At 62.7% G+C, this 225,825-nt stretch carries 201 protein-coding genes, 15 tRNA genes, 3 pseudogenes and 1 riboswitch (2 of these 220 running past the window's edge); of the genes and pseudogenes, 132 read left to right on the top strand and 87 right to left on the bottom strand.

Annotated elements, in window-relative coordinates; translation table 11 throughout:
- The 6 genes in view from agaF to kbaZ are tightly spaced (at most 46 nt apart) and all read right to left on the bottom strand, a layout consistent with a single transcriptional unit that may run on beyond the window.
- Positions 1–307: the 5' portion of a PTS galactosamine/N-acetylgalactosamine transporter subunit IIA gene (gene agaF / locus I6L38_RS15180; RefSeq protein WP_043170428.1), read on the bottom strand. It extends 128 nt beyond the left edge of the window; only the first 307 of its 435 coding nucleotides appear in the window; it begins with the start codon at positions 305–307; its stop codon lies off the left edge, out of view.
- Between the two features lie 46 nt (positions 308–353).
- Entirely contained in the window at positions 354–1,232 is an 879-nt protein-coding gene (gene agaE / locus I6L38_RS15175) for a PTS N-acetylgalactosamine transporter subunit IID (protein WP_025202194.1), read from the bottom strand.
- Positions 1,222–1,998 carry a PTS N-acetylgalactosamine transporter subunit IIC gene (gene agaW / locus I6L38_RS15170; RefSeq protein WP_011704758.1) on the bottom strand — a complete coding sequence of 259 codons (777 nt, stop codon included), beginning with the start codon at positions 1,996–1,998 and terminating at the stop codon, positions 1,222–1,224. Before agaW ends, agaE begins: the two co-directional genes overlap by 11 nt.
- A gap of 15 nt (positions 1,999–2,013) precedes the next feature.
- On the bottom strand, positions 2,014–2,487 hold the full coding sequence (gene agaV / locus I6L38_RS15165) for a PTS N-acetylgalactosamine transporter subunit IIB (RefSeq protein ID WP_005309404.1): 474 nt from the start codon (positions 2,485–2,487) through the stop codon (positions 2,014–2,016).
- The gene (locus tag I6L38_RS15160) at positions 2,487–3,656 is read right to left on the bottom strand and encodes an SIS domain-containing protein (RefSeq protein WP_017780936.1); all 1,170 of its coding nucleotides are present in this window, start codon (positions 3,654–3,656) and stop codon (positions 2,487–2,489) included. The genes agaV and I6L38_RS15160 overlap by 1 nt, the downstream gene beginning before the upstream one ends.
- A 12-nt stretch (positions 3,657–3,668) precedes the next feature.
- Positions 3,669–4,982: a tagatose-bisphosphate aldolase subunit KbaZ gene (gene kbaZ / locus I6L38_RS15155; protein WP_043170426.1), complete on the bottom strand. Its 1,314-nt coding sequence runs from the start codon at positions 4,980–4,982 to the stop codon at positions 3,669–3,671.
- A gap of 272 nt (positions 4,983–5,254) precedes the next feature.
- Here kbaZ and I6L38_RS15150 point away from each other — a divergent pair, with 272 nt between their 5' ends.
- The gene (locus tag I6L38_RS15150) at positions 5,255–6,052 is read left to right on the top strand and encodes a DeoR family transcriptional regulator (RefSeq protein WP_005309410.1); all 798 of its coding nucleotides are present in this window, start codon (positions 5,255–5,257) and stop codon (positions 6,050–6,052) included.
- A 68-nt stretch (positions 6,053–6,120) separates the two neighbouring features.
- On the opposite strand, the gene I6L38_RS15145 is transcribed toward I6L38_RS15150, so the two are convergent.
- The 3 genes from I6L38_RS15145 to barA form a co-directional block, all read right to left on the bottom strand.
- The gene (locus I6L38_RS15145) at positions 6,121–7,020 is read right to left on the bottom strand and encodes an N-acetylmuramoyl-L-alanine amidase (protein WP_043170424.1); all 900 of its coding nucleotides are present in this window, start codon (positions 7,018–7,020) and stop codon (positions 6,121–6,123) included.
- A 3-nt stretch (positions 7,021–7,023) separates the two neighbouring features.
- Positions 7,024–7,503: a DUF1456 family protein gene (locus I6L38_RS15140; RefSeq protein ID WP_005309414.1), complete on the bottom strand. Its 480-nt coding sequence runs from the start codon at positions 7,501–7,503 to the stop codon at positions 7,024–7,026.
- Positions 7,504–7,574: 71 nt separating this feature from the next.
- The gene (gene barA, locus I6L38_RS15135) at positions 7,575–10,286 is read right to left on the bottom strand and encodes a two-component sensor histidine kinase BarA (protein ID WP_024941396.1); all 2,712 of its coding nucleotides are present in this window, start codon (positions 10,284–10,286) and stop codon (positions 7,575–7,577) included.
- Between the two features lie 153 nt (positions 10,287–10,439).
- Here barA and rlmD point away from each other — a divergent pair, with 153 nt between their 5' ends.
- The 14 genes from rlmD (at position 10,440) to rpoS (ending at position 25,064) form a co-directional block, all read left to right on the top strand.
- Positions 10,440–11,762, top strand: a complete 1,323-nt coding sequence (gene rlmD, locus I6L38_RS15130; protein ID WP_216988682.1) for a 23S rRNA (uracil(1939)-C(5))-methyltransferase RlmD — start codon at positions 10,440–10,442, stop codon at positions 11,760–11,762.
- 264 nt (positions 11,763–12,026) lie between these two features.
- Positions 12,027–14,240, top strand: a complete 2,214-nt coding sequence (gene relA, locus I6L38_RS15125; protein WP_043170422.1) for a GTP diphosphokinase — start codon at positions 12,027–12,029, stop codon at positions 14,238–14,240.
- 82 nt (positions 14,241–14,322) lie between these two features.
- Positions 14,323–15,120, top strand: a complete 798-nt coding sequence (gene mazG, locus I6L38_RS15120; protein ID WP_043170420.1) for a nucleoside triphosphate pyrophosphohydrolase — start codon at positions 14,323–14,325, stop codon at positions 15,118–15,120.
- Positions 15,121–15,261: 141 nt separating this feature from the next.
- Positions 15,262–16,899 (top strand): glutamine hydrolyzing CTP synthase, encoded by a 1,638-nt coding sequence (gene pyrG / locus I6L38_RS15115; protein ID WP_005309423.1) that lies wholly within the window; start codon positions 15,262–15,264, stop codon positions 16,897–16,899.
- Positions 16,900–16,988: 89 nt separating this feature from the next.
- Complete coding sequence (eno, locus tag I6L38_RS15110) at positions 16,989–18,290, top strand: phosphopyruvate hydratase (protein ID WP_043170418.1); 1,302 nt, start codon at positions 16,989–16,991, stop codon at positions 18,288–18,290.
- Positions 18,291–18,468: 178 nt separating this feature from the next.
- On the top strand, positions 18,469–18,786 hold the full coding sequence (gene ftsB / locus I6L38_RS15105) for a cell division protein FtsB (protein ID WP_005309428.1): 318 nt from the start codon (positions 18,469–18,471) through the stop codon (positions 18,784–18,786).
- Entirely contained in the window at positions 18,779–19,510 is a 732-nt protein-coding gene (ispD, locus tag I6L38_RS15100) for a 2-C-methyl-D-erythritol 4-phosphate cytidylyltransferase (RefSeq protein WP_043170416.1), read from the top strand. Before ftsB ends, ispD begins: the two co-directional genes overlap by 8 nt.
- On the top strand, positions 19,507–19,983 hold the full coding sequence (ispF, locus tag I6L38_RS15095) for a 2-C-methyl-D-erythritol 2,4-cyclodiphosphate synthase (protein WP_017764741.1): 477 nt from the start codon (positions 19,507–19,509) through the stop codon (positions 19,981–19,983). Before ispD ends, ispF begins: the two co-directional genes overlap by 4 nt.
- Entirely contained in the window at positions 19,983–21,041 is a 1,059-nt protein-coding gene (gene truD / locus I6L38_RS15090) for a tRNA pseudouridine(13) synthase TruD (protein WP_201881385.1), read from the top strand. The genes ispF and truD overlap by 1 nt, the downstream gene beginning before the upstream one ends.
- On the top strand, positions 21,022–21,768 hold the full coding sequence (gene surE / locus I6L38_RS15085; protein ID WP_043170413.1) for a 5'/3'-nucleotidase SurE: 747 nt from the start codon (positions 21,022–21,024) through the stop codon (positions 21,766–21,768). Before truD ends, surE begins: the two co-directional genes overlap by 20 nt.
- 4 nt (positions 21,769–21,772) lie before the next feature.
- Positions 21,773–22,390: a protein-L-isoaspartate(D-aspartate) O-methyltransferase gene (locus I6L38_RS15080; RefSeq protein ID WP_005309437.1), complete on the top strand. Its 618-nt coding sequence runs from the start codon at positions 21,773–21,775 to the stop codon at positions 22,388–22,390.
- On the top strand, positions 22,387–22,968 hold the full coding sequence (locus I6L38_RS15075; RefSeq protein WP_043170411.1) for a YqaA family protein: 582 nt from the start codon (positions 22,387–22,389) through the stop codon (positions 22,966–22,968). The genes I6L38_RS15080 and I6L38_RS15075 overlap by 4 nt, the downstream gene beginning before the upstream one ends.
- 9 nt (positions 22,969–22,977) lie before the next feature.
- Entirely contained in the window at positions 22,978–24,033 is a 1,056-nt protein-coding gene (locus tag I6L38_RS15070; protein WP_043170409.1) for a peptidoglycan DD-metalloendopeptidase family protein, read from the top strand.
- Between the two features lie 47 nt (positions 24,034–24,080).
- Positions 24,081–25,064 carry an RNA polymerase sigma factor RpoS gene (rpoS, locus tag I6L38_RS15065; protein ID WP_005309444.1) on the top strand — a complete coding sequence of 328 codons (984 nt, stop codon included), beginning with the start codon at positions 24,081–24,083 and terminating at the stop codon, positions 25,062–25,064.
- Positions 25,065–25,148: 84 nt separating this feature from the next.
- On the opposite strand, the gene tsaD is transcribed toward rpoS, so the two are convergent.
- The gene (gene tsaD / locus I6L38_RS15060; RefSeq protein ID WP_043170407.1) at positions 25,149–26,162 is read right to left on the bottom strand and encodes a tRNA (adenosine(37)-N6)-threonylcarbamoyltransferase complex transferase subunit TsaD; all 1,014 of its coding nucleotides are present in this window, start codon (positions 26,160–26,162) and stop codon (positions 25,149–25,151) included.
- Positions 26,163–26,341: 179 nt separating this feature from the next.
- On the opposite strand from tsaD, the gene rpsU reads away from it, so the two are divergent.
- The 5 genes from rpsU to I6L38_RS15035 all read left to right on the top strand — a co-directional run bounded on the left by rpsU (position 26,342) and on the right by I6L38_RS15035 (position 31,241).
- Positions 26,342–26,557, top strand: a complete 216-nt coding sequence (gene rpsU / locus I6L38_RS15055; RefSeq protein WP_005309452.1) for a 30S ribosomal protein S21 — start codon at positions 26,342–26,344, stop codon at positions 26,555–26,557.
- 15 nt (positions 26,558–26,572) lie between these two features.
- Entirely contained in the window at positions 26,573–27,016 is a 444-nt protein-coding gene (locus tag I6L38_RS15050; protein WP_017764737.1) for a GatB/YqeY domain-containing protein, read from the top strand.
- A gap of 88 nt (positions 27,017–27,104) precedes the next feature.
- Entirely contained in the window at positions 27,105–28,892 is a 1,788-nt protein-coding gene (dnaG, locus tag I6L38_RS15045) for a DNA primase (protein WP_017764736.1), read from the top strand.
- A 183-nt stretch (positions 28,893–29,075) separates the two neighbouring features.
- Positions 29,076–30,971 (top strand): RNA polymerase sigma factor RpoD, encoded by a 1,896-nt coding sequence (gene rpoD, locus I6L38_RS15040; protein ID WP_264082799.1) that lies wholly within the window; start codon positions 29,076–29,078, stop codon positions 30,969–30,971.
- 193 nt (positions 30,972–31,164) lie between these two features.
- Positions 31,165–31,241: transfer RNA gene (locus tag I6L38_RS15035), tRNA-Ile, on the top strand.
- A 67-nt stretch (positions 31,242–31,308) separates the two neighbouring features.
- Here the strand turns inward: I6L38_RS15035 and I6L38_RS15030 are convergent.
- The 4 genes from I6L38_RS15030 to purH all read right to left on the bottom strand — a co-directional run bounded on the left by I6L38_RS15030 (position 31,309) and on the right by purH (position 35,478).
- Positions 31,309–31,875: a cytochrome b/b6 domain-containing protein gene (locus I6L38_RS15030; protein WP_201885134.1), complete on the bottom strand. Its 567-nt coding sequence runs from the start codon at positions 31,873–31,875 to the stop codon at positions 31,309–31,311.
- The gene (locus tag I6L38_RS15025) at positions 31,856–32,230 is read right to left on the bottom strand and encodes a cytochrome b562 (RefSeq protein WP_005309462.1); all 375 of its coding nucleotides are present in this window, start codon (positions 32,228–32,230) and stop codon (positions 31,856–31,858) included. Before I6L38_RS15025 ends, I6L38_RS15030 begins: the two co-directional genes overlap by 20 nt.
- A gap of 255 nt (positions 32,231–32,485) precedes the next feature.
- Positions 32,486–33,775: a phosphoribosylamine--glycine ligase gene (gene purD / locus I6L38_RS15020; protein WP_024941404.1), complete on the bottom strand. Its 1,290-nt coding sequence runs from the start codon at positions 33,773–33,775 to the stop codon at positions 32,486–32,488.
- 110 nt (positions 33,776–33,885) lie between these two features.
- Positions 33,886–35,478: a bifunctional phosphoribosylaminoimidazolecarboxamide formyltransferase/IMP cyclohydrolase gene (purH, locus tag I6L38_RS15015; RefSeq protein WP_201885135.1), complete on the bottom strand. Its 1,593-nt coding sequence runs from the start codon at positions 35,476–35,478 to the stop codon at positions 33,886–33,888.
- A gap of 409 nt (positions 35,479–35,887) precedes the next feature.
- Here purH and zntR point away from each other — a divergent pair, with 409 nt between their 5' ends.
- The 3 genes from zntR (at position 35,888) to I6L38_RS15000 (ending at position 37,197) form a co-directional block, all read left to right on the top strand.
- Positions 35,888–36,325: a Zn(2+)-responsive transcriptional regulator gene (gene zntR, locus I6L38_RS15010; protein WP_005309469.1), complete on the top strand. Its 438-nt coding sequence runs from the start codon at positions 35,888–35,890 to the stop codon at positions 36,323–36,325.
- Positions 36,315–36,851 carry a dihydrofolate reductase family protein gene (locus I6L38_RS15005; RefSeq protein WP_201881448.1) on the top strand — a complete coding sequence of 179 codons (537 nt, stop codon included), beginning with the start codon at positions 36,315–36,317 and terminating at the stop codon, positions 36,849–36,851. Before zntR ends, I6L38_RS15005 begins: the two co-directional genes overlap by 11 nt.
- Before the next feature lie 127 nt (positions 36,852–36,978).
- Positions 36,979–37,197 (top strand): alternative ribosome-rescue factor A, encoded by a 219-nt coding sequence (locus I6L38_RS15000; protein ID WP_043125097.1) that lies wholly within the window; start codon positions 36,979–36,981, stop codon positions 37,195–37,197.
- A 253-nt stretch (positions 37,198–37,450) separates the two neighbouring features.
- Here the strand turns inward: I6L38_RS15000 and hemW are convergent, their stop codons facing one another.
- Both hemW and rdgB read right to left on the bottom strand, forming a co-directional pair.
- Entirely contained in the window at positions 37,451–38,596 is a 1,146-nt protein-coding gene (hemW, locus tag I6L38_RS14995) for a radical SAM family heme chaperone HemW (protein ID WP_201885136.1), read from the bottom strand.
- Between the two features lie 133 nt (positions 38,597–38,729).
- Positions 38,730–39,326 carry an RdgB/HAM1 family non-canonical purine NTP pyrophosphatase gene (gene rdgB / locus I6L38_RS14990; RefSeq protein ID WP_201885137.1) on the bottom strand — a complete coding sequence of 199 codons (597 nt, stop codon included), beginning with the start codon at positions 39,324–39,326 and terminating at the stop codon, positions 38,730–38,732.
- Between the two features lie 221 nt (positions 39,327–39,547).
- On the opposite strand from rdgB, the gene I6L38_RS14985 reads away from it, so the two are divergent.
- The 3 genes from I6L38_RS14985 to I6L38_RS14975 all read left to right on the top strand — a co-directional run bounded on the left by I6L38_RS14985 (position 39,548) and on the right by I6L38_RS14975 (position 42,424).
- Positions 39,548–40,711: a multidrug effflux MFS transporter gene (locus I6L38_RS14985; RefSeq protein ID WP_195879583.1), complete on the top strand. Its 1,164-nt coding sequence runs from the start codon at positions 39,548–39,550 to the stop codon at positions 40,709–40,711.
- Between the two features lie 108 nt (positions 40,712–40,819).
- Positions 40,820–41,869: an oxidoreductase gene (locus I6L38_RS14980; RefSeq protein WP_201885138.1), complete on the top strand. Its 1,050-nt coding sequence runs from the start codon at positions 40,820–40,822 to the stop codon at positions 41,867–41,869.
- Positions 41,870–42,178: 309 nt separating this feature from the next.
- On the top strand, positions 42,179–42,424 hold the full coding sequence (locus tag I6L38_RS14975; protein ID WP_005309486.1) for a hypothetical protein: 246 nt from the start codon (positions 42,179–42,181) through the stop codon (positions 42,422–42,424).
- A gap of 99 nt (positions 42,425–42,523) precedes the next feature.
- Here the strand turns inward: I6L38_RS14975 and rimJ are convergent, their stop codons facing one another.
- On the bottom strand, positions 42,524–43,075 hold the full coding sequence (rimJ, locus tag I6L38_RS14970) for a ribosomal protein S5-alanine N-acetyltransferase (protein WP_017764726.1): 552 nt from the start codon (positions 43,073–43,075) through the stop codon (positions 42,524–42,526).
- Positions 43,075–43,629: a GNAT family N-acetyltransferase gene (locus I6L38_RS14965; protein ID WP_201885140.1), complete on the bottom strand. Its 555-nt coding sequence runs from the start codon at positions 43,627–43,629 to the stop codon at positions 43,075–43,077. The genes rimJ and I6L38_RS14965 overlap by 1 nt, the downstream gene beginning before the upstream one ends.
- A 352-nt stretch (positions 43,630–43,981) precedes the next feature.
- Between I6L38_RS14965 and I6L38_RS14960 the strand changes: the two genes are divergently transcribed.
- The gene (locus I6L38_RS14960; protein ID WP_010634996.1) at positions 43,982–45,751 is read left to right on the top strand and encodes a M4 family metallopeptidase; all 1,770 of its coding nucleotides are present in this window, start codon (positions 43,982–43,984) and stop codon (positions 45,749–45,751) included.
- A 52-nt stretch (positions 45,752–45,803) separates the two neighbouring features.
- On the opposite strand, the gene I6L38_RS14955 is transcribed toward I6L38_RS14960, so the two are convergent.
- Positions 45,804–46,703 carry a LysR family transcriptional regulator gene (locus I6L38_RS14955; RefSeq protein WP_201885141.1) on the bottom strand — a complete coding sequence of 300 codons (900 nt, stop codon included), beginning with the start codon at positions 46,701–46,703 and terminating at the stop codon, positions 45,804–45,806.
- A gap of 209 nt (positions 46,704–46,912) precedes the next feature.
- Between I6L38_RS14955 and mdtH the strand changes: the two genes are divergently transcribed.
- Complete coding sequence (gene mdtH, locus I6L38_RS14950) at positions 46,913–48,106, top strand: multidrug efflux MFS transporter MdtH (protein ID WP_005309498.1); 1,194 nt, start codon at positions 46,913–46,915, stop codon at positions 48,104–48,106.
- A gap of 61 nt (positions 48,107–48,167) precedes the next feature.
- Here mdtH and I6L38_RS14945 read toward each other — a convergent pair whose 3' ends face one another.
- The 3 genes from I6L38_RS14945 to aspA form a co-directional block, all read right to left on the bottom strand.
- Complete coding sequence (locus I6L38_RS14945) at positions 48,168–49,262, bottom strand: porin (RefSeq protein WP_095592096.1); 1,095 nt, start codon at positions 49,260–49,262, stop codon at positions 48,168–48,170.
- A 200-nt stretch (positions 49,263–49,462) separates the two neighbouring features.
- Positions 49,463–50,782, bottom strand: a complete 1,320-nt coding sequence (locus tag I6L38_RS14940) for an anaerobic C4-dicarboxylate transporter (protein ID WP_005309503.1) — start codon at positions 50,780–50,782, stop codon at positions 49,463–49,465.
- A gap of 127 nt (positions 50,783–50,909) precedes the next feature.
- Positions 50,910–52,352 carry an aspartate ammonia-lyase gene (gene aspA, locus I6L38_RS14935; RefSeq protein ID WP_005309505.1) on the bottom strand — a complete coding sequence of 481 codons (1,443 nt, stop codon included), beginning with the start codon at positions 52,350–52,352 and terminating at the stop codon, positions 50,910–50,912.
- Between the two features lie 450 nt (positions 52,353–52,802).
- Between aspA and I6L38_RS14930 the strand changes: the two genes are divergently transcribed.
- A complete protein-coding gene (locus I6L38_RS14930; protein WP_019839814.1) occupies positions 52,803–53,279 on the top strand; it encodes an FxsA family protein in 477 nt (158 codons plus the stop codon).
- Between the two features lie 23 nt (positions 53,280–53,302).
- Here the strand turns inward: I6L38_RS14930 and I6L38_RS14925 are convergent, their stop codons facing one another.
- Complete coding sequence (locus I6L38_RS14925; RefSeq protein WP_019839813.1) at positions 53,303–54,703, bottom strand: MATE family efflux transporter; 1,401 nt, start codon at positions 54,701–54,703, stop codon at positions 53,303–53,305.
- A 181-nt stretch (positions 54,704–54,884) separates the two neighbouring features.
- Here I6L38_RS14925 and I6L38_RS14920 point away from each other — a divergent pair, with 181 nt between their 5' ends.
- The 7 genes and pseudogenes from I6L38_RS14920 to I6L38_RS14890 all read left to right on the top strand — a co-directional run bounded on the left by I6L38_RS14920 (position 54,885) and on the right by I6L38_RS14890 (position 61,438).
- Positions 54,885–55,178, top strand: a complete 294-nt coding sequence (locus I6L38_RS14920) for a co-chaperone GroES (protein WP_005309514.1) — start codon at positions 54,885–54,887, stop codon at positions 55,176–55,178.
- Positions 55,179–55,220: 42 nt separating this feature from the next.
- Positions 55,221–56,855, top strand: coding sequence for a chaperonin GroEL (groL, locus tag I6L38_RS14915; RefSeq protein ID WP_043170383.1), 1,635 nt, complete (start codon positions 55,221–55,223; stop codon positions 56,853–56,855).
- 95 nt (positions 56,856–56,950) lie between these two features.
- Positions 56,951–57,448 (top strand): molybdopterin-binding oxidoreductase, encoded by a 498-nt coding sequence (locus tag I6L38_RS14910; RefSeq protein WP_021464683.1) that lies wholly within the window; start codon positions 56,951–56,953, stop codon positions 57,446–57,448.
- Between the two features lie 23 nt (positions 57,449–57,471).
- Positions 57,472–59,403 (top strand): bifunctional diguanylate cyclase/phosphodiesterase, encoded by a 1,932-nt coding sequence (locus I6L38_RS14905; protein WP_017785684.1) that lies wholly within the window; start codon positions 57,472–57,474, stop codon positions 59,401–59,403.
- Between the two features lie 57 nt (positions 59,404–59,460).
- Complete coding sequence (locus tag I6L38_RS14900) at positions 59,461–59,649, top strand: hypothetical protein (RefSeq protein ID WP_080628999.1); 189 nt, start codon at positions 59,461–59,463, stop codon at positions 59,647–59,649.
- 116 nt (positions 59,650–59,765) lie between these two features.
- Positions 59,766–60,162: pseudogene (locus tag I6L38_RS14895) on the top strand (IS3 family transposase); the annotation flags it as partial.
- 331 nt (positions 60,163–60,493) lie between these two features.
- On the top strand, positions 60,494–61,438 hold the full coding sequence (locus I6L38_RS14890) for a chemotaxis protein CheV (protein WP_005297781.1): 945 nt from the start codon (positions 60,494–60,496) through the stop codon (positions 61,436–61,438).
- Positions 61,439–61,523: 85 nt separating this feature from the next.
- Here I6L38_RS14890 and I6L38_RS14885 read toward each other — a convergent pair whose 3' ends face one another.
- Positions 61,524–62,123: an arylesterase gene (locus I6L38_RS14885; RefSeq protein WP_126881207.1), complete on the bottom strand. Its 600-nt coding sequence runs from the start codon at positions 62,121–62,123 to the stop codon at positions 61,524–61,526.
- On the opposite strand from I6L38_RS14885, the gene I6L38_RS14880 reads away from it, so the two are divergent.
- Entirely contained in the window at positions 62,122–62,844 is a 723-nt protein-coding gene (locus I6L38_RS14880) for an ABC transporter ATP-binding protein (protein ID WP_201881359.1), read from the top strand. The two genes, I6L38_RS14885 and I6L38_RS14880, sit on opposite strands and share 2 nt — an antisense overlap.
- Positions 62,844–65,291 (top strand): ABC transporter permease, encoded by a 2,448-nt coding sequence (locus I6L38_RS14875; RefSeq protein ID WP_054545482.1) that lies wholly within the window; start codon positions 62,844–62,846, stop codon positions 65,289–65,291. Before I6L38_RS14880 ends, I6L38_RS14875 begins: the two co-directional genes overlap by 1 nt.
- 93 nt (positions 65,292–65,384) lie before the next feature.
- Here I6L38_RS14875 and I6L38_RS14870 read toward each other — a convergent pair whose 3' ends face one another.
- Positions 65,385–66,290, bottom strand: a complete 906-nt coding sequence (locus tag I6L38_RS14870) for a TIGR01777 family oxidoreductase (protein WP_216988681.1) — start codon at positions 66,288–66,290, stop codon at positions 65,385–65,387.
- Positions 66,291–66,536: 246 nt separating this feature from the next.
- Between I6L38_RS14870 and I6L38_RS14865 the strand changes: the two genes are divergently transcribed.
- Positions 66,537–68,069, top strand: coding sequence for a cyclic diguanylate phosphodiesterase (locus tag I6L38_RS14865; protein ID WP_216988680.1), 1,533 nt, complete (start codon positions 66,537–66,539; stop codon positions 68,067–68,069).
- A 64-nt stretch (positions 68,070–68,133) separates the two neighbouring features.
- Here the strand turns inward: I6L38_RS14865 and I6L38_RS14860 are convergent, their stop codons facing one another.
- Together I6L38_RS14860 and I6L38_RS14855 are read right to left on the bottom strand one after the other, a co-directional pair.
- Complete coding sequence (locus tag I6L38_RS14860; RefSeq protein WP_017788332.1) at positions 68,134–69,315, bottom strand: PLP-dependent aminotransferase family protein; 1,182 nt, start codon at positions 69,313–69,315, stop codon at positions 68,134–68,136.
- A 194-nt stretch (positions 69,316–69,509) separates the two neighbouring features.
- Positions 69,510–70,577: a M28 family metallopeptidase gene (locus I6L38_RS14855; RefSeq protein WP_017763961.1), complete on the bottom strand. Its 1,068-nt coding sequence runs from the start codon at positions 70,575–70,577 to the stop codon at positions 69,510–69,512.
- Between the two features lie 348 nt (positions 70,578–70,925).
- On the opposite strand from I6L38_RS14855, the gene trmB reads away from it, so the two are divergent.
- The 6 genes from trmB (at position 70,926) to I6L38_RS14825 (ending at position 75,976) form a co-directional block, all read left to right on the top strand.
- A complete protein-coding gene (gene trmB / locus I6L38_RS14850) occupies positions 70,926–71,639 on the top strand; it encodes a tRNA (guanosine(46)-N7)-methyltransferase TrmB (RefSeq protein WP_017410916.1) in 714 nt (237 codons plus the stop codon).
- 14 nt (positions 71,640–71,653) lie between these two features.
- On the top strand, positions 71,654–71,986 hold the full coding sequence (locus I6L38_RS14845; protein WP_005297793.1) for a YggL family protein: 333 nt from the start codon (positions 71,654–71,656) through the stop codon (positions 71,984–71,986).
- Positions 71,987–72,109: 123 nt separating this feature from the next.
- Positions 72,110–73,030, top strand: a complete 921-nt coding sequence (glsB, locus tag I6L38_RS14840) for a glutaminase B (RefSeq protein WP_026142053.1) — start codon at positions 72,110–72,112, stop codon at positions 73,028–73,030.
- A 28-nt stretch (positions 73,031–73,058) separates the two neighbouring features.
- On the top strand, positions 73,059–74,351 hold the full coding sequence (locus I6L38_RS14835; protein ID WP_216988679.1) for a sulfurtransferase: 1,293 nt from the start codon (positions 73,059–73,061) through the stop codon (positions 74,349–74,351).
- Between the two features lie 119 nt (positions 74,352–74,470).
- Positions 74,471–75,652, top strand: a complete 1,182-nt coding sequence (locus I6L38_RS14830; protein WP_017788335.1) for a S8 family peptidase — start codon at positions 74,471–74,473, stop codon at positions 75,650–75,652.
- 114 nt (positions 75,653–75,766) lie between these two features.
- Entirely contained in the window at positions 75,767–75,976 is a 210-nt protein-coding gene (locus I6L38_RS14825; protein WP_010632998.1) for a YgdI/YgdR family lipoprotein, read from the top strand.
- Positions 75,977–76,031: 55 nt separating this feature from the next.
- Here I6L38_RS14825 and I6L38_RS14820 read toward each other — a convergent pair whose 3' ends face one another.
- Positions 76,032–79,592 (bottom strand): ATP-binding cassette domain-containing protein, encoded by a 3,561-nt coding sequence (locus tag I6L38_RS14820; RefSeq protein ID WP_216988678.1) that lies wholly within the window; start codon positions 79,590–79,592, stop codon positions 76,032–76,034.
- Positions 79,593–79,690: 98 nt separating this feature from the next.
- Entirely contained in the window at positions 79,691–80,968 is a 1,278-nt protein-coding gene (locus I6L38_RS14815) for an alpha/beta hydrolase (RefSeq protein WP_043170363.1), read from the bottom strand.
- A gap of 226 nt (positions 80,969–81,194) precedes the next feature.
- Between I6L38_RS14815 and I6L38_RS22740 the strand changes: the two genes are divergently transcribed.
- Entirely contained in the window at positions 81,195–81,329 is a 135-nt protein-coding gene (locus I6L38_RS22740) for a hypothetical protein (protein WP_080631843.1), read from the top strand.
- 43 nt (positions 81,330–81,372) lie between these two features.
- Here the strand turns inward: I6L38_RS22740 and I6L38_RS14810 are convergent.
- The 3 genes from I6L38_RS14810 to I6L38_RS14800 all read right to left on the bottom strand — a co-directional run bounded on the left by I6L38_RS14810 (position 81,373) and on the right by I6L38_RS14800 (position 83,988).
- Positions 81,373–81,448 (bottom strand) — tRNA-Asn (locus I6L38_RS14810).
- Positions 81,449–81,452: 4 nt separating this feature from the next.
- A tRNA-Phe gene (locus I6L38_RS14805) sits at positions 81,453–81,528 on the bottom strand.
- A 183-nt stretch (positions 81,529–81,711) separates the two neighbouring features.
- Positions 81,712–83,988 carry an immune inhibitor A domain-containing protein gene (locus I6L38_RS14800; protein WP_201881352.1) on the bottom strand — a complete coding sequence of 759 codons (2,277 nt, stop codon included), beginning with the start codon at positions 83,986–83,988 and terminating at the stop codon, positions 81,712–81,714.
- A gap of 419 nt (positions 83,989–84,407) precedes the next feature.
- Here I6L38_RS14800 and rraB point away from each other — a divergent pair, with 419 nt between their 5' ends.
- Entirely contained in the window at positions 84,408–84,755 is a 348-nt protein-coding gene (gene rraB / locus I6L38_RS14795; RefSeq protein ID WP_080628938.1) for a ribonuclease E inhibitor RraB, read from the top strand.
- Between the two features lie 78 nt (positions 84,756–84,833).
- Here rraB and I6L38_RS14790 read toward each other — a convergent pair whose 3' ends face one another.
- Positions 84,834–86,807, bottom strand: a complete 1,974-nt coding sequence (locus I6L38_RS14790; protein WP_042007430.1) for a bifunctional diguanylate cyclase/phosphodiesterase — start codon at positions 86,805–86,807, stop codon at positions 84,834–84,836.
- 171 nt (positions 86,808–86,978) lie between these two features.
- On the opposite strand from I6L38_RS14790, the gene I6L38_RS14785 reads away from it, so the two are divergent.
- Positions 86,979–87,473 (top strand): hypothetical protein, encoded by a 495-nt coding sequence (locus I6L38_RS14785; RefSeq protein WP_010633004.1) that lies wholly within the window; start codon positions 86,979–86,981, stop codon positions 87,471–87,473.
- A 145-nt stretch (positions 87,474–87,618) separates the two neighbouring features.
- On the opposite strand, the gene I6L38_RS14780 is transcribed toward I6L38_RS14785, so the two are convergent.
- Genes I6L38_RS14780 through rsgA form a run of 5 tightly spaced genes read right to left on the bottom strand, consistent with a single transcriptional unit; the run spans position 87,619 to position 90,456 of the window.
- Positions 87,619–88,017 carry a hypothetical protein gene (locus I6L38_RS14780; protein ID WP_216988677.1) on the bottom strand — a complete coding sequence of 133 codons (399 nt, stop codon included), beginning with the start codon at positions 88,015–88,017 and terminating at the stop codon, positions 87,619–87,621.
- 2 nt (positions 88,018–88,019) lie between these two features.
- Positions 88,020–88,271, bottom strand: coding sequence for a DUF2960 domain-containing protein (locus tag I6L38_RS14775; protein ID WP_043170355.1), 252 nt, complete (start codon positions 88,269–88,271; stop codon positions 88,020–88,022).
- Positions 88,272–88,275: 4 nt separating this feature from the next.
- Positions 88,276–88,524 (bottom strand): VF530 family DNA-binding protein, encoded by a 249-nt coding sequence (locus I6L38_RS14770; protein ID WP_019839449.1) that lies wholly within the window; start codon positions 88,522–88,524, stop codon positions 88,276–88,278.
- Positions 88,521–89,393 (bottom strand): archaetidylserine decarboxylase, encoded by an 873-nt coding sequence (gene asd / locus I6L38_RS14765; RefSeq protein WP_043170490.1) that lies wholly within the window; start codon positions 89,391–89,393, stop codon positions 88,521–88,523. Before asd ends, I6L38_RS14770 begins: the two co-directional genes overlap by 4 nt.
- Positions 89,394–89,421: 28 nt before the next feature.
- Positions 89,422–90,456: a small ribosomal subunit biogenesis GTPase RsgA gene (gene rsgA / locus I6L38_RS14760; protein WP_043170352.1), complete on the bottom strand. Its 1,035-nt coding sequence runs from the start codon at positions 90,454–90,456 to the stop codon at positions 89,422–89,424.
- Between the two features lie 91 nt (positions 90,457–90,547).
- On the opposite strand from rsgA, the gene orn reads away from it, so the two are divergent.
- The 8 genes from orn to I6L38_RS14720 all read left to right on the top strand — a co-directional run bounded on the left by orn (position 90,548) and on the right by I6L38_RS14720 (position 91,981).
- Positions 90,548–91,093, top strand: a complete 546-nt coding sequence (gene orn / locus I6L38_RS14755) for an oligoribonuclease (protein ID WP_017779425.1) — start codon at positions 90,548–90,550, stop codon at positions 91,091–91,093.
- Between the two features lie 178 nt (positions 91,094–91,271).
- Positions 91,272–91,347, top strand: a tRNA-Gly gene (locus tag I6L38_RS14750).
- A gap of 36 nt (positions 91,348–91,383) precedes the next feature.
- Positions 91,384–91,459, top strand: a tRNA-Gly gene (locus I6L38_RS14745).
- 32 nt (positions 91,460–91,491) lie between these two features.
- A tRNA-Gly gene (locus I6L38_RS14740) sits at positions 91,492–91,567 on the top strand.
- Between the two features lie 24 nt (positions 91,568–91,591).
- Positions 91,592–91,667, top strand: a tRNA-Gly gene (locus I6L38_RS14735).
- Positions 91,668–91,691: 24 nt separating this feature from the next.
- Positions 91,692–91,767: transfer RNA gene (locus I6L38_RS14730), tRNA-Gly, on the top strand.
- 38 nt (positions 91,768–91,805) lie between these two features.
- Positions 91,806–91,881: transfer RNA gene (locus tag I6L38_RS14725), tRNA-Gly, on the top strand.
- Between the two features lie 24 nt (positions 91,882–91,905).
- Positions 91,906–91,981: transfer RNA gene (locus I6L38_RS14720), tRNA-Gly, on the top strand.
- Positions 91,982–92,360: 379 nt separating this feature from the next.
- Here I6L38_RS14720 and I6L38_RS14715 read toward each other — a convergent pair.
- The 3 genes from I6L38_RS14715 to I6L38_RS14705 form a co-directional block, all read right to left on the bottom strand.
- Positions 92,361–92,570 carry a cold-shock protein gene (locus I6L38_RS14715; RefSeq protein ID WP_005297820.1) on the bottom strand — a complete coding sequence of 70 codons (210 nt, stop codon included), beginning with the start codon at positions 92,568–92,570 and terminating at the stop codon, positions 92,361–92,363.
- 272 nt (positions 92,571–92,842) lie between these two features.
- A complete protein-coding gene (locus I6L38_RS14710; protein ID WP_043170351.1) occupies positions 92,843–93,511 on the bottom strand; it encodes a LysM-like peptidoglycan-binding domain-containing protein in 669 nt (222 codons plus the stop codon).
- Positions 93,512–93,609: 98 nt separating this feature from the next.
- The gene (locus I6L38_RS14705; RefSeq protein WP_026141314.1) at positions 93,610–95,712 is read right to left on the bottom strand and encodes a methyl-accepting chemotaxis protein; all 2,103 of its coding nucleotides are present in this window, start codon (positions 95,710–95,712) and stop codon (positions 93,610–93,612) included.
- Positions 95,713–95,973: 261 nt separating this feature from the next.
- Between I6L38_RS14705 and gltX the strand changes: the two genes are divergently transcribed.
- The 7 genes from gltX to I6L38_RS14670 all read left to right on the top strand — a co-directional run bounded on the left by gltX (position 95,974) and on the right by I6L38_RS14670 (position 98,326).
- Positions 95,974–97,389, top strand: a complete 1,416-nt coding sequence (gene gltX, locus I6L38_RS14700; RefSeq protein ID WP_216988676.1) for a glutamate--tRNA ligase — start codon at positions 95,974–95,976, stop codon at positions 97,387–97,389.
- Between the two features lie 15 nt (positions 97,390–97,404).
- Positions 97,405–97,536: a glutamyl-tRNA synthetase gene (locus tag I6L38_RS22680; protein ID WP_223302521.1), complete on the top strand. Its 132-nt coding sequence runs from the start codon at positions 97,405–97,407 to the stop codon at positions 97,534–97,536.
- Positions 97,537–97,773: 237 nt separating this feature from the next.
- Positions 97,774–97,849: transfer RNA gene (locus tag I6L38_RS14690), tRNA-Ala, on the top strand.
- A 28-nt stretch (positions 97,850–97,877) separates the two neighbouring features.
- Positions 97,878–97,953, top strand: a tRNA-Ala gene (locus I6L38_RS14685).
- A gap of 63 nt (positions 97,954–98,016) precedes the next feature.
- Positions 98,017–98,092, top strand: a tRNA-Ala gene (locus I6L38_RS14680).
- Positions 98,093–98,140: 48 nt separating this feature from the next.
- Positions 98,141–98,216, top strand: a tRNA-Ala gene (locus I6L38_RS14675).
- 34 nt (positions 98,217–98,250) lie between these two features.
- Positions 98,251–98,326, top strand: a tRNA-Ala gene (locus I6L38_RS14670).
- A 136-nt stretch (positions 98,327–98,462) separates the two neighbouring features.
- Here the strand turns inward: I6L38_RS14670 and I6L38_RS14665 are convergent.
- A complete protein-coding gene (locus I6L38_RS14665) occupies positions 98,463–100,607 on the bottom strand; it encodes an ExeM/NucH family extracellular endonuclease (RefSeq protein ID WP_216988675.1) in 2,145 nt (714 codons plus the stop codon).
- A gap of 296 nt (positions 100,608–100,903) precedes the next feature.
- A riboswitch (cyclic di-GMP riboswitch) is annotated at positions 100,904–100,989 on the top strand.
- A 148-nt stretch (positions 100,990–101,137) separates the two neighbouring features.
- Here I6L38_RS14665 and I6L38_RS14660 point away from each other — a divergent pair.
- Positions 101,138–104,140: a glycosyl hydrolase family 18 protein gene (locus I6L38_RS14660; protein ID WP_216989595.1), complete on the top strand. Its 3,003-nt coding sequence runs from the start codon at positions 101,138–101,140 to the stop codon at positions 104,138–104,140.
- A 402-nt stretch (positions 104,141–104,542) separates the two neighbouring features.
- On the opposite strand, the gene I6L38_RS14655 is transcribed toward I6L38_RS14660, so the two are convergent.
- From I6L38_RS14655 to I6L38_RS14625, 7 genes are all read right to left on the bottom strand, one after another.
- Positions 104,543–105,778 carry a lipopolysaccharide assembly protein LapB gene (locus I6L38_RS14655; protein WP_010633016.1) on the bottom strand — a complete coding sequence of 412 codons (1,236 nt, stop codon included), beginning with the start codon at positions 105,776–105,778 and terminating at the stop codon, positions 104,543–104,545.
- Positions 105,779–105,789: 11 nt separating this feature from the next.
- On the bottom strand, positions 105,790–106,425 hold the full coding sequence (locus tag I6L38_RS14650; RefSeq protein ID WP_005297832.1) for an energy transducer TonB: 636 nt from the start codon (positions 106,423–106,425) through the stop codon (positions 105,790–105,792).
- Positions 106,426–106,441: 16 nt separating this feature from the next.
- A complete protein-coding gene (locus tag I6L38_RS14645) occupies positions 106,442–106,849 on the bottom strand; it encodes a biopolymer transporter ExbD (RefSeq protein WP_005297833.1) in 408 nt (135 codons plus the stop codon).
- A 67-nt stretch (positions 106,850–106,916) separates the two neighbouring features.
- Entirely contained in the window at positions 106,917–107,444 is a 528-nt protein-coding gene (locus I6L38_RS14640; protein ID WP_005297834.1) for a MotA/TolQ/ExbB proton channel family protein, read from the bottom strand.
- Positions 107,445–107,454: 10 nt separating this feature from the next.
- On the bottom strand, positions 107,455–108,828 hold the full coding sequence (locus tag I6L38_RS14635) for a MotA/TolQ/ExbB proton channel family protein (protein WP_005297840.1): 1,374 nt from the start codon (positions 108,826–108,828) through the stop codon (positions 107,455–107,457).
- The gene (locus I6L38_RS14630) at positions 108,825–109,589 is read right to left on the bottom strand and encodes a DUF3450 domain-containing protein (protein ID WP_005297842.1); all 765 of its coding nucleotides are present in this window, start codon (positions 109,587–109,589) and stop codon (positions 108,825–108,827) included. Before I6L38_RS14630 ends, I6L38_RS14635 begins: the two co-directional genes overlap by 4 nt.
- Before the next feature lie 110 nt (positions 109,590–109,699).
- Positions 109,700–112,255, bottom strand: a complete 2,556-nt coding sequence (locus I6L38_RS14625; RefSeq protein ID WP_216988674.1) for a TonB-dependent receptor — start codon at positions 112,253–112,255, stop codon at positions 109,700–109,702.
- Positions 112,256–112,992: 737 nt separating this feature from the next.
- On the opposite strand from I6L38_RS14625, the gene I6L38_RS14620 reads away from it, so the two are divergent.
- The 5 genes from I6L38_RS14620 (at position 112,993) to I6L38_RS14600 (ending at position 119,046) form a co-directional block, all read left to right on the top strand.
- A complete protein-coding gene (locus I6L38_RS14620) occupies positions 112,993–114,018 on the top strand; it encodes an ABC transporter permease subunit (protein WP_010633023.1) in 1,026 nt (341 codons plus the stop codon).
- 2 nt (positions 114,019–114,020) lie between these two features.
- A complete protein-coding gene (locus tag I6L38_RS14615) occupies positions 114,021–115,064 on the top strand; it encodes an ABC transporter permease (RefSeq protein ID WP_019839457.1) in 1,044 nt (347 codons plus the stop codon).
- 82 nt (positions 115,065–115,146) lie between these two features.
- Complete coding sequence (locus I6L38_RS14610; protein WP_026458979.1) at positions 115,147–116,964, top strand: extracellular solute-binding protein; 1,818 nt, start codon at positions 115,147–115,149, stop codon at positions 116,962–116,964.
- A 25-nt stretch (positions 116,965–116,989) separates the two neighbouring features.
- Entirely contained in the window at positions 116,990–118,048 is a 1,059-nt protein-coding gene (locus tag I6L38_RS14605; RefSeq protein WP_124249674.1) for an ABC transporter ATP-binding protein, read from the top strand.
- Entirely contained in the window at positions 118,045–119,046 is a 1,002-nt protein-coding gene (locus I6L38_RS14600) for an ABC transporter ATP-binding protein (protein ID WP_017781039.1), read from the top strand. Before I6L38_RS14605 ends, I6L38_RS14600 begins: the two co-directional genes overlap by 4 nt.
- Positions 119,047–119,745: 699 nt before the next feature.
- Here I6L38_RS14600 and I6L38_RS14595 read toward each other — a convergent pair.
- Positions 119,746–121,197, bottom strand: a complete 1,452-nt coding sequence (locus I6L38_RS14595) for an aminoacyl-histidine dipeptidase (RefSeq protein WP_208201348.1) — start codon at positions 121,195–121,197, stop codon at positions 119,746–119,748.
- Between the two features lie 921 nt (positions 121,198–122,118).
- Between I6L38_RS14595 and gpt the strand changes: the two genes are divergently transcribed.
- The 6 genes and pseudogenes from gpt (at position 122,119) to I6L38_RS14565 (ending at position 127,819) form a co-directional block, all read left to right on the top strand.
- The gene (gene gpt / locus I6L38_RS14590) at positions 122,119–122,586 is read left to right on the top strand and encodes a xanthine phosphoribosyltransferase (RefSeq protein ID WP_005297888.1); all 468 of its coding nucleotides are present in this window, start codon (positions 122,119–122,121) and stop codon (positions 122,584–122,586) included.
- A 120-nt stretch (positions 122,587–122,706) separates the two neighbouring features.
- Entirely contained in the window at positions 122,707–123,975 is a 1,269-nt protein-coding gene (gene frsA, locus I6L38_RS14585) for an esterase FrsA (RefSeq protein WP_017781463.1), read from the top strand.
- 61 nt (positions 123,976–124,036) lie between these two features.
- On the top strand, positions 124,037–124,429 hold the full coding sequence (gene crl / locus I6L38_RS14580) for a sigma factor-binding protein Crl (protein WP_005297893.1): 393 nt from the start codon (positions 124,037–124,039) through the stop codon (positions 124,427–124,429).
- Positions 124,430–124,579: 150 nt separating this feature from the next.
- A complete protein-coding gene (gene proB, locus I6L38_RS14575; protein WP_005297894.1) occupies positions 124,580–125,683 on the top strand; it encodes a glutamate 5-kinase in 1,104 nt (367 codons plus the stop codon).
- Between the two features lie 89 nt (positions 125,684–125,772).
- Positions 125,773–127,029, top strand: a pseudogene (locus I6L38_RS14570) (glutamate-5-semialdehyde dehydrogenase); the annotation flags it as partial.
- A 154-nt stretch (positions 127,030–127,183) separates the two neighbouring features.
- Positions 127,184–127,819 carry a murein L,D-transpeptidase catalytic domain family protein gene (locus tag I6L38_RS14565; RefSeq protein WP_216988673.1) on the top strand — a complete coding sequence of 212 codons (636 nt, stop codon included), beginning with the start codon at positions 127,184–127,186 and terminating at the stop codon, positions 127,817–127,819.
- Between the two features lie 63 nt (positions 127,820–127,882).
- Here I6L38_RS14565 and I6L38_RS14560 read toward each other — a convergent pair whose 3' ends face one another.
- On the bottom strand, positions 127,883–128,314 hold the full coding sequence (locus I6L38_RS14560; protein ID WP_005297901.1) for a universal stress protein: 432 nt from the start codon (positions 128,312–128,314) through the stop codon (positions 127,883–127,885).
- A gap of 210 nt (positions 128,315–128,524) precedes the next feature.
- Here I6L38_RS14560 and I6L38_RS14555 point away from each other — a divergent pair, with 210 nt between their 5' ends.
- Complete coding sequence (locus I6L38_RS14555; RefSeq protein ID WP_029306202.1) at positions 128,525–129,268, top strand: hypothetical protein; 744 nt, start codon at positions 128,525–128,527, stop codon at positions 129,266–129,268.
- Between the two features lie 48 nt (positions 129,269–129,316).
- On the opposite strand, the gene I6L38_RS14550 is transcribed toward I6L38_RS14555, so the two are convergent.
- Positions 129,317–129,832: an RNA methyltransferase gene (locus I6L38_RS14550; RefSeq protein ID WP_043170328.1), complete on the bottom strand. Its 516-nt coding sequence runs from the start codon at positions 129,830–129,832 to the stop codon at positions 129,317–129,319.
- Positions 129,833–130,029: 197 nt separating this feature from the next.
- Between I6L38_RS14550 and I6L38_RS14545 the strand changes: the two genes are divergently transcribed.
- Positions 130,030–131,121 carry a PfkB family carbohydrate kinase gene (locus I6L38_RS14545; RefSeq protein WP_024941444.1) on the top strand — a complete coding sequence of 364 codons (1,092 nt, stop codon included), beginning with the start codon at positions 130,030–130,032 and terminating at the stop codon, positions 131,119–131,121.
- The gene (locus tag I6L38_RS14540) at positions 131,115–132,023 is read left to right on the top strand and encodes a pseudouridine-5'-phosphate glycosidase (protein WP_005297912.1); all 909 of its coding nucleotides are present in this window, start codon (positions 131,115–131,117) and stop codon (positions 132,021–132,023) included. Before I6L38_RS14545 ends, I6L38_RS14540 begins: the two co-directional genes overlap by 7 nt.
- A gap of 65 nt (positions 132,024–132,088) precedes the next feature.
- Here I6L38_RS14540 and I6L38_RS14535 read toward each other — a convergent pair whose 3' ends face one another.
- On the bottom strand, positions 132,089–132,814 hold the full coding sequence (locus tag I6L38_RS14535; RefSeq protein ID WP_042007450.1) for a carbonic anhydrase: 726 nt from the start codon (positions 132,812–132,814) through the stop codon (positions 132,089–132,091).
- A 449-nt stretch (positions 132,815–133,263) separates the two neighbouring features.
- Here I6L38_RS14535 and I6L38_RS14530 point away from each other — a divergent pair, with 449 nt between their 5' ends.
- Entirely contained in the window at positions 133,264–134,241 is a 978-nt protein-coding gene (locus I6L38_RS14530; protein WP_042007452.1) for a cytochrome-c peroxidase, read from the top strand.
- A 242-nt stretch (positions 134,242–134,483) separates the two neighbouring features.
- Positions 134,484–135,239, top strand: a complete 756-nt coding sequence (locus I6L38_RS14525; protein ID WP_005297919.1) for a DNA/RNA non-specific endonuclease — start codon at positions 134,484–134,486, stop codon at positions 135,237–135,239.
- Positions 135,240–135,286: 47 nt separating this feature from the next.
- Here the strand turns inward: I6L38_RS14525 and I6L38_RS14520 are convergent, their stop codons facing one another.
- Genes I6L38_RS14520 through I6L38_RS14510 form a run of 3 tightly spaced genes read right to left on the bottom strand, consistent with a single transcriptional unit; the run spans position 135,287 to position 137,033 of the window.
- Positions 135,287–135,502, bottom strand: coding sequence for a hypothetical protein (locus I6L38_RS14520; protein ID WP_005297921.1), 216 nt, complete (start codon positions 135,500–135,502; stop codon positions 135,287–135,289).
- Positions 135,503–135,546: 44 nt separating this feature from the next.
- A complete protein-coding gene (locus tag I6L38_RS14515; RefSeq protein ID WP_216988672.1) occupies positions 135,547–136,623 on the bottom strand; it encodes a methyltransferase in 1,077 nt (358 codons plus the stop codon).
- A gap of 17 nt (positions 136,624–136,640) precedes the next feature.
- Positions 136,641–137,033 (bottom strand): hypothetical protein, encoded by a 393-nt coding sequence (locus I6L38_RS14510; RefSeq protein WP_005297924.1) that lies wholly within the window; start codon positions 137,031–137,033, stop codon positions 136,641–136,643.
- Between the two features lie 247 nt (positions 137,034–137,280).
- On the opposite strand from I6L38_RS14510, the gene I6L38_RS14505 reads away from it, so the two are divergent.
- The 19 genes and pseudogenes from I6L38_RS14505 to I6L38_RS14415 all read left to right on the top strand — a co-directional run bounded on the left by I6L38_RS14505 (position 137,281) and on the right by I6L38_RS14415 (position 153,070).
- Positions 137,281–137,991, top strand: coding sequence for a beta-ketoacyl synthase chain length factor (locus tag I6L38_RS14505; RefSeq protein ID WP_042051044.1), 711 nt, complete (start codon positions 137,281–137,283; stop codon positions 137,989–137,991).
- Entirely contained in the window at positions 137,976–138,734 is a 759-nt protein-coding gene (locus I6L38_RS14500; RefSeq protein ID WP_042051046.1) for a lysophospholipid acyltransferase family protein, read from the top strand. Before I6L38_RS14505 ends, I6L38_RS14500 begins: the two co-directional genes overlap by 16 nt.
- A gap of 17 nt (positions 138,735–138,751) precedes the next feature.
- Positions 138,752–139,018 (top strand): phosphopantetheine-binding protein, encoded by a 267-nt coding sequence (locus I6L38_RS14495; protein WP_005297932.1) that lies wholly within the window; start codon positions 138,752–138,754, stop codon positions 139,016–139,018.
- Between the two features lie 3 nt (positions 139,019–139,021).
- Complete coding sequence (locus I6L38_RS14490; RefSeq protein ID WP_005297934.1) at positions 139,022–139,270, top strand: acyl carrier protein; 249 nt, start codon at positions 139,022–139,024, stop codon at positions 139,268–139,270.
- The gene (locus I6L38_RS14485; protein WP_254204164.1) at positions 139,239–139,877 is read left to right on the top strand and encodes a hypothetical protein; all 639 of its coding nucleotides are present in this window, start codon (positions 139,239–139,241) and stop codon (positions 139,875–139,877) included. The genes I6L38_RS14490 and I6L38_RS14485 overlap by 32 nt, the downstream gene beginning before the upstream one ends.
- Positions 139,874–141,253, top strand: coding sequence for an AMP-binding protein (locus tag I6L38_RS14480; RefSeq protein WP_216988671.1), 1,380 nt, complete (start codon positions 139,874–139,876; stop codon positions 141,251–141,253). The genes I6L38_RS14485 and I6L38_RS14480 overlap by 4 nt, the downstream gene beginning before the upstream one ends.
- Positions 141,237–141,593, top strand: coding sequence for a hydroxymyristoyl-ACP dehydratase (locus tag I6L38_RS14475; protein WP_216988670.1), 357 nt, complete (start codon positions 141,237–141,239; stop codon positions 141,591–141,593). The genes I6L38_RS14480 and I6L38_RS14475 overlap by 17 nt, the downstream gene beginning before the upstream one ends.
- On the top strand, positions 141,590–143,293 hold the full coding sequence (locus I6L38_RS14470) for a glycosyltransferase (protein WP_216988669.1): 1,704 nt from the start codon (positions 141,590–141,592) through the stop codon (positions 143,291–143,293). Before I6L38_RS14475 ends, I6L38_RS14470 begins: the two co-directional genes overlap by 4 nt.
- Positions 143,280–144,842 (top strand): histidine ammonia-lyase, encoded by a 1,563-nt coding sequence (gene hutH, locus I6L38_RS14465; protein WP_216988668.1) that lies wholly within the window; start codon positions 143,280–143,282, stop codon positions 144,840–144,842. The genes I6L38_RS14470 and hutH overlap by 14 nt, the downstream gene beginning before the upstream one ends.
- 28 nt (positions 144,843–144,870) lie before the next feature.
- Positions 144,871–144,969 (top strand): annotated as a pseudogene (locus tag I6L38_RS22785) (acyl-CoA thioesterase); the annotation flags it as partial.
- 14 nt (positions 144,970–144,983) lie between these two features.
- Positions 144,984–145,409, top strand: a complete 426-nt coding sequence (locus tag I6L38_RS14455; RefSeq protein ID WP_216988667.1) for a thioesterase family protein — start codon at positions 144,984–144,986, stop codon at positions 145,407–145,409.
- A complete protein-coding gene (locus tag I6L38_RS14450) occupies positions 145,406–146,020 on the top strand; it encodes an outer membrane lipoprotein carrier protein LolA (RefSeq protein WP_214454798.1) in 615 nt (204 codons plus the stop codon). The genes I6L38_RS14455 and I6L38_RS14450 overlap by 4 nt, the downstream gene beginning before the upstream one ends.
- Positions 146,021–146,070: 50 nt before the next feature.
- The gene (locus I6L38_RS14445) at positions 146,071–148,419 is read left to right on the top strand and encodes an MMPL family transporter (protein ID WP_216988666.1); all 2,349 of its coding nucleotides are present in this window, start codon (positions 146,071–146,073) and stop codon (positions 148,417–148,419) included.
- The gene (locus I6L38_RS14440) at positions 148,416–148,973 is read left to right on the top strand and encodes a DUF3261 domain-containing protein (RefSeq protein WP_139752231.1); all 558 of its coding nucleotides are present in this window, start codon (positions 148,416–148,418) and stop codon (positions 148,971–148,973) included. Before I6L38_RS14445 ends, I6L38_RS14440 begins: the two co-directional genes overlap by 4 nt.
- Entirely contained in the window at positions 148,970–150,154 is a 1,185-nt protein-coding gene (locus I6L38_RS14435; RefSeq protein WP_216988665.1) for a beta-ketoacyl-[acyl-carrier-protein] synthase family protein, read from the top strand. Before I6L38_RS14440 ends, I6L38_RS14435 begins: the two co-directional genes overlap by 4 nt.
- Entirely contained in the window at positions 150,147–150,608 is a 462-nt protein-coding gene (locus I6L38_RS14430) for a hotdog family protein (protein WP_216988664.1), read from the top strand. Before I6L38_RS14435 ends, I6L38_RS14430 begins: the two co-directional genes overlap by 8 nt.
- Before the next feature lie 9 nt (positions 150,609–150,617).
- Entirely contained in the window at positions 150,618–151,343 is a 726-nt protein-coding gene (locus tag I6L38_RS14425) for a 3-ketoacyl-ACP reductase FabG2 (RefSeq protein ID WP_010633053.1), read from the top strand.
- Positions 151,340–152,566 carry a beta-ketoacyl-ACP synthase gene (locus I6L38_RS14420; RefSeq protein ID WP_005297952.1) on the top strand — a complete coding sequence of 409 codons (1,227 nt, stop codon included), beginning with the start codon at positions 151,340–151,342 and terminating at the stop codon, positions 152,564–152,566. The genes I6L38_RS14425 and I6L38_RS14420 overlap by 4 nt, the downstream gene beginning before the upstream one ends.
- 165 nt (positions 152,567–152,731) lie before the next feature.
- A complete protein-coding gene (locus I6L38_RS14415) occupies positions 152,732–153,070 on the top strand; it encodes a DUF2541 family protein (RefSeq protein ID WP_017781065.1) in 339 nt (112 codons plus the stop codon).
- A 31-nt stretch (positions 153,071–153,101) separates the two neighbouring features.
- Here I6L38_RS14415 and mog read toward each other — a convergent pair whose 3' ends face one another.
- A complete protein-coding gene (gene mog, locus I6L38_RS14410; RefSeq protein WP_010633055.1) occupies positions 153,102–153,632 on the bottom strand; it encodes a molybdopterin adenylyltransferase in 531 nt (176 codons plus the stop codon).
- 399 nt (positions 153,633–154,031) lie between these two features.
- On the opposite strand from mog, the gene I6L38_RS14405 reads away from it, so the two are divergent.
- From I6L38_RS14405 to proX, 7 genes are all read left to right on the top strand, one after another.
- Positions 154,032–154,373, top strand: a complete 342-nt coding sequence (locus I6L38_RS14405) for a DUF3135 domain-containing protein (RefSeq protein WP_005297955.1) — start codon at positions 154,032–154,034, stop codon at positions 154,371–154,373.
- Positions 154,374–154,607: 234 nt separating this feature from the next.
- Complete coding sequence (locus tag I6L38_RS14400) at positions 154,608–155,405, top strand: threonine/serine exporter family protein (RefSeq protein ID WP_005297956.1); 798 nt, start codon at positions 154,608–154,610, stop codon at positions 155,403–155,405.
- 118 nt (positions 155,406–155,523) lie between these two features.
- The gene (locus I6L38_RS14395; RefSeq protein ID WP_005297957.1) at positions 155,524–155,991 is read left to right on the top strand and encodes a threonine/serine exporter family protein; all 468 of its coding nucleotides are present in this window, start codon (positions 155,524–155,526) and stop codon (positions 155,989–155,991) included.
- Positions 155,992–156,015: 24 nt separating this feature from the next.
- The gene (gene folA / locus I6L38_RS14390) at positions 156,016–156,507 is read left to right on the top strand and encodes a type 3 dihydrofolate reductase (protein ID WP_042007482.1); all 492 of its coding nucleotides are present in this window, start codon (positions 156,016–156,018) and stop codon (positions 156,505–156,507) included.
- A 514-nt stretch (positions 156,508–157,021) separates the two neighbouring features.
- Positions 157,022–158,218 (top strand): glycine betaine/L-proline ABC transporter ATP-binding protein ProV, encoded by a 1,197-nt coding sequence (proV, locus tag I6L38_RS14385; protein WP_216988662.1) that lies wholly within the window; start codon positions 157,022–157,024, stop codon positions 158,216–158,218.
- Positions 158,215–159,369 (top strand): glycine betaine/L-proline ABC transporter permease ProW, encoded by a 1,155-nt coding sequence (proW, locus tag I6L38_RS14380; RefSeq protein ID WP_216988661.1) that lies wholly within the window; start codon positions 158,215–158,217, stop codon positions 159,367–159,369. The genes proV and proW overlap by 4 nt, the downstream gene beginning before the upstream one ends.
- A complete protein-coding gene (proX, locus tag I6L38_RS14375; RefSeq protein ID WP_216988660.1) occupies positions 159,366–160,367 on the top strand; it encodes a glycine betaine/L-proline ABC transporter substrate-binding protein ProX in 1,002 nt (333 codons plus the stop codon). The genes proW and proX overlap by 4 nt, the downstream gene beginning before the upstream one ends.
- A gap of 91 nt (positions 160,368–160,458) precedes the next feature.
- On the opposite strand, the gene I6L38_RS14370 is transcribed toward proX, so the two are convergent.
- From I6L38_RS14370 to I6L38_RS14360, 3 genes are read right to left on the bottom strand one after another with little or no spacing between them, the layout of a single operon-like run.
- Positions 160,459–161,265: a phosphoadenylyl-sulfate reductase gene (locus I6L38_RS14370; RefSeq protein WP_216988659.1), complete on the bottom strand. Its 807-nt coding sequence runs from the start codon at positions 161,263–161,265 to the stop codon at positions 160,459–160,461.
- On the bottom strand, positions 161,255–162,967 hold the full coding sequence (gene cysI / locus I6L38_RS14365) for an assimilatory sulfite reductase (NADPH) hemoprotein subunit (protein WP_005297969.1): 1,713 nt from the start codon (positions 162,965–162,967) through the stop codon (positions 161,255–161,257). The genes I6L38_RS14370 and cysI overlap by 11 nt, the downstream gene beginning before the upstream one ends.
- On the bottom strand, positions 162,967–164,757 hold the full coding sequence (locus I6L38_RS14360; RefSeq protein ID WP_216989593.1) for an assimilatory sulfite reductase (NADPH) flavoprotein subunit: 1,791 nt from the start codon (positions 164,755–164,757) through the stop codon (positions 162,967–162,969). Before I6L38_RS14360 ends, cysI begins: the two co-directional genes overlap by 1 nt.
- Before the next feature lie 198 nt (positions 164,758–164,955).
- Between I6L38_RS14360 and I6L38_RS14355 the strand changes: the two genes are divergently transcribed.
- The gene (locus I6L38_RS14355) at positions 164,956–165,762 is read left to right on the top strand and encodes a PhzF family phenazine biosynthesis protein (protein WP_216988658.1); all 807 of its coding nucleotides are present in this window, start codon (positions 164,956–164,958) and stop codon (positions 165,760–165,762) included.
- Between the two features lie 132 nt (positions 165,763–165,894).
- On the opposite strand, the gene lysS is transcribed toward I6L38_RS14355, so the two are convergent.
- Together lysS and prfB are read right to left on the bottom strand one after the other, a co-directional pair.
- Complete coding sequence (gene lysS, locus I6L38_RS14350; RefSeq protein ID WP_005297982.1) at positions 165,895–167,430, bottom strand: lysine--tRNA ligase; 1,536 nt, start codon at positions 167,428–167,430, stop codon at positions 165,895–165,897.
- A gap of 24 nt (positions 167,431–167,454) precedes the next feature.
- Positions 167,455–168,553, bottom strand: a protein-coding gene (gene prfB / locus I6L38_RS14345; protein WP_099358782.1) for a peptide chain release factor 2 whose coding sequence is annotated in 2 segments (ribosomal slippage) — positions 167,455–168,477 and positions 168,479–168,553 — 1,098 coding nt in all. Because the reading frame shifts where the segments join, the coding sequence is not laid out codon by codon here.
- 254 nt (positions 168,554–168,807) lie between these two features.
- On the opposite strand from prfB, the gene I6L38_RS14340 reads away from it, so the two are divergent.
- A complete protein-coding gene (locus tag I6L38_RS14340) occupies positions 168,808–170,679 on the top strand; it encodes a methyl-accepting chemotaxis protein (protein ID WP_017780299.1) in 1,872 nt (623 codons plus the stop codon).
- Between the two features lie 185 nt (positions 170,680–170,864).
- Here the strand turns inward: I6L38_RS14340 and gltS are convergent, their stop codons facing one another.
- Complete coding sequence (gene gltS, locus I6L38_RS14335; RefSeq protein ID WP_005297985.1) at positions 170,865–172,064, bottom strand: sodium/glutamate symporter; 1,200 nt, start codon at positions 172,062–172,064, stop codon at positions 170,865–170,867.
- Between the two features lie 513 nt (positions 172,065–172,577).
- Here gltS and ansA point away from each other — a divergent pair.
- Positions 172,578–173,585: an asparaginase gene (gene ansA, locus I6L38_RS14330; protein ID WP_043170309.1), complete on the top strand. Its 1,008-nt coding sequence runs from the start codon at positions 172,578–172,580 to the stop codon at positions 173,583–173,585.
- Between the two features lie 248 nt (positions 173,586–173,833).
- Here the strand turns inward: ansA and I6L38_RS14325 are convergent, their stop codons facing one another.
- Both I6L38_RS14325 and I6L38_RS14320 read right to left on the bottom strand, forming a co-directional pair.
- Entirely contained in the window at positions 173,834–174,127 is a 294-nt protein-coding gene (locus I6L38_RS14325) for a YeaC family protein (RefSeq protein ID WP_017766723.1), read from the bottom strand.
- 40 nt (positions 174,128–174,167) lie between these two features.
- Positions 174,168–175,598, bottom strand: coding sequence for a glyceraldehyde-3-phosphate dehydrogenase (locus I6L38_RS14320; protein ID WP_102988105.1), 1,431 nt, complete (start codon positions 175,596–175,598; stop codon positions 174,168–174,170).
- 197 nt (positions 175,599–175,795) lie between these two features.
- Here I6L38_RS14320 and I6L38_RS14315 point away from each other — a divergent pair, with 197 nt between their 5' ends.
- Together I6L38_RS14315 and I6L38_RS14310 are read left to right on the top strand one after the other, a co-directional pair.
- The gene (locus I6L38_RS14315; protein WP_005297998.1) at positions 175,796–176,596 is read left to right on the top strand and encodes a DUF2989 domain-containing protein; all 801 of its coding nucleotides are present in this window, start codon (positions 175,796–175,798) and stop codon (positions 176,594–176,596) included.
- Between the two features lie 6 nt (positions 176,597–176,602).
- Positions 176,603–177,160 (top strand): NUDIX domain-containing protein, encoded by a 558-nt coding sequence (locus tag I6L38_RS14310; protein ID WP_201882013.1) that lies wholly within the window; start codon positions 176,603–176,605, stop codon positions 177,158–177,160.
- 60 nt (positions 177,161–177,220) lie between these two features.
- Here the strand turns inward: I6L38_RS14310 and sppA are convergent, their stop codons facing one another.
- Complete coding sequence (gene sppA / locus I6L38_RS14305; protein ID WP_201882011.1) at positions 177,221–179,065, bottom strand: signal peptide peptidase SppA; 1,845 nt, start codon at positions 179,063–179,065, stop codon at positions 177,221–177,223.
- Between the two features lie 310 nt (positions 179,066–179,375).
- Here sppA and I6L38_RS14300 point away from each other — a divergent pair, with 310 nt between their 5' ends.
- The gene (locus tag I6L38_RS14300) at positions 179,376–181,397 is read left to right on the top strand and encodes an NADPH-dependent 2,4-dienoyl-CoA reductase (RefSeq protein WP_043170299.1); all 2,022 of its coding nucleotides are present in this window, start codon (positions 179,376–179,378) and stop codon (positions 181,395–181,397) included.
- A gap of 106 nt (positions 181,398–181,503) precedes the next feature.
- The gene (locus I6L38_RS14295) at positions 181,504–182,052 is read left to right on the top strand and encodes an NAD(P)H nitroreductase (RefSeq protein WP_024941480.1); all 549 of its coding nucleotides are present in this window, start codon (positions 181,504–181,506) and stop codon (positions 182,050–182,052) included.
- Between the two features lie 549 nt (positions 182,053–182,601).
- Here I6L38_RS14295 and I6L38_RS14290 read toward each other — a convergent pair.
- From I6L38_RS14290 to I6L38_RS14275, 4 genes are all read right to left on the bottom strand, one after another.
- Positions 182,602–183,165: a sugar O-acetyltransferase gene (locus I6L38_RS14290; RefSeq protein WP_043170297.1), complete on the bottom strand. Its 564-nt coding sequence runs from the start codon at positions 183,163–183,165 to the stop codon at positions 182,602–182,604.
- Positions 183,166–183,238: 73 nt separating this feature from the next.
- A complete protein-coding gene (locus tag I6L38_RS14285) occupies positions 183,239–184,216 on the bottom strand; it encodes a D-2-hydroxyacid dehydrogenase family protein (RefSeq protein ID WP_216988657.1) in 978 nt (325 codons plus the stop codon).
- A 387-nt stretch (positions 184,217–184,603) separates the two neighbouring features.
- A complete protein-coding gene (prmA, locus tag I6L38_RS14280; RefSeq protein ID WP_005298012.1) occupies positions 184,604–185,482 on the bottom strand; it encodes a 50S ribosomal protein L11 methyltransferase in 879 nt (292 codons plus the stop codon).
- 526 nt (positions 185,483–186,008) lie between these two features.
- Positions 186,009–187,025, bottom strand: a complete 1,017-nt coding sequence (locus tag I6L38_RS14275; RefSeq protein WP_216988656.1) for a zinc-binding alcohol dehydrogenase family protein — start codon at positions 187,023–187,025, stop codon at positions 186,009–186,011.
- 100 nt (positions 187,026–187,125) lie between these two features.
- Here I6L38_RS14275 and I6L38_RS14270 point away from each other — a divergent pair, with 100 nt between their 5' ends.
- Positions 187,126–187,998: a LysR family transcriptional regulator gene (locus I6L38_RS14270; RefSeq protein ID WP_017779917.1), complete on the top strand. Its 873-nt coding sequence runs from the start codon at positions 187,126–187,128 to the stop codon at positions 187,996–187,998.
- A 2-nt stretch (positions 187,999–188,000) separates the two neighbouring features.
- Here the strand turns inward: I6L38_RS14270 and I6L38_RS14265 are convergent, their stop codons facing one another.
- The 7 genes from I6L38_RS14265 to acs form a co-directional block, all read right to left on the bottom strand.
- The gene (locus tag I6L38_RS14265; RefSeq protein ID WP_005298024.1) at positions 188,001–189,428 is read right to left on the bottom strand and encodes a PTS transporter subunit EIIC; all 1,428 of its coding nucleotides are present in this window, start codon (positions 189,426–189,428) and stop codon (positions 188,001–188,003) included.
- Positions 189,429–189,505: 77 nt separating this feature from the next.
- On the bottom strand, positions 189,506–190,984 hold the full coding sequence (panF, locus tag I6L38_RS14260; RefSeq protein WP_043170293.1) for a sodium/pantothenate symporter: 1,479 nt from the start codon (positions 190,982–190,984) through the stop codon (positions 189,506–189,508).
- Positions 190,974–191,252: a YhdT family protein gene (locus tag I6L38_RS14255; RefSeq protein WP_010633080.1), complete on the bottom strand. Its 279-nt coding sequence runs from the start codon at positions 191,250–191,252 to the stop codon at positions 190,974–190,976. The genes panF and I6L38_RS14255 overlap by 11 nt, the downstream gene beginning before the upstream one ends.
- A gap of 79 nt (positions 191,253–191,331) precedes the next feature.
- Positions 191,332–192,672 carry an acetyl-CoA carboxylase biotin carboxylase subunit gene (accC, locus tag I6L38_RS14250; protein ID WP_005298029.1) on the bottom strand — a complete coding sequence of 447 codons (1,341 nt, stop codon included), beginning with the start codon at positions 192,670–192,672 and terminating at the stop codon, positions 191,332–191,334.
- Positions 192,673–192,687: 15 nt separating this feature from the next.
- On the bottom strand, positions 192,688–193,146 hold the full coding sequence (gene accB / locus I6L38_RS14245) for an acetyl-CoA carboxylase biotin carboxyl carrier protein (protein ID WP_005298038.1): 459 nt from the start codon (positions 193,144–193,146) through the stop codon (positions 192,688–192,690).
- 36 nt (positions 193,147–193,182) lie between these two features.
- The gene (gene aroQ / locus I6L38_RS14240) at positions 193,183–193,632 is read right to left on the bottom strand and encodes a type II 3-dehydroquinate dehydratase (protein ID WP_005298040.1); all 450 of its coding nucleotides are present in this window, start codon (positions 193,630–193,632) and stop codon (positions 193,183–193,185) included.
- A gap of 265 nt (positions 193,633–193,897) precedes the next feature.
- The gene (gene acs / locus I6L38_RS14235) at positions 193,898–195,844 is read right to left on the bottom strand and encodes an acetate--CoA ligase (RefSeq protein ID WP_005298042.1); all 1,947 of its coding nucleotides are present in this window, start codon (positions 195,842–195,844) and stop codon (positions 193,898–193,900) included.
- Between the two features lie 170 nt (positions 195,845–196,014).
- Here acs and I6L38_RS14230 point away from each other — a divergent pair, with 170 nt between their 5' ends.
- The gene (locus tag I6L38_RS14230; RefSeq protein WP_043170291.1) at positions 196,015–196,314 is read left to right on the top strand and encodes a hypothetical protein; all 300 of its coding nucleotides are present in this window, start codon (positions 196,015–196,017) and stop codon (positions 196,312–196,314) included.
- A 33-nt stretch (positions 196,315–196,347) separates the two neighbouring features.
- On the opposite strand, the gene I6L38_RS14225 is transcribed toward I6L38_RS14230, so the two are convergent.
- From I6L38_RS14225 to torC, 7 genes are all read right to left on the bottom strand, one after another.
- Positions 196,348–198,798, bottom strand: coding sequence for an EAL domain-containing protein (locus I6L38_RS14225; protein WP_043170289.1), 2,451 nt, complete (start codon positions 198,796–198,798; stop codon positions 196,348–196,350).
- A 102-nt stretch (positions 198,799–198,900) separates the two neighbouring features.
- The gene (locus I6L38_RS14220; RefSeq protein ID WP_043170288.1) at positions 198,901–199,524 is read right to left on the bottom strand and encodes a hypothetical protein; all 624 of its coding nucleotides are present in this window, start codon (positions 199,522–199,524) and stop codon (positions 198,901–198,903) included.
- Positions 199,511–200,653, bottom strand: coding sequence for a hypothetical protein (locus tag I6L38_RS14215; RefSeq protein ID WP_216988655.1), 1,143 nt, complete (start codon positions 200,651–200,653; stop codon positions 199,511–199,513). The genes I6L38_RS14220 and I6L38_RS14215 overlap by 14 nt, the downstream gene beginning before the upstream one ends.
- A 169-nt stretch (positions 200,654–200,822) precedes the next feature.
- Complete coding sequence (locus tag I6L38_RS14210; RefSeq protein WP_005298051.1) at positions 200,823–201,191, bottom strand: hypothetical protein; 369 nt, start codon at positions 201,189–201,191, stop codon at positions 200,823–200,825.
- A 4-nt stretch (positions 201,192–201,195) separates the two neighbouring features.
- On the bottom strand, positions 201,196–201,864 hold the full coding sequence (gene torD / locus I6L38_RS14205; RefSeq protein WP_005298053.1) for a molecular chaperone TorD: 669 nt from the start codon (positions 201,862–201,864) through the stop codon (positions 201,196–201,198).
- Between the two features lie 98 nt (positions 201,865–201,962).
- The gene (gene torA / locus I6L38_RS14200) at positions 201,963–204,455 is read right to left on the bottom strand and encodes a trimethylamine-N-oxide reductase TorA (RefSeq protein ID WP_216988654.1); all 2,493 of its coding nucleotides are present in this window, start codon (positions 204,453–204,455) and stop codon (positions 201,963–201,965) included.
- A gap of 27 nt (positions 204,456–204,482) precedes the next feature.
- Positions 204,483–205,649, bottom strand: a complete 1,167-nt coding sequence (gene torC, locus I6L38_RS14195; protein WP_216988653.1) for a pentaheme c-type cytochrome TorC — start codon at positions 205,647–205,649, stop codon at positions 204,483–204,485.
- 155 nt (positions 205,650–205,804) lie between these two features.
- Here torC and torR point away from each other — a divergent pair, with 155 nt between their 5' ends.
- A complete protein-coding gene (gene torR / locus I6L38_RS14190) occupies positions 205,805–206,518 on the top strand; it encodes a two-component system response regulator TorR (protein ID WP_095592158.1) in 714 nt (237 codons plus the stop codon).
- 20 nt (positions 206,519–206,538) lie between these two features.
- Here torR and I6L38_RS14185 read toward each other — a convergent pair whose 3' ends face one another.
- Positions 206,539–206,943 (bottom strand): GFA family protein, encoded by a 405-nt coding sequence (locus I6L38_RS14185; protein WP_017765169.1) that lies wholly within the window; start codon positions 206,941–206,943, stop codon positions 206,539–206,541.
- A 22-nt stretch (positions 206,944–206,965) separates the two neighbouring features.
- Positions 206,966–208,018, bottom strand: coding sequence for a TMAO reductase system periplasmic protein TorT (gene torT, locus I6L38_RS14180; protein WP_216988652.1), 1,053 nt, complete (start codon positions 208,016–208,018; stop codon positions 206,966–206,968).
- A gap of 70 nt (positions 208,019–208,088) precedes the next feature.
- Between torT and torS the strand changes: the two genes are divergently transcribed.
- Positions 208,089–210,899 carry a TMAO reductase system sensor histidine kinase/response regulator TorS gene (torS, locus tag I6L38_RS14175; protein WP_201881999.1) on the top strand — a complete coding sequence of 937 codons (2,811 nt, stop codon included), beginning with the start codon at positions 208,089–208,091 and terminating at the stop codon, positions 210,897–210,899.
- Positions 210,900–210,935: 36 nt separating this feature from the next.
- On the opposite strand, the gene I6L38_RS14170 is transcribed toward torS, so the two are convergent.
- On the bottom strand, positions 210,936–211,223 hold the full coding sequence (locus tag I6L38_RS14170) for a hypothetical protein (protein WP_017765166.1): 288 nt from the start codon (positions 211,221–211,223) through the stop codon (positions 210,936–210,938).
- 420 nt (positions 211,224–211,643) lie between these two features.
- On the opposite strand from I6L38_RS14170, the gene glyA reads away from it, so the two are divergent.
- From glyA to I6L38_RS14095, 15 genes are all read left to right on the top strand, one after another.
- Positions 211,644–212,897: a serine hydroxymethyltransferase gene (gene glyA / locus I6L38_RS14165; protein ID WP_042049650.1), complete on the top strand. Its 1,254-nt coding sequence runs from the start codon at positions 211,644–211,646 to the stop codon at positions 212,895–212,897.
- An 81-nt stretch (positions 212,898–212,978) separates the two neighbouring features.
- Positions 212,979–213,452 (top strand): hypothetical protein, encoded by a 474-nt coding sequence (locus tag I6L38_RS14160; protein WP_042049652.1) that lies wholly within the window; start codon positions 212,979–212,981, stop codon positions 213,450–213,452.
- Positions 213,453–213,530: 78 nt separating this feature from the next.
- Positions 213,531–213,863 carry an NIPSNAP family protein gene (locus I6L38_RS14155; protein ID WP_042049653.1) on the top strand — a complete coding sequence of 111 codons (333 nt, stop codon included), beginning with the start codon at positions 213,531–213,533 and terminating at the stop codon, positions 213,861–213,863.
- 122 nt (positions 213,864–213,985) lie between these two features.
- A complete protein-coding gene (nrdR, locus tag I6L38_RS14150) occupies positions 213,986–214,435 on the top strand; it encodes a transcriptional regulator NrdR (protein ID WP_005298086.1) in 450 nt (149 codons plus the stop codon).
- 96 nt (positions 214,436–214,531) lie between these two features.
- Entirely contained in the window at positions 214,532–215,641 is a 1,110-nt protein-coding gene (gene ribD, locus I6L38_RS14145; protein WP_201885151.1) for a bifunctional diaminohydroxyphosphoribosylaminopyrimidine deaminase/5-amino-6-(5-phosphoribosylamino)uracil reductase RibD, read from the top strand.
- A 54-nt stretch (positions 215,642–215,695) separates the two neighbouring features.
- A complete protein-coding gene (locus I6L38_RS14140; protein ID WP_017783741.1) occupies positions 215,696–216,349 on the top strand; it encodes a riboflavin synthase in 654 nt (217 codons plus the stop codon).
- A gap of 141 nt (positions 216,350–216,490) precedes the next feature.
- On the top strand, positions 216,491–217,600 hold the full coding sequence (ribBA, locus tag I6L38_RS14135) for a bifunctional 3,4-dihydroxy-2-butanone-4-phosphate synthase/GTP cyclohydrolase II (protein ID WP_010633099.1): 1,110 nt from the start codon (positions 216,491–216,493) through the stop codon (positions 217,598–217,600).
- Positions 217,601–217,731: 131 nt separating this feature from the next.
- Positions 217,732–218,202 carry a 6,7-dimethyl-8-ribityllumazine synthase gene (gene ribE, locus I6L38_RS14130; protein ID WP_005298094.1) on the top strand — a complete coding sequence of 157 codons (471 nt, stop codon included), beginning with the start codon at positions 217,732–217,734 and terminating at the stop codon, positions 218,200–218,202.
- Positions 218,203–218,216: 14 nt separating this feature from the next.
- The gene (gene nusB, locus I6L38_RS14125; protein ID WP_005298096.1) at positions 218,217–218,630 is read left to right on the top strand and encodes a transcription antitermination factor NusB; all 414 of its coding nucleotides are present in this window, start codon (positions 218,217–218,219) and stop codon (positions 218,628–218,630) included.
- A gap of 196 nt (positions 218,631–218,826) precedes the next feature.
- Positions 218,827–219,786, top strand: coding sequence for a thiamine-phosphate kinase (thiL, locus tag I6L38_RS14120; RefSeq protein WP_010633101.1), 960 nt, complete (start codon positions 218,827–218,829; stop codon positions 219,784–219,786).
- A complete protein-coding gene (locus tag I6L38_RS14115; protein ID WP_201881997.1) occupies positions 219,783–220,277 on the top strand; it encodes a phosphatidylglycerophosphatase A in 495 nt (164 codons plus the stop codon). Before thiL ends, I6L38_RS14115 begins: the two co-directional genes overlap by 4 nt.
- Before the next feature lie 510 nt (positions 220,278–220,787).
- Positions 220,788–222,512 (top strand): ABC transporter ATP-binding protein, encoded by a 1,725-nt coding sequence (locus I6L38_RS14110; protein ID WP_005298102.1) that lies wholly within the window; start codon positions 220,788–220,790, stop codon positions 222,510–222,512.
- A 59-nt stretch (positions 222,513–222,571) separates the two neighbouring features.
- The gene (locus I6L38_RS14105; protein ID WP_043170263.1) at positions 222,572–224,128 is read left to right on the top strand and encodes an ABC transporter substrate-binding protein; all 1,557 of its coding nucleotides are present in this window, start codon (positions 222,572–222,574) and stop codon (positions 224,126–224,128) included.
- A 99-nt stretch (positions 224,129–224,227) separates the two neighbouring features.
- Positions 224,228–225,202 carry an ABC transporter permease gene (locus tag I6L38_RS14100; RefSeq protein WP_010633104.1) on the top strand — a complete coding sequence of 325 codons (975 nt, stop codon included), beginning with the start codon at positions 224,228–224,230 and terminating at the stop codon, positions 225,200–225,202.
- A gap of 4 nt (positions 225,203–225,206) precedes the next feature.
- On the top strand, positions 225,207–225,825 hold the 5' portion of the coding sequence (locus tag I6L38_RS14095) for an ABC transporter permease (protein ID WP_010633105.1). It continues 323 nt past the right edge of the window; the window shows 619 of its 942 coding nt (coding positions 1–619); the start codon lies at positions 225,207–225,209; its stop codon lies off the right edge, out of view.

The raw sequence follows: 225,825 nt of genomic DNA, 5'->3' as shown, positions 1-225,825 counted from the left end.
CCATCACCATCTCCAGCAGCAGCTGCAGATTGGTGCCGGTGACCACCTCCCGCCCGGGTTGGTGCAGAGCCAGGGTGGAGGCGACCCGAAACGGGGTTCCCCCCAGCAGGTCGGTCAGAAAGACCACCCCATCCCCTCGTTCCACCTGAGTCAGGGCGGTTTCGCACTGATCCTGCAGCAGGGCCGTGGTGGAAGACTCGGGAAAGTCGATGGCGACCACCGCCTCCTGCTCGCCGAGGATCTGCAACATGGCCTGTTCCATGCCGCTGGCGAAGCCGCCGTGTCCGCAAATGATGATGCCCAACATAACCTGTTCCTTTACAGCAAAGGGCCGGCCTGGTGCCGGCACCGGATTAGAGGAAGCCTGCAAACTTGCCGACGATGCCGAGTACGACCGTGATGACGATGAGGCGCAGCGGGCTCCAGCCGCGGCGGATCAGCCCATACATGGCCAAGGTGTAGAGCAGCGGCAGGAAGGCGGGCATCAGCTTGTCAAGCACGTCCGCCTGCAGCTTTACCACCGCATCGCCGGCGGTGATCTCCAGGGTTGTGCCGAGCCGCACATAGGTGGCGACCAGGGCGCCGATCACCGTCATGCCGACGATGGAGGCGGCATGGCCCACCTTGCGGGTGTTGGCCTTGATGAGCGGAATGGCGGCCACCCCCATGCGGTAGGCGTAGTGCGCCAGCCCGAAGCGCAGGCCGAAGTGCACCAGGTTGAACAGCAGGAAGAAGACCACAGCCCCCATGATGGAACCCTGCAGGGCCAGGTCGGCGCCGATGCCGCCGCAGATGGGCAGCAGGGTGAGCCAGAACATGGCATCACCGATCCCGCCGAGCGGTGCGCCAACCGCGATCTTGGTGCTCTGGATGCTGTTGACGTTCTGCTTGGAGCGCTCCATCGCCAGCACTATCCCCATCACGAAGGTGACCAGGAAGGGGTGGGTGTTGAAAAAGCCCATATGCCCCTTCATCGCCCGGGAGAGATCCCGCGGGTTGGTGTGGATCTTCTGCAGCGCCGGCAGCAGGCCGTAGAGCCAGCCGGAGGCCTGCATCCGCTCGTAGTTGAAGGAGGCCTGCAGCAGCAGGGATCTCCAGGCGAAGCGGTTGATGTCCTGGCGGGTCAGCTCGGCCCCCAGTTGCTGATCTTCGTAGACGTCGTCGGAGACGGTGCGGGTCGGTTGCGGCTCGGCCGCCTGGGCCAGCCGGGTGGCGGTGTTGTTAGATGCCATCTTCAGTTTCCTCCTGGATGGGGCGGGCTTGTGGCGCCGGGTCCTTGCGCATGAAATCGATCAGAGCCATGGCCAGGGCGGCCGCGGCGATGGCCAGCACCGGCAGCTTGAGCCAGGCGGCGGCGACGAAACCGAGGATGAAGTAGGGGATGTAGACGTTCTTCATCATGATCTTGAGCAGCACGGCGAAGCCGATGGCGGGCATGATGCCGCCGGCGACGCCGAGGCCGTCGATGAGACGGGCGGGCAGCACGTCGATGGCGGTCTTGGCGTGTTCGGCCCCGAAGTAGGTGGGCAGGAAGGCGCACAGGAAGTAGAAGGAGCCCAGCGCCAGCAGCGCCAGGTAGTTGACCCGCTCGATGCCGCGCACATCCCCCTGTTCCGCCATCCGGTCACAGCGGGACATGACCCCCGACATCACCGAGAAGAGGAAGGTGATCCCCATCTGGACCGCCACCGCGAACGGTACCGCGACCCCGACCGCCACATCCGGCTTGACCCCGGTGGTGATGGCGAAGGTGGCGCCGACTATGGTGCCGATGATGACGTTGGGCGGTTGCGCTCCCGCTAGCGGGGCCAGCCCCATCCAGACCAGCTCCAGGGTGCCGCCCACCAGAATGCCGGTGGGAAGGTCGCCGAGGATCAGGCCCACCAGCGGGCCCAGTACCACGGGCCGGTGGAAGTGGGTCAGGCCGTTGAACAGGTCAAGCCCGGCGAAGAACGCCAGCATGCCCAGCAAGAGCCCTTGCAACAAACTGATTTCCATCACAATTGTCCTTAATCAGATGAGGTTGAAAATGTCCTGTGCCGGTTCGGTCGGCACCCCCTGGACAAAGCAGGCGACGTGGGCGTCCTGCAGGGCGCGAAACGCCGCTATGTCCGACTCGTCCACCGATACCGTCTTGTGGATCTGACGCTTGCCGTCGGCGTAGTGCATGTTGCCGACGTTGATGCGGGGGATGGGCACCCCGCCCTCCACCAGGGTGCGAAAGTCCGCCGGACTCTTGCACACCAGCAGGATCTTCTGGCGATCGGCGGCCTTGCCGATGTTGTCGATCACCTTCTGCAGTGGCCAGAAGCGCACTGCGATGCCCTCCGCCAGCACCATCTCCATCAGGTTCTGCTGGATGGGGTCCTCTGCGACTTCGTCGTTGGCTACCAGCACCAGATTGGCGCCGGCGAAGCCGACCCATTGCACGCCGACCTGACCGTGGATCAGGCGCTCGTCGATACGGCTCAGCACTATGTTCGGCATCAGACGCCTCCTTGCTGGTTGAACGGATAGATATTGACCCCCTGCACGACCCGGTTGACCCGCCCGCTCGGGCAGGGATTGTCCGGGGTGATGCCCAGCACCAGCGCGGTGTGGAAGGCGTAGTACTGGGCGTAGAGCAGGTAGCAGAGCGCCAGCTCGGCGTCGTCACCGTTGAGGGGGGTGGGCAGATAGATGTGTTCGCCGGCGCTGATGAGCGGATCCGGCCGGTCGGCCAGGGCGACCACCCGGGCGGCATGGCCGTCCTGGCGCAACTCGCCGAGCAGGTCCAGGTCGTACTGGCGGGTATAGGGATCGTTGGACACCATCAGCACGATCAGGGTCTGCCGATTGATGGCCGACTTGGGCCCGTGGCGAAAGCCGGTAGGGGAGTCGTGCATGGCCATCACCTGGCCGGCGGTGAGCTCCAGCAGCTTGAGAGCCGCCTCCTGGGCTACCCCCTGCAGACTGCCGCTGCCAAGGTAGATGACCCGCTCCGGCAACGGTCGATCCCACTCGGGCACCTTCAGCTCGGCCTGGGGCAGGATGGCGTCCCCCAGCGCGATGAGCGGCTGGCTGGCGATCGGGTTGAATTGGCGCGGCAGGAACACCGCCAGACAGCTCAGCATCATGCTGGTCAGGCTGCTGGTCATGGCAAAACTGCGGTCGTGGGTCTGGGGCGGCATCAGCAGCGCCAGGGAGCGGGCATCCTTCTGACAGCGGCGATAGAGCTCCCCCTCGCCGTTGCAGGTCAGCACCAGGTGGTGGCACTCGCTCAGCAGCTGGCTGGCCAGCTCCACCGCCGCCACGCTCTCCGGGCTGTTGCCGGAGCGGGCGAAGGAGATGAGCAGGGTCGGGCAGTCCTGTGCCAGGTATTCGCCCGGATCGGTGACGATGTCGGTGGTGGCGATCGCCTCGAAGCGGCCGTTGAGGCGGGCACTGAGATAGGGGGCGAGGGCGCGGCCGGCAAAGGCGGAGGTGCCGGCTCCGGTCAGGATCACCCGCAGGTTGCCCCGTGACAGCAGGGGCAGCAGGAAGCGTTCAATGGTGGCGCGGCACTCCTCCACCATGGTGAGGGTCTCCCGCCAGGTGGCGGGTTGCTGGCGAATTTCACGGGCGGTGGCCAGGCCGTTGGCCGACCGCAGCGTCTCTTCTGGATAACCAAGGATCATCTCTACAACTCCTTATACAACCGGGGTCAGCCGGGAGTGGCTGGCGGGGACGGCGCTGCAGGCCGCCGCGTATTGGCGCAGCACCTCCTGCACCTGATCGAGAATGAGGTCGTGCACCCGGGGCGACAGCGTGCCCTGGCGCACCTTGCGGTATTGCAGCGGCAGGTGCTGGCTGAGCAGCGGCAGGGGAATGGGTTCGGCGGCCAGGTTGGCCAGCAACCGGGCGTAGCACTCATCGACCCGGCTGTCGGGCCAGTAGTAGCGAATGCGATCGGAGTAGCTGTAGCCGCGGGCCAGCCGGCACTCGTTGGGGCTGCCCTGATAGTGGCTGCGCCAGAAGTCGGGGCGATCCAGCATGGTCTCTTCCAGCACCTGGCGCAGGCCCGAGCAGGCCTTGGCCACCACCAGCTCCTCCTCGATGGCGGCGAGGGCAAACAGTGCCTCGCGCAGGGCGAAGGTGAGGGCGGGGCCGACCTTGAGGATGGCGAAGTGATCGCGCACCAGCTGGTGGTAGGCATCCGGGGTCTGGTAATCGGTGGAGTGGGCCTCGAACACCAGATGGGGATAGGCCTCGATCATCCGGCTCAAGGGGGCGGCCCGCTCGGGGCGGTAGTCGATGACGTGGGTGTGGTCGAACTCCACGCCGGGCTGCACCACTAGACCGATCACCCGCGGCCAGAGCTGGGCCAGTCCGGCCTGCTCGAAGGCCTGCTGGTGGGCGGCCAGGGTGTGGTGCGCCGCCTCCGGCGTGGTGACCGCCAGCTCGGCCAGCTCTTCGTGGGCACCGCCCGGTACCGGCACTTCGGTGCCAATCACATAGACCAGGTCGCTGTGGCCAAACTGCTCTGTGGCGGTCTGCTCGGCCACGCTTGCCAGCCGGGCGGCGCGCACCGCCACCAGTTCGTCGGTCAGCGGCACCGGATCCCCCTGGCAGGACATGCTGCAGTCGAGGTGGATCTTCTTGAAGCCGGCCGCGACATAGCTGGCGACGAGATCCTCGGCGTGGGCCATGGCCTGTTCGGCGGGCTCGCTCTGCCAGCGGTTGGGGCCGAGGTGATCCCCACCCAGTACCAGCCGCTGCACGGGAAAGCGGCACTCGGCGGCGAGCCGGTGCAGCAGGTCGCGAAAATCGGCCGGTGTCATGCCGGTGTAGCCGCCAAATTGATCCACCTGATTGGAAGTGGCCTCGACCAGCAGCAGCTGGTCTCCTTGCGCCGCCAGTCGCAGGGCCGCCTCCAGTACCAGCGGATGGGCGGAGCAGACGGCGTAGATCCCGACCTGTTCCCCCTGCTTGTGTTGTGCGACCAGATCCAGCATTGATTTCATTTCCCTCTTCCTCTTGGCCTGAACAGGATGCGTTGCTTTCGATTTCTTTCTTTACCCTAGGCGTACGGCGTTCGAAACGAAATAAAAGCGTGTTCACATCTTGAGCAAGATCACAAAAAGAAATGAATCGAAAGTGTTTTCGCTGCTTCAGGGAGTCTGATGGCACTTTTCAATTCAATGAAAGCTTGATTTGCCATCGAGGCTGAGTGTTAATAGGGAAACGTAACGAAGTGAAAGCTCTACTTTCACCACAGGACTCCGGCAGAGAGACTATGCAAATCACCGAAAAGAGCGTGCTCGGCACCAGCGAGCGACGGGAGCGCATCATTCAGCAGCTGCGCAGCAATGGCAGCGTTCAGGTCAACGAGCTGGCCGGCCACTATCAGGTCTCCACCGTCACCATCCGCAACGATCTGGCATTTCTGGAGAAACAGGGGGTGGCGGTGCGCGCCTACGGCGGCGCCCTGCTGTGCGAATCCGGTCAGCCGGTGGCCGAGCGCACCATCGCCGACAAGAGCGTGCTCAACACCCCGGTCAAACAGCGCATCGGCGCCATGGCGGCGAGCCTGGTGCAGCCGGGTTGTCGCCTCATTCTCGACTCGGGCACCACCACCCTGGAGGTGGCACGCCACCTGCGCGATCACCAGGAGATAGTGGTGATGACCAACGGCATGAACGTGGCGAATGCCCTGCTGGAGGCGGAAGGGGTGGAGCTGCTGATGACGGGGGGCCACCTGCGCCGCAAGTCGCTCTCCTTCTACGGCGCCCAGGCGGATCTCTCCTTGCAGAACTATCACTTCGATCTGCTGTTTCTCGGGGTGGATGGCATCGATCTGGAGCGCGGCGTCAGCACCCATCACGAAGACGAGGCCAGGCTCAACCGCTGCATGTGCCACGTGGCCGAGCGGATCATCGTCGTGACCGACTCCAGCAAGTTTGGCCGGCTGAGCCTGCACAAGATCATCGATACCCGGCGCATCCACACCCTGATCACCGACGACGCCATTGCGGCGGAGACCTTGGCCGGTCTGCGTCAGGCCGGGATAGAGGTGCTGCTGGTGGAGGCCTGAGCCGGCAATCGACTGAGAATGCGAAAGAGGGACGCCGTGGCGTCCCTCTTTCGTGGTCGGGGCGAAGCTCAGCGTTGCGCGGGAAAGTAACGCTCGAGCAGGGCTGTCAGGATGGCCTGGCTCTCGGCATCCGGTTCACCGCTGACCAGGGCGGGCCGAAAGTGGAGCTGAAAGGCGCGCAGGGCGGCGCGGCTCTGCTCGTCCCAGTTGCCGCTCGGGGTTACGCCATAGCCGTAGCTGGCCAGCCGTTGCTGCCAGCCGAGGGCATCCCAGGCCGGCGCCGGCTGCTGGCGCAGCTCGGCCAGCCGGGTCTCATCGGGCCAGGCGCCCACCCCGTAGTGCAGGGCCAGCTCGCGCCAGGGGAAGTGGGGACCGGGATCCTGCTTGCGCTCGGGGGCGACGTCGCTGTGGGCCAGCACCTGGGTGGGGGGGATCTGGTAGCGCTCGACCAGCTCGCGGGTGAGGGCGCCGAGGGCGGCTATCTGTGCCCGGGTGTAGGGTTGCCAGCGCCGCTGGTGGGCGGGCAGCAGCTCATCTTGTGGCGGGTAGCCGAGGTTGACGATCTCGATACCAAGAGAGCTGGCATTGAGCCCCGTATACTGGTGCCAGCGGCTGCGGCCGGCATGCCAGGCGCGCCGGTTGTCGGGCACCAGCTGGTAGACCGGCAGTGGCCGCTCATGGGTATCGCGCGGGATCAGGTAGTGGGCGCTCACCTGATGGGCCGGCTCTGTCAGCAGGCGCAGGGAACGCTCATCGTCTTCATCCGTGTAGTGCAGGATCAGAAAGGCGATGCGCTCGTTCTGGCTGGCGCTCTGATGGTCGTTGTTGAGCCGATAGGGGGCGGGCTGACAGGCGCTCAGCAGCAGGGTGAGGCAGAGGGCATACCAGTGCCGACAGGTGCCCCATGGCCGACGGCACCCACCCACCGCCAGCAGGCGGGATGATGGTGAGCGCAGACGCCGGCCCATGGTTCAGCCGCGATACTTGGCGGTGAGGCCGATGAGGAAGTTGCGCAGGATCTGATCCCCGCAATCCTGGTAGTGCTTGTGGTCCCGTGAGCGGAACAGGGCGCTCAGCTCGGACTTGGAGAGGTTGAAGTTCGCCAGCTTGAGGGTGGCGAGCATCTCCTCTTCCTTGAAGTTGAGGCCGATGCGCAGCTTGCGCAGGATCATGTTGTTGTTGATCCGGTTCGGGATCACCTGGGGCGGTGCATCTTCCCGCGCGCCACGGCGCACCAGGATCAGGCCGTCGAGGAACTGGCTCAGGGCCGAATCCGGGCAGGCGGCAAAGCCAGCCTCCTGCACTTCACCCTCTTCTGCCTCTTTCATCAGCCAGCCGTGCAGCTGGGCGTGGGTGACGGTCAGGTTGCCCTTGGCGAACATGTCGACCATCTGGTCGTTGCTGATGCTGAGGGCGTAGCGCAGGCGGCGCAAAATATCGTTGTTGGTCATGTCGACTCCTGTGGAAACGGCGCAACTTTACCATCTGACGGGGCCCGCGTCAGAAAAAGCGGGCCACCGGGTCAGGCGAGGTAGCGGGGGGCCTCCTGGCGCACCTGCTCCATCGCATCCTGCAGCTCCAGCAACTCGGGCTCGAGTTCGGCCACCGCCACCCCGTCGCGCAACTGCTGCTCCAGCTGGGAGAGCAGCCGCTGCAGGCGAGGCACCCCCGAGTAGGCGCAGCCGCCGTTGAGGCGGTGGAGCTGGGCCAGCACCTCGCTGTCCTCCACCTGGCCGGCGAGCGCCGCCTCCAGCACCGGATCCACCTCGTCGAAACTGGTCATCAGCATGGTCAGCATCTCCTTGGCGAGATCCAGCTTGCCCGCCGCCTGGCGCACCGCCAGCGACCAGTCGATCTGCTGGCTGGCGTGATTCTGGTGGCGACGATGGGCGAAGTCGGTGATGAGCTTGGCCAGCATGGCCTCGTCGATGGGCTTGGCCAGATAGTCGTCCATGCCCTGGCGGATCAGCCGCTCCCGCTCGCCGGGAATGGCGTGGGCGGTGACCGCGACTATGGGCGTCTCGGTGTTGAGGGACTGGCTGCGAATAGCCTGGGTGGCGCTGATGCCGTCCATGATCGGCATCTGGATATCCATGAAGATGATGTCGAACGGCTGGCTCTGGGCCAGTCTGACCGCCTCCTTGCCGTTCTTGCACACCACCACCTGGCTCACCATCTCCTTGAGCATGGCGGCGATGAGCTTGAGGTTGGCGGCGTTGTCGTCCACCGCCAGCACCTTGATCTCCTGCACGCTGCGCGGGGAGGGCTCTGGCAGCGGGGCGCTGCGCGCCGCCTCGGGGGAGAGCAGGGCGTGCAGCAGCTTGCGATGGTTGATGGGTTTGGAGAGGCAGTGCTGGGCACCGTGGGCCAGCATGGCCTCGTAGAGCGAAGGCTCGTGGCTGCTGAGCAGCACTATGGTGTTCTGCTGGCCATCCAGCCCGTCGAGGCGCGCTACCACCTGCTGCGGGCTGTGCTGGGTACCGCTGCCGATGATCACCATGTCCTGGCTGCTCATCTCGGGCCAGGGGTCGTCGCCGGTCAGGGAGTGCACCTGCAACTGCCACTCCGCCAGCAGGGCGCAGATGGCGGAGTGGCTGAAGGGATCCGGCTCCAGCAGCCAGACCCGCTTGCCCTGGATGCGATCCAGCGGCAACCGGTCGGTCTGGGGCAGGGGGGAGACCTCCAGATCCAGGCTGAAGGAGAAGACTGATCCCTTGCCAAGTTCCGATTCGAAGCGGATCTGCCCCCCCATCTGCTGCACCAGCTTCTGGGTGATGACGAGGCCCAGGCCGGTGCCGCCATAGCGGCGGGAGATGGAGGAGTCGGCCTGGTTGAAGGCCTGGAACAGCTGGCGCTGCTGCTCTTCCGAGATGCCGATGCCGGTGTCGCGGATCAGCACATTGAGCCGCACCTTGTTGCCGCTGAGGCTGCCGGTCTGCTCGATGCGCACATCCACGTTGCCGCGCTCGGTGAACTTGATGGCGTTGCCGGTGAGGTTGGTCAGCACCTGCTGCAGGCGCATGGGGTCGCCGGTGAGGTAGTCCGGCACCTCGGCATCCACCTGCAGGGAGAGCTCCAGCTGCTTGTCGTGGGCGCTGGGGCCGAGCAGGTGCATGGTCTCGTTGAGGGTGTCGCGCAGGCTGAAGGGGATGTGCTCCAGCTGTAGCTTGCCGGCCTCCAGCTTGGAGAAGTCGAGGATGTCGTTGATGATGCCGAGCAGGTTGCGGGCCGACTTCTCGATGGTCTGCATGTAGTCGGTCTGGCTCGGGGTCAGGCTGGTCTTGAGCAGCTGGCGGGTAAAGCCGATGACCCCGTTGAGCGGGGTGCGCAGCTCGTGGGACATGTTGGCGAGGAACTCCGACTTGACCCGCGCCGCCTCCTGCGCCCGCTTCTTGGCCATGTCGAGCTCGACGTTCTGGATCTCGATCTGCTCCAGCGTCTCGCGCAAGTCGGAGGTGGCCTGATCGATGTTCTGCTGCATCTCCTCGTGGTATTCCGAGAGCGCCTTGGCCATGGCGTTGATGCCGTTTTTCAGCATGTCCAGCTCGCCGGTGAGCTGACCGCTGACCCGGGTGTCGAGCCGCCCCTCCCTGATCTTGTGCACCGCCTGCACCATGTCGGTGATGGGCTGGGTCACGCTCTTGACCAGCCGAAAGCCGAACAGGGTGCTGAAGGCGATGCCGATGAGCACCATGATTACCGCGAAGAAGGTGTCGCGGTATTGCAGGATCATGGCCCGGTCTGTGGTCATCTGCATGGAGATGTAGCCGATCATCGGCGGCTCCACGTCGCTTGGCAGCGGGAAGCCGTCCATGCTGGTCTCGGCCTGGATCGGGGTGCGCAAGATGATGTCGTCGCCATAGAGGGTGACGCTGGTGAGCTCGGGGATCTGGCTGCCGTCCGGCAGCCGCAGCCGGGTGAAGTCCCTGTGGTAGTTGGACGTCACGAACAGCTGGTTGTCCTGGGTGAAGACGGCGATGGACTTGATGAGCGGCGAGTTCTTGCGGTGGGTGAGGCCGATCAGCCGCTTGAGTGATTCGCGGCTGTGCTGGGTCATGCCGTATTCGCTGGCGATGGCCAGCGGCTCTATGATGTTGATGCCCTGATCGATCAGGTTGTTTTCCAGCTGCTGATAGCGGTGGAAGGTGAAATAGCCGGCCATCAGGCCGCCGATGATCAGGGTCGGCAAGATGGTAAAGGCCAGCACACGCGCCCGAAGGCCGTATTTGGTCATGCGGATGATCCCCCGAAGAGCAGGGTTGGCAATGGCGTAAACGAGCGGGTGCGGGCCCACAGGCCGTATTTGGTCATACTATTATTCTTGTGGGACAATAGCCTGCTGCAGATTCCACAATCATGACATAGCCACCTATAGGCACCAAGTTTTATGGCCCAGTTTTTCAAGCCCCAAAAGAAATCCACCCAGCCCCAACGTATTGAATTTACGGTAGACAGCCTGGATCACCACTGCGTCGGTATCGGCCGCCATCAGGGCAAAGCGATCTTCATCGAAGGGGCGCTGCCCGGTGAGCAGGTCAAGGCCCGCATCCTCGAAGACAAGAAGCAGTATGCCCACGCAGCCCTGCAACAGGTGGTGACCCCGGCGGCCAATCGCATCGCCCCCTTCTGCAGCCACTACCGCGAGTGTGGCGGCTGCAGCGCCCAGCACCTGGCCGAAGGGGATCAGCGCGCCACCAAGGAGGCCGGCCTGGTCAGCCTGTTCGAGCGGCTCGGCAACATCCAGCCCCCGGCGCTCGAGCCCGTGCTGGGCGGGGAGTCCCACGCCTATCGCCGGGTCTGCCGGTTGGCCATCAAGTTCGACAAGAACGGCCGCTGCACCCGGGTGGGCTTTCGTCGTCGCCAGTCGAACGATCTGGTGGAGATCAGTGGCTGCCCCGTGCTGGCTGAACCGCTCTCCGCACTGATCAGTCCGCTGCGCGAATGCCTCAACCGCCTCAAGAGCCAGCGCGAGCTGGGCCATGCGGAGCTTATCCAGGCCGAGCAGGGGATCCTGATGCTGCTGCGCCATACCGGCCGGCCGACCGAGGCGGATCGGGCGCAGCTGATCGAATTTGCCAAGACGCAGGGGATCGATCTCTATCTACAGGCGGCCGACGAGCAGATTGAGCCGCTGCACCAGCAGTTTGCCCCCTCCTACTCGCTGGATGGCCTGTCTCTTGCATTCGCTCCCGGTGACTTCATTCAGGTCAACGCGCCGGTCAACCAGCGCATGGTGGAGCAGGCACTGAACTGGCTCGAGGCGGGCAAGGATGACAAGGTGCTCGATCTGTTCTGCGGCATCGGCAACTTCACCCTGCCGCTGGCCCGTCAGGCCCGCGAAGTGGTGGGGGTGGAAGGGGAGCTGGCCATGGTGGCCCGTGCCGAAGAGAACGCCCGCCGCAACGGCATCGAGAACGCACGTTTCTACAAGGCGGACCTGAGCGGCGACATCGCCGGCATGTCCTGGGCGCGGGAAGGGTTCGATCTGGTGCTGCTGGATCCGGCCCGTCCCGGAGCGTTCGAGGTGATGGAGCACGTCGTGAAACTTTCACCCAGACGGGTGGTCTACGTTTCCTGTAATCCGGTCACCCTGGCGCGCGACAGCCAGGTGCTGGTGAAAGGGGGCTATCGGCTGGTGCGCCTCGGCATGCTCGACATGTTCCCGCACACCGGCCACCTGGAGTCCATGGCGCTGTTCGAGCGCAAATAGACGGACGGTGATGGGCAAAACGGACGTGGTGGCGGTGCCATGAAAGGGCCGCCGTCAGCTGACGATGGTGGCGTCCATAACGCTGTCTGGGCAGGCATGATTGGGGTAATCTAGACCCTTGTAAATCGGCAGGGCCTGACGGAGAACTCTATTGTTTTTCTTGACAATATGCCTTGAAAAATTCTCCGCAGATCCCCATTTGAGGCAATCTCATGAGGGGAGAGGGCGACAGCCTTCAGCCCAATAATTTAAAGGATTGATACCATGGTTGCGGTTCGCGATATTCATTTGAAAGACAACTTCACCCTGGAGGAGTGGGTCAGCTCGCTCACCCTGAGTGACAGTGACAAGGATCAGCTGCGAACCGTCTACCAGTACTGTCTGACGCTCGGTGACGAAGCGCTCACCAACCGGCTGCTGGTGCGCGGGGTCGAGATGGTGGGCATCCTGCTGATGCTCAGCATGGATCTCGGCACCCTCAAGGCCGCCATCATCTACCCCTTCGTCGAAGCCGGTCTCATCAGCCAGGAGCGGATGGACGAGGACTTCGGTTCCAAGATCGCCAAGCTGGTGGAAGGGGTGCTGGAGATGGAGGCCATCCGCTCCCTGCAGACCCTGCACCGCAGCGAAACCTCGCCGGAGCAGGTCGACAACGTGCGGCGCATGCTGCTCGCCATGGTCGAGGATGTGCGCGCCGTGGTGATCAAGCTGGCGGAGCGGATCGCCTGCCTGCGGGAGGCTAAAAAGGCGGATGAAGAGACCCGGGTGCTGATGGCCCAGGAGATCACCAACATCTATGCCCCGCTGGCCAACCGGCTCGGCATCGGTCAGCTCAAGTGGGAGCTCGAGGATCTCGCCTTCCGCTATCTGCACCCGGATACCTACAAGCAGATCGCCAAACAGCTCGACGAGAAGCGCCTCGATCGGGAGCTCTACATTCGCGAGTTCGTGCAGTCCCTGCGTGATGCCCTTAAAGAGGCGGGAGTCGAGGCCGAAGTCTACGGCCGGCCGAAACACATCTACAGCATTTGGCGCAAGATGCAGAAGAAGCACCTCGAATTCAACGAGCTGTTCGACGTGCGTGCGGTGCGGGTGGTGACCAAGCGGCTGCAGGATTGCTATGCGGCGCTCGGCATCGTTCACACCCACTTCCACCACATTCCCCGCGAGTTTGACGACTATGTCGCCAACCCCAAACCCAACGGCTACCAGTCCATCCATACCGTGGTGGTGGGGCCCGAGGGCAAGACGGTGGAGATCCAGATCCGTACCGACCAGATGCACCAGGATGCCGAGCTCGGTGTGGCGGCCCACTGGCGCTACAAAGAAGGGGCTCAGGCCGGCGGCAAGGCCAACAACTTCGAAGACAAGATCGAGTGGCTGCGCAAGCTGCTCGCCTGGCAGGAGGATCTCTCCGAGAGCGGCTCCCTGCTCGAGGATCTGCGCAGTCAGGTGTTCGAGGACAGGGTCTATGTGTTCACTCCGAAAGGGGATGTCATCGACCTGCCGGCGGGGGCTACGCCCCTCGACTTTGCCTATCACGTCCACAGCATGATCGGCCACCGCTGCATCGGCGCCAAGATCGACGGCCGCATCGTGCCGTTCACCTATGCGCTGCAGACCGGTGATCAGGTCGAGGTGATCACCCAGAAAGAGCCGAACCCGAGTCGCGACTGGATGAACCCCAACTCAGGCTTCCTGCGCTCCAGCCGGGCGCGGGCCAAGGTGGCCACCTGGTTCAGAAAGCTGGATCGGGACAAGAACATCGTCGCCGGGCGCGAGCTGTTCGACAAGGAGCTGGATCGCCACAACCTCAGCATGGCCAAGATCGACAAGGGCAACATGCTGCGCCGCTTCAATCTGGAGAGTACCGACGATCTGCTGGCCGGCATCGGCAGCGGCGACATCCGCATCAACCAGGTGATCAACTACCTGGACACCTGCTACAACAAGCCGACGGCGGAGGAGGAAGATCGCCGCCTGCTGGAGAAACTGGAGCAGAAGGCCAACGCGCCGTTCCGCCACAAGCCCAAGGATCACATAGTCGTGGAAGGGGTCGGCAACCTGATGACCCACATCGCCCGCTGTTGCCAGCCGATCCCCGGGGATGCCATCCAGGGCTTCATCACCATGGGCCGCGGCGTATCCATCCACCGGGAGGATTGCGAGCAACTCAAAGAGCTGTCGCGCCGCAACCCGGAGCGGTTGATCGACGCGGTATGGGGGGAGAACTACTCCGGCGGTTACGGTCTCACCATCCGCATCCTCTCCAACGACAGATCCGGCCTGCTGCGCGACATCACGACCGTACTCGCCAACGAGAAGATCAACGTGATGGGGGTGCGCTCACGCTCCAACGTGCGCGAGCAGACCGCCGAGATCGACATGGAGCTGGAGATTTACAACATCAACGCCTTCAACCGGGCGTTGGCCAAGCTCAGCCAGCTCAACGACGTGATCAGCGCCAAGCGCCTCTGATCGTACGCAACACTGCACTCGTGACCGACCGCCAGGTCGGTCACTGTTTTCTCCCGGTAGCATCAAGAAAAGCGAACATCCCATGTCCCAACGTTACGACCTGCCCCAACTGCTCGCCATCATGGCCAAACTGCGCGACCCGAACGGGGGCTGCCCCTGGGATCTCAAGCAGAGCTTCCAGACCATAGTGCCGCACACCCTGGAGGAGGCCTATGAGGTAGCCGACGCCATCGAGACCGAAGATTGGCAGGGGCTGAAAGGGGAGCTGGGGGATCTGCTGTTCCAGGTGGTGTTCTATGCCCAGCTTGGCAAGGAGCAGGGGCTGTTCGACTTTGCCGACATCGTCGACACGGTGAGCGAGAAGCTCATTCGTCGCCACCCCCATGTCTTCTCCGATGCCGACCTCGGTGACGAGCAGGCGGTGAAGGTGAACTGGGAGGCGGAAAAGGCCAGGGAGCGGGCGGCACTCGACAAAGAGAGCGTGCTTGACGACATCCCCCTCTCGCTGCCGGCCCTGACCCGCGCCGCTAAGATCCAGAAGCGCTGCGCCACCGTCGGTTTTGACTGGAAGACGCTTGGCCCTGTGGTAGACAAGATCCACGAGGAGATCGACGAGGTGATGGAAGAGGCGCTGATGGCCGACGTGGATGAAGAACGGGTGAGCGACGAACTCGGCGATCTGCTGTTTGCCACCGTCAATCTGGTGCGTCATCTCGGCAAGGATCCGGAGCAGGTGCTGCGGGGCGCCAACGCCAAGTTCGAACGCCGCTTTCGTCAGGTTGAACAGTTTATCGCCGCGGAAGGGCTGAAAATGACCGACTGCAGCCTCGAGAAGCTGGATGCCGCCTGGGTCAAGGCCAAGGAAACCGAACAAAGTTGATTTGGCGCAAGATGGGGGCGCCGGGAGCCTGATAGATTTTTGTTCATTGTTTGGGAGAGGGGGTTTTGGTATACTGTTTCCCCGTCCTGCTTCATCCCCGAAGCACCCCTTAAAATTCCCTAAACTTCTTTCAGGTTCAGCATGACGACAAAATATATTTTTGTAACTGGTGGCGTTGTTTCATCCCTCGGCAAAGGCATTGCCGCAGCTTCTCTGGCAGCCATTCTGGAAGCCCGTGGTCTGGATGTGACCATCATGAAACTGGACCCCTATATCAACGTGGATCCGGGCACCATGAGCCCGACCCAGCACGGTGAAGTGTTCGTAACCGAGGACGGGGCCGAGACCGATCTGGACTTGGGCCACTACGAGCGTTTCATCCGCACCAAGATGACCCGCCGCAACAACTTCACCACCGGTCGCATCTATGCCGACGTGCTGCGCAAAGAGCGCCGCGGCGACTATCTGGGCGCCACCATTCAGGTGATCCCGCACATCACCAACGCCATTAAAGAGCGGGTGATTGCCGGTGCCGAAGGCCATCAGGTTGCCATCGTCGAAGTGGGCGGTACCGTGGGCGACATCGAGTCCCTGCCGTTCCTCGAAGCCATTCGTCAGCTGGCTGCCGAAGTGGGTCGCAACAACGCCATGTTCATGCACCTGACCCTGGTACCTTATCTGGCCGCCGCCGGCGAAGTGAAGACCAAGCCGACCCAGCACTCCGTGAAGGAGCTGCTCTCCATCGGTATCCAGCCGGATGTGCTGATCTGCCGTTCCGACCGCGCCATTCCGGCCAACGAACGTGCCAAGATCGCCCTGTTCTGCAACGTGCCGGAGCGTGCCGTCATCTCCATGAAGGACGTCGACTCCATCTACAAGATCCCGGCGCTGCTGAAATCCCAGAACCTGGACTCCTACATCACCGAGCGCTTCGGCATCGAGTGCAAGGAGGCCGATCTGGCCGAGTGGGAACAGGTCATCTATGAAGAGGCCAACCCGACTGCAGAAGTGACCATCGGCATGGTAGGCAAGTACGTCTCCCTGCCGGATGCCTACAAGTCCGTCAACGAGGCGCTCAAGCACGGCGGTCTGAAGACCCGTCTCTCCGTCAACATCAAGTACATCGATTCCCAGGACATCGAGACCCGTGGCGCCGAGCTGCTGGAAGGTCTGGACGCAATCCTGGTGCCGGGTGGCTTCGGTGAGCGCGGCGTGGAAGGCAAGATCCTGGCGGCCCAGTATGCCCGCGAGAACAAGATCCCGTATCTCGGCATCTGTCTCGGTATGCAGGTTGCGATGATCGAATTCGCCCGCAACGTGGCCGGCATGGCCGGGGCTCACTCCTCCGAATTCAAGAAAGATTGCGCCTACCCGGTAGTGGGTCTCATCACCGAGTGGGTGGATGACGAAGGCAACGTCGAGACCCGGACCGAGAAGTCCGATCTGGGCGGCACCATGCGTCTGGGTTCCCAGCTCTGCCACCTGGTGGAAGATTCCAAGGTGCGTCAGATGTACGGCAGCCCGACCATTTACGAGCGCCACCGTCACCGTTATGAAGTGAACAACAAGCTGCTGCCGCAGATCGAAGCAGCGGGCCTGAAAGTGACCGGTCTCTCCGCCGACAAGAAGTTGGTGGAAATCATCGAGATCCCGGATCACCCCTGGTTCGTGGCCGCGCAGTTCCACCCGGAGTTCACCTCGACTCCTCGTGATGGCCACGCCCTGTTCGCCGGTTTTGTGAAGGCGGCGGGCGAGTATCAGAAGCGTAATCTGAAGTAATTGAAAATAAATGCGGTTGGGGCCCTGTGCCACAGCCGCTTTTTTTGGCATATTTTTGTTGTTTTTTTACGAAACCTGAGGAAATACACATGTCCAAGATCGTTAAAGTGATCGGTCGTGAAATCATCGACTCCCGTGGTAACCCGACCGTTGAGGCCGAAGTTCACCTGGAAGGTGGTTTTGTTGGTATGGCAGCCGCTCCGTCTGGCGCGTCCACCGGTTCCCGCGAAGCGCTGGAACTGCGTGACGGCGATAAGAGCCGTTTCCTGGGTAAAGGCGTGCTGAAAGCTCTCGAAGCCGTCAACGGCCCGATCGCTCAAGCGCTGCTGGGTAAAGATGCCAAGGACCAGGCCACTGTCGACCAGATCATGATCGACCTCGACGGTACCGAGAACAAATCCAAGTTCGGCGCCAACGCCATCCTGGCTGTTTCCCTGGCCAACGCCAAAGCTGCCGCTGCTGCCAAAGGCATGCCGCTGTACGCCCACATCGCCGAGCTGAACGGCACCCCGGGTATCTACTCCATGCCGCTGCCCATGATGAACATCATCAACGGTGGTGAGCACGCCGACAACAACGTCGACATCCAGGAGTTCATGATCCAGCCGGTTGGCGCCAAGACCCTGAAAGAAGCCGTTCGCATGGGCGCCGAAGTGTTCCACAACCTGGCCAAAGTGCTGAAGTCCAAGGGCTACAACACTGCAGTTGGTGACGAAGGTGGTTTCGCTCCGAACCTGAAATCCAACGCCGAAGCGCTGGAAGTGATCGCCGAAGCCGTTGCTGCTGCCGGTTACAAGCTGGGCACCGACGTGACCCTGGCCATGGACTGCGCTGCTTCCGAGTTCTACGACGCAGAGAAGAAAGAGTACAACCTGAAAGGCGAAGGCCGTGTCTTCACCTCCAACGGTTTCTCCGACTTCCTGGAAGAGCTGACTGCCAAGTTCCCGATCGTCTCCATCGAAGACGGCCTGGACGAATCTGACTGGGAAGGCTTCGCCTACCAGACCCAGAAACTGGGCAAGAAAATCCAGATCGTGGGTGACGACCTGTTCGTAACCAACACCAAGATCCTGAAGCGCGGTATCGACAACGGCATCGCCAACTCCATCCTGATCAAGTTCAACCAGATCGGTTCCCTGACCGAAACTCTGGCTGCCATCAAGATGGCCAAAGACGCTGGCTACACTGCCGTCATCTCCCACCGCTCCGGTGAGACCGAAGACGCGACCATCGCCGATCTGGCCGTTGGTACCGCTGCTGGCCAGATCAAGACCGGTTCCATGAGCCGTTCTGACCGTGTTGCCAAGTACAACCAGCTGATCCGCATCGAAGAAGCCCTGGGTGCCAAGGCTCCGTTCCGCGGTCTGAAAGAAGTGAAGAACCAGGCTTAATCGTCGCCTGTTCTCCGGCTTCACAAAGCCCCGCCATCCGGCGGGGCTTTTTCGTCTGTGTCACCCCCATCCCCGAATTCTGCATTTTTTGTTCCGACCGAACCCATCCGGGACACAGGCTTTCTTTTGTCTTGCCTGCGAATATGGGAAACTAGGCCGCTTGAAGGAGACTCAGTGCATGCGGCTACTCACTCTTATCCTGCTCTTCCTGTTGGGAGGGCTTCAATACGACCTCTGGCTGGGGAAGAATGGCCTGTCTGACTATCGTGAGCTGTCCGATGCCATCACCCGGCAGCAGCAGGACAATCTGGTACTCAAGGATCGCAACAACCTGATTTATCGTGAGATTGATGACCTGACCTCGGGCCTGGAGGCTATCGAGGAGCTGTCGCGCAACGATCTTGGCTACATCAAGCAGGGCGAGACCTTCTACCGCATCATTCCCAAGGACAAAGACAAGGGCTCCAGTTCCGGAGACGCAGCCTACGATGACTGATCATCACAGCGGATTGACCGCCATCGTGCCGGCCGCCGGCATCGGCAGCCGGATGGGGGCAGAGCGCCCGAAACAGTATCTGCAGCTGGCGGGCATGGCCATTCTGGAGCACACCCTGATCCGGCTGCTCTCCCACCCGGCCATCGGTCAGGTCATAGTGGCGCTGGCTCCCCATGATCGCTGGTTTGACACCCTCCCGGTGGCGCAGGATGAGCGGATCCTGCGGGTCGAGGGGGGCGCCGAGCGCGCCTTCTCCGTGCTCAATGCGCTGCACGTGACGCAAGGGGAGTGGGTGCTGGTGCATGACGCCGCCCGCCCCTGCCTGACCCACGGCGATCTCGATCGACTCATCGCCACCGCCATGGCCTGTGGCGGAGCCATCCTCGGCAGCCGGGTGCGCGACACCATGAAGCGTTCCGACGCTGCCGGCAACATCCTCGCCACCGTCGAGCGCGAGGAGCTCTGGCATGCCCTGACTCCGCAGATGTTCCCCACCGGCCCCCTCAAGCGGGCGCTGGAGGAGGGGCTGGCACTGGGCGCCACCATCACGGATGAGGCCTCCGCCATGGAGCGGGCCGGCTTCCCGGTGCGAATGGTGGAAGGGCGGGCCGACAACATCAAGGTGACCCGGCCGGAGGATCTCTCCCTGGCGGGGCTCTATTTGCAGCAACAGGACGCGCGCCGGCCGGCGCGACCCGATTCACCCACAGAGGAGCTGGCATGATCCGGATTGGACATGGTTTTGATGTACACAAGTTTGGCGGGGTTGGCCCCTGCATGCTGGGCGGGGTGGCGGTGCCGTATGAACAGGGTCTGCTGGCTCACTCCGATGGTGACGTGGTGCTGCATGCGGTGAGCGATGCCCTGCTGGGGGCCATCGGCGCCGGCGACATCGGCCGCCATTTCCCCGATACCGCGGCCGAATTCAAGGGCATCGACAGCCGCATCCTGCTGCGGGACGTGTTTGCCCGGGTGCTGAAGGCGGGTTATGCCATCGGCAATCTGGATGTGACCATCATCGCCCAGGCGCCCAAGATGGCGCCCCACATCGACGCCATGTGCGCCGTGCTGGCCGCCGATCTGCAATGTGATTTGAACCGGGTGAACGTCAAGGCGACGACCACCGAACAGCTTGGATTCACGGGGCGCAAGGAAGGGATCGCCACCGAAGCCGTCGTCTTACTGGTGAAACAATAATGCTCGAACAACTGGCCTACCTGCACGGGGCGCCCACTGCCCGCGGCATCCTCAAGGCGCAAGCCGCCGACTTCGTGGTCAATGAAGATCTCGGGTTTGAACCCTGCGGCGAGGGTGAGCACATCTTCGTCCAGGTGCGCAAAACCGGCGAGAACACCGCTTGGGTGGCGGGCCTGCTGGCCGATGCGGCCGGGGTTGCCCGCAATGCGGTGACCTGGGCCGGGCTGAAAGATCGCCACGCGGTGACCGAACAGTGGTTCGGTATTCACCTGCCGGGCAAGGCAGAGCCTGATCTCTCCGTCATCGAGAGCGACAGCATCCAGATCCTGCAGGTGAAGCGCCACAACAAGAAGCTGCGAGTCGGCTATCTCAAGGGCAACCACTTCACCCTGCGCCTCACCGCGCTGGAGCAGGCCGACGGGCTGGAGTCCCGCCTGCAGGCCATCGCCGATCAGGGCGTGCCCAACTACTACGGCGAGCAGCGTTTCGGCCGCGGTGGCAACAATCTGGAGGCCGCCAAGGCGATGTTCGCCGGCAAGCGGATCAAGGATCGCAACAAGCGCTCCCTCTACCTCTCCGCCGCCCGCAGCATGCTGTTCAACGCCATCGTCAGCGCCCGCATCGAGCAGGGGCTGGCCCATCAGCTGCTGGCTGGCGACTGCGTGATGCTCAAAGGCAGCCACTCCATCTTCAGCGAAGAGAGCGTGACGCCCGAGCTGGAGGCGCGTCTCGCCTCTGGCGACGTGCAGCTCACCGCGCCCCAGTGGGGGCGTGGTCGCTCTGCCAGCCAGGGCGCCGCCGCCGAGTTCGAGCAGGCAGTGCTGGCGCCTTATCACGATTGGTGCGAGGGGCTGGAGAAGGCGGGGCTGGATCAGGATCGCCGTCCCTTACTGCTCAAGCCGCAGGCCATGAGCTGGCAGCTGGAGGGGGCCGTGTTGACCCTGTCGTTCTTCCTGCCGGCCGGGGCGTTTGCCACCAGCGTGGTGCGCGAGTTAATGCAGGCCGAAGAGGCCGATCATGGTTTCAGGAATCAGTCCGATGAGAATTCTGGTCAGTAATGACGACGGTGTGCATGCCGAGGGCATCCGTGCCCTCAGCGAGGCGCTGGCCGCCTGTGGCGAGGTCATCGTGGTGGCGCCGGATCGCAATCGCAGCGGGGCGAGTCACTCCCTGACGCTGGAAGTACCGCTGCGGGTCACCCGCATCGCCGAAACCGGATATCATGCGGTGAAGGGAACGCCGACCGATTGCGTGCACCTGGCCGTCAACGAGCTGGTGCGTCCGGAACCCGACATGGTGGTGGCCGGCATCAACCACGGTGCCAACCTGGGGGATGACGTCATCTACTCGGGCACGGTGGCGGCTGCGACCGAGGGGCGCCACCTTGGATTCCCCTCGCTGGCCATCTCGCTGGTAGGCAAGACCCATTTCTCCACGGCGGCCCACTACGCGGCCCTGCTGGTGAAAGGCATGATGGTGCACCCGTTGCCTGCCGATCAGATCCTCAACGTCAATGTGCCTGACCTGCCCCTCGATCAGATCAAGGGGATCAGGGTGACGCGCCTTGGCAACCGCCACCGGGCGGAGTCGGTGATCTGCACCGAGGATCCCCGCGGCCAGCCCATCTACTGGATCGGCCCCCCCGGCAGCCAGCAAGATGCGGGAGAAGGCACGGATTTCGCCGCCATCGAGCAGGGCTACGTCTCGATCACCCCCCTGACCATCGATATGACTGCCTACAGCAGTCTGGCAGGGCTGGGGGCTTGGTTGGACCTGCAGGGATGAAGGTGTGATAGTACAGCGCCTGTTAAACCAGCTGATCGCGCAGGACATTCGCGATTTCCGTGTACTCGCGGCGATTGCCAAGGTGCCGCGCCAGCTGTTCGTGGATGAAGCCATGGCCCACAAGGCCTGGGACAATACGGCCCTGCCCATCGGTCACGGCCAGACCATCTCGCAGCCCTACATGGTGGCGCGCATGACCGAGCTGCTGATCCAGAACAATCCGGCCCATGTGCTGGAGATTGGTACAGGATCGGGTTATCAGACGGCGGTGCTGGCTCATCTGGTGGAGCACGTCTACACGGTGGAGCGGATCAAGTCGCTGCAGTTTCAGGCCCGGCGCCGGCTGCGCCAGCTCGATCTGCACAATGTCTCCGCCAAGCACGGCAATGGCTGGCTGGGTTGGCCCAATAAAGGACCGTTTGACGCCATTCTGGTCACGGCGGCCGCCAGCGAGGTGCCGACGGCCCTCACCGACCAGCTGGCCGACGGTGGCAGGCTGGTGTTGCCGGTGGGGGATAGCCAGCAGACCCTGCAGCTGATCGAGCGGTCGGGCTCCCAGCTCACCAGCCGGATCCTGGAGCCGGTCCGTTTTGTTCCCCTGATTGACGGAGATGTCGAGTGAAGTTGTTTTCCCGCCTCTATGTGCTGGTGATGCAGTGGGCGCGCCACAAGTATGCCCCCTGGTATCTGGCGATCACCGCCTTCATCGAGTCGGTGTTCTGGCCCATCCCGGTGGATGTGATGCTGGCCCCCATGGCGCTCGGCAAACCCCGGCGGGCCTGGCACTATGCCGCGCTCGCCACCCTGTTTTCGGTACTGGGCGCCCTGGTGGGTTACCTGCTCGGCTATGCCCTGTGGGAGCCTGTCGTCCAGCCGCTGGTTGTGTCGGTCGGCTATGAGGAGAAGATTGCTGTGGCCGAACAGTGGTTTCAGCAGTGGGGTATCTGGGTGATTTTTATTGCCAGCTTCACGCCGATCCCCTACAAGGTGTTTACCGTCACGGCCGGTCTGCTGCAAATGGCACTGCTGCCCTTCATCGTGACCTCGCTGATCGGGCGTGGCATGCGCTTTTTCCTGGTGGCGGGTCTGATGCGCTGGGGTGGCGAAAAGATGGAGCGCAAGCTGATGCACTATGTGGATGTGCTGGGTTGGCTCTGTATTGGTTTGGCCGTCGTGGCCTATTTCTGGTTTAGTCGTTGAGGATCCACTATGCGTTCGCGTATTTGGCAAGGAAGCAGTGTCGTCGTGTTGTCATGGCTGTTGCTTGCTTGCGCTTCCAGCAAGACCGCCGCCCCCGTCCAGGGACTGGGCAATGACGGTCTTGTTTCCACCATTCCGGCGCGCCAGATGGCAGCCCAGCCCACCATTCAGGGCAACAGCTACACGGTGAAGAAAGGGGATACGCTCTACTCCATCGCCTTCAACTCGGGCAATGACGTGCCCTCGCTGGCCAGCCTCAATGGCATCAGTCCCCCCTACAACATCTATCCGGGTCAGCAGATCCGGCTCGACGCCTCCGGCAGCACCATGGCGGTGGCACGCAGCGCGGGCACCTATCAGGTTCGACCCGGTGATACCCTGAGCAGCATTGGTCGCCAGTTCGGCATGTCGAATCAGACCCTGGCCCAGAACAACAATCTGAGAGCCCCCTTTGCCCTTCAGGTGGGACAGGTGCTGAACGTGCAGTCCTCCGGGGCGAGCAGTGGTCAGATGGTGGCGGCGACTTCGCCGGTGACCGCTCCGGTGATCAGCCAGAGCAGTGGTCCCAAACCCCTGGCGCCGGCGACGTCAGGTACGACCACTCCGTTCATCAAACAAAAAACCGTTGCTCAGCCATCTTCAAAAGAATACGCTCAGGCAAAAGAACAAAAAAACGACAACAAGCCTCAGTCGAGACTTTCTTGGCACTGGCCGACCAAAGGCCGGATCGTCGAGGGTTTCTCTGTTGCAGAACAGGGGAACAAGGGCATAGATATCGCCGGCCAGAAGGGGCAACCCATCTACGCGGCGAGCGGCGGCAAGGTCGTCTATGCGGGTAGCGCACTAAGGGGTTATGGCAAGCTGATCATCCTCAAGCACGATGATGACTACCTTTCAGCCTACGCTCACAACGATGAGCTGCGGGTCAAGGAAGGGGATTCTGTGCAGGGCGGATCTGTCATTGCCAACATGGGTAGCACGGACGCGCCGGATGTGCGATTGCACTTTGAAATCCGGTACAGAGGCAAGTCGATCAACCCGATGAGCCATTTGCCAAAGCGTTAGACCCAGAGAGTTAAGTCTTACTCTGGTGCAGGTCAGGGAGACACGCCATGAGCCAAGAACAACTGGTAATGCAGGATGCAGAGTTAGAGTTCGACGAAGAGCTGGAGAGTCAGGAAGAAGAAGAGATACAGGAAGTTGCGGCCGAGGCCGAAGAGACGATTTCCGATGAGCTGATGGCACCTGAACTGAACAAGGTGATGGATGCCACCCAGCTCTATCTCGGGGAGATTGGCTTCTCCCCCTTGCTCACGGCTGAAGAGGAAGTCTATTATGCTCGCCGTGCCTTGCGGGGTGACAAAGCCGCCCGCAAGCGCATGATCGAGTCCAACCTGCGGCTGGTGGTCAAGATCGCCCGTCGTTACAACAACCGCGGCCTGGTGCTGCTGGATCTCATCGAAGAGGGCAACCTCGGTCTCATCCGCGCGGTCGAAAAATTCGATCCGGAGCGCGGCTTCCGCTTCTCCACCTATGCCACCTGGTGGATCCGCCAGACCATAGAGCGGGCCATCATGAACCAGACCCGTACCATTCGTCTGCCCATTCATGTGGTCAAGGAGTTAAACGTTTACCTGCGCACCGCGCGCGAACTCTCTCATCGCCTCGATCATGAACCGACCGCCGAGGACATTGCCCAGGCGCTCGATCGCTCGGTGGATGATGTGAACCGCATGCTCAAGCTCAACGAGAAGATCACCTCGGTCGATACCCCGATTGGTGGCGATCGCGACAAGGCGCTGCTGGATGTGCTCTCTGACGAGCGCGGCATGGGCCCGGAGCTGGAGTCCCAGGATGACGACATGCGCGCCAGCATAGTGCACTGGCTGGAAGAACTGAATCCCAAGCAGCGTGAGGTGCTGGCCCGTCGCTTCGGTCTGCTCGGCTATGAGCCGGCGACCCTGGAGGACGTGGGGGCCGAGATTGGCCTGACCCGGGAGCGGGTGCGCCAGATCCAGGTGGAGGGGCTGCGCCGTCTGCGGGAGATCCTGCTGGGGCAGGGGCTCTCCATCGAGGCGCTGTTTCGTACCAACTAGTGGTTGCAAAGAGTCTTGGCTGGTTGCCAGGCAAAACAAAAAGGGGCCCATGGCCCCTTTTTCATGTCGACTGGATCCACAGGATCAAACCGGATCCAGCGTATCCAGCGGCCAGCGCGGCACGGCCTTCACGGCCAGCGGCTCGAACACGCCCGCTTTCAGGCGCTGCATGCCGGCATAGGCGATCATGGCGCCGTTGTCGGTGCAATATTCGGTGCGTGGGTAGAAGACTTCCCCCTTGAGGCTCTCCATCAGCTCGGCCAGCTGGGCGCGCAGGTGACGGTTGGCGCTGACGCCGCCGGCGACCACCAGGCGATTGAGACCGGTCTCCTTCAGGGCGCGGCGACACTTGATGGCCAGCGTATCGACCACCGCATCCTCAAACGCCCGGGCGATGTCGGCACGGGTCTGCTCGTCGTCGCCATTGGCGGCGATGGTGTTGGCGGCAAAGGTCTTGAGGCCGGAGAAGCTCATGTCGAGCCCGGGGCGGTCGGTCATGGGACGTGGGAAGGTGAAGCGGTCCTTGAGGCCTTTCTCAGCCAAGCGGGAGAGCAGAGGACCACCAGGATAGTCCAGACCCATCAGCTTGGCGGTCTTGTCAAACGCCTCGCCTGCCGCATCGTCTATGGATTCCCCGAGCAGCTGGTAGCTGCCGATGCCATCGACCCGCACCAGCATGGAGTGGCCGCCAGAGACCAAGAGCGCCACAAAGGGGAACTCGGGGGCCTTCTCTTCCAGCATGGGCGCCAGCAGGTGGCCTTCCATGTGGTGCACGGCGATGGCCGGCTTGTTCCATGCCATGGCCAGTGAGCGGCCAATGGTGGCCCCCACCAGAATGGCGCCAACCAGACCCGGGCCCGCGGTATAGGCGATGCCGTCGATGTCATCCTTGCCCAGTCCGGCCTCTTGCAACGCCGCCTGGATCAAGGGGATCGTCTTGCGCACATGGTCCCGGCTGGCCAGCTCGGGAACGACGCCGCCGTAGTCCGCATGCAGCTTGACCTGGCTGTATAACTGGTGGGAAAGGATCCCTTTTTGATCGTCGAAGATCGCGATCCCGGTTTCGTCACAGGATGTCTCTATGCCCAATACACGCATTGCTAAAAAATTTCACTGCTAAAATGAGACGGCTATGGTAACCTTCGCGGGTTTTTTAAACCAGAGCGATCTCTGCGGGTTTACTTTCATTCCCTGTCCAGAGTATAATTTCGCACCATTTTAAGACATGCTGATCGATTGAAGGTCAGCTAACAATTTATCACTGAGGTGAAAGGCACATGCCAGTAATCAAAGTCCGTGAAAATGAGCCGTTTGACGTTGCTCTGCGTCGCTTCAAGCGTTCTTGCGAAAAAGCCGGTATCCTGTCCGAAGTTCGTAGCCGTGAGTTCTACGAGAAGCCGACTACCATTCGCAAGCGTGCCAAAGCGTCCGCCGTTAAGCGTCACGCCAAGAAGCTGTCCCGCGAAAACGCACGTCGTATCCGCCTGTACTAATCAAGGGATCATGCCGTGTCTCTGAAGGATCAACTCAAGGATCAGCAAAAGCTCGCCATGCTTGCCAAAGACAAGCAGCGGTTGGGCGCGATCCGTCTGTTGATGGCTGAAATCAAGCAGCGTGAAGTTGACACCCGTGTCGAGCTCGATGATCAGGATATCCTCGCTGTGGTGACCAAGATGGTCAAACAGCGCCGTGATTCCATCAGTCAATTCGAGGCTGCCGGTCGCCAGGATCTCGCCGACAAAGAGTCCGCCGAGATCGTTGTGTTGCAGGAATTCCTGCCGCAACAGCTGACCGCAGCCGAGATTGCCGCACTGATTGAGCAAGCCATCGCTGAAAGTGGTGCTGCCGTCATGGCTGACATGGGCAAAGTCATGGCTGTCTTGAAGCCGAAAATTCAGGGGCGTGCCGATGTCGGCGCCGTCAGTGCGCAGGTGAAAACTCGCTTGGCGTAACAGGCAACTCTCTTGTTTGGTCAAAGAAGCCGTGCTTCCCTGGGAATGCGCGGCTTTTTTATTTTCTACGCAATGAAACAGGACGGTTATGGCAGGCAGGATCCCACAATCCTTTATCGATGATCTGCTGGTACGCACAGACATTGTCGAGTTGATCGACTCCCGTGTGCGACTGAAGAAAGCCGGTAAGAACTACCAGGCTTGCTGCCCTTTTCATAACGAAAAAAGCCCCTCGTTTACCGTCAGTCAGGAGAAGCAGTTCTATCACTGTTTCGGCTGCGGTGCCCACGGCAATGCCATCGGCTTTGTGATGGAGTACGACGGGCTCGAGTTTCCCGATGCCATCGAAGAGCTGGCCAGCCTGCATGGCATGCAGGTCCCCCGTGAGCAAACGGCGGGGGGAGCCAGCAATAGCCAACCGGCCGTCAGCAAGGATCTGTTCGAGCTGATGAACCAGATTGCGCGCTTCTACGAGAGCAATCTCAAGAACGCGCCGCAGGCGGTGGAGTATCTGAAAGGCAGAGGCCTGACTGGCGAGGTGGTCAAGCGCTTCAACATCGGGTATGCCCCCGGAGACTGGGATCAGGTGCGTCGCCGCTTTGGATCCAGCCGGGAACACGAGCAGTTGCTCATCTCGGGCGGCATGCTGATCCCGCGTGACAGCGGCCCGGGCAGCTATGACCGCTTCCGCGATCGCATCATGTTCCCTATCCGCGACAAGCGCGGCCGGGTCATCGGCTTCGGTGGCCGGGTGTTGGGGGATGGCACGCCCAAGTATCTTAACTCTCCCGAAACGCCCATCTTCCACAAGGGACGGGAGCTGTTCGGTCTCTACGAAGTCAAGCAGGCGCACAAGGATCCGCGTCGGATCCTGGTGGTGGAGGGCTATATGGATGTGGTGGCGCTCGGCCAGTACGACATCGATTATGCGGTGGCGGCGCTGGGAACCGCGACCACCAGCGACCATATCCATACCCTGTTTCGCACCACGGCCGAGGTGGTCTGCTGTTACGACGGCGACAATGCCGGCCGTGAGGCGGCCTGGCGGGCATTGGATAACGCGCTGTCCCATCTGCAGGATGGCCGTGAGCTCAAGTTCGTCTTTCTGCCGGACGGCGAGGATCCCGATTCCCTGGTGCGCCAGATCGGCAAGGAGGGGTTCGAAGCGCTGCTCGACCAGGCTCAGCCGTTTGCCGACTTCATGTTCGAACGTCTCGGGCGCGATGCGGCCCTCTCGGGTGAGGCGGGCAAGTTCGAAGTGGCCAACAAGGCCGCCGAGCTGATCCGCCGGGTGCCGGAAGGCTTTACCCGCGAGGGGTTGATTACCCGCCTCTCCAGCATGATGCGCTGGGGCGAAAACAAGCAGCGGATCGCCGAACTGTTTGCCCGCAACAGCCAGCCGAAGGCTGAGGTGAGCAAGCCCAAGGCGGCCAAGTTGACACCACTGCGCCGGGCGTTGGCCCTGATGGTGCAATATCCGGCGATCACCGCCGAACTGCCGGCCATGCCTGAGCTGGCTGGGCTTCGTCTGCAGGGGATCCAGTTTCTGCTGCAACTGCATCAGCAGATCCTGACTCAACCTGGGGTGACAACGGGTATCCTGCTGGAACACTGGCGCGGTACCAAAGAGGGAGAGATCCTGGCCCAGCTGGCGATGCACGATCTGTTTGAAGAGGTAAAGCTCGACCAGGAGCCCGATATTCTGGGAGAATTGCAGGATACTTTCGTCGGTTTCATCAACCTGTTCCTGAAGCAGCGCATCGAGGAATTGCAGGCCAAGGTGGCGCAGGAAGGGCTAAGCTCTGAGGAAACTCAGGAGCTGATGATGCTGATCAGAGAGGTGCAGATTGAGAAAAGAAATGAGAGTGGGGCTTGATATTTGAGTGATTAACCCCAATATGAATACCGTTGCCCGAATGGACGGGATTAAAAGCAAACATTTTATAACCGCCTGGCCCCGACAATACTGCGGGCAGGGGTTTCTCATGACCGACGCCGCAACCAGACATAGCATGTCTGGCGGTTTTCTATTAGAATTGGCTATTTGCGCAGCAGCGCACTGTACGCGCAACCTAGCAACACCAACCGGATGAGTTCTATGGAGCAAACCCCGCAGTCTCAGCTTAAACTCCTCGTTGCCAAAGGTAAAGAACAGGGCTACCTGACCTATGCCGAGGTGAACGATCACCTCCCGCAAGACATTGTCGACTCTGACCAGATCGAAGACATCATCCAGATGATCAACGACATGGGTATCCAGGTGGTGGAAAACGCCCCGGATGCCGATGATCTTATCATGGCTGAAGGTGGTACCGCCGATGAGGACGCTGCCGAAGCAGCGGCCCAGGCTCTGGCATCTGTTGAATCCGAGATTGGTCGCACGACCGATCCCGTCCGCATGTACATGCGGGAAATGGGTACCGTCGAACTGCTGACCCGCGAAGGCGAAATCGATATCGCCAAGCGGATCGAAGACGGTATCAACCAGGTACAAAGCTCCGTCGCCGAGTACCCGGAAGCGATTACCTATCTGCTTGAACAATATGACAAGTATGAAGCCGAACAGCTGCGCCTGTCCGACATCATCTCCGGCTTCATCGATCCCAACGAGACCGACGACGTCGCACCGACCGCCACTCACATCGGCTCCGAGCTCAGCGAGGAAGATCTGGCTGACGAGGATGAAGATGAAGACGAAGACGAAGATGGTGATGGTGATGACTCCGACGATGATGGCGACGGTGGTCCGGATCCGGAAGTTGCTCGCGAGAAGTTCGGTGAGCTGCGCGCCCAGTACGAGGTAACCCGCCTCTCCATTCAGCAGAATGGCCGCGCGCACGAAGATACCCAGAATGCCATCGCCCAGCTGGCCGACGTGTTCCGTCAATTCCGCCTGATGCCCAAGCAGTTCGATCGCCTGGTCAACAACATGCGCGAGATGATGGAGCGGGTTCGCGTGCAGGAGCGCATCATCATGAAACTCTGCGTTGAGCAGGCCAAGATGCCGAAGAAGACCTTCGTCGCGGCCTTCACCAACAACGAGTGCGAAACTGCCTGGTTCGAATACCAGAAGCAGGCTGGCAAGGCATGGTCTCCCCGTCTGGTGGAGATGGACGAAGACGTGCTGCGCGCCATCGGCAAGCTGCAGCAGATCGAGGAAGAGACCGGTCTGTCCATCGCCCAGATCAAGGACATCAACCGTCGCATGAGCATCGGTGAGGCCAAGGCCCGCCGCGCCAAGAAAGAGATGGTTGAGGCCAACCTGCGTCTGGTTATCTCCATTGCCAAGAAGTACACCAACCGTGGTCTGCAGTTCCTGGATCTGATCCAGGAAGGCAACATCGGTCTGATGAAGGCGGTCGACAAGTTCGAATACCGTCGTGGCTACAAGTTCTCGACCTACGCCACCTGGTGGATCCGTCAGGCCATTACCCGCTCCATCGCGGATCAGGCCCGTACCATCCGTATCCCGGTGCACATGATCGAGACCATCAACAAGCTCAACCGTATCTCCCGTCAGATGCTGCAGGAGATGGGGCGCGAACCGAACCCGGAAGAGCTGGCCATGCGCATGGGCATGCCGGAAGACAAGATCCGCAAGGTATTGAAAATCGCCAAAGAGCCCATCTCCATGGAGACGCCTATCGGTGATGATGAAGACTCCCACTTGGGCGACTTCATCGAAGATACCACCCTGGCCCTGCCAGCCGATGCGGCCACCAGCGAGAGCCTGCGCAACGCGACCCGCGAAGTGCTGGCCGGTCTGACCGCTCGTGAGGCCAAGGTACTGCGCATGCGTTTCGGTATCGACATGAACACTGACCACACCCTCGAGGAAGTGGGCAAGCAGTTCGACGTGACCCGTGAGCGTATCCGTCAGATCGAAGCCAAGGCACTGCGCAAGCTGCGCCATCCGAGCCGCTCCGAAGTGCTGCGCAGCTTCCTGGACGAATAATCCCGGACGTTCCAACCCGGAACAGCAGCCCAAAAGCCCCGCCATGCGGGGCTTTGTTTTATCCGTGGCGATGGGGCGCTGACGATGAACCACGGAACCGCTTGAATATGGATGAAATCTCGCCAAGTGGTTGATATGCCTATGGACTGGCTAACGGACATCCCCTATAATCCACGCCGCAAAAGCACATTTCGGCCCCTTAGCTCAGTTGGTTAGAGCAGTCGACTCATAATCGATTGGTCGCCCGTTCAAGTCGGGCAGGGGCCACCAAATTTCCTAAAAAGGCAGCTCATCATGAGTGGCCTTTTTGCTTGCTGGCGTTTCGCCTCAAACTGGGTCAGGAGCCCTGATCCTGCTGGATGGGGGCCTGCTCGGGGGCGCTTGGGCGTCGCCGAGCGGGCAACATGCGCCTTACCAGATTGCTGCGCTGGCGCCAGGAGGTGAGCAGGATGGCCAGCAGGTGCAGCGCTATCATCCCCTGCAGGGCCCAGGTGCACCAGACGTGCCAGTCGTCAGCCCCCAGTTCGAACCCCATCTCGGTATTCTGGAACCAGCCGGTGCCGGCGGTGGCCAGGATCAGCAGCCAGAGCGTCCATACCGCCAGCTTGCCGCTGCCGTGGTGGCCGGGAGCCGGTGGCGTGCGCTCGCGCAGCTCCACCGCTTGCTGGCGAAAATCTTCCCGGCTTGGGATGAGGGCTCGCAACCGGGCATGACCCCTGGCAAACGAGAGCCCCCACGCCAGGCGCAGGCTGATCAGGGCGATGGCCAGGTAACCCAGCCGCTCGTGCCACTCCTCGCCCGCCTCGTTGAGCCAGAGGTTGCCGATACAGATGGCCGCCACACCCCAGTGGGTGAGGCGGACCAGACTATCCCAGTGGAAGGGATCAGCCTTTTTGCTTGGCATATTTGTGGTACTCCTTCTTCAGGTCGTTGACCTTGGCCAGGTGCTCGCGCGCCTTGGCTTCGTCACCCGCCTTGAGGGCTGCCAGGCTGGCATCCAGTTCGGTCTGCACTTCGTTCATGCCTTCCAGGAACTTCTCTTTCTTGGCGGCCGGCATGTTCTTCTGCTTGGCGATGTCGAACTGTGCCTTCATTTCGTTGATGTACTTCTCCATGGTGGCAGCATCCTCGGCCTTGACCGCCTGCTTGTAGTTGAAGCCGATCTTCTTCATCGGCTGCTCCAGCTCACCGGCCATGGCGGGCAGGGTCATCAGGCCAAACATCAGGGGCAGCAACAGGGGGCGAACAGTTTTCAACATGGGATTTCCTTATTTAGACGACATGCTTATCGATTCTATGTGGCTTCTTATGAACCCTTATCTGGATTCATCACAGGCATGATGCCATGACAGTACGTGAACTGTTTGTGAATATTGCTGTTTTTTGTCACAAAGGGTAACAGGGAGAGGGGAGATGCAAGGAGGATGTTGAGTCGATCGAACCATGCCATATGATCCATGCTGCCAGGCTGGCCGAGGGCAAGCTAAAGAGAGGGCCCTTGCGGGCCCTGTTCATTACTGCTGCTGTTCACGCTCGATGGCGCGCCAGCCGATGTCGTTGCGGTAGAAGACGCCGTCCCATTTGATGCGCCCGGCCAGCTGATAGGCCCGCTGCTGCGCCTCGGCGACCGTGTGGCCGAGGGCCGTGGCGCACAGTACGCGCCCCCCGGCGGTGACCACGGTGTCGCCTTCCATGCGGGAGCCGGCGTGGAATACCTTCTCGCCGCTCGCCTCTTCCACCGGTAGGCCGCTGATGGGCTTGCCCTGCTGGTAGTCGCCGGGATAACCGCCGGCGGCCAGCACCACGCCGATGGCGACGCGGGTGTCATAGATGGCCTCGACCTGATCCAGCTTGCCGGCACAGGCCGCCAGGCAGAGCTCCACCAGATCGGAGCGCATGCGCAGCATGATGGGCTGGGTCTCGGGATCGCCGAAGCGGCAGTTGAACTCGATCACCTTGGGATTGCCCTGGCCATCGATCATCAGACCGGCGTAGAGGAAGCCGGTGTAGACGTTGCCTTCGGCCGCCATGCCGCGCACCGTCGGCATGATCACCCGCTCCATCACCTTGCGATGCACCTCGTCGGTGACCACGGGGGCCGGGGAGTAAGCCCCCATGCCGCCGGTGTTGAGGCCGGTATCGCCATCGCCCACCCGCTTGTGATCCTGACTGGTGGCCATCGGCAGCACGTGCTCGCCGTCCACCATGACGATGAAGCTCGCCTCTTCCCCCTCGAGGAACTCCTCGATCACCACCCGGGCCCCGGCGTCACCAAAGGCGTTGCCGGAGAGCATGTCGCGTACCGCCTCTTCCGCCTCGCTCAGGGTCATGGCAACGATGACCCCCTTGCCGGCGGCCAGGCCGTCAGCCTTGATGACGATGGGCGCGCCCTTCTCGCGCAGGTAGGCCAGTGCCGGCTCCACCTCGGTGAAGTTCTGGTACTCGGCGGTCGGGATGGCGTGACGGGCCAGAAAGTCCTTGGCAAAGGCCTTGGAGCCTTCCAGCTGGGCGGCGGCGGCGGTCGGGCCGAAGATGGCCAGCCCCTCGGCGCGGAACGCATCGACCACCCCTTTCACCAGTGGTGCTTCCGGTCCGACGATGGTCAGACCGATGCGCTGCTCCTTGGCAAACGCCAGCAGGGCCGGGATGTCGGTCGCCGAGATGGCCACGTTCTCGATGCTTCCTTCGTGGGCGGTGCCGGCATTGCCGGGGGCGACGAAGACCCGGGTCACCAGAGGGGATTGCTTGGCCTTCCAGGCCAGGGCGTGTTCACGGCCGCCGTTGCCAATGATCAGTACTTTCATCGTATCGCTCGCTTCTATTCGTGGTCACGGGCGGGCCAGGGGCCTTCGCCGGTGAAAATAGCCAGGTGAAAAGAGACAACAAAAGGGCCGCCGCCAGCGGCCCTGATCCATCAGTGACGGAAGTGGCGCATGTTGGTGAACAGCATGCACATGCCGTGTTCGTCGGCGGCGTCGATCACCTCCTGATCGCGCATCGAGCCACCGGGCTGGATGACGCAGGAGATGCCGGCGGCGGCTGCGGCGTCGATGCCATCGCGGAACGGGAAGAAGGCGTCGGAGGCCATGACGGAGCCCGCCACGGTCAGCCCTTCATCCTCGGCCTTGATGCCGGCAATCTTGGCCGAGTAGACGCGGCTCATCTGGCCGGCGCCCACACCGATGGTCTGGCCGTCTTTGGCGTAGACGATGGCGTTGGATTTGACGAACTTGGCCACTTTCCAGCAGAACAGCAGGTCGTTCAGTTCGGCCTCGGTGGGCTGACGCTTGCTGACCACCTTCAAATCCCCGAGCGTCACCATGCCAAGGTCGCGCTCCTGCACCAGCAGGCCGCCGTTGACGCGCTTGAAGTCAAAGCCTTGTGCCGGCGCGGTCCATTGGCCACACTCGAGCAGCCGCACGTTCTGCTTGGCGGCGACCACGTCGCGGGCAGCCTGGCTGACGGTGGGGGCGATGATCACCTCGACGAACTGACGCTCGACGATGGCCTTGGCGGTGGCGCCATCCAGTTCACGGTTGAAGGCGATGATGCCACCAAAGGCGGAGGTGGGGTCGGTCTGCCAGGCACGCTCGTAGGCCGCCAGCAGGTCGCTGCCGATGGCGACGCCGCACGGGTTGGCGTGCTTGACGATGACGCAGGCCGGCTGGTCGAACTCTTTGACGCACTCCAGCGCCGCGTCGGTGTCGGCGATGTTGTTGTAGGAGAGGGCCTTGCCCTGCAGCTGGATGGCGCTTGCCACCGAGCCCGGTGCGGCCTGCTCCTCGGCATAGAAGGCGGCGGCCTGGTGGCTGTTCTCGCCGTAGCGCATGTCCTGCTTCTTGATGAACTGGCTGTTGAAGGTGCGCGGGAAGCGGGACTCCTCGTCACTTTCCTTGTTGTCACCGTAAGAGGGAACCAGGGTGCCGAAGTAGTTGGCGATCATGCCGTCGTAGGCGGCGGTGTGTTCGAAGGCGGCAATGGCCAGATCGAAGCGGGTGGCCAGTTTCAGGCTGTTGCCGTTGCCATCCATCTCGCGGATGACGCGGTCATAGTCGGCAGCCTTGACCACGATGGCCACATCTTTGTGGTTCTTGGCAGCGGAGCGAACCATGGTCGGCCCGCCGATGTCGATGTTCTCGACCGCATCGGCCAGGGTGCAATCGGGCTTGGCGACGGTGGCGGCGAAGGGATAGAGGTTGACCACGACCATGTCGATGGGGGAGATGTGGTGCTGAGCCATGATGGCGTCGTCTTGCTCGCGACGGCCGAGAATGCCGCCGTGGACCTTGGGATGCAGGGTCTTGACCCGGCCATCCATCATCTCGGGGAATCCGGTGTAGTCGGAGACCTCGGTCACCGGCAGACCCGCCTCGGCCAGCAGCTTGGCGGTACCACCGGTGGAGAGCAGGGCCACGCCGCGCTCGTTGAGTGCCTTGGCAAATTCCACGATGCCAGTCTTGTCAGACACACTCAGCAGTGCACGGCGAATGGGTCGAGCTTGTTCCATCACACTATCGTCCTCAGCATAACGGGGACCGTTCCATGGGAGGCGAGGCTCAACACAGAGAGTCCCCAAATAAATGGAAGTGGGGGATTTCGCAAACCGCTCTCGCCTGAAACCTGCCGCCAGGCAAAAGCGTTTTAGGAAATACCCGCTTGACGCGTCGCTCTCTTGTGGGCGCGTATTCTACACAAAAAATGTGACCCGTGGTGGATTTTTTAAAGTGACAAAGCCTTGTCTGGTGCGGTGTTAAACGTTTTCTGGTGGTTTTTTGTGAAACGTTTGTCTTTTCAGTGTTTTGATGGCAAAAGGGTGGCCGCCTCCTCTTTCCCGCTGCCGACTGGCAATCGCCGGGTAAAGGGGCGATAGTGGGGGCCGGTTGTAGCTGTGTGGCAAATTCAACGGGAGAAAAGGCATGTATCGGATCGGGGAGCTGGCCAAGGCGTGCGGGGTGAAGGCGGATACCCTGCGTTTTTACGAGAAGAATGGTCTCATCTCGCCAGGCATTCGCAACGAGTCCGGCTATCGCCTCTATGGCGAGCAGGACAAGCGGCGGCTGGAGTTCATCATCCGCGCCAAGTCGGTGGGGTTCTCGCTGGCCGACATCGGCGAACTGCTGGATCTCGATACCAACAAGGCCAAGGTCACCTGCCAGGAGGTGAAGGCGGTGGCCGACACCAAGCTCGAACAGGTGGAGCAGAAGATCGTCGAGCTGACCCGTTTTCGCGACAACCTGCGGGAGCTCTCCAACATCTGCTGCGGCGGCCCGCGCTCGGCGGAGCACTGCGCCATCCTCGAGACCCTGGAATCCGGCGCTCCCTCCCGCCACGAGCACCATGACCATGAGCACTGAGCTGCGCCGGCCCCGGGTATCCGCCTTTCTCGCCCTCTCCCTCGACGGCTTCATTGCCGGGGAGGGGGGCGATCTGGCCTGGCTTGAACCCTACAACGGCGACTCCCAGGAAGAGACCGGCTACGGCGCGCTGATGGCGAGTACTGATACCCTGCTGATGGGGCGCAACACCTATGACATTGTGAGCGCCTTTCCCGAATGGTTCTATGGTGACAAGCCGGTGGTGGTATTGACCCACAGACCCGCCGCTCTCCGTGAGCATGTCTCCTTTCGGCAGGGGGCGCTGGCGCAGGTGCTGGACGAGCTGTGGCAGGTGGGCAGCCGCCACCTCTATCTGGATGGCGGTGAGGTGGTTAGGCAGGGGCTGCAGGCCGCGCTGGTGGACGAGCTGATCCTGTTCTGGGTGCCGGTCACCCTGGGGCGTGGGGTGCCGCTCTTTGCAGGATCGCTGCCCGGCGCGCTGGTACCGGTGTCGAGCACCGTGCTGCCGAGCGGGCTGGTGCGGGTCGTTTATCAACCGGCCTGAGGATCCCGCCAGCACTCTTGCAGGCGGGCCGAGAGAGGCGCACAATCGGCGCGTTTTTCGCCGCCTGCCCCGATTCTGTGGGGGCAGGGGCGCTGGGCAAACACGACAATCCCATCAAGGAGCCGATATGGCTAAGAAGAAGGTGACCCGGGTCACCACCGAGCCCGCCTGCGAACATCTGCGCGGCATCATTCAGGACAACCACCTCAAGGCACTGGTGACCTCCCCCCTGTTCCAGGCCCGGGTCGAACCGAGCAAGAAGGGCAAGGGCAGTTATCAGCGCAAGGCCAAGCACGGCAAGCGGTGGGAGCCCGGCCAACAGCAGATGGTAAGCGTCTGCTGCTGAGCGGGTTCCTGCTTTGGCACCTGTCCACGATCTTGCTGCGAGGCCGTGATCAAGGCTCATGTGCTGCTCGCAATCCTCATGTGTACTTACACACTCCGGTTCCTGCGCTGCTCTTCACCTTGCTGACAGCCTCTCGCGACAGACCGTGAACAGTTCTTGGAACCAAAACAATCAGGGCGCCAATGGCGCCCTGATTGTTTTTCTATTCGCTGGTGCTGATTCACTCTCTTGCCGCAAGAGAGTGAACCCGTATTCACTCGTCCATAAAGAGTTCGAGCAGCACGTTGAGATAGCGATGGCCGAGGGGGGTGAGCTGCCAGCTGTCGCCGAGATCTTCGATCAACTCCTTGCTCTGGGCGATGGTCAGCATGGTTTCTACCCGCTCCAATTCAAGGCCGGTGTAGGCCTCGAACTCCGCCTTGGGGGCCGGTTCAAACAATCTGAACCGGTTCATGAAGTACTCGAGCGGCAGATCGTCCGCACTCACTTGCCACTGCTCGTCCAGATAGGGACGGCTCGGATCCAGATAGCCTTTCGGGTGCTTCACCTTGGCGGTGCGCAGGATCTGCTGGTTGGCGAGATCCGTCACCTTGCCGTGGGCGCCGCAGCCGATCCCCAGATAGTCGCCGAAGCGCCAGTAGTTGAGGTTGTGGCGGCACTGGTAGCCCGCCTTGGCATAGGCCGAGATCTCGTACTGCTGATAGCCCTTGGCGGTCAGCATGGCGTGGCCCTGCTCGTAGATCTCCCACAGGGTGTCATCTTCCGGCAGTTTGGGCGGCTTGGAGGCAAACGCCGTGTTCGGCTCTATGGTGAGCTGATACCAGGAGAGATGCGGCGGCGCACAGTCGATAGCCTGCTGCAGGTCGTAGAGTGCATCGTCCAGGCTCTGATCCGGCAGGCCGTGCATCAGATCCAGGTTGAAAGTAGGAAGCTTGATGGCGTGGGCCAGTTCGGCGGCCTTGCGCGCCTCCTCGGGGCCGTGGATGCGGCCGAGGCGGGTCAGCTTCTCCTGCTGGAAGCTCTGCACCCCGATGGAGATGCGGTTGATGCCTGCCCGCTGGAAGCCGGCGAACTTGTCCGCCTCCACCGTGCCCGGGTTGGCCTCCATGGTGATCTCGCAGTCCGCAGTGAGTTCGATGCGTGCGCGCACCCCGTCCAGCAGCACCTGCATGGCCTCCACGGAGAGCAGGCTCGGCGTGCCGCCACCGATGAAGATGGAGGAGAGGGGGCGCCCCTGGGCCCAGTGCAGGTCTTGCTCCAGATCCTCCAGCAGGGCGGCCACATACTCGAGGTGGGGCAGCTCCCCCTTCTGGGCGTGGGAGTTGAAGTCGCAGTAGGGGCACTTCTGGACACACCAGGGCACGTGGATATAGAGGGAGAGGGGCGGCAGTTGCAGCATGGGGTTTCCAGTATTCAACAATCAAAAGGGGTCGGGTTGCACTTGTCGTCGATGACAACGGGCCGGGGCGCCGCGAACGAAACGGGGGCCGACGGCCCCCATTGTAGATGACAACGCGGCGGGAGACAGTGCTTTAGTTGACCGCCGCCAGGGCCGCTTTGAGCTTGGCCAGGGCCTGGCCACGGTGGCTGAGCTGGTTCTTGAGCTCGGCCGGCATCTGGGCCGAGGTGCAGTCGTGATCGGGGACGAAGAACACGGGGTCGTAGCCGAAGCCGTGCTGACCGCGCGGCTCGTCGATGATCATCCCTTCCCAGCTCGCCTGGCAGATGACGGGGGTGGGATCGTCGGCGTGGCGCATGTAGACCAGCACGCACCAGAAGCGGGCGCTCTTGAGGTACTCGGGGGCCCCTTTCAGCTCGCCCAGCAGCTTGTCGATGTTCTCCTTGTCGCTGGCACCGGCGCCGGCAAAACGGGCGGAGTAGACGCCGGGGCGGCCGTGCAGCAGATCCACTTCCAGGCCGGAGTCGTCGGCAACCGCCGGCAGGCCGGTGACGCGGGCGGCGTGGCGGGCCTTGATGATGGCATTCTCGACGAAGGTGGTGCCGGTCTCGTCGGCATCGGAGACCGCAAACTCGCTCTGTGGGATCACCTGGATCTTCATATCGGCCAGCATGGCGGCCAATTCCTTCACCTTTTTCTGGTTCCCTGTTGCCAGGACAAGCTTGTTCATCGAGCACCTCCGCAAAAATAATCTGCGCATTCTATGCGGGGCTGGCGTCCAGGAAAAGCGCCAATTGCCTTGGATCACCCTCACCGGGGTCATGGCAAGATGTGAATAAAATGAATGTTTCCTGAATGGAATAACAGAAGTGATTAAATACCATTTCAATTCATTACTGTGAGTCAGTAGACTCGCGCCCCAATCCATTTCCCCATGCCACGAGGTGACTGATGCCATTGATTCTTCTGCTTGTACTCCTAGTGCTGTTCAGTCCGCTGGCCATCGACATCTACCTGCCCGCCATTCCGCAGATGGCCGAGCAGCTGGGCGCCGAGGTGACCCTGATGCAGGGCACCATTACCTGGTTCCTGTTCAGCATGGGACTGGGGCAACTGTTGGTGGGGCCGCTGGCCGACCGCTACGGGCGCAAGCCCATCGCCCTCGGCGGTGTGCTGCTCTACGGTCTGAGCGCCCTGGGTGCCGGCTTTGCCGCGAGCCTCGGCGAGCTGATGCTGGCGCGGGTGCTGCAGGGCCTCGGCGCCTGTGCCACCTCGGTGGCCGCCTTCTCGGTGGTACGTGACAGCTACGGCCCCAAGAAGAGCGGTCAGATGATCTCCTACCTGAACGGTGCCATCTGTTTCATTCCGGCGTTGGCCCCCTTGCTCGGTGGCTGGCTCACCGCCAAGGCGGGCTGGTCGGCCAACTTCTGGTTTATGGCCGGTTATGCGGCCATCGTCGGCAGCTGGCTGCTGTGGCGGATGCCGGAGACCCGACCGGAAGAGACCCGCAGCGGCGGCCCGCTCATCAGCTGGTCGCGCTACAGCCCGGTGCTGCGCTCCCCGAGCTTCCTGTTCAACGCGACGCTGTGCATGCTGGCGATGGCGGTGATCCTGGCTTATGTCACCGCGGCGCCGGTGCAACTGATGGTGCGGCTGGGGCTGGACATGAGCGGCTTCAGCTACTGGTTTGCGGCCAACGCAGCGCTCAACATCCTGGCCTGCTTCCTGGCGCCCCGTTTCATCGCCAGAGTGGGGCCAAGACGCACCCTGCGCATCGGTCTGCTGGTGCTGCTGCTCTCCGCCATCTCCCTGAGCCTGTCGATGCACATCGATCATCCGCTGGCCATGATGGGCCCGGTGTTCCTCTCCAGCATCGGCTTTGCCATGATCCTGGGTTCTGCCGCCGGCATGGCGCTGGCACCATTCGGTCACTGCGCCGGTACCGCCGCCGCCCTGCTCGGCCTGTTCCAGATGAGCGGCTCCGGTGCGCTGGTGGGCTTCATCGGCGCGCTGATGCACGACCCGCTGAACCAGCTGGCACTGCACATGTGGCTGTTGCTGCCCCCGCTGCTGGTGCTGATGACCCGCCAGGGCCGGCGCTTGTGTTTGCAATAAATCCTGTGCTCTGATGGGCACACTCAGGGGGCCTTGGGCCCCCTTCTCTTTTGGCAGGCCAAAGGTTTGCCTGCATCTCATGACACAGCTACCCGTGGAGAAAACCGGATGAGCCACACAATCAATGCCGCCCTGGTGGGTTACGGCTTTGCAGGCCAAACCTTTCACGCCCCGTTTCTGACCAGCACGCCCGGGCTCTCCCTCGGCTGGGTGGTGAGCCGCGATGCCGCCAAGGTGCAGAGCGATCTGCCCGACTGCCGGGTCGGTTCGCTGGCCGAGGTGCTGACGGACCCCTCGGTCGACCTGGTGGTGATCGCCACTCCCAACGACACCCATGCCCCCATCGCCCGCGAGGCGCTGCTGGCCGGCAAGCACGTAGTGATCGACAAGCCGTTCGCCCTGGATCTGGTCGAGGCGAAGGCGCTGGTCGAGCTGGCGGAGAAGCAGCAGCGACTGCTCAGCATCTTCCACAACCGGCGCTGGGACGGGGACTTTCTCACCGTACGCCGCCTGCTGGCTGAGGGGGCGCTCGGCCAGGTTGCCCAGTTCGAATCCCACTTTGATCGCTATCGTCCCGAGGTGCGTCAGCGCTGGCGCGAGGCGGGTGGCCCGGGCTCCGGCCTCTGGTTTGATCTCGGCCCCCATATCCTCGATCAGTCGCTGCAGCTGTTCGGTCAGCCGGACTGGCTGCAGGCGGATCTGGCCCAGCAGCGCCCCGGCGCCCTGGCGGATGACTACTTCCATGTGGTGCTGGGCTATGGCGAGATGCGGGTCGTGCTGCACGGCAGCTGCCTGGTGTCGGCCACCATGCCGCGTTTCGTCATCCACGGCAGCGAGGGGTCCTTCATCAAGTTCGGCATGGATGTGCAGGAGGAGCAGCTCAAGCTCGGCATGCGGCCGCCGGCGGCAGACTGGGGCGTGGACAACGAACCCGGCCAGCTCAGCCGGATCCGCGATGGTCAGCTGCAGCAGCAGAGCGTGGCCGGCGAGGCGGGGGATTACGGCGCCTACTATCGCGGCGTCTGCGCCGCCATCCGTGGGGAAGGCGACAACCCGGTGCCGGCCGGCGAGGCGCTGGCGGTGATGGCGCTGCTGGACCTGGCCCGCGACAGCGCCCGCGAGGGTAAGCGGCTGGCTTGTCAGATCCTGTCTGACTGAGGCGGGGTCCGCGCGTGATGGCCGGCACCATGCAATAGCCGTTTATTGCCAGCCATCACGGGGCCTGTGGCGTTCTATTGTACAAAACTGCGCCATTTACAGTGTTTTGTATTAATGTTTGTCGTTGTAGTAGTTCTTTTCATCCAGCCAACGAGAAAATATCATTGTGATACTCGTTTTCATTGGGCGCGTATGGGGATATATTTCGCGCGCCTCTTGGCTCCCGGCATATGGGTTTTTCACCGGGTGAAAGGACGCACTGTGATGGTTGTACCAACCATCTCTCCATATTTTTCTGAGGGTATGCACATGAACAAAGTACTGGTAGCCGGTATCCTGGGTCTGATGTTGACCGCTTGTGGTCAGAAAGAAGAAGCCGCCGCTCCGGCCGCTACTCCGGCCGCCGACGTTGCTGCAACTGTTGAGAAAGCTGCTAGCGAAGCCACCTCTACCGTAGAGAAGGCTGCTTCCGAAGCGACTGCAACCGTTGAGAAGGCTGCCGCTGACGTAGCCACCAAGGCAGAAGCCGCAGTGAGCGATGCCAAGGCCAACTAAGCCTGCACCTCATCTGAAGAACGGGCCCGAAGGTAACTTCGGGCCCGTTTTTTATGTCCGCTCGGGCCAGCTCCCCGCCTTGTGCTGGACACTCGCCGGCTAGCACGCCGGATTGAGGCGGGAGGTGAGGATGTGATCCTCCCAGCGGCCGTTGATCATCAGGTACTCTTTGGCGTACCCCTCCCGCTCGAAGCCGAGCCGCTCGAGCAGGGCGCCGCTGCGCTGATTGGCCGGCATGTAGCTGGCCATGATGCGGTGCAGGCCGTGCTCCCGGAACAGATAGTCGATGCCGGCCCCGACGATTTCCTGCATCAGCCCCTGTCCCTGGTGGGCCTGATCGATGGCGTAGCCCAGGTGGCAGGCCTTGAAGGCACCCATCAGGATATTGGTGAAGTTGCAGGTGGCGATCACCTGCTCGCCGTCCGGCTCGAGCGCCACCAGGTGCACCCCGCTGCCGTTGAAGAACTGGCCGTAGCTGTCGCGCAGCCGGCCGTGCCAGTGGCTCAGGGTATAGAAGCTCTCGTCCCGGCTGGGCTCCCAGGGGGTGAGGTGAGCGCGGTTGCGCAGATAGAAATCCAGCATCAGATCGGCCCGTTCGGGGGGCAGTACGGTGAGCCGGCTGCGGGCCGTGCACAGGTGTGGCAGTGCCATCAGTGATCCCTCTGTCCAAGCCACTCGTCGCGCAGCAGGCTGTAGTGAACGTGATCCACGATGCGGTCGGCCAGCCGCTCGGCACGGCGGGTGATCCCCTCCTGCTGCATGCCGAGGCGCTCGCAGACGGCCCGGCTGGGCTCGTTGTCGGTGGCGGCGCTGATCTCCACCTTCTCCATCCCCATCTCCTCGAAGGCGTGATGGATCAGGGCCTGGCAGGCGCGGGTGATGATGCCGTTGCCCTGCCAGCGTTCGGCCAGCCAGTAGCCGATGCTGACCTTGGCCAGCGCCTTGTCGATCTGGTTGTAACCGATGACGCCGACCACCTCCCCCTGATACTCGATGGCGGTGGTCAGCCCCTCGCCGCGGGCAAACTTCTCGATGGCGTGGCGGATGAAGGTGGCGCTGTCGGCGGGTTGCTGAATGTAGGGGGGCCAGGGCAGCCACTGGGTCAGGTAGTCGCGATTCTCCCGACAGAGGGCAAAGAGTTCGCTGGCCATGTCGGGCTGCAGGAACAGCAGCGCCAGCTCGTCATCCAGTTGCCATGAAAACATCCGCACCTCCCGTTGCAGCAGGGGCCCGCAATGGGCCGTAGAACCGCCAATGTAGCCAATCAACCCATTGTTAGCCAAGGACTTTCAGCCGTTATCAAGGCTGCGCTATCCCCATATGGAGGGGCGGCTCCGACCGTCATTGGGGCGCCTTGTCATTGTTCGGCCTTTCCTGGTGTTATTCGCCATTTTTTCGGCTCTTTACGCTACCAAAAACAGGCAACAGCAGATTCTGCTATGGATTCATGCTGGGCTGTCACATATGACAGGCAGCAATTCCGATCGCGCCAACTAGTGTAGGAGCGCTGGGCAACGGACCCGGCGTGTAATCTTCATCGACTTAAGGAAAAGACGGATGAACAAAGTCTATTTGGCCGTTGTATTGGCCTGCTGGGGAAGCGCAGCCTTGGCTGCAGAACAGGTTGACGTACATCAGGTTGCCGGCATTCAGGGAGCACCGAGCGGTGCCGCCGGCGTCAGCGCGCTGGCCGGGGATGGCGAGTTCCGCCAGGTGCGGGCAGTCAAGCTGCCAAACGGCCAGCAGCGGGTGCGCTATGAGCAGACCTGGCACGGTATCCCGGTCTGGGGTCAGGTGCTGGTGGCCGAGCAGTCCCTCGGTGGCCAGATCAGCCAGGTCTCCGGCCAGATCCTGCGCCAGATCGATGCCGATCTGGCCAGCCCGACCGCGGCCCTGTCGCCGGCCGATGCCGCCAGCAAGGCGCGGGCCGGGGCCAAGGGCAGCAACGAGCGGGTCAAGCTGTTCGTGATGCAGGATGACGCGGGTCAGGCCAAGCTGGTCTATCTGGTCTCCTGGCTGGCGGCGAGCGAAGAGCCGAGCCGTCCCTTCGTGATGATCGATGCCCAGACCGGTAACGAGCTCAAGCGCTGGGAGGGGATCAACCACAAGGATGCCACCGGCCCGGGCGGCAACATCAAGACCGGCAAATATTTCTACGGCTCCGATTTCGGCCCGCTGCAGGTGGATGACAACTGCCGCATGACCAGTGCCAACGTTGACACCCTCAACATGAATCACGCCACCACGGGCGGCACCATCCACCAGTTCACCTGCCCGGAGAACACGGTCAAGGAGATCAACGGTGCCTACTCGCCGCTCAACGATGCCCACTACTTCGGCAACGTGGTGTTCGACATGTACCGCAACTGGTACAACACGGCGCCGCTGACCTTCAAGCTGAAGATGCGGGTGCACTACAGCCGCAACTACGAGAACGCCTTCTGGGACGGCAGCCAGATGACCTTCGGTGATGGCGCCACCACCTTCTATCCGCTGGTGAGCCTGGACGTGGCAGCCCACGAGGTGAGCCATGGCTTTACCGAGCAGAACTCCGGGCTGGTCTACTCCGGTCAGTCGGGCGGCATCAACGAGGCCTTCTCCGACATGGCGGGGGAAGCGGCCGAGAACTACATGAAGGGCAGCAACGACTGGCTGGTGGGTGCCCAGATCTTCAAGGGCAACGGCTCCCTGCGCTACTTCGAGGATCCGACCCGGGACGGCAGCTCCATCGGCCATGCCAGCGACTACTATGACGGCATCGACGTGCACCACAGCTCGGGTGTCTACAACCGCGCCTTCTACCTGCTGGCCAATACCAGCGGCTGGAATACCCGCAAGGCCTTCGAAGTGTTCGTGCTGGCCAACCGTCTCTACTGGGGCGCCAACACCACCTTCGATCAGGGCGCTTGTGGCGTGACCAAGGCGGCGACCGATCTCGGTTACAGCGTGACTGACGTGGCGGCCGCCTTTACCACGGTCGGGGTCAATGCCACCTGTGGCGGTACCACTCCACCCACTGGCAGCGTGCTGCAAAACGGGGTACCGGTGACCGGTCTCTCCGCTGCCAAGGGTGGCAAGCTGAACTTCACCATCGACGTGCCGGCCGGCAAGAGCCAACTGGTGATCGCCAGCAGCGGCGGTACCGGCGATGCGGACCTCTATGTGAAGTTCGGCAGCGTGCCGACCAGCAGCAGCTATGACTGCCGTCCGTACAAGAGCGGCAACGCCGAGACCTGCACCCTGAACTCGCCCAAGGCGGGGACCTGGAACGTGCAGCTGAGCGCCTTCAGCGCCTTCTCCGGGGTGACCCTCAAGGCCAGCTACTGATCACCAGTGGCCGTTGACAACAGTGAAGCGCCGGACTTGTCCGGCGCTTTTTTTATGCGGGTTTGCCCGCCCAGCGGGCGGCCAGGGTACGGGCTGCCTCCAGCACCCGCTCCTTGGCGGGGTTGGGGCGCTTGCCGCTGCGCCAGGCCATCATCACGTCCCAGTGATCCGGTGGCAGATCCACCACGTCCAGCTGCACCAGTCGGCCAAATTCCAGATCCCGGGCGATGGCGAGGGCCGGCATCAGGGTGATGAAGCCGTGTTCCAGCGCCAGCTCCCGCGCCGCGCTGGCGGGCTGGATGGCGTGCAGCGGGCTCGCCACCTGGCGCAGCAGACGCAACTGCAGGATCAGCTCGTCGCAGCCAGTGCCCCACTGCTGGGGCGCCAGCCGCTCGTTGGCGATGTCCTGCAGGGTCAACCCCTGTCGCCCGGCCAGCGGATGGGTGGCGCAGGCCACCGCTATGATGGGGGAGCGATAGAGCAGCTCGAGCTGGATGCCGGCGATGGCGGGGCACTTTAGGATGAAGCCGACGTCGGTCTCGCCGGTCAACAGCTCCTGCATGATGATGCCGGAGTGATCCGTGTTGCAGCGGATCTCGAAGGTCTCGTCGACCAGTGCCAGCAACAGGGGGCCGAACACCACTGTCGTCAGGGAGGGCAGGCAGGCGAGCCGGATGCGCGGCAGGGCCGGTGCCCCCTGCATGGCCAGCCGGCCCCCTTCCAGCGCGCTGAGGGCCGCGCTCGCCGAGGGCAGAAACTGCTCGCAGGCAGGGGTGGGGGTGGCGCCGCGCCGGTGGCGGCGAAACAGGGGCTGGCCCAGATCCTGCTCCAGCACGGCGATCCGCTGGCTCACCATGGGTTGCGACCAGCCGCGCACGGCCGCCGCCTTGCTGAAGCTGCCGCGATTGACCACATCCAGCAGCAACTGCAGATCGTCGAGGGTCATAGCCATAAGATAATCCAATATGAAATATAGCCAGTTGTCGGCTACCACTATATCTGGCGTCCTTCCAGAATAGCAGTATCAATCGTTGTGCTTTGGCATATTGCCACACCGGCTCAGGGGCTTGCAGCACCTTGAGTCCGTTTGGTGACGGCGTCATTCGGGCGACGAGCAGTAATCGATATGAATGTCATCAGAGCAGCAGGGGACGGGTAGTCATGGTGGATCGGGCGAGGCGGTTGGGGCGGTGGTTTTTGGCGTTGGATTCCCTCTTGGTGATCCTGGGGTTCTTCGTGGTGATGCCCATGATCAGCCTGCGCTTCGTGGATCAGCTCGGCTGGGCGGCCGGGGTGGTCGGCCTGGCGCTGGGGTTGCGCCAGCTGACCCAGCAGGGGTTGGGCATTCTGGGGGGCTCGCTGGCGGACAAGTTCGGGGCGCGCCCGCTCATCGTGGGCGGCATGCTGCTGCGGGCGGCGGGTTTTGCCAGCCTGGCCTATGCCCAGAGCGGGCTGGAGCTGATCCTCTCCTGCATTATCTCGGGGCTCGGCGGCTGCCTGTTCGACCCGCCCCGGGCGGCGCTGGTGATCAAGTTCACCCGGCCGCGGGAGCGGGGTCGCTACATCTCCTTGTTGATGATGCTGGAAAGCGCCGGCGCCGTGGTGGGGGCCTTGCTAGGCAGCTGGCTGCTCAACTTCGATTTCGAATACGTCTGTCTGCTGGGGGCCGGCCTGTTTGTCTGCGCCGCCCTGTGCAACCTGCTGATCCTGCCCCCCTACAAGCTCTCGGTGCGGCCGACCCCGATCCGCGCCGGTCTCGGCCAGGTGCTGGCCGACAAGGCATTCTGCCGGCTAGTACTGATCCTGAGCGGCTACTACGCGCTCTGGGTGCAGGTGATGCTGATCTTCCCCATCTTGGTCAAGCAGATGGCGGGCAGTACCACGGCGGTGGGCTGGATGTATACCCTGGAAACCGCCATCTCGCTGGCGCTGCTCTATCCGCTGGCGCGCTATGGCGAGCGGCGCTTCAAGCTGGAGAGCCGACTGATGGCCGGGGTACTGCTGATGACCACCGGCATCGGGCTGGTGGCCTTTGCCAACACCCTGCCAGCCGTGTTCATGCTGCTGGCCTGCTTCTATCTGGGGATCGTCATCGCCGAGCCGGCGCGGGAGACCCTGATGACCAAGCTGGCGCAGCCGGGGGCGCGCGGCAGCTACATGGGCTTCAGCCGGCTAGGGCTGGCGCTGGGAGGCATGACGGGTTACGTGGGGGGCGGCGCCCTGCATGACTACGCCATGGCTCAGGGGCAGCCCTGGTTGCCCTGGCTGGTGCTGGGCACAGTGGGCGTGACCACCTTGCTGCTGCTGGCCAACTGCTTTCATCGCGAGTCGAGTCTGGCGCGGGTCAATGTCTGAACGGGCATAAAAAAACCGGCCGCAAGCGGCCGGTAAAAAATACAGTAGGCTACAGGAAGACTTAGAAGTTGTACTGCAGGGCCACGGCGACCACGTCGTCGGTGTTCTTGCCCAGCGAGTTGGTGTGGGTGCCGTTGACGTTGTCCAGCAGGTTGATCTTGTAGTCAACGTAGGCGTTGAAGTTGTCGGTGAAGTTGTACCAGGCACCGATGGAGACGTATTCGGTGGCGGTATCATCGATGCCGCGTGCATCGTCTTTCACGTCGGTGCGCAGGTAGGCCACGGACGGCTTGAACTTGCCGAAGGCATACTGGGCCACGGCTTCGTAGCCATCCATCTTCTCGGCGTAACCGTTGAAGGTGCTGACGTACATGTGGTCTTCACCGTGGGAGTAGGTGGCAGCCAGGTAGAGGTCGCCGACGGCGTACTTGGCGCCCACGCCGTACAGTTTGGCGTCGCTGTCGCCACCGAAGGAGGCGTTGGCAGCCTGCTCGTCGGTCTTGCCGGCCTGGTTGTAGGCGGCACCCAGGCTCAGGCCCATGTCGAAGTCATAGTTGGCGGACACGGCGAAGCCTTCGGCGGAACCCTTCGGATTCCAGGTTGTGTTGTTGGTGCCAGTCAGGTTGGAGCGATCGGCGTTCTGCGGATCGTTGTTGCCGGTGAACTGGGCACCCAGGGTCAGGCCCTGATAGGTGTAGATGTACTGAGCCAGGCCGTTGGTACGACCGGTGCCGAACACTTCGGTGTCCTTGCCCAGGCCGTCACCGCCCCACTCGGGCAGCACGTCGGTGTAGTTGTTCACGGCTTTGGTGAACAGGCCGTCCTGACGACCGTAGCTGAAGGCACCGAAGCGATCGTGCTTGATGCCGGCGTAGGCATAACGCAGCTCGTCATTGTCGGAACCGGAGGTCGGCAGGTTGTACTCGGCAAAGCCGAAGGCCTGCATTTCCGGAGCAATCTTGGTTTCGCCGGCGATGTGCAGACGCAGGTAGCTGGCGTCGCCTTCAGAACCGTTGTCATCAGTGCCGTAGTACATGCCCTGGGCGCGACCACCGATGTCGAGCTTGGTGTCGTTCTGGTTGTAAACGGTCGCGGCTTGCGCACCACCGGCCAGCAGCAGGCTGGAGATGGCCATGGTCAATGCTGTTTTTTTCATTGTTCGTTCCTCTGGTGTAAACACTGTCGGACCTGTGCTCGGCCCTGTTGATCGGTTTCTGTTCCGATAGCCCAGAGTAGCCCTGTGAACCTTGATAGAAACTGAAGCGGACAAGGATTAATTAATGGTTTGACCAGAAAGGCAGGCATAAAAAACGGCCCAGAGAGGGCCGTTTGAACATTTGTGGAATTAAATGCTGTTTAGAGCATCATGCCACCGAAGAAGAAGCCGAGCGCTACGGCGATGGCGATGGTGGCCACACCCGGTACGAAGAAGGGGTGGTTGAACACGGCCTTGCCGATGCGGGTAGAGCCGGTGTCGTCCATCTCGACTGCGGCCAGCAGGGTCGGGTAGGTGGGCAGCACGAACAGGGCGCTCACGGCGGCGAAGGAGGCGATGGCGGTCAGCGGGCTGACACCCAGTGCCAAGGCGGCCGGCATCAGGGCCTTGGTGGTGGCGCCTTGTGAGTAGAGCAGCATGGCGGCGAAGAACAGCACCACGGCCAGCAGCCAGGAGTACTGGTTCAGCAGGTCGCCGGCGATGAGCTGGATGGTATCCATGTTGCCCTTCACGAAGACGTTGCCGAGCCAGGCCACACCCAGTACGCAGATACAGGCGGACATACCGGACTTGAAGGTGGGCATGTTGGTGACCTGGGTCACGTCCAGTTTGCACACCAGAGTCATGATGGTGGCCGCGGCCAGCATGATGCCCATGATGGCGCCGTCACGGGGGATCGGCGGGTTGGTGATGAGGCCCACTTTACCGGAGATGGCGGTGGCATAGGCCATCACGGCCACGATGGCGGCGATGAAGATCCAGACCGACAGCTTGGCGTAGGGTTTGATCTCGAGCTGGGTGGTACCACGCAGCTTGATCTGCCCCTTGGCCTTGCGCTCCAGGTAGACTTCGTCCTGGTCCAGCGGCTTGCCCAGCATGTTGGCGACGAAGGCACCGAGGATGCAGGCGATGAAGGTGGAGGGGATGCAGATGGCCAGCAGGGTCAGGTAGTCAACACCGAACGGCTCCAGCATGCCGGAGAAGGCGACCACGGCTGCGGAGATGGGCGAGGCGGTGATGGCGATCTGGGAGGCGACGACCGCGATGGAGAGCGGACGGGACGGGCGGATGCCCTGCTCCTTGGCCACTTCGGCGATCACCGGCAGGGTGGAGAAGGCGGTGTGACCGGTACCGGCCAGCATGGTCATCAGGTAGGTGACCACAGGGGCGGCGAAGGTGATGTATTTGGGGTTCTTGCGCAGGGCTTTTTCGGCCAGGTGCACCAGGTAGTCCATCCCGCCGGCCAGCTGCATGCAGGCGATGGCGCAGATGACGGACGCGATGATCATGATCACGTCCCAGGGGATGTAGGTGACCAGCTGATCGCTCGGGATCTGCACCCCGAGGCCCCAGGTCAGCACCAGTACCCCCAAACCACCGGCAAAGCCGATGCCGATGCTGCCTATCCGGGCCCCCAGATAGATAGCGGCGAGCACGACGAGCAACTCGATTCCAATCATAGTGAACACTCCATTTTCCAGTTTTTTTAGGTTTTATTTGGCAGAAAAGCCAATTCCCGATGGGGCTGGGCAAGACCTATCGGGAACTGACTCTATGGGCCGGGATGATCCCGGCCCATTTGCTCGCTTATACAGTAGCTTCGCGGGTGTAACGCTTGGCTTTGTATTGCGGGTTCATCAGGTTCTCGATGGAGAGGATTTCGTCCAGCTGTTCGGCGGTCAGCAGGCCGCGTTCCAGCACGACTTCACGGACGTTCTTGCCGGTCTGTGCACAGATCTTGCCGACGATGTCGCCCTCGTGGTGGCCGATGAAGGGGTTCAGGTAGGTCACGATACCGATGGAGTTCAGCACATGGTTCATGCAGATTTCCGGGTTGGCGGTGATGCCTTCCACGCACTTCTCGCGCAGGGAGATGCAGGCCTTTTCCATCAGGCTCAGGGATTCGAACATCGCCTGACCGATCACCGGCTCCATGACGTTCAGCTGCAGCTGACCGGCTTCGGCGGCGAAGGTGATGGTGACGTCGTTGCCGAAGACCTTGAAGCAGGACTGGTTGACCACTTCCGGAATGACCGGGTTGACCTTGGCCGGCATGATGGAGGAGCCAGCCTGCATTTCCGGCAGGTTGATCTCTTTGAGTGCGGTGCGCGGGCCGGAGGAGAGCAGACGCAGGTCGTTACAGATCTTGGAGAGCTTCATCGCCATGCGCTTGATGGCGCCGTGCAGCATCACGTAGGCACCGCAGTCGGAGGTCGCTTCGATCAGATCTTCAGCAGGCACATAGGCGCGACCGGTGATCTCGGCCAGGCGCTTGATGGCCAGGGCGGAGTACTCGGGCGGGGTGTTGAGGCCGGTACCGATGGCGGTGGCGCCCAGGTTCACTTCCAGCAGCAGCTCCTGGCAACGCTTGATGGACTTGATCTCTTCGCGCAGGGTGACGGCGAAGGCGTGGAACTCCTGACCCAGGGTCATGGGCACCGCGTCCTGCAGCTGGGTACGACCCATCTTCAGGATGTTCTTGAACTCGGCAGCCTTGGCATCGAAGGCGGCGATCAGCGCTTCCAGGGCAAACAGGGTGGTGTCGGTGCTGTTCACCACGGCGACGCGGAAACCGGTGGGGTAGGCGTCGTTGGTGGACTGGCACTTGTTGACATGGTCATTGGGGTTGATGACGTCGTAGCGGCCTTTTTCCAGACCCATCAGCTCGAGGGCGATGTTGGCCAGTACTTCGTTGGTGTTCATGTTGACGGAGGTGCCGGCACCGCCCTGGTAAACGTCGACCGGGAACTGGTCGAAGCATTTGCCGGTGTTCAGCATCAGGTCGCAGGCTTCCACGATCTTGTCTGCAATTTCAGGACGGATGGTGCCCAGCTCGCCGTTTGCCAGCGCGGCGGCCTTTTTGGTCAGCACCATGCCGCGGACGAATTCCGGAACGTCAGAAATCTTCTGAGAGCTGATCTTGAAGTTCTCGACGGCGCGCAGGGTGTGTACGCCGTAGTACATGTCGTTGGAAACTTCTTTGGTGCCCAGCAGGTCTTCTTCAATGCGGACGTTCTTGATGTCGCTCATTGTAATGCCTCAGAAATCAGATAAATGGAAACGATCCTCACCGAGTGGTCGCGAGTTCCTTACGCACGGTTCATCCTGAAGCACCACACATCGAGTGGGGCGGTTGGAGGCCTTTTTTGCCTCCTTCATTACTGACGTCGATATTACCCCAATTGAGGTATCTGATATTAGACCTGGATCACTAAATTTGAGACAACCTCAAATAACTTGTGGTCATTAAACAGATATTGCAATCGACCGATTAACTTTGACAGAACAATGACTTCAATCACAGTCCGGCAAGCCGGTTTTTCTGCGGATCCGGCGCTGCGTCACCCTCCGCACTTGAAAAGTGCGCGCTGACCCCCATTTTAATCAGCAGGAACCGATATCATGGCGGGTTGGCAGCGGCATCGACGGCTGTCTGGTCTCGCCGGCGGTTCATTCACATTCACCCGCACTGAGGTTGTTATGGGCAAGTTGTTTCTATTGTTGGTCGGTCTGGTGGTGCTCGAGCTCACCGTGATGATCGAGGTGGGCTCCGTGATCGGCGCCTTGCCGACCGTCGGCCTGCTCATTCTGACGGCGGTGCTGGGCTCCTCTCTGGTGCGCAGCGAAGGGATCAAGACCCTGTTCAATGCGCAGCAGAAGATGCAGCAGGGGGAGATGCCGGGACGTGAGGTGATGGGGGGCATGATGCTGGCGCTGGCCGGTCTGTTGCTGATCATCCCGGGCTTCGTGACCGATTTCTTCGGCATCCTGCTGCTGCAACCCTGGCTGCGCAACAAGCTGGCTGACAAGCTGATCGGCAGCAACCAGTTCAGAATGCAGATGGGCGGTTTTCAGGGCCGTCAGCAGCCGTTCGACGAGGTGCCTGGCAGTGACCAGCCGGGTCAATCCCCGCGCGCCGGTACCACCATCGAAGGGGAGTTCGAGCGCAAGGAGTAAGCGCTGCGCTCAATCCCGGGCCATCAGGGCTTGCCCTGATGGCACAACTGCTCGAAGCGGTGGCGGGCATACCACCAGGCCAGAGTGCCCGCCGCCAGGTTCGCCAGCAGGATCCCCAGATAAATCCCCTGTTCTCCCCCCAGTTTTGCCCCCAGCCAGGCTCCTGGCAGCAAGAAGACAAACAATCGCAAGCCGTTGAACAGAAAAGAGATGCTGGATGCCCTCACGCCATTCAAGGCGGATGCCAGCAGCATCACCATGCCCTGAAAGCCATAACCGATGGGTACCAGGTGCAGATAGAGCACGATGAGGCGCACCACCTGCGGGTGATCGCTGAACAGATCGGCGATGAAGGGGGCCAGCAGCCAGGTCAGCGCGTAGACCGCCAGCTGGAACAGCAGGGCGAAGCGCATGCAGAGCTGCAGCGCCGCCTTGGCGCGGGCCGGGTTGCCGGCGCCGCAGTTCTGCGAGATGAAGGGAGCCAGCACCGAGGAGAGCGCCATCATCACGATGAGCAGCAGGGCCTCGACTCTCGAGGCGGCGCCGTAGGCGGCCACTACTTCGGTGCCCAGTCCGGCGAAGATGGTCATCAGCACCGCATTGGCCAGCGGGTTGAGCATGTTGGTGAAGGAGGCAGGCACGGCCACGTGCAGCAGGGCGCGCCAGTGGGCCAGCAGCTGCGGGCGCGGGGAGAGGCGCCAGCGCAGCAGGCCCTCGCGGTGGCGCAATATATAGAGGCTGACCAGCATGGCCATCAGCCAGGAGAGGGAGGTGGCGATGGCGGCGCCGCGGATCCCCCACTCGGGAAAGGGGCCTATGCCGAAGATGAGCAGGGGATCCAGCACGCCGTTGACCAGCCCGGCCACTGTCATCACCAGGCTCGGGGTCTTGGTATCGCCGGTGGCCCGGATGGCGGCATTGCCCACCATGGGCAGCACCAGCATGGGGACGGTCAGATACCAGATCAGCATGTAGTCGTAGATGAGGGCGATCAGCGCATCGCTGGCACCGAGCAGCCGGAACAGAGGGTGTATGGTGAGCGCCCCCGCCACGGCGATGAGGGTGACCAGCAGCACCGCCAGGAACAGGTTGTCGGTGGTGATGCGGGCGGCCTCTTCATGCTTGCCCTGGCCGAGGGCATGACCCATCACGGCGGAGAGGCCGGCCCCCAGCCCCATGGCCAGCGAGGTGACCACGAAGGTGACCGGAAAGGTGAAGCTGATGGCGGCCAACGCCTGGGTGCCCAGCATGCCGATGAAGAAGGTATCGACCAGGTTGAAGGCGAGGATGGCGACGATGCCGAGGATCATGGGGCCCGTCATGCGCAGCAGTACGGACGTCATGGGGGCTGTCAGCAGGGGATTGGGTCGGGTCACGGGCTGGTCTCTGTACATCTGGCGGAGTTCTGGCTGCTGGCAGCACAAACCGGTTTCCTGACCGGGACTCGGGCGATCCATCGAAGACCTTCATAGTACGTGAAAATATTTTTTTTGTATTTGCCCTTGAAGGGTTAACAAACGTACCCCACATCGGAGACATATCTAATTTGGCCAGGAATGGCCATTCCTCAAAGCAACACAGAGACTCATTTTGGGAGAGTTATCGATGAAAATTCGTCCACTGCACGACCGCGTCATCATCAAGCGCATCGAAGCTGAAGCCAAATCCGCTGGCGGCATTGTCTTGACTGGTACGGCGGCCCAGAAGTCCACCCGTGGTGAAGTTCTTGCCGTGGGGACTGGCCGAATTCTGGATAATGGCGACGTCAAAGCCCTCGCCGTCAAGGTTGGTGACAAGGTGATCTTCAACGAAGGCTACGGTGTGAAGACCGAGAAGCTGGATGGTCAGGACGTGCTGATCCTGTCTGAAACCGACATCCTGGCGATTGTCGAAGAGTAATCCACCCCTTTCCCCCAAGAATTGATTGAAGGACTGAACAAAATGGCAGCTAAAGAAGTCAAGTTTGGCAACGAAGCCCGCATCAAGATGCTGGAAGGCGTCAACATCCTGGCCGATGCCGTCAAGGTGACCCTGGGCCCGAAAGGCCGCAACGTGGTGCTGGACAAATCTTTCGGCGCTCCGACCATCACCAAGGATGGCGTCTCCGTCGCTCGCGAAATCGAACTGGAAGACAAGTTCCAGAACATGGGCGCCCAGATGGTCAAGGAAGTCGCTTCCAAGGCCAACGACGCCGCCGGTGATGGTACCACCACCGCGACCGTACTGGCCCAGGCCATCGTCAACGAAGGCCTGAAGGCCGTTGCCGCCGGCATGAACCCGATGGATCTGAAGCGCGGTATCGACAAGGCCGTGGTAGCCGCCGTTGCCGAGCTGCAAGCGCTGTCTCAGCCCTGCGCAGACAACAACGCCATCGCTCAGGTAGGCACCATCTCCGCCAACTCCGACGAGAAAGTCGGCAAGCTGATTGCCGAAGCCATGGACAAAGTGGGCCGTGACGGCGTCATCACTGTAGAAGACGGTCAGGGTCTGGAAGACGAGCTGGCTGTGGTTGAAGGTATGCAGTTCGACCGTGGCTACCTCTCCCCGTACTTCGTCAACAAGCCGGAAACCGGTGCCGTCGAGCTGGACGACCCCTTCATCCTGCTGGTCGACAAGAAAATCTCCAACATCCGCGAAATGCTGCCGGTGCTGGAGGGCGTGGCCAAGGCTGGCAAGCCGCTGATCATCGTCGCCGAAGACGTTGAAGGTGAAGCGCTGGCGACTCTGGTGGTCAACACCATGCGTGGCATCGTGAAAGTGGCTGCCGTCAAGGCGCCGGGCTTCGGTGACCGTCGCAAGGCCATGCTGCAGGATATCGCCATCCTGACTGGCGGTACCGTGATCTCCGAAGAAGTGGGCATGGAGCTGGAAAAAGCGACCCTGGAAGACCTGGGCCGTGCCAAGCGTATCGTCATCACCAAAGAGAACACCACCATCATCGATGGCGTGGGTGATGCAGTCCTGATCGAGAGCCGTGTGGCCCAGATCCGTCAGCAGATCGAAGAGACCTCTTCCGATTACGACCGCGAGAAGCTGCAAGAGCGCGTAGCCAAACTGGCTGGCGGCGTTGCGGTGATCAAGGTGGGTGCTGCCACTGAAGTCGAGATGAAAGAGAAGAAAGCACGCGTCGACGATGCCCTGCACGCGACTCGCGCTGCGGTGGAAGAAGGCGTGGTTGCCGGTGGTGGTGTGGCGCTGGTGCGCGTTGCCGCCAAACTGACCGGTCTGCGTGGTGACAACGAAGACCAGAACGTGGGTATCAAGGTTGCTCTGCGCGCCATGGAAGCTCCGCTGCGTCAAATCGTCATCAACGCCGGTGAAGAGGCCTCCGTCATCGCCAACGCGGTGAAGAACGGCGAAGGCAACTATGGCTACAACGCCTACACCGAACAGTACGGCGACATGCTGGCCATGGGCATCCTGGATCCGACCAAGGTGACCCGTTCTGCCCTGCAGTTTGCCTCTTCCGTTGCCGGTCTGATGATCACCACCGAGTGCATGGTCTCCGAGCTGCCGAAGAAAGATACCCCTGCCATGCCTGACATGGGCGGCATGGGTGGCATGGGCATGATGTAATTCAGCCCGGGTTACCAAACGGCTCGCTTTTGCGGGCCGTTTTTTTTATGGCGACTAGACTGAGTCTATTGTCAGTGACTTTATCCGAGGTGAACATGCGTGTACTGGGTTTGATTTCATTACTGTTTTCTCTGGCCATGCCGGTAATGGCGCTGGAAACGCCGCAAGGTCCCGTCATCCTGAAGGTGACCGGCAATGTACAACCGGCGGAAGCGACCGAAGGGGTGGTCTCCTTCGATCTGGCGATGCTCAAAGCCTTGCCGCAGCACGAGATCGTGACCGCCAACCCCTGGGTCGACAAGCCGCACAAATATGTGGGCCCCAAGCTGGCCGATCTGCTGGCCGCCGTCGGCGCGGATGGCAAGGCGATCACCTTGACCGCATTGAACAGTTTTCAGATCAGGCTCAACTGGGATAAGGTCAAGCAATACGACCCGATTCTGGCCTGGCAAGATGATGGGGTCACCATGCGGGTACGGAATAAGGGACCGCTTTGGTTTATCCTACCGCTGGATCAATATCCCGAGCTGAAACGCTCGGAGTTTACCGACATGATGATTTGGCAATTGAATGCCATTGATATTCAGCATTGATGTAGTGGCTTCTGGGAGCACGAGTGAAAGCAAAGACCAAGGCGTGGCCTTTACTCATCGTTCTTTATCTATCCATCCTGCTGTTCACCGGGAGCACTCTGTATTGCCTCGCACAAATACAGAATGCGACCCGGGTGATGGAGAAGTATACCTATGACGTCTCCTGGGCCCTGATGCAGTTGCAACTGGAGTTGGGGCGCTTCCTCAACTCCGTCGAGATTTACCATTATGGTGGTATCGATCACGATACCCTGATGTTGCGCTACGACATCCTCTGGAGCCGCACCCCCATCCTGCTCAGCGGCCAGCTGCGTCAGAGCATGAAGGACAAGCAGAAGACTCTGCGGCTTGTGCAGTTGATCGAAAGCAATATCCGCGAGATGGAGCCCAACATCACCAACCTGAAGTCGGGAACGCCGGATTATCAGCAGATCATGATGCGGCTGTCGCCTCTGCAGGAACCACTCTCCTATTCCCTCGCCTCCGTGATGCAGAAGAACATCAATGTCTATTCGGGCAATGACAAGCGCTTCGGCCAGTTGCGCAATGCCCTGCTGTTCATGGTATCCGGGCTGGTGTTGTCGGTGATGCTGCTGAGCGGTCTGCTGATCCGCGAGGCGCGCCGCCATTTCAGAGTGGCACGGATAGATCCCCTGACCGGGCTCTCCAATCGTCTGGCCCTGCTTGAGAAGATGGAATCCTACGCCAGCAAGGAGACGCCGTTTGGTCTGGTACTGGTGGACATCAATGACTTTCGCGACATCAACAGCAAGTTCGGTTACAACACCGGTGACTTCCTGTTGCAGGAGCTAGCGAAACGGATGCGCGGCCTGTGTGAAAACGGTGAGTGGGTGGCCAGGCTTGGCGGTGACCAGTTCGCTATGATCCAGCGCGAGAGCAGTGATCTGCGTCAGGTGAGGGAGCTGGTAGCCCGTCTGCTGCACGCGCTCAAGCAGGACATCATCATCGACAACTATCCATTCCGGCTGGAGGTGGGCATCGGCATCGCCTTCTTCCCGATGGACAGTAAACAAGCCCAGGAACTGCTCAGCCGGGCCGAGCAGGCACTGTTCCACAGCCGCAAGACCCATGTGCCGTACGTCATCTACGACAGCTCGCTGCTCAATGAGACAGCGCGCCGCAAGCATCTGGCCAGCGACATGATCATGGCGCTGGAGCACAATGCGCTCGAGCTCTACTACCAGCCCATCGTCAACCTGGAAAGCGGCCGCTGCGAGGCGGTCGAGGCCCTGCTGCGCTGGCGTCACCCTGAGCTTGGTTTCATCCCGCCCAACGAGGTGATCCAGGTCGCCGAAGAGTTTCAGCTGGCCGAAAAGCTGGGTAGCTGGGTGCTGAACACCGCCTGTGAGCAGCTCTATCAATGGCAGCAGCTGGGCCTGGTGGATCTGCAGATGTGCGTGAACATCTCTCCCGGCATGTATCAGCGCAACCTGCTGAAGCTGGTGGCCAAGGCGCTGATGGACCACCATATCCCGGCTGCCAGCCTGGTGCTGGAAGTGACGGAAGACACCACCATGCGCGAGGTGAAAAACTCCCTGCAGCTGATGCAGGACCTCAACCAGCAAGGGGTACAGCTGGCGCTGGATGACTTCGGGACGGGCTACTCGTCCCTCAGTTATCTGCAGAAACTGCCGGTCAGCAAGGTGAAGATCGATCGCTCCTTCATTCAGGGGATCGATACCTCCATCGAAGCGTCCGAGCTGGTCGCCAACATCTGCCGGATGGGCTCCATGCTGGGCAAGAGTCTGGTGTGCGAAGGGATTGAAACCCAGGCCCAGCTCGACGTGCTGCGCACCTTGACCGACATCCATCTCTATGGTCAGGGTTATCTGTTCAGCCGTCCGGAGCAGGCGGAGAAGGTCTATCAGACCCTGCTGGAGATGGAAGAGGAGTGGCTGGAGCGGCGTCAACCCGACAAGGCGTATTTAATTTAGCCAAAGTGCTCATGTCTGGCCTAAGATGGCCGATAGTCTTAGGGCAGGAGGTACACCATGGATATATCTAGTTCTGCATCTGCGTCATTTGGTTCTGCATTGATGACGGCCAGCCTGGCCAAGAAACAGCAGACCCAAGAAGGTGAATCTGCATTGAAACTGCTGCAAACAGCGGCTCAATCAGCACCGGTTGCACCGACATCGGCCAACGCTTCTCTGGGAAGTAAAATCGATATTCGCGTCTGACCCTAACGAAAAAGCCCCCATCTCGTCGATGGGGGCTTTTTTTATACCTGTGTCACGTCCTGAATATGGTTTACACCTTCTTTCCCGAATAAATGGAGCTTCTGATGGGATAAGGTGTGAAACGAACACAGCTCGATTACTTGCTGACTTTTAAACTGGCGCTGGTCGAACAGATTGAAAAAGGCGAGCTCACCTACAAACAGGCACAGTCGCATTACGGCATTCAGGATCGCTCCACCGTTCTGGTATGGTTGCGTAAACATGGTCGGAAGGATTAGAACCAAGGGGCTTCTGTGCTAGCCGGCAGGAGTATCACCATGCCTGACCCCGACAACCTGACGCCTGAACAGCGTATCAAGGAGCTCGAGCAGCAGCTGGCGCAGATGAGCCAGAAGGCCCAGTTCTTTGAGGCAGTTGTCGATGTACTGAAGAATGACTACGGCGTTTCTATCGTAAAAAGCGACCCGGCAGATCCTCTCGCAGCAGCAAGCCAACAGGCTGACCATCGTCAGGGTTTGTAGTGGCCTAATCATCCCCGATGCGGCGCATCAAGCGGCTGAGTAACAAAAAGTTAGCTGAAAATGTATAAACCTCTTTCAGAACTATGCATGCAATAGAACTGGGTGAACCCCTTGTTTCCTTTCCGAGTTGACCTGGAATAGTAAGTCTTGAGATGAATAATTACTGACAGGCTTGAAGAGAGCATGGGCGCGAGCGGGGTCTCGCTTTTTTTAATCAAGTTCAGCCATCATCTGGCCGACATAGGATAAGAATACGGGTCGTGTTGGGATTCTGACCCTTCTATACTATGGCGAGACTCGGGCAACGGACGTAAGGGCTTTATATGGCGAGCATATTGGATTCGGTGGATCAGCGTACCCAGTTGGTAGGGGAGAACCGCCTGGAGCTGTTGATGTTCCGTTTGGGATCCCAGCAGCTGTTTGCGATCAACGTGTTCAAAGTACGGGAAGTAGTCAAGCTGCCTCACCTCAACAAGATGCCCGGTGCACACCACAACATCAGCGGGGTGGCCAACATCCGTGGCACCTCCATTCCGGTGATCAACCTGCGCAGCGCCATCGGCATGCGCCCCATGCCCATCGATGCCGAATCCAACCTCATCATCACCGAGTACAACCGCACCATTCAGGGCTTTCTGGTCGGCCAGGTGGCCAACATCGTCAACATGACCTGGAAGGACATACTGCCGCCACCGCGCTCGGCCGGGCGGGCGAACTACCTGACCGCCATCACCCGCATTCCGGAGGACGGTGTCGATCAGATTGTCGAGATCATCGACGTGGAGAAGGTGCTGGCCGAGATCATCACCTACGACATCCGCATCTCGGAAGAGGTGCTGGATCGGGATATCCTGCCGGAAATGCACGGCCGCAAGGTGCTCATCGTCGACGACTCCAGCACGGCCCGCAACCTGGTGCGCGAGACCCTCGGCCAGCTGGGACTGGAGGTGATCGAATGCCAGGATGGCCTGCAGGCGCTCAATCTGCTCAAGGGGTGGTGCGATGCGGGCAAGAAGGTGACCGACGAGATCCTGCTGATGATCACCGATGCCGAGATGCCGGAGATGGACGGCTACCGGCTGACCCACGAAATTCGCAGCGATGCTCGCATGTCCGATCTCTTCATCACCCTCAATACCTCTTTGAGCGGCAACTTCAACGAGGCCATGGTCAAGAAGGTGGGCTGCGATCGCTTCATCTCCAAGTTCCAGCCAGACTTGCTGGTCGGCGTGGCTCAGGAGCGGCTGCGCCAGATCCTGGAGCGCTGATTCAGGAGCAATAAAAAATCCCGCCAAGGCGGGATTTTTTATTGGGCCGTTAGACCCGGATGGCGGACGAGGCGCCATGGCGGGTTCATTGGGTCAGCAGCGGCTCGATGAAGCTGGCCACCCGGTCGCGGATCTGCGGCTGAGCGGCGGCGGTGGGGTGGATGCCATCGTTCATCATGAGTTCAGGGCGCAGCGCAATATCATCCATGAAGAAGGGCATTAGCGGCAGCTGATTGGCGCTGGCCAGTTCCGGGAAGATCTGCTCGAACTGGCGCAGGTAGCGGGCGCCGTAGTTGCGGGGCAGCTGGATCTGGGTCAGTACAGTGTTGATCTGCTGCGCTTTGGTCAGGGCCACCATCTTGGCCAGGTTGTCCCGGGTGATGGTCGGTGCAAACCCGCGTAGCCCATCGTTGCCACCCAGTTCGATCAGCACCCAGTCCGGTTGATGTTCCTTGAGCAGGGCGGGTAATCTAGCCAGCGCCCCTTGCGTAGTTTCACCACTGATGCTGGCATTGATAAGCTGATGTTTACCCCCCTGCTGCTGCCATTTCTGATTGAGCAGGGCAGGCCAGCTCTGCTCCGCCGGCATCTGATAACCCGCACTCAGGCTGTCGCCCAGCACCAGCAAGGTCTGGGCCTGCACCGATGACACCAGGCAGCACAAGGCAAACAGGAAACGCGTCATGAATTCAACTCCCATTATCAACGTCAAGGGCCTGGGCAAGACAGTGCGCCTGAGCCAGGAAAGCCTCACCATCCTTGAAGGGATCGACCTGCAAGTCAATAGCGGCGAAACGGTGGCGCTGGTCGGTGCCTCCGGCTCCGGCAAGTCCACCCTGCTGGGGCTACTGGCCGGGCTGGATCTGCCGAGCCAGGGGGATATCGAGATCCTCGGCCAGTCGCTGCTGCAACTGGACGAGGAGGGGCGTGCCCGGCTGCGGGCCGAGCAGGTGGGGTTCATCTTCCAGTCTTTCCTGCTGTTGCCCACCCTGAGTGCGCTGGAGAACGTCATGCTGCCAGCCGAGCTGCGCGGCGAGACCCGCTGCGAGCCGCGGGCCCGCGAGTTGCTGGCGGCGGTCGGCCTCAGTGAACGGCTGCACCATCTGCCACCGCGTCTCTCCGGCGGCGAGCAGCAGCGGGTGGCCATCGCCCGCGCCTTTATGACGAGACCCAGTCTGCTGCTGGCCGACGAGCCCACCGGCAACCTCGACAGCAAGACCGGGGAGCGGGTGATCGAGCTGCTGTTCGAGCTCAACCGCGAGCACGGCACCACGCTCGTGGTGGTGACCCATGATCACGACCTGGCCCGGCGTTGCCAGCGGCAGCTGGTGATGGCGGCGGGGCGACTGGAGGCGGATGCGTCAGCATCCGAAGACGCCTCTGCAGCAAGAGTCAGGGAGCTGTGATGAGTCAGTGGCGACTGGGATTGCGCCTGTTGCGGCGCGAAGGATTCAACGGCGAGCTGCGCTGGTTCGTGCTGGCGCTGGCGCTGAGTGTGGCCTGTGTACTGAGCGTGGCCTTGGTGGCTGATCGGCTGGATGCCGGGCTCAAAGCCTCGGGGCGAGACTTTATCGGTGCCGACCGGGCGCTGCGCTCGGCCACGCCGGCGCCGGCCGTCTGGCTCGAACAGGCGGCCAAAACGGGTCTGGCGGTGCAGACCACGGTCAGCTTCAACAGCATGCTGTTTCATGGGGATGCCCTGCAGCTGGCGTCCATCCGCGCCGTGCCTGAGGATTTCCCCTTCTACGGCAAACTGGAGTTGACCCCTCAGCGGGCACCGGCGCCTGGCGAGATCTGGCTCTCCGCCCGGGTGATGCAGCTGTTGGCGGCCAAGCCGGGGGATGAGCTGGAAGTGGGCAATACGGTGCTCAAGGTGGCGGGAGTGCTGGGTCAGGAGCCGGATCAGGGCTTCAGCCCCTTCCTGCTGGCGCCGAGGGCGTTGATCCACAGCGCCGATGTGGAGGCGACCGGTGCCCTGCTGCCGGGCAGCCGCCAGCAGTGGCGCTACCTGTTCAAGGGCACCCGCGAGCAGGTGGCCGAGTATGAACGCTGGCTCAAGCCCAGGCTCAAGGCGGGACAGAAGCTGATCAAGCCGGACGACCAGGGCTCCCAGGTTGGCCGCTCGCTGGCCAATGCCGAGCGCTTCTTCCGGCTCGCCTCCCTGGCCGGGGTGCTGTTGGGGGCGCTGGCCATGGGCATCGCGGTCCGTCACTTTGCCGAGCGCCAGACCAACATGGTGGCGCTGCTCAAGACGCTCGGCGCGTCGCGGCGCACGCTTTGGCAACTGATGGGCACCCTGCTGCTGTCGCTGACCCTGGCGGGCGCCCTGCTCGGTCTGGTGGCGGGCAGCGCCATGCAGTGGCTGACCCTGCATCTGCTGGGCAACCTGCTGCCGGCCGATCTGCCGCCGCCGTCGTGGCGCCCCTTTGCGCTGGGGCTGGCAGTGGCCTTCTTCATCACCCTGCTGCTGGCCTTCGTGCCCTTCCTGCGCCTGCTCAAGGTGCCGCCGCTGCGGGTGCTGCGCCGCGAGCTGGAGGCGGGGATCCCGCCCTGGCTGGCGCTGCCGGTGGCGCTGCTCGGCCTGTTTGGGCTGGTGTGGGGCTTCACCGCCGACGCGACCCTGGCGTTGGGGCTGATCGGCGGCATGGGTCTGTTGATGGGGCTGTTGGCAGTGATCGCCTCCCTGCTGCTGCGACTGGGGCGCCGGGTACAGGGGCCCCATGCGCTGCGGCTGGCCATCAGCCACCTCTCCCGCGAGCGGGGCAGTGGTCTGTTCCAGTTGGCGGGCTTTGCGCTGGCACTCATGCTGTTCGGTCTACTTTGGGCGGCGCGGGTCGACCTGCTCGGCGAGTTTTCGGCCCGGCTGCCGGCTGATGCCCCCAACCGCTTCCTGGTCAACGTGGCAGACGGGGAGCGGGAGGGGATCCTGGCCGATCTGCGCCAGGCGGGGGCCGTGACTTCGGACTTCTACCCCATGGTCCGTGGCCGGCTGGTCAGCATCGCCAGCGAGGCGGTGCGCGACACGGATGAAGATGGCCGCGAGGGGGTCAATCGCGAGCTCAACTTCACCACCACCGCCACCCTGCCGCCAGACAATACCCTGACCGCAGGACGCTGGCTGGATGGCCCCGGCCAGGTATCGGTAGACAAGGATCTGGCCAAGCGACTCGACATCGCGCTCGGCGACACCCTGGGCTTTACCATCGAGGGGCGCAGCTTCAAGGCGAAGGTGACCAGCCTGCGGGCCATCAAGTGGGACAACATGCGCCCCAACTTCTACATGATCTTCTCGCCGGACGTGCTGGCTCCCTTCTCCCAGACCTGGCTCGGCAGCTATCGTCTGCCGGAGCAGGGCCGGGTGGCCGAGGTGGAGCTGATCCGCCGGCACCCCACGGTGAGCCTGATCGATGTGGACGATTTGATCGTGCGGCTGACGGCGGTGTCGGATCAGGTGAGCCGGGCGCTGGGGCTGATGCTGGGGTTGGTGACGGTGGCGGCGCTGCTGGTGCTGCTGACCCAGACCCAGGCCAGCATGGCCCACCGGCGCCGGGAGCTGCTGCTGATGCGCACCCTGGGGGCCGGCAGCGAGCTGCTCAGGAAGATGCTGCGCTGGGAGCTGGTTGCCAGCGGCCTGTTGGCGGGGTTGTGCGCCGCCATGGTGGTCGAGCTCTGCTCCTTCGGCCTGCAGTGGTGGTGGTTCGAGGGGCAGTGGCAGTTCCACTGGGCCATCTGGGCCGGTCTGCCGCTGCTGGGGGCCGTGCTGGTGACATTGGCCGGGCAGGGCATGCAGCGCCAGCTGCTGGCGGGCACCCTGAGCGATCGGCTGCGGGGACTGGGGCAGGGCCTGCTCTGAGCACCAGATCCTGCGCGGATGCCGCGAGGCACAACAACAATCAGCCCGGCCAATGGCCGGGCTGATTGTTATCCGGTTGGCTGATGAGCCCGGTCAGCGGGGAGTGCTGAGCAGATTGGTAAGGGCCTGGGGCAGTTCCGGGTAGGTGAAGTGGAAGCCGGCCTGCTGCAGACGGGTCGGCAGCACCCTCTGGCCAGTGAGCAGCAGATCGGCCGCCTCGCCCATCAGCAGCTGCAACAGGGGGGCTGGCACGAAGAAGAGGTGCGGCCGGTGCAGGGTGCCGGCCAGAGTCTGGCTGAACTCGCGGTTGCTGACCGGCTGGGGCGCCGTGCCGTTGAAGAGGCCGTCGCACTCCTCGTGATCCAGCAGGAACAGGATGGCGCGCACCAGATCCTGAATGTGGATCCAGCTCATGATCTGGTTTCCCGTGCCCATGGGGCCGCCGAGGCCGAGGCGATAGGGAGGTAGCATCCTGGGCAGGGCGCCGCCGTCGGTGCCGAGCACCAGCCCGATGCGCACGATGCAGACCCGGGTGTGGGTGCCGCGGGCTTCGCGGGCCAGGGTTTCCCACTGCTGACAGAGCTGATGGGTGAATTCGTCGTGAGGGGTCTGGCACTGCTCGTCCAGCGGCGCATCGCCCTGGCGGCCATACCAGCCGATGGCGGAGGCGTTGATCAGCACCCTGGGCGGGGTGTCGGAGAGCTTGATGAGATCGACCAGCTGCTCGGTCAGCAGCCAGCGGCTGTCGCAGAGTTGCTGCTTGCGCCGCTCGCTCCAGCGGCCGGCGGCGATGGGTTCTCCCGCCAGGTTGATGACCGCATCCACGTCGTTGAGGTTGTCGAGCCGGTCCAGGGTATCGATCAGCTTGACGTCGTGGCCGAGCAGATCGTAGGCGCGGCTGCCCTGGCGGGTCAGCACCAGCACCTCGTGCGCCACCTTGAGGTGGGCCACCAGGCGGCGACCGATAAAGCCCGTCCCGCCTGTGATCAATATTTTCATATCCAGACTCCCTGACGCTGTTGGCTCTACTCTAGTGGGCCTGCGCAAGATGAACAAGCAACTGTTTTTGCAAAGATTATAATCGTCACTGCAGACGTGGGCGGCGCTCACCCAGAGTGTGAGCCGTCATGCCGCCTGCCCTGACGGGGCGCCTTGCCCTGTTGTCCAATGCATCAGAAGATGCTTGTCAGGAAAGGGGATAGGAGTAGACTCGTCCGCCTTTTCACCGTTGCAGCGAGGGGGATTATGCCGTTTCGTCGTTTGAGGTTGCGCCAGTTTTATACCCGGCTGGGGGCGGCACTGCTGACCGGCCTGCTGCCCCTGCTGCTCGGCGTGCTGATCGTCTCCTGGCAGACTTTTGCCGGCATGAAACAGGATGCCGAAGAGCGCCTGCTCCATGCTCGCAACATGCTGGAGCGCACCCTGGATCACGCTCACCAGGCGGCCGCCATGGTAGAGGGCAGCGTCGGGCGTCCCTGCGAGGAGGTGGTGCAGGGGCTGCGGGATCAGGTGGCCACCATACCGGACGTGCGCACCGTCAACCTGGCCAGGGGGGAAGTGGTTTACTGCACCTCGCTCTATGGCTCCTATCATGGCCCCTTCAAGCTGGCCGACTACGCCAACGGCCAGCTGGATCTGATGCGGGGCAACCCGGTGACCCCGGATCGGCCTCTGGTGGTCTATCGCCAGCCGGTGGGGGAGTACAGCGTGCTGGTCGGGGTCGACGGTTACTATCTGCACAACATCCTCGACATGCTCAGCCGCAACTCGCCGCTGACCCTGGTGATCGGGGCGCAGAGCATGCTGGCCAACGGCCAGATCCATGACGAGGTGCCGCCCGTGGTGCTGGGCTCGCTGGAGCAGGTCTCCGGCAAGTACCCGTTTCGGGTCGTCACCGAGCTCTCCTATGACGAGTACGGCAGCCACATCTGGACCTACTCCCGCGCCAGCCTCATCATCTATCCCCTGCTGGGGTTGGTGGTGGGCTGTCTGGTCTACTGGCTGACCGGCCGCTCGACCTCTCCCTCCCAGGAGCTGCGGCGGGCGCTGGATCAGCGGGAGTTCATCCCCTACCTGCAGCCGGTGGTGACCGGTGACGACGCCCACTGGAGCGGCTGCGAGGTGCTGATGCGCTGGCAGCATCCGCGCCAGGGCCTCATCTCGCCGGATCGCTTCATCCCGCTGGCCGAAGACAGCGGCCTCATCGTGCCCATGACCCGCCTGCTGATGGAGCAGGTGCGCGAACAGTTCGCAGGCCGAGTGCACAGCCTGCCCAGAGGGTTCCACTTCGGCTTCAACATCAGCGCCAGTCACTGCAAGGATCTGAGCCTGGTGGAGGATTGTCGCCAGTTCATCAACGCGTTTAGGGAGAACCCCGTCAAGCTGGTGCTGGAGCTGACCGAGCGGGAGCTGATCGTGGCGGACGAGACGACCGACCGGCTGTTTGCCGAGCTGCATCAGCTGGGCGTCTTCATCGCCATCGACGACTTTGGCACCGGCCACTCCAGCCTCACCTACCTGCAGCAGTTCCAGGTGGACTTTCTCAAGATCGATCAGAGCTTCGTCGGCATGATCGGCTCGGATGCCCTCTCCAGCCACATCGTCGAGAACGTCATCGATCTGGCGACCCGGCTCGGTCTGCAACTGGTGGCCGAAGGGGTGGAGAACGAGGTGCAGGCCGCCTATCTGCGGGCGCGTCAGGTGACCTTCCTGCAGGGTTATTTCTTTGGTCGGCCGATGCCGATGAAGGAGTTTGCCGCCCTGCTGGCGAAGGCCTGAGCCAGCCCGCCACCCATAAAAAACCAGCGACCTTGGTCGCTGGTTTTTTTCATCCCGAGGCCTGTCAGAGCATGCGGGCGAGGGCGCGGCACAGACGCTTGACCCCCTCCTCTATGGTGGCTTCATCCACGCAGGAGAAGCTCAGGCGCAGGGTGTTCTGGATCTCGGGGCGCACATAGAAAGGAGCGCCGGGTACGAAGGCCACCTTCTCCTTGATCGCCTCGTCAAACAGCGCCATGGCGCTGACGCTGGCGGGCAGGGTCAGCCAGAGGAACATGCCCCCTTCCGGTCGGGTATAGCTGACGCCGGGCGGGCAGTGACGGGCCAGGGCGGCCTCCATGGCGGCGCGCTGGCGGCCATAGACCTCCTTGATCTTCTCGAGGTGGGCGTCCAGCGAGTTGTCGATCAGGAAGCGGTGCAGCACCTGCTGGCTGAAGGCGTTGCTGTGCAGGTCGGTGGCCTGCTTGGCGATGGTGACCTTCTTGCGCAACCAGTCCGGCACCAGCATCCAGCCGAGGCGGAAGGCCGGGACGACGGTCTTGGAGAAGGAGCCGAGCAGCACGGTATTGTTCGGCGCCAGCTTGGCGATGGGGGGCAGGTGCTCGCCCTCGAAGCGCAGCTCGCCGTAGGGGTCGTCTTCCACCATCAGCAGCTCGTGGCGTACCAGCCGCTCGGCCAGCGCCTCGCGGTTGGCGCGGTTGTAGGAGACGCCGCTCGGGTTCTGGAAGTTGGGCACGCCGTAGAGCAGCTTGGCGTTGGAGCCACTGGCCAGCAGCGCATCCAGCGCCGCCAGATCCAGCCCCTCTTCACCCAGGGTGATGGGCTTGAAGGCAGGTTGATAGACGGAGAAGGCCTGGATGGCGCCAAGATAGCCAGGCTCCTCGATGATGAGGTCTTGTCCCTCGTCGATCAGCACCTTGCCCAGCAGATCCAGCGCCTGCTGGGAGCCGCTGGTGATGAGGATGTTGTCTGGATTGACCTGCATGCCGTGGCGGGCCAGATAGCGGTCGGCGATGTACTGGCGCAGCGGGGCGAAGCCCTCGGTGGCCGCATACTGCAGGGCCGCGGCGCCCTGCTCGCGCAGCACGTCCTGGCAGGCCTGCTCGATGGCCTTGACCGGGAACAGGTGCGGATTGGGCAGGCCGCCGGCGAAGGAGATGATCTCCGGATTGGCGGCAACTTTGAGGATCTCGCGGATGAAGGAAGGTTCTACCTTCTCGAAGCGCTGGGCAAAAAAGGGCTGCATAGGATTCTCTCTGGCGTGGTGAGCGGTCGCTCCATTCGACCGCCAAGTTATCCGTTTGTATCAGATTTAAAAAATGAGGCAATGGCTGTAACAAAAATCGATAAAAAAGGGCAGGTTTGGCACCTGCCCGAATTTTATCGGCCGGGGAAGGCCGCGAGGCGTAAAAGCCCCGGTTCAGCGGCGAGATGGCAGAGTTACAGCCCCGGCTCCCTGAGGAAGCGGAGCATCAGCTCGGTGTTGGCGCCGAGTTGCTGCTGTACCCGGCCCGGGAACAGCTCGGCCATCTTGTCGAGACGGTCATACTGGGTATGCCAGATCTTGCCCCACTGGGTTTCGCTGCCCCGATCGCAGGCGCTCTTGGTGGCCTCGTCGTAGCAGTCCCACAGCGCCGGATTGGTGGTCTGGGAGTAGCCGTCATAGCCATCTTCCCCGTTGATGGTGAAGTTGGTGGCCTCCACGTAGGCGACGGGCACCCCCAGACAGGCGAACGGCGCATGATCGGACCAGCCGCCGGTCTCCCCCTCAGGGTAGCCATCATAGCTGGGATGAATGGCAAACGGGGTGGCGGTCTGTTTGGAGATGGCCAGCAGGCGATCCCGCACCTTGGGATCGAAGCTGTAGCGGCTCGGGTCGGCACACTTGTACTTGGCCACGTTGGAGTGGGCCGAGTGAACGTAGACAAGGTCGCCCCCGGCGATGGTGTCGTAGTTCACCATGGCCAGCAGCTTGGCAACGGCGGCGCTGTCGAGGCTGGCGGCATAGGCCTTGGAGCCGTTGAGGCCGTTCTCCTCGGCGCCAAAGAAGGCGAAGCGTACCGTGTAGGGCAGGGTCTGCCCCTTGAGTGCTTCGGCGACCGCCAAGAGGGCTGCGACCCCGGCACCATTGTCGGTGGCCCCCTCGGAGCCCTGCTTGTCGCCGGTGCTGTCATAGTGGGCACCGATCAGGATCACCTTGTCGCTCTTGCCCTTGAGCTCGGCGACGAGGTTCTGGGAGGCCTTGCTGGTTCCGCTCTGGGTGTAGGTGAAGGGCTGGCGTTGCACCTCGTAGCCCCAGCCGGCCAGATGGTCCTGGATCCAGGCGGCGGCGCGGGTCTCGGCCTCGCTGCCGGTGGGTCTGGCGCCGATCCCCTCGGCGGTGGAGCTCAGCTGCACCAGGTATTCATAGGCCTGCTCGGCGGCGGAGGGGGCCTGTGAATCATTGCTGGAGGTGTTGCACCCGGCCAGCAGGGCTGTGATGGCAAACGCCAATGCTGTGTGTTTCATACTGCAATCCTTTGTTGTGTATGGTTTTATTTGCGCAGGTCAGGATGCGCCCGAGCCCCGGCAGATTCTGTGAACGGGGTGGCATTTGTCAATCGCGGTGGCGGAATTGGTCTGTGTCGGGGGATTTGTTGCGTGAAACACTTGCGCCTTGGGCCTATCTTGGGATAATTCGCTACCCTGTTTCGCCAAGCGATGAAATGACGAGCAATTTCGCGTTCATCGGCGAGGTGGAGCGATGAAACAACGAGCAATTCATCTCGGTCGTCTGTGACCAGCACGACGAGATAGCTAGCAATCCATTTATGTCGTCTGTGACCCAGACCGATGCAATAAACGAGCAATTTGATTATGCCTGTGACCCAAGATGTATTTAACGAAGACGGCAAGTTCATGCGCAAGATCCGCAGCTTTGTCCGTCGCGAAGGCCGCCTGACCAAAGGGCAGGAGAAGGCTCTGGAGGAGCTGTGGCCGGTCATGGGCATCGATTTCGCACCGGAGCCGCTCGATCTGGTTGCCCTGTTTGGCCGGGAGGCCCCTGTGGTGCTGGAGATCGGCTTTGGCATGGGCGCCTCCCTGGTGGAGATGGCCAAGAATGCCCCCGAGAAGAACTTCATCGGTATTGAAGTGCACTCACCGGGTGTCGGTGCTTGCCTGGGCACCGCCCAGGAAGCGGGGGTCACCAATCTGCGTGTCATCTGTCACGACGCGGTCGAGGTGCTGGAGCACATGATCCCGAACGGCTCGCTCGCCTGCCTGCAGCTGTTCTTCCCGGACCCCTGGCACAAGAGCCGTCACCACAAGCGCCGCATCGTCCAGCCGGCTTTTGCCCAGGACATTCGCCAGAAGCTGGCCATCGGTGGCGTGTTCCACATGGCCACCGACTGGGAGAACTACGCCGAGCACATGCTGGAAGTGATGAGCGCCGCCGAGGGCTACGAGAACACCTCCGCCACCGGCAACTGGGTGCCGCGTCCCGACTGGCGTCCGCTGACCAAATTCGAACAACGTGGCCACCGTCTCGGTCACGGGGTGTGGGATCTGATTTTCAAACGTGTCAACTAACTGAAGGAGCTATCATGGCCAACCGTAGCCGCCGCCTGCGCAAGAAACTGCGCGTCGATGAATTCCAGGAAATGGGCTTCGACATCAGTTTCAACTTCCCGGTCGGCACTGCCGAAGAGACCATCGATGCCGTAGTCGATGCGATGATCGATGAAGTGATCGAACCCCGCAAACTGGCCTTCGCCGGTTCCGGCCACCTGGCCTGGGAAGGGATGATCTGCACCCAGCAGCTGGGCAAGTGCAGCGAAGAAGACCGCGCCGCCGTCAAAACCTGGCTGGAAGGCAAGGGGATGGAAGCCGTGGTGGTTTCTGAGCTGTTCGACCTCTGGTACGGCGAACCCGCCTGATATCAGGCCGGCTGTGGCAGGCGCCCCGGTTCGACAGCCTGCGACAGCAGATAGACAAGTCCCGCCGCTGGCGGGATTTTTGTCGGTGGTGATGGGATCTCCACGTTAGTTATGGAATCGCTTATGGTGTTGTCATCCGAATTACTGGCCAGCATCCTGGATGAGGTGCGCCCGCTGCTCGGACAGGGCAAGGTGGCCGACTATATTCCCGCACTGGCCCAGGTGCCGGCCGATCGGCTCGGGATCGCCGTCTGTACCGTCGAAGGGGAGCTGTTCACTGCAGGTGACGCCTTCGAGCCCTTCTCCATCCAGAGTATCTCCAAGGCCTTGAGCCTGACCCTGGCGCTCACCCTCTATCAGGAGGAGGAGATCTGGGCCCGGGTCGGCAAGGAACCCTCTGGCCAGCCCTTCAACTCCCTGGTGCAGCTTGAGTTCGAGCAGGGCATTCCCCGCAACCCCTTCATCAACGCCGGTGCCCTGGTGGTGAGCGATCTGCTGGAAACCCGCCTTACCGCCCCGCGTCAGCGCACCCTGGAGCTGGTCCGCCGCCTCTCGGGCAACCCGGCCATCATGGCGGATCAGGTAGTGGCCCGCTCCGAATATCAGCACTCTGCCCGCAATGCGGCCATCGCCTATCTGATGAAGGCCTATGGCAACTTCGAGAACGAAGTGGACAAGGTGCTGCAGAGCTACTTCAATGCCTGTGCCATCCGCATGAGTTGCGTCGATCTGGCGCGGGCCTTCATCTATCTGGCCAACCGCGGCGTGCCGCTTGGAGAAAGCTCCCCGCTGCTGCCGGCCCGTACCACCAAGCAGGTCAACGCCCTGCTCGCTACCTGCGGCCTCTATGACGAGGCGGGGGATTTCGCCTATCGGGTCGGCATGCCGGGCAAGTCGGGGGTCGGTGGCGGCATCATCGCCCTCATCCCGGGGGAGTTGTGCGTCTGTGTCTGGTCGCCCGAGCTCAACAAGGCGGGCAACTCGCTGGCGGGCACGGCCGCGCTGGAACTGCTGGCCGAGCGTCTGGGCCGCTCCATTTTTTAACCTTGTCACTCTGAATCGAGAGATCACCATGAAACGAATAATGAGCTTGTTACGGGCCACCCTGGCGACCTTGTTGCTCTGGCATGCCCTGCCGACCCTGGCAGCCGAGCTGCCACCGCTCTCGCTGGCTGACGCCAAGGCCAAGGCGGCGGTCATCCTGGATACCCGCGCCAGCTACTTCTATCAGGGCTGGCCCATGGAGGGCGAGCAGCAGGGCGGCCACGTGGCCGGTGCCGAGAACCTCTCCGCCGACTGGAAGTACAGTGATGAAGAGTGGCCGGCGGCGCTGGCGACCAAGGGGCTGCAGGCCGATCGGCCGGTAGCGCTCTACGGTGCCCCGCGCGAGGTGGCTGAAGTGGCCCGCCTGCTGCGCCAGCAGGGCATCAAGCAGCTGTTCGAGCTGCAGGGCTGGAAAAGTGCGCCGCGCGAGCATCTGGCCCGCTGGCAGCAGCTGGTCCATCCGCGCTGGCTGGCCGATCTGCAGGAGGGCAAGCCGGTGGTGGCTGCGCCCAAGGGCGACTGGAAGCTGTTCGAGGTGGCGTGGGGTTCACCCAAGGCCTATCTGCTGAGCCATATCCCGGGGGCCGGCTACATCGACACCAACCGGCTGGAAGAGGAGCCGCTGTGGAACAAGGTCTCTGACGAGGCGCTCAGAAAGCTGCTGCTGGAGAACGGCATCCGGCACGACACCACCGTCATCCTCTACGGTCGCAACACCATGGCGGCGGCCCGCGCGGCCCACCTGATGATGTATGCGGGCGTCGAGGACGTGCGACTGCTGGACGGCGGCCTGGATGCCTGGTTCGTGCAGCACCTGCGCACCGAGACCGGGCTGGCCAACACCTTCAAGCCGGCCAAGGAGTTTGGCGTCGCCATCCCGGCCCATCCCGAGTACTACACCACCCTGAGTCAGGCCAAAGAGCTGCTCAAGCAGCCCGACGGCGCCCTGGTCAGCGTGCGCACCTGGGACGAGTTCGTCGGCAATACCTCCGGCTACAGCTACATCAAGCCGAAAGGCGACATTCCGGGCGCCAAGTGGGGTCGTGGTGGTGTGGATGCCAACAGCATGAGCGACTTCCACAACCCGGACGGCACCATGAAGCCGGCCCGCGAGATCCTCGCCATGTGGGATGAGTGGAACATAGAGCCGACCCAGCAGGCCGCCTTCTACTGCGGTACCGGCTGGCGCGCCTCCGAGGCCTTCTTCTACGCCTGGCTGATGGACTGGAAACGGATCAGCGTCTACGACGGCGGCTGGTACGAGTGGAGTGCCGATCCCAAGAACCCCACGGTTACCGGCGAGCGCAAGCCAGCCAAGTAATTGATAATCCAGAGCAGGCCGGACTCATGTCCGGCCTTTTTGTTGCCGTATTCGTAGCACGGGCGAGGGGACACTACACTTTTTGCGAAGGGATATCAGATCGACGTGAGGAGTGACTGATGAAACGGATATGGATAGGTCTGCTGGTCGCGGGCGTGCTGGGACAGGGGGCGATGGCCGCCGAGCGGGCGCGTTATCTGGTGCAGCTCAAGCCGGGGGCGGAGGCGGCCGTACTGGCCCAGAGCCAGGGAATGGGCGGCGAGCTGGCCCTGGCGCTGAAGGAGCAAAATGCCCTGGCGCTCTGGTTGCCATCGGCCGCCGCCACGGCGCTGGCGCGCAATCCCAACGTGCTCTGGGTTGAGCCGGATGCCAAGCGCTATGTCAGCGCCGAAACCCTGCCCTACGGCATTCCCATGGTGCAGGCGCCGCAACTGAGCGATGCCGCCGCCGGCGAAGTGCTGGTGTGCATCATAGATTCGGGCTACAGCGGCGGCCACCCGGACTTGCCCCACGGCCCCCAGGTGCAGGGCTATGACGATGTCGGTACCGGCAACTGGGACAGCGACGAGAACAGCCATGGCACCCATGTGGCGGGCACCATAGCCGCCGTGGGGGGTAATGATCAGGGCGTGCTCGGGGTGTTGCCAAACCAGAGCGTGCCGCTGCAGATCGTCAAGGTGTTCGGGGCCAACGGCTGGGCCTACTCCTCCAACCTGGTGGGGGCGCTCAATGCCTGCAAGCAGGGGATGAGCAGCCGCGGTTTCACCCGCATGGTCATCAACATGAGCCTGGGGGGCAGCGTGCCCAGCAAGACCGAAGAGAGAGCCTTCAACCAGGCCTACAGCCAGAACGTGTTGAGCGTGGCGGCGGCGGGCAATGCGGGCAACACCAGCAAGTCCTATCCGGCCTCCTACAGCAGCGTGGTGAGCGTGGCCGCCATCGATGCCAACAAGCAGCTGGCCTATTTCTCCCAGCGCAACGATCAGGTGGAGCTGGCCGCCCCCGGTGTCTCTGTGCTCTCCACAGTGCCGACCGGGTACGCCTACTACAGCGGCACCTCGATGGCGACGCCACACGTGGTCGGGGTGGCCGCCTTGGTCTGGTCGCAGCGACTGGAGTGCAGCAACGATCAGCTGCGCCAGACCCTGCGCAGCAGCGCCCAGGATCTGGGGGCGCTGGGGCGCGACAACAGCTTCGGCTACGGTCTGGTGCAGGCGAAGGCGGCCGCTGACAAGCTGGCGCTTGGCTGTGGGTCCGGGACCGGAGGTGGTGGCAGTAGCAAACCGGGTGGGCGCAAGTAACTGATTCTTGATGTTGATCCCGTTGCGGCAAGGGCGGCAAACGAGCTCATCTGGTTGAGCTAGGCTTCAGTCACCACCCTCGTGGTGAGGGTGAAGCGGGAGGCGAAACAGGCGATGAAGCAACTGATGATGATCCTGGTGTGTGCCCTGGCGTTGGCGGGGTGCAGCTCGCAATACATCATGAGCACCAAGGATGGCAAGATGATCACCACCGACAGCAAACCCAAGCTGGATGAGAGTACCGGCATGTACCGCTACTACGACACCGAGGGGCGGGAGGTGATGATCAAGAAGGATGACGTCACCCAGATCATGGAGCGTTGAGGCTCTGCTCAAGCAACAAGGGCTGCCCGCGGGCAGCCCTTGTCATTTTTGGTGCTCAGGCCGTTTGGGACACCTGGCGGTTCACCTGACCCACGAACAGCTGATGGAAGCGGGAGTGGGAGTTGGCCAGCAGGCTGACCGGCGAGCCCTGCTCCACTACTGTGCCGGCCTCCATCACCACCACCTTGTCCACCGACAGCAGCGGCTCCAGATGGTGAGCGATCACCAGGTAGCTGGCCTTCGGCCGGTAGCGATAGAGCAGCTCCGCCATCTTGCGCATGCCGCCGTGGTCGAGGTCCGAGGTGGCCTCGTCCAGCACGATGAGCGGGCGGCGCGACAGCAGGATGCGGGCGATCACCAGCAACTGGGTCTCGCCGGCGGAGAGCTGCAGTTTGTCGAGCTCCTCGTCCAGCCGGCCGGCGCAGCGCTCGGCCAGCCCCACCCGGGCCAGTGCCTGCTCCAGTGCCGCGTCGTCATGCTCGGTCAGGGGCGCCAGGTTGGCCCGCAGGGTACCGAAGAAGGTGAGCGGGATCTGGGAGACGGTGTCGTAGAGATCGCGCACCGCCTCCGGGGCCAGCCGGGAGAGCGGCTGCTCGCCGTAGTAGATCTCCCCCTGGGTGGCGGGATACATGGCCTGCAGCACCCCCAGCAGCGAGCTCTTGCCGGCACCGGTACGGCCGCACACGCCGACCTTCTCGCCGGGGGCCAGCTCGAAGTTGACCTTGTGCAGCGCCCACTGGCTGGCCTGGGGATAGCGCAGCCCCAGGTTGTCGAAGCGCACCTTGGGATGAGGGGTGGCGAGGGCCTCCCCCTCCTGGCGCTCGCTCTCTATTTCGCTGTATTCGCGCACCCGCTCCACCGCGTTCATCACCTGCTCCACCTCGGCGAAGGTGCGGATGAGGGAGTTGAGCATGGCCGAGGCGGTAAAGGCGTAGGTGATGGCCACGGCCCCCAGCAGCGAGCTGTTGCCAAAGGCCACCATCAGCGCCACGGCGCCCACCAGGGCGGCGGAGAGCAGGGTCTGGTGCATGCCGAGCCAGCGGTTGATGGAGGTGGTGGTGTACCAGCTGCGCAGGTTGTTGTCATAGTGCAGCAGCACCTGATCCAGCGCGAAGCGCTCGGCCCCGGCCAGGCGCAGGGCGGGGGCGCCGCGGATGGTCTCGCTGATGCTGATATAGAGCGGCGAGCGCAGCACCGATGCTTGCCGCCGCAGCTTGAGCTGCACCGCCCGGTAGCGGCGCTGCAGCACGTAGAGGGCCCAGCCCACCAGGGGGGCGATGAGCAGCAACAGCGGCATGTTGACGCCGATCACCACCACCTGCAGCGCCACCGACACCAGCATGCCGAACAGCCCCATCAGCATCGACAGCAGGATCTCCTGGGCTTCCCCCAGATCCCGGTCGAAGCGGTTGAGGATGCGCCCCTGCGGCACCTTGTCGAAGAAGGCCATGGGGGCGCGGCTGATGCGCCCCAGCATGCCGTCAAACAGGGTCCAGGCCAGCTTAAGGCCGAGTTTGTAGTTGATGACCCGCACCACCATGATGCAGGTGAGGGAGCCCGCTCCAAGCAGCACATAGATGCCGAGCAGCTCGCTCACCTCGGTCACCCCGGCCTTGCCGCCGAGCCAGAGATCCGAGGCGATGCGCAGCCCCTCCTGACCCAGGGTGAGCAGCAGGGCGAGCAGGATGGCGCCGGGGGCGGCCAGGCGCTGCCACATGAAACCGAACAGCCCCCAGTCCACCTTGCCCTCCACCACCTTCTCTTCATTGAACTGCTCCGCCTCCTGGGGCGGCACCGGCGGGGTGGGCTGGGGATGCTGGATAAGATCCGCCAGCTGGTGGGCATCGAGCTCCACCAGTTCGCCCTGCTCGATGCGGATCACCCGATCGCAGTGAGCCAGCACGTCCGGGTCGTGGCTGACAAGGAGCCGGGTCGGCCCCGGCTTGAAGGCGAGCCCCCGCTGCAGCACCTGGGCCGAGACGATGGGGTCGAGCGCCGAGAGGGGGTTGTCCAGCAGCAGGATGTCGGCCTGGGCGTAGAGGGCGCGGGCCAAGGCGACTCGCTGCTGCTGGCCGCCGGAGAGGCGGGTGCCGAGCTCGCCCACCAGGGTCTGATCGCCGTGGCTGAGCAGTTCGAGGTCGGCGCCCAGCGCACAGGCCCCCAGCACCCAGCGATAGCGCTCGGCGTGCCAGGGCTGGCCAAACAGGATGTTGTTGCGGATGGTGTCGTTCATCAGCCAGGGCTTGTGGCCCAGATGGGCGACCCGGCCGTGGCGGCGGATGCTGCCCTCGAAGCTGTCGTCAAAGCCGGCGACCAGGTGCAGCAGGCAGCTCTTGCCCGCCCCGGTGGCGCCGGTGATCCCCACCAGTTCCCCCGGCTGGATAAACAGGCTGGCTCCCTGCAGCACGGTTTTTTGCTGGTGCAAGGCGGTGACGTTGTCGAGCCGCAGGCCGCCCACCGGCAAGCTGGGGTCGGTGAGATCCCTGTGTTGCTCGGGGCTGTTGAGAAACTCGCACAGCCGGTTGAAGCCGGTGTTGAAGTTGATCAGGGTGCGGATGAGGTAGGGCAGCCGCATCATGGGGATGCGCAGCACGGTGAACAGGGCGATGGTGGTGAACACCTGGGGCAGGGTGAGTTCTCTGCCCGAGACCAGATAGGTGGTGAAGGTGGCCAGGGTCACCAGCAGCGGGGTGCTCAACATCAGGCTCTCGTTGATGGCATCGAGCCTGAGCACCCGCCCCAGCACCCCCAGCTCCTGCTGGCGCTTGTGGCCGGCGGCCCGGGTGAAGAAGGCACCGAGCCCGTTCTGGCGCACCAGCCGCAGCTTCTTGATGTACTCCGCCAGTATGCCGTTGCGCTCGTCCTGCTGACGCTTGAGCTGCTGCTCCTGCTGATTCATGCGTCGCACCACCCGGGTAGAGATGAGCAGCAGCAGGGTGAGCACCGCAAAGCCCACCAGGCCGGCGCTGCCCACCTGCCACACCAGCAGGGCGATGGTGCCGAGCAGTTGCAGCAGCATGGTGAGCGGCATGGCGGGGTCGGCCAGAATCCAGGTGATGTCCCACACGTCCCGGTTGATGAGGTTCTGCACCCGGCCACCGGCCCGGTCGTCGAAGCTCTTGCCACCCAGCTTCATCACCTTGGCGAGCAGGGACTCGGCCAACAGGCGGCGGATGGGCACGTGCATCTTGAGTGCCAGCTGCAGCGAGTGCTCCGCCAGCATGCCGGAGGCGAGCACGGAGGCGAACAAGGCCAGGGCCAGCAACAGCTTGTGGCCGGTGTCAGCGCCGGTGCCAAGCTGGGTCATGCTGTGGTTGAGCAGCCAGGGGCTGGCCAGGGTGGCCAGCATGCCGAGCAGCTGCAGCAGGGTGAGCAGGCCGATGCGGCCGCGATACTGGCGCCAGATAAAGGCGGTGATGGGCCAGGGGCGCACCGGCTGGGCGGCGGTGAGCGCGAGGAAGGCGTCGGCGCGGCCATCGCGCCTGTCTTCCGGCAACAGGGGATAGAGATCGTCGAGGTTGACCTGGGGCTCGGTCAGCCCCTTGCGCTGCAACGGGCCGGTCCAGTGATAGAAGAGGCGGCTCAGCCAGCCGGCCGATATTTCCGGATGATCCAATGGGTGTCCTTATTATTTTGTGCTGCTTCCAGGGGGCGGGGCGGCTCATGGGCCGCCCTCGATATTGTCGTCTTGCTGCGGGCGCGAGCCCGGCGGGATCAGCGATCCCGATTCATGCGGATGAGCCGGTCCAGGATCTGCTCGCCATCGACCCGCAGGCCGTTGTGCTCGTACTCGTTGGTGATCCAGGCGCGGCTGTTGCCAAGCCCCTTGAGGGTGTCTCGGCTGTAGTCGAACTCCACGTACATGTCCTCGGCATAGACGGCGCAGGCCACCGGCACTTGGTTGCGGGCCAGCTGCACCGGGTCGTAGAGGGGGCCCCAGTCGGCCTTCTGGGCCAGCAGGTGGGCGGCCTCCTTGAGCGGGATGAGCTCGCGGAACTGCTCGAACATCCAGGGGAAGATCATCTCGCCGGTGAAGGCGAAGTCCTTGCCCGGCGCCCAGGCCAGGGCCGGGAACTCGCCCCTGACCCGCTCGGCCGCCCAGTTGCTGGCGCTCCCTTCGCAATAGATGGACTCGTGCAGGATGGCGAACACCGGGTTGGTGTTGAACGGCTGCATCGCCTGCAGCTGATAGAGGAAGGCGGGGTTGAGCCGCTCGCCGATGAAGGCGTCTTCCAGCAGGTAATAGAGTTCTTCGAAGGCGCCGCTGGCACCCAGATCCAGCCCCTGCTGCTGCAACTGCTCCACCGTCAGACGTTGGCCGTTGGGCAGGCGCACCTCGTGGTTATGCAGGTGGTTGGCCAGCCGGTTGGCGATGGCCTGGGCATGGGGGAAGCGGGCGAAGAAGGCGCGGTTCTTGTCTGCCACCCGCTGGTAGGTGGCACGGTAGACCTCGTCCGCGCTGCGACCGATGGGGGCCACCCCGCCGGTGAGGTAGACCTCGTGCAGGCTGCCTGGGAACAGGGAGAGGTAGGTGAGGCTGCAAAAGCCGCCGAAGCTCTGGCCGAGCAGGCTCCAGGGGCGACCCGGGCTCAGCACTTCGCGAACGTACTCGGCGTCGCGCACTATGCTGTCGGCGCGAAAATGGCCGAGGTACTCCGCCTGCTGCCGGCCAGTGAGCTGGGCCAGTGCCTCGGCGCTGATGGGGCTGGAGTGACCGGTGCCACGTTGATCGAGCAGCAGCACCCGAAACTCCTGTAGAGCCCGCTTGATCCAGCCGCTGGCGGCGGTCGGGCGCGGGGCGCCAAAGCCGGGCCCGCCCTGCAGGAACAGCAGCCAGGGCAGATCGTCATGCAGCCTGTCCTGGCGGCAGAGGGTGCGGCCAAACAGGGTGAGGGTCTCCTCCTCATCCGGTCGCTGGTGGTCGAGGGGCACGGTGAAGAAGCGGGGCTCGCAATGGATGCCGTCCAGCACGTAACGCAACGGGCTGCTCATCTGGGGTCTCCCTGAGGGTAGGAAAATCGTCGGCCTCATCATAGCCCTGGCGCAGGAGCGGGTCACGCCGGTTTTCCAAATTGTTAACATTGTTGCCAAGTGAAAACGGGGGGCCGCAGGGTGATGAATTTATTGTCGGCAAGGGAGTTGACGGTGGCGGGCCGGCTGCACAAAGATGGCTCGCCTGCCGACGGGGCAGGGGTCGTAACAGGATGAGGTGGGCGCGATGAAGCCTGGGTGGAGACGATTGCGCAAAAAAGAGAAACGGGTGAACCCGGAGGGGATGCTGCAGACCGGTTTGTTGCTGTTCAGTGCCACCTGCGGCGCGACCCTGCTGCTGGCAACCTGCAACGGCAGCTGACCGGAATGAAAAAAGCCCGCTCGATGAGCGGGCTTTTCAAATTTGGCTCCTCCTACTGGACTTGAACCAGTGACATACGGATTAACAGTCCGCCGTTCTACCGACTGAACTAAGGAGGAATTGTGGTGCCCAGAGACGGAATCGAACCGCCGACACGGGGATTTTCAATCCCCTGCTCTACCGACTGAGCTATCTGGGCAACGGCGCGCATTAAACCCTTTCTGAACGGATGTGTCAACCGCATGGCGCAGATAGTCGCATCGTTCGCTCGACAAGTGAGCAATCAGGGTGTTTGTTGGGCGGTTTGGCCTGTTTTCATCCTGGGCGGCGGGTCGGCAGATGAAAAAAGGGGCCCTGGGGCCCCTTGTCATGGCTGTCGTGCTCAGTGGCGGCTGACGATGATCCGCCCGGTACTCATGTCACGGGCCTGACCGGTGACGCTGATCTTGAGCCCGTATTCGGGCAGCAGGCGACCGGCATCCGGGATCTCCTTGCTCTGGTAGCTGCGGGAATCCTTGAACACCCGGTTCGGGGTGATCCAGAAGTCGCGCAGCAGGGAGCCGCTCGGGTGCTTGAGGTTGAGCGGCTGCTGGAAGCCCAGGCTGAAGGTGGCGTCGTGGATCTGGTAGCGGGTACCGGCCACGGCGCCGTCGCTCCACTTGAGGGTGCGCTGATCCGCATCCACCACCCCGAGGAAGCCCTCACCCGGGTGGACTCCCACCCAGTTGTTGACCTGGCTGTTGTCCACGTACCAGAGCAGCATGCCCGGCTCGTAGCGCATCAGCTGGTCGGCCACATTGATGTGGGCCAGCCCCTTGTCCACTCCCGCATGGTTGCGCCACTCGGCCAGGTAGTAGTGATCCTTGGCCTCGTTGCCGTCGCTCTTCACGAAGCCGGCGAGGGTGAAGGGGGAGTTGCCCTCGGCACCGTCGCTCAGCAGGGTGTCGCCATCGGCGAGGATCTGCAGCTCGTCCACGAACAGCCCGTTCTCGGCCACGCCGCCGTCGCTCAGGTATTGCAGGGTCAGGGTGACCTGCTGACCGGCCCAGGGGGTGAGGTCGAACTCGGCATCGGTCCAGCCATTGGAGTTGCCGGTGATGCCGACCCCGAAGCCGACCCCGTTGGGATCGTCACTGGTGGTCAGGTTGCCCGCGATGGGCTGGCCGTTGACCAGCACCCTGGCGTAGTCGTACCCCTCTTCAATCTGATACCAGGCCTTGAAGTTGAGGCTGGCGCTCTGTTTGCCGCTCAGATCCAGCTTGAGGCTCATGCGGTTGTCGAGGTTGTTGCCCTTGCCGCCGTGGTACTCGTACTGGCCGGCGTAGGGCGGGTTGAGCGGGATCTGCTTGGCCGGCAGGTTGATGCGCACCACGTCGTCGTTGCGCCCCTTGTCGTTGGCCTGATCCAGCATGTAGACGTTGCCGCGCGGGCTGAGATCGGCGAGCTGCACATTGCTGCCGTGCAGCCAGTTGCCGCCGAGGGAGGCCTGCAGGAACTCCTTGGCCCAGGCGGAGAACCCGGTTGGCTCGGTGCCGCCGATGACCCCGGCCCAGGAGCCGGAGGACATGATGGACCAGGTCGCCACCGGTTCGCCCTTGCCGGTGTACTTGGTGTCGTACTCGTCCGGCAGCCCCAGATCGTGGCCATATTCGTGGGCGCAGACCCCGGCCGCCGCATCGATGGGCTGGATGGTGTAGTCGTAGGCGGCAAACTTGCCACCGAAGTTCTGGCTCGGGCTGCTGGTGCCCGGGATGGGGTAGGGGGCACCCAGGTTCCAGCGGTGTGCCCAGATGGCGTCTTCGCCAAGATCGCCGCCACCGGCCTCCTCGCCGACGCTGGAGTGGAAGATCATCAGGTGGTCGATGAGGCCGTCCGGCTCGTCCCGGTTGCCGTTGCCGTTGAGATCGTAGCGATCCTCCTGGTCAAACTCGGACAGATCGATGGAGGGGTCGCCCGCCACCTGGATCAGCGCCTCCTTCACCAGCTCCCGGATGGTGTTCGGAGTGGCATTGGCGCCGTAGTAGGCGGCGTTCTTGCTGGCGGTATACCAGCCCGCCACCTGGCCGCGCACGCTGTAGCTCTTGCCTGACTGCTGCTCGTAGAACTGGCGCATGGAGATGAACTGCTCGCCGTTCGGGCCGGCATAGCCCTTGGACGAGAACAGCAGGTCGTTGTAGTGCTCCGGGGTGTAATCCGGGTAGTACATCTTGGTGAGCTCGGGGCGGATGCTGTTTTTCGGGTAGTCGGGGAAGTCCACCAGGATGGCGAGGATCTTGTCCTTGCGCATCTTGCCCTGATAGTGCTCCCGCTCGATGGACTTGAGCAGCAGAGTGGGCACCCGATCGCCAGGACGGGCGGTGCCGTTGAGGCGGATCTTCTTGAGGATGGTCTCCCGCACCTTGCCCTCTTTCACCGCCAGGGTACCGCTGTTGCCCTGATAGGCCCGCGACTTCTCGCGATAGTAGCTGGCGAGGGCCGCCTGCTCCTGCTCGGGGGAGGCCAGGGTCGGGATGCGGCCGCTCTTCTTGAGCATCTCCAGCACCTTCACCTCGTCGGCCAGGGGGGCATCGAACGGACCGTGGACCGGGGCGGCTATGGCATGGTTTCCAATCATAAGGGTTGAGCCGACAAGCAGGCTCATTATTGTTTTTTTAGGCATTATCTATGTGCTCCTTCACATGATAAAAAGGGAGCCTCACTGGCTCCTCTTTCCGTACGGGCGATGGATTGCCCGCGTCCCTTGATACACTCCGTGGATGGCCTTGTCACCGTCGCGCTGCTGGTGGATCCTGCTGATTTCAAACGGCTTGCTGGCGGTGTCGCGTGGTTTTGACACATCCGAGCAAAGCTCCATATGGAGCAATTCTGTTTTGGCGGCAGATTACCCTTTATTAACCTTTTGTGATGGCACCCCATTTGGGGTGGCTGCCGACGACGGCTTATCTTGGTCTGCCGCATTGAGCCGGATGGGCTGTGCGAGTATGCTTTGCCGCAACCGGGCCTGCGGGGCGGCAGATGGCCGAGATGGCACCGTCCGCGCTGGCATTTGATCACAACACAGTCGCATCTGGGGTTAATATGAGTCTTGATATGCAAGAGTGGCGCGAAGAGACCACCGCCATCGTCAACGAGTTGCTGGCCGATGGCAGCAACCCGGATCTGGAGTACGAGATTGAGCACCACTTTGCCTGCCAGGATTTCGATCTGCTGGAGAAGGCGGCGGTCGACCTGTTCAAGGCCGGTTTCGAAGTGACCGATGCCGAAGAGATGGAGCTGGATGACGGCGCCACCATCTTCTGCTTCGACGCCACCGTCGAGTGCAAGCTGGACATCGAGACCATAGTGGCGGACATCGCCACCATGCTGCCCATCCTCGAGAAATATGGTGTGGATTACGACGGCTGGGGCACCTACTTCCAGGAGTAAGTTGCCTGATGTGTGCCAGCTACTGCTGCGCGCCAGAAACAACAAGGCCACCCTCGGGTGGCCTTGTTGTTGTGAGCATCACGCCTGTGGCAACTGGTAGCAGCGGGCAAACTCGGCGGGGGGCAGCGGGCGGCTGAACAGGTAGCCCTGCAACCGGTCGCAGCCGGCCTGCACCAGCCACGCCTGCTGCTCTTGCGTCTCCACACCTTCGGCGGTGATCTTGATGCCGAGCTCGTGGCCCAGCCCGATGACGGAGCGCACGATGGCGGTGGTGGCCTGGTTGGTGACCAGCTCCTGCGTGAAGCTTTTGTCGAGCTTGAGGGTCGCTACCTGCAGCCGTGGCAGATAGGCCAGACTGCAGTAGCCGGTGCCGAAGTCGTCGATGGCGAGCTGAAAGCCCGCCTCGATCAGGCAGGCCAGGTTGCTCTCTATCTCGTCGGCGTTCTCCATCAGCACCCCTTCGGTGATCTCCAGCTCCAGCTGCCAGGGGGCGAGGCCGTGACGTTCGATGCAGGCGAAGATCTGCGGGCAGAGCTCGGGATCGCGAAATTGCAGCGGCGACAGGTTGATGGAGAGCACCAGATCCGGTGCATCGGCCTGCCAGCGGGCCAGCTGGGCGCAGCCCTGCTCCAGCATGTGGCAGCCGAGCAGGCCGATGAGCCCCAGCTCTTCCGCCAGCGGGATGAATTCGTCCGGCGAGATCATGCCGAGCTCGGGATGGGGCCAGCGGCAGAGCAGCTCGGCCCCGTGCAGCTGGCTGGTGCGGGTGCTGATGATGGGCTGGTAGACCGCGGTCAGCTGGCCGGACTTGATGGCGAGCGGCAACTGGGCCGCGATGAGCTGACGACGCTTGAGCTTGGCATCGAGTTCGGGGTCGAACAGGGTGCAGTGCTGCTGCTGACGCTTGCCCTGGGCCAGGGCGGCCTCGGCGTGGCTCAGCAGCCGTTCGGCGTCGTTGGCCTTGCCGTGGGCGATGCCGAGGAACACCGGGATCTGGATCCTGTGCTCTTCCACCTGATAGGGGACCATCAGCGCCCCCTGCAGACGGCTGCTCCAGTTGGCCAGCGGCTCGTTCAGTTCGGGCAGCAGCATGGCAAAGTCGTCGGCGGCCACCCGGCACACCAGCGACTGGGGCGGAGCCAGCTGCTGCAGGCGACGGGCCACCTGGCTGAGCAGGCGGTCGGCGACCCGGATGCCGAAGCGGTCGTTGATCTCGCGAAAGTGTTGCAGGTCGACCAGCACCAGGCTCGCCTTGCGGGCGCCGAGGTGACGGCTGGTCTGCAGAAAGTGGGAGAGCTTGAGCAGGCCGGTCAGGCTGTCGTAGTGCTGCTCCTGCTGCAACTGGGCCTGGGTGGTGCGCAGCCCGGTGATGTCGCGGCTCAGGGTGAGGATGCCGAGGGAGTTGCCCTCGTCGTCCGGCACCTCGACCCGGGTCACCTCCAGATGGCGGCCCTGGCCGTTGGCATCCACCAGGCAGTATTCACCCCGTCCCATCGGCAGTTCGGTGGAGAGGCGGTGGGCCACCCGCTGGCCGAGGGCCTCGCTGGCCGCCATCCCCATGAAGTCGAGAAAGGCCTGGTTGCAGTCGATCAACAGCCCCTGATGGTCTTCCAGCCGGATCGGATCCGGGATGGCGTCCAGCAGGCGGCGTTGCAGCAGTTGCTGCTGGCGGAAGGTCTGCTCCAGCTCCTTGCGCTGATCTATCTCGTTGACCATGCCGAACAGAGCCACCGGCTTGCCCTGCTCGTCGTAGAGCGGGATCTTGTGGATCTCCATCCAGCTGGTGGCGTCGCCGTTGTTGCAGTGCAACTGCTGATAGAGCAGGGGTTTGCCCTCCGCCAGCAGGCGCAGATCCTCTTCCCGAAAGATGTCGCCCCAGGGCATGTCGGCATCCGTCTTGCCGACGAGATCCGCCGGCAGCGGCAGACCCGCCTGCTCCGTGAAGGCACGGTTGGCAAACAGGTAGCGCCCATCCGTATCCCGGCAGAAGATATTCATGGGTAGCTGGTCGATGATCTGCTGCAGCAGGGGCAGGGTGAGCAAGGAGTTCACACAGACACTCACGGGGGAAATTTCGAGCAAATCTATGATAGCAGGCTGGTTTTGTAAAGCTTGGGTTAAGGCTGACTCATTTCTGCCGATCCCTGCTGACAGTCTCTGTCGCTGCCGCCATAATAGCCGCCGGTCGGCCGAGGGCCGGATTATATGGATGAGAGAAGCAGCATGAAAAAGATAGTGGGAGTAGCACTGGCCCTGTTGATGGCCGGTTGTGCCAGCGACAACAATGGCGGCGAGCAGTACCGCTATACCCCGCCAGTAGCCAAGGCGACCAACAACACCCAGGAGATGCAGATCCCGGTGGATCTGGTGTGGGCCCGCGCCGAGAAGTGGTTTGGCGATCATGGCCTTAACATCGAAAACAGCCAGCGTGGCTCCGGCCTGATGACCGCCAACGTCGAGAACTCGGCCGACGGTCTGGAGTGGCTGGATTGCGGTACCATGGGCTCCAAGGTCGCACTGGGCAACCCCAACCTGCAGATCAACCTGATCATCACCCAGAGCGGCAACAACAGCGTGGCCACCGTCAACGTCAAGGGCAACACCCAGCTCTACTTCGTCGAGTCCTCCGGCGAGCGGGTACCGGCTCCTTCCATCACCCCGGTGTGCGTCTCCCGCGGCAGCCTGGAACAGAGCCTGTTCTCCACCCTCGCCAACTAAGGTTGCGCCGAGTACCAGCAAAAACCCCGTTGCCTGCAACGGGGTTTTTTGTTTCCGGCCTGGTGGAAGGGGAGATGCGGGCCGCTGTTGATAGCCGCAAAAAACAACCCCCGGCAGGGCCGGGGGCTGGATAGAGTCGGGTGACTCAGCGGGCGACGTCGCCGTGAAACAGCGTCTGTTCGCCGGCTTTGAGCACATACCCCTTCCACGGGAAGAGGGCGTAGCCGCTGCCTTGCCACGACCAGTTGCCTTCTGCGCCTTGGCGGGTGAGCAGGTATTGCTCGCCGCTCGGCAGGGTCAGCTCGGCCTGGCTCTGATCGGCGTTGAACAGCACGAAGGCGCTGCCGGTCTGGCTGGCATCGGTCGGATTGAGCCGGATGCCCTGCTCGAACAGCCGTACGCACTGCCTGGTCAGGGCTGACCACTGATAACCGGCGCTGGCACGGCAGCCGTGGACATCCTGATCATTGCCGACCAGGTGTTGTTCCGGGGTACTGCAGGCCGCCAGCAGCAGGGAGGCGGCCATCAGGGTCAAGGTGCGCATGGTTACTCCTTGGCATCCCGCTCGATGACGATGTTGGAGAAGCCCAGCTCCTTGAAGTAGTTCTCCCGGTAATCCTTCACGCTCTTCTTGTCGCGCCGGCATACCTGGGCCAGCTGCTCCTCCATGGCGTGGAAGCTGGTGAGATCGATCCCTTCGGCGGCGGCAACGGCATCATAGATGCTGTTGAACTTGTCGTTGGCGTAGCCGATCTCCTTGGCCTGCTTCTTGTAGGTGTAAGTAATCTTGAACGCCATGGCGTTATTCCTTTGCTTTGGCTTGCTTGCGCTGGACGTACAGATAGAGGCTCTCTACCTTTTCCCGCGCCCAGGGAGTTTTTCGCAAGAATTTCAGGCTGGACTTGATGCTGGGATCCTGGGTAAAGCAGCGGATATTGATCTCCTGCCCCAGTTTTTCCCAGCCGTAGTGTTCGACCAGGGCGGTGACGATGGCCTCCAGCGTCAGCCCGTGCAGCGGGTTGTTCTTCTGGGAAGCGGGTTGATCGCTCATGCCTGCTCCGCCAGCTTGGCAAAGGGCTGACCCATGCGGGTGGTGACCCCGTTGGCCAGATGGGGTTCGAACCCGGCCAGCATGCCCGGGCCAAACAGGCAGACGACGGTACTGCCCAGCTTGAACAGACCCATCTCGGCGCCTTTTTGCAGGGTGATGGCCTCGTCACCTGTGTAGTCCCAGCGCACCACCTTCTTCTCTTTGGTCGGCGCTATGTTGCCGGCCCAGATGGTTTCGATGCTGGCCACGATAGTGGCACCGACCAGCACCAGCGCCATGGGGCCGTGCGGGGTGCGGAAGGTGGCCACCACCCGCTCGTTGCGGGCAAACAGGTTGGGCACGTTCTCGGCGGTGAGCGGGTTGACGGAGAAGAGATCCCCCGGCACGAACACCATGCTCTCCAGCACGCCGTCCAGCGGCATGTGGATGCGGTGGTAATCCTTGGGCGCCAGGTAGATGGTGGCGAAGTCGCCATCCTTGAACGGCGCCACCAGATCCTCATAACCGCCCAGCAGCTCGCGGGCGCTGTAGTCGTGGCCCTTGGCCTGGATGATGCGACCCTGCTGGATCGGGCCGAGCTGGCTGACGGTGCCATCCACCGGCAGCGCCAGGGTCATGGCATCCTCGACCAGGGGGCGGATCCCCGGCTTGAGCTCGCGGGTGAAGAACTCGTTGAAGCTCTTGTAGTGGGCAGGGCTCTCGTGCAGCGCCTCGCTCATGTCGACCTGGTACTGCTTGATAAAGGCCTCGATCACCTTGGTGGTGAGGTTGCCCGCTTCGGCGGCGGCAAGCTTGCCCACCAGGCGGGAGAGGGTGTGTTTGGGCAGACAGTATTGACCGGCAATTTTCAGGTTGTCAGTAATGCTCATGTTCATCATCAACGTAGGTTAAACAGGGTCACAGGCGTGCCTGTTGGCGACCGTGACGGGCTTCCTGCATGGTTTCCAGGATGCGGTGATAGTTGTGGAAGCGATCGGCGCTGATGGCGCCCGCTTCGACCGCGGCGCGCAGGGCGCAGCCGGGATCGTCCTTGTGGGTACAGTCGCGGAACTTGCAACCGCCCAGATAATCGCGGAACTCGACGAAGCACCAGGTGATGCGGTCGGCCTCCAGATGCCAGAGGGCGAACTCGCGGATCCCGGGGGAGTCGATGAGATCGCCGCCGCTCGGGAAATGATAGAGCCGCGCCGTGGTGGTGGTGTGTTGGCCGAGTCCCGAGTTTTCGGAGATCTCGCCGGTGAGCACATCCAGCCCCGGCATCAGGGCATTGGTGAGCGACGACTTGCCGACCCCGGACTGGCCGACGAAGATGCTGATCTTGTCGGTCAGGGCGGCTTTCAGCTCATCGAGCCCTTCGCCGCTCTCGCAGCTCACCAGCAGTACCTCGTAATTGAGCTTGCGGTAGGTTTCGAGCTGGCGCTCGATGCGGGCGCGGGCGGCATCATCGAGCATGTCGACCTTGTTCAGCACGATGAGGGGACAGATCTCCACATCCTCGGCGGCCACCAGATAGCGGTCGACGATGTTGGTGGAGAACTCGGGCATCACCGCCGAGACGATGATGATCTGGTCGATGTTGGCGGCGATGGGTTTGACCCCGTCGTAGAAATCCGGCCTGGTCAGCACCGAGTGACGCGGGTGCACCGCCTCGATGACGCCGGCGGTCGCGGCATTGAGGCCGGGACGCCACACCACCTTGTCGCCGCACACCAGGCTGCTGATGCTGCTGCGTCGCAGGTTGCTGCGGTGGATGGCACCATCGCTCGCCTCGACGTCTGCGTGCTGACCAAAACGGCTGATCACCACCCCTTCGATGGCCGGCCCGAACAGGGTGTCATCCACCTCTGTGGTGTGCTCTTTTTGCAGCCGACGCTCGCGGTTGGCCTGGACGCGCCTTTGTTGACCCAGATTGAGTTTTGCTTTCTTTGCCACTCGATTCGCCAGTTTATGAACAGATCCAAAGCCAGTATGATACATGCAAATTGGCAAAATTCCGCCATTCCTCCCAATAGAGAGAGCAATCATGACAGTCAGCGCGCAGAACCTGGTATGGATCGACATGGAGATGACGGGCCTTGACCCTGAAGAAAACGTGGTACTGGAGATTGCCACCATCGTCACCGACAAGGACCTGAACGTGCTGGCCGAAGGGCCGGTCATCGCCATTCACCAGAGCGACGAAGAGCTGGCCAAGATGGACGACTGGAACGTCAACACCCACACCAAGAGCGGTCTGGTGGCCCGGGTCAAGGCGAGCCAGCACGACGAGGCGAAAGCCGTCGCCGAGACCCTCGAGTTCATTCGCCTGTGGGTCCCGGAGCGCACCAGCCCGCTGTGCGGCAACAGCATTGGCCAGGATCGCCGCTTCATGGTCAAGCACATGGCTGATCTGGAAGCCTTCTTCCACTATCGCAACGTCGATGTCAGCACCATCAAGGAGCTGGTACGCCGCTGGCAGCCGGCGCTGCTGGATCAGTTCAAGAAGAGCGGTACCCACCAGGCGCTGGACGACATCCGCGAATCCATTGCCGAACTGCAGTTTTACCGCAGCCACGTCTTCAAGATCTGACGCCCAGGCAAGGGATTGCCCCGCTCTGGTTGCTAAAATCGACAGTTCGACCAGCTTTTGAGCGAACGCGCGCAACCAGACAAAAAAGCCCTTGCAATTGGAATGACTGCTCTTATAATTCGGCTCCCGTACAGTAGCGCAAGCAACCAAATGCTGTACGGCCTGTTTTAAGGTAGTTGCGGGAATAGCTCAGTTGGTAGAGCACGACCTTGCCAAGGTCGGGGTCGCGAGTTCGAGTCTCGTTTCCCGCTCCAAAATCTGATGATGACACTGGTGCAAACCAGCCCGATGCGGGAATAGCTCAGTTGGTAGAGCACGACCTTGCCAAGGTCGGGGTCGCGAGTTCGAGTCTCGTTTCCCGCTCCAATCATCAGCCAGCCTCAAGACAACCTAATGTTGCGGGAATAGCTCAGTTGGTAGAGCACGACCTTGCCAAGGTCGGGGTCGCGAGTTCGAGTCTCGTTTCCCGCTCCAAAAATTTGTAAGTGATATTCCGATGCGGGAATAGCTCAGTTGGTAGAGCACGACCTTGCCAAGGTCGGGGTCGCGAGTTCGAGTCTCGTTTCCCGCTCCAATCACTTGCAGATGACATCCTGTTGCGGGAATAGCTCAGTTGGTAGAGCACGACCTTGCCAAGGTCGGGGTCGCGAGTTCGAGTCTCGTTTCCCGCTCCAAACAGTTTCTAGTAGATATGTGTAAGTGACATTCCGTTGCGGGAATAGCTCAGTTGGTAGAGCACGACCTTGCCAAGGTCGGGGTCGCGAGTTCGAGTCTCGTTTCCCGCTCCAATCACTTGCAAATGACATCCTGTTGCGGGAATAGCTCAGTTGGTAGAGCACGACCTTGCCAAGGTCGGGGTCGCGAGTTCGAGTCTCGTTTCCCGCTCCAATCTCCCTTCAAATTCAATCTCTCTCCCCCAAGTTCACGAATCCAGTTGCTCAATACAATCACTGCCACATTCAGTTGGTAGAGCATGATCCGCGCTTGCCAAGGCTGGGGTCGCGAGTTCGAGTCTCGTTTCCCGCTCCAATCTCTCTTAGAAGTCCTCACCATCCATTTGAATTGCCCATTACATCGCGCTGCGATGATTTGTCGTATCCGGCGTTCAGCCAGATCAGAGCCATGTTTGCTGTACTCGTGTCGTACACAAGGGCGGGAAGGGCTGTTGCTGCTGCGGGCAGGTTGATGATCGTGGTGGGGAAGGGGAAATGGCAGGCAAAAAAATAGGAGGGGCGATGGCTCCTCCTACCGGCTCACTGGCGCTGGCTTAGATAACGGTAACGTTCTCAGCCTGAGGACCTTTTTTGCCCTGGGTCACAGTGAACTGTACTTTTTGACCTTCAGCCAGGGTCTTGAAACCGGCGCTCTGGATGGAGGAGAAGTGAACGAAAACGTCCGGTCCCTGGGATTGCTCGATAAAGCCAAAACCCTTGGTCTCATTGAACCATTTTACTTGGCCGGTGCGAATGTCAGACATGTGGTAAGTCCTATCTATAACAAAATGAAACTAAGCCTGGTTGGGCAGCATTTGCCTAGAAAGCAGGGGTTGAAGCATGACTGACCACGTCAATTTGTCCCAGTAGCATGTAGCACAATCCCTGTCTAAAGCACAAACGATTGTACGTGAGCACGATCCCTTGTCAATTTGGCACTTTTCATTTTTTGAGCAAGCTAAAAATATTGTGAAGTCAGTAGCTTGTTTCACGGGAACCGGTCAAAAAAACGGGAGGCGCCAGGCCTCCCGTTTCATCACTCCTTGAGGGCGAATCCTTCGCCCTGTCGGTCGTAGCGATAGATGGCCTGACCGTAGGAGCGGATCTCGACCCGCTGGATGCGGCGGGTGTCGTCCACCAGGATGAAGATGGCGCGACCAGACTGCAGGCGGGTCAGCGGGCGATCAGGCCCTTCAATGGCAATGAGGCGGCTCAGCTCGGCGCCCGGCAGCTCGAACTTGCGGAAGATGGAGTAGAGGGTTTCACCGGCCTGCACATCGTGTTGCAGCCAGGTGCCATTGACCTTCTCTTCCACCGGTTTGGCCGCGGCGGGGGTATTGCCGCTGGCGCCGTTGCCCACGGTGAGGGCCTGGGCCGGTACGGCGATGGGTACCGTCAGCGAACCGGACGGCGCCGCCTTGGGTTCGGTCGGGGCGGGTTCCCAGGCCAGTACCAGCAGCCAGAGCGGGATCAGGATCAGCAGCCCTATGGTGTGCTTGCGGGGCAGCGGGCTGGCCAGTTTGAACTTGCCAGTCCTGGGTTCCTGGCCGCGCTGGCCAAGTCCGCTCATGCCCTGGCCGATGCGTTGGCGCAGGGGCAGGGTAGCGGCATTGATACGATGGAGCAGGGATCCTTGTGATTCGTCTTGGCGACGCTGCTGGGCTCGTCTGTTGTGGCCACGGGGGCGACGGTCCGGGGTGGGCACGGCATTTACCTCTCACTACATTGCCTGCCATCAGGCAAATTCGTGCCTATGGTAAACGGACTCGCCCCCGAGGGGGAGAGTCCTGACCGTGAAAATTATCAGCTGAGACGAAATTGTCCCAACAATTGCTGTAAACGCTCGGCCGCCTGACGCAATGCCTGGCTGGCTTTGGCTGTCTCGGTGGCATCCTGGGCGATGTCGTTGGCCAGTGCGTTGGTTTTTGACAGATTGCCGGAGACGGTCTCGGAGACCGAGCTCTGCTCTTCGGCGGCGGAGGCGATCTGGTAGGTCATGTCGTTGATGGTGGAGATGGCCTGATAGATGCTGCCGAGCGCCTCTTCCGCCAGATCTGCTTCCCCCACCGCCTGGTGGGTCAGCTGCTGGCTCTGGTTGATGGCGTTGACCGCGTTGGCCGAGCTGTGGCGGATCTTCTCGATCAGCTCCTGGGTATTCTGTACCGCCTGCTGGGTGTTGCCCGCCAGTTTGCGCACCTCGTCGGCTACCACCGCAAAGCCACGGCCCTGCTCGCCGGCCCGGGCCGCCTCGATGGCGGCGTTGAGCGCCAGCAGGTTGGTCTGATCGGCAATGCCCTGAATGACGGTGAGGATGCTGGTGATCTGCTCGCTGTCGTGAGCCAGCCCTTCCACCACCTCGGCGCCTTTGCCGGCTTCGGCGGCCACCTTGTGCATCGACTGGATCACCTGCTGGAAGCGCACCTTGCCCTGATCCGCCGCGCCCTGGGCCTGTTTGGCGGAGTCGGCGGTGTTGTTGGCGTGGGTCGCCACCTCCTGGCTGACGTAGGACATCTCCTGCACCGCGGTCAGCATCTGTTCCATCTCCGCCTGGTGGTGCTGCAGGTTGTTGTCGGTCTGGCCGGCGATGCGGTCGGTGTCGCCGGCGTGACGGTTGACCTCGCTGGCGGTCTTGAGCACATCCCCCAGCAGCACCTGCAGCTTGTCGATGAAGCGGTTGATGCCCTTGGCCAAATCCCCCAATTCATCCTGGGACTGGGTATTGAGCCGCTTGGTAAGATCCCCCTCGCCATCGGCGATGTCATCCACCAGGCTCACCATCTGGCGGATGGGGCCTGTGATGCTGCGGGCAATGACCAGCATGGTGGCCAGCGCCAGCACCAGCACCACGACGGCACCCACCAGTTGCTGGGTCATGGCGGCCCGGTTCATGTCGCCCAGCTGGGCTTCCAGCTGATCGGCTCCGGCCAGCACCACCTTGTAGGGCAGGGTGACGATGATGGCCCAGTTGCGGCTCATGCCCGGCACCGCGATGGGTACCGAGATGCGAAACGCATCGTCGAGCTCCTCGCGCTGTACCTCGGGTTTGAGGTATTGCTGCCAGCCGTTGCCGAGCAGCTTGTCGGCGCGACTGCCGAGCAGGCTGGCATCCCCGCTGGTGCCGGTGATGACGCCGGCAGCGCTGACGATCAGGGTCTCGCCCTTGCCGTCATAGATGTTGCTGTTGAGGGACTGGGCCTGACGGCTGATGGAGTCCACCGCCAGATCGAGGGCGGCGATTCCCTTGAACTGGCCGCCCACCATGATGGGGGTGGTGATGGTACTCACCAGCACCTGCTGGCCGTTGATGTCCACCTTGAAGGGGTCGATCAGGCAGGAGCGCCCCTCCCGTTTCGGGCAGGCGTAGTAGTCGTTGGCGGGATTGCCGAACTCATCCGGATCGCTCTTCTCGATGGAGAGCAGCAAATCGGTGCCGATCTGGTCCTTGTCACGATAGAAGTAGGGGACGAAGCGCCCCTTGCTGTCACTGCCCAGCGCCGTCTGGCCGGCAAAGCTGGCGTCCTGGCCGTCGAAGCCGTTGGGCTCGAAGCCGGCGAAGGCACCGTATAGCTGGGGTTCGAGGGCGAGCTGGGCCTTGAGCAGATCGGTGGCCTGCTGGCGATCCAGCGGCAGCTTGCCCTCCTGCTGCAGGGCGAGGGCGCTGGCCATCTGCTGGGTATAGGAGAGCCCCTTTTGCAGCAACTGGGTGATGGTGGCGGCCTCGGCACGGGCGTTGGCGCTGACCTTCTGCCAGGCCTCCTGCTGCAGGGCGGCGCGGCTGGAGCTGATGGTCAGCTTCTGGGTCTGTTGACCCGAGTACTGGTTGAGCAGGATCAGGATGACCAGGGCGGCGGTCATGGCGATCCCGGCCATCACCAGAATGCGATTCTGGATAGAACGGAATTGCATCGTCTCTTCCTTGTTGGTGAGCGTTATTTGAATATCGGCCGGAGGAGGCAGCTCTCCAACACTTTGCATAGCAAATAGGAAACGGGGATTTTGTTTTGCGATCCCCTTCAAACATCAGGTGGCAAGGGGGCGGACCGGTGCTTTGTTCCCCCTACTTTGGCTCGTGGCAGCGCCATGGTTTTCCCATCCGTCATTGTCGGTGCTAAAATGCGACGGTTTTTTTAACGAATTGGCCCAAGGCCCTCTACACAAGGCTTAAAGATGAAAGTCAAAACCCGTTTTGCTCCCAGCCCGACCGGCTTTTTGCATGTCGGCGGTGCCCGTACCGCACTCTATTCCTGGTTGTTTGCAAAGAACCAGGGCGGTGAGTTCGTGCTGCGTATCGAGGATACCGACCTGGAACGTTCCACTCAGGAGGCCATCGACGCCATCATTGAGGGCATGGAATGGCTGGAGCTGAACTGGGATGAGGGCCCCTACTACCAGACCAAGCGCTTCGATCGCTACAACGGCCTGATCGACGAGATGCTGGCTGACGGCCGCGCCTACAAGTGCTACTGCTCCAAGGAGCGGCTGGAAGCGCTGCGCGAAGGCCAGATGGCCAATGGCGAGAAGCCCCGCTATGACGGCAAGTGCCGCGACCACGCCCACGACCATCCGGCCGATGCGCCCCACGTGATCCGCTTCCGCAACCCGACCGAAGGCTCCGTGGTGTTCGATGACCACGTCCGTGGCCGCATCGAGTTCGCCAACACCGAGCTCGACGATCTGATCATCCGCCGTACCGACGGCGCGCCGACCTACAACTTCTGCGTGGTGGTCGATGACTGGGATATGGAGATCACCCACGTGGTGCGTGGCGAAGACCACATCAACAACACCCCGCGCCAGATCAACATCTACAAGGCGCTGAACGCACCGGTGCCAGAGTTTGCCCACGTCTCCATGATCCTGGGTGACGACGGCGCCAAGCTCTCCAAGCGCCACGGTGCTGTCTCCGTGATGCAGTACCGCGACGACGGCTACCTGCCGGAAGCGCTGCTGAACTATCTGGTGCGTCTGGGCTGGTCCCACGGCGATCAGGAGATCTTCAGCCTGGAGGAGATGATCAAGCTGTTCAGCCTGGACGCCATCTCCAAGTCTGCCTCCGCCTTCAACACCGACAAGCTGCTGTGGCTGAACAACCACTACATGCGCAGCCTGGATCCGGCCTATGTGGCCAAGCACCTGGCCTGGCACATGGAACACCAGCAGATCGACACCAGCAAGGGCCCGGCACTGGCCGACGTGGTGACCCTGCTGGCCGAGCGCTGCAACACCCTGGTCGAGATGGCCGCCCAGAGCCGCTACCTGTTTGAAGAGTACGAGGCGATCGACGAAGCGGCAGCCAAGAAGCACCTGCGCGGCGTTGCCGCCGAGCCGCTGACCCTGGCCAAGGCCAAGCTGGCGGCATTGGATAGCTGGACCACCGAAGCGCTGCACGAGCTGATTGAAGCCACTGCTGCCGAGCTGGGTCAGGGCATGGGCAAGGTCGGCATGCCGCTGCGCGTGGCGGTGACCGGTCTGGGTCAGTCCCCGGCCATCGACGCCGTGATGGCGCTGGTGGGCAAGGAGCGGGTTCTTGCCCGTATCGATCGCGCCCTGGCGTACATCGAAGCACGCATGGCTGCCGAGTAAGCTTGCCGTCGCACATTGCCGTCACCGGTCTGGGGTAATCTCTCCCCCGCCATCGATGCCGTGATGGCGCTGGTGGGCAAGGAGCGCGTACTCGCCCGCATCGACCGCGCTTTGGCGTATATCGAAGCGCGCATGGCTGCCGAATAAGCGCCAACCATCGCTTGAAAAAGGGCTCCCGTGCGGGGGCCCTTTGTTTTTGGTCAAGGGCCTGTTTTGTGACATAAAACAGCGAGATAGCTGTGCCATTGCCGGTTAAATCGGCTAACTGCTTGAATTTTGACTAAACGCGCGAATCGCCGTTATTTTTGGGTTGACAGCAAAGCGGCCGGTGCCTATCATGCGCCTCCGTTGCCGGAGATAACTTTGGTAGCGCCGAGGTGAGTTGGGGTTATAGCTCAGCTGGGAGAGCGCTTGCATGGCATGCAAGAGGTCCGCGGTTCGATCCCGCGTAGCTCCACCAAATTATCCTCGAACAATCTGGAATCCAAGGGGTTATAGCTCAGCTGGGAGAGCGCTTGCATGGCATGCAAGAGGTCCGCGGTTCGATCCCGCGTAGCTCCACCAGGTTCCTGATTGAAATGAAGTGCCCAGGGCAGTGCGGTGTGTATCACCCAGGCCGACCTTTGTGGGGTTATAGCTCAGCTGGGAGAGCGCTTGCATGGCATGCAAGAGGTCCGCGGTTCGATCCCGCGTAGCTCCACCATTATTTAGGATGATTGGCCGCCAGAACCATTCATTCAGTACCGGATTTGGGGTTATAGCTCAGCTGGGAGAGCGCTTGCATGGCATGCAAGAGGTCCGCGGTTCGATCCCGCGTAGCTCCACCAAATTCAGAGTGACTCAACGTCACTCACACACATCGGGGTTATAGCTCAGCTGGGAGAGCGCTTGCATGGCATGCAAGAGGTCCGCGGTTCGATCCCGCGTAGCTCCACCATCTTTCGTAATGAAAGTAGAAAAGGCCACCGCACTGCGGTGGCCTTTTTGTTTTGCGCTCGGCACACCGGTCGTGCCGGCCGGCCCATAAAAAAGCCCGCATCGCTGCGGGCTTGTGGCTTGATGGTGATGGGTCATCAGCCGTGGCGACGTCGCCAGGCCAGCGGCAGCAGGGCCAGCAGCAGGGCGCCCATGGCACCACCACCGCCGTTGTTCTCCTCTTTCAACTTGAGGTCGACGATGATGGGGTCGTGGTCGGAGGCACTGAACGGATTGTCCGACTTGATCATGTCGCCGGTGAAGTCCCGGCTGTACTCGAACAGGTTGCTCTCGAACGAGTTGATGTGCCAGTCGGCCACGGCGATCACCTTGCCTGCCAGCGCAGGGTTGGCGAGGGCATAGTCCAGGGTGCCGAGCTCGGCTTCGTAGCTGTAGGAGATGGCCTTCTCTTTGTTGAACTTGACGTTCATATCCACCAGGCCGTAGCTCTTGGCCACTTCGCTGCCGGTCTGCTCAAAGACCTGGTCGCCGAGGAAGGTCTGGGAGGCGGAGACAATCTTGCGCTGGCCATCGGTCGGCACATAGTCGGTCAGCACCCGGATCGCATCTTCCCTGGCGTAGGAGTTGAAGTCGCCCACCAGCAGCACCTGGCCGGGCAGCTTGCTCACCGCGTCGCCCAGCACCTTGGCGGCACTGACCCGGAACTCGGTGCACTTGCCCTGCAGATCGGCCGGCTCCTTGCCGTCCAGGTTCTCCAGGCAGCCTGAGCCCTTGGATTTGAGGTGGTTGACCACCAGGGTCAGCGGATCCTTGCTGCCCTCGACGGTGAAGGTCTGCACCAGGGAGTCACGCTGGGAAGCCTGCTTCTCGACCCCTTTGGCATCCAGGTATTTCTGTACCGGCAGGGTGATGACGTTGGCGTCCCCTTGCGGTGCCAGCTTGGCCGGCCGGTAGAGCATGGCCACCATGATGGCGTCGCCGCCGAAGTAGTGCTCGCCCTGCAGCAGCGCCTTGGGCAGGGTGACGAAGGCGTACTGCTTGCCCGCCTCTTTCTGCTGGGCGTTGAGGGCCTGCACCAGGTCGCTGATGGCGGAGTGGCTGTCAAAGCCGTTGTTCTCCATCTCCATCAGGCCGAGCAGGTCGGCATCCATCTCGGTGATGGCGTTGACGATCTTGGCGCGCTGCTTCTGGAAATCTTCCAGGTTCTTGGCGCCGCGGTTGCAGCCCTTGGCGCTGTCCGCATCCGCCTGATCCTTGCACAGCACATTGAGGGCACCGCCCACGCTGGAGTGGCTGGTGAAGTAGTTGAGCACGTTGAAGCTGCCGACGCGCAGATCGGTGCCGTCGGCACGGGCCGGAGCGCTCTGGCGGTCGTTGTCGCTGGTGCGCAGCAGATCGCCGGCGGTGATCACCTGATCCTGCGGCACGATCAGCCGGTACTCGTTGTAGCTGTAGCCCACCATGGCGTCCAGATTGACCGGGGCATCGCCGATGCGCAGGTAACCCTGCTCCGGCTCCCAGGCCGGCAGCCAGGGCAGTTTGCCGTCGGCGGCCTTGAAGTCCGATTCGAGAAACACCCGGTTGCCGGCGTTGGCCTTGGCCAGCGCCTTGGCGGCCTTGCTGTCGGCGTCGTGCAGCTGGGTCGGCTTCATCAGCGGCGCCTGGTGGGAGAGCACCAGGTTGTTGCGTCGGGCGGCGTAGTCATAGCTGAAGTTGCGGCTGATTTTGAGCGCGCTGTCGGCATCGAGGCGTACCCGCATCCCTTCGTGACGCTCCAGCGCCCGTGCCAGGGTCTCGTTTTCCAGCACCCGCAGCGGGATGGCGGCCGGGGCTGCGCCCTGGGCGATCACCTGCAGGCGCGGGGTGCCGCTGTCAGTCAGAGGCTTGAGCTGGGTATGGCCATAATACTCCTCGACCTTGGCCTCCAGGCAGACTTCGGCGCCCGGCTTGATGTCCGGGTACTTGCTGGCGAAGTTTTTGTCGTTGAGGTAGACGAAGATGCCGTCCGAGGTCTGGGGGTTGCCATCGCCCTGCACATCCAGCAGGTAGAACCCCTTGTTGAGGCTCTCGCCCAGACCCGAGACCACCGCCTTGACCATGACGCTCTGGGGGCTTTCGAACTTGTCGGCGGGAATGAGCGGGCTCTTGTCACCGCTGCCCTGAATGACCGGGATCGGGGTGAGGTCGCTGTCGGCCGGGCAGCTGAAGCCGGCGGCATAGACGGACGGGGAGGCGAGCGCAATCCCCACGGCCAGCGACAGCAGGGTACGTGTTCCTTTCATATCTGTTCCTTTTTTATTTTTTGCCAGTGTTTCCATAGCCTTGGCGCATCGGCCAAGGGCGCGCATTGTCACATTTCTGGCATGTCGTACCAGTGAGCCAACGCACATTACGGGGATACAAATGAGGGCAATGCCGGTTTTTTTGACTTAGCTAACAGCATGAAACTAATGACAAATTTGTTATTTCATCCGATTGGCGAAAATGTGATCCCGCTGGCATCCACATATTTTTCCTCGAGAATGAAGATTGAGACTCGGCTGGTTGATTCCTATACTCGGCTTGTTCCTCACGGAACCCAGGTAAAGGGCAAACCGGCCGAGACGCCGGGACGCAATGCCTCCGGTCTTCAGATCGTGCGATCCAGATAGCGGGGCTTCCCAGGGTGAGGGTGACGTTTGTGGCAGGTCCATTGCCAGTTGTCTGCGCCCATCACGCAGGTTGCGCTTGTGCTTTGCCTTGGAGACCAATGCCAAGACAAAACAAGGAAGATAACAATATGCAACAGACCCTAAGGCCCAGCAGGCTTGCCATGCTGGTGGCTTTGGCTGCCATGCCCGCCTGGGCACAGGCCGCTTATCCCGCCTATCAGGCCGGTACCGCCTACAAGGCCGGCGACATCGTCAGCAACGTCGGCAATCTCTATGAGTGCAAAGAATTTCCCTACTCCGGCTGGTGCGGGGCCTCGCCCTATCACTATGAGCCAGGTGTCGGGGTCGTCTGGGCCGATGCCTGGAAACTCTATGGCGGCGAGGTGCCGCCCCCGGCGCTCGGCGTAGCTGTCAGCTCGCCGGCTGCCGGCGCCAGTGTCAACGAAGGGGCCAGCGTCGCGCTGGCGGTGACCCTGAGCGGCCCGGTGACGGCGCTGGTCAAGGTCGAGTACCTCATCGACGGCACCCTGGTCGCCACGGCGAGTGCCTCGCCCTGGAACGGCAGCTGGCGTGCCGCCGGTGTCGGCGCCCACGCCCTCAAGGCGCGAGCGCTGGATAAAGACGGCAAGGTGCTGAGCGAAGCGGATTCCAGCTTCAAGGTCGCCGCCGTGGTGGCGCCGGAGGCGCCCAAGGTGAGCATCGCGAGCCCCGCCGCCGGCGCCAAGGTGACCCTGGGTCGCAGCGTGGCGGTGAGCGGCAACGTCACCGATGCCAACGACGACGTCGCCAAGGTCGAGCTGTTCGTCGATGGCAAGAAGGTCGGGGAGGACACCAGTGCCCCCTGGCAGGTGAACTGGACGCCCCAGAGCAAGGGGCTGGCCGGCCTCAAGCTGGTGGCGACCGACAAGGAGAACCTGAGCGGCGAGTCGAGCCAGGTCGACGTGCAGGTGGAAGAGGCCGCCCTGCCGCCCACCGGTGGCAACCTCTCCTGCGACATTCGCCAGATCTACCGCCCGGATGGTTACGAGTGCATGGGGGATGATCACGCCCGCCGGGTCATCGGCTACTTCACCTCCTGGCGTACCGGCAAGAACGGCTTGCCCTCCTATCTGGTGAGCGACATCCCCTGGGACAAGATCACCCACATCAACTACGCCTTCGCGGCGGTGGACGAGCAGAGCCACACCATCAAGGTGGACGATTCGGCGACCAAGATGACCTGGGACGGCGTGCCGGGTGCCGAGATGGATCCGGAGTTCGCCTACCAGGGCCACTTCAACCTGCTGTCGAAGTACAAGAAGCAGTATCCGGACGTGAAGACCCTGATCTCGGTGGGGGGCTGGGCCGATACCCGCGGCTTCTATACCGCCACCACCAAGGGTGACTGCTCGGTCAACACCGACGGCATCAACGCCTTTGCCAACTCGGCGGTGAGCTTCATCCGCCAGTACGGCTTTGACGGGGTCGACGTCGACTACGAGTATCCCACCTCCATGAAGGATGCGGGCAACCCCAACGACTTCCCGCTCTCCAACCAGTGCCGCGGCAAGCTGTTTGCCAACTACAAGGTGCTGATGCAGACCCTGCGCAGCAAGCTCGACAGCGCCGGCAGCGAGGATGGTCGCAAGTACATGCTGACCATCGCCTCGCCGGCCTCGGCCTACCTGCTGCGCGGCATGGAGAATTTCCAGGTCACCCAGTACCTCGACTACGTCAACCTGATGACCTACGACTTCCACGGCGCCTGGAACAACTTCGTCGGTCACAACGCCGCCCTGTTCGACAACAAGGCGGATGCCGAACTCGCTCACTGGGGCGTCTATACCCAGAGCCAGTTTGGCGGCATTGGCTACCTCAACGCGGCCTGGTCTGCCCACTACTTCCGTGGCGCCCTGGCGGCCGGCAAGATCAACGTGGGCGTGCCTTACTACACCCGCGGCTGGCAAGGGGTCAGCGGTGGCACCCACGGTCTGGGTGGCAAGGCAGCCCTGCCGAGCCAGAGCGATTGTCAGCCGGGCACCGGTGGCAGCACCATTCCGTGCGGCAACGGGGCGGTCGGCATCGACAACATCTGGCACGATCTCGACAAAAACGGCAAGGAGATCGGCGGTGGTGCCGTGCCCATGTGGCACGCCAAGAACCTGGAGAACGCCGCGAGCCTGGGTATCACCACCATGCCGAGCTACGGTCAGGCCTGGGGTCTGGATCCCAACAACCCGGCTCACGTGATGCAGGGCAAGTACGTGCGTTACTACGATGACAAGGCGCAGGCGCCTTGGCTGTGGAACGAAGAGAAGAAGGTGTTCCTCTCCACCGAAGATGAAGAGTCCATGGGCCACAAGCTCGACTACATCATCAAGCGGGGCTTGGGCGGGGTCATGTTCTGGGAGATGGCGGGTGACTACGCCTTCGATCCGGCCAAGAACGAGTACGGCATGGGGGATACCCTGACCACGCTTGCCTACGACAAGTTTGCCAAGGCGACCAAGTACGACACCAGGCAGAACGATCTGGCGGCGCCAACCGCTCAGCTCGACATCGCGGTGAGCCTCTCCGGCTTCAAGGAGGGGGATTCCAACTACCCGATCAACCCGACCCTGAAACTCACCAACAACTCGACCCAGACCATTCCGGGCGGTACCCGCATCGAGTTCCTGGTGCCCACCTCCACCTCCGACACCATCACCGACCAGAGCGGGATGGGGCTGAAAGTGGTGGAGAGCGGCGGCAACCAGAACTCCGACGGCATCGCGGGCGAGAAGGACTTCCACAAGGCGGCCTTCACGTTGCCGACCTGGAAGGCGTGGGCGCCGGGCAGCGATGTGGAAGTGGCGATGACCTACTATCTGCCAGCCGCCGGTGTGCCGAGCGGTATCCGCATCATCAGCGGCACCCAGACTGCGGGTCTCAAGGCCGAGTTCCCGACCCTGCCGGAGGCCGTGCTGGGCAGCAGTGGTGGCGGTGAGAACCAGGGCGGTACCACCTGCAGCAGCCAGAACGTCAACCCGGCCGCCTACAAGGCCTATCCGACCTGGCCGCAGGGGGATCACGCCAACGGCGGTGATCGTATGACCAACAACAAGGCGGTCTGGCAGGCCAACTGGTGGACCAGCAGCGAGCCCAAGGCGGGCGACGGCAGCTGGAAACTGGTATGCAGCTACTGAGTTGTCCAAGCTGCCGCACCAGCAGCGAGCTCAGAGCGGGCGATAGCAGCTGGAAACTACGGAGTTATCCAGGCTGCTGTACCAGCAGCGGGCTCAGAGCGGACGACGGCAGCTGGAAGCTGGTGTGCAGTTACTGATGACCGTTTGAGAGACAGGCCGGCACTCTGCATGGCCTGTTCTCTCACAAGGCAATGACCCAATCCGGAGCCCAGGCTCCGGATTTTTTGATGGCGGGGTAATAAAGGCGGGGCATAAAAAAGACCGCTCCGGGGAGCGGCCAATTGCCACCAAGGCAATCTGCGGGGTAATCCCCTTGTTGTTGATCGGCAGGGCGGGAGCCCGGCCTGCCGAGTGTTGTTGCGTGCCTTGCCGAGGGATGGCACCGGCCGGCACGCGGCTTGGTTACTGGGTGACGGCGCCGCCCTGCTGCTCTTTCAAGAAGCTGATCCAGGGGGAGGCGCGGCCGCTGACGTTGCCGTTCTGGGCAGCCTGGGTGAAGGCGGAGAGTGCCTCCTTCGGTTTTTGCTGCTCAAAATAGGCAACCCCGGTCAGGAACTTCAGATCCGCCCGCTGCTCGCCGCTGGCGTTGGCGGCAGGCTTGGCGGCGAAGGCCACCAGATCCTGGTAGCGCTTGCTCTGGATCATCATGCGCGCCATCTTCAACTGCAGATCGGCACTGGGGGCCAGCTTGTAGGACTTGGCCAGGGTGTCGATGGCCGGGTCCAGCTCCTTGGCCTGGTGCCAGTAGTTGGCGAGCGTCTTGTAGTTGGCCGCGTTGCTCTCGATGGTCCCTTCCTTCATCGCCTTCTCCATCACGCGGGCGGCGCGGTGGGGAATGCCGGCGAAGGCCAGGTAGTTGGCGAGGCGCTGCAGCTCGCTGGCTTCGGTCAGCATGCCGAGGTTGTAGGCGCCTTCCAGCGCCGCCAGGGCCTTGGCATCGTTGCCCGCCTGCATGTGCATGGCCGACAGCTGGGTCCAGTACTTCTTCTTCTCCGGGTAGCGGTCGACCAGTGCGGTCAGCACCTCGGTAGCCGGCTTGTACTGTTTCAGCTCGTAGTGGGCCGCCATCTTCAGCAGGTACCAGGACTCCGGCGCCTTGCCCGCGGAGAGCTTGATCGCGTTGTCCACCGCCGGAATGGCTTCTCGATACTGCTTGAGCTGCACATGGGCGTTGGCCAGCGTGATGTAGGCGTGCGGGGTCGGTTTCTCGTCCTTGCCGAGGTTCGCGAACCACTGGTTCATGGTGCTGATGGAGGCCTTGAAGTTCCCCTCCGCCATGTAGAGCTGGGCCAGGTTGTAGCGCACCTGTTGGGCCACCGGCTGGGGCAGCCCGCCAGTGGCGATGGCATCGGCGAAGTACTTGGTCGCCTGACCGTACTTCTCCTGTTGCGCCGCCACGAAGCCCAGGGTCTGCAGAATGACCCCCTTGTCGTAGACCCGCTCGCCGGCGCCGGACAGCGCCTCCTGCAGCTTGGCATTGGCCTCGCCGTATTTCTTCTCGGTGATCAGTGCCTGCGCCTTGTTGACCGCGCGGTAGGCGCGGTCAGAGAGGGCGGGCTGCTCGGCGGCCCAACCGGCGGTGCTGAGCAGCACCGCCATGGCGACCGGGGCGAGGATCAGGGTGTGTAACTTTTTCATCGCCACCTTCCTTAGTTGGTCGCAAACTCGATCTCTTGCTGCATGCGACTGGCCTGCGGCTTGCCATCCACCATGGCCGGTTTGAACGTCCATTTGGCGATGGTCTGGCGCGCTGCCTTGCCGAGGTCGTAGCTGCGTGGCTCTTCCTTGACGATCCGCACGTTGCTGACGGTGCCGCGTTCGGTGACGGTGAACTCCACCAGCACCTTGCCGGAGGCGAGGCCGGCCAGCGCCGCCTTGCGGGGCATCATGGGCTCGAAGGTCGCCAGTGGAATGGCGCCGTTGTTGCCACCCATGCCGCCGCCACCGCCACCGGTGCTGTAGGCACCGAGGGCGTTGCCGCCGCCGATGTTGACCGGGATGTCGAGTTTGGGCATGTCCATCGGCGAGCTCTCCATCTGCGGCCGATCCGTGCTCGCCACTTCCATCTCGGGAGGGGGGGGCGGGCGTTTCGGGGGCGGCGGTTTGGGCAGCTCACGTTGTCTCTCTTGCAGGGTCTCCTGAGGCTTGAGGCGAATGAAGTCGGTCATGGTGACGTCCTCCTTCTCCGTCAGCTCCCGGTGATCCGGCGTGATGAGCTTGTTCATTCCCAGGAACAGGAAGAACACCACCACGCAGGAGACCGCTAACGATATCAGGTATCTCATGGCATTCGCTCCGGCATCAGCTGCTCTTGTCGGCGGCGATGGAGATGTTCTGGACACCGGCCATGCGGATCTGATCCATGACCTGGACCACCAGACCGGAACGGGATTCGCTGTCGGCCTGGATCACCACGGCGCTCTCCGGGTTTTCTGCCCGCAGCCGCTCGATGTTGGCGCGCACGGCACCCACTTCGACGATGCGCTTGTCGACCCAGACCTGGCCGTTCTCGCGAACCGCGACCATGATGTTCCCCTTCTTCACCGTTTCGGCCGTGCTGGCGCTCGGGCGGTTGATCTCCACGCCGGACTCCTTGACGAACGAGGTGGTGACGATGAAGAAGATCAGCATGATGAACACTATGTCCAGCATGGGGGTCAAATCGATGGCCGCCTCATCAGCACTGCTGTCGCTGTGACGTTTTCTCATGGCAAAAACTCCTTGCTTGTTCTGTGCCCCCGCCAGAACCGGGCCCGGCGGGGGAGTGCATCCTGCATCAGCCGTGTTTCAGGTTGTCTTCCAGCTTCTGCACGGCCAGCTTGGCCTTGTGATCGAGCCGGCTGACAAAAAACAGACCGGAAAGGGCGGCAATCATGCCCGCCATGGTCGGTACCGTCGCCTTGGAGATCCCCGAGGCCATTGCCCGCGGTGAGCCGGTGCCGGTGATGGCCAGGGTGTCGAACACCTGCACCATGCCGACCACGGTGCCCAGCAGCCCCATCAGCGGGCAGAGGGCGATCAGCACCTTGATGACCGGCATCCCCTTGTCCACCGCCATGGCCACCCGGGAGACCAGCTCGCGGCGGATCTGCCTGGCAGACCAGGAGAGGTGATCGCTGCGGGCCAGCCAGGCGGCCTTGGTCTGCTTCACCTGTTGGGGGTAGACCGCCATGAAGTAGAACCAGCGCTCCAGCAGCAGGGCCCACATCATCAGGGTCAGGAAGAACAGGGCGACCAGCACGTCGCCCCCCAATCCCAGAAACCGGCGGACCGACTCGACTTCTTCAATCAACCAGAACCACATGGGTGACTCCTTACGCTGCGGCTTTGGAGGCGTGCAGACGTTCCTGATAACGGGCGACGAAGCCGGCGCTCTGCTCTTCCAGCACCTGGATCAGACGGCGGCTCTGGGTCTGCACTATGGTGTAGAGGAACAGCATGGGCACCGCGACCACCAGACCCTGCATGGTGGTGACCAGGGCTTCGGAGATACCGCCCGCCATCAGCTTGGGATCACCGGTACCGAACAGGGTGATGGCCTGGAAGGTGGCGATCATCCCGACTACGGTACCCAGCAGACCCAGCAGCGGCGCCACCGAGGCGATCAGCTTGATGATGCTGATGCCCTTCTCGAACTTGGGCACGTTGCGCAGGATGATCTCGTCGAGCTTGGACTCCAGATCCTCGATGTTGTCGCCACGGTGCGCCTGGTAGGCGCCCAGCATCTCGCCGATGGGGTTGCCCTTGATGATCTGATCGGATTTCAGCTGCTTGCGCATGGAGCCGCCGATGAGGGAGAGGCGGGCACCGCAGAACAGCGCCAGCAGGGTGCCGATGACCCCCAGTGCCAGGATCACGTAACCCACAGAGCCGCCCTGATCGATGCGCTCTTTGAGGGTTGGCGACTGCACCAGCAGGGAGAGGATCACACCGCGGGACGGGTCGATGAAGATGGGTTCGACGCTGCCGCCGCCCTGTTCAAACTTGGCGACCGGTTCCAGCACATTGCTCTCTGGTTGACGGGAGAGTTGTTCGAACTTGCCGGTCTCCGGTACGAAGGTCAGGTACTTGCCTTCGGAGACGGTGTTGAACTCGCCGATCTGGGTGACGGTTTTCTCGGCCTGGTTGCCCTCGCCATAGACCACGGTGGCCGGGATCTGGCTCACCTTGCCACCATCGACCATGCGGCTGAGGGTGGTGGTCCAGAAGGCGGTCAGGTCATCGCTGGAGGGGAGCTCCTTGCTCTCGGCCAGGCGGGTCAGCAGGGCGGTCTGCTCCGGATGCTCGACCCGACGGGCGGAGGCGTTGAAGATCCCCTTGAACTCGCCGGCGAACTGGCGCAGTACGCCGAACATCTCGCCCATGTTGCCGGAACGCTGGCGCAGGGTCTCGGTCAGCTCGGTCAGTTGCTTGTCATTGGCATCAAAAGTGGCCTTGAGCTGCTCGCCTCTGGCGGTCTCGGCAGCCAGGTCGGCCTTGGCCTTGGCCAGCAGGGCGGTCTGCTCGTTCTTGTCGGCCAGGAAGCGGGCTTCCCGCTCCTTGTTGAGCTGGGATTCAGTGGTGCTGGCAGCCTTGACCTGATTGAGCAGGGCGTTCAGATCCACCGGTTTCTCGGCGGCGGTCACCGGCAGGGTGACCAGGGTAGCGCCCGCGATCAGCGAGGCGATGGCAAGTTTGATTCCTTTCATGATGCTTTCTCCGCAGTTTGAACCGGCAGCTTGATGAGGGCGGGAGGCGCCTGCTTCTTGGCGATGCGAAGGCCCTGTTCCACTGCACTGCGATACTCCTGGGGCAACTCTTCCCACTGGCGGGTCTGCTTGTTCCACATGCCGGTTTCCTGGCCGTCCGGGGACTGGTAGAGCAGGGCGATGCGGCCGACGCGCAGGAACTCGTAAGTCTTCTCGCTGCCATCCTTGTCCAGGCTGGCCTTGTAGGACTCGATGGTGCGGCTGAAGCCCTCCTCGATCTGATAGGCCTCCAGGATCTTGCGGTACTTCTCGGAGATGGTGACATCGGCCCGGTTCATCAGGTCGGTCAGGGCCGCCACGCGGTCCTCCCGCTCAACCTTCTGGAACGGCAGATCCAGCGAGACGAACTGATCGAGGGAGTCGATCATCTTGAGCATCAAGGGCACCACTTCGGTGCTGGTCTGATCGATCTGGGCGATCTGGCGCTGCATGGAGGCCAGCTCGCTGCTCTGGGATTCGACCATCTTGCCCACCTGCTCGTTGTAGGTGCGCAGGCTGTCGACCTGGCGCAGAGCGGCCTTGTACTGGGCGAGGGCGGATTCGGCAGAGTCGGCGTAGTTGTCGATCTTCTGCTGGGAAACTTTGGATGCATTGTCGGTGGCGGCTTGAGCGTCCACTGCCTGGCTGGCAGAGGCGGCACTCAGATTGAAGCTGGTCAGCAAGGCAGCAGAAACCAGGCTGCCGAGGAGCGCTTTCTTCATTGTAATTGTCCTTGTTTTCATAGGATTACCCTATCTCCGTAACTTCCTTGGACGTTGGGCAAAGCCGGCCCGACCGGGCCGGCTTAGGTTGGTATATCAACGAGAGTTGATTAGAACTTCTGGGTGTAGTCGAGGTAGACGATGCGTCCGTCGATGCTGTAGAGATCTTCGTCGTAGGTGAAGCCGTCGCTGGAGAGCGAGGGGCCTACGTTGAACATGTTCTTCACACCGGCTTGCAGCTTGCCGTTCCAGGGGGTGTTAACACCGACGTTCAGGTTCCAGGTGGTCTGGGAGGCGATATGGCCCTCGGTCCGACCGTCAACATAGTCCTGGCTCTGGGAGTCGATGTAGTTGGCACTCAGGTAGGCATCCATGTTCCACCACTGCGGCACATTGACCCCGACACCGGAGTTGAAGCGCAGTTCAGGCTTGGCGTTCCAGCCCTTCTTGTCGACCATGGGACCACCGGCGAACAGACCCTCTTCGTATTTCAGAATGTAGGTGCTGCCGAAGTCGTAGCGCACAGTCGCGACGTTGAAGTCGTACTTGTAGTCAGCCTTGAAGTCCAGACCGCTGGTCTTGAGCTGGCCCAGGTTGACCATGCCGGCATAAACCTGCTCCACATCGCCGTTGGCATCGCGGATGACGTTCGGGTTGCTGCCAGTGTTCAGCTCCTGATAGAACTGGGTCTGGGTGGTGGCCAGCTGGATCACGTCATCAATCTTGATGTAGTAGTAGTCCAGCGAGAGGTTGAGGTCGTCGATCGGGCTGTAGGCAGCGCCGATGCCGAAGGTGTCAGCCGTCTCTTCCTTCAGGTTCTTGTTGGATTGGCGAACCGTGGTGTACTGCTCTTCCGGGCAGTTGGCCACACCGTTCTTCTGGCAGGAGACATAGTCCTTGGCGTAGTCGGCGGAGTCGGCATCGGCCGCGTACAGGTCGTCCAGACCCGGGGCACGGAAGGACTGCGACCAGGAGGTGCGGAACAACAGGTTGTCCAGCGGCTGATAGCGCAGGCTCGCCTTGGGCGAGAAGGCGCTGCCGAAGTCGCTGTACTTGTCGAAACGACCGGCCAGGTTCAGCTCGATCTGCTCGGTGATGGGGATCAGGCTCTCGATGTAGGCGGCGAAGACGTCGCGCACACCACTGCCCGAGTTGCCGGAAGAGCCGATGACGTTGCCGGCCGCAGACTGGCTGTCATAGGTGTCGGAGTAAACCCAGTCGTTGTACTCGGCCCCCAGGTACCAGCCGATGGGGCCGGCCGGCAGCTCGCCCATGCTCCAGCCCAGGCCACCGTACCACTGGAAGAAGTCCATCTTGGAGGTGCGGCTGGTGTCGTAGGAGAGGCTGTTGGTGGCGGCACTGGAGAACTCGCCGTTCTTGAAGTTGCCGCTGTCGACCTCCTGCTGGACCGACGGATTCAGCACATAGCCGGTCCCGCGGTTCTTGTTGTCGGTCTTGGAGTACATGTAGCCCGCATTCCACTCCACATCGCCCACCGCTTCGGTCGGCAATGTGCCCTCGAAGCCCAGGTTCATGCTGCCGGTCATGTCGGTGACGTCGTTGTCACGGGGGCCGACGTTGCTGAAGCGATAGTAGACGGTAGCCTTGTCGCCGATGAAGCCGTTGTCGGCCAGCAGCTGGGCGCCGCCCGGAGTGGTACCGTCGATGCTGAAGGGACCGGCGGCTGGGGCGAAGCGGCCGAAGCTGGTGACCCGCGAGCCGATCAGCTGGGGTACGAAATCGACGTTGTCATTGATGTGATAGCGGCCGTTGACATAGACGGTGTCCCGGGTACGGGAAGCGGTCTTGGCGGCGACCTGGGCAAAGTCGAAGCGGCAGGCGGTACCGACCGGCACGAAGCCGGGACCGGTATTGGCGCAGTCGATGCCGTCCAGGGTACGGGTGACCGTCTTGCCGGTGGCGGCATCGATCCCCTTGATGTTGCGGCCATACAGGCTGGGAGCAGACGAGCCCTGCAACGCCAGGTAGTCGCGATCCTTGTAGTAGATCTCATCCTTGACGTCGTGCTCGTACACCATCATCAGGGAACCCTTCTCCCCGGTGATGCCGCTGACGATGGAACCGCTCTTCTCGTCACCACCCTCTTCGGTGGGAGAGCCGATACGGCCTTGGAATTCCAGCCCTTCATAGTCCTGTTTCAGGATGACGTTGATGACGCCGCCGATGGCATCGGAACCGTACAGGGCAGAGCCGCCGTCTAGGTTCACTTCAACCCGCTCCACCGCCGCCATGGGGATGGAGTTGAGGTTGATGGAGCTGCCACCGATGGAAGGAGAGCCGGCGACCCGCTTGCCGTTGAGCAGCACCAGAGTGCGCTCTGAGCCAAGCCCGCGCAGGCTGACGGTGGCCTGGGATTGGGCTGAGCTGCCGGAGGAGGGGGAGATACTACCGAAGGAGTTGTAGGAAGCCTGCTTCAGGTAGTCGGCCACGGTCTGCTGACCGGATTGTTCGATCTTGGCCTTGCTGATGGCGACGACCGGGGTGGCGCCTTCCACGTCGACACGGGAGATGCGCGAGCCGGTAACCTTGATCTTCTGGAGTTTTTCGACGTTTTGGCCTTCTTCGGCCAAGACAGGGGTGGCCACTACTGCCGCGCTCGCCAAGGCAAACGCAACGGCAGCAGAGAGTCTGCTTTTCCTAAGCATCGCTTATATCCTTCCTGGTTGTTTTTTTGTTTGCTTCCATACCGCCCTCGTTGGGGCGATGCGTAAGGCTTATCAAGGTTTGGCGGTTGACGTCAATTGAGGCGGTACGGATGGGGGCGTGGCGGGTAATAAGATGACTATGTTTTATTTGTTCGCATTTGGCAGAGATTTATTCTGATTTGGTAACGTTTTCCTATGTAAAGGTTTTGTTAAAGCAAATTGATTCCAGTTTATCGATTAATTTTGAACTTATCGATAAGGGTGGTGTCTTTCTGGGTTTTATATTGTTGAGTTAGGTATTTTTAGCATTATTGTCTGTTTTGGTAGTGTGTTCGGCTGAGGTTCAGGCTGGGCGCCGGCCACCTATTTATGTGCAGCCATATAGAGAAGGTGTTCTTTTGTGTGGTTTTCTTTAAGTAGTTGTTTTTAATGGTTTATTTAATTTATTTGCTAGTTTTTATCTGTTTTGTTGAATTACTAAACGTTATTTAAGTTGTTCATCTTGTAGTTTTTTATCTTGAAGTTGCGAATTTCAGAAAAAACTCACGATAAATTCCACTGCACAAGTCGGGACCAGAATGCACCCCTAGTTCTACTTGATTTTTGTTGCAGAGCTTTTACAGTGACCGAGCGGATAGTCTGTCAATCATCGGCTATTCAGTGAGTAATGCCAGGAAGGACGGGCCCGTCACCGGATGTGACTGGCCATAAAAGAACAACAAGGACGAGGTTCCACCATGCTGTCGTATTTCCTACGTCGGATGCTTTTGATCATCCCGACGTTTCTCGGTATCACCCTGCTCGTCTTCACCATCACCCGTTTCGTGCCGGGCGGTCCGGTCGAACGCATGTTGCTGCAGGCCCAGGTTTCCCAGAATGAGTCCGGTCGCTCCAGCGGCAGCAAGGGGGCGCAGGCGCTCTCCGACGAGCAGATCGAGGAGCTCAAGGCGTTCTACGGCCTCGACAAGCCCATGCTGGTCGCCTATTGGGAGTGGCTGCAGAAGCTGGCGGTGCTGGATCTCGGCGAGTCGACCCGCTATTACGAGCCGGTGTGGGATCTTATCAAGGACAGGTTGCCGGTGACCGCCTTCTTCGGGCTGGCCACCTTTCTGCTGAGCTACGCCGTCTCCATCCCGCTCGGGGTGGCCAAGGCGCTCAGACACAACACCCGCTTCGATTCAGTCAGCTCCATGCTTATCTACATGGCCTATGCGTTGCCCGCCTACGTGGTGGGCATCTTCCTCATCACCGTCTTCGCGTTTCATCTGGAGTGGCTGCCCATGGGGGGCTTCCCGGGGGACGAGTTTGACGGGATGGAGAACAGCTGGGATCAGATCCGCACCCTCTTCGCCCATGCACTGCTGCCGCTCATCGCCTACGCCATCGGGGATTTCGCCATCCTCACCATGACCATGAAAAACAGCCTGATGGAGAACCTGTCGGCGGATTACGTGCGTACCGCCGTGGCCAAGGGCTTGCCGTTTCGCAAGGCGGTGACCGATCACGCCATGCGCAACAGCCTGATCCCCATCGCGAGCCACCTGGGGTCGGTGCTCACCGTCTTCTTCGGCGGATCCTTCCTCATCGAGACCATCTTCAACATCGACGGCATAGGCCTGCTTGGCTACGAGGCCATCGTGGAGCGGGACTACCCCACAGTGATGGGCATTCTGGCCATCACCTCCATGCTGATGCTGGTGGGCAATATCGTCTCCGACATCTGTGTCGCCCTTGTCGATCCCCGCGTGCGGTTTGGAGAGTGAACATGAACCTGAATCCGGTAACGCTGAAAAAACTCAAGCGTTTCAAGTCGATAAAACGCGGCTACTACTCCTTTATCATCTTCACCACCCTGGTGCTGCTCTCCCTGCTGGCGGAGCTCTTGGTCAACAGCCGGGCACTGATGGTGAGCTATCAGGGGGAGCTCTATTTCCCCACCTATGGCGACGTGATCCCGGGTCAGCAGTTCGGGCTCGATTACGAGTACGAGACCAACTACCGCCAGCTCAAAGACAAATTCGCCGCAGAGGGCAAGGGGGACTGGGTGTTGCTGCCACCTGTGCCCTGGAACCCCTATGAGCAGGACTTCAAGCAGGACGCCTACCCACCCTATGCGCCGAGCCTGGCCGAGCGCCACCTGCTCGGCACCGACACCAGCGGCCGCGACGTGCTGGCGCGGCTGGTCTACGGCTTTCGTATCGCCATCGGCTTTGCCTTTATCGCGCTGGTGGCCAGCTACGCCATCGGCGTCACCATCGGCTGCATGATGGGCTTTCTCGGCGGACGCTTTGACCTGGTGCTGCAGCGCTTCATCGAGATCTGGTCCCAGGTACCGTTTCTCTACGTCATCATGATCCTGGTGTCGCTGGCCAAGCCCAACTTCGGCCTGTTCGTGGCTATCAACGTATTGTTCGGCTGGATGGGCATCACCTGGTACATGCGCACCCTCACCTACAAGGAGCGGGCGCGGGACTATGTGATGGCGGCGCGGGCCCAGGGGGCCGGCACCGGGCGGATCATCTTCAACCACATTCTGCCCAACACCCTGATGATGATCGTCACCCTGGCGCCGTTTGCCGTGGTGGGCAACATCTCCACCCTGACGGCGCTGGACTACCTGGGCTTTGGCCTGGCCCCGCCCACCCCGAGCTGGGGGGAGCTGCTCTCCCAGGGGATCAACAACCTGGATGCCATCTGGATCGTGAGCTCGGTAGTGGCGGCGGTGAGTCTGGTGCTGATCATGGTCTCCTTTATCGGCGAGGCGATCCGCGAGGCGTTCGACCCGCGCAAATTTACCCGTTATCAGTGACCTGTGGCGCACTCAAGGCGCCGGGTCGCTCACCCTTAAATTGATAAACCCCCAGTGCAGGGGTATGACCAGGAAGTCAAACATGAACAATAAAATCAAATGGATAGGTGCTCTATTCTTGTTGGTGAACGGGACCTGGGTGTGGGCGGCCAGCCTGCCTGCGGATCTCAAGTGGGAAACCAACGACACCGACCCCGTGTTCGCCTCGCCCAAGGCGCTGCCCGGCGGCAGCATCACCATGTTTGTAGACAGCTTTCCGCTGACGTTTCGTACCGTGGGACCGGACTCCAACGGCGCGTTCCGCTCCTTTATCCAGGACAACCAGCTGAGGCTCATCAGCTTCCATCCCAATACCGGCAACCCCATCCCTGCGCTGGCGACCCACTGGGCCATCGCGCCGGACAACCAGACCGTCTACTTCAAGCTGGATCCGCAGGCCAAGTGGTCTGACGGCAAGCCGGTGGTCGCCGATGATTACACCTTCGGCTACGAGATGATGCGCTCCAAGGACATCAAGGGGCCCTGGTTCAACAACTACTACACCACCGAGGTGGTGGCGGTGGAGAAGGTTGACGACCACACCATCCTGGTCAAGGCGGGCACTCGCAAGGCCAAGCTGGACCTGCTCAACACCACCGAGCTGTGGCCTCAGCCCAAGCACTACTACAAGCTGACCCCCAACTGGGTGAAGCAGTACAACTGGGCCGTGGTGCCCACCACAGGCCCTTATGTGATGACCGACGTGAAGAAGGGCAAGTCCATCACCTTCAGCAAGCAGAAGGGGTGGTGGGCCCAGAACTATCGCTACAACCAGCATAGGTTCAACCTCGACACCATCAAGGTGCAGGTGATCCGCGATCACAACATCGCCTTCCGTCACTTCCTGAAAGGGGAGCTCGATACCTTCGAGATGATCCTGCCCAACTGGTGGCATGAAAAAGCGGTCACTCCCGAGTACAAGCAGGGATACGTGCAGAAGGTGATGGCCATGACCGACACCAAGCAGGGCGGGCAAGGGCTGCATCTCAATATCGCCACTCCCAAGCTGGCGGACATCAACGTGCGGCTCGGCATTCAGCATGCCCTCAACATCGACAAGATGATCAAGACGGTGCTGCGTGGCGACTACGACAGAGCCACCACCTTCGGCTCGGGTTTTGGCGAGTTCACCGACATGCAGCTGCCGGAGCGGGCCTATGACATCAGCAAGGCGCGCGACTACTTTGCCAAGGCGGGCTACAGCAAGCCGGGGCCGGACGGCATCCTGCAGAACGACAAGGGTGAGCGACTGACCCTGGCGCTCACCTACACCAGCCAAGAGCACTCCAAGCGGTTGACCGTGCTCAAGGAAGAGGCCAAGAAGGCGGGGCTGGATCTGGAGCTCAACCTGGTGGACGGCGCCACCGGCTTCAAGGCAATGCTGGAGAAGAAACACGAGGCGGCCTGGATGGGCTGGGCCGGCGGCGGTCTCTATCCACAGTATTGGGAGTCGTTCCACTCCGCCAACGCCAACAAGCCGCAGACCAACAACCTGTTCAACGTGGCCGACAAACAGCTCGACGCGCTGATCGACGCCTACAACGTCGAGTTCGACATGGCCAAGCGGGCCGAGCTCTCTCGCCAGATTCAGCAGCGCATCTATGACTTGGCCATCTTCGTGCCCGGAGTGCAGCTCAACTACGTGCGAGCCAGCAGCTGGCGTTACGTGATGCTGCCCGAGGTGCCCGCCACCAAGAACACGCCGGATCTGCTCTACTGGCCCATGGACGGCTACCCCCACAGCAGTGGCGGTCTGCTCTGGCTCGATCCCAAGGTGAAGGAAGAGACCCTGAAAGCCAAGGAGGCAGGGGAGGCGCTGGCGCCCATCAACCTGCTCGACAAGACCTATGCACGTCACTGATATGGCGCAGAAGGGAGCAGCAGTCATGCCCAACACACAGGCTCCCCACCCGGGTGCCCGGGATCATGGGAGGCAGCTCGGCGTGAATGATGGCCAGAGCAAGGCCCCGATTCTTGAGGTACGCGATCTCGAGGTGGAATTTGCCGTCGACGACGGCAAGATCAAGGTGCTCGATGGGGTTAGCTTCAAGGTGGCCCCGGGTCAGACCCTGGGGGTGGTCGGCGAGTCCGGCTGCGGCAAGAGCGTCACCTCGCTCGCCATCATGGGGCTGTTGCCCAAGCCCCATGGTCAGGTGGTGGCGGGTTCCATCCGTTTTCAGGGGGAAGATCTGCTCGCGTTGTCACCGGATCAGATGTACAAGGTGCGCGGCAACCGCATCTCGATGATCTTTCAGGAGCCGATGACGGCACTCAACCCGGTGCAGACGGTCGGCGATCAGCTGATGGAGGTGTTCCGCCTCCACCGTCCTGACTACAACAAGGCCCAGCGCAGGGAGGCGGCCATCGCCATGCTGCAGAAGGTGGGGATCCCCGAGCCTGCCCAGCGCTTTGCCGTCTATCCCCACAACCTCTCCGGCGGCATGCGCCAGCGGGTGATGATCGCCATGGCGCTCGCCTGCGAGCCGGCGCTGCTTATCTGCGACGAGCCGACCACGGCGCTGGATGTGACCATCCAGGCCCAGATCCTGGAACTGATGAAGGAGCTGCAGGCCCAGACCGGCATGGCCATCATCTTCATCACCCACGATCTCGGGGTGGTGGCGGAGCTGTGTGACGAGGTGGTGGTGATGTATGCGGGCCGGGCGGTGGAGCAGGCCGACGTGTTCGAGCTGTTTGACCACCCGCGCCATCCCTATACTCATGGTCTGATGAGCTCGATCCCGCGGCTCGAGGATGAGCCCAAGAGCCTGCTCAAGACCATCAAGGGGCAGGTGCCGGCCCTGCACGAGATGCCCGCCGGGTGCCGTTTCTCCAACCGTTGTCCCCATGCCACCGAGATCTGCGTGAGGGCCATTCCGGCTACTGAGCAGCTCGCCGAGCGGCACGGGGTGGCCTGCCACCACTGGAGGGAGCTAGCCGTATGAAGACGCTTTTATCGGTGCGCGACGTGAAGCAGCACTTCCAGCTGGGCGGCGGCTTGTTGCGCAAGAAGTACCACGTCTACGCGGTGGACGGCATCAGCTTCGATCTCAAGCAGGGGGAGACGCTGGGGCTGGTGGGCGAGTCCGGCTGTGGCAAGTCGACCCTGGGACGCACCCTGCTCAAGCTGTTCGAACCGACCGCTGGCACCATCACCTTCGAGGGGCGTGACATCACCCACCTCTCGCCCAAGGAGATGCGCTCCCTGCGCCAGGAGATGCAGATCGTGTTTCAGGATCCTGCAGAATCCCTCAACAGCCGCCACACGGTGGGGCAGATCCTGGAGGAGCCCTTCGTCATCCACGGCAAGGGCAACGCCGAACAGCGGCGGGTCTGGGTGCAGGAGCTGCTGGAGAAGGTGGGGCTGCCCGGCAGCGCGGTGGATCGCTATCCCCATGAGTTTTCGGGTGGTCAGCGCCAGCGCATCGGCATCGCCCGGGCCATCGCCCTCAAGCCCAAGCTGCTGGTCTGTGACGAGGCGGTGTCGGCGCTGGATGTATCGGTGCAGTCCCAGATAGTCAACCTGCTGCTCACCCTGCAGCGGGAGATGAACCTCGCCATCATCTTCATCGCCCACGACCTGTCGGTGGTCAAGCACATCTCGGATCGGATTGCGGTGATGTATCTGGGCCGGATCGTCGAACTGGCCGAGGCCCAGTCGCTCTACCTGGCGCCGCGTCACCCCTATACCCAGGCGCTCATCTCGGCCATTCCGGTGCCGGATCCGCGTCGGCGCAGCCAGCGCATCCTGCTGACCGGTGATGTGCCATCCCCCATCTCGCCGCCGAGCGGCTGCCACTTTCACCAGCGCTGCCCCTATGCCGGCGAGCTGTGCCGCACCCAGTCACCGAGTCTGCAGTCGTGCGACGGGGCCGGTCACCAGGTGGCCTGCCACACGCCGTTGCCGCTGGCCGAGGCGATCCCCCTGGGAAAGGCGGTATGATGCCGGTGCCCGCATCGCAGCAAGATGGCACGGGAAACAACGAATAAAAAATGGGGCCTGCGGGCCCCATCTTCATGGTTGGAGTTCAGGTTTGGCCGTGGGACATCTGGCCAGGGCAGGACAGCGCCCCCGAGAGGGGATGGCTGCTGTGTGGATTGCTGTTGTTTGTAATTTTACTACTTAAATGCCCGGTAACTCTTTCACGAAATTGGCCGCCAGCGGTATCAGGCGCCATAGCGGAAGTAGTAGTTGCGGGTTGACGGTGCATAGGTATCTTTCTCTGCCACGCCTTTCTTGCTGGTTACACCCTTCAGGTGGAACAGTACTGCCAGATTCTCAAACATATTTTCACCTCATCGCTCTGTCGTTGACTTGTTATCTGTGACCTGGGTCACGCTTTGATCCTATGGCCTTATGTGAGCTGGATCAACTTTTTGTGTTGTAAATTTACATAAATCATGGAAAGGGTTTTCAAATCCAGCGCTGCTTATGGAGACGGTTTCAGCAGGCACTCAGGTTGCGGTGCTGATGGCCAGGCTGACAGGCCTGGGTGAGTGGGAGATGGGGCAGAGCAGCAAAGCTGCAGATCTGTCTGGCGGTTTCTAGGGGAAGCACGCCAAAGGTTGGTGGGCGCAGGCAAAAAAATACCCCGCACCTGGCGGGGTATGTGGTGTGGCCGGTCGGCCTTGACCTGCGGGCTTATTTGGCCGGGATCTGTTCCAGCACGTGGACCAGCAGTTGCCAGAAGCGCTCGACCGCCGGGATGTGCACCTTCTCGCCCGGCGCGTGGGCGCCGCGGATGGTCGGGCCGAAGGAGACCATGTCCCACTCCGGGTAGGCGCTCTTGAACAGACCGCACTCGAGGCCCGCGTGGATCACCATGACGTTCGGCATCTCGCCGAACAGGGTCTGGTAGCTGTTCCGTACCAAGGCCATCACCGGGGAGTCCACGTTCGGTGCCCAGCCAGGGTAGGCGCCGGTAAACTCGCAGCTGGCGCCAGCCAGATTGAACAGGGAGCGGGTCATCTGCTCGACGCTCTCGCGACCGGAGTCGATGAGGGAGCGGATCAGGCACTGTACATACACTTCGCCATCCTGGGTCTTGATGACGCCCAGGTTGGTGGAGGTCTCGGTCACGCCCGGGATGGCATCGCTCATGCGGATGACGCCGTTCGGGCAGGCCATCAGGGAGTCCAGCAGGCGGGCCTGCAGGGACTCGCTCATCAGCTGGGCCGGTTTCTCCTGGGCGGTGAGCAGCACGGTCAGGTTGGCTTCGGTGGCAGCCAGCTCGCTCTGGTAGATGCCGGTATAACGGTCAACCAGGGCCTTGAATTCGTTGACGCTGGCGGCGGGCACCAGCAGCTTGGCACGGGCCTCGCGCGGGATGGCGTTGCGCAGGGTGCCACCGTGGATCTCGGCCAGGCGCAGGCCCAGCGGCTCGGCGGCCTTGAGCAGACGCACCAGCAGCTTGTTGGCGTTGCCGCGGCCGCGATGGATGTCGACCCCGGAGTGACCGCCGCGCAGCCCTTTTACTTGCAGCTCGAAACCTTCGCCTTCAGTGGCTGCAACCTGCTCCAGCGGGAAGCGGATATTGGCATCCACCCCGCCGGCGCAGCCCATGTAGACCTCGCCATCCTCTTCGGAGTCGGTGTTGAGCAGGATCTCGCCCTCCAGCCAGCCCGCTTCCAGACCGAAGGCGCCGGTCATGCCGGTCTCTTCGTCGGTGGTCAACAGCACTTCCAGCGGACCGTGTTTGATGCTCTTGTCGGCCAGCACGGCCAGGCAGCCGGCCATGCCCATGCCGTTGTCGGCACCCAGGGTAGTGCCGCGGGCGGTGACCCATTCACCGTCGATGTAGGCATCGATGGGATCCTTGGTGAAGTCGTGCTGGGTGTCGGCGTTGGCCTGGGGCACCATGTCGATGTGGGCCTGCAGCACCACCGCCTTGCGGTTTTCCATCCCCGGCGTGGCCGGTTTCTTGATGATGATGTTGCCGACGGCATCTTGCTTGACCGCCAGCCCTTCCCCTTCGGCCCACTGCATGATCCAGGCGCTCAGCTGGGCTTCGTGCTTGGAGGGGTGGGGGATGGAGCAGATCTGTTCGAAGAAGTGCCAAATCAGTTTGGGAGAGAGAGAGCTAAGCTGTGCCACGTCGGGACTCCTTACCAGCACGGAAAATGACAGAGCCCCGGCAGCGGGGCGAGGAAGAGGATAACGATAATACAGTCAATCACACAAAAATGTGAGCGATCAGCGCAAATTGCGGGCAGCTTGTGCTGTCAGGCGGGGGATTGGCAGCGAACTGCTCCGGTTGGGGCAAAATGAGCCAGCACAAAAGATTTTTTGTGATTCACATCACAAAAATATTGAGTTTATGGCGCCGACTGGTAAATTAACGACCGTGGTTCGCCACCCGTCAGGATGACGATGAATGCCTCCAGGGAACCGAAGCAAAGCAAGTGCGCCTCCATGGAACCGAGTGTCCGTTCAAGGATTTGAACCCGCATAAAGGTACGTAACTTGTTAAGCAATCAGGAGTTTATTATGTCAGGCAGCAATTCAACCTATTGGTTCGCCCAGTCTCTTTATACCCAGGGCTTCAGCTACCCGAACCCCTACGCCAACCGCCGTTGATGCGGGCCGTCAGCCAGGCTGACGACAGGCGTATCGAAAAAAGCAGGTGAGTGAGGAATCCATCCTCCCCCTGCTATTTTTTTATCTGCCGAGCGGCAAACCCCGCCGGGGAGAGGAAAAAGAGGGAGTCAGCCGGACTTGCTTCGATTTTTTTCCTGCATTTCGCATACGTTTGCCAGTCAATTTATCCGCAAACGATGGTATCATGCCCGCCCAACAGCCTGTCTGCGGTCCTGCCCCCTCTGCGACATGACCGCCAGCTCTGCCCATCCTGCTTCCATTGCATCTGTTTTCGCTGCCGAGGGTCTTCTCCCGAGGCGGCCGCGGTGCAAGCTGAATTTGGTAGACAGGCGGCCGACATTATCTGCTGCCGATTCACTACGGAGTCGGCATGTGATTTTAAGTAATTGTTTTGTATAACCATTTGAGATCGATAGCATGCCAAAAAAATTCTACGTGTCGTGGGACAACCTGCAACGTGAAGCGCGCCGTCTGGCCCGTCGTCAACTGCCTGTCAGCCAGTGGAAAGGGATCATTGCGGTCAGCCGTGGTGGCCTGGTTCCGGCGGCGCTGATGGCCCGTGAACTTGGCATCCGCAACGTCGAAACCCTCTGCATCTCCAGCTACGACCACAACAACCAGCGCGATCTGGTGGTGGTGAAGGCCGCCAGCACCGCGGGTGACGGCGAAGGCTGGCTGGTGGTGGAAGATCTGGTGGACACTGGCACAACTGCCAAGGTAATCCGCGAGCTCTACCCCAAGGCCAAATTCATCGCCATCTTCGCCAAGCCCATGGGCGAGCCGCTGCTGGATGATTTCGAAGTGGCCATCCCGCAGGACACCTGGATCGAACAGCCGTGGGACATGGCGCTGGAGTTCGCCACCCCCATCTGCGACGAAGAGTAAGCCGCAAAGCTGCTGCAAAGGGCCCCTGTATGGGGCCCTGTTTTTTTGTGGTGCAACTGGCTGCCCGGCGGCAAAAGTGGTTAAGATGGAGCCATTGCATGACAGAAATGAGTAACAGCTTTGGACTTGAACGACGACCTCAACCTGACCGAGCAGCTCTTTACCCGGGTCAAGAAGGTGCTGGAGACCTCCGAAGTCTCCAACTCCAGCCCGGTGGAGGAGCAGGATCACAATGTGGACGAGAGCTTCATCGACGGTTCCATGTCAACGCGCTGGTATCGTCTGCTGCGCCGGCCGACCTGGGCCTGGCAGGGAGCGGATCCGGTCGAGGTGGAGCAGACCCTGGCCCGCATCGCCATGGGGGAGGGCGAGCGTACCCACGAGCGCTTCCTCGACACCATCAAGGGTTATGTGCCCGGCAACTGGGTCTATGAGTGGAGCCAGCTGGCCGGCCGCTACTTCAACCGGGGTCGTGAGCTGGTGGCGCAGGGCGAGCGGGCCGCTGCCCTGAAAAGCCTGCTCAAGGCGGTGCGTTACTACTCCATTGCCAGTTATCCCCACCTGAAGAATGACGAGCTGGCGGATCAGGCCCAGTTGCTCGGCAACATGGCCTACCGCGAGGCGGGCCGCCTGTTCAAGGTGCCGCTCAAGGAGCTCCAGGTGCCGTTTCGCGGCAAGCACATTCAGGGCTACCTGCACCTGCCAACCACCGACAAGCCGGTGCCTTTGGTCATCGTCAGCGGCGGCATCGACTCGCTGCAGGTCGACTTCCTCAATCTCTATCTCAAGTGCCTGGAGCCCAACGGCATCGGCATGCTGTCGCTGGACATGCCGGGCATCGGTTATGCCGAGCACTGGCCGCTGGTGCAGGACACCAGCCGGCTCCATCAGGCGGTCTTGAACCATCTCTCCGAGGTGGCCTGGGTCGATCACCAGCGCATCGCCATGGTGGGATTCCGTCTGGCGGGCAATGTGGCGGCGCGCCTCGCCTTCATCGAGCCATTCAAGCTGCGGACCGTGGTCTGCATCGGCGCCGGCGTCAACCAGGTGTTTACCAATCATGAGATGTTCGCCCGCTGCCCCCGCATGATGCGGGACGGGCTGGCCAACCGCCTCGGCGCCGATGCGGCCGAGTGGGAGTCGCTGCGCACCAAGTGCCAGGTATTTTCACTCAAGACGCAAGGATTGCTGGGGACTCGCACATCCGTGCCGATATTGAGTATTGGACACAAGCGAGATTTCATTTGTCCCGAGCAGGATGTACGGGCATTGGCCTCCGCCAGCCGCAACGGCAAGGCGGTGGTGTTCGACAAACAACCCTTGCTGGAGGTGTACGACGAGGCGTTGAAAGAGATGGTCGACTGGCTCAAGAAGCACTTATGTACATGATATAGCGCTAAAACTTATCGTCATCCCAGGGTGACGTGGCTTGTTCAACAGGGAGGTTAACATGTCAGAAAGAGTGACCTACAAGCGACTGCTGAGGCAGTTTGCCGCGATTGGCCCCTATTTACGTGAGGACCTTTGTGAAGAGGGGCGTTACCGTTTCGACTGCCTTTCCGTCTGTGTCAGTGCCAAGCCGGCACCGGACAAACGGGAGTTCTGGGGCTGGTGGCTGGTGCTGGAGCAAGACGATCACAGCTTCAGCTACCACTATCAGGTCGGCTTCTACAATGCGGACGGGGAGTGGCTCGACAAGCCGTTGCCCAAGAAGCATCAGGTGGAAGTCGAACGCACCCTCAACCACTTCTACAAGCTCATCAGCGACAAGCTGCACCAACTTGGTTGCCAGCTCGCTCCCGCCGAGCAGGTCACCAACGAGCTGACCGTCACCGCCGCCTGATGACCCGCCGCCCCGCCAGCCCCCCATCGGCTGGCGGGGCATTTCTTTGCCGCGCTGCCGGTCCCGCCTGCCGGGCGGCGTTAATTGCCTTGCAGGGCAACAGGGCCGTGGGTATAAAGGGATTCCTTACATTTTAGCCTTTTTGCTCCCATGGAAAACAGAACCATAGTCGTCAAACTGGGCACCAGCGTGCTCACCGGGGGATCTTCCCAGCTCAATCGTGCCCACATGGTCGAGCTGGTCAGACAGTGTGCAGCCTTGCACCGTCACGGCCACAGGGTCGTGATGGTCACTTCGGGGGCCATCGCCGCCGGCCGTGAGCATCTGGGCCACCCTCCGTTGGCGCCAACCCTGCCCAACAAACAGATGCTGGCGGCGGTGGGCCAGACCCAGCTGATCCGGGTCTGGCAGGATCTGTTCAACCTCTATGGGCTGCATATCGGCCAGATGCTGCTGACCCGTGCCGATCTGGAGGACAGGGAGCGCTACCTCAATGCCCGCGACACCCTGCGCACCCTGCTCGATCACCGCATCATCCCGGTCATCAACGAAAACGACGCTGTGGCCACCGCCGAGATCAAGGTGGGGGACAACGACAACCTCTCCGCTCGCGCCGCCATCCTGGCCGATGCGGATCTGCTGATCCTGCTTACCGACCAGAAGGGGCTCTTCACCGCCGATCCGCGCACCAATCCGGATGCCCAGCTCATCGAAGAGGTACAGACCATAGACGACACCCTGCGCAAGCTGGCGGGTGACAGCGTCAGCGGGCTCGGCACCGGTGGCATGGCCACCAAGCTGCAGGCGGCCGACGTGGCGCGCCGCGCCGGGGTCAACGTGGTGATCGCTACCGGCCAGATGCCGGAGGTGGTGGGGCGTCTTGCCAGGGGCGAGCGCATCGGCACCCTGTTCCCGGCGCTGGCTTCTCCGCTGGAAGGGCGCAAGAGCTGGATCCTGGCAGGGCCACCCCCTCATGGCGAAGTGCAGGTGGATCAGGGGGCCGTGGCCGCCATGCAGGAGAAGGGCTCCAGCCTGCTGCCCAAGGGCATAGTGGCGGTGAAGGGGGATTTCGTGCGCGGCGACGTAGTGCGCATTCTCGATCCCAAGGGGGCCGAGCTGGCGCGCGGCATCTGCCGTTACAATCATCTGGAGCTGGATAAACTGCGCGGCGTCCATTCGGACAACATCGAACAGGTGCTGGGCTACGGCTACGGCGCCGTTGCGATCCACCGCGACGACATGGTGCTGCTGTGAGGCGTCAGCCGCGGCAGAGCATGGGCAGCGGCACACCAGGATAAGAGAGGCGCCGCCATCAGGCGGCCCCGCAAGAACCAAAGGGAAGAGAGATGAGTCTGGAGAAAATGGGGCAGGCAGCCCGCGAAGCGGCCTATCAGCTGGCCACCGTCAGCACGGCGCAGAAGAATCGGGCGCTGGCCGCCATCGCCGACGAGCTGGAGGCGCGCAGCCACCAGATCCTGGCCGCCAACGAGAAAGACATCGCCGCCGGGCGCGAGGCGGGCCTCTCCGAGGCCATGTTGGATCGGCTATTGCTCAACCCGGCCCGACTGGCCGGTATCGTGGCGGACGTGCGCAAGGTGATCACCCTGGATGATCCGGTCGGGGCCGAAATCGACAGCCGGGTGCTGGAGAACGGCCTGCGTCTCTCCCGCCGCCGGGTGCCCATCGGGGTCATCGGCGTCATCTACGAGGCGCGCCCCAACGTTACCATCGACATCGCCAGCCTCTGCCTCAAGACCGGCAACGCCAGCATACTGCGCGGCGGCCGCGAGACCTTCCACTCCAACCTGGAGCTGGTGCGGGTGATCCAGCGCGCGCTGGCGGCCTCCGGCCTGCCCGAGGCGGCGGTGCAGTACATCGACAACCCGGACCGGGCCCTGGTGGGTGAGCTGCTGCGCCTCGACCGCTACGTGGACATGATCATCCCCCGCGGCGGTGCCGGCCTGCACAAGATGTGCAAGGAGAACAGCTCCATTCCGGTGATCATCGGCGGATTTGGCATCAGCCACATCTTCGTCGACGAGAGCGCCGATCTGGCCCGGGCCTTGCCCCTCATCGACAATGCCAAGGTGCAGCGCCCCTCCGCCTGCAACGCCCTCGACACCCTGCTGGTGCACGAGAAGGTGGCGCCGGCCCTGTTGCCGCAACTGGTGACTCTGATGAACGAGCGCAAGGTGGCCCTGGTGGCCACGCCGGAGGCCATGCCGCTGCTGGCGGGCGCCGACAGCCTGCGTGCCGCCGGCCCGGAAGACTTCGATACCGAGTGGCTCTCGCTGACCCTGGGGATCAAGCTGGTGGCGGACGTGAATGAGGCGCTGGCCCATATGCGCGAGCACAATGCCGGTCACTCCGATGCCATCCTCACCAACGATCTGGCCAATGCCGAGCGTTTCGTCAACGGCGCCGGTTCGGCGGCTGTCTACGTCAACGCCTCCACCCGTTTCACCGATGGCGGCCAGTTTGGTCTCGGCGCCGAGGTGGCGGTATCGACCCAGATGCTGCACGCTCGTGGCCCCATGGGGCTGACCGAGCTCACCAGCTACAAATGGGTGGGATTGGCGGATTATCTGAGCCGCGCCTGAGCCCCCTTTTTGCCCTGTGTGAAAATGCCGACTCTGGTCGGCATTTTTTTGCTTTTTTCTTGCGGGCTATCAGGGGCTTGCATATAACTATCCAGCAGGGTGTGGCGATATTTTGCACACTTTGCTAGCAACAAAAACGGGAGCAGATTCAAGGATGAAGCAGACAGATTGGATAAAGCGCTGGGGAGCGCTGTGGCTGAGCGTGCCACTGTTGCTGGGGGCGCTCTGTTTCAGCAGCAGCAGCCACGCCAGCTGGGATCAGGATCTCTATCGCCAGCTGGGGCTGGCCGGCAAGCTCGACAAACAGGTGTTTCGCAAGGCTCTCAGCAGTTACCAGAGTGTGCGCCACAAGCGCAAACCCATTCTCACCATCATCGACTACAGCAAACCCTCAACCCAGCGCCGCTTGTTTGTCATCGACGTGAAACGCCACAAGCTGCTCTATCACACCTGGGTCAGCCATGGCCGCAATTCGGGTGAGCGGGACGCCCGCCAGTTTTCCAACCAGTTCAACTCCATGAAGAGTTCGCTCGGGGTCTATCGCACCGCCGAAACCTATCAGGGCAAGCACGGCTATTCGCTGCGCCTCGACGGCCTGAGCCCGGGCCAGAACAGCAATGCCCGCAAGCGGGCCATCGTCGTGCACGGCGCCGACTATGCGAGTCCCCGTTATCTGCTCAAATATGACAAGCTGGGGCGCAGCTGGGGTTGCCCGGCGCTGCCCAAGGAGCAGTCCAGGGCCATCATCGACGTAATCAAGGGGGGCAGCGTCATCTACGCTCACGGCTGAGGCTTGCCTTAGAGCCAAAAAAGAAGGCCAGCATATGCTGGCCTTTTTGTTTCGGGTGATGGATTACTTGCGCACCACCAGCACGGGGCAGGGGGCGTGACGGACCACGGATTCGGCGACGCTGCCCACCAGCAGGTGGCTGATGCCGGAGCGGCCGTGGCTGCCCATCACCACCAGATCGGCCTTCTCTTCTTTGGCCTGCACGACGATCTCGTCGGCGGCGCGGCCGAAGCGTACCTCGAAGGTGGCCGGAATGGGCAGGCTGGCGATCAGCTCCTTCATCTGGCTCTTGGCCTGACGCTCCATCTCGTGGGTGATCTCGATGGCGGTCATGTGCAGGATCTTGTAGCTGTCGAAGCCGTGCAGCTGGTCCACCACGTGAACCAGTTTGAGTTCGGCCTGATGGCTCTGGGCCATGAATACGGCATAGTCGAGCACGGCTTGCGACATCTGGGAAAAATCGACCGGGCAGAGCAGGGTTTTGATGGATGGCATATGAAGGCTCCCCTATGGTTGGGTTACTAATGAATCTCATTGTCAATAATACCCATTCGGTCGGCAATAACCCTCGACTCGCTCGCAAAACCGGTAAAAAGTGGTGCTTTGCCGACGGATCTTCATATCATGGGATATGGCCTGTGCACCCTTGCCAGATAGGCCGGCTCGATGGGTGACAGCGTTCGCCTCCGGAGAAATAGTCAAGACATGGTTCGTTTGCTGCTTTCATGGGTATTGCTGCTGCTCTGCTGGCCCGGTCGGGCCGATCCCCTCAATGTCTATTGCGATGACTGGCCGGGTTTTTGCCAGCGGGATGGGCGTGGCATCTATCTGGACATAGTGCGCGCCATCTACCAGCCCAATGGCTACGAGGTCATCCCCCGCATCGTGCCCTACAAGCGGGCGCTGGCGGTGATCGCCCAGCAGGGGGGCGACATGGCGATGGGAGTCTACCGGGATGAGGTGAGTGGCGTGCTGCAGCCCCGTTATCCCGCCTCGGCCGATGACCTGACGGTGCTGATGCTCAAGAAGTGGCAGCCCCAGTGGCTGGGCGAGTCGAGCCTCAAGGGGCAGGGGGTGGTGTGGCTGCGGGGCTGGGCCTTTGACAAGTACATCCCGGTCTCCATGCGCTGGCACGAGATAGACAGCCACGACATGGCGCTGCAACTGCTGGCCAAGGAGCGCTACCGTTACTATCTGACTGCCGGGGTGCTCTACTCGGAGGACTCCATTCCTGCCAACATGCATCGTACCTTCCTGCGCTGGATCCCGACCTACCCCATCTTTGCCGACACCGAGAAGGGGCACACCCTGCAGCAGCTCTGGGATCAGGGCATGGTCAACCTGGTGCGGCACGGCACCCTGGCCGAAATCTACCGACGCTATCGGTTGCACGACTACTACCGCGGTTTTATCGAAGAGCAGGAGCAGCGGCTAAAGCCTGGCAACTAAAACGCCCTGCGTCGGGGAGGGCTGGTTACCTGTTCAGGAACTTTTCTGTCAGCTTGCCGAGTTGCCGCGCAGCTGCTTGGCTAGTCGATCGTAGAGGACCACATTGACCGAGGCGGCCAGATTCATGCAACCGTGCGTCGGTACGTAGATCACCTCTTTCACCGCCTTGAAGCGGGCCGGCTCCAGGGTGCCGTCTTCGGGGCCGAAGATGTAGAAGGCGCGCGCCGGGTGTACATAGTCCGGCAGCGAAGTGGCTCCCTCGATCAGATCCACCAGCACCGGGGTGCAGCCGTCCGGCACCATGGCCATCAGATCGTCGACACCGAGCAGGGGGATCTGCTCCACCATCTGCTTGGTGTCGGTGACGAAACGGCGCGCCAGCTCGAAGCGGGTCCCCGTGTAGTAGACCTCATCCGCCCCATAGCAGCCGGCGGCCCGCATCACGGCCCCCACGTTCTCCGGTGACTTGGGGTTGACCAGCCCGATGCAGCAATAGCCTGCGTCGCCATGCGGTGCTGACTCATCCCCCTGTGGTGGCAGGCATTCGTGATCTGACTCTCTCATCTCGCTCTCCTCTGTGGCGGCCGCATTATAAGCCGCACTCGCCGTCAGGCGCAGGAAAAGTGACGCACGATGGCCGAGCGTCGCTTGCAGCCATCCGCCGAGTTTTTGTGCGCAAGCCGACAATTTTTGCACGAGGTGATGGCGGGTAAACGTTTTTCGGAAATAATAGACAAACGTTTGTAACTGGATGTTTGTCTATGACGGAACGTGAGCAAGAGATCCTCGCCCTACTGCGCCAGGATCCCATGATTGCCCAGCAGGAGCTGGCGGACAGGCTCGGCATCAGCCGTTCGGCGTTGGCGAGCCACATCTCCAGCCTGATGCGTCAGGGCTATGTGCAGGGGCGCGGCTATGTGCTGCGGGAAGGGCCCTACGCCGTGGTGATCGGCGGTGCCAACATGGATATCTGCGGCTGCAGCCACGACAACCTGCGCATCGGCGACTCCAACCCGGGCCGGGTGCGCACCTCCGCCGGTGGGGTGGGGCGCAACATCGCCGAGAACCTGGCGAGGCTCGGCACCGACACCCGGCTGCTGACCGCGGTGGGCAACGATCAGTACGGCCACCACCTGCTGGAGGTGAGCCAGCGCGCTGGCGTCGACGTGCGTCAGGTGCTGGTGCTGGACGGTCAGGCCACTTCCTGTTACCTCAGCCTGCACGATGGCAGCGGCGAAATGAGCTGCGCCGTCAACGACATGGGGATCATCGACCAGCTCACACCGGCCCGGCTCGCCCCCCTGAGCGGCTTTCTCGGGGCTGCCCGGCTCTGGCTGCTCGACACCAACCTCGCCACCCACACCCTCGACTGGTTGTTCGAGCGTCAGGGGGAGCACACCATCTTCGTGGACACCGTCTCGGTGGCCAAGGTGGAGAAGATCCGCCCCTGGCTGCACCGCATCCACACCCTCAAACCGAATCGCAGCGAGGCGGAGCAGCTGTGCGGCTTGCGCATCGCCGGGCCCGACACCTGGCCCATGGCGGCGGCCTGGTTCCACCGCGCCGGGGTGCAGCGGCTGTTCCTGAGCCTCGGCGATCAGGGGATCTTTTATAGCGACGGGGAGTGCCAGGGCCATCTGTCCGTGCTCGGCAGCCCGGTCGTCAACGTGACCGGCGGCGGCGATGCCTTCATGGCAGGGCTGGCCCACGCCTGGTTGCAGGAGCAGGACATCGTCGAGACCACCCGTTTCGCCCTCGGCTGCGCCGCCCTTACCGTCAATTGTCCCGATACCGTCTTTTCCGGCCTATCCAAGGCCGCCGTTGAACGCATGCTGGAGGAGTACCCATGTTGAACGCTTACCTCGATATCCAACCGGTCGTCGCCGAAGCCCTGGCCGCCGGCAAGCCTGTGGTGGCCCTGGAGTCCACCATCATCTCCCACGGCATGCCCTATCCACAGAACGTGGAGACGGCGCGCCAGGTGGAGCAGGTGGTGCGGGACAACGGCGCCGTGCCGGCCACCATCGCCATCATCGATGGCCGCCTCAAGGTGGGTCTGGATGAGGGGGCGCTGGAGGCGCTGGGTCGGGCCGGCCACGCCGCCACCAAGTGCAGCCGCCGCGACATCCCCTTCGTGCTGGCCAACAAGGGGCTGGGGGCGACCACGGTTGCCTCCACTATGATCATTGCCGCCATGGCCGGGATCCGGGTGTTTGCCACCGGCGGTATCGGCGGCGTGCATCGCGGCGCCCAGGAGACCTTCGACATCTCCGCCGACCTGCAGGAATTTGCCCAGACCCCGGTGGCCGTGGTCTGCGCCGGCGCCAAGTCGATCCTCGATATCGGTCTGACCCTGGAGTACCTGGAGACCCAGGGGGTGCCGGTGATCGGCTACCAGACCGAGGAGCTGCCCGCCTTCTACACCCGCGAGAGCGGCTTCAAGGTGGATTACCGCCTCGAGAGCCCGGCGGCCATCGCCGAGGCGCTGCGCCTCAAGTGGGAGCTGGGGCTGGCCGGCGGCGCCGTGGTGGCCAACCCCATTCCGGCCCAGTTTGCCATGCCCAAGGCCGACATCGATGCCGCCATTGCCCAGGCACTGCGGGAGGCGGACGAGCAGGGAGTGAAGGGCAAGGCGTCCACCCCCTTCCTGCTGGCCCGGGTGTGCGAGCTGACCGGCGGCAACTCCCTGGCGGCCAACATCCAGCTGGTGCTGAACAACGCGGCGCTGGGGGCGCGCATCGCAGCCAGCTTGTAATGCGATGCGACGAATGAAAAAGAGGGCCGACTGGCCCTCTTTTTATTGTCAGATCGGCTGCCCTGTCACTGCAGCACCAGGCGCCCGTTGAGGGGCTGGACGGGTCGGTTGTTGGGGTGGTGCATCACCGCCTTGAAGGCATCGATCTGGGCCTGACTTACCTGCACCGGCTGTTTCATCACCAGCCAGCGCACCCCTTCCGAGCAGGGCGGGGTGGTCAGCGAGCCGCTGAAGCGGTAGTAGTCCCGTTTGGCGGGCAGCAACTGCTCTGCCGAGACCGCCTCCTTGAGCTGGTGATGCTCCCCCGCCTTGGCTGGCAAGGATTGCCAGACCTGGCTCAGGGCCCCATTGGCCTGGCCCGGCTCGAACATCACCGCCACCACCGCCAGCTCCCCCTGGTCATTGGCATGGACCAGGTGACCCTCCAGCGGATAGGAGTGGCCCTCGATGAGGTTTTCGCTGGGAGCGTGGAAGTGGAACTGCTTGAGCTCAAAATGCATGCCGTCGAGTTCAAGGCTGCTGCCCGGGGCATAGTCGACCTGCACCGTGTGGCCGTTGTTGGTGACGCTGCGGCCCCCCGCCAGGTAGTGAAACTGCAGCGGGGCCAGTTCGGCCTTGACCAGACCCGAGAGATTGACCGGCGACTGGTTGCTGCCCGCGCACTGGCCAAATTCCGGGGTCAGGCTGGCCCATTTTGCCGGGCCGGCCTCGCCGCTGTATTCCCAGTGCGGGGTGGCGGCGAAGGCGGTGGGGCAGAGCAACAGGGCGGCGGCCAACAGGGACTCTTTCATCATGCATCCTTATCTTGATTGAAAAGCACGGCGATCCGTTTCCTGCACTGACGAGGAAATAACGGAAGGCATCATCTGAATTGCGGGATACAGAAGGTCAGACGCTATTGTTATTATTGGCTGGGTGAGCGCCGATGATATTTATGATGCATTTAATATGAATCTAAATAATGGGCGGTCACGCCTGCATATTGAATAATCGCTTTATTCAATGACAGCAATCTAATTAATTGGCTGTCATCGCGGATGAATTTGTTCATAATTCACTCATCAGAATTCAGCTCTTTTTTGCCGCGCAAGTCCCCGCCATTATTCCGTCCGTAATAAACTAATTCATTGTTTTAAATGTGGTTTTTGTTGGTCTCATTTGATCTTGAACAAATAATGCACAGGCTTTCCCGGGCAGGCTGAGGCTGCTGTTATGCACAGCCACAAGGGAGAGATAAAAAATGAATAAATATTATCTGTTGCTGGCGCTGGGCCTGCCAGGGATGGGGTGGGCGAACGAGCCTATCCAGGCAGTGGAAGCAGCCAAGGTGAGCGCACCGGAAAAAGTCGAGTTGGGCAAGATGCTGTTTTTCGAGCCGCGGCTCTCGAAATCCAACGCCATCTCCTGCAACTCCTGCCACAACCTGGCGACCGGCGGGGTAGACAACCAGGTCAGTTCCCTCGGCCACAAGTGGAAGGAGGGGCCGATCAACTCGCCCACCGTGCTCAACTCCAGCCTCAACTTCGTGCAGTTCTGGGATGGGCGCGCCAAGGATCTGCAGGCGCAGGCGGCAGGCCCCATCGAGAACCCGCTGGAGATGGCCTTCAGCCACAAGCTGGCGGTGGAGACCCTGCACACCCTGCCCGAGTACCGGGCCCGCTTCAGCGCTGTGTACGGCAAGGCGGACTTCGGCATCGACGAGGTGACCGATGCCATAGCCGCCTTCGAGGAGACCCTGGTCACTCCCAACGCGCCGTTCGATCGCTGGCTGAAGGGGGATGCCAAGGCGCTGACTGCGCAGCAGCTGAAGGGCTATCAGCTGTTCAAGGAGAAGGGCTGCACCGCCTGCCACAACGGGGTGGCCATCGGCGGCAACTCCTACCAGAAGATGGGGTTGGTCAAGCCGTTCAAGACCGACAACCCGGCCCAGGGACGCGGTGGAGTGACCGGCGAGAAGCAGTTCATCGGCTGGTTCAAGGTGCCGACCCTGCGCAACATCGAGCTGACCTACCCCTACTTCCACGACGGCTCCGTGTGGGATCTGAAGGAGGCGGTGCAGGTCATGGCGGACATCCAGCTCGGCCAGACCCTGAGCGAGCAGGAGGCGGACGACATGACCGCCTACCTCAAGAGCCTGACCGGCGAGCAGCCGCAGATCGTGTTGCCGATCCTGCCACCCTCCCAGCCCGATACCCCCAGGCCTCAGGTCAAGAGCTGAGCGGGCGTGATGATTGCAGCGGAGCCACCGGCTCCGCTTTTTTGTTCCTATCTATCTGATAAGCCTCTCGAAGTTACTGCACTACACAATGACAAAGGGATGACAATCCCCCAGCTGGCGACGGCGATTTTATCGATTTGCAGCCCTCTTCACATTTCCGACACGCTCACAATTCGTTCGATTGCCTTACTCATCTGACCTGGTGTCAAATCACTCCGCCTAACACAAGGAGTGGCATAATAATGAATAATATCAATAAATTAGTTCTGGCTATCGGATTCACTCTCACCACCTTCCCGAGCCTGGCTGCGGGCTTCCAATGCAAGGATCACGTCAAGCTCGGGGTGCCCAGCCAATCCAGTCAACTGCTGTGCCGGGACGGCTATGCCGCCGGTTACAACTACGACACCAAGGTCTCTGACTGGGTCTCTTATCGGATGACGGCCGCCAGCGCCCAGGGTCAGGTGCCGCGCAAGGATGCCTTTGCCGAGGACAAGGAGGTGCCGGTGCAGTTCCGCGCCACTTTGGCCGACTACAAGGGCTCCGGTTATGACCGTGGCCACCAGGCGCCCGCGGCGGACATGCGCTCCACCGCCACCACCATGAAGCAGAGCTTCCTGCTGACCAACATGACCCCGCAGCTGCCGGCGCTCAACCAGGGGGCCTGGCGCATCCTGGAGGAGAAGACCCGGCAGTGGGCCATCGCCTATCAGGATGTCTATGTGATCACCGGCCCCATCTTTACCAACTCGGATGCCTCCATCGGCAACGGTGTGACCGTGCCCCACGCCTACTACCGGGTGGTGATGGATGTGGCCAACCAAGAGGCGATCGCCTTCATCCTGCCGCAGGAGAATGTATCGGCCAGCCGGCTGGCGGATTACATAGTGACGGTGGATGAGGTGGAGCAGCAGACCGGGCTCGATTTCTTCGCCGAGCTGCCGGATGAGCAGGAAGAGGCCATGGAGTCCCAGCTGATGGCCATGTGGAGCAACTGAGTTCACCCATGACGCTGATGAAAACAGGGGCCTGTCGGCCCCTGTTTCTATTTGCTCAGCTCATCACCGACCTTCTTGACGGTGTCCCGGGTGCCGTGACCTATCTCGCGGGTCACGTCCCGGGTGGTGTGGCCAATCTCGCGGGTCACGTTACGGGTGGTGTGCCCCACGGTTCTGCCCGCCTCCTTGATGTCGGCGCAGCCGCCGAGCAGGCTGCCCAGAACCAGGCCGAGGGCCATCAGGGCCATGCAGTCACGCCTCATGCCGTGCTCCTTCTCGTTTCATCATCGTTATGCCGATGGCGGCATTATGGCCTCGTGTGCAACGGGCGGGCAACCAGCAGGGTGTGGCCCGGGCCCGGGATCTCGTGCTCGGCTTCCACGTGGAAGTGGGCCTCGCGCAGGCACTGATAAAGCTGTTTGGAGTGATAGAAGCGGCTGTTGCCGTTGGCCAGACAGGTGAAGTAGAGGGAGGTGGCGTTGAGACTGAAACTGGCGGCTTCGAAGGATTGGCGGTCCCAGAACAGCTCCAGGATGCAGACCCGGGCGTCCGGCTTCATGGCCAGCCGTATCCGGTTCAGGATGGCGACGATCTGCTCGTGACTGAAGCAGTCGAGGAACTGGCTCATCCACCAGATGTCCGCCTCGCCGGGCAGGGTGCCCGCTTGCAGCAGATCCACCGGGTGACCCTGTACCCGCGCCGTCAGCCCCGCCTCCTCGATGTTGCGGCGAGCCAGTGCCAGCTGCTCGGGCAAATCCAGGATGGTGACTTGCAGCGCCGGATCCCGTTTGGCGCAGGCGATGGCCCATTTGCCGGTGTTGCCACCCAGGTCGTAGAGATGGCGCGGCTCGTAGCCGAACACCTTGTCCTGGGCCTGCTGGAAGGCCCAGTCGGAGTAGAAGTGATCGAACGCGAACCAGCTGCGGCGGGCCGGCTCGGGCAGCTCGCTCAGGTGCGGATAGAGGGTCTGCCAGGGGCCGAACTCCTGCAGGCCGGCCGGCGTGCCGTTGCGGATGGCGTCGAGCAGGTGGGCGAGGGGCTGGTAGCAGACGTGCTGGGTGAAGTCGAGATTGACCCGGCTCATGGTGTCGTTCAGCAGGTACTTGCCGACCCGCCCCAGCACATAGTGCTCCTCGGCCAGGTAGCAGAGCCCGCCGCCGAGCCCCATGTCCAGCAGCACGCCGGCGCCGTATTCACTCAGCTCGCATGCCTGGGCGATGTCGGCCAGTGGTGCCCCCCGCTGGCCACGGGTCTCGAGATAGGCCAGCACCCCGGTTTCGCGCAGGCACCAGCTGGCCTGAAACAGCATGGGCCCGAAGGCGATTTTCTGGGCCTCGCTGATGGCTTCCAGCGCGTTGTAGGGGTCTGTCTGATAGTGATTCACGGGGGGCTCCTGCCGGATCAGCGGCTCTGCGCGCGGGCGAGTTCCAGCTGAATGGCCTGGTTCAGACCCAGTACCCAGCGGTTATAACTGCGGTGGATGCTGCCCTTGCCCTTGTCGTCCAGATTGACGCTGCTCACATAATTGATGGAATAATCGCGAGCGCTGTAGGGAATATTGATCACCGCCTGATGCTGACGCACATTGACTTGGCCCCGAATTAGTCCCGGCTGCTCCTGGCGCATTACCCAGCTCTTGCTGATACCCGCCGTAATAATGGCGTTGGCGACCTGCTCCTCGGTGAGGTTGGATGGCACCGGATTGGCCGCCATATTGCGGATGGGCTGGCTGGTGGAGCAGGCGGCCAGCAGGGCACAGGCCAGCAGCAGGGATATTTTATTAATAATCTTCATAATATTTTCCTTGAGAAGGATATTCATCAATTGAGCGTGGCAATGAGACAACACAAATTGTTTATTTTCAATCACCAAGGCGGTGGATAATCCGGGCTGGCTATTATTTTTGATGAATAATGGTATTATCCGCCCGGTATTCACCTGATGACGTCATTCAATACCATGGCGCAGGCACTGCCCGTCGGGTGAGTGCCTTTTATGCTCTTCGCTCCCACCACGGTTTTAAGGACAGGTCGCCTGCAACATGCTCTCTTTCTCGCTGCTGGATAGTCAGGCGCTGTCACCCGGTCTGGCCGATGAGGCCGCCTGGCAGGCGTGGGCGCAGCAGGGGCGCTGGCCCGTCGACCCGCCGTTTCCCGCCACTCCCTTGCTGCCCATGATGATGGCGCGCCGCCTGAGCCAGGGCTCACGGTTGGCGGTGCAGGTGGGGTTGAGCCTGCTGGCCCGCCACCAGGTAGACAGTGCCATCTTCGTCAGCCGCCACGGCGAGCTGGCCCGCTCCATGACGCTGCTGCAGGCGCTGGCAGACGGGCAGGCGCTCTCCCCCACCGATTTTTCCATGTCGGTGCACAACACCGCCGCCGGGCTCTGCTCCATCCAGGGCAAGGCCGCCATCCCCATGAGCTCGCTGGCCGCGGGTGAGAACAGCTTGATGGCAGGCCTCATCGAAGCGGTCGGCGCCCTGCAGGCCGGCGCTCGCCGGGTGCTGCTGGTGGCCTTCGAGGGGCCTGTGCCCGAATTTCATCGCCCCTGGCTGGCGGAGGAGGCGCCGCCCCACGCGCTGGGACTGGTGCTGGAGGCAGGTGAGCAGTGGCGCTGCGAGGGAGTTAGCCCCGCAGTTGACGCTGCCCGCCCGCGGTCCCAGAGCCTCGCCTTGTGGCGCGCCCTGCTGCTAGGCGAGCCGACCCTGATCCTCGGCGATGACCGTCAGGAGTGGACATGGCAAGCTTGCTGAACCGGGCCTGGCGGTTGATCGGCACGGCGCTTGGCTTCACCCTGTTCGGGGTGGGCGGCCTGCTGCTTTCCCTCTTCTGGTTCCCCTTGCTGGCGCTCTGTCTGCGCGGGGAGCGGCGGCGCACCCTGGCCCAGCTCACCATCCGCCACAGTTTCCGGCTGTTTCTCGCCATGCTGCGCGGCTGGGGGGTGCTCGACTATCGCGTCAGCGGCATGCCCGCCGATTTGCGTGGCGCCCTGGTGGTGGCCAATCACCCCAGCCTGCTCGACTACGTCATGCTGGCGGCCGAGATGCCGGTGTGCGACTGCATCGTCAAGCAGTCACTCTGGCGCAACCCCTTCATCGGCGGCGTGGTGCGGGCGGCCGACTACCTGCCCAACGTGGCGGGGGAGGATCTGCTGGCCCTGTGCATGGCGCGGATCCGGGCCGGCGGCCTGCTGCTGATCTTCCCGGAAGGGACCCGCACTACCCCGGGCGAACCCATCAAGCTGCAGCGCGGCGCGGCCCAGTTGGCGGTGCGCAGCCAGGTGCCGCTGCAACTGGTGCGGATCCACTGCAGCACCCGATTTCTCACCAAGCAGGACAAATGGTTCAAGATCCCGGAAAATAAGCCGACTTTCACCATAGAATTCCTGCAGCAAGTGGCGGCGGACGAGGTGGTCGCCGCTGGCCAGAGCAGTGCGCTGGCCGCTCGCCAGTTGACCCGGTTTCTCACCCGGGCCCTGCAACCCGGGCCCCAATGACAGCATATGGAACAGTTATGCAAGACCTGCATCTAGAGATAAAACAACTCATCATCGACAGCCTCAACCTCGAGGGGCTCACCCCTGACGACATCGACAGCCAGGCCCCGCTGTTTGGGGACGGCCTGGGGCTGGACTCCATCGATGCGCTGGAGCTGGGCCTTGCCATCAAGGGCCGCTACGGCATCGTCCTCTCCGCCGAGGATGAGAACACCCGTCGCCACTTTGCCTCCGTTGCGGCCCTGGTGGCCCTGGTGCAGGCCCAGTCGAAAGGGGAGGCCTGAGCCATGACCCGCGACGATATCTTTGCCCAGATCAAGGCCGCCCTCGTCGAGTTGTTCGAAGTCGACGAAGAGGCCGTCACTCCCGAGGCCCGCCTCTATCAGGATCTCGAGCTCGACAGCATAGATGCCATCGATCTGGTGGTGCATCTGCAGAAGCTGACCGGCAAGAAGATCAAGCCGGAAGAGTTCAAGTCGGTGCGCAGCGTCAACGACGTGGTGGATGCGGTCGAGCGTCTGCTGGCCGACGCCTGATGCCGGTGTCAGCCCTGCCATGATGCGCTGGCTCTCCTGGCTGGCCGGTGGTGCCCTGCTGCTCTACCCGCTGGCGGTCTACTGGGGGCTGACCCACGCCGGTCAAACCCCGCTGCTGCTCGGTCTGCTGCTCATCTTCTCGCTGCGACTCTTGCCCGGCCTGCTCAAGGGGCGGGTCCGGTTCGGCCCGCTGCCGGAGTGGCTCTGGCTGGGGCGCCTGCTGGCCTGCATCGGGCTGGGGCTGACCCTGCTCTGCGCTCTGTTCAGCGCCCGGCACTGGCTGCTTTACTACCCGCTGGCGGTGAGCCTGGCGCTGCTCTGCCTGTTTGGCTGGAGCCTGACCCGCCCCATGAGCCTGGTGGAGCGGCTGGCCCGCTTGCAGGATCCCGCTTTGCCGGCCGCGGCCATCGGCTACACCCGGCGGGTGACCCAGGTCTGGTGCGGCTTCTTCGTCATCAACGGCGCCCTGGCGGCCTTCACCATCTGGCACGGGGATCTGGCGCTCTGGAGCCTCTACAACGGCTTCATCAGCTACCTCCTGATGGGCTGCCTGATGGGCGGGGAGTACCTGGTGCGTCGCCGCCTGCTCAAGAGGCTGACCCCATGAGCCTGCTGCAAGCCCTCTGGCAGCGCGATGGTGCCCAGCCGGTGGCCTTCGGCCCGCAGGGGGAGGTGACCCTGGCCGAGCTGCGCCACGCCAGCCTGCAACTGGCCAGGGCCATGGCCCGTCACGACGGCGCCGGCCGGCCAGGCGCGCGCTGGGCGCTCTGCTTCGACGACAGCCTGCTGTTCACGCAAGCGTTGCTCGCCTGTGCCCTCGGCGGCTATCAGGCGATCCTGCCGGGTCATCAGCGGCTGGCCGGCCTGCAGGAACTGCAGAGCCAGTTTGACGGCCTGCTCACCGACTCCGAGCTGCCGGGGGCGGCACTTGTCGTGCCTCAGCTCAGGTTGCCGCTGGCCGATGCCCACGAAGGGCTGGATGCCGTGCACGGTGATCTTGCGGATTTTGCGCCCGCACGCCTGGATATCACCCTGTTCAGCTCCGGCTCCACCGGCGAGCCCAAGGCGATCCCCAAGGCCTGGCCCCAGCTGGAGGCCGAGTTGCGGGTGCAGATGGCACTGTGGGGCGAGCGACTGGCCGATGCCCGGGTGCTGGCCAGCGTCAGCCACCAGCACATCTACGGCCTGCTGTTTCGCATCCTGCTGCCGCTGGCTCTCGGCCGCCCGTTCGATCGCCGCACCATCGACTACCCGGAGCAGCTGGCGGCGCAAGGCGCCCCCTGGTGTCTGATCGCCTCTCCTGCGTTTCTGAGTCGGCTCGATCCGGCCATGCCCGCCACCGGTTGCCGGTTGATCGTCTCCTCCGGCGGCCCCCTGCAGCTGGAAGATGCCCGGCAAGCCCGGGCGCTCTTCGGCCAGCTGCCGGTAGAGATCTTCGGCAGCAGCGAGACCGGTGGCATTGGCTGGCGCCAGCGCCACCGGGAGCAGACCCCCTGGACGGCGCTGCCTGGGATCGAGGTGCGGGTCGGCCCGGAGCAGGGCCTGCTGCTGCGCTCCCCCTTCCTGGCAGAGGGCGACTGGCTGGCCTGCGCCGACCGCATCACCCTGCACGAGGAGGGTTTCGAGCTGCTGGGACGCCAGGACAGGATCGTCAAGCTGGAGGAGAAGCGCATCTCCCTCGACGAGGTGGAGGCGCGCCTGCAGGCGCTGGCGGAGGTGGAATCGGCCGCCGTGCTGCCGCTGCAGCAGGGTCAGCGCCAGATCCTCGGCGCCGTGCTGGTGCTAAGCGAATTGGGGGCCGCCCGCTGGGACGAGCTCGGTCAGGGGCGCTTCCTGTTGGCCCTGCGCCAGCAGCTGCGCCCCTGGCTCGAGCCGGTCGCCCTGCCGCGCAGCGTGCGCCGGGTCGTGCAGATGCCCGTCAACGCCCAGGGCAAGCGCCCCTGGCTACAACTCAAGGAGCTGTTCGATGAGCCTGTCCGCTGACACGCTGCCGACCGAGCTGGGTTGCGAGGTGCTGGCCGATGGCGTGCGCCTGCGGCTGCGACTCGATCCCGCACTGCCCTGGTTTGCGGGGCACTTTCCCGGCGCGCCCCTGCTGCCCGGGGTGACCCAGATCCACTGGGTGATGCACTACGCCGCCAGCCGGCTCAATCTCACGCAGCCGTTTCACGGGGTGGATCAGCTCAAGTTCCAGCGCCCGCTGCGCCCCGGGGCCGAGTGCAGCCTGAGCCTGCAGTGGCAGGCGGACAAGGGCCCGCTCCTCTTCAGCTACCAGCTCGACGACGAGCCGGCGAGCAGCGGACGGGTGCGGCTGACCCCATGAACCCTTGCCTTCTGATTCCCTGTTACAACCATGCCGGGCCACTGGCCGCCGTGCTGGCGCGGCTGGCCGAATTCGAGCTGCCCTGCCTGCTGGTCGACGATGGCAGCGAGCCCGTCGCCGCCGCCGCGCTCGATGCGCTGGCCGCCCAGCACCCCTGGGTCAGCCTGCTGCGCCACTCTCACAACCAGGGCAAGGGGGGCGCCGTGATGACGGGGCTGCGCCGCGCCCATGATCTGGGGTTCAGCCACGCCCTGCAGGTGGATGCCGACGGCCAGCACGATCTGACGGATCTGCCGGCCCTGCTGGCGGAGGCGCGCCAGCACCCGGCGGCGCTCGTCTCCGGTCGCCCGCTCTACGACGACTCCGTGCCCAAGGGGCGCCTCTACGGCCGCTACATCACCCATGTCTGGGTCTGGATCGAGACGCTGTCGTTCGCCATCAAGGACAGCATGTGTGGCTTTCGGGTCTATCCGCTGGCGTCCACCTGCGCCCTGCTGGAGCGGGTGGCTCTCGGCCGGCGGATGGATTTTGACACCGAGGTGATGGTGCGCCTGCATTGGGCCGGGGTGCCGATGCGCTTCGTGCCGACCCGGGTCATCTATCCCGTCGACGGCCGCTCCCACTTTCGGCTTTTTCGCGACAACCTAGACATCTCCTGGATGCACACCCGGCTGGTGTGCCGCCTGCTGTGGGATCTGCTGCTGCGCCTCTGCCGCTGGCCGGCTCGCCTCGGCGCCCGGTTGACCCGGCTGTGGCGCGAGCGGCGCACCCACTGGTCGCGCACCCCGGAGCGGGGCTCACTGCTCGGCATGCAGATCATGCTGGCCAGCTACCGCCTGCTGGGGCGGCGCGGGTTTTCCCTGCTGCTCTATCCGGTCATCGGCTACTTCTGGCTGACCGGCCGCGCCCAGCGGGAGGCATCCCGGGCCTATCTGGCCCGGCTCGAGACCTTCGCCAACGCGCAAGGCGTTGCGCTGCCCGCCGAGCCGAGATCGAGCTTTCGCCACTTCCTGCGTTTTGGCGAGGCGGCCCTCGACAAGCTGGCGGGCTGGCGCGGAGATATCACCGAGCAGCAGGTTGAGCTGGTGGGGGCTGAGCACTACCAGGCCGCCATCAACAGTGGCAAGGGAGTGTTGCTGCTGGGCTCCCACCTCGGGGACCTCGAGCTGTGCCGGGCCCTTGGCAGTCGCAAGCAGGGGCTGCGCATCAATGCGCTGGTGTTCACCCGCCACGCGGCCCGCTTCAACGCCCTGCTCAAGCAGATCAACCCGGATTCGCACCTCAATCTCATCCAGGTGCAGGAGCTGGGGGCCGATACCGCCATCCTGCTCAAGGAGAAGCTGGAGCAGGGAGAGTGGGTGGTGATCGTCGGCGATCGCACCTCGGTGACCCGGGAGAAGCGGGTGATCTGGGCCGATTTCCTCGGCGCGCCTGCGCCGTTTCCCCTCGGCCCTTTCGTGCTCAGCAGCGTGCTGGGCTGCCCCGTCTACCTGATGTTCGGCCTCAAGGAGCAGGGGCGCTTTCGGGTGCATTTCGAGCCCTTTGCCGATGGCCAGCCCCTGCCGCGGCAGGGGCGCCAACAGATTCTCGCGTCCCGGGTACAGGCCTATGCCGATCGCCTGCAGCACCACTGCCTGCGAGCCCCGCTGGACTGGTTCAACTTTTTTGATTTCTGGCAGCTGACCGATGAACAAGAGTGAGATGAGCAGGGTTGTCTTCGGCGCGAAGCCGCTGACCATCGAAGACGTGGTGGCCCTGGCTGAACGCCGTGCCACCCCCGCATTGAACCCGGATCCCGCCTTCATGGCCCGCATCCAGCGGGGCGCCGACTTCCTCGACCGCCTGCTGGCCGAAGAGGGGGTCATCTATGGGGTGACCACAGGCTACGGCGATTCGGTGACTCGGCCGGTGCCAACCGAGCTGGTGCCCGAGCTGCCGCTGCACCTGACCCGCTTTCACGGCTGCGGGCTGGGAGCGGATCTCGAGCTCGATGCCGCGCGCGCCGTGCTCGCCACCCGGCTCTGCTCCCTGACGCAGGGGGTCTCCGGGGTCAGCCCAGCCCTGCTCGAGCGGCTCTGCTGGCTGCTGGAGCAGGATCTGGTGCCGCGCATTCCCGAAGAGGGATCGGTGGGCGCCAGCGGCGATCTCACCCCGCTCTCCTACGTGGCCGCCGTGCTGGTGGGGGAGCGCGAGCTCCATCATGATGGTGTGCTGCGCCCTGCCGCCGAGGTCTATCGGGAGTTAGGGATCACTCCCCTGACCCTGCGGCCGAAAGAGGGGCTGGCGCTGATGAACGGCACCTCGGTGATGACGGCGCTGGCCTGCCTCGCCTATACCCGCACCGAGTACCTGATGCAACTGGCGACCCGGATCACCGCCCTGGTGAGCGTCGCCATGGGGGGCAACGCCTTCCACTTCGACGAGCGGCTGTTTGCCGCCAAGCCGCACCCCGGCATGCAGGGGGTCGCGGCCTGGTTGAGGGCGGATCTGGTGGCCGGCGAGCTGCCGCGCCACAGCGATAGGCTGCAGGACAGATACTCGTTGCGCTGCGCCCCCCACGTCATCGGGGTGGTGGCCGACAGCCTGCCCTGGTGGCGCCAGCTCATCGAAAACGAGCTCAACAGCGCCAACGACAACCCGCTGATCGATGGCGAAGAGGAGCACGTGATGCACGGCGGCCACTTCTACGGCGGTCACATCGCCATGGCCATGGACAGCATGAAAGCGGCCGTCGCCAACCTGGCCGACCTGCTGGATCGCCAGCTGGCCCAGCTGGTGGACAGCAAGTTCAACGGCGGTCTGCCGAGCAACCTTTCCGGCGCGCCACAGGGGCGGCAGATGATCAACCACGGCTTCAAGGCGGTGCAGATCGGCGTCTCGGCCTGGACTGCGGAGGCGCTCAAGCAGACCATGCCCGCCAGCGTCTTCTCCCGCTCCACCGAGTGCCACAACCAGGACAAGGTGAGCATGGGCACCATAGCGGCGCGTGATGCGCTGCGGGTGCTGACCCTGACCGAGCAGGTGGCGGCCGCCTGCCTGCTGGCGGCGGTGCAGGGGGTGGAGCTGCGCCTCGCCCGGCCCACCCCCTTCACCCGCCCGCTTGGCTCGGCGCTGGCCGGCATGGTCACGCAGGTGCGGGCCGAGTTTGCCCCGCTGCTGGAAGACCGGGGACTCGAGCACGAGCTGAGGGCGCTGATCGCCCGTATTCGCCTGCGCCACTATCCCCTTTATGGGTCGCACCGGGACTGAGACAAGGTCACTATTGATGAGACAACCCATGCAGAATGAACCCTGGCAGATCAGCGCCGAGATCGAGGTGACCATCCCGTTCCACGACGTGGACTGGGTGGCTGTGTCGCTCTGGCGGGGGCACTACTTGTGAGAACAACCATGCAGCAAGAACCCTGGCAGATCAGCGCCGAAGTCGAGGTGACCATCCCGTTCCACGACGTGGATATGATGGCGGTCGCCTGGCATGGCCACTACTTTCGCTACATCGAGTTGGCCCGCTGTGCCCTGCTCGATCTCATCGATTACAACTATCCGCAGATGGAGGCCTCCGGCTACCTCTGGCCCATCATCGACACCCGGATGAAGTACCTGGCACCGCTGCGCTTCGGCCAGCGGGTGCGGGTGCGTGCCACCCTGACCGAGTACCAGAACCGCTTGAAGATCGACTACCTGCTGAGCGACGCCGTGAGCGGCACCCGCACCAGCAAGGGTTACAGCATCCAGGTGGCGGTGAGCAAGACGAGCGGCGAGATGTGCCTGGCCTCGCCCCAGGTGTTGCTGGACAAGCTGGGGGTGAGCCAGTGAGCCGGCTGATGGGGCCGCTGCTGGCCGGTCTGATCCTGTTGCTGACATGGCCGCTGCAGGCGGCGCCCCTGAGCCGGGCCGAGGTGCAGCAGCTGCTCGCCCTGAGCCAGGCCAAGGAGGCCCGCTTCGAGCAGGAGAAGCAGGTGGCGGGGCTGAGCCAGCCCCTCAAGGCCTCCGGCGAGTTGCTGCTGGTGCGCGATCTGGGGCTCTGGTGGCAGCAGCAGAAGCCCTTCCCGCTGACCCTTGTCCTGACGCCGACGCGCATGGTGCAGCAGATGGCGGGACAGCCCGCCACCGTCATCGACAACCCCCAGCTGCTGGAGTTCAGCCAGATGCTGCTGGCGCTGTTCGGCTCGGACGAGGCGACCCTGGGCCGCTACTTCAGCATCGACTTTCACAGCACGGAGGATGGCTGGCAGCTGGTGCTGGTGCCGACCCTGGCGCCGCTCGACAAGGTGTTTGCCAGCCTGACCCTGAGCGGGCAGGGGCAGCTGGATCAGCTGCTCATCGCCGACAAGCAGGGTGACAGCACCCGCATTCGCTTCAGCGACTGGCGCGAGCGCCCCCTGCCATTGACCCCTGAGGAGCAGGCCCGCTTTGCTGTCCACTAGTATCCCGCTGCGCCAGCGAACCGCTCCCGCCGGGGCGAGGAGAGCCCACCTTGCTGCACGCTGAAACCACCTGGCGCCGGCTCGGGACCCTCTGGATCGGGCTCTGTCTGCTGCTGGCTGCTGTGCTTGCCTGGCAGCTGCCCCACAGCCGCATCAACACCAGCCTGATGGATCTGCTGCCCCACGAGTCCCGCAGCGATCTGGACCCGGCCCTGCAGCAGGGGCTGCTGCAGCAGCTCGATCGCCAGCTGGTCTGGCTGCTGAGCCTGCCCGCCGGCCAGGACGGGCGCGCTGCCGCCACCTTCTGGGCGCAGCAGCTCGGCGAGCTGCCAGCCCTGTCCCGCACCAAGGGGTATCAGCCCGAGCTGGCCCCCGCCTGGCAGCGCTATCTGCACGAGCTGGCCTGGCAGCGGCTGGATCCGGCGAGCCGGGCCCGGCTCGCCGGGGGGGCCGAGGGGTGGAGCCAGTGGGTGCTCGGCCAGATCTACTCCCCTTTCGGCGGCGTCTCCCGCGCCGAGTGGCAGAGCGACCCTCTGCTGCTGACCCGGGCCGGGGTGCTGGCCGAGGCCCGCGGCCCCATGCAGCTCAAGGAGGGCTGGCTGGTGAGCCGGGACAAGGCGGGGCGCGACTGGTACATGGTGCGCGCCGAGCTGGATCTCTCCGCCTTCGACATCCAGCGCAACCAGGCGCTGCTGAGCGAACTGGCCGGGGCCGAGCAGCGCCTCGCCGTGGCCTATCCCGGCGCCGAACTGCTGCGCCGCGGCACCCTCTTTTACAGCCAGCACGCCAGCCAGCTGGCCCAGCAGGACATCTCCACCATAGGGCTGGGCTCCATGGTCGGGGTCATCCTGCTCATCTGGGGCGTGTTTCGCTCCACCCGGGCACTGCTGCTCTCCCTGCTGCCCATCGGCGTGGGGCTGATGTGGGGGCTCGGCACAGTGCTCATCCTGTTCGGCGAGATCCACGTCTTCACCCTGGTGATCAGCAGCAGCCTCATCGGCATCGCCATCGACTACGCCATCCACTTCTTGTGCGAGCGGCGGCTGCACGGTGACGACGAGACGCCGCACCAGACCCGGCTCAAGTTGCTGCCGAGTCTGTCGCTGGCGGTGCTGACCACCCTGATCGGCTATGGCCTGCTCTGGTTTGCCCCCTTCCCCGGGCTGCAGCAGCTGGCGGTGTGCGCACTGGCTGGGCTGTTCAGCGCCTTCATCACCGTGCTCTGCCTGTTTCCGCGCTGGGCCGGCCCGCTGCCGACAAGGCCGCTTTTGGGCCAGCGCTGGTTGCAGGGCTGGCTGCTGGCCTGGCAGCAGCGCCCGCTGCTGCGCATCGGTCTGCCGCTCTGCTGCCTGCTGCTGGCGGCCCTCGGCATCAGCCGGTTGCAGGTGGATGACGACATCCGCCGGCTGCAGCCTCTGCCAGTGGCGTTGCAGGGGCAGGAGCAGCGGATCCAGGCCCTCACCGGCCAGCAGGGGGGCATGCAGGGCTTGCTGGTGACGGGTGCGGACGGCGAGCAGGCACTGCAACGGCTGGAGCGGCTCGATGGCCGGCTGGCCGAGCTGCAACAGCGCGGTGCGCTGCAGGAGTTCGTCTCGCTGGCCCGTTGGCTGCCTTCGCTGGCGCGCCAGCAGGAGGATGCCGCCGCCATCCGGGCCCTGTTGCCCGAGGTGGTGAGTCGGCTCAAGACGGCCGGCCTGCCGCTGCAGCCGCCCGTGCGCGAGCCGCACTGGCTGACCCCGACCGCCTGGCTGGCCAGCCCGGTCAGCGAGGGGAGCCGCCTGTTGTGGCACGCCCTGGCGGATGGTCGCGTTGCCATCTGGGTGCCGCTGGTGGGGGTGGCAGATGAAGGGGCTTTGACTGCGCTGGCGGCGGCCGAGCCAGGGGTCTACTGGCAGGATCAGCGCAGCCAGTGGAGCCAGCTGTTCGCCCACTACCGCATCAAGCTGGCGGAGCTGCTGTCGGTGGCCATCGCGCTGGTGGCCCTGCTGCTGTGGCGGCGGATGGGGGCGGCGCGAGCGGCCCGGGTGCTGCTGGTCAACCTGATTGCGCTGGCCATGGGGCTGGCGCTGCTCGCCGCCTGCGGCCAGCCGCTCACCCTGTTCGGGGTGCTGGCGCTCAGCCTCATCTTCGGCATCGGCATCGACTACGGCCTCTTCTTCGCCCACAGCGGGAGCGGGGTGGCGCGCCAGAGTTCCACCCTGCTCGCCATCCTGCTGGCCAACCTCACCACCCAGCTGGCCTTCGGTCTGCTGGCGCTGAGTCACACCCCCGCCATCGCGGGCTTTGGTCTGGTGCTGAGCGGCGGTATCTTTACCGCCTTCCTGCTCTCGCCCCTGGTACTGGACCGGGTGCGACCGCAGTTGCCGGGGCCACATGGCCGGGAGCCAACCTCATCATGAAAGCCTTGTTCGTGTTCGTCGTCCTGCTGCTGACCGGTTGCAGCAGCCAGCCGACCCCCACCGCCTATCTCGACAAGGGGACCGTCATGACGCTGCCGGCCCCCGTGCTGGCCGCCCCCTTCTATCGCCAGCAACTGCTGACCGCCAGCGTGGGGGAGAGCAACCACCAGCTGATGACGGTGCTGGAGGCGGACGGCCACCAGCTGACCCTGGTGGGGCTGACCCCGAGCGGGGTACGGCTGTTCCTGGTGCGCTATGACCAGCAGGGCATCGAGACCCGCCAGCTCAGCCCGCTGCTCACCAGCGGCATGCCACCGGTGAGCCAGGTGCTGGCGGATGTGATGCTCTGCTACTGGCCGCTGGCCAGCTGGCAACCGCAACTGCCGCCGGGCTGGACGCTGCGTGACGAGGGGCTGCTGCGCCGGCTGCGCGCCCCCGATGGCACCCTGGTCACCGAGATCCGCTATCGCGACGCCGACGGCGTGCGCGAGCCGGTCGGCCTGCAGCAACACGTGTTCAACTACCGCCTGCAACTGGAGACCCTGAGCCAATGAGCTGTTATATCGCCGCCTATGGCCTCGTCTCGGCGCTGGGGACGGGGCGTGATGCCAGCGCCGAGGCGCTGCTGGCCTGGCAGAGAGAGGGCATCAGCCCGCTGGATCGCCACCGGACGCCGCTGCTGGATGGCCGGCTGACTCCGGTGGGGCGGGTGGAAGGGGAGTTGCCAACCATCCCGGCGGCGCTGGCCCCCTACGCCTCGCGCAACAACCAATTGCTGCTGGCGGCGCTGGCCCAGATCCGGCCCGCCCTCGATCAGGCGCTGGCAACGCATGGCCCCGCGCGAGTGGGGCTGGTGCTAGGCACCAGTACCGCCGGGATCGGCGAGGCCGAGCTGGCGGTGGCCGCCGCCCGGCGCGGGGAGGCCGTGCCACCTGCCTTTGACTACCGTCAGCAGGAGCTGGGCTCACCGTCGGAATTTCTGGCCCGCCACCTCGGCCTGACCGGGCCGGCCTGGACGATCTCCACCGCCTGCTCCTCCAGCGCGCGCGCCTTCATCAGCGGCCGGCGGCTGCTGGCGGCCGGATTGGCGGACGCCGTGCTGGTGGGCGGTGCCGACAGCCTGTGCGGGCTCACCCTCAACGGCTTTGACAGCCTGGAGTCCCTCAGCTGTGCGCGCTGCCAGCCCTTTGATGAGGCGCGCCAGGGGATCAACATCGGCGAGGGGGCGGCGCTGTTTCTGTTGAGCCGCACGCCTGCGCCGCTGGCCCTGCTGGGAGCGGGGGAGTCCTCCGATGCCTGGCACATCTCGGCGCCCCATCCAGAGGGTATCGGCGCCGAGGCGGCCATGCGCATGGCGCTGGCCCAGGCGGGCCTGACGCCGGCGCAGGTGGGCTACGTCAACCTGCATGGCACCGCCACCCGTCTCAATGACGCCATGGAGAGCCAGGCGGTGCACCGGCTGTTTGGTGCCGAGGTGCCCTGCAGCTCCACCAAGCCGCTCACCGGCCACACCCTGGGGGCGGCGGGAGCCATCGAGGCCGCGCTCGCCTGCCTGTTGCTGGAGCGCGCTCTGCCACTGCCGCCCCAGCGGGTGGACACGGCGGATCCGGCGCTGGCCCCCATCCGGCTGGTGAGCGGCGAGGTGCCACTGGCGGCGCCCCGGGTGCTCTCCAACTCCTTTGCCTTCGGTGGCAACAATGTCAGCCTGCTGTTTGGGAGCGTTCACCATGAATGAGCCAGGTTCACTGCCCGCCATCGAGACCCTGCTGCCCCACCAGGCCCCCATGCTGCTGCTGGACCGGCTCTGCGCGGCGGATGCCCTGCAGGCGCGCTGCGAGACCCGTATCGGCGCCCGCCATGCCCTGCTGCTGGATGGTGAGGGCAACTTGCCGGGTTGGGTTGGCATCGAGCTGATGGCCCAGACCATCGCCGCCTGGGCCGGCATGCAGGGGCGCCTGCGCGGCGAGCCGGTGCGCATCGGCATGCTGCTCGGCAGTCGCAAGTATCGCTGCCTGCGCCCCGTCTTCGCGGCCGGCAGCCTGCTCACCATAGAGGCGTGCTGCCTGTTGCAAGACGGCGGCATGGCCAGTTTTGATTGCCGGATCCTGCTGGAGGGGGAGGAGTGTGCCCAGGCGCGGCTCTCCACCTATCAGCCGAGCCCCGGCGAATTGTCCGATTTGTTAGCCTGAGGAAGCTTCATGATCTCTAGCGTATTGGTCACGGGCGCCAGCAAGGGGATAGGCCGCGCCATCGCCCTCAAGCTGGCGGCCGACGGTTTTTCCATCGTGGTGCACTACCACAGCGATCGGGCCGGCGCCGAAGCCACCCTGGCCAGCCTGCAGGCGGCCGGCGGGCAGGGGCGTCTGCTCCAATTCGACATCGCCGATCGCGAGGGGTGCCGCGCGCGACTGGAGGCCGACATGGCCGAGCATGGCGCCTATTACGGCGTGGTCTGCAACGCCGGCATCATCCGTGACGGCGCCTTTCCCGCCCTCACCGACGAGGAGTGGGACGGGGTGCTGCACACCAACCTGGACGGCTTCTACAACCTGCTCAAGCCCTGCATCATGCCGATGATCGGCCTGCGCCGGGGCGGGCGCATCGTGACCATCTCCTCGGTGTCCGGGCTGATGGGCAACCGGGGCCAGGTCAACTACAGCGCCGCCAAGGCGGGCATCATGGGGGCCACCAAGGCACTGGCCCTCGAGCTTGCCAAGCGCAAGATCACCGTCAACTGCGTGGCCCCCGGCCTCATCGACACTGGCATGGTGGACGAGGAGGTGAAGGCGGAGGCGATGAAGATCATTCCGCTCAAGCGGATGGGGCAGGCTGACGAGGTGGCCGGTCTGGTCTCCTATCTGATGTCCGACATCGCCGGCTATGTCACGCGCCAGGTCATCTCCATCAACGGAGGCATGGTATGAAGCGAGTCGTAGTCACCGGCATGGCCGGGGTGACCGCCTTCGGGCAGGATTGGCCGAGCGTGCGGGCCCGCCTGCAGGCGGGGCGCAATGCGGTGGTGAACATGCCGGAGTGGGCCATCTACGACGGTCTCAACACCCGGCTGGCGGCCCCCATTCCGGACTTCACGCTGCCGGCCCACTATCCGCGCAAGAAGACCCGCGCCATGGGACGGGTCTCGGCACTGGCCACCGTCGCCACCGAGCTGGCGCTGGCGCAGGCGGGATTGCTGGACAACCCGGTGCTCACCGACGGGCGCACCGGCATCGCCTACGGCTCCTCCACCGGCAGCACGGATCCCATCCGCGCCTTCGGGGTCATGCTCAACGACAAGAGCACCGCCAGCATCACGGCCACCACCTATGTGCAGATGATGCCGCACACGGCGGCGGTCAACACAGGGCTGTTCTTCGGCCTGCGCGGGCGGGTCATTCCCACCTCCAGTGCCTGTACCTCCGGCAGCCAGGGGATCGGCTACGCCTTTGAGGCGATCAAGCACGGCTACCAGACCCTGATGGTGGCTGGCGGGGCGGAGGAGCTCTGCCCGTCGGAGGCCGTGGTATTCGATACCCTGTTTGCCACCAGCCAGATGAACGACAACCCGGAGCTGGCGCCGCGTCCGTTTGACCGACAGCGGGACGGACTGGTGATAGGCGAGGGGGCCGGCACCCTGGTGCTGGAGGAGCTGGAGCATGCGCAGGCGCGCGGTGCCACCATCCTCGCCGAGCTGGTGGGCTTTGCCACCAACTGCGATGCCGCCCACGTGACCCAGCCCCAGCAGGAGACCATGCAGCTCTGCATGGAGATGGCGCTGGCCCAGGCCGGGCTCCAGCCTGAGGATATCGGCTATATCAGCGCCCACGGCACCGCCACCGAGCGCGGCGACATCGCCGAGAGTCACGCCACCGCCGCCATCTTCGGCGACCGCACCCCCATCTCGTCCCTCAAGAGCTACTTCGGCCATACCCTGGGGGCTTGCGGTGCCATCGAGGCCTGGCTGGCGCTGGAGATGATGCAGGAGGGGTGGTTTGCCCCCACCATCAACCTGACCGAGCCGGACCCAGCCTGCGCCCCGCTCGATCACGTGGTGGGCAGCGGTCGCACGCTGGCGGTGGAGTACCTGATGTCCAACAACTTCGCCTTTGGCGGCATCAACACCTCCCTCATCTTCAAACGCTGGTCCTGAGTGTCGGTGCCCTGCCTGGCAGGGCGCCGGTACAGGCTGGGTTTAGCCTTGATGAATTAATATGCCCCCCGTTTTTTTTCGGGAGGCATCATGTCTTTGTTATCTGTTTTTTCTTTTTCCGCCAAGCGTCTGCGCGTCATTCAGAGCGTACTGTTATCCACCTTGTTGTGGGCGCTGGCCGCCCCGGCCATGGCCGATGATGAATTTCGGCTGGGCAAGACCATTCTGCTCGGGGTCGGCGATCATCCCGCCATCATTCCCATGCTCGCCTGCCGGCCGACCAAATCCATCATGGTCAAGGCTGGGCGGGAATTAACCCTGGAGCGGGTCAAAGTGTTTTATGGCAATGATCGCAGCAAGACCCTCTATTTCGGCAAGGAGCTGAGAGAGGATCAGGAGTCGGAGTGGAAATCCCTCGGCAGCCGGCTCTGCATCAAGCGGATCGAGGTATACGGCAATTCGGAAGGGAGTCGGGCCGGGGTCAAGGTGTACGGCCGCAAATAAGCAAAGGGCGGGGCAAATCCCCGCCCAGCTTTTATTTCTTCGGGCGAAACGGCTTGATGACGGCCTCGTCGCACTCGAGATAGGGGCCTTCCATCAGATCGATGCAGTAGGGGATGGCGGGGAAGACCGCATCCAGACATTCGCGGATGGACTTGGGCTTGCCCGGCAGGTTGACGATGAGCGAGCTGCCGCGCAGACCGGCGGTCTGGCGCGACAGGATGGCGGTCGGCACGAACTTGAGGGACTCGGCCCGCATCAGCTCGCCAAAGCCCGGCATCATGCGATCGCACACCGCCTCGGTCGCCTCCGGGGTGACGTCCCGTTTGGCCGGCCCGGTGCCACCTGTGGTGACGATGAGGCTGCACTGCTCCTGGTCCGCCAGCCGGATCAGGGTTGCCTCGATCTGCTCCTGCTCGTCGGGGATCACCTCATAAAGGGGTTCCCATTCCGAGGTCAGATAGGCGTTCAGGGTGTCGATGATGGCCTTGCCGGAGAGATCTTCGTAGATGCCCGCACTGGCGCGATCGCTGACGGTGACGATACCGATTCTTGCCTTGCTCATGGTCTGCTCTTGGTTGCCGCGATAAAGTGGCAAATAAAATAACATAATCAGCAAGATATGTTAAACCAGCCAGATCGCGGCGCGAAGGCGAGCGTCAAATGGCAAACTATATTGGCCGCTTCCTTTCAATAAGACATAACATCGGCATATTGCCGTGCCAAAAATGTATAAACGCATCCGCCATCGATATTCAGGAATAATCGCTTGATCCATAACGAATAACCGGGGCGGGGTTTTCCTACGCTGTCATCTTCTGGCGCAGCTGGAAGGGAAAGCCGGCCTCATGGATTGAACCGCAGCGGGGTTCGGCTTATATAACACTTGAAGCGATTGGTGAAAATATGAACCGATTGTTGTTGTTTGAGTATCACCATGCAGCGGCTGGCCGCGGGAGGGCATATGGAGTTGCCTGATTTTGATACCTTGAAACGGCTGGCGGTGGCGGAGCCCGAGCGGCTTGACGAGTTGCTTCAGCAAGAGATAGAAGGTCTGATAGACAGGGTCAGCCCGCAGCAGCAAATGCGCCTGCGTGGCCTGCAATTTCGCATCGACTGTCAGCGCCAGCTGGCCAAGAACAACATGGACAGCTGCATCCGGATTGCCGCCATGATGCACGACTCCTTTTATTCCATGCGCTGTGAAATGGTTCAGCTCAATAATCCTGATTATGTTGAGCCGCTACCGGAATATAAAGAGAACAACATCCTCTATTTCAGTGATTATTATCGCAAGAAAAAATAATATTATTCCGGATGAGTCATTTTAATATATTCCCGCCATTGTTGTGGTTTCCGGGTTAGGCTATCTAACTGGCGTTGAACAGTTTGGAGTGATTTGTAATCTATTTGATGTATTTTTGTGTCGCTTTTTATTTTATTTGAGTTTGTTTATTGGCGTGATATGTGTAGATGAACGGCGCCGATAGTTAGGCTAACATGGCGACACTTTTTTAATTTGCTACGACTCGAAGGGATTATGAGAAGTATCACACCAAGGCGGGTGCTGTCGCGGGAACAGCAGACGGAGATCACCCGGATCATCGTCAAGGTGGGCCAGATGCTGGCCCAGTTCGGCGCCGAGAGTCGCATCATAGAGCAGACCACGGTCCGGCTCGGCATGGCGCTCGGGCTTGAGAGCGTCGAGATGGCCATCTCCTCCAGCGCCATCGTGCTCACCAGCCTCTATCAGGGCAGTTGCGTCACCACCACCCGGCGGGTGCGCGAGCACGGCATCAACATGCAGGTGGTGTGCGAGATCCAGCGTATCTGCATCATGGCGGAGAAGGATCTGATCGGCGCGCGGGAAGTGCGTCAGCGCCTGGAGGCCATAGTACCGTTTCACTATCACCCCTGGCTGGTGGTGCCCATGGTGGGGCTCTCTTGCGGTGCCTTCAGTCTGCTGTTTGGCGGTGACTGGCCCATCTTCCTGGTGACCTGTTTCTCTGCTTCGGTCGCCATGCGGGCACGCCAGCTGATGGCGCGTCATCACCACAGCCCCCTCATCAATTTTGCCACCACCGGCTTTATCGCCACCCTGCTCGCCTCCAGCGCGACCTTCTTCAACTGGGGGGCCCAGCCCTATCTCGCCATGGCGGCCAGCGTACTGCTGCTGGTGCCGGGCTTTCCGCTCATCAATGCGGTCTCCGACATGGTGAAGGGTTACTTCAACATGGGGCTGGCCCGTTGGGGCACGGCGACCCTGCTCACCATCAGCGCAGCGATAGGGATTATTCTCGCCATGTCGGTGACCGGTATCTGGGGGTGGAAGGTATGAAGAGCTTTGACGCTGTATCGACCCTGTTGCTCGGGGCAAACCGGCTATCCATCAGCGCGCGGAACCATATCGGGATTATTCTCGCCATGTCGGTGACCGGAAGCTGGGGGAGGGAGCCATGATGGATCTGCTCTGGCTGCTGGCCAAGGACGCCTTCTGGTCGGCCATTCCGGCGGTGGGCTTTGCCATGCTGTTCAACGTGCCACCACGGATGTTGAAGTACTGCGCCATGGGCGGCGCCCTGGCGCACAGCCTGCGTACCCTGCTCATTCACCATGGCATGCCCATCGAGTGGGCCACCCTGGCGGCGGCGACCACGGTCGGTTTTGTCTGCGTCTACTGGTCGCGCCGGCTGCTGGCGCCGCGCCCTGTGTTCAGCGTCGCCTCCATCATCCCCATGATCCCGGGCAGCTATGCCTTCAAGGCGATGATCGCCGTGGTGGAGCTCAATATCTCCGGGGTGACCATGGAGCTTATCCAGAGCGCGGTGGAGAACGGCCTCAAGGCGCTGTTTATCGTGGGGGCCCTGAGTTTCGGTTTGGCGATCCCGTCCCTGGTCGTGTACCGTAATCGCCCCATTATCTGACAGACGGTGAGAGAAGTTGACCCCATGATGATTTCCATGATTGCCGCCATGGCCCACGATCGGGTGATCGGCCTGGACAACCAGATGCCCTGGCACCTGCCGGCGGATCTGGCCCACTTCAAGCGGGTGACCCTGGGCAAGCCGGTGCTGATGGGGCGCAAGACCTTTGAATCCATCGGGCGGCCGCTGCCTGGCCGCCGCAATCTGGTGATCAGCCGCAACCCCGACTACCGGGCTGACGGCGTGGAGGTCATCGACTCGGTGGACGCGGCGCTGGCGCTGCTGGCCGGCAGCGACGTGGCCGAGCTGATGGTGATCGGGGGCGGTCATCTCTACGGCCAGCTGCTGCCACGGGCCGACAGACTCTATCTGACCCGCATCGATCTGGCGGTGGAGGGGGATACCCGTTTCCCAGCCTTCGACGAGGGCGACTGGTCGTGCATCGAGCGCGAGTCACATCAGCCCGACGAGAAGAACCCCCACCCCTACCATTTCGAGACCTGGCAGCGGCGCTGACGGCTGGCGAATTGCCCCGGTTGATGAAAGGCCTCTTGTGTTGCACAAGGGGCCTTTTTGCTGTCCGGGACAGGGATTGAATGCCCAGGTATTGCGATGTGCCATAGCGTGGACACGCCACACCTCAGGCCTCTATTTCACAGTGGAAGTGCGGCAGCGAATGAGAACATTATAGTTAGTGTTGTAACTAAATGTATTGACCCGCTAATGAGAGACATGTTCCCTCCTTTCCCCTCCCATTATTGCTCTGTTTTTCTCGCGTTACATACCTATCTGTCGTTGATTTTGATGGGGTTGTATTGATTTGTTCGGTTGGAATGACAGGGTTTCATTACACCTGAATGCATTTTTATGCCTAAAAATAGTCTTTAAAAATCAATAAATTAAAAATTAATCCTTTTATTGAGACTCTTATGGTTCTTTTGTTTTTGTTGTTAATTGCTTAGGGTTAAAAGTAATTGGCTCACGTTCGACGGTTTGCCAGGCAAGTCGTCGGCCAAGAAAAAAGGACAATATGACAGTCAAACTCGAGGTCAAATCACTCTACAAGATCTTCGGCGATCAGCCGGAAAAAGCGTTCAAACTGCTGGCGAAAGGGTATGACCGCGCCAGCATCCTGCAAAAAACCGGGCAGACCCTGGGGGTCCAGGATGTCAATCTGGCCATCGACGAAGGGGAGATCTTCGTGGTGATGGGCCTCTCCGGCTCGGGCAAATCCACCCTGGTGCGTCTCTTCAACCGGCTGATCGAGCCGACCCGCGGCCAGGTGCTGATCGATGGCGAGGACATCGCCGCCATTTCCGACAGCGAGCTGCGTCAGGTACGGCGCAAGAAGATCAGCATGGTATTCCAGTCCTTCGCCCTGATGCCGCACCTGAGCGTGCTGGAAAACACCGCCTTCGGGCTGGAGCTGGCCGGGGTGCCGCTGGCGGAACGTCAGCAGAGCGCCCGCCAGGCGCTGCAGCAGGTGGGGTTGGGTCAGTGGACTGATGCCTTCCCCGATGCGCTCTCCGGCGGCATGAAGCAGCGGGTCGGGCTGGCCCGTGCCCTTGCCAACGACCCTGACATCCTGCTGATGGACGAGGCCTTTTCGGCGCTGGATCCACTGATCCGCACCGAGATGCAGGATGAACTGCTCAAGCTGCAGGCCAGCCAGCAGCGCACCATCGTCTTCATCTCTCACGATCTGGACGAGGCGATGCGCATCGGCGATCGCATCGCCATCATGCAGGACGGCCAGCTGGTGCAGGTCGGCACCCCGGACGAGATCCTCAACCAGCCCGCCAACGACTATGTGCGCGCCTTCTTTCGCGGGGTGGATCTGGCCCATGTATTCAGCGCTCGCGACGTGGCCAGCCGCAAGCAGATGCCGCTCATCAAGAAGCACACCACCGACGGGCCGGGCAACGCCCTGCGCCAGCTCAAGGAGCAGGAGCGGGAGTTCGGTTACGTGGTGGATCGCCGGCGCCGCTTCCTCGGGGTCGTCTCGGTGGAGTCGCTCGGTCAGGCGGTAAGGGCCAAAGGCAGCCTGGAGCAGGCGCTGCTGGCGGACATCCAGCCCATCCTGGCGGACACCGCCCTCAACGAACTGATCAGCCAGGTGGCGGCCGCCCCCTGTCAGGTGCCCGTGGTCGAGGAGGATGGCACTTATCTGGGCCTCATCTCCAAGGCCAACCTGCTGAACACCCTGGACAGGAGTACCCCGGCATGAAGCGGATGAATCCCCATTTTTTACTGAGCGGGCTGCTGGCCTTGGTGCTGCTGGCGAGTCCCTCCCTGCGAGCCGATGAGGTGGCGGCCGACCCCTGGGGCGCCACGGCTTCCAGTGCCACCGAGGTGGCCGATCCCTGGAGCGATACCGCCACCGCCGCCACCGACTGGCAGAACCAGATCGAGACGGTGGATACCACAGCCGCCGTCGACTGGCTGGATCCCTTCCAGCAGGCGCTGGTGCCACTGGACAGCTGGGTCGAGGGTGGCATCGGCTGGCTGGTGGAGAACCTGCGGCCGCTGTTCCAGCTGATCCGCGCGCCGGTGGAACTGACCCTGAACGGCATGACCCATCTGCTGCAGACGGTGCCCTCCACCCTGATGATCGGCCTGCTGACCCTGATCGCCTGGCAACTGGTGAACGGTCGCATGGCGCTGGGGACCCTGGTCTCGCTGGTGATCGTGGGGCTTATTGGCGCCTGGTCCGATGCCATGGTGACCCTGTCGCTGGTACTGACCTCGCTCTTTTTCTGCGTCTTGCTCGGGTTGCCGGCCGGCATCCTGCTGGCGCGGAGCGAGCGACTGTCGCGCTGGACCCGGCCCTTGCTGGATGCCATGCAGACCACCCCGGCGTTCGTCTACCTCATCCCCATCGTGATGCTGTTCGGCATCGGCAACGTGCCCGGGGTGGTGGTGACCGTCATCTTTGCGCTGCCGCCCATGATCCGGCTCACCATGCTGGGGATCCGCCAGGTGCCTGCCGATCTGGTGGAGGCGGCCCATTCGTTCGGTGCCAGCCCCTCCCAGCTGTTGTTCAAGGTGCAGTTGCCGCTCGCCATGCCCACCATCATGGCCGGGGTCAACCAGACCCTGATGCTGGCGCTCTCCATGGTGGTGATCGCCTCCATGATCGCGGTAGGGGGCCTCGGCCAGATGGTGCTGCGCGGCATCGGCCGGCTCGACATGGGGCTCGCTTCCATCGGCGGCCTCGGCATAGTGCTGCTGGCCATCGTGCTCGACCGACTGACCCAGGCGATGGGACAGCCGGATCGCAGCCGGACCGGACGCTGGTATCAGCGCGGCCCCACCGCCCTGCTGCTGCGCCTGCTCGGTCGCGACAAGCCAATCGATTACAAAGGAGTAAATGCATGAGACTGATCACCAAAAGGCTGACCCTGAGCTCCCTGCTGCTGAGCGCCCAGCTGTTCGGTCCGCTCGCCATGGCCAGTGCCGAGCTGCCGGGGGAGGGCGTGCGCGTTCAGCCCCTGCAGAGCTCCTTGCCGGAGGAGAGCTTTCAGACCCTGCTGGTCAGCAAGCTGATGGTGCGCCTCGGCTATGACGTCCAGCCGGCCCAGGAGGTGGACTACAACGTTGCCTACGCCTCGGTGGCGCAGGGGGATGGCACTTTTCTGGCCTTCAACTGGATACCGCTGCAGAACAACAAATATGAGCAGGCTGGCGGCGACAAGGTGTTCTTCCGTGAGGGCACCTATGTGGCCGGGGCCGCCCAGGGTTATCTCATCGACAAGCAGACCGCGACCCGCTATGGCATCACCAACCTGGGACAGCTCAAGGATCCCAAGCTGGCGGCGCTGTTTGACGGCGATGGCGACGGCAAGGCCGATCTCATCGGTTGCAACCCGGGCTGGGGCTGCGAAGAGGCGATCAACCGCCATCTGGCCGAGTTCGGGCTGACCCCCACCGTCACCCACAAGCAGGGCAACTATGCGGCGCTGATCGCCGATACCCAGGCCCGCTTCAAGAGCGGCAAGCCGGTGCTCTACTACACCTGGACCCCCTACTGGCTCAGCAGCGAGCTGGTGCCCGGCCGGGATGTGGTGTGGCTGCAGGTGCCCGCCGATGGCCCTGATGCGGCCAAGACCCGGCTGCCGAACGGCAAGAACTACGGCTTCCCGGTCAACACCATGCACATCGTCGCCAACAAGCGGTTCGCCGAGGCCAACCCGGCGGCCGCCAAACTCTTCTCCATCGTCAAGCTGCCACTCAATGACATCAACGTGCAGAACGGTCTGATGAACAAGGGGCAGAACAAGCCGGCGGATGTGGAGCGTCACGCCGATGCCTGGCTCAAGGGCCACGAGGCGCTGGTGAACGACTGGCTGACCCAGGCGCGCGCCGCCGCCAGGTAATGAGGGCGGTAGGTCGCTTTTTTGCGCAAGGAAAAACGCCCGGCAGTTGCCGGGCGTTTTTTATGGGAGCCATGCGGGTGGAGCGTCTGGCTCAGATGCCGGAGCCGTCGCTCTCGCCACTCTCCTCGTGCAGACCGCATTCGCGCTTGAGGCCGAAGAAGCGAGTCTGCTCCTCGCTCATGCCGGGCTCCCACTTGGTGGTGGTGTGCACATCGCCCACCGACAGGTAACCCTGCTCCCACAGGGGGTGGTAGGGGAGGTCGAACTCCTTGAAGTAGTAGAAGACGTCCTTGTTGCTCCAGTCGATCACCGGCAGGAACTTGAAGCGGCCGCGCTGGATGGCCAGCACCGGCAGCTTGCCCCGGCTGCCTGACTGCTCACGGCGCAGACCCGAGAACCAGGTGCGGGCACCGAGCTCGTTGAGGGCGCGATCCATGGGTTCTACCTTGTTGAGCTGGTTGTAGCGGGTGATCCCCTCCACCCCCTGCTCCCACAGGAGGCCGAAGCGGGCCTCCTGCCAGGCTGGGGTGAGCGCGGCCCGGTAGATCTTGAGGTTGAGGGCGAGCCGCTCGGTCAGCTCGTCGATGAAGCGGTAGGTCTCGGGGAAGAGATAACCGGTATCGGTCAGCACCACCGGCACGTCGGCCCGCTCGCGACTCACCAGGTGTAGCATCAGCGCCGCCTGGATGCCGAAGCTCGACGACAGCACATGCTCTCCCGGCAGGTTGGCCAGGGCCCAGCGCACCCGCTCGGGGGCGCTCATGGCATCCAGCGCCCGGTTGAGGGGGGCCAGCGCCTCGACCTGCTCCTCCCGGCTCAAGGCGAGTAGGGCGTCGAGGTCGAGCCGGCCGTCGGCGGTGCGCGCCAGCCGGGCTGTATCGGTCTGATCAGGCTGCATAGAAGTCCCTCGCGGAGTCGATGACCGGGGCTATGATCCCGGCGCGAATGACGAAATCACCGAAGCACTCGCCTGGGTTGCGATCCTTGGCCCAACGGCCGATCAGGGCGTCCAGCTCGGCCAGGATCTGCGGCTCCGTGATGTTCTCCTGATAGAGGCGCGGAATGCGGGTCCCCTCCAGATTGCCACCCAGGTGCAGGTTGTAGCGACCCGGTGCCTTGCCCACCAGACCCACCTCCGCCAGCATGGCGCGGCCGCAGCCGTTGGGGCAGCCGGTGACCCGGAAGATGATGGCGTCATCTGCCAGCCCATGTTTGGCCAGCAAGCCTTCGATGTCGGTGACAAAGGCGGGCAGCATACGCTCGGCCTCGGCCATCGCCAGCGGGCAGGTGGGCAGTGCCACGCAGGCCATGGACTGCTTGCGCTGCTCGCTCACGCCGTCATCCAGCAGGCCGTACTGGCGCGCCAGCGCCTCGATACGGGCCTTCTCGCCGACCGGGACGCCCGCGATGATGAGGTTCTGGTTGGCGGTCAGGCGGAAGTCCCCCTGATGCACCTTGGCGATCTCCAGCATGCCGGTCTTGAGGGGCTTGCCCGGGAAGTCCAGCAGGCGGCCGTTCTCGATGAACAGGGTCAGGTGGTGCTTGCCGTCGATCCCCTCTACCCAACCGAAGCGATCGCCACGGCTGGTGAATTCGTAGGGGCGAACCGGTCCGAACTGGATGCCGGCACGGCTCTCCACCTCGGCTTTGAAGGCCTCGACCCCCACCCGCTCCAGGGTGTACTTGGTCTTGGCGTTCTTGCGGTTGACCCGGTTGCCCCAGTCGCGCTGGGTGCTGACCACGGCGGCCGCCACCTCCAGCACGTGGGAGAGCGGCACGAAGCCGAAGTCGCTCGCCTTGCGCGGATAAGTGGTGGTGTCACCGTGGGTCATGGCCAGACCCCCGCCCACCAGCACGTTGAAGCCCACGAGCTTTCCGTGTTCGGCAATGGCCACGAAGTTGAGATCGTTGGCGTGGATGTCCACGTCGTTGTGGGGCGGGATCACCACGGTCGTCTTGAATTTGCGCGGCAGGTAGTTGGAGCCCAGGATCGGCTCCTCGTCATCCCCCAGCTTCTCGCCGTCCAGCCAGATCTCCACGTAGGCGCGGGTCTTGGGCAGCAGGTGCTCGGAGATCTTCTTGGCCCACTCGTAGGCCTCCTGGTGCAGCTCGGACTCTACCGGGTTGCTGGTGCACAGCACGTTGCGGTTCACGTCGCCGGCGGTGGCGATAGAATCGATGCCGGTGCTGTTGAGGGTCTGGTGCATCAGCTTGATGTCGCGCTTCAGTACCCCGTGGAACTGGAAGGTCTGGCGGGTAGTCAGGCGGATGCTGCCGTACAGGCTGTGTTCCTCGGCAAACTGGTCGATCACCAGCCACTGGGCCGGGGTGATGATGCCGCCGGGCAGGCGGGCACGCAGCATGACGTTGTGCAGTGGCTCCAGCTTCTGGGCCGCGCGCTCGGGGCGAATGTCGCGGTCATCCTGCTGATACATGCCGTGAAAGCGGATCAGCTGGAAGTTGTCGCCGTTGAAGCCGCCAGTGAGCGGGTCCTTGAGATCCTGCTCTATGGTGCCGCGCAGAAAGTTGCTCTCGCGTTTCAGACGTTCGTTGTCGGCCAGCGGTCCTTCCACCGGTCCTGGAATAACTTGTTTGCTCATCAATAGACATCCCTTTGATAACGTTTGGCACGACGCAATTCGCTCAGATACTCTTCTGCTTCCTCACGGCTCTTCTGGCCATGTTCGGCAATCACATCCAGCAGGGCTTCCTGCACATCCTTCGCCATGTGGTTGGCGTCGCCGCACACATAGAAGTGAGCGCCTGCTTCCAGCCACTGGTAGAGCTCGAGCCCCGCCTCGCGCAGGCGGTCCTGCACATAAATCTTGTTGGCCTGATCCCGGCTGAAGGCCAGGGAGATCTTCGACAGCAGGCCCGACTTCACATAGCGCTGCCACTCCACCTGATAGAGGAAGTCCTGGGTAAAGTGCGGATTGCCGAAGAAGAGCCAGTTCTTGCCGTCGGCCCCTTGCGCTTCCCGCTCCTGCAAGAAGGCCCGGAAGGGGGCGATGCCGGTGCCAGGGCCCACCATGATGACGGGGGTATCGGGGTTAGCAGGCAGGCGGAAGTTGTCGTTGTGCTCCACGAATACCCGCACCTCGGCATCTTCCGGCAGGCGGTCCGCCAGATAGGAGGAGGCGGCGCCGCTGCGCACTGTGCCGTCTTCCTGCGGGTAGCGCACCACGCCGACGGTCAGGTGCACCTCTTCCTCCACCTCGCTCTGGCTGGAAGCGATGGAGTAGAGGCGCGGAGTGAGCGGGCGCAGCAGGCCCAGCAGCTGTTCGGCTGTGAGCGCGGTCGGGAAGCGCTTGAGCACATCCACTACCTGGGCGCTGGCCACCAGCGCGTTGACCTGGGCCTTGTCACCGGCCAGATCTTTGAGCGCCGCGTTGTCCGAGATCTCTGCCAAGCCGGTGATAAAGCCGCCGTGCAAGCGAGTCAGCTCCAGCTCGCGGCTGAGCACCTCGCGCAGGCTGCCGCGGGCGGTGGCCTCGTCGCCGGAGAGATGAGCCAGCGCCAAGACCTCACCGACCAGGTCGGCATCGTTGTCAAACCAGATGCCCAGCGCATCGCCCGGCTGATAGCGGATGCCGGACTCTTCCAGGCTGATCTCGATGTGGCGGATATCCTTGGTCGAGTCGCGGCCGGTGATCTTCTGGTTGACCGAGAGCCTGGCCGGGAAGGGGTTCTCCTTGCTGTACTGGCTGTGGCCGACAGCCTGCTGTACCGCGCTGGCTACGCTGCTGCCGGCAGGGCCGGCAGAGAGGGTGGCGGCGATGGCGTTGAGCGCCTGTTCGCCCCATGCCTTGGCGGCATCCTGATAATCCACGTCCAGGCTGGCGAGTTCATGCACCCGATCGGCGCCGGCCTTGGTCAGCAGGCTGTCAAAGTCCTTGCCGGTCTGGCAGAAAAATTCATAGGAGCTGTCACCCAGCCCCAGCACGGCGAACTTGAGCCCTTCCAGCTTGCCGACCTTGCCCTTCTTGAGCTGCTCGTACAGATCGACCGCGCTCTCCGGTGGTTCACCCTCCCCGTAAGTGCTTACTACCACCAGCAGGTGGGTCTCTTTCTTGAGCTGCTTGGGTTTGTAGTCCGCCATGGAGGTGAGGGTCACCGGCAGGCCACGGGCTTCGGCCTGCGCCTTGATGGCGCTGGCCACGCCCTTGGCGTTGCCGGTCTGGGAGCCGTAAAGAATGGTCAGGCTGCCGCTGGGGGTGGCGGCTGCTGCCCCAGTCACGGCAGGCTGGCTGCCCGCCTGGGAGAGACCGTAGAGATAACCGCTCACCCAGGCCAGTTGCTGGGTATTGAGGGTCGATAGCGCCTGGCTCAGTTGTCGCTGCTGCTCGTCGGAGAGGGGAGTCAGGTTGGTCAGGGAGTCCTTCAATTGCATCACACACGTCTTCCATGGTCTGATTTTTGGTCAGGTTAAGGGGTGTGATGGATAACAACAAAGAATAAAAATGTCTTTTTTATTCTATTACTGCATTAAAAAGGCGATGGAGAGAGTTGCAAGGCGACGCAGCTCGACAGGGTTCTCATGGTATAAAGGGCGATGAATGAGCCCGTATTACCCACACAGGAAGCGTGAATGTCGATCATCAGCTTGTTTCATGTCAATGCCTTCAGCCGGCGCCCCTTTGGCGGCAACCCGGCGGTGGTGGCGCTGGGGCCAAGCCAGCCGGATGCCACCCTGCTGGCCATGGCGGCCGAGTTCAACCAGTCGGAGACCGCCTTTCTGGTGCCTTTGGGCCGGGCCCGCTACCAGTTGCGCTGGTTTACCCCCGAGCTGGAAGTTGATCTCTGCGGTCACGGCACCCTGGCGGCGGCCCATGTGTTGTGGCAGACGGGGGCGGTGGCTGAGGATGAGGTCATTTGCTTCGAGACCCGCAGCGGCGAGCTGCTGGCCCGGCGCGAAGGGGAGTGGATCTGGCTCGATTTCCCGCGCATTGCCCCGGCGCCGCTCGAGCTGGATCCGGCCTATGCGGCGGCGGTCGGTTGCCGGCCGCTGCACACCCTGGCGGCCGGCGCCAAGTTCTTGCTGGAGCTGGCCTGCGAGGAGGAGGTCCGCTCGCTCAGCCCAGATTTTCAGGCCCTGCGCGCGCTGCCCGGTCGCGGCCTGATGGTGACGGCGCCTTCGCGCGATCCGGACCATGACTTCGTCTCCCGCTACTTCGCCCCCTGGGTCGGGGTAGACGAGGATCCGGTGACCGGCTCCAACCACTGCGCCCTGGTGCCCTTCTGGGCCGAGCGGCTCGGCAAACGGCAGCTGCGGGCCCGCCAGATCTCGGCCAGGGGTGGTGAGCTGCGGCTTGAACTGCAGAAGAATCGGGTGTTGATGGCCGGTCAGGCCGTCACCTTGTGGCAGGGGACGTGGCTGTTGCCGCCAGCCTCATAAGCGCGAGACTGACGGCGGCTTGAGCGTTCGCCACACCGGTTTGTGCCTACCATAAAAAACGCCCCGCAGTTGCGGGGCGTTTTGATTGTCATGGACGGCAGCTGCGCTGCTGCGGCCCTGTTTCTGCTGCGCTTACTTTTGTGGACGCAGAGCCGGGAACAGGATGACGTCGCGGATGGTGTGGCTGTTGGTGAACAGCATCACCAGACGGTCGATACCGATACCCTGACCGGCAGTCGGCGGCAGACCGTGTTCCAGCGCGGTGACGAAGTCGGCGTCGTAGAACATGGCTTCGTCATCGCCGGCGGCTTTCTGGTCAACCTGAGCCTGGAAGCGCTCGGCCTGATCTTCCGCATCGTTCAGCTCGGAGAAGCCGTTGGCCAGCTCGCGGCCACCGATGAAGAATTCGAAGCGGTCGGTGACGTCCGGGTTCTGGTCGTTGCGACGGGCCAGCGGAGAAACGGCGGCCGGGTACTCGGTGATGAAGGTCGGTTGCAGCAGCATGTGCTCCACGGTCTCTTCGAAGATCGCGGTGATCACGTGGCCCAGCTCCCAGCTCTTCATCAGCTCGATGTGCAGGCGCTTGGCGACGGCGGTGGCCTTCTCCAGGGTCGCCAGATCGTCACGGGTCACATCCGGGTTGTACTTCAGGATGGAGTCAACCATGGAGAGGCGCTGGAACGGCTGACCGAAATCGATGGTCAGGCCCTCTTCGCCCTCTTTGGCGTAACGGATCTTGGTGTCGCCCAGGATGTCTTGCGCCAGGGTGCGCAGCATCTCTTCGGTGAGATCCATCAGATCGATGTAGTCGGCGTAGGCCATATAGAACTCGAGCATGGTGAACTCGGGGTTATGGCGAACGGAGATACCTTCGTTACGGAAGTTGCGGTTGATCTCGTAGACACGCTCGAAGCCACCGACCACCAGACGCTTCAGATAGAGTTCCGGAGCGATACGCAGGTACATGTCGATGTCCAGCGCATTGTGGTGGGTGATGAACGGACGGGCAGAGGCGCCACCCGGGATGACCTGCATCATGGGGGTTTCCACTTCCATGAAGCGCTTGTCGTTCAGGAACTTGCGGATACCGGCCACGACCTTGGTACGGGTCACGAAGGTCTTGCGGGACTCTTCGTTGGCGATCAGATCCAGGTAACGCTGACGGCAGCGGGCTTCCTGGTCGGTCAGACCTTTGTGCTTCTCGGGCAGCGGGCGCAGGGCCTTGGTCAGCAGGCGAATGTCGGAGACGTGAACGGAGAGTTCGCCTGTGTTGGTGCGGAACAGGGTACCTTCGACACCCACGATGTCGCCCAGATCCCACTTCTTGAACTGCTCGTTGTAGAAGCCTTCCGGCAGGTCGTCACGGGTGACGTAGACCTGGATCTTGCCTGCCATGTCCTGCAGGGTGGCGAAAGACGCCTTGCCCATGATCCGGCGGGTCATGATGCGACCGGCAATCTTCACCCGTTTACCCAGTGCGGCCAGCTCGTCGGCGCTCTTGTCGCCAAACTCGGCGTGCAGATCGCCGGAGAGGTGGTCACGACGGAAGTCGTTGGGGAAGGGGTTGCCCTGGGCGCGCAAGGCGGCCAGCTTGGAACGACGCTCCTGCATCTCGTTGTTCAGTTCGAGAGTTTGGTCGACTTCCGGAGTGGTGGTTTGTTCAGACATGGTGATTCCTGCTGTTCTGTTTTTTTACAGGCCTGACTTCAGGCTAGCTTCGATAAACTTGTCCAGATCGCCGTCGAGTACCGCCTGGGTATTGCGGGTTTCGACGCCGGTACGTAGATCCTTGATGCGCGCATCATCCAGCACATAGGAACGGATCTGGCTGCCCCAGCCGATGTCGGACTTGGTCTCTTCGAGGGCTTGCTTCTCGGCATTCTGCTTCTGAATTTCCAGCTCGTAGAGCTTGGCTTTCAGCTGCTTCATACACTGATCTTTGTTTTTGTGCTGGGAACGATCGTTCTGGCACTGTACCACGACCCCAGTGGGAATGTGGGTAATACGTACCGCGGATTCGGTCCGGTTGACGTGCTGACCACCGGCGCCGGAGGCACGGTAGACGTCGATGCGCAGGTCGGCCGGGTTGATCTCGATGTCGATGTCATCGTCGATCTCGGGGTAGACGAACACGGAGCAGAACGAGGTGTGGCGACGACCGCCGGAGTCGAACGGTGATTTGCGCACCAGACGGTGCACGCCGGTCTCGGTGCGCAGCCAGCCGAAGGCGTACTCACCGGTGAACTTGATGGTGGCGGACTTGATGCCGGCCACGTCGCCTTCGGAGCATTCGATGAGCTCGGGCTTGTAGCCGTGGGCATCGCCCCAGCGCAGGTACATGCGCAGCACCATGTTGGCCCAGTCCTGGGCCTCGGTACCGCCGGAGCCGGACTGGATGTCGATGTAGCAGTCGGAGGGATCGTGCTGACCGGAGAACATGCGGCGGAACTCGAGGTCCACCAGCTTGGACTCCAGCACGTCGGCTTCGGCCACGGCTTCGTTGAAGGTATCTTCGTCTTCACCTTCCACGGCCAGCTCGACCAGCATGGCGACGTCGTCAGCACCCTGGGTCAGGGTGTCGATGGTGCCAACCACGTTTTCCAGCGCGACGCGCTCTTTGCCCAGCGCCTGTGCGCGCTCGGGTTCATTCCAGACGTCCGGCTGTTCCAGCTCGGCGTTGACCTCTTCTAGACGCTCTTTCTTGGCGTCATAGTCAAAGGTACCCCCTAAGCAGCTCGGTCCTCTCAGACAGCTCCTTAAGTTTGTTTAATACAGGATTGACTTCAAACATCGTGAAAACTCTCGGGGTCGATGTGATTTAAAAACGGGATATTCTAGCCAATTGTGGAAGGAATAAACAGGGTCGGCTGTCCTTGTGCGTGCCCGGTAGTCAATTTCTGGTGCAGTTTTCCCCAACTCGGTGGAAAATATCGCCCACCGCCCCATTTTCCGGTTCAGTTTTGTGCCGACGGGTCGTTAATAACTACGCAGTGCTGTGCACTTTTTGGGAAATCCTGTTCCTGACCTCCATAAGAAGAACGCATGATGAAAAATCTATCACTCAAGCAGAAGATACTGTTGTCAGTGGTCATCGCCCTCTCGCTGGTGATCCTGCTGCTCTCCTGGCAGAGCTATACCAGCCAGAAGTCCCTGTTGCTGCAAGGCAGTCAGGAACAGGTGCAACGCCTCGGCAACCAGCAGGCCGCCAGCGTCAGTGACTGGCTTGCTGCCCGTCGCGACGTCATTCAGGCGCTCGGCAACAAGGCCGGTGCCGAACCCCTCAACGCCCTGCAACAGGCGCAAGTCTCCGGCCGCTTCCAGCTCACCTACTTTGGTGAGAGCAGCGGCAAGATGAACGACTCCGATCCCTCCATCAATCGTGACGGTTACGATCCCCGCTCCCGCGGCTGGTATCAGGAGGCGATGGGCAAGGGTGGCATGATCGTCACCAAGCCTTACCTTGACGTGGCCTACAACATCATGGTGGTGACCCTGGCCCAGCCGGCGCAGGGCGGCGTGGTCGGTGGCGACCTCTCCATCGCCTCGCTGGTGGAAGACGTCACCAAGATGAAGCTGCCGGCCGACGGTTTCGCCATCATGATGCACAAGGACGGCACCGTCATCGCCTACAAGGACGCCGCCAAGGCGATGAAACCGGCCACCGAGATCGACAACGATCTGACCAATGCCCTGATCGAGCAGAGCAAGACCAGCAACAGCCTGGTGCCGGCCTACTTCGACGGCGAAGGGCGCGACAAGCTGCTGTGGGCGGTGGATATCCCCGACACCGACTGGGAGCTGGTGCTGGTGCTGGACAAGGAGACCCTGGAGGCGCCGCTCTCTTCCCTGCTGATGACCCAGCTCGGCCTGGCCCTGCTGGTGCTGGTGGGCAGCATCCTCGCCATCTCCTGGCTGGTCAGCCTGCTGCTCGGCCCGCTCGGCAAGGTCTCCCAGGCGCTGGCCCGCATCGCCGACGGCAACGGCGATCTGACCCAGCGCATCAAGATCGACACCAACGACGAGGTGGGTCAGCTGGCCAACAGCTTCAACCGCTTCGTCGGCAGCCAGCACCAGCTGATCGGCAACATCCGCCAGCTGGCCAACGAGCTGAACGCCGATGCCGAGCGCAGTCTGGTGACCAACCAGGCCGCCGTGGACGAGTTGCAGCGCCAGCAACAGGAGGTGACCATGGTCGCCACCGCCGTCACCGAGATGGCGAGCGCCACCATGGAGATCGCCGGCAACGCCGAGAACACCGCCGCCGCGGCCCAGCAGTCCGCCCAGAGCAGTGAGCAGGGCAAGATGCTGGTGAACCAGACCCGTCAGTCCATCAACGGTCTGGCCGAGGAAGTGGGGCAGGCGACCGAGGTGATCGGCGAGCTGAGCCGCCACGCCCAGGCCATCTCCGGTATCCTCTCCACCATTCAGGGCATCGCCGAGCAGACCAACCTGCTGGCGCTGAACGCGGCCATCGAGGCGGCCCGCGCCGGTGAACAGGGTCGCGGTTTCGCGGTAGTGGCGGACGAGGTACGGGTGCTGTCGCGCCGTACCCAGGACTCCACCCAGGAGATCCAGTCCACCATCGAGACCCTGCAGCAGACCACGGCCCGTGCGGTGAGCCTGATGCAGACCAGCCAGGGGCTGGCGGACAACAGCGTGAAAGACGCCGATGCCGCCGCCGCTGCGCTCGAAGAGATCACCCAGGCAGTCAGCCTCATCTCCGACATGGCGGGCCAGATCGCCACGGCCGCCGAGGAGCAGACCCAGGTGACCGGCGAGATTACCCAGAATACCACCGCCATCAAGGATGTGAGTGACGAGATCACCGCCGCCGCCATGCGCGATCTGGATCAGGCCGAGAGCCTCAAGGGGCGGGCCACCGACCTGAACAAGCAGGTCTCGACCTTTATCCTGTAAGTGCTTGAACGCGGCGAACACGGCCGCCATGACCAAGCCCCGCACTCGGCCGAGTGCGGGGCTTTTTGTTTATGGGTCTCGCCACGGCTATCCATGAAGGAAGTGGTGCAGAGAAGCTGGCGAGCAGAAATGGCAGAGCCCACCAGGGGGTGGGCTCTGTTCATATACGTCTGACGGGAAAGGAATTACAGGAAGGGCAGTGCCAGGAACAGCTTGATCACCATGGCGTTGATGATGTCGATGAAGAAGGCGCCCACCATGGGCACCACCAGAAACGCCAGGTGGGAGGGACCGAAGCGCTGGGTGATGGCCTGCATGTTGGCGATGGCGGTGGGGGTGGCCCCCAGGCCAAAGCCGCAGTGGCCCGCTGCCAGCACGGCCGCATCATAGTTGCGGCCCATTACCCGGAAGGTGACGAAGATGGCGTAGAGCGCCATGGCCACGGTCTGGGCCGCCAGCAGGATGAAGATGGGCAGCGCCAGGTTGGCCAGATCCCACAGTCGCAGGCTCATCAGCGCCATCGCCAGGAACAGCGACAGACTGACGTTGCCGAGCAGGGAGACTTCGCGGTCGCTCACCTCGTGCCAGTTGAGCAGGGTCAGCACGTTGCGCAGCAGCACGCCGACGAACAGCACGCAGACGAACACTGGCAGCTCGAAGGCGCCGCCCTTGAGATAGGCGGAGAGCATCTCGCCCCCCTTCAGGCTGATGGCGATCAGCGCCAGGGTCTCGATCAGGCTGAAGGTGGTGAGCGGGCGCTCCATGTCCGGCATCTCGAAGCCTTGTGGCGCGTCGTCCCGGTTGTGCTCCTCGCCGGGCACCTGCACCTTCTTCACCAGATAGCGGGCCACCGGACCACCGATCAGGCCCCCCAGCACCAGGCCGAAGGTGGCACAGGCGATGGCGAGCTCGGCGGCGGATTGCACCCCGTACTTCTCGGTGAAGGTGGCGCCCCAGGCCGCCCCGGTGCCGTGGCCGCCGGAGAGGGTGATGGAACCGGCCAGCAGCCCCATGTGGGGATCCAGGCCGAGCAGGGTGGCCAGACCCACCCCCAGGCTGTTTTGCACCAGCAGCAGGCCGGTGACCACCAGCAGGAAGGTGAGCACCGCCTTGCCGCCGCGCTTGAGGCTGGCGAGATCGGCGGAGAGACCGATGGAGGCGAAGAACGCCAGCATCAGCGGGGTTTGCAGGCTGGTATCGAACTGCAGCTCCATCTGCAGGGTGGAGCGCAGCAGCAGCAGCACCAGGGCGACCACCAGGCCGCCGGCAACCGGTTTGGGGATGTTGAAGGTGCGCAGCAGCCCGACTCGGGTCACCAGCAGACGACCGAGCAGCAACACCAGGGTGGCTGCGACCAGGGTGGCGTAGGAATCAAGTTGTAGCATTCAGTACTCCCATGTTGATTGGCTGTGTCTTTCGTTGATGCAGACTCACAGATTCAGCCGGGATAAAAACAGTGTGGCTCAGGTGCCAACAAAGAAGGGGCGCCATGCCCCCGCCCCACGTAAGAATGGGACCGGTGCGGGCCTGAATTGATCAGGCATCCAGATGAGATTTATGAAAAATCGAGCGGATAGTAGCAAAAAACACCACTTATATCCACATTTGTCAGATAAATGGTCGCTCATTGTGTTTGTTGTGAAATTTAACACTATCGGGTTGGTCGCGGTGCAAGCCGGGGTGAGGGCTATTTCCTGGCTGTCATTTGGGGCGCTAGTCCCTATAATTCGGCGGTTTTTGGCCCGCGGACGGCACTGGTGGGATGTGAGCCGGCAGCCTGGCGCGCTATCATGTGCGGGCTTTCGGCCCATGGCGAATGCGGCAGGCAGTCTATGCCACCGTTTCGTCCCGTTTGAGCCACGATTCGCGGCTGTTGTGCCCATCAAAGAGGAGAGGGTGTGAAGAAGTCCATCTATATCGCCTACACAGGCGGCACCATAGGGATGCAGCGTTCCGACCACGGCTATGTGCCGATGGCGGGTTTCATGGAAGACTGTCTGGCGCGGATGCCCGAGTTCCATCGTCCCGAGATGCCGGATTACCATATTCACGAATATGCGCCCCTCATCGACTCTTCCGACATGACGCCGGCGGACTGGCAGCGCATCGCCGAGGACATTCGTGACAACTACGAGAAATACGACGGTTTCGTCATCCTGCACGGCACCGACACCATGTCGTTCACCGCCTCGGCGCTCTCCTTCATGCTCGAAGATCTGCACAAGCCGGTGATCATTACCGGCTCCCAGATCCCGCTCGCCGAGCTGCGCTCCGACGGTCAGCAGAACCTGCTCAATGCCCTCTACATTGCGGCCAACTACCCGATCCACGAGGTGACGCTGTTCTTCAACAACCAGCTCTATCGCGGCAACCGCAGCAAGAAGGTGCACGCCGACGGCTTCCACGCCTTCGATTCGCCCAACTACCCGCCGCTGCTCAACGCCGGCATCGCCATCTCGCTGGAGGCTGGCGAGCTGGATGTGCCCTCCGAGCGGCCGCTGGTGCTGCACGACATCACCCCTCAACCCATCGGCGTGGTGACTCTCTATCCCGGCATCTCGGCCGAGGTGATTGCGAACATCCTGCAGCAGCCGGTGCGGGCGCTGATCCTGCTCTCCTTCGGGGTGGGCAATGCGCCGCAGAATCCGGCCATGCTGGCGCTGCTCTCCGAGGCATCGGCGCGTGGCGTCATCATCGTCAACCTGAGCCAGTGTCTGCACGGCAAGGTCAACATGGGGGGCTATGCCACCGGCAACGCCCTGTCGCGCGCCGGGGTCATCTCGGGCTTTGACATGACCGCCGAGGCGGCGCTGACCAAGCTGCACTTCCTGCTGAGCCAGGATCTGCCGGCGCCGCGCATCCGCGAGCTTATGCAGCAGTCCCTGCGGGGTGAGCTGACCCCCTGACTGGTTCCCCCTCACCCTCTCCCAGCGGGAGAGGGGATAGCTCGAGGTGCTGTTGGCCGCGAAGCTTGCCATGAAGATCGCCGGCAGGTGGCCCGCTTACGGTTCGCAGCTGCGAGCCTGCTCCCTTCTCCCCTGGCGGGAGAAGGGCTGGGGATGAGGGGGATCACTTTGCAGAGATAAAAAAGAGGGGAGCCATTATGGCTCCCCTCTTTCGTTTCGTTACCGCGATAGGTGACGTGCGGCCTGCCTCAGTGGCTGAGGTCGACCCGCACTATCTCTTCCTCGTCGCGATACTGGCGCTTGAGCTCGCTCTTGCTCTTCATCACGATCTCGCCGTCACGGCCGATGTTCATGTGCTCGGGGTTGTCGAGGTGCATCGCCTGCCAGGCCATCACGGCCTGCAGCGATGTGGCCTTCTGCTCGTCGGTGAGCGGCTTGCCATCAGGCCACTTGCCGAGCTCGACCGCCGTCTTGAGGCGTTCGTACACCTCTTTGGGCATCTGCCTGATTGCTTGCAAAAACTCACCTTGTTGAAACGACATCCGGCCTTCTCCTTGCACATTGAGCCATGACGAATCGGGATCAGACCGGTAGATCCTGGCGGACTGCGCCAGCCATCTGCTCCATCACCCGCACTACCTGACAACTGTACCCGAACTCGTTGTCATACCATACGTAGAGCACGCAGTGATCCCCCTCGGCGATGGTGGCCTGGGAGTCGACGATGCCCGCAAAGCGGGAGCCCACCATGTCGGAGGAGACCAGCTCGGTGCTGGCGCTGAAGTCGATCTGGCGATGCAGGGCAGAGCTCAGCGCCATCTGCTGCAGATAGGCGTTGAGGCTCTCCCGATCGGTGGTCTGTTCCAGCGAAAGGTTGATGATGGCTAGCGACACGTTGGGTGTAGGCACCCGGATGGCGTTGCCGGTCAGCTTGCCCTTGAGCTCGGGCAGCGCCTTGGCCACCGCCTTGGCGGCGCCGGTGCTGGTCATCACCATGTTGAGGGCCGCGCTGCGACCGCGTCGCTCGCCCTTGTGATAGTTGTCGATGAGGTTCTGGTCGTTGGTGTAGGAGTGGACCGTCTCCACGTGACCGTGGCGGATACCGTACTTGTCCTGCATCACCTTGAGCACCGGGGTGATGGCGTTGGTGGTGCAGGAGGCGGCGGAGATGATCTTGTCATCCGGGCCTATTACCTCGTGGTTGACCCCGAACACCACGTTCTTCATCTCCCCCTTGCCGGGAGCGGTCAGCAGCACCCGGGCGGCGCCGCGCGCCTTGAGGTGCTCGGACAGACCCGCCTCGTCACGCCAGACGCCGGTGTTGTCGACGATCAGCGCATCGTGAATGCCGTAGGCGGTGTAGTCGATGTCGGCCGGGCTGTTGGCGTAAATCACCTGGATGAAGGTGCCATTGGCGATGATGGCGCTGCGTTCCACATCCACTTCGATGGAGCCGTTGAAGGGGCCGTGTACCGAGTCACGGCGCAGCAGGCTGGCACGCTTCTCCAGATCTCCATCGCGACCGCCGCGCACCACGATGGCGCGCAGGCGCAGGGAGTTGGCGGCGCCGGTGCGCTCGATCAGCAACCGGGCCAGCAGACGGCCGATGCGGCCGAAGCCGTACAGCACCACGTCGGTCGGAGCCGGTACGCCGCGACCCAGGGCCGGTGCCAGCTTGGCACGCAGGTAGTCGTCGATGCCGGCTTCATCCTGGTGATCCTGCCAGTAACCCACGGCCAGTTTGCCCAGATCGATCTCGGCGGCGGTCGGGTTCAGGGCCAGGATGGCTTGCAGCAGGGGAAAGCTCTGTTGGATCGGGAGGGGGGCTCCCTGGTGGCGGCGAACGACCCGGTGGGCCTTGAGGATATCGATGGTGGAGGCGTTTTGTAGCGGGCGGCCGAAGATGGTGATCTCGATCCCTTGCTGACGGTAGAGGCGACCGATCAGGGGTTGCATGGCTTCGGCGAGCTCCTGGCTCTCCTGCCACGCCTGCAGATAGTGCTCGTGGGTCATTAACCAGATCCTTTATTTCACGTTGTTGGGGCAAATAGAAATTCGTCGAATGCAGATCAGTGTAGGGGTGTATATTTCGTTATATTATTCTGCAGTCGCGGCCTTATACGGCGCGCGCATTGTAATGGATATGTAATTCGTTTGCTAGCCAAGGGTGGCTATAGCGGGCTGCAATTGTTACCAACAAGATGTGAACCATGACCCCTTTTCCAGCTAGAACCCTGCTGTTCGGCCTCTGTTGCGGCCTGGTGCTTACCGCCTGTGACGATGACAGGATCCACAACATCTGTGCCAACTATCCGGCCCTCTGTCAGGATCTGGTGGACGACGGCTGGTGTCGTTACGAGCGCAGCGACATCATCCGGGCTCGCTACTACCTGCAGGCGGAGCAGACGGAGCGGCATCAGTACGAGTTGATGCGCAGCCTGGAGCGCTATCTCAAGTGTGCCGAGCGCTCCACCAACATCGAGTACAAGCGGGCCCGCGAGCAGAAGAGCCCGCGGGTGGAGGGGATGCTGGCGGCTGGCGACCAGCTGGCCCAGCTCGATGCTGCTACCCGCAACGCCAAGGATCCCTATCTGCTGCTCTGGCACTGGACCAACAACACCAACGAGCTGGCCCGCCAGCAGTTTCTGGCGCTGGAGGGGCAGCCCGCGCTCGAGGAGCCCGAACTGCAGCTGGCGCTCGGGGGCATCTATGCCAAGCGCGAGCCGCAAAAGGCCATCGCGCTGATGCAGCACGCCCTCTCTCTCTACCGGGAAGGGGATCAGGTGAACGGCCGCATCCTCACCTCCCTCAGCACCCTCTACATGGGCCAGAAGGAGTACGGGCAGGCCTATCTGTGGGGCAAGGTGAGCGAGTCGTTCCAGAACGCCGCCGAGGTGTCGGCCAGCCGTTTCAGCCTCTACCACTCCCTGAGCAAACAACAGCAGGAGGGTCTGGACAGCCAGGCCGCCATCCTGGTCGAACAGCTGAAAAGCGGAACCTATCGTCCCTGAGTCCTGATGAACCACATTGAACCTCTGGCCAGCGACTGGCCGCACCCCTTCGATATCCGGCTCACCCACGGCCGGGTCAATACGGATGGCCGCCAGCTGGAGCGGGTCACCGCCCGGGCCATCGTGCTGCGTGGCGACCAGCTGCTGCTGGTGCACTCCAGTGTCAACGGCGATCTCATGTTTCCCGGTGGCGGCATCGAGCACGGCGAGTGCCACAACACGGCCCTGGCCCGCGAGCTGCGCGAAGAGTGCGGCGCCGAACTGGTGGCGGTCGGCGCCCTGCTCGGGCAGACGCGGGAGTACCGTCCGGCCCGCGAGACCGACTACGACGCCTACTGCATCCGCTCCTTCTACTACCTCTGTCAGGTGGGGGAGAACTGGAGCGAGCCGCGGCCCCAGCCCTACGAGATAAGGCTCGGCTTCACCCCCGGCTGGTTCGAGCTGGCCGAGGCGCTGCAGACCAACAAGACCCAGCTGGCGGGCTCCTGCCCCCAGTGGACGGCGCGGGAGACGCGGGTGCTGGCCGAACTGCAGCACTGGCACGGTGCCGGCCTGTTGGGCTGAGTACTTTCACTGCACCAAAAAAAAACCGCCGATTGGCGGTTTTTTTGCGTTGGTTGCCGATCAGGGTGTGCAGACCGGGCAGAGGGCGTAGGTGCCCTGCGGATCGTTGAAGCGGGTCAGCGGGTCCAGGCTGCGGTTCACCTCCACCAGCGCCTTGCCAAGGCCGGCCGGCAGCCAGCTCTGCAGGTGCGAAGCCAGCACCTGGGCGCTGCTGTCGAACAGCTGGCGCAGGAACTTGTCTTTGGCCGACTCTTCCTGCTCGATGGGGGCGACCTGCCACTCCTTGAGGTTGGCCAGCTCGGCTGCCGCCTTGATGGCCGCCTCCTGATCGCCAAACTCGTCCACCAGGCCCAGTGCCTTGGCGTCCTGGCCGGTCCAGACCCGGCCCTCGGCCGCTTTCTCGGTCTCTTCCGGGCTCAGGCCACGGCCCTTGCTCACCAGACCGACGAAGCGCTGGTAGGTATCTTCCACGTTCAGCTGGATCGCCTGGCCGACGTGTTCCGGCAGGGCCCGGGTCAGGCCGACGCCGACATAATCGGTGGTGCCAACACCGTCGGTGTGCACCCCGTACTGGGAGAGTGCCTTGTCGATGGTGGCGAACATGCCGAACACCCCGATGGAGCCGGTGAGGGTGGTGGGGGAGGCGAAGATCTTGTCCGCATCGGCGGAGATCCAGTAACCGCCGGAGGCGGCGTAGCTGCCCATGGAGATCACCACCGGCTTGCCGGCCTGCTTGAGGGCCAGCAGCTCGGCGCGGATCTGCTCGGCTGCGAAGGCGCTGCCGCCCGGGCTGTCGACCCGCAGCACCACGGCCTTCACCTTGTCATCGCGGCGGGCATCGGCCAGCAGATCGGAGAGGCTGTCACCGCCTATGGTGCCGGCAGGCTGGACACCATCCATGATGGCGCCGCTGGCGACGATGAGGCCCACCTCATCCTTGCCGCTCTGGGGATACTGGTTCGGAATGGCGGCCAGGTACTCCTTGAGGCCAACCCCCTTCCAGCCGTGGTCATCGCTCTCGCCCACTTCTTTGATCACCGCCTGGGTCATCTCGTCGCGGGTTGCCAGCTGGTCCACCAGGCCGTTGTCGAGGGCGTAGTTGGCCGCGTTGCCGCCGGCCTTGCGCAACAGCTCGAGGAAGCGATCCTTGCCCGGCGCCACGGCGTCCGGTTCGATTTCGCGCTGCTCGGCCACGTCGGCCACATAGGATTGCCACAGCTGATCCAGCCAGCGCTGGTTCGCTTCCTTGCTCTCGGGGGACATCTCGTCGCGGGTATAGGGTTCGACGAAAGACTTGTAGGTACCGACCTTGAACACGTGCGGGGTGATGTTGAGCTTCTCCAGCGCCGACTTGTAGTAGGTCTGGTAGACGCCGAGCCCCTCGATCACCACGGCGCCGCTCTGGTTGAGCAGCACGTGATCGGCGTGGGCGGCCAGCAGGTACTGGCCCTGGGTGTAGAAGTCGGCCATGGCGATGACCGGCTTGCCGCTCTCCTTGAATGCATCGATGGCGCTCGCCACCTCCTGCAGTTTGGAGAAGCTGGTGCCCTGCAGCCCCTGGGGCTTGATCACCAGTGCCTTGATGCGATCGTCATCCTTGGCGTTCTTGATGGCCCACAGCAGATCGGAGAGGACGATCTCGCTGGGCAGCTCGTCGCTGTTGTCCACCTGGCGCAGCAGCTGCACCGTGGGGTCGGTTTGCGAGCGCTGTTCCACCAGTACGCCGGAGAGATTGAGGGTGAGGGCCCCTTCGATGGGGGCGCTGGGGGCCTCTTTCTGGCTGACGCTGAAAACGATGATCAAGACCACGACGAGAAACAGCAGATTGACCAGCATCAGCCGGGTGAAATTGAGCAGGCGCCACAGGCTGCGAAACAGCCAACCCAGACCTTTGAAAATAGACATAGTCGCGTTATCGCCCTGTTAATGGGGAGGGAAGCGCCATTATTAACCAGTTGGCCGGTGAAATGCCATTTCCGCTTGGAGAGGATTGGAGCCGGTGAGTTCGGAACACGTCTGTTCGCCGAAAAATTGTCCAAACATTTGTTTGAAAAAGCATTTTTGATTCTTTACTCTAGCCTCGGTTTGATAACAAAAAATTAACTGGAGGCCCTGTGAGCCGCCCACCCATGCTGCCGCCTTGTTCCAGGCCTGAGTCCGGACGGCGGGGGATGGGCGTGGTGCCATCCAGCCCGGCCCCGACAAGGAGTTCATGATGAGCCGTTACCCGACCCTGCTGACCCCCCTCGATCTGGGCTTTACCCAGCTGCGCAACCGCGTGTTGATGGGATCCATGCACACCGGCCTCGAAGAGGAGAAGGGGGGCTTTGACAAGCTGGCCGCCTTCTATGGCGAGCGGGCCCGGGGCGGGGTCGGCCTCATCGTGACCGGCGGCATCGCCCCCAACCTGCGCGGTCGGCTGGTGCCCCACGGCTCCCAGCTGAGCTTTCCCTGGCAGGTGGCCAAGCACAAGAAGGTGACCAGTGCGGTGCATCAGGAAGGGGGCAAGATAGCGCTGCAGATCCTCCATGCCGGCCGCTACGCCTATCATCCGTTCAGCCTGGCGCCGAGTGCCCTCAAGGCCCCCATCTCTCCGTTCAAGCCGCGCGCCATGAGCGAACGGCAGATCCGCGGCACCATCCGCGACTTCGCCGCCACCGCGCAACTGGCCAGGAGCGCGGGCTACGACGGGGTCGAGGTGATGGGCTCGGAAGGCTACCTCATCAACCAGTTCATCTGCGAGCGCACCAACAAGCGCACCGACGGCTGGGGTGGCAGCAGCGAAAACCGCATGCGCTTCCCGGTGGAGATTGTCCGCGCCATCCGCGAGCGGGTCGGGCCGGATTTCATCATCATCTTCCGCCTCTCCATGCTGGATCTGGTGGAGCAGGGCTCGACCCTGGAAGAGGTGATTGCGCTTGGCAAGGCGCTGGAGCAGGTGGGGGTCACCCTCATCAACACCGGCATCGGCTGGCACGAGGCGCGTATTCCCACCATCGCCACCAGCGTGCCGCGCGGCGCCTTCAGCTGGGTGACGGCGGAGCTGAAAAAACACCTCAAGGTGCCGCTCATCACCACCAACCGCATCAACACCCCCGAGGTGGCCGAGCGCATTCTGGCGGGCGGCGAGGCGGATATGGTCTCCATGGCGCGCCCCTTCCTGGCCGACCCTGAATTTGTCATCAAGGCGGCCGAAGACAGGGCGGACGAGATCAACACCTGCATCGCCTGTAACCAGGCCTGCCTCGACCACATCTTCAAGCAGAAGCGTGCCTCCTGCCTGGTCAATCCGCGTGCCTGCTTCGAGACCGAGCTCAACTTCGGCCGGGTGCCCCAGCCCAAGAAGCTGGCGGTGGTGGGGGCCGGTCCGGCCGGGCTGGCGTTTGCCTGCTACGCTGCCGAGCGTGGCCATCAGGTGAGCCTGTTCGATCAGGCGAGCGAGATCGGTGGCCAGTTCAACTTCGCCAAGCAGATCCCGGGCAAGGAGGAGTTTCACGAAACCCTGCGCTACTTTGCCAAGCGGCTGGAGAAGTGCGGCGTCGAGCTCTATCTGGGTCAGCGCCAGAGCGCCGAGAGCCTGCTTGGCGGCGGCTTTGACGAGGTGATCCTCGCCACCGGCATCCGCCCGCGCACCCCCAACATTCCGGGTATCGAGCATCCCAAGGTGATGAGTTACCTCGATGTCTTGCGGGATCACAAACCGGTGGGCGAGAAGGTGGCGGTGATCGGGGCCGGCGGCATCGGCTTTGACGTGGCCGAATATCTGGTGGAAAAACGGGCGGATGGGGGCCAGAGCCGGGATCACTGGCTCAAGGAGTGGGGCATCGACAAGCAGCTCGGCGAGCGCGGCGGTCTGACGACCCCGGTGATCGACGCCCCCGAGCGCCAGATCTGGCTGCTCCAGCGCAAGGAGAGCAAGGTGGGCGACGGCCTGGGCAAGACCACCGGCTGGATCCACCGCACCGTGCTCAAGAACCGCAAGGTGGAGATGCTCTCCGGCGTGCAGTACCTGCGCATCGACGACGAGGGGCTCCACATCCGGGTGGGCGACCAGCAGCAGTGCCTGCCGGTGGATCAGGTGATCATCTGCGCCGGCCAGGAACCCCTCAAGGAGCTGCAGGCCGGTCTGCAGGCGGCGGGCAAGCCGGTACACATCATCGGCGGGGCCGATGTGGCCGCCGAGCTGGACGCCAAGCGCGCCATCCGCCAGGGGGCCGAGCTGGCGGCGGTCATCTAGTCGACGGGCCGCCATGTATTGCGACAAACCCCTGAGGCTCAGGGGTTTTCTTCATACGGTGCTGTGCTAAGGTAGCGCCATCATAGCCCCTGACAAGGAACTGCTCATGGATGCCCTCCACCTGTTACTCAACCGCCACTCCTGTGGCCGTCTGGCCGAGCCGGCTCCCGCCGGCGAGATACTCGACAATATCCTCAAAGCCGGGCTGCGGGCGCCGGATCACGGCACCCTGACCCCCTGGCAGTTCATCCTGTTCGAAGGGGAGGGCCGCGAGCGGTTGGGCACCCTTTTGGCGGAAGCCGCCCGTAGCCGCGGTGAGGATGAAGAGAGCATCAAGAAGTGCCGGGAAGCACCGCTGCGCGCACCGCTGGTGATCGCGGTGGCGACCCGCCATCAGAAGCACCCCAAGGTGCCGCGACTGGAGCAGGAGCTTTCCGCCGGCTGCGCCCTGATGGCGATGCAGATGGCGGCCCAGGCCCAGGGCTTCAACGGCATCTGGCGCTCCGGCTGGTTTATCTTTGACGAGCAGATCCAGGCCGGCCTTGGCCTTGGTACAGACGATCAGCTGGTGGGCTTCCTCTACCTCGGCACCCCCATGCTGGAGGCCCGCAAGCTGCGCGAGCTGCCGGTGAGCGAATTCGTGCGCCGCTTCTAGTCCGATGAACTGTCGATAAAGCCCTGACTTGTCAGGGCTTTTTTGTTTCTGGCGACAGGCTGTACTGATATTTGAAGGATTGCCAAGAGGCAGGCCGTGGCTGGCAGGGAATTTTTTAAATAGTGAGATGCCGTTCTCAATCCTGGTTTATTACGCTATGTAAAACGTTTGCGCCTCGTTAATATCCCTGTGCCAGTTTAGAAGGTGACCCCTTCTAATTTTCTGCGATGAGAGTCGCAATTCCGTAGCACCTTTTTACAGCCCAACGTCTTGATGACATTGGGCTTCATTTTTATGGGTGTTTTTCAGGTGCCGGTCCCCTTAACTCCCTGATACCGGCAACCCCACCTTTTTACAGGCCATCATGGTCTTGATGACATTGGGCTTCATTTTTTTGGGCGTTTTTTAGGTACCGGTACCCTCAACCTCCTAGGACCGGAAAGGTCGCCTTTTTACAGGCCAGCATGGTCTTGATGACATTGGGCTTCATTTTTATGGGCGCTTTTCAGGCGCCGATCCCCTTAATTCCGTAGCGCCCGGCGCGCGCCGCTAGCTTACCGGCGTCTTGCCTTTGGCGGGCAGCACGCGGGCCGGGTTGCCGGCCACCCGGGCGCCGGCCGGCACGTCTTTGGTGACCACGGCTCCGGCGCCCACGATGGCCTCCCGCCCTATGGTGACGCCGGGCAGCAGGATGGCGCCGCCACCGATCCAGACCCGGTCCTCGATGGTGACCGGCAGCGCGGTCTCGACCCCCTGAGTCCGCTCATCGGCGTCCAGCGCATGGGCGGCGGTGTAGATCTGCACGTTCGGCCCTATCATCACCTCGGCGCCGATGCGAATGGGGGCGTTGTCCAGCAGGGTGGCCCCCATGTTGATGTAGCTGCGCTCGCCAAGATAGATGTGGCGGCCATAGGTGCAGTAGAGGGGCGGGCAGATAAAGGCGCCCTGAGCCAGCTCACCGACGATCTGCTGCAGCAGCGCCAGCTGTTCATCCTCCTCGTCGCTGCGATTGAAGCGGCGGTACAGGCGGGCCGCCTCCCGGCGCAGCAGATCCAGTTCCGGTGCCATGCAGTTGTAAGGCTGGCTGGCGATCATCTTGTCGTACTCGGTCATGGGGGCTCCTGTGGCTTGTCTTTGTGGCGCCTGGGTTACACATGCTAGCGGCCCGGTCGCCGGATAACCGTGATCAGCGGCCCGCTACGGGCAGCACCAGATTGGTCGGTCTGCCCTCGGCAAAGGCAATCAGGTTGTCAAAGGCGGCCTGAAAGTAGAGTTGGTAGCTGTTGCGCTCCACATAGCCGAGATGGGGCGTGGCCAGCACATTGGGCAGGTGCAGCAAAGGCTCGCTCTGCGCCGTGGCGGGCTCTGCGTCGAACACGTCGAGCGCTGCACGCCGGGTGGGGTTGGCGGCGAGTTCGGCATAAAGGGCGCCGGGCTCGACAAGCTCCGCCCGACTGACGTTGACCAGCAGGGAGTCGGCCTTCATCCGCGCGAGATCGGCGCGGGTCACGCAGCCACGGGTGGCCTCGTTCAGGCGCAGATGCAAAGAGAGGATGTCGGCCTCGCGAAAGAAGCTCTCCTTGTCACTGGCGCTGGCATGGCCATCCTGCTCGGCCTGCCGGCGGGAGCCCTCGCTACCCCAGATCAGCACCGACATGCCGAAGGCCCGACCGTAACCGGCCACCAGTCTGCCAATCTTGCCGTAGCCCCAGATGCCGAGCGTCAGCCCCTGCAAGGTACGCCCCAGCCCCAGTGTGCCGGACTGCTGCCACTGCCCCTGGGCGAGGGCATGGCAATAGGCCGGGAGGTGGCGGGAGGCCGCCATGATGAGGGCCCAGCAGAGCTCGGCGGGCGCCACCGGGCTGCCGATGCCTTCGGCGACGGCCACCCCGTGGCGCTGACACAGGAGGGGGTCGATATGCTGGCTGATCTTGCCGGTCTGGCTGATGAGCCGAAGGGAGGGGAGCCTGCGCAGCAAGGCTTTGTCGATGCGGGTGCGCTCGCGGATGAGCACCAGCGCCTCCACCCCTGCCAGCCTGGCGGCAAGGCGCTCGGGGTCAGGTTCGCTTCGGGTGAGAATGGTGACGTCGTGGCCCGCCAGGCGGGTAAAGCAGGGTAGATGACGCACCTGATCCTGATAGTCATCCAGTATGGCAATCCGCATAAGCACTCCGTGTCTCAAGGGGGACTGGCGGCCTATCCTACCGGAAACGGGGTGAGCTGTGTGGTCAAATGAGCATGTATGGCGCTGGGTGGTGGAATCAGCGAAGAAGCGGTTGCCGCCGGCGGACCGAAAACAGACGGGGCTCCCGTGTGGGAGCCCCGTTGATAGTTTGGCAAGTGCCGCTTAGCCGAGTTTGCGGCCGATGGGTTGGCAGCCACCGTGGCTTGTTGCTTATCAGCCGAGTTTACGGCCGATGGGTTGGCTGCCGCTGTGGCTAGTTGTTTATCAGCCGAGTTTACGGCCGATGGGTTGGCTGCCGCTGTGGCTTATTGCTTATCAGCCGAGTTTACGGCCGATGGGTTGGCAGCCGCCATGGCTTGTTGCTTATCAGCCGAGTTTGCGGCCGGAGAGGCGGCACCACTCTTCCTTGACGGCGGTCGGGTCCATCTCGAACCACTGGCCGTAGATGGTCTCCAGCTCCGGCGCCTGGCTTTCCAGCACGCCGGAGAGGGCCATCAGGCTGCCCGCCTTGCCGTGGCCGGCGATGAGCGGCGCCAGCTCGCGCAGCGGGCCGGCCAGGATGTTGGCGACCACCACGTCCGCTTCGACATCTTGCGGCTGATCCGCCGGCAGGTAGAGTTCGATCTGATCGGCGACGCCATTGCGCATCGCGTTGTCACGGCTGGCCTGGATGGCCTGCGGATCGATGTCGATGCCGATGACCCGGGCCGCGCCCAGTTTCAGGGCGGCGATGCCGAGGATGCCGGAGCCGCAACCAAAGTCGACCACTGTCTTGCCAGCCAGATCCAGCCCGTCCAGCCACTGCAGGCAGAGCGCCGTGGTGGGGTGGGTACCGGTACCGAAGGCCAGACCCGGGTCCAGCATGACGTTGACCGCATCGGGGTTCGGCACGTCGCGCCAGCTCGGGCAGATCCACAGCCGCTCACCGAACTGCATGGGGTGGAAGTGATCCATCCACTCGCGCACCCAGTCCTTGTCTTCCAGCTGCTCCACCTTGTAGCCCACGTCTTCACCGAAGATCTGCTGGAAGAAGGCGATGGTGGGTGCCGGATCGGTTTCGGCGTCGAACAGCCCCATTACTTCGGTCTCGCCCCACAGCGGGGTTTCACCCGGCATGGGTTCATAGACGGGCACATCCTTGGCATCCATAAAGGTCACCGCCTGGGCACCACGCCCCAGCAGCATGTTGCTCACCTTGTCTGCGGTCTTGGCAGTGGCGTTGATTCGAATTTGTATCCAGGGCATGGCGTCGACTCTTCATAAATGTGAAACCGCGGGATTCTATCATCATGGGCGTGTGCTGTCGTGGTTTGCCCATGCAGTGTGGTGGAGGAGGCAGGCTTTGCCGAGTTGGCACGGTTCATGTATTCCTCATTGGGTGACGGGAAGCAACCTGTTCCCGCTGAATGCTTTGCTCTAGGAAAGTTCCGTCATCTTTTTCAGCCACCTTCGGGTGGCTTTTTTTTGCCCGCAGAGTGGCCCGGGGCTGCAGACCTCGGTGGCAGGGCACAATGTGGCAAGAAAGCGGGGAGGGGGGCGAGATTGGCACACTAGCTGCAAAGGTTCAGAGGTCCTGCATAAGGATATGTGTGTGATTGTTACCCCAACGTTCAGGTATTTAGGGCCATCCCGGCGGGATGGCCCCTTTTTTTTGGCTTTTTTATGGTGAAGCTGCGTGGTGACTGTCTGTTGCCTGATATGTGCTGTGCAGTGATGGGGCTTGTCACTGGTGAGTTCACCCCATGATGGTGCAGTTTTTACCCATAAGGGATTAGTTTCCGAACCGGCTCATGTCGATCACCAGCTTGCCCACCATGCGGCCGGCTTCCACCTCGGTATGGGCCTGAGCCAGGGTCGTCGGGGTCAGCTCGGGTACCACCTTGCTGAGGGTGCTCTTGACCACGCCCTGATCCACCAGGGCGGCGACCAGCCCCAACAGGTTGTGCTGCTCAATCATGTCCGGGGTCTGGAACAGGGAGCGGGTAAACATGAACTCCTGGCTGAAGGTGACGCTCTTGCTCTTGAGCAGGGAGAGATCCCAGGGCTCGCTCGATTCGGCGATGGTGCAGATATGGCCGAACGGGCTGATGAGGCTGGCCATGGCATCCCAGTGCTGCTCGGTGGCATTGGTGCAGAAGATGGCGTCCACCTGGTTGATGCCGAGGGCGGTGAGCTCCTCTTGCAACTGGTGATGGCTCACCACCTGGTGGGCCCCCATCTGCAGGCACCAGGCCCGGGTTTCGGGGCGCGAGGCGGTGGCGATCACCTCCATGCCGGTGAGCTGGCGGGCCAGCTGGATGGCGATGGAGCCGACCCCGCCGGCGCCGCCGATGATGAGCAGTCGTCCGCGGCTCTCGCGGCTGAGGCTCATGCGTTCGAACAGGGTCTCCCAGGCGGTGATGGCGGTGAGCGGCAGGGCGGCCGCTTCCAGGTCGCTCAGGCTGGCGGGGGCGAGGGCGGCGATGCGCTCATCCACCAGTTGCAGGGCGCTGTTGCTGCCTGGGCGGCTGATGTCGCCGGCATACCAGACCCGGTCGCCCGCCTTGAACAGGGTCACCTCGCGGCCGACGGCGATCACCTCGCCCACGGCGTCCCAGCCCAGCACCCGCGGGCTGCTCTCGACCTTGGCCTTGGGGGCGCGCACCTTGGTGTCGACCGGGTTGATGGAGGTGGCGTTGACCCGCACCAGCAGGTCGCGCGGGCCCGGCGTCGGGTCGGCCAGATTGGCCTCGATAAAGCAGTCGGGATGATCGCTCGGCAGATAGTGGGTCAGGGCGATGGCTTTCATGGCAGTTCCTTTCAAATCGGTTGGATGGGGATTGCCAGCCACTCTAGTCTGGTTGATTATTCAGATTAAGATGGGTAATTGGTAAAGACTGTTTGAATATATGAACAATGTCGAACTGGAGCTGATGGGGCTGTTTGCCACCGTGGTGGAGCAGGGCAGTTTTACCGGCGCGGCCGAGCTGCTTGGCATGCCCAAATCCTCGGTCAGCCAGAAGATCTCGCGGCTCGAATCCCAGCTCGGGGTGCGCCTGTTGCAGCGCACCACCCGCCGGCTGAGCCTGACCCCGCAGGGAGAGGTCTATGTGGAGCAGTGCCGGGCGCTGCTGGCGCTGGCCCGCAGCGCCAATCTGGCGATGGCGCGGCTGCGCGCGGCCCCGGCCGGGCGGGTGCGGATCACCGCCCCCGAGGCCACTGGCACCCTGCTGCTCGGCCGGATCCTGGCGGAGTTTCGAGCCCTCTATCCCGAGGTGGTGCTTGAGCTGACCCTCTGCGATGAGCAGCTCGATCTGGTGGGGGAGGGTTATGATCTGGCGCTGCGGGCGGCGCCGCTGAAAGACTCCAGCCTCATCTGCCGGCGCATCGGTCAGGTGCCGCGCCATCTGGTGGCGGCCCCCGCCTATCTGGCGGCCCACGGCATGCCGCAACAGCTGAGCGAGCTGGGTCGATACGCCTGCCTGGTGCACACGTCGCTGCCGGTGTGGCCGCTGCAGGAGGGGGGCTGGCGGCCGCAGGGGGCCTGCATCAGCAACAGCCTGCTGGCGCTGCGGGAGCTGGCCATCAATGAAGGGGGAATTGCCCTGCTGCCCCATCACGTCTGCGAAGGGGATCTGGCGAGTGGCCGCTTGCAGAAGGTGTTGCCCGAGCTCGCCGTGCCGCCCAACCCCTTCTACCTCATCTACCCGAGCCGGGAGCACCTGGCCCCCGCCCTGCGCAGCCTGATGGATTTTGTGGCCGAGCGCCTGCCGTTTGCCTGAGGCTACCAGCCGCTCTGGCCGGCCGACTCCTGATTGGGCTTGAGGCCGAGCGGCACCGACTGGCGTTCCGCCAGCATGCGGATCTGCCCCTCGATCAGGCTGGCGTTGGGGCCCAGCACCAGTACCAGCTGATGGTCATTGAGCTGGATCCAGGAGAGGCAGCCCAGCCCCAGCAGGCGGGATTGATCCACCAGCGAGATGTCGCGTACCCGCAGGCTGAGGCGGGTCAGGCAGACGCTCATCGCCTGCAGGTTGTCCATGCCCCCCAGCACCTTGAGGTACTGGATCGCCAGCATCTGGGGGTCGGAGGGGGCGACGCTCGCCAGCCGTGGGTGCTCCGGGGCGATGGGCTTGCTCGGCAGGCTGAGGGGCGTGCGCTCCAGCAGCTGATAAAACAGCAGGGTGTAGGCGACGAAGAACAGGATGCCGACCGGAATGAGCCAGAAGCTGTGCTCGCCGGCGTGGTAGCTCAGCACCAGATCCAGCAGGCCGGCGGAGAAGTAGCTGCCCACCTTGATGCCGAGCGCGCTGCAGGTGGCGAGTGACAGGCCGGTCAGCAGGGCGTGGGCCAGAAACAGCCAGGGGGCGGTGAAGGCGAACAGGAACTCGATGGGTTCGGTGATGCCCACCAGCGCCGAGGTGAGCGCCAGGGTGAGCAGCAATCCCCCCTGCGGCAGTCGCTGCATGCGCTGGCGGTGCAGCCAGATGGCGAAACAGGCGCCAGGCAGGCCGAACATGATGATGGGGTAGAGCCCGGCCACATAGCCTTCGTGCAGCGGCTGGGCGCTGGCCAGCGCCTGCAGGTTGCTCTCTCCCAGCCCGATGAGGCTGCCCAGCACCTGGTGCAGACCGAGCGGGATCAGCAGCCGGTTCAGCACGCCGTAGCAGAAGGCGCCGAGCGGGGTGGTGAGGAGTTCAGAGGCGAGCAGGGTGATGCCCTGCTCCAGCAGCGGCCAGAGCAGCGCGAGGGGGAAGGCCAGCAGCAGGCAGGCCAGCGCCGAGGCGAGCAGGCTGGTGAAATCGCCGTTGACCAGCCGCAGCCAGTGGGGCATGGGGTGGCGCTTGAGCCAGGGGTAGACGATGGCGGTGGTCAATCCCGCCAGCAGGCCGCAGATCATGTCGCTGTGCAGGCCGGGGGCCAGGGTGCCGAGCGCCGAGCTCAGCAGCAGGAAGTTGACCGCCCCGGCCAGCGCCTGGCTCCCCTCGCCCTGGCGGCTCAGCCCGAAGGCGATGGCCACCGCATAGATAAGCGGCATCTGGCTGAACAGGGCGCGACCGGTGAGGGAGAGTACCGCCAGATCCAGCACGTCCGGCTGGCCGAGCCGATAGAGCAGCGCGGCCAGCGGCAGGATGGAGACCGGCAGCAACAGGGCGTAACCGAGTCGCTGCAGGGCTTGGGTCAGGATCTGTCTGGCGTTCTGGACGGGCATAAGGGCGCACTGTTTTGTGACATGGCGCACAGTTTACCCTTAAAGCACCCATTTTGGGATAGTTTCGGAACCCTTTATTAATCCATTGCTGAACAAGGTTCGAAGAGTCGCCGCACGCTCTGGCTCGGAGCCGGGGTGAGCAGGCTGACCAGCACGAAGGCGATCAGCCCCAGCGCCAGGCTCGGCACTATGGCGTGCAGGCCGGCCAGCTTGATCCCCCACTGGCTCAAGATGCCGTAGCAGAGAATGCCGCACACCATGCTGGCCAGGGCTCCCGGGCCGTTGGCCCGTGACCAGTAGAGGCCGAGCACCAGCGGCCAGAGGAACACCGCCTGCAGGCCACCGAAGGCGAGCAGGTTGAGCCAGATGATCATCTCGGGGGGCTGCAGCGCCGCCAGCAGCACCAGGGTACCCAGGATCAGGGTGCAGAGCAGGGAGAGGCGCGGCACCCGTACCTCCAGCTTCTCCTGGCCGGCCTTCTCCGGGCTCAGGTAGTTGAGGTAGAGATCCTTCACCAACGTGGCGGAGGCCTGGATCAGTTGGGAGTCGATGGTGGACATGATGGCCGCCATGGGGGCCGCCAGGAAGACCCCGGCCAGCCAGGGGGGCAGCACTTCCATCATCAGGGAGGGCATGATCTTGTCCGGGCTGTCCATGCCGGGCAGGATGGCGCGGCCCAGCGCCCCGGCCAGGTGCATGCCGAACATCAGGAAGGCGCTGACGATGGTGCCGATCAGGATGCCGCGGTGCAGCGCCTTGCTGTCGCGATAGCCAAAACAGCGCAGGGCCGAGTGGGGCAGTCCCACCACCCCGACGCAGACCAGTACCCAGAAGCTCAGCATGAAGGGCTGGGTCAGCATGTCGCCGGCCCCCTGCGGGCTCACCAGCTTGGGATCGATCGCCTTGAGCTGGTGGATAAGGTTGGGCAAACCATCCCCCGCGATCAGGATCCCCGCCAGCAGGGCGCCGGTGCCGATCAGCATGATGATCCCCTGCAGCGCATCCGTCATCACCACGGCGCGAAAGCCGCCGATCACCGTGTAGAGCAGCACGCAGCCGGCAAACAGCAAGAGTCCCTGCTGGTAAGAGAGGCCGGTGGCGGTCTCCAGCAGGCGGGCGCCGCCGATGAACTGCACCACCATGGTGGCGATGAAGGCGAGGATGATGGTGACCGAGCCCAGCACCACCACGGCCCTGCTCTGGTAGCGGGCCCACAGCATGTCGTTGATGGTCACCGCATTGACCCGGCGGGCGATGATGGCGAACTTCTTGCCAAGCACCCCCAGGGTGAGCCAGACGGTGGGCAGCTGGATCATCGCCAGCAGCACCCAGCCAAGGCCAATCTTGTAGGCGGCACCCGGCCCGCCGATGAAGGAGGAGGCCGAGGTGTAAGTGGCCACCAGGGTCATGGCCAGCACCAGGCCGCCCATGCTGCGGTTGCCGATGAAGTACTCCTGCACGAAGTCACCGCCCACCCGGTGGCGGCTGGCCCAGAAACCGACCCCCAGCACCAGCACCAGATAGATGCACAGCGGCAGCAGCAGCTCAAGATTCATGGGGCGGCTCCTTGTCATCGAGGGGTTGGGAGTCGAGGGGGATGTCCACGAACAGGCGATCCACCATCAGGCCGCACAGCACGATGAACAGCAGCGGCATCAGAATGCAGCTGAGCAGGAACCAGAGCGGCATATCCCAGAATTCGATCTCTTCGGGGATGAAATAGGCCGTGCCATACCAGGCAAGGAAGTAGAGCAGGGTCAGCAGCAGGCAGAGTGCTGCTTCCCGACGAGCGAGCGCAAAACGGTTCACCTTGGCCTCCGACAATTTCGAGGGGCGCAAGGATAACAAAAAAGGGCCATGTCGCCATGGCCCTTTTTCAGCAGAAGATCTGCGGACGCGAGTCTTACAGACCCAGCTTCTTGTGCAGGTAGTGGATATTGGTACCACCGTGCTGGAAGTTTTCGTCCTTCATGATCTCTTTTTGCAGGGAGACGTTGGTCTTGATCCCTTCCACCACCAGCTCGTCCAGCGCCTGACGCATGCGGGCAATGGCGACGTCGCGGTTTTCACCGTAACAGATCAGCTTGCCGATCATGGAGTCGTAGTAGGGCGGCACCTTGTAGCCGGCGTAGATGTGGGAGTCCCAACGCACGCCCAGACCACCCGGCGCGTGGAAGCGCTGGATCAGGCCAGGAGACGGCATGAAGGTGGCCGGGTCTTCTGCGTTGATCCGGCACTCGATGGCGTGGCCACGGATGCGGATGTCCTGCTGGGTGATCGACAGGGGCTGGCCGGCGGCGATGCGCAGCTGCTCCTTGATGAGGTCGACGCCGGTGACCATCTCGGTAACCGGGTGCTCTACCTGGATACGGGTGTTCATCTCGATGAAATAGAACTCGCCGTTTTCGTACAGGAACTCGAAAGTACCCGCACCGCGGTAGCCGATCTCGATACAGGCGCGCACGCAGCGCTCACCGATGAACTTGCGCATCTCGGCGGTGATGCCCGGCGCCGGTGCCTCTTCGACCACCTTCTGGTGGCGACGCTGCATGGAGCAGTCGCGCTCGCCCAGATAGAGGGCGTTGCCCTGGCCGTCTGCCAGCACCTGGATCTCGATGTGGCGCGGGTTCTCCAGGTACTTCTCCATGTAGACCATGTCGTTCTTGAAGAACTGGCCTGCTTCGGACTTGGTCAGCGCGATGGCGGCAGCCAGCTCGGCTTCGCTGCGCACCACGCGCATGCCGCGACCACCACCGCCACCGGCGGCCTTGATGATCACCGGGTAGCCGATGCGCTTGGCAATGGCGGCGTTGTGTTTGGCATCGCTGTCAACCGGACCGTCGGAGCCCGGTACGCAGGGTACGCCCGCCTTCTTCATCGCCTCGATGGCGGAGACCTTGTCACCCATCAGGCGAATGGTCTCGGCGCGCGGGCCGATGAAGACGAAGCCGGATTTCTCGACCACTTCGGCAAAGTCGGCGTTCTCGGAGAGGAAGCCGTAGCCGGGGTGAATGGCAACGGCACCGGTCACCTCGGCGGCGGCGATGATCGCCGGCACGTTGAGGTAGGAGTCGGTACTGGCCGGCTTGCCGATACAGATGGTTTCGTCGGCCAGCAGCACATGCTTGAGCTCCCGGTCGGCGGTGGAGTGAACGGCCACTGTCTTGATCCCGAGCTCTTTGCAGGCGCGCAGGATCCGCAGGGCAATTTCACCGCGGTTGGCGATGACTACTTTGTCCAACATGGGTGGCGATTTCCCTTATTCGATGATGAACAGCGGCTCGTCAAATTCGACGGCCTGACCATTTTCAACCAGGATCGCTTTGATCACGCCGGCCTTGTCGGATTCGATTTGGTTCATCATTTTCATGGCTTCGACGATGCACAGGGTATCGCCGACATTGACGTGCTGGCCCACTTCCACGAACGGCTTGGCTTCCGGGCTGGAAGAGCGGTAGAAGGAACCGACCATGGGGGAGCGCATCAGGTGACCGGCCGGGGTGGCGTCGGCAGCAGGTGCTGCGGCGGCCGGGGCGGCGGCGACAGGAGCGGCTACCGGAGCAGCAACCTGCGGCATGATCATCTGTGGAGCAGCGGTCACCTGACCGGAGAAGTTGCGGCTGATGCGAACGGACTCTTCACCTTCGGAGATCTCCAGTTCGGCGATGCCGGACTCTTCAACCAGTTCAATCAGCTTCTTGATTTTGCGGATATCCATTAGCATTCTCTTTCTTCTTTATCTGATCAGTGATTATCAAGCCGCGCGCAACTGGTGCACGGCCGCGGTTAAAGCGAATTGGTAGCCATCGGCCCCCAGCCCACAAATGACCCCCTTGGCGACATCAGACAGATAGGAGTGATGACGGAAGGGTTCCCTGGCGTGGACGTTGGACAGGTGAACCTCGATAAAGGGGATGGCCACACCCAGCAGCGCATCGCGGATGGCGACGCTGGTGTGGGTGAATGCGGCCGGATTGATGATGATGAAGTCCACCTGACCCATGGCCTGGTGGATGCGGCCGACCAGCTCATGTTCGGCGTTGGATTGCAGGTGTTCCAGTGTGACCCCGAGTTCGCCGGCACTTAGCGTCAGATCGGCGACGATCTCATCGAGCGTCTTGCTGCCGTAGATGCCCGGTTCCCGTTTGCCCAGCAGGTTCAGGTTTGGCCCGTTGAGCAGGAGAATTCGGTGTTTTTGCGACATATTGAGTACATCCTCGATGATAATGCTGCTATCTGTCAGCTATCTTGTGGACTACCAGAAATCTAGCCATTTTCTGCTCAAATCGGTGTGCACTGGCACACAGATTTCGCAATTATATTGATTTCGTGAAAATTAGCAGCATTTTACTGGTCTAATCTCTACATCTGTCTGTTTTTTGCTCTATTAGGTCGGCTGTCAAAACACTCACTGGCAGGAATGACAAAGCCGGCACAGGGCCGGCTTTGGAGGCAAAAGGCAGACGGGATCAGGCGGCTTCGGACTTCTCGCGAATGAGTTTGTCCACTACGCCCGGATCCGCCAGGGTGGAGATATCCCCCAGGCTGTCGGTCTCGCCGGTGGCGATCTTGCGCAGAATTCGCCGCATGATCTTGCCGGAACGGGTCTTGGGCAGCCCCTCGGCCCAGTGGATCACGTCCGGGGTGGCGATGGCGCCGATCTCCTTGCGGACCCACTCCTTCACCTCTTTATGCAGCTCCCGGCTCGGCTCTTCGCCGGCGATCAGGGTGACATAGGCATAGATGCCCTGACCCTTGATCTCGTGCGGCACGCCCACCACCGCCGCTTCGGCGATCTTGGGATGAGCCACCAGCGCGGATTCGATCTCGGCGGTGCCCATGCGGTGACCGGAGACGTTCAGTACATCATCCACCCGGCCGGTGATCCAGTAGTAGCCATCCTCGTCGCGACGGGCACCGTCGCCGGTGAAATAGCGGCCGGGGAAGGTGGAGAAGTAGGTCTGCTCGAAGCGCTCGTGATCGCCGAATACGGTGCGCATCTGACCCGGCCAGGAGTCGGTGATCACCAGGTTGCCCTCGGTGGCCCCCTCCAGCGGCTCGCCCATGTTGTCCACCAGCGCCGGCTGCACGCCGAAGAAGGGGCGGGTGGCCGAGCCTGGCTTGAGGTCGGTGACGCCGGGCAGCGGGCTGATGAGGATGCCGCCGGTCTCGGTCTGCCACCAGGTGTCGACGATGGGGCAACGCTCGTCGCCTATGGTGCGGTAGTACCACTCCCAGGCTTCCGGGTTGATGGGCTCGCCCACCGAGCCCATGATGCGCAGGCTCGAACGGGAGGTACCCTCAACGGCCTCGTTGCCCTTGGCCATCAGCGCGCGGATGGCGGTGGGGGCGGTGTAGAGGATGGTGACCTGGTGCTTGTCCACCACCTGGCTCATGCGGTTGGTCGCCGGGTAGTTGGGCACCCCTTCGAACATGATGGTGGTGGCGCCGTTGGCGAGTGGCCCGTAGACCAGGTAGGAGTGGCCGGTGACCCAGCCCACGTCGGCGGTACACCAGTAGATGTCCTCCTCGTGGTAGTCGAAGATGTACTTGAAGGTGAGGGTGGCATAGACCAGATAGCCGCCGGTGGTGTGCAGCACCCCTTTGGGCTTGCCGGTGGAGCCGGAGGTGTAGAGGATGAACAGCGGGTCTTCAGCCCCCATCGCCTCCGGCGGGCAGTCGCTGCTGACGGCAGCCGTTGCCTCATGCCACCACAGATCGCGGTGGTTGTGCCAGGCGATGTTGCCGCCGGTACGTTTGAGCACGATCACCTTGCTGACCTTGGTCTCCGGGTTGGTGAGCGCTTCATCCACATTCTTCTTGAGCGGCACCGGGCGGCCGCCACGCAGCCCCTCATCGGCGGTGACGACGATGGTGGAGCCGGAGTCGATGATGCGACCGGCCAGGGCTTCTGGCGAGAAACCGCCGAAGACGATGCTGTGCACGGCGCCGATGCGGGTACAGGCCAGCATGGCGATGGCCGCTTCCGGCACCATGGGCATGTAGAGGCAGACCACGTCGCCGCGATGCACCCCTTGTGCCTTCAGGACGTTGGCAAACTTGCACACCTCGGTGTGCAGCTCGCGATAGGTGAGCTTGCGATCCTCGGCCGGGTTGTCCCCTTCCCAGATGATGGCGACCTTGTCGCCGCGCTCGCTCAGATGGCGATCCAGGCAGTTGGCAGAGACGTTGAGCAGGCCGTCTTCATACCACTTGATGGAGACGTGGCCCGGATCGTAGGAGGTGTTCTTGACCCGGGTATAAGGCTTCATCCAGTCGAGGATCTTGCCCTGCTCGCCCCAAAAGGCATCCGGGTTCTGCACCGAGGCCTGGTACATGGCCTCATAGCCTGCCTTGTCCAGCAGGGCGCCCTGGCTGATGTGGGCTTTGACCGGGTAGACCTTGCTCTCGCTCATGTGTCACTCCTTTGAATACATTTTTGTAATGATTGGATAACAACTTATACCTTTGGCGGGGGAGGGCAATTAGACTTTTGGATAGATGGCAACATCCGCTTACAGTCGCGTCGATGACAATTCATCGCCGATTGGGTAAAACGTCGCTTTTACCGATGGAGACAGCCCCCGTGTTGACCCTGCTTCTTTGCTCCTCCCTCTGGCAGTTCGAGGCCCCGAAGGCCACCGATGAGGCCACATTGGCCGCCCCCCATGCCAACGGTCTTGAACTGACACCGACACAGCCCGATTCACCCTCACTGCGGGATCACATCAGCGGCCAGCTGAGCGAAGCATGGCTGGCGCGCAAGCCGCCGGTGTCCGTCACCCTCGGGGAGAAAAAGTCCTCCTATCCGCAGGACTCCTTGCTGGAAGAGTCACGCCGGCAGCAGGACGAAGGGTGGGACGCCAGGCTGACCTTCAACGATTGAGTTGGCTGTGGCTGTCACCCCCTGGCGCGGGGCTCAGCACCAGTGATTCCTGCCCGATGCCAGCTGCGCCGCCAGATGGGGCTCGGCCAGCGGATGGCTGAACAGATAGCCCTGCCCCTCCTGACAGTGGAGGGATTGCAGAAACTGGCGCTGGGCCTGGGTCTCTATCCCTTCGGCGGTCACCATCATGCCCAGGCTGTCGGCCAGGTTGACAATGGTGCGGCACAGCTCCCGGCTGTGCTTGTCATCGGGCAGCGCCTGCACGAAGGTCTTGTCTATCTTGATCCGATCGATGGGCAGGCTTTTCAGCAGGCTCAGGGATGAGAAGCCGGTGCCAAAATCGTCGATGGCGATCTGCACCCCCAGCTCCTTCAGCCGCTTGAACAGCTGCAGACTCTGGTCGACCCGCTGGATGATGCTCTCGGTGACCTCTATCTCCAGCCGTTGTGGCGGAAAACCGGTCTCGGCCAGGATGGCGGCGACCCGCTCCACGTAACCTGCCGAGCGCATCTCCCGTACCGACACATTGACCGACAGTCTGGGCACCGCCAGCCCTGCGGCCAGCCAGGCTTGCCCCTGCTGGCAGGCGGTACGCATCACCCACTCCCCAATCTGCTCGATAAGGCCGCACTCCTCGGCCACCGGAATGAAGCGGGTCGGCCCTATCATGCCCTCGCTGGGGTGCTGCCAGCGCAGCAGGGCTTCCAGCCCGCTCAGCTGGTTGCTGGCCAGATCCGTCATGGGTTGATAGAGGATGCAGAGCTGCTGCTGCTCGATGGCCTGGAACAGCCCCTGCTCCATGCTCAGTCGCTCCCGTGTCTGCTCCGTCATGTCCGGGGTATAGAAGAGGTAACCGTTGCGGCCCTGGTTCTTCGCCTCGTACATGGCACTGTCGGCGGCACTGACCAGGGTGTCCGGGGTGGTGGCGTGTTCCGGATAGAGGGCGATGCCGATGCTGGCGGAGACGGCCACCCGCTCGTGATCCAGCTCGACCGGTTCGCGCAGGCGGGCCAGCAGCTGCTCGGCGAGCCTGGCCAGCTCCTCCGGCTGCTCGAAGTAGGGGATCAGCACCAGAAACTCGTCGCCCCCCAGCCGGGCCGCCACGTCGTTGTGGTGCAGCAGTCGGCGAATGCGCTCGGCCAGCAGCTTGAGCAGCTCGTCCCCGGCCCGGTGGCCCAGGGTGTCGTTGATCAGCTTGAAGCCGTCCAGATCGATAAACAGCAAGGCGAGCTGCTGCCGGTTGAGGTGGGCGGTCTTGATCTCCAGCTCAAGCCGCTCCTGCAGCAGGTTGCGGTTGCCGAGCTCGGTCAGGGGATCGTGATAGGCGAGGTGGTTGAGCTGTGCCTCGGCCTTGCGAATGGCGCTGATGTCGGAGAAGGCGATGACATAGTTGGTGGTGTTGTGGCGGCTGTCGTGGACGGCGCTGACATGCTGCCAGGAGGTGAAGTAGCCGCCATCCTTGCGCAGGCACATCATCTCGCCATGCCAGGCGTGGCTGCCGGGCAGCAGGGTGTGCCAGGGGTAGTCGATGTCGGTGTGGCGGCGCGGGTGCATGATGGCTTCCGGTGACTTGCCGACGACCTCGTCCTCCTCGTACTGGGTCATGCTGCAGAAGGCCGGGTTGACCGAGATGATCTGGCGCTGGCCATCCATGATGATGATGCCTTCGGCGGCGGTTTCGAACACCACGTTGGCCTGGCGCAGCTTGTCTTCCTGGGTGCAGCGATCGGTGGCGTCGTGGATCACCCCGGTGATGCGTCGCCCCAGATGTTCGCTGGCCGCCACGTGATCGGCATGGATGTCGACCCAGCCTCGCTGCTGATCGGGCCCCAGATAACCGAGGGTGAGATGAATGGGGGCCGTGCCCTTGAGCGCCGCCCTGAGCTGCTCGCCAGAGAGAGGGTCGAAGCGCTTGATGAACTGATCCATTCCCCCCTGAAACTCGCTGGCGGCGGTGCCGAGCAGCTGCTCGACCCGGCCGTCAAACTGCAGTCTGTCCTCCTTGATGTGCCACTCCCACACTCCGATCCGGCCGGCGTTCATGGCCAGTTGCAGCCGCCGCTGCGACTCGACCTGTTCGGTCACGTCGCGCACTATGGTGAGAATGCCGTCGGGCACGCCCTGTTCGTCGAGCATGGGGCTGTAGATCGCCTGCCAGTGGCGTTGCTGGCCCTGATGGGCCGCGGTATGGCCGCTTAGGTTCAGCTCGACCCGGGGGACGCCGCTGCTGATGATCTGCTGGAACAGGGGCTCCAGCACGGGGGCCAGGGCCGGGACGATTTCCCGCAGGGTGTGGCCATAGTGCTCCTCCCGGGAGAGGCCGTTGAGGTCGGCCAGGGTCTGGTTGACGCTGCGGCAGCGAAAGTGGCGATCGAAGATGCCTATGCCAAACGGGGCCAGTTCGAACAGCTGCTGCAGCTCGTTCACGCTCAACTGCCCCGCCTGCGGCGGATCGGGCATGGCGTCGAAAAGCTCTTTCCCCATCACGGGACTCCGGAATTGACTGTTTTGTCATTTGAGGTGTTGTCAGTATGGCATGAAGCCTACTGGAGGGAAGAGGTGGGGGCTCATTTGCCCCCAATTTGGTTATTTTCCGAAGTGGTAGCTCAGGGTGAGGTTGATCACCGGCTGCCAGTCATGCTCCTTGATGAGCCACTGCTTGGCGCCGAACTCGGTGCCAAGGCGCCATTTCTGCCAGCACCAGCTGCGCTCCAGCGTGAGCCCCCAGTCCCGCAAGCCTTCGTTCGCCCCATAGGCGGCCATGTGGGCCTGACTGCCGCGGGTCAGCCAGAGATTGAGGGAGAGCTCGGCAGGCAGCGGCAGGCTGTGCTCCATGTACCAGAGCTGGCCATAGCGCCCGCTGACGTCATAGAGCTGGCCCAGGGTCAGCTGGTGATCGTCATCCAGTTGCCAGCCCAGGCGCCAGAGTGCGCTGAAGCGGGTGCGGTCGATCACCTCCATCGGGCTGACGCCGAGGGCGATAAAGCTCTTGTCGTAGAGCGGCAGCGCCACCCCGGCGCTCTGGCCGTCGGCGAAGATGAGGCCGACCTGGGTCTCCCGTTCGTAGCCGACCCAGAACTGGGTACTGTCGCTGCTGCCGCTGCCCGCCTGCTTGCTATCCAGCTGCCACTGACCGCCGATGGCCAGCTCCTTGGCGCAGACCGGCAGCGCCAGGAGCAGCAGCACCAGCCAGTGCTTATTTGTTGCCATAGAGCCGCACCCAGTCCCGATCCTGATGCATGCCCATCAGGTGGCAGATGATGCCGGAACGCTGGAAGGCGTAGATGAGCAGCACGCTGGTGGCGCTGAGCGCCATGATGAGGCCGAAATTGTTGGGCAGGATGGTGCCCTGGCGGGCGGTCCACCACAGCAGAAGCGGGCCCCACAGGTGCACGAAGATGCTCTTGTGGAAGATGAAGACGGTCAGCGAGTACATGCCGATCCAGTTGAGGGGGCGCCAGCAGAGACGGATGTTGCGCTGATGCAGCCAGAGCACGGCCCCGATCACCAGAAACTCCATGCCCCAGATGCCGGCGCGGCCGACCATGTCCATCGCCAGTTCGTGTTCGTTGGCGTAGATGTCGCTGAGCTCGACCGTGCTGGTCTCGCCGAACATGAGATAGCAGGCCAGCGCCACCAGCGAGAGCGTCAGCACCAGCGTGTTGAGGCGGTCCCGCCATTGGGGCCGCTGATGCCAGCACCAGCCGTAGAGGAAGCCGAAGCAGCCGCTGGCCATGAAGAGGTCGAGGCGGGCATCCAGCTCGTAGTCGGGGTGCACGTGCAGCTTCATCCAACCATCGAGGTGACCGAGCAGATCCTGCACGCCGAGCTGATCCAGCAGCAGGCTGAGCAGGGTCAGCAGCAACATGCCGCGGATGCCGAACCAGGCGTAGACCAGCGAGAAGAGCGCCAGCAGGCACATCCACAGCATCACCGGATAGAAAGAGATCGCCTCGCCGAAGTTGGGGGCGATCACCAGTCCTTCCACATAGAGCACCAGTATGATGCTGGCGAACAGCACCAGTTTGCCGCCCAGCTGCGGTCTGAAGCTGGCCTGATCACGGCGACTGAGGTTGAAGGCGGCCAGTGCCAGGTAGATCTGGCTGACCCAGGGGATTAGCCAGGCCGACACCTGGGCCGTCAGATGATCCATGGGCAGCAGCTGACCGGCCATCGCCTTGTGGGAGAGGTAGAAGCTGTTCCACAGGGCGTGCTCCCGATTGAAGAAGTCGATGTACCAGTAGTTGAGGTAGCCGGTGTAGTGCTCGAAGACGGCCATGAAGATGACGAGCCCTCGCAGCAGATCGAGGCCCGTGATGCGCGCATCCTGTGGAGGCATGCTGATGCTCCTGTATCGGTCGGAAAAGGAGCGGCACTATAGCGGTTGTCGTGAAACTGAACGGGAGCTGAATGTAAGCGAATGTTACCCGCAATTACCCCGCTGACCTTGCCACAAGGGCAACCGGGGGGATCGGGCTGTCATGATTTGTAATAGTTTTGGCGCTTTTTCAGCCTTTCTGGCGGCCAAACGCCTGGATGCCGCGCACCAGGACCAGCCAGCCGACCACGTGAAACGGCAGCGCCATGGCGTAGAGCAGCAGCCAGTGGGCCTCGCTGCCACTGCTGTGAATGAAGTCGATCCAGGCGGCCAGCAGGGCCAGCATGCCCGCTATCTGGAAGCGGCGGCGCAGCACCACCTCGACGCCGAGGTTGGCAAGGTAAAGGGTCAGCAGTATGCCGGCGAAGCCGGTGAGCTGGGCGGTGCCGTAGAGTTCCCGGTCCGGATTGAACAGCAGGGCGACGAGGGGAGTAATGCCCTGATCCTGCGGGATCAGGGCCAGCAGCCAGCATGCTATCAGGAGCAGGGCTGTCTTCATCGGCTTAGTCGGCGGCTTGCGCCGGTTTGACCAGGCTCAGGTAGTTGGCATCCATCTTGAGGAATACCCCCAGCAGCCGGGCACTGGCGCCGTAGAAGCCGAACTGGTCGGCGGCGCGGCAGGCGCTCTCGAATTTGTCGAACCAGCCGAGCAGGTGGCCGTGCAGCAGGGACTCCTGCTCGCCGAGCCAGCTTTCACGCTGGGCGGCGGTGGTCGCCTCGGCGGCACGGATGATGAGGTTGCCCATCAGATCCAGCTCGATGGCCAAGTGATCGGCAGGCTCCTTGTATTTGTCGCTGACGTTGATGCCGAGGCGATCGAGGCGGGCCTGCATCTCGCTCATGGGGGCCTGCATCAGCAGCTTGCCCTCGCCACGATAGAGCGACTCGTAGGGCAGGGCGCCCTGCTTGGGGTCGACCAGGAACAGGCCGGCGAAGTCGGCGGCGAGCTCCAGCTGGCGATCCGGGCGTACCAGCAGGCGGGCGATGGCCTCGTTCAGTTCTGCCACGGCCTCGCGCATCGGGTCGAGAGTGGAGAGGCTCTTCAAGAAGCTGCGCACGTCGTAGGTGTCGTATTCAGCGATCTGTGCATCACTGAGCTCGGCAGCGAACAGGGTGGAGAACCACCAGTAAAGCTCGGCCCGGCGTTCGCTGGTAGCCATGAATTCCTGCATTTATCCTCCGTGGATGACAATCGGGAGCCATAGAGGCTCCCGATTCTAACGACTTTAAAAATAAAGGAAACTCAAGGGGTGACTTTCGTCCCCTCGGGTCACAGTGCCGGGAACATGGGATCTATGCCCTTGGCGGATTCCGGCGCTCCGAAGGCGGTGACGGCCGGCGCCTGCCCGCGGAACTTCTCGATCTCCACCAGGGCGGTGTGGGCCGTGGTGGCCTGCGCCAGGCTGGAGGAGCCGATGTCCGCAGTCAGCACGTTGGGATCGCCATAGGTACACAAGGTCCCCACCTTGCCGCCCTCCTGCGGGCCGTACCAGGCCCCCTCCTGGATGCGCACCACGCCGGGGGCGTAGTCTTCGCTCACTACCAGACCGGCCAGCACCTGACCGCGGCCGTTGAAGACCCGCACCAGATCCCCGTCCTTGAGCCCGCGCGCCCTGGCGTCCTGCGGGTTCATGTAGACAGGCTCGCGCCCCTGCACCGTGTAGGTGGCACGGTAGGCATCGGAGGAGCAGAGCTGGCTGTGCAGCCTCTTGTCCGGGTGACAGGATTGCAGGTGCAGCGGGAACTGCTGGCTGCCCGGCCCGCCGTGGGAGCGCTCGTAAGGCTCGATCCAGACCGGGTGGCCCGGGCAATCCGCGTAGCCGTAGTCGGCGATGGTCTTGGAGTAGATCTCGATGAGGCCGGACGGGGTGCCCAGCGGCTCCAGATCCGGCTCCTTGCGGAACGACTCGTGACGCACCCAGGGCTGGCCCGCCGGGAAGCTGACGAAACCTTCACCGTGCCAGAACTGGCTGAAGCGGGGCAGGCGGATGCCGATGCCGCGGCCCTGCAGGCGGGCGTCGTCATAGATGCTCTGGATCCACTCCAGCTTGCTCTTGCCACCGGTGAACTCGGCCTCGCGATCGAAGCGACGGCAGAGATCGGCGAAGATGTCGTAGTCGTCGCGCGCCTCGAACAGCGGCTCGACCACCTTGTGCATGGCCAGGATGCCGGCATTGGAGTGGGAACCCCACTGCTCGATGTCATCCCGCTCATAAGTAGTGGTGGCCGGCAGCACGATATCGGCGAAGCGGCAGCTGGCGGTCCACTGGTGATCCACGCTCACCACGGTTTCCAGCTTGCGCCAGGCCGCGACCATCTTGTTGCGATCCTGCTGATGGTGGAACGGGTTGTTGCCGCAGAACACCGCCATCTTCATCTGGGGGTAGGTGATGGTCTGGCCGTTGAAGGCGATGCGCTTGCCCGGGTTCAGGATGCAGTCGACGAAACGGGCCACCGGGATGAATCTGGAGTAGCCCTTCCAGTCGCCGTCATGCAGCGGCTTGACTCCGGGAATGACGGAGCTGAAGCCGGACATGATGGGGCCTGTGCTGGTGATGGTACCGGCGCCGTTGTAGTGCCAGCCAAAACCGTAGCCACCGCCCGGCAGACCGATCTGGCCCAGCATGGAGGCCAGTACCACCAGCATCCAGGCGTACTGTTCGCCGTGGTGCATGCGCTGCACGCACCAGCCGCCGATGAGCTGGGTGCGGCCGCTGGCCATGGTGCGCGCCAGCTCGCGAATGGTCTCGGCAGGCACGCCACAGATGGCGGAAGCCCACTCGGCATCCTTCACCTGACCATCGCTGGTGCCCAGCAGGTAGGGCAGGAACTTGTCAAAGCCGGTGGTGTAGTTCTTGAGGAAGGCCTCGTCGTGACGCTTCTCGCTGTAGAGGGTATGGGCGATACCCAGCATCAGGGGCACATCGGTCTGTGGGTTCAGGGTCACCTGATCGCAATTGAGGTACTTCTGGGTCTTGGACTTGACCGGGTCGACGCTGATGACCTTGATCTCGCCCTTGGCCACTTTCTCTTTCAGCTGTGCCCAGTATTCGTAGACGCTGTGATCCGGCACCAACCAGCCCACCTGCAGGTTCTTGATGGGATCGGAACCCCAGATGACGATGGTCTTGCTGTGCTCCAGCACCAGGGGCCAGGAAGTTTGCTGCTCGTACACCTCCATGGCGCCCGCCACGTGGGGCAGGATCACCTGGGCGGCGCCGGTGGAGTAGTCACCGGCCTTGGCCAGATAGGTGCCGTGCAGGTTCATGGCGCGGCCCAGCATGGCGCCGGCGGAGTGCAGCTTGCCGACCGACTGCCAGCCTGAGTGACCGGCGTAGAGGGCGCTCGGGCCATGGGCCTTCTGCACCCGTTCCAGCTCGTGATAGAAGAAGTCCAGCGCCTGGGACCAGGTCACCCGCACGAAGCGGTTCTGGCCGCGCTCGCTGGTGTCGGACTGGTGGCCCTTGCGCAGCCAGTCCAGCCGCACCATGGGGTAGCGGATGCGGGAGGGGTTGTAGACCACTTCACTCAGGGCCTTGAGCATCTCGGTCGGATGCTTGTCATGCTCGAACGGCAGGGTCTCGACCCAGCGGCCATCGACCACACGGGCGCGGAAGGCGCCCCAGTGGGAGCCGGACTGCACCAGTTTTTCGCCGGACTCGGCGGCCATCACGGCGCGACCGAGCAGGGAGGGGCCGATCAGGGCGCTGGCACCGCTGGCCAGCAAGCCACCCAGAAAACCACGACGGGAAATATTGATCATCTTGTTATTCCTTTCTCAAATCCGGACTTAGTGGCTGCCCTGACCACCGGTATCGGCGGCATGGTTTTGCAGGTATTTGAGCAGGGTGCGCTCCTCTTCCTTGCTCAGGCGGTAGTAGGCGGACATGGCCTTGAGACCAGAGATCCAGCCGTTGGCGGTGAAGTGAGCCGGATCCGGCGCCGCGTGGCAGGAGTTGCAGGTGGACTTGTACATCTCGCCGGCATAATCCCAGATCGGCTTGAGGGAGGATTCGAGGCCCTTGCCATCGACCCAGGCCTGCACCTGCACCTGTTCCCACTCGATATGAGTGGCGCTGTCGGTCTCCTGTTTCAGGATCTGCTCGTTCGCCCTGAGCTCGTCACGGATGGTGGCCACGAAGACCCGCTTGCCCATGTACTCGCTCAGCACGCGACCCTTGCCTGCGGTTTCGCGCCAGCCTTCGATGGTCACCTTGAGGCGATCGCCGCTGCGGGCCACCACCTCGATGCGGGAGGCGGGCAGTAGCTTGCCGACCGGATCGGTACTCTCTTCGTTTTCGTAGAGATCCTTCTCGCCCAGGGTGTAGAGGGTCTCGGCGGCCGGTGCCTCTTGCGCATCGCTTGCCAGGGTGGCGTAGGTGGCACGGAAGCCGCCCGCCATGTTCGGCAGCTCGTGGGCTATGCCCTTGTGGCACTCGATGCAGTTCATGTTCTTGGCGGCGGCATCCTTCATCGCCAGGGCGGCGGCGGGGGACTGCTTGGCGTGATCCATGTTGTCGTAGCTGTGGCAGGACTTGCAGGTCTTGGAGTTCTGGCTGCTCATGCGGGCCCACACCTTCTCGGCCAGGTGCAGACGCCTGTCCTCAAACTTCTCCTGGGTGTCGATGCTGTGGCCTATGTACTGCTGATAGAGGTCGTTGGCCGCCTCCATCTTGCGGGCCACCTTGCCGACGAAGTCCTTCGGCTGGTGGCAGTCGGTGCAGATGGCCTGGACGCCGGAGGCGTTCTTGAAGTGAATGGACTCCTTGTACTCGGGGTAGACGGTGTCCTTCATGGTATGGCAGGAGATACAGAACTCGAGAGTACTGGTCTTCTCGAAGCCGTAGTGCAAGCCGACGCTGCCGGCCAGGGTGACCCCGACGCCCGCCAGCACCAGCGCCAATACCGACCAGCGGCGGCTGGGGGTGCGCAGGAAATGCCACAGTTTTTTCATCATGCTCTCTCACATCGCTTTTTTGATGGAGGCCATGATAGGGAGGCGTTGTGAACAGGGCTGCCGCCGAAAATTAACGAAATAGGGGTATTTATGAAAAATTATGAATAGAATAATTCCCCCATGTTGAACTCTGTCTAACCCTGCGGACCTTGCCCATGAGCCACCACATTCTGGTTGTTGAAGATGATGCCGTTACCCGCGAGAAGCTGACCGGCTATTTCGAACGGGAAGGCTATCGGGTGACCGCGGTCGAAAACGGCCAGGAGATGCGGGCCGTGCTGGCAGAGCAGGAGGTGGCCCTGGTGATGCTGGACATCAACCTGCCGGGGGAGGATGGCTTGCTGCTGACCCGTGAACTGCGCGCCCGCAGCACAGTGGGGATCATCCTGGTGACCGGTCGCAGCGATGCGGTGGACAGGATCGTTGGCCTCGAGATGGGAGCCGACGACTATGTCACCAAGCCGTTTGAGCTCAGGGAACTGCTGGTGCGGGTCAAGAACCTGCTGTGGCGCATCTCATTGGCCGCAGCCCAGCCGTGCGAGCCGGCCCCGGCCGACGATGCGGTGCGTTTTGGTCCCTGGCGCTTCGATATTCCCCGTCGCCAGCTCAGCAAGGATGGGGTGCCGGTGCGCCTGACCAAGGCGGAGTACGAGGTGCTGGTGGCCTTTATCGCCAATGCCGGGCGGGTGCTGAGCCGGGAGCGGATCCTGGCCCTCACCAGCCACCGCGGTGATGGCCCGAGCGATCGCACCATAGACGTGCTGATCCGCCGCCTGCGGGGCAAGATGGAGCAAGATCCCCGTGACCCGCAACTGTTCGTCACCGTGCACGGGGAAGGCTACCTGTTTGCCGGCGAGCTGGCCGCCTGACCCTCTGCTTTGCGGGGCGTTCAGGCCGATGGCCGGGTGTCAAACTGCGGGCAGTCATCCCCTATCTGGTGCCAGGGCGCCTTGGAGCCGACGAAGATGTGAAACGCGGGCTTCTGGCTCGGCGCCTCGTCCAGTATCCCCAGCCGCAGATTGATCTTGCCCGTGCTGCGCTTCTGGCTGAACAGGCTGGAGCCGCAGTGGCGGCAGAAGGCGAGGCTGGTCTCGTCCGATTTCTGGTAGCGGCCGATGGCCTCGCTCCCCTTCGCGATGGTCACCTTGTCACCATCCAGCCCGCCGACCGAGGCGTAGTCCGCCCCGGAAAACTTGCGGCATTCGGAGCAATGGCAGTTGCCCATGTAGTCGAACTGATCCGGCAGGGTCAGGGCCACGGCACCGCACAGGCAGCTCGCATGCAATGTGTTCATCTCTATCTCCTTGAGTGCTTGGTTAGTTGCTGCTGGCGTCGACGCCGACCCGGTAGACGGGGCGAAAGGTGCCATCGGACAGCGAATCGGCGGGATTGGCCAGAGGGGCCTCCAGAGTCAGGATGGGGGGGCCCATCACCCGCGGGCACTGCTGCTCGCCGGCCTCGGGTCTTTGCAGCAGGCAGACCGCCTGGGCCACTGCAAGGCGCCCCTGCTGGCGCATCTGATCGCTGTTGGCGGCCAGGACCTTGCCCCGGCGCAGGCCGCGTTGCACCCCGTGGCTGAAGTAGGTGCTCAATACTTGGGGTTTTGTGAGTTGGCGCTGCGCCAGCTCGTTGACCGCCACTTCGGCGGCGATGGCGCCCCCCACCAGATAGTCGAGGTCGGGGTGGCGGGCCAGGGTCTGCTGCACCAGGGTGCGCTGGATCTCGCGGCTGTTGTCACCGCGCGCCGTGGTTACCAGCCTGATGGCGCTGCCCTGGATGGCTGCGGCAAAGCCGGGCTCGACGAAGTTGTTGCCACCGCTCGCCTGCGGGCCGGGAAAGAGCGCCACCGTCACCGGCGGGCTGCCAGCAGGGTGGCGCTTGGCCAGCCAGTGGCCCATCTGCCAGCCCATCTGATACCAGGAGACCCCCACCTTGGCCTTGACCAGTCCGGCGGGCAGGTCGTTGACCAGGCCGAACACCGGCAGCGGGCTGGCGCTGATTGCCTCGCCGAGCCCGTCGTAGCTCACCGCGCCGAGCAGGATGGCATCGCTCCCCTCGCTCACGCACTGCTGCAACTGGTGGCGCTGTTCGGCAAGGGCGCCATAGCCCCCCGCCTCGTGGATACGCAGCTTCACGCCGAGCCGCTTGGCCTCCTCCACCATGCCCTGATTGACCGACAGCCAGTAGGCGTCGCGCAGATGGGGATAGAGGGCGCACAGGGTCAGGGGACGGGTGACGGGGGCGGGCCCTTGCCAGTTCAAACGGACCGGTTGGCCGCCGAAGGCGCCGTCCGGCCAGTGATCCACCTCGAAGGCGAGGACGCAGGCCGGGAGCAGCAGGAGCAACAGGGAGAGACAGACGCTTCGCATGGCCGGGGGTTTTGTTAAAGTGTGGGGCCATATTATCCGGTCAAAGTCGACCACAACCAAGGGGCTTCGCGTGAGAATCTTTTCCGGCCTGGGCGGCAAGTTGTTGCTGGCCTTCTCCCTGATGGCGCTGTTGACCCTGGGGGCCTCCCTGCTGGGGTGGTTCGGGCTCAGCCACCTGCGCCAGCTGGAGCAGGGGGTGCAGCAGACCCTGGCGGATCAGGAGCTGGCCCGCACCCTGGCGCGGCTCGGCGGCGAGATCCAGAGCTCCTCCCACCTGCTGGCCTCCGCGACCAGCGAGGAGGAGCGGGAGCATCAGGGGCGGTTGCTCACCCTGCAGGGGCAGCAGATGCAGCACGTGCTGGAGCAACTGGGCCATGGTGGCGGCAAGGCGGCGTCTGACGAGCTGCATCGCCTCAGCCAGACCATCATCGGCAACCTGGGCCAGCAGGGCTGGCTGGTTGGAGAGCGGCTGACACTCATGGCCGACGGTAGCGCGTTGCGCTCCCGGCTGGTGGTGGCTGCCGGTCAGGTGGCGGAGCTGGCCCGCAGCCAGATGGAGAACGCCGAAACCGTGATGGTGGCGGGGCTCGGTTCCCTCTATTCACTGCAGGGGCACGCCGCTGGCGGGGCGATCGACCGGCTGCTGGAGCAGGATCTCGACTGGCTGGAGCAGATGACGGAGCTGCGCCACCGCACCCTGATGCAGCAGCAGCGCATCGAGGAGATCTGGCGCAGCGACCGGCAGGCCGGGCTGCTGACCCTGCTGCAGGAGGTGCGTCGTGAGCTGGCCATCCTGCGGCTGCGAGCGGGAGCGGTGACGGATCCGGCCCGCCGCCAGGCGGTGGAGCGGGCGCTGGACGAGCTGGAGCAGAGCGATCGGCTGGTACAGCTGCGCAGCGACTGGCTCGGCAAGGGGGAGGCGCTGCGGGTGCTGGCCGCCGCCAACGAGGCCCTGATGGAGAGCCTCAACCGCGAGGTCGGCACCCTGGTGAACCAGGCCCGGGACTCCCTGGGAGAGAGCCAGCAGGCTCTGAGCCAGCGCCTCAAGCTGCTGGAGCAGGCCCTGATGGTGATCGGCCTGCTCACCCTGGTGCTACTCATCCTGCTGATGTGGCGCATGGTCTATGGTCGCATCGTCTGGCCGTTGCAGCGTGCCGTCGCCGGGATGAGCCGGCTGGCCAGGGGAGATCTGGCGCCTCTGATGCCAGTCGGGGAAGCGGGACGCGACGAGCTGGCGGAGCTGGGGAGGGCGCTGCAGGTGTTTCGTGACAACGCCATCGAGCTTGGCCGCTACCAGCGGGAGCTGGAGTCGCGGGTCGAGGAGCGCACGGAGCAGCTCAGCCACGCCAATGCGCGCCTCAACGAAGAGGTGGAGAAGCAGCGGCTGGCCCGCGCCGAGGCGGAGCAGGCCAACCGGGCCAAGTCGGTGTTCCTCGCCACCATGAGCCACGAAATCCGCACCCCCATGAACGGAATCCTCGGTGGCCTCACCCTGCTGGAGGACACCCACCTCAACGAGACCCAGCAGCGCTACTTGGCCGCCATCGAGCAGAGTGGCGAATCCCTGCTGGAGATCCTCAACGACATTCTCGACTACTCCAAAATCGAGGCGGGCCATGTGGAGGCGCGCCGCGAGCCCTTCTCCCTGCGCCCGCTGGCCGAGGAGCTGATCGCCCTGTTCGGGCCGAGGGCCGATGCGAAAGGGGTGACGCTGGCGCTGGAGTATGCCCCTTCGCTCCCCCCCGTGGTGGAGGGGGACGTGGGCAAGCTGCGCCAGGTGCTGGCGAACCTCTTGGGCAATGCGGTCAAGTTCATCGGCGAGGGGCGCATCACCCTGGTGGTGGCGCCGCTGGCCTGCGCGGGTCCCTGCGCCGAGCCCTGCATCCGCTTCGTGGTGAAAGACACCGGCCCCGGCATCCCGGCCGGGGAGCAGGAGGCGGTGTTCGAGGCCTTCCGCCAGCGCAAGCGGGACATGGGCCATCAGGGGGGCACGGGACTGGGGCTCGCCATCAGCCGCCGGCTGGTGGCCGCCATGGGGGGAGAGCTTATGCTCTCCAGCGAGCCGGGACTGGGTTGTGAATTCAGCTTCAGCCTGCCGCTGCAGCGTTCGGCGGCCCAGCTGCCGGTTAGCGCCCAGCCGGTGCGCCTCGGCCAGCCGCGGGAGATCCTGCTGGTGGAGGACAACGAGATCAACCGGCTGGTGGCCGAGGGCATGCTGGTGCGCCTCGGCCACAGGGTCACCCTGGCCGAGGATGGACGCAGCGCGCTGGCGCGGGTGACCGAGCGCCCCTTCGAGCTGGCTCTGCTCGACATCAACCTGCCGGACATGGATGGCATGACCCTGCGCGAGGATCTGGTGGCCATCAGCGAGGAGGAGCATGGCTGCGGCCTGCCCGCCATCGCTGTCTCGGCCCAGATGTACCCGGAGGATGTGCGCGCCTGTCTGGCGGCGGGGTTTGCCGATTTCGTCGGCAAGCCGGTGCGGCTGGGGGCGCTGGCCGCGGCCATCGACCGTTTGTCAGCAGGGGAGGAGGTGCCTCCCCTAGCGGCGGACGAGCCGCTCGCTGGTACCGGGACCGCCAACCGGGTGCTGGAGGCGGATCTGACCCTGCTCGGCAGTCAGCGCATTCGCCAGCTCATCGCTCTGTTTGCCGAGCAGGGGGCGCCCCTGGTGGCCGAGCTGGCGCACAGCGAAGGGGAAGCGCAGCGCGCGCTGGCGCACAGGCTCAAGGGCAGCGCCCTGGCGCTCGGGCTGGATGATTTCGCGGCGCAGTGCGCCGCCGTGGAGCAGGGGCTGCTGGATGGGGGAGCGCTGGCCGGGCCGTTTGAGCAGGCGCTGGCCGGTTTGCGGGCGTGGCAGGCGAAGCATCTGCCGGATTAGCAGCAAGGGGGCGTGGCTCATGCCCGCTCAGGACAGTTATTGCTCTTCGCGGTAGAGCGGCTGCCTGCACTGGGCGCAGAGGTGCTGGCGGCGGAAGTCGGCCTGGTGCACCAGGCCCACATCCAGCTGCTGATGATGGCCGCAGTGAATGCAGAAGAGGATGTCGCCGTCGATGGCGTCCGGGTGGGCCGCCAGATACTGCTCGCGGGTGGGCAACTGGTCCCATTGGGTGGTGAAAGGGCTCTTGCGACTGCCGGTGTAGTAGATCCAGTAGAACAGCGCGAATACCGAAATAATCAGAAACAGCATCAAGTTATCCAGCATGGCTTACTCCCGTGAGTCTGCGGTGTGACAAGACAAGAGGGTGACGCGAGCAGCAGTTGACCGGATGCGGTGAGGGGCCCTTACGTTGCCGGCCTGCGCGCCGGGCAACTGCTGTGCCTGTTAAAGATGTTATCTGTTAGTAAATGCTATATCCATGATCTGGCTCTGGTTTTGGCCGGCTGATGAGCCATGCTCCGGCTGTTGGCCGAGTGTATCGGTGGCGGATGAAGGGGGGATTGGCCAGGCTGGCGTGGGCTTGCCGGCGGGTCGCAGCCCGCCTGGGCGGTGTGAAATTTGCGACGCATTTTACATTTTTTAAACAATTTTTTGGGTGGTTGGACTGTCTCTTTGATCCAGCTCACGTTACAATGCGCCTGCCCACTTCACCTATCGCGCAAACGATTTTCAGGAGAGAAACGGATGTTGAAACGTGACATGACCATTGCCGGCTATGATCCCCAGCTGTGGCAGGCCATCACAGACGAGACCCGTCGTCAGGAAGAGCATATCGAGCTGATTGCGTCCGAGAACTACACCAGCCCCCGCGTCATGGAAGCCCAGGGCTCCCAGCTGACCAACAAGTACGCCGAGGGTTACCCCTCCAAGCGCTACTACGGTGGTTGCGAGTATGTGGATGTGGTTGAAACCCTGGCTATCGAGCGCGCCAAAGAGCTGTTCGGTGCCACCTACGCCAACGTGCAGCCGCACTCCGGCTCCCAGGCCAACAGCGCCGTCTACATGGCCCTGCTGCAACCGGGCGACACCGTGCTGGGTATGAACCTGGCTCACGGCGGTCACCTGACTCACGGCTCCCCGGTCAACTTCTCCGGCAAGCTGTACAACATCATCCCCTACGGCATCGACGAGTCCGGCAAGATCGACTACGACGAGATGGAACGTCTGGCCGTTGAGCACAAGCCGAAGATGATGATCGGCGGCTTCTCCGCTTACTCTGGCGTTGTCGACTGGGCTCGCATGCGCGAAATCGCCGACAAGATCGGTGCTTACCTGTTCGTCGACATGGCCCACGTGGCTGGCCTCATCGCCGCCGGCGTCTACCCGAACCCGGTGCCCCACGCTCACGTGGTCACCTCCACCACTCACAAGACCCTGGCCGGTCCGCGCGGTGGTCTGATCCTCTCCGCCGCTGACGACGAGGAGCTCTACAAGAAGCTCAACTCCGCCGTCTTCCCGGGTGGTCAGGGTGGTCCGCTGATGCACGTCATCGCCGGCAAGGCCGTTGCCTTCAAAGAGGCGCTGGAGCCCGAGTTCAAGACCTATCAGGCCCAGGTCGTCAAAAACGCCAAGGCGATGGCTGCCACCTTTATCGAGCGCGGCTACAAGATCGTCTCCGGCGGCACCGACAACCACCTGATGCTGGTTGACCTGATCGGCCGCGAGCTGACCGGTAAGGATGCTGATGCTGCGCTGGGCAAAGCCAACATCACCGTCAACAAGAACTCGGTGCCGAACGATCCGCGTTCCCCGTTCGTCACCTCCGGTGTGCGTATTGGTACCCCGGCCATCACCCGCCGCGGCTTCAAGGAAGCCGAGTCCATCCAGCTGACCCACTGGATCTGCGACGTGCTGGACAACCACGACAACGACGAAGTGCTGGCCACCGTGCGCGAGAAGGTGCTGGATATCTGCCGCCGTTTCCCGGTTTACGCATAATCGACCCGCTTTCAGGTTGAACCGCAATGCCACCCTCGGGTGGCATTGTTTTTTGTGGCGTCTGGCAACATGAGAGGGGCTATGAGTCAGCACAGCAAAGAGCAGTTGCAGGGCACAGGGAGCGGGGGCAACGCTGAGAGGGACTTGGCGTCGGCAGCGCTCAGGCAGGCGATCCGTGCCCAGTACCATTTTCGCGCCAGCGAACAGGGGCTGCTGGCCTGGGACGTGCGCCGGCTGGTGTGGTTGAGCCGCGATCTGCCGGTGCAGGCGGTGGCACTCGGTGAGATTGCCGAGCTCGACCAGCTGCACTGGTACGGCCATGGCGCCGCCAGCCCCACGGTGCGCAGCGTGGTGGAGCATTGCCAGCTCATGATGGCGGCCGATCTCGCCTATCCCATCCTGCTGGACAGCGCAGGTCGGGTGATGGACGGCATGCACCGGGTGGGCAAGGCATTGATGCTGGGCCACAGCCACATCGAGGCGCGCCGCTTTGCCGTGGATCCGGCGCCCGACTATCAGGATTGTGACCCCGATACCCTGCCTTATGATGACTGAGCCCGGTCGAATGGATGACTGGGATGGGCGCCTAAAACAGCTCTGATGTTCAAGAAACGGATGGCAGGAGATAGCTCAATGAAGAGAGTGCTGGAGATCCGAAACTACCGGCTCAAGGCCGGTAGTCGGGCAGAGTTTCATAGGTTGGTTGCAGAGCAGAGTTTGCCGCTGCACCGCGAGTGGGGAATGGATGTGGTGAACCATGGCCCTTCCTTGCACCATCCGGACGTCTATTTTTTGATGCGGGCTTACGATGATCTTGACGATCTGAACCGTTCACAGGCGGCATTCTATGCCACGGATGCATGGAGAAAAGGTCCGAGAGAAGCCATCGTCGAGCTGATAGAGAGCGACACCAATACAGTGCTCTGGCTGCCTGATGTCGCCATTGATGCACTTCGTGGTTGCTGATGGCATCTGTCACTTCCCTTGTTTTCACGGGCTTTTACCGGTTCCGGATGGCCGTGCTACACTGGCCGGCCTAGAGCCGGCCCCGGTGGTCGGCGCCCTTTTCCGTCAACGCCGGAGGTCCGATGCATTGCCCTTTCTGTAGTGCGGTAGATACCAAGGTGATCGATTCCCGTCTGGTGGCCGAAGGCCATCAGGTACGCCGCCGTCGCGAATGCCTGCTCTGCCACGAGCGCTTCACGACCTTCGAGATGGCCGAGCTGGTCATGCCCCGCGTCATCAAGTCCAACGGCTCGCGCGAGCCTTTCAACGAAGACAAGCTGCGTGCCGGCATCCTGCGGGCACTGGAGAAGCGGCCGGTGAGCATGGAGGCCATCGAGAAGGCGGTCAACCACATCAAATCCCGCCTGCGGGCCACCGGTGAGCGCGAAGTGGCCTCCGAGCTGGTGGGCAACCTGGTGATGGACGAGCTCAAGGGGCTCGACAAGGTGGCCTATATCCGCTTTGCCTCCGTCTATCGCAGCTTTGAAGACATTCGTGAGTTTGGTGAAGAGATCGCCAAGCTGGAGAAGTGAGTCTTTCTTCCAAACCAGGTTGCCGCGTTCGATTACGCTGCGCTAATCGAACCTACGATATTGCGTAAGCCTGGATGTGCTGTCAGAGGAGCCCAGATGTTTAGTCAAGACGATTACCAATGGATGAGCCGGGCCCTCGAACTGGCCCGCCGCGGCCGTTACACCACGGCGCCCAACCCCTGTGTCGGTGCCGTGCTGGTGAAGGCTGGCGTGGTGGTGGGAGAGGGCTGGCATCAGCGGGCCGGCGAGCCCCATGCCGAGGTCTATGCCCTGCACGCGGCCGGTGAAGAGGCCCGCGGCGCCACCGCCTACGTGACCCTGGAGCCCTGCTCTCATCATGGTCGCACCCCACCCTGTGCCGAGGCGCTGATCAAGGCCGGCGTGAGCCGGGTGGTGGCCGCCATGGTGGACCCCAACCCTCAGGTAGGGGGGCGCGGCCTGCGCATGCTCTCCGAGGCGGGCATCAAGACCGATTTCGGTCTGCTGGCTGCCGAGGCCGAGGCGCTCAACCCGGGCTTTTTCAAGCGGATGCGTACCGCCTTCCCGCAGGTGACGGTCAAGCTCGGTGCCAGCCTGGATGGTCGCACCGCCATGGCGAGCGGCGAGAGCCAGTGGATCACCTCCCCGGAGGCGCGCCGCGACGTGCAGCGACTGCGGGCCCGCCACGATGCGGTGCTCTCCAGCGCCGAAACCGTGCTGGCGGACAACGCCTCCCTGACCGTGCGCTGGGACGAGCTGCCCCCCTCGGTCAAGGCCGCCTATCCCAAAGAGACCCTGCGCCAGCCGCTGCGGGTCATCGTCGACTCGCAAAACCGGCTGACCCCGGATCTGCCTCTGTTCCAGAGCGAGAGCCCGGTGCTGCTGGCCCGCCACAAGGCGGACGGCGACTGGCCAGCCTGGGTGCAGCAGCTGGAGGTGCCGCTGCTGGATGGCAAGCTGGATCTGGTCAGCCTGTTCATGCTGCTGGCCAAACAGAACCTCAACTCGGTACTGGTGGAGGCGGGGCCACGCCTGTGCGGCGCCCTGCTGGAGAAGGGGCTGGTGGACGATCTGGTGCTCTATCAGGCGCCCAAACTGATGGGGGATGAGGGGCGCGGCCTGTTCCATCTGCCCGGGCTCACCCGGCTGTTCCAGGCTCCCAAGCTCAACATCAAGGATGTGCGCATGGTTGGCCAGGATATTCGTATTACCGCCAAAATAGCCTGATTTATCAATATTAAAGGGGGCATTGCCGCCCCCGTCATCAGCAAGGTGATCTGCATGTTTACCGGAATTATCGAAGCGGTGGGAACCCTGGCCGAGCTGCGTCGCCAGGGCGAAGACATGGCCCTCACCGTGCACGCGCCCACCCTGGATTTCAGCGATGTCAAGCTGGGCGACTCCATCGCCACCAATGGTGTCTGTCTTACCGTGATTGCCCTGGGCGACAAGCGTTATACCGCCGACGTGTCGCTGGAAACCCTTTCTCGCACCGGTTTTTCTGCCGCTAAGGTGGGCGATCGGGTCAACCTCGAGAAGGCGCTGATGCCCACCTCCCGCCTCGGCGGTCACCTGGTCTCCGGCCACGTGGACGGGGTGGGGGAGGTCAAGAGCGTCTCCAGCAGTGGCCGTGCCATCGAGTACTGGATCAAGGCGCCGACGGAGCTCTCCCGCTACATCGCCGAGAAGGGCTCCATCGCGGTGGATGGCATCAGTCTCACCGTCAACGCCGTGCAGGGGGATCTGTTCCGGCTGACCATCGTGCCCCACACCGCCCAGGAGACCACCATAGCCGGCTGGAAGCCGGGCAGGAGCGTCAATCTCGAGGTGGATCAGATAGCCCGCTATCTGGAGCGGCTGATGACGGGTCAGCGCCAGGAGAGCAGTGCCTCCACCCTGACCCTGGAGAAGCTGGCCCGCTCCGGTTTCCTGTGATGGAACCTCGGCGGGAAAAACGCTTTTCTGTGATCCCGCTCCGATTGAAATGGGGCCCCGCGTGCCCCATCTAGAGCACAATAGGCAGTATCACGTCGAGCCGACTGGCTCAATCCCCGAAGCATGTTGATGGAGTAGCCCATGGCGCTGAGCACGACCCAGGAAATCATTGCCGATATCAAGGCTGGCAAGATGGTGATCCTGATGGATGACGAAGACAGGGAGAACGAAGGGGACCTCATCATGGCCGCCTCCTGTGTCCGCCCGGAAGATATCAACTTCATGGCCCGTTACGGCCGGGGGCTCATCTGTCTGACCCTGACCCGGGATCGCTGCAAGCAGCTGGCGCTGCCGCTGATGGTCGACCGCAACAACGCCCAGTTCTCGACCGCCTTCACCGTGACCATCGAAGCGGCCGAAGGGGTAACCACCGGCATCTCCGCCGCCGACCGGGCCGTCACCGTGCAGGCGGCAGTGGCGCCCGATGCCAAGGCTTCCGATCTGGTGCAACCCGGCCACATTTTCCCGCTGATGGCCCAGGATGGCGGCGTGCTGACTCGCGCCGGCCACACCGAGGCGGGTTGTGACCTGGCCCGGCTGGCCGGTTACGAGGCCGCCTCCGTCATCGTCGAGATCTTGAACGAGGATGGCACCATGGCGCGCCGCCCTGATCTCGAGATCTTCGCCGAGCAGCACGGCATCAAGCTTGGCACCATTGCGGATCTCATCGAGTACCGCAACCAGCATGAGACCACAGTCGAGAAGGTGGCCGAGTGCAAGCTGCCCACCGAATATGGCGAGTTCGACCTCATCACCTTCCGCGACACCATCGACAACCAGGTGCACTTCGCCCTCAAAAAAGGCGAGGTGAGTGCCGACCAGCCAACCCTGGTGCGGGTCCATCTGCACGACGTGCTGAGCGATCTGCTGCAGACCGACCGCCACGCCGCCCGCAGCTGGCCGCTGCCCAAATCCATGGCCCGCATCGCCGACGAGGGCGGGGTGCTGGTGATCCTGGGGGCGGAAGCCCACGGCGCCGAGCTGCTGGCACGGGTCAAGGGCTTTGAGGCCGCCGACAAGGGGTTGGCGCCGGAAGGGGCCAAGTGGCAGGGAACCTCGCGCCGGGTCGGCGTCGGCTCCCAGATCCTCAAGGCGCTGGGGGTGGGCAAGATGCGCCTGCTGAGCTCGCCGAAGAAGTATCACGCCCTCGGCGGCTTCGGCCTGGAAGTGGTGGAGTACGTCGGCGAGTAAGCGCCGCATACGGCTGAAATCATCATCATGGCCGCCCGTTGCGGCCATGGTTTTTTGTCGTGGGTCTGTTGTGCTAGAATGTGCGCACTTTTGACTCCGGCCCTTTTGCTTTCACAGATACAGGATTTCCAATGAAGGTTATCGAAGGAAATATCGCCGCTCCTGAAGCGCGCGTTGCGATTGTCGTTGCTCGTTTCAACAGTTTCATCAACGACAGCCTGGTGAGTGGTGCACTGGACGTACTGAAGCGTCAAGGCCAGGTACAGGACAGCAACCTGACCCTGGTGAAAGTGCCGGGCGCGGTTGAAATGCCGCTGGTCATCAAGAAACTGGCCAAGAGCGGCAACTATGACGCCATCGTGGCAGTCGGCACCGTCATCCGTGGCGGCACCTACCACTTCGATCTGGTCGCCAACGAGAACAGCAAGGGCATGGCCCAGGTAATGATGGAATATGAAATTCCGGTTGCCTTCGGCGTACTGACCACTGAAAACATTGAACAAGCCATCGAGCGTGCAGGTACCAAGGCGGGTAACAAGGGTGCAGAGGCTGCACTGGCAGCGCTCGAAATGATCAACGTCCTGAAAGAACTGGACGTGTAACGAGGAGAAATGCATTGAAACCGTCTGAGCGCCGCAAGGCCCGCCATTGCGCCACCCAGGCCATCTACCAGTGGCAGATGACCAAGGCCAACGTGGGCGACATCGAAGAGCAGTTCAAGATCGATCAGGACACCAAGGGTGTGGATCTGAACTACTTCCGCGATCTGCTGTTCGGGGTAGCCCTCCACTGCAACGAGCTGGACAAGGTCTTCGCACCTTTCCTCTCCCGTCCGCTGGAAGAAGTGGACATGGTGGACAAGGCGATCCTGCGTCTGGCGACCTATGAGCTGACCCGTCGTGATGATGTTCCGCCGCGCGTGGTGATCAACGAAGCGATCGAGCTGGCTAAAGCCTTCGCCGCCGATGACAGCCACAAGTTTGTCAACGGCGTACTGGACAAGGTGATCAAGTCGCTGGACAAGCGCTGATCCCTGTTCATCAGCATTCCATGCTGATCGATGCTCTGTCGCGAGCCGTCGTCAGCAAGGTGAAGCGCAGCGCCAGGCCGGCGTGTATGGCAATACATGAAGAGCCCGGCAGCGACCAGCCTTGAGCACGGTCTCGCAGCAAGAGCCGCAACAGCATCTAATAGAGGAGCCAGCTTAATCGCTGGCTTTTTACTGTATGGGTGAATTTGAGCTGATTGATAAGTACTTCAAGGTCCCCCACGCCCGCAAGGACGTGGTGATGGGCCCTGGAGACGACTGCGCCCTGCTGACCCTGCCCCCCGACACCCAGCTGGCGGTGAGCACGGATACCCTGGTGAGCGGCGTACACTTCTTTCCCGACATGGATCCGGTCGATCTCGGCTACAAGGCGCTGGCGGTCAATCTCTCCGATCTGGCCGCCATGGGCGCCGAGCCGCGCTGGGTATCGCTGGCGCTGACCCTGCCCACCGTCAACGAAGCCTGGGTGGCCGGTTTTGCGGAAGGTTTCCTCGAGCTTGCCGAATACTACAATGTGGCGCTGGTGGGCGGGGACATGACCCGCGGCCCGCTCTCCATCACGGTATCGGTCAAGGGCTCGGTGCCGGCCGGCCGTGCCCTGCTGCGCAGCGGTGCCAAGGCCGGTGACGGTGTCTATGTGACTGGCACTCTGGGCGATGCCGCGCTGGCGCTCTCCCACCTGCTGGCCAAGCGCACCCTCAACGAGAACCAGCTGGCGGCCGTGCTGCCGCGCCTCGACCACCCCCATCCCCGCATTCTGGCAGGCCAGGCTCTGCGCGGACTGGCCAGCAGCGCGCTGGATCTCTCCGACGGCCTGGCCTCGGATCTCGGCCACGTGCTCAAGGCGTCCGGCGTGCGGGCCCAGATCGATCTCGGTCTGCTGCCGCTCTCACCCGTGCTGCAGGATGCGGTGAGCGAGCAGGATGCCTGGCAGCTGGCGCTGGCCGGTGGCGATGACTACGAGCTCTGTTTCACCGTGCCGGAGGAGCATCGCGGCGCGCTGGACACGGCGCTGGCCAACTGCGGCGTCAAGTTCACCCGCATCGGCCGGATCCTGGCCGGTGAGCCCGGCATCGACTATCTGCACGGCGAGCAGCCGGTCGAGCTGACGCTGAAAGGGTGGGATCATTTCGCATGAGCTGGTTCATGATAAAGCCCGAGCTGAAGCGGCTGAACCTCAGGAACCCGCTCCACTTCCTGGCGGTGGGCTTTGGCTCCGGCCTCTCGCCCAAGGCGCCCGGCACCATGGGGACGCTGGCCGCCATCCCCCTCTATCTGCTGGTGAGCGACTTGCCGACCTTCTGGTTCATCGCCTTGCTGGTAGTCGGGTTCCTGGTCGGTATCCGCATCTGTCAGAGCGCCACCGATGCCATCGGCATGCCGGATCACGGCGCCATCGTCTGGGACGAGGTAATCGGCTTTGGCGTCACCATGATAGCGGCGCCGGCCGGCTGGGAGTGGGTCCTGGCCGGCTTCGTGCTGTTTCGCCTGTTCGACGTGCTCAAGCCCTGGCCCATCTCCTGGTTTGATCGCCGCATCCACGGTGGCTTCGGCATCATGCTCGACGATCTCATCGCCGCCCTGTTCGCCCTGTTTTGTATGCAATCGCTGGCATACTGGCTGGGGTGACGGGGATTACGAGGGGGAATGCAGCGCTGGCATTCCCCTATTTATCTCTGTTTAGTTTTCATTCATCGGCATATGCTGCCGTTAAAAAATCATTTCACATAAATATTCACTACTCATTCGAGGCTTGAGACTATTGTGTCAATAGTGAATATTCCCGCCTGTTACACCCTTGTTGAAAGTAAAAGCACTAAAACGTCATTTATGTGGTCATTAAGTCTGGATATGTGATTGTAGTCATCATTTATGACTGCTGTGCTGGCTGCTAACTGAGCAAAGTATTGCGAAATTGTATAACCCGATCATTTACACTCGCCGTCAAACCGTCTAAGTTACTCGCGGGTTATTCCAAAAAAATGCAAAAAACCCGCCCGGATCGCTGGTTTCGTTGTCTCATGGATTGAGCGTTTAGTCGTCATATCAAACACTCACGATCACGCCAAGGCACGACCGGCATCTGCGGCCGATTTACGGACGAATTATTTGGGACGGATGTCCCCCGCAGAGGTAACCATGTCCTTGCTCGAAGTGAAAAACTTGCGGATCGAGTATCCCTCCCGCTACGGGGTACTGGCCGCAGTGAAGGATCTCTCTTTCTCCATCGAAAAAGGGGAGATAGTCGGTGTCGTGGGTGAATCCGGCGCCGGCAAGTCCACCATCGGCAACGCCGTCATCGATCTCCTGAGCCCGCCGGGTCGCATCGCCCGTGGCGATATCTACCTCAATGGCGAGCTCATCTCCGGCAAGAGCCAGAACGAGATGCGGGCCATTCGCGGCTCGCGCATCGGTTTCATCTTTCAGGATCCCATGACCTCCCTCAACCCGCTGTTCACCGTCGAACATCAGCTGGTTGAAACCATCCTCGCCAACACCGACTTGTCCCGTGAGGCGGCCTTTGCCAAGGCGCTCGAGCTGATGAAGGCGGTCGGGATCCCGAGCCCGGAGCTGCGCATCAAGCAGTATCCGCACCAGTTCTCCGGTGGCATGCGCCAGCGGGTGGTGATTGCCATCGCCCTCTCCGGTGATCCTGAGCTCATCATCGCCGACGAGCCGACCACGGCGCTGGACGTCTCCATCCAGGATCAGATCCTCCAGCTCATCCGCACCCTCTGCAAGGAGCGGCAGGTGGGCTGCATGCTGGTGACCCACGACATGGGCGTGGTCTCCAACGTCACCGACAAGGTGGCGGTCATGTATCGCGGCGATCTGGTGGAGTTCGGCACCACCGAACAGGTGCTGGGTCGCCCCAACCACCCTTACACCCGCAGCCTCATCTCGGCGGTGCCCCGCTCGGATGTGAAGCTGGTGCGCTTCCCGCTGGTCTCCTATATCGAGGATGCCGGTGCGGCGGATACCAGCATCGATCTCAAGACCCACTGGCTCGGTCAGAGCCAGGACGAACGCGCCTATGAAGGGGCGCTGTTGCGGGTGGAGAACGTGGATCTGAAGTTCGTCACCAAGGACTCCTTCTTCCCGAGCCGTCGCCAGTATGTACGGGCCTGCAACAATATCAGCTTCGAGATCTTCGAGGGTGAGACCTTCGGCCTGGTGGGGGAGTCTGGCTCCGGCAAGTCGACCATCGCCCGCGCCATAACCGGCCTCTATCCGCCCGATACCGGCAAGATCTTCTTCGAGGGGATCGATCTCACCGCCCTCAAGGGTGAGCATGAGCGTCGCCCGCTGCGTCGCCAGATGCAGATGGTGTTCCAGAACCCTTATTCGTCGATGAACCCGCGCATGAAGGTGCGCGACATCATTGCCGAGCCGATCCGCTTCCACAAGCTGGCGAGCAGCGAGAGCCAGATCGCCGGCATCGTGGGGGATCTGCTGGATCACGTTGGCCTCGGCCGCGGCGCCGGGGTCAAGTACCCCCACGAGTTTTCCGGTGGCCAGCGTCAGCGCATCTCCATCGCCCGGGCCCTGGCGACCCGGCCCCGTTTCCTCATCTGCGACGAGCCCACCTCGGCGCTGGATGTGTCGGTGCAGGCCCAGATCCTGAACCTGCTCAAGGATCTGCAGCAGGAGCTTGGCCTCACCATGCTGTTCATCAGCCACGATCTGCCGGTCATCCGCCAGATGTGTGATCGCATCGGGGTGATGCAGCATGGTCACCTGGTGGAGGTGGCCGAGACCGAGAAACTGTTTACCAATGCCGAGCATGAGTACAGCCGCAAGCTGATCTCCCTCATGCCGGAGTTCAAGGGAATGTCCCGCGAGGGGCTGGAAATCGCAAGCTAGGAAAGCACCGGCTCGCCGGTATCTATGTCAATAAAAAAACCAAAAGCATGGAGAAAACAATGAAAAAAGGATTGTCCAAGATTGCACTGGCGCTGTTTGCCGCTGGTTTCGCCTTTAACGTCTCCGCTGTCGACATCAAGGTCGGTGTCGCCTCTGACGCCACCTCGCTGGACCCGCAGGAGCAGCTCTCCGGTCAGACCCTGGAGATGTCCCACCTGGTGTTCGACCCCCTGATGCGTTACACCCAGGACCTGCAGTTCGAGCCGCGCCTGGCCGAGAAGTATGAGCGCATTGACGACAAGACCGTCCGCTTCTTCCTGCGCAAGGGCGTCAAGTTCCACTCCGGCAACGACTTCACCGCCGACGACGTGGTGTGGACCGTCAACCGTCTGAAGTCCTCCGTCGACTTCAAGGCCATCTTCGACCCCATCGCCGAAGTGAAGAAGGTCGATGAGTACACAGTGGATCTCGTCACCGCCAAGCCGTTCCCGCTGGTGCTGCAGACCGTGACCTACATCTTCCCGATGGACTCCAAGTTCTATACCGGCAAGACAGAGGCGGGCAAGGACAAGGGCGAGATCGTCAAGAACGGCGACTCCTACGCCTCCACCCACGTCTCCGGTACCGGCCCGTTCAGCGTCAAATTCCGCGAGCAGGGCGTGAAGCTGGAGTACGTGCGCAACGCCAACTACTGGGACAAGGCCTCCAAGGGCAACGTTGACAACCTGACCGTGGTCCCCATCAAGGAAGACGCCACCCGCGTGGCGGCCCTGCTGGGTGGCGACGTGGACATGATCTACCCGGTTGCGCCGAACGATCTGGAACGCGTGAAGAATGGCAAGGACACCCAGCTGGTGACCCTGTCCGGTACCCGCGCCATCATCATCGAGCTGAACCAGAACACCAACCCGGCGCTGAAAGACAAGCGCGTGCGTCAGGCGATCAACTACGCCATCAACCAGGTTGGTATCGTCGAGAAGATCAACAAGGGCTTTGGCACCCCCGCCGGCCAGCTGAGCCCGAAAGGCTATGCCGGTCACAACGAGGCGCTCAAGCCCCAGTATGACCTGGCCAAGGCCAAGGAGCTGATGAAGGAAGCCGGCTACGAGAAGGGCTTCAAGATGAGCTTCATCTCCCCGGCTGCCCGCTACGTCAACGACGTCAAGATTGCCCAGGCCGTCTCCGCCATGCTGGCCAAGATCAACATCAAGGTGGATCTGAAGACCATGCCAGTGGCCCAGTACTGGCCGGAGTTTGACAAGTGCGCCGCGGACATGCAGCTGATCGGCTGGCACTCCGACACCGAAGATACCGCGAACTTCTTCGAGTTCCTGACCTTCACCAAGGATGCCAAGACCGGCATGGGCCAGTACAACTGTGCCGGCTATGCCAACGCCGAGGCTGACAAGCTGGTCGAGCAGGCCAACGCCGAGACCGCCCCGGCCAAGCGCGCCGAGATGCTGAAGAAGGTCGAAGCCATGCTGATCGACGACGCCGCCTACGTGCCGCTGCACTGGGAAGATCTGGCCTACGGCGCCAAGAAGAACGCCGACATCAAGCCGGTGGTCAACGTAATGAACTTCCCTTACCTGGGTGACCTGGTGGTCGGCAAGTAAGCGCAAGTCGCAAGGAAGGACGGGGCGGGGTGGTCAGCCGGCCACCCCGCCTGCTAACAGAAGCCTGTGCCATGACACAGGCCACGTAGAAGGACAAGCATGTTTACATTCCTGCTGAAACGGTTCTATCAGGCCGTGATAGTGATGTTCGTCATCAGCCTGGTCGCCTTCTCCATCCAGGACAATCTGGGGGATCCGCTGCGCGAGCTGGTGGGACAATCCGTCTCCGAAGCCCAGCGCCACGAATTGCGCGAGAAGATGGGCCTCAACGATCCTTTCCTCGTCAAATACAGCCGCTTCTTGAAGAACGCGGTACACGGGGATCTGGGTACTTCCTACTTCTTCAAGCGACCAGCCCTCGAGGTCATCCTCGACAAGCTGGTGGCTACTCTTGAGCTGGTGTTTGGCGCTGCGCTCATCATCGTGGTGGTCTCCATTCCGCTTGGGGTCTACTCGGCGATCCGCCCGCACAGCATACCGACCAAGATCATCATGGCGGGGAGCAGCATCGGCATCTCGATCCCGGTGTTCCTGACCGCCATCATGCTGATGTACCTCTTCTCCATCCAGCTGGGCTGGCTGCCGGCCTATGGCCGCGGCGAGACCTACAATCTGCTGGGCTGGGAGTCGGGCTTCTTCACCTGGGACGGCATCAAGCATTTGATCCTGCCCTGCGTAGCGCTCTCCTCCATCATGCTGCCGCTGTTCATCCGGCTGGTGCGCTCCGAGATGCTGGAGCAGCTCTCCTCCGAGTACGTCAAGTTCGCCCGCGCCAAGGGGCTGGACAACAACAAGGTCTACTATCAGCACGCCCTGAAGAACACCATGCTGCCGGTCATTACCGTTGGCGGCGTGCAGATCGGTACCATGGTGGCCTACACCATACTGACCGAGAGCGTGTTCCAGTGGCCGGGGACCGGCTTTTTGTTCCTCGAGGCGATCCACCGGGTCGATACGCCCCTCATCACCGCCTACGTCATCTTCGTCGGGCTCATTTTCGTGGTGACCAATACCCTGGTCGACCTGCTCTACGGGTTGATCAACCCGACCGTCAACTTGACCGCTAAGGGGTAAGCACATGAGCAATGCAGTAACTGCAAGCCCAAGCCGTTGGGCTCGATTCAAAAATTCCGACATCGTCTACTACTTCCTGCGGGACAAGGTAGCCATGTTCAGCTTTGCGGTGTTCGTGGTATTCGTGCTGGCCGCCATGCTGGCGCCTTGGCTCGCCCCGTACAACGTCTATGACCAGACCAGCTTCGATCTGATGGATGCCGAACTGCCGCCCTCCTGGCTGGCAGGGGGTGAGGAGCGTTTCTGGCTCGGTACCGACAACCAGGGTCGCGACATCTGGAGCACCATCCTCTATGGCGCCCGCATCTCGCTCACCATAGGTCTGTTCGCGGTGGGGCTGCAGCTGGTGCTCGGCATCGTCATCGGCCTGCTGGCCGGCTACTTCGGTGGCCGCATCGACAGCCTGCTGATGCGCTTTGCCGATGTGCAGCTGTCGTTTTCCACCATGATGGTGGCGATCATCATCTCTGCCATCTTCCAGGCGACGTTTGGTTCCGAGTTCTACTCTAAGTTCGCCATCCTGATGCTGGTGGTGATCATCGGCATCGCCGAGTGGCCGCAGTACGCCCGTACCGTGCGCGCCTCGGTGCTGGCGGAGAAGAAAAAGGAGTATGTGGAAGCGG

Origin of the sequence: Aeromonas sp. FDAARGOS 1408, assembly GCF_019048665.1 — a bacterium.
GTDB lineage: Bacteria > Pseudomonadota > Gammaproteobacteria > Enterobacterales > Aeromonadaceae > Aeromonas > Aeromonas dhakensis.
The sequence above is the reverse complement of the archived record's forward strand: the minus strand, read 5'-3'. Positions and strand labels throughout refer to the sequence as shown.

What these genes read in the sequence shown, in the direction of transcription:
- agaE (WP_025202194.1), bottom strand. Translation starts at nt 1,232, where the DNA reads ATGGCATCTAACAACACCGCCACCCGGCTGGCCCAGGCGGCCGAGCCG.
- agaW (WP_011704758.1), bottom strand. Translation starts at nt 1,998, where the DNA reads ATGGAAATCAGTTTGTTGCAAGGGCTCTTGCTGGGCATGCTGGCGTTC.
- agaV (WP_005309404.1), bottom strand. Translation starts at nt 2,487, where the DNA reads ATGCCGAACATAGTGCTGAGCCGTATCGACGAGCGCCTGATCCACGGT.
- I6L38_RS15160 (WP_017780936.1), bottom strand. Translation starts at nt 3,656, where the DNA reads ATGATCCTTGGTTATCCAGAAGAGACGCTGCGGTCGGCCAACGGCCTG.
- kbaZ (WP_043170426.1), bottom strand. Translation starts at nt 4,982, where the DNA reads ATGAAATCAATGCTGGATCTGGTCGCACAACACAAGCAGGGGGAACAG.
- I6L38_RS15150 (WP_005309410.1), top strand. Translation starts at nt 5,255, where the DNA reads ATGCAAATCACCGAAAAGAGCGTGCTCGGCACCAGCGAGCGACGGGAG.
- I6L38_RS15145 (WP_043170424.1), bottom strand. Translation starts at nt 7,020, where the DNA reads ATGGGCCGGCGTCTGCGCTCACCATCATCCCGCCTGCTGGCGGTGGGT.
- I6L38_RS15140 (WP_005309414.1), bottom strand. Translation starts at nt 7,503, where the DNA reads ATGACCAACAACGATATTTTGCGCCGCCTGCGCTACGCCCTCAGCATC.
- barA (WP_024941396.1), bottom strand. Translation starts at nt 10,286, where the DNA reads ATGACCAAATACGGCCTTCGGGCGCGTGTGCTGGCCTTTACCATCTTG.
- rlmD (WP_216988682.1), top strand. Translation starts at nt 10,440, where the DNA reads ATGGCCCAGTTTTTCAAGCCCCAAAAGAAATCCACCCAGCCCCAACGT.
- relA (WP_043170422.1), top strand. Translation starts at nt 12,027, where the DNA reads ATGGTTGCGGTTCGCGATATTCATTTGAAAGACAACTTCACCCTGGAG.
- mazG (WP_043170420.1), top strand. Translation starts at nt 14,323, where the DNA reads ATGTCCCAACGTTACGACCTGCCCCAACTGCTCGCCATCATGGCCAAA.
- pyrG (WP_005309423.1), top strand. Translation starts at nt 15,262, where the DNA reads ATGACGACAAAATATATTTTTGTAACTGGTGGCGTTGTTTCATCCCTC.
- eno (WP_043170418.1), top strand. Translation starts at nt 16,989, where the DNA reads ATGTCCAAGATCGTTAAAGTGATCGGTCGTGAAATCATCGACTCCCGT.
- ftsB (WP_005309428.1), top strand. Translation starts at nt 18,469, where the DNA reads ATGCGGCTACTCACTCTTATCCTGCTCTTCCTGTTGGGAGGGCTTCAA.
- ispD (WP_043170416.1), top strand. Translation starts at nt 18,779, where the DNA reads ATGACTGATCATCACAGCGGATTGACCGCCATCGTGCCGGCCGCCGGC.
- ispF (WP_017764741.1), top strand. Translation starts at nt 19,507, where the DNA reads ATGATCCGGATTGGACATGGTTTTGATGTACACAAGTTTGGCGGGGTT.
- truD (WP_201881385.1), top strand. Translation starts at nt 19,983, where the DNA reads ATGCTCGAACAACTGGCCTACCTGCACGGGGCGCCCACTGCCCGCGGC.
- surE (WP_043170413.1), top strand. Translation starts at nt 21,022, where the DNA reads ATGAGAATTCTGGTCAGTAATGACGACGGTGTGCATGCCGAGGGCATC.
- I6L38_RS15070 (WP_043170409.1), top strand. Translation starts at nt 22,978, where the DNA reads ATGCGTTCGCGTATTTGGCAAGGAAGCAGTGTCGTCGTGTTGTCATGG.
- rpoS (WP_005309444.1), top strand. Translation starts at nt 24,081, where the DNA reads ATGAGCCAAGAACAACTGGTAATGCAGGATGCAGAGTTAGAGTTCGAC.
- tsaD (WP_043170407.1), bottom strand. Translation starts at nt 26,162, where the DNA reads ATGCGTGTATTGGGCATAGAGACATCCTGTGACGAAACCGGGATCGCG.
- rpsU (WP_005309452.1), top strand. Translation starts at nt 26,342, where the DNA reads ATGCCAGTAATCAAAGTCCGTGAAAATGAGCCGTTTGACGTTGCTCTG.
- dnaG (WP_017764736.1), top strand. Translation starts at nt 27,105, where the DNA reads ATGGCAGGCAGGATCCCACAATCCTTTATCGATGATCTGCTGGTACGC.
- I6L38_RS15030 (WP_201885134.1), bottom strand. Translation starts at nt 31,875, where the DNA reads ATGCCAAGCAAAAAGGCTGATCCCTTCCACTGGGATAGTCTGGTCCGC.
- I6L38_RS15025 (WP_005309462.1), bottom strand. Translation starts at nt 32,230, where the DNA reads ATGTTGAAAACTGTTCGCCCCCTGTTGCTGCCCCTGATGTTTGGCCTG.
- purD (WP_024941404.1), bottom strand. Translation starts at nt 33,775, where the DNA reads ATGAAAGTACTGATCATTGGCAACGGCGGCCGTGAACACGCCCTGGCC.
- purH (WP_201885135.1), bottom strand. Translation starts at nt 35,478, where the DNA reads ATGGAACAAGCTCGACCCATTCGCCGTGCACTGCTGAGTGTGTCTGAC.
- zntR (WP_005309469.1), top strand. Translation starts at nt 35,888, where the DNA reads ATGTATCGGATCGGGGAGCTGGCCAAGGCGTGCGGGGTGAAGGCGGAT.
- I6L38_RS15005 (WP_201881448.1), top strand. Translation starts at nt 36,315, where the DNA reads ATGAGCACTGAGCTGCGCCGGCCCCGGGTATCCGCCTTTCTCGCCCTC.
- I6L38_RS15000 (WP_043125097.1), top strand. Translation starts at nt 36,979, where the DNA reads ATGGCTAAGAAGAAGGTGACCCGGGTCACCACCGAGCCCGCCTGCGAA.
- hemW (WP_201885136.1), bottom strand. Translation starts at nt 38,596, where the DNA reads ATGCTGCAACTGCCGCCCCTCTCCCTCTATATCCACGTGCCCTGGTGT.
- rdgB (WP_201885137.1), bottom strand. Translation starts at nt 39,326, where the DNA reads ATGAACAAGCTTGTCCTGGCAACAGGGAACCAGAAAAAGGTGAAGGAA.
- I6L38_RS14985 (WP_195879583.1), top strand. Translation starts at nt 39,548, where the DNA reads ATGCCATTGATTCTTCTGCTTGTACTCCTAGTGCTGTTCAGTCCGCTG.
- I6L38_RS14980 (WP_201885138.1), top strand. Translation starts at nt 40,820, where the DNA reads ATGAGCCACACAATCAATGCCGCCCTGGTGGGTTACGGCTTTGCAGGC.
- I6L38_RS14975 (WP_005309486.1), top strand. Translation starts at nt 42,179, where the DNA reads ATGAACAAAGTACTGGTAGCCGGTATCCTGGGTCTGATGTTGACCGCT.
- rimJ (WP_017764726.1), bottom strand. Translation starts at nt 43,075, where the DNA reads ATGGCACTGCCACACCTGTGCACGGCCCGCAGCCGGCTCACCGTACTG.
- I6L38_RS14965 (WP_201885140.1), bottom strand. Translation starts at nt 43,629, where the DNA reads ATGTTTTCATGGCAACTGGATGACGAGCTGGCGCTGCTGTTCCTGCAG.
- I6L38_RS14960 (WP_010634996.1), top strand. Translation starts at nt 43,982, where the DNA reads ATGAACAAAGTCTATTTGGCCGTTGTATTGGCCTGCTGGGGAAGCGCA.
- I6L38_RS14955 (WP_201885141.1), bottom strand. Translation starts at nt 46,703, where the DNA reads ATGGCTATGACCCTCGACGATCTGCAGTTGCTGCTGGATGTGGTCAAT.
- mdtH (WP_005309498.1), top strand. Translation starts at nt 46,913, where the DNA reads ATGGTGGATCGGGCGAGGCGGTTGGGGCGGTGGTTTTTGGCGTTGGAT.
- I6L38_RS14945 (WP_095592096.1), bottom strand. Translation starts at nt 49,262, where the DNA reads ATGAAAAAAACAGCATTGACCATGGCCATCTCCAGCCTGCTGCTGGCC.
- I6L38_RS14940 (WP_005309503.1), bottom strand. Translation starts at nt 50,782, where the DNA reads ATGATTGGAATCGAGTTGCTCGTCGTGCTCGCCGCTATCTATCTGGGG.
- aspA (WP_005309505.1), bottom strand. Translation starts at nt 52,352, where the DNA reads ATGAGCGACATCAAGAACGTCCGCATTGAAGAAGACCTGCTGGGCACC.
- I6L38_RS14930 (WP_019839814.1), top strand. Translation starts at nt 52,803, where the DNA reads ATGGGCAAGTTGTTTCTATTGTTGGTCGGTCTGGTGGTGCTCGAGCTC.
- I6L38_RS14920 (WP_005309514.1), top strand. Translation starts at nt 54,885, where the DNA reads ATGAAAATTCGTCCACTGCACGACCGCGTCATCATCAAGCGCATCGAA.
- groL (WP_043170383.1), top strand. Translation starts at nt 55,221, where the DNA reads ATGGCAGCTAAAGAAGTCAAGTTTGGCAACGAAGCCCGCATCAAGATG.
- I6L38_RS14910 (WP_021464683.1), top strand. Translation starts at nt 56,951, where the DNA reads ATGCGTGTACTGGGTTTGATTTCATTACTGTTTTCTCTGGCCATGCCG.
- I6L38_RS14900 (WP_080628999.1), top strand. Translation starts at nt 59,461, where the DNA reads ATGGATATATCTAGTTCTGCATCTGCGTCATTTGGTTCTGCATTGATG.
- I6L38_RS14890 (WP_005297781.1), top strand. Translation starts at nt 60,494, where the DNA reads ATGGCGAGCATATTGGATTCGGTGGATCAGCGTACCCAGTTGGTAGGG.
- I6L38_RS14880 (WP_201881359.1), top strand. Translation starts at nt 62,122, where the DNA reads ATGAATTCAACTCCCATTATCAACGTCAAGGGCCTGGGCAAGACAGTG.
- I6L38_RS14885 (WP_126881207.1), bottom strand. Translation starts at nt 62,123, where the DNA reads ATGACGCGTTTCCTGTTTGCCTTGTGCTGCCTGGTGTCATCGGTGCAG.
- I6L38_RS14875 (WP_054545482.1), top strand. Translation starts at nt 62,844, where the DNA reads ATGAGTCAGTGGCGACTGGGATTGCGCCTGTTGCGGCGCGAAGGATTC.
- I6L38_RS14870 (WP_216988681.1), bottom strand. Translation starts at nt 66,290, where the DNA reads ATGAAAATATTGATCACAGGCGGGACGGGCTTTATCGGTCGCCGCCTG.
- I6L38_RS14865 (WP_216988680.1), top strand. Translation starts at nt 66,537, where the DNA reads ATGCCGTTTCGTCGTTTGAGGTTGCGCCAGTTTTATACCCGGCTGGGG.
- I6L38_RS14860 (WP_017788332.1), bottom strand. Translation starts at nt 69,315, where the DNA reads ATGCAGCCCTTTTTTGCCCAGCGCTTCGAGAAGGTAGAACCTTCCTTC.
- I6L38_RS14855 (WP_017763961.1), bottom strand. Translation starts at nt 70,577, where the DNA reads ATGAAACACACAGCATTGGCGTTTGCCATCACAGCCCTGCTGGCCGGG.
- trmB (WP_017410916.1), top strand. Translation starts at nt 70,926, where the DNA reads ATGCCTGTGACCCAAGATGTATTTAACGAAGACGGCAAGTTCATGCGC.
- I6L38_RS14845 (WP_005297793.1), top strand. Translation starts at nt 71,654, where the DNA reads ATGGCCAACCGTAGCCGCCGCCTGCGCAAGAAACTGCGCGTCGATGAA.
- glsB (WP_026142053.1), top strand. Translation starts at nt 72,110, where the DNA reads ATGGTGTTGTCATCCGAATTACTGGCCAGCATCCTGGATGAGGTGCGC.
- I6L38_RS14835 (WP_216988679.1), top strand. Translation starts at nt 73,059, where the DNA reads ATGAAACGAATAATGAGCTTGTTACGGGCCACCCTGGCGACCTTGTTG.
- I6L38_RS14830 (WP_017788335.1), top strand. Translation starts at nt 74,471, where the DNA reads ATGAAACGGATATGGATAGGTCTGCTGGTCGCGGGCGTGCTGGGACAG.
- I6L38_RS14825 (WP_010632998.1), top strand. Translation starts at nt 75,767, where the DNA reads ATGAAGCAACTGATGATGATCCTGGTGTGTGCCCTGGCGTTGGCGGGG.
- I6L38_RS14815 (WP_043170363.1), bottom strand. Translation starts at nt 80,968, where the DNA reads ATGAGCAGCCCGTTGCGTTACGTGCTGGACGGCATCCATTGCGAGCCC.
- I6L38_RS22740 (WP_080631843.1), top strand. Translation starts at nt 81,195, where the DNA reads ATGAAGCCTGGGTGGAGACGATTGCGCAAAAAAGAGAAACGGGTGAAC.
- I6L38_RS14800 (WP_201881352.1), bottom strand. Translation starts at nt 83,988, where the DNA reads ATGCCTAAAAAAACAATAATGAGCCTGCTTGTCGGCTCAACCCTTATG.
- rraB (WP_080628938.1), top strand. Translation starts at nt 84,408, where the DNA reads ATGAGTCTTGATATGCAAGAGTGGCGCGAAGAGACCACCGCCATCGTC.
- I6L38_RS14785 (WP_010633004.1), top strand. Translation starts at nt 86,979, where the DNA reads ATGAAAAAGATAGTGGGAGTAGCACTGGCCCTGTTGATGGCCGGTTGT.
- I6L38_RS14780 (WP_216988677.1), bottom strand. Translation starts at nt 88,017, where the DNA reads ATGCGCACCTTGACCCTGATGGCCGCCTCCCTGCTGCTGGCGGCCTGC.
- I6L38_RS14775 (WP_043170355.1), bottom strand. Translation starts at nt 88,271, where the DNA reads ATGGCGTTCAAGATTACTTACACCTACAAGAAGCAGGCCAAGGAGATC.
- I6L38_RS14770 (WP_019839449.1), bottom strand. Translation starts at nt 88,524, where the DNA reads ATGAGCGATCAACCCGCTTCCCAGAAGAACAACCCGCTGCACGGGCTG.
- asd (WP_043170490.1), bottom strand. Translation starts at nt 89,393, where the DNA reads ATGAGCATTACTGACAACCTGAAAATTGCCGGTCAATACTGTCTGCCC.
- orn (WP_017779425.1), top strand. Translation starts at nt 90,548, where the DNA reads ATGACAGTCAGCGCGCAGAACCTGGTATGGATCGACATGGAGATGACG.
- I6L38_RS14715 (WP_005297820.1), bottom strand. Translation starts at nt 92,570, where the DNA reads ATGTCTGACATTCGCACCGGCCAAGTAAAATGGTTCAATGAGACCAAG.
- I6L38_RS14705 (WP_026141314.1), bottom strand. Translation starts at nt 95,712, where the DNA reads ATGCAATTCCGTTCTATCCAGAATCGCATTCTGGTGATGGCCGGGATC.
- gltX (WP_216988676.1), top strand. Translation starts at nt 95,974, where the DNA reads ATGAAAGTCAAAACCCGTTTTGCTCCCAGCCCGACCGGCTTTTTGCAT.
- I6L38_RS14665 (WP_216988675.1), bottom strand. Translation starts at nt 100,607, where the DNA reads ATGAAAGGAACACGTACCCTGCTGTCGCTGGCCGTGGGGATTGCGCTC.
- I6L38_RS14660 (WP_216989595.1), top strand. Translation starts at nt 101,138, where the DNA reads ATGCTGGTGGCTTTGGCTGCCATGCCCGCCTGGGCACAGGCCGCTTAT.
- I6L38_RS14655 (WP_010633016.1), bottom strand. Translation starts at nt 105,778, where the DNA reads ATGAAAAAGTTACACACCCTGATCCTCGCCCCGGTCGCCATGGCGGTG.
- I6L38_RS14650 (WP_005297832.1), bottom strand. Translation starts at nt 106,425, where the DNA reads ATGAGATACCTGATATCGTTAGCGGTCTCCTGCGTGGTGGTGTTCTTC.
- I6L38_RS14645 (WP_005297833.1), bottom strand. Translation starts at nt 106,849, where the DNA reads ATGAGAAAACGTCACAGCGACAGCAGTGCTGATGAGGCGGCCATCGAT.
- I6L38_RS14640 (WP_005297834.1), bottom strand. Translation starts at nt 107,444, where the DNA reads ATGTGGTTCTGGTTGATTGAAGAAGTCGAGTCGGTCCGCCGGTTTCTG.
- I6L38_RS14635 (WP_005297840.1), bottom strand. Translation starts at nt 108,828, where the DNA reads ATGAAAGGAATCAAACTTGCCATCGCCTCGCTGATCGCGGGCGCTACC.
- I6L38_RS14630 (WP_005297842.1), bottom strand. Translation starts at nt 109,589, where the DNA reads ATGAAGAAAGCGCTCCTCGGCAGCCTGGTTTCTGCTGCCTTGCTGACC.
- I6L38_RS14625 (WP_216988674.1), bottom strand. Translation starts at nt 112,255, where the DNA reads ATGCTTAGGAAAAGCAGACTCTCTGCTGCCGTTGCGTTTGCCTTGGCG.
- I6L38_RS14620 (WP_010633023.1), top strand. Translation starts at nt 112,993, where the DNA reads ATGCTGTCGTATTTCCTACGTCGGATGCTTTTGATCATCCCGACGTTT.
- I6L38_RS14615 (WP_019839457.1), top strand. Translation starts at nt 114,021, where the DNA reads ATGAACCTGAATCCGGTAACGCTGAAAAAACTCAAGCGTTTCAAGTCG.
- I6L38_RS14610 (WP_026458979.1), top strand. Translation starts at nt 115,147, where the DNA reads ATGAACAATAAAATCAAATGGATAGGTGCTCTATTCTTGTTGGTGAAC.
- I6L38_RS14605 (WP_124249674.1), top strand. Translation starts at nt 116,990, where the DNA reads ATGCCCAACACACAGGCTCCCCACCCGGGTGCCCGGGATCATGGGAGG.
- I6L38_RS14600 (WP_017781039.1), top strand. Translation starts at nt 118,045, where the DNA reads ATGAAGACGCTTTTATCGGTGCGCGACGTGAAGCAGCACTTCCAGCTG.
- gpt (WP_005297888.1), top strand. Translation starts at nt 122,119, where the DNA reads ATGCCAAAAAAATTCTACGTGTCGTGGGACAACCTGCAACGTGAAGCG.
- crl (WP_005297893.1), top strand. Translation starts at nt 124,037, where the DNA reads ATGTCAGAAAGAGTGACCTACAAGCGACTGCTGAGGCAGTTTGCCGCG.
- proB (WP_005297894.1), top strand. Translation starts at nt 124,580, where the DNA reads ATGGAAAACAGAACCATAGTCGTCAAACTGGGCACCAGCGTGCTCACC.
- I6L38_RS14565 (WP_216988673.1), top strand. Translation starts at nt 127,184, where the DNA reads ATGAAGCAGACAGATTGGATAAAGCGCTGGGGAGCGCTGTGGCTGAGC.
- I6L38_RS14560 (WP_005297901.1), bottom strand. Translation starts at nt 128,314, where the DNA reads ATGCCATCCATCAAAACCCTGCTCTGCCCGGTCGATTTTTCCCAGATG.
- I6L38_RS14555 (WP_029306202.1), top strand. Translation starts at nt 128,525, where the DNA reads ATGGTTCGTTTGCTGCTTTCATGGGTATTGCTGCTGCTCTGCTGGCCC.
- I6L38_RS14550 (WP_043170328.1), bottom strand. Translation starts at nt 129,832, where the DNA reads ATGAGAGAGTCAGATCACGAATGCCTGCCACCACAGGGGGATGAGTCA.
- I6L38_RS14545 (WP_024941444.1), top strand. Translation starts at nt 130,030, where the DNA reads ATGACGGAACGTGAGCAAGAGATCCTCGCCCTACTGCGCCAGGATCCC.
- I6L38_RS14540 (WP_005297912.1), top strand. Translation starts at nt 131,115, where the DNA reads ATGTTGAACGCTTACCTCGATATCCAACCGGTCGTCGCCGAAGCCCTG.
- I6L38_RS14535 (WP_042007450.1), bottom strand. Translation starts at nt 132,814, where the DNA reads ATGAAAGAGTCCCTGTTGGCCGCCGCCCTGTTGCTCTGCCCCACCGCC.
- I6L38_RS14530 (WP_042007452.1), top strand. Translation starts at nt 133,264, where the DNA reads ATGAATAAATATTATCTGTTGCTGGCGCTGGGCCTGCCAGGGATGGGG.
- I6L38_RS14525 (WP_005297919.1), top strand. Translation starts at nt 134,484, where the DNA reads ATGAATAATATCAATAAATTAGTTCTGGCTATCGGATTCACTCTCACC.
- I6L38_RS14520 (WP_005297921.1), bottom strand. Translation starts at nt 135,502, where the DNA reads ATGAGGCGTGACTGCATGGCCCTGATGGCCCTCGGCCTGGTTCTGGGC.
- I6L38_RS14510 (WP_005297924.1), bottom strand. Translation starts at nt 137,033, where the DNA reads ATGAAGATTATTAATAAAATATCCCTGCTGCTGGCCTGTGCCCTGCTG.
- I6L38_RS14505 (WP_042051044.1), top strand. Translation starts at nt 137,281, where the DNA reads ATGCTCTCTTTCTCGCTGCTGGATAGTCAGGCGCTGTCACCCGGTCTG.
- I6L38_RS14500 (WP_042051046.1), top strand. Translation starts at nt 137,976, where the DNA reads ATGGCAAGCTTGCTGAACCGGGCCTGGCGGTTGATCGGCACGGCGCTT.
- I6L38_RS14495 (WP_005297932.1), top strand. Translation starts at nt 138,752, where the DNA reads ATGCAAGACCTGCATCTAGAGATAAAACAACTCATCATCGACAGCCTC.
- I6L38_RS14490 (WP_005297934.1), top strand. Translation starts at nt 139,022, where the DNA reads ATGACCCGCGACGATATCTTTGCCCAGATCAAGGCCGCCCTCGTCGAG.
- I6L38_RS14485 (WP_254204164.1), top strand. Translation starts at nt 139,239, where the DNA reads ATGCGGTCGAGCGTCTGCTGGCCGACGCCTGATGCCGGTGTCAGCCCT.
- I6L38_RS14480 (WP_216988671.1), top strand. Translation starts at nt 139,874, where the DNA reads ATGAGCCTGCTGCAAGCCCTCTGGCAGCGCGATGGTGCCCAGCCGGTG.
- I6L38_RS14475 (WP_216988670.1), top strand. Translation starts at nt 141,237, where the DNA reads ATGAGCCTGTCCGCTGACACGCTGCCGACCGAGCTGGGTTGCGAGGTG.
- I6L38_RS14470 (WP_216988669.1), top strand. Translation starts at nt 141,590, where the DNA reads ATGAACCCTTGCCTTCTGATTCCCTGTTACAACCATGCCGGGCCACTG.
- hutH (WP_216988668.1), top strand. Translation starts at nt 143,280, where the DNA reads ATGAACAAGAGTGAGATGAGCAGGGTTGTCTTCGGCGCGAAGCCGCTG.
- I6L38_RS14455 (WP_216988667.1), top strand. Translation starts at nt 144,984, where the DNA reads ATGCAGCAAGAACCCTGGCAGATCAGCGCCGAAGTCGAGGTGACCATC.
- I6L38_RS14440 (WP_139752231.1), top strand. Translation starts at nt 148,416, where the DNA reads ATGAAAGCCTTGTTCGTGTTCGTCGTCCTGCTGCTGACCGGTTGCAGC.
- I6L38_RS14435 (WP_216988665.1), top strand. Translation starts at nt 148,970, where the DNA reads ATGAGCTGTTATATCGCCGCCTATGGCCTCGTCTCGGCGCTGGGGACG.
- I6L38_RS14430 (WP_216988664.1), top strand. Translation starts at nt 150,147, where the DNA reads ATGAATGAGCCAGGTTCACTGCCCGCCATCGAGACCCTGCTGCCCCAC.
- I6L38_RS14425 (WP_010633053.1), top strand. Translation starts at nt 150,618, where the DNA reads ATGATCTCTAGCGTATTGGTCACGGGCGCCAGCAAGGGGATAGGCCGC.
- I6L38_RS14420 (WP_005297952.1), top strand. Translation starts at nt 151,340, where the DNA reads ATGAAGCGAGTCGTAGTCACCGGCATGGCCGGGGTGACCGCCTTCGGG.
- mog (WP_010633055.1), bottom strand. Translation starts at nt 153,632, where the DNA reads ATGAGCAAGGCAAGAATCGGTATCGTCACCGTCAGCGATCGCGCCAGT.
- I6L38_RS14405 (WP_005297955.1), top strand. Translation starts at nt 154,032, where the DNA reads ATGGAGTTGCCTGATTTTGATACCTTGAAACGGCTGGCGGTGGCGGAG.
- I6L38_RS14400 (WP_005297956.1), top strand. Translation starts at nt 154,608, where the DNA reads ATGAGAAGTATCACACCAAGGCGGGTGCTGTCGCGGGAACAGCAGACG.
- I6L38_RS14395 (WP_005297957.1), top strand. Translation starts at nt 155,524, where the DNA reads ATGATGGATCTGCTCTGGCTGCTGGCCAAGGACGCCTTCTGGTCGGCC.
- folA (WP_042007482.1), top strand. Translation starts at nt 156,016, where the DNA reads ATGATGATTTCCATGATTGCCGCCATGGCCCACGATCGGGTGATCGGC.
- proV (WP_216988662.1), top strand. Translation starts at nt 157,022, where the DNA reads ATGACAGTCAAACTCGAGGTCAAATCACTCTACAAGATCTTCGGCGAT.
- proW (WP_216988661.1), top strand. Translation starts at nt 158,215, where the DNA reads ATGAAGCGGATGAATCCCCATTTTTTACTGAGCGGGCTGCTGGCCTTG.
- proX (WP_216988660.1), top strand. Translation starts at nt 159,366, where the DNA reads ATGAGACTGATCACCAAAAGGCTGACCCTGAGCTCCCTGCTGCTGAGC.
- I6L38_RS14370 (WP_216988659.1), bottom strand. Translation starts at nt 161,265, where the DNA reads ATGCAGCCTGATCAGACCGATACAGCCCGGCTGGCGCGCACCGCCGAC.
- cysI (WP_005297969.1), bottom strand. Translation starts at nt 162,967, where the DNA reads ATGAGCAAACAAGTTATTCCAGGACCGGTGGAAGGACCGCTGGCCGAC.
- I6L38_RS14360 (WP_216989593.1), bottom strand. Translation starts at nt 164,757, where the DNA reads ATGCAATTGAAGGACTCCCTGACCAACCTGACTCCCCTCTCCGACGAG.
- I6L38_RS14355 (WP_216988658.1), top strand. Translation starts at nt 164,956, where the DNA reads ATGTCGATCATCAGCTTGTTTCATGTCAATGCCTTCAGCCGGCGCCCC.
- lysS (WP_005297982.1), bottom strand. Translation starts at nt 167,430, where the DNA reads ATGTCTGAACAAACCACCACTCCGGAAGTCGACCAAACTCTCGAACTG.
- I6L38_RS14340 (WP_017780299.1), top strand. Translation starts at nt 168,808, where the DNA reads ATGAAAAATCTATCACTCAAGCAGAAGATACTGTTGTCAGTGGTCATC.
- gltS (WP_005297985.1), bottom strand. Translation starts at nt 172,064, where the DNA reads ATGCTACAACTTGATTCCTACGCCACCCTGGTCGCAGCCACCCTGGTG.
- I6L38_RS14325 (WP_017766723.1), bottom strand. Translation starts at nt 174,127, where the DNA reads ATGTCGTTTCAACAAGGTGAGTTTTTGCAAGCAATCAGGCAGATGCCC.
- I6L38_RS14320 (WP_102988105.1), bottom strand. Translation starts at nt 175,598, where the DNA reads ATGACCCACGAGCACTATCTGCAGGCGTGGCAGGAGAGCCAGGAGCTC.
- I6L38_RS14315 (WP_005297998.1), top strand. Translation starts at nt 175,796, where the DNA reads ATGACCCCTTTTCCAGCTAGAACCCTGCTGTTCGGCCTCTGTTGCGGC.
- I6L38_RS14310 (WP_201882013.1), top strand. Translation starts at nt 176,603, where the DNA reads ATGAACCACATTGAACCTCTGGCCAGCGACTGGCCGCACCCCTTCGAT.
- sppA (WP_201882011.1), bottom strand. Translation starts at nt 179,065, where the DNA reads ATGTCTATTTTCAAAGGTCTGGGTTGGCTGTTTCGCAGCCTGTGGCGC.
- I6L38_RS14300 (WP_043170299.1), top strand. Translation starts at nt 179,376, where the DNA reads ATGAGCCGTTACCCGACCCTGCTGACCCCCCTCGATCTGGGCTTTACC.
- I6L38_RS14295 (WP_024941480.1), top strand. Translation starts at nt 181,504, where the DNA reads ATGGATGCCCTCCACCTGTTACTCAACCGCCACTCCTGTGGCCGTCTG.
- I6L38_RS14290 (WP_043170297.1), bottom strand. Translation starts at nt 183,165, where the DNA reads ATGACCGAGTACGACAAGATGATCGCCAGCCAGCCTTACAACTGCATG.
- I6L38_RS14285 (WP_216988657.1), bottom strand. Translation starts at nt 184,216, where the DNA reads ATGCGGATTGCCATACTGGATGACTATCAGGATCAGGTGCGTCATCTA.
- prmA (WP_005298012.1), bottom strand. Translation starts at nt 185,482, where the DNA reads ATGCCCTGGATACAAATTCGAATCAACGCCACTGCCAAGACCGCAGAC.
- I6L38_RS14275 (WP_216988656.1), bottom strand. Translation starts at nt 187,025, where the DNA reads ATGAAAGCCATCGCCCTGACCCACTATCTGCCGAGCGATCATCCCGAC.
- I6L38_RS14270 (WP_017779917.1), top strand. Translation starts at nt 187,126, where the DNA reads ATGAACAATGTCGAACTGGAGCTGATGGGGCTGTTTGCCACCGTGGTG.
- I6L38_RS14265 (WP_005298024.1), bottom strand. Translation starts at nt 189,428, where the DNA reads ATGCCCGTCCAGAACGCCAGACAGATCCTGACCCAAGCCCTGCAGCGA.
- panF (WP_043170293.1), bottom strand. Translation starts at nt 190,984, where the DNA reads ATGAATCTTGAGCTGCTGCTGCCGCTGTGCATCTATCTGGTGCTGGTG.
- accC (WP_005298029.1), bottom strand. Translation starts at nt 192,672, where the DNA reads ATGTTGGACAAAGTAGTCATCGCCAACCGCGGTGAAATTGCCCTGCGG.
- accB (WP_005298038.1), bottom strand. Translation starts at nt 193,146, where the DNA reads ATGGATATCCGCAAAATCAAGAAGCTGATTGAACTGGTTGAAGAGTCC.
- aroQ (WP_005298040.1), bottom strand. Translation starts at nt 193,632, where the DNA reads ATGTCGCAAAAACACCGAATTCTCCTGCTCAACGGGCCAAACCTGAAC.
- acs (WP_005298042.1), bottom strand. Translation starts at nt 195,844, where the DNA reads ATGAGCGAGAGCAAGGTCTACCCGGTCAAAGCCCACATCAGCCAGGGC.
- I6L38_RS14225 (WP_043170289.1), bottom strand. Translation starts at nt 198,798, where the DNA reads ATGGGGAAAGAGCTTTTCGACGCCATGCCCGATCCGCCGCAGGCGGGG.
- I6L38_RS14220 (WP_043170288.1), bottom strand. Translation starts at nt 199,524, where the DNA reads ATGGCAACAAATAAGCACTGGCTGGTGCTGCTGCTCCTGGCGCTGCCG.
- I6L38_RS14215 (WP_216988655.1), bottom strand. Translation starts at nt 200,653, where the DNA reads ATGCCTCCACAGGATGCGCGCATCACGGGCCTCGATCTGCTGCGAGGG.
- I6L38_RS14210 (WP_005298051.1), bottom strand. Translation starts at nt 201,191, where the DNA reads ATGAAGACAGCCCTGCTCCTGATAGCATGCTGGCTGCTGGCCCTGATC.
- torD (WP_005298053.1), bottom strand. Translation starts at nt 201,864, where the DNA reads ATGCAGGAATTCATGGCTACCAGCGAACGCCGGGCCGAGCTTTACTGG.
- torA (WP_216988654.1), bottom strand. Translation starts at nt 204,455, where the DNA reads ATGATCAATATTTCCCGTCGTGGTTTTCTGGGTGGCTTGCTGGCCAGC.
- torC (WP_216988653.1), bottom strand. Translation starts at nt 205,649, where the DNA reads ATGATGAAAAAACTGTGGCATTTCCTGCGCACCCCCAGCCGCCGCTGG.
- torR (WP_095592158.1), top strand. Translation starts at nt 205,805, where the DNA reads ATGAGCCACCACATTCTGGTTGTTGAAGATGATGCCGTTACCCGCGAG.
- I6L38_RS14185 (WP_017765169.1), bottom strand. Translation starts at nt 206,943, where the DNA reads ATGAACACATTGCATGCGAGCTGCCTGTGCGGTGCCGTGGCCCTGACC.
- torT (WP_216988652.1), bottom strand. Translation starts at nt 208,018, where the DNA reads ATGCGAAGCGTCTGTCTCTCCCTGTTGCTCCTGCTGCTCCCGGCCTGC.
- I6L38_RS14170 (WP_017765166.1), bottom strand. Translation starts at nt 211,223, where the DNA reads ATGCTGGATAACTTGATGCTGTTTCTGATTATTTCGGTATTCGCGCTG.
- glyA (WP_042049650.1), top strand. Translation starts at nt 211,644, where the DNA reads ATGTTGAAACGTGACATGACCATTGCCGGCTATGATCCCCAGCTGTGG.
- I6L38_RS14160 (WP_042049652.1), top strand. Translation starts at nt 212,979, where the DNA reads ATGAGTCAGCACAGCAAAGAGCAGTTGCAGGGCACAGGGAGCGGGGGC.
- I6L38_RS14155 (WP_042049653.1), top strand. Translation starts at nt 213,531, where the DNA reads ATGAAGAGAGTGCTGGAGATCCGAAACTACCGGCTCAAGGCCGGTAGT.
- nrdR (WP_005298086.1), top strand. Translation starts at nt 213,986, where the DNA reads ATGCATTGCCCTTTCTGTAGTGCGGTAGATACCAAGGTGATCGATTCC.
- ribD (WP_201885151.1), top strand. Translation starts at nt 214,532, where the DNA reads ATGTTTAGTCAAGACGATTACCAATGGATGAGCCGGGCCCTCGAACTG.
- I6L38_RS14140 (WP_017783741.1), top strand. Translation starts at nt 215,696, where the DNA reads ATGTTTACCGGAATTATCGAAGCGGTGGGAACCCTGGCCGAGCTGCGT.
- ribBA (WP_010633099.1), top strand. Translation starts at nt 216,491, where the DNA reads ATGGCGCTGAGCACGACCCAGGAAATCATTGCCGATATCAAGGCTGGC.
- ribE (WP_005298094.1), top strand. Translation starts at nt 217,732, where the DNA reads ATGAAGGTTATCGAAGGAAATATCGCCGCTCCTGAAGCGCGCGTTGCG.
- thiL (WP_010633101.1), top strand. Translation starts at nt 218,827, where the DNA reads ATGGGTGAATTTGAGCTGATTGATAAGTACTTCAAGGTCCCCCACGCC.
- I6L38_RS14115 (WP_201881997.1), top strand. Translation starts at nt 219,783, where the DNA reads ATGAGCTGGTTCATGATAAAGCCCGAGCTGAAGCGGCTGAACCTCAGG.
- I6L38_RS14110 (WP_005298102.1), top strand. Translation starts at nt 220,788, where the DNA reads ATGTCCTTGCTCGAAGTGAAAAACTTGCGGATCGAGTATCCCTCCCGC.
- I6L38_RS14105 (WP_043170263.1), top strand. Translation starts at nt 222,572, where the DNA reads ATGAAAAAAGGATTGTCCAAGATTGCACTGGCGCTGTTTGCCGCTGGT.
- I6L38_RS14100 (WP_010633104.1), top strand. Translation starts at nt 224,228, where the DNA reads ATGTTTACATTCCTGCTGAAACGGTTCTATCAGGCCGTGATAGTGATG.